The organism is Streptomyces ambofaciens ATCC 23877, from assembly GCF_001267885.1.
Lineage (GTDB): Bacteria > Actinomycetota > Actinomycetes > Streptomycetales > Streptomycetaceae > Streptomyces > Streptomyces ambofaciens.
Genome location: NZ_CP012382.1, coordinates 56,444 through 281,745 on the forward strand (window position 1 = coordinate 56,444; position 225,302 = coordinate 281,745).

Here is a 225,302-nt window from a genome sequence, read left to right on the forward strand (position 1 = left end):
GCGGTGGCGTTCCATGAGGATGCCCATGGCTTCGCCGATGGCGTGGCGGGTTTCCATGGCGTGTTCGAGCTGGTCGATGGTGCGGGCGCTGGCCAGGGCGACGGCGGCGTGGGAGGCGAGCATCCAGCCGGCGGTCTCGATGTCTTGGGTGAAGGTGCCGGGACGGCGGGCGTAGAGGTTGAGGGCGCCGAAGTCTTCCTTGTCGGTGTAGAGGAGGATGCCGGTCATGCTGCCGATGCCGAGCTCGCGGGCCGCGTCCGCGTAGGCGGGGCAGCCAGGCTGGGGCTGGGTCATGTCGGTGATGCGGTAGGTGCGCTCACCGCTTTCGCGGCGGGCGAGGTCGTAGCACGGTCCTTCACCGAGCTCGCCCTGGATACGGTCGGAGGCTTCGACCATCTCTCCGCACGAGGACAGCGTGATCGCCCTGCCCTTGCGCACCGCCAGGATCCCGGCCGCGTCGCAGCCCTCGACCAGATCCACCGCTGCCACCGAGATCGCGTCCAGCGTCTCCTGGACCGACTTCTTCTCCAGCAGATCCCGCGCCAGGACAGCCATCTGCTCAGCGAACCTCTGCCACTGCATTGCGCCACCACCCGCCTCGGCGTGCCCGTTGAGCCCTCCGCTCACCCTAACGTTCCAGGGCACGTCCACCGTCGAATGCGCAGCCTGAGCCGGGGCGATAGGGCGGTGCGCGCCCTCCACACCGTCACTCGCCAGGCAGCGAGACGGAGAGGCAGTAGGACGGGGAGGCAGTGGCACGGGAGGCGGTGGGGCAGCCGGCAGGGCCTCCGCGCGTGAGGCGACCGGCACGTCTCAGCAGCGGGTCACCTCTGGTGGGAGCCGGCTGCGGGGGGCTCGCGCCGCTCTGCGTTCAGGCGGCGAGAGCTTCGTCCTCACGCGAGTCGCCGGTGCGGTGGGTGTACTGCTCCAGCAGGGTGTCCGCCGTGAGCAGGGCCTGTTCGGCGGTGCGGGATCCGGTCATCACGCACAGCGTGTAGGTGGCGTCTTCGAGTGCCCTGCTGGTGAAGCCGGTGGGACACACCTCGTGGTCGATGCGCGTCTGGGCGAACCGGGCCAGAGCGGCCCGCAGCTCCTTCTCCGCTGGAAGGATCATGGTGACATCTCTCCCTCGAGCAAAATGTCGGGTGCTTCGCCTCGGCGAGGGCGCCGGGGGCGGTTCCTTGTCTGTGTGTGAGGGCGTTTTTGTGCCCGGCTGGTGTCAGCCGGGCGAGAGAGCCGCGCTGTGGTGGGTGCGGGGCGTTCTAGCAGGCAGCTGCCTCGTCCACCGTCTCCCTTATCTTCAGGACGGTGTCGGCCGCGGTGAGCTGCAGCAGCCTTTTCAGTTGCTGCGCGGGGGCGGCCACGCGGAAGTCGGCTGCCTGGTGGGTGAGGATCAGCAGGTTCAGCAGCGCGGAGTCCGCGAAGGTGATGCCGGAGGCGTCCAGGACCACCTTCGGGTGTTCCTTGGCCGCGGTGTCCAGCGCGTCCGCCAGCGGCGTGACCGTAGACATGTCATAGGGGCCTCGCGCGCCGACCACCCAGGCGCCGCAGCGTTCGTACTGCACCACCGTGGCCTCGTCCGTCCCCTGCAGCCGGCTCCCGTCGGCGCTCCTCGGCCGCCTTGCTACCGCTTCGTTCACAGGCACCTCGGGCCCCTCCTCTGGCTGTCCCGAACGGATCATGTCGTCTGTTGCGCGAAAAGTATGTCATGTATCGGGTGTCGCGCAAAGACTGTCCTTAGAATGCTGTGCATGGTTGAAGTGCCTGGCTCTCACAGCGGATGGACGTTCGTCACCAATCACGCGCGTGTGCTGGCGGCCATCGCCGACAATCCGAACATCCGGATCCGCGACATCGCCGCCCACTGCCGGCTCACCGAACGCGCCGTCCAGCGGATCATCTCCGACCTCGAGCAGGACGGTTACCTCTCCCACACCCGCGACGGCCGCACCAACACCTACCGCATCCAGCCCGACAAGGTCCTGCGCCACCCCGCGGAAGCGGGCCTGCCGGTGGCCGCACTGCTCTCCCTGCTCGTGCAGGACGAAAGCGACCGCACGCGCGAGCCCGGCCGCCACGCATCCCACCTGACCGGTACCGGCGGCACGCGATAGCGAGAGACTCAAGGCGCCGGCCGCGGCACACGGGCCTCGACTCTCGCGGTCACCCCCAGCCCTTTTGGGCGCCGCCGGGCGGGTGGTGAGCCGTGCGCGGGCTGTTGCCGGGGCGATGGTCGACGGCCACTGCGTGAAGGGCGCGGCCGCGCTCTTCACACGAACAGGGTCTTCGGTCGGCGGCGGGGGCAGGGCCAGGCCGGAGGGAGGCGACAGCAGAGGACGTGTCTCTGTTCTTGTCGATCTTGACGTGGGCTTCTTCGTGATCTCCGCCGCGAACGTCCGTATCGACAAGTCGGCTTCCACGCGGACTTTCCCTGCGGTTCCCCGGTCTACGGCTGTCGCCCGGGGGTGTCCTTGCTCTGCTCGTGCTTCCTGCGCCGGTTCCAGTCCTGCAGGGCCACCTCGGCGACCAGCCGGGTGCGCCACTCCTGCAGACGCTTCATCTCGTAGTCGCCGAGGTTCTCGTCGATGCCGTAGATCGTCCCCCGCTCGGCTTCGAGCTCCTCTTCCAGGAGGTCCAGGGCCTCCTGGAGGTCGCCGTTCAGCTCCAGCGCCGTGACCAGGGCCGTGCGTATGGACCGCGTCTCGTCCTTGCGCTGCCAGCCGAAGGCCTGGGACTCGGCATACAGGACTCGCAGCAGGCGTACCCCCTCGGCCGCTTCGCCGTTCTCGGCAAGGAACCGGGCCAGGTACGCCCGCCGGCGGTGGGTGTCGGCGTGGTCGGGGCCCAGCACCCTGGCGGAGTCGTCCGCTACCGCCCGTGCCTCGGCGACGGCGCCGTCCAGGTCACCGACCCTGCGGCGGCGCCAGGCGAGTGCCGATCGGCACCCCAGAGTGCCGGGGTCGTCGGCCCCGAACTCCGCGGTCCGTTCGGCTGCTTCCGCCTCGGCCAGCCGCAGGATCTCGGGGTGCCGTCCTTCGTGGAGGAGCCAGGAGAAGACCCTCGAGTGGGCGGTGAGGGTGTGGGGGTGCCAGCGGCCCAACTCCCGGGTGAGGTAAGCGATGTCCTCGTGCACGTCCGGCCAGGGACGGGCCTCACGCCGCTCCCTGTGCCGGAAACGGCGTCTGACCCGCCAGGTGCGGACAGTGCGCCGCGGCCTGCGCTGCTCCTCACCAGTGTCCCGGTCGCTTTGGCTCTCGCTCATCTCCGTCATCAGAACCCGCCTCCGTGGTCCACCCACGACTCCTCGTCCTTGGCCCGCTCGTACGCGCTGCGCCAGGTCCAGCTGCGGTCCAGCAGGTCACGCTCCTCCGTGCTGAGGGCCCGCTCGGCCGGGTGCGCCGGAAGACGGCGGCAGTACGCCGCGAACCGGTCACGACGCCTCGGCCAGCAGCGTTCCGCAAGCCAGACCAGTGGCACCGCCATCAAGGCCCACAGCACCAGACAGCACCACGCGCCGACCACGATCGGCCCGACGCCGCTGGTCCAGTACTCCTGCCGCAGGAAGACCACCTGGACGGAGATCCAGAGGGTGAACAGAATCAGCGTGGCGAAGGCAGCGCCTGCGATGGAGTCCCTTGTGCGCAGCGACCAGCGCGGCACCTTGAGATCCTCGGCCCGCAGGAAGGCGTCACGCTGCCGCGTGTAACCGGATTCCCAGTACAGACGGCTCAGCGGAAACGGTTCGCCCTGCCGTCGCAGTGTGGCCAGCAGGGCGGCCGGCATCGGATGCCCGGGTGCCGCGGCAGACTCCTGTGCCCTGTCGGTGACCTCCATCATCCCGTCGTCGCGGATCCTGATCAGGCCGGCGCGTAGCAGTTCGGCGGCTGCGGCCCTGTCCACGCGGGACGGTCTACGGGCCGTGGCCACCGCGTGGTACGGGTCGATGTCCACCGTGCCCAGCCCCGCTGCCGCCGCCCGGTCGGCCCGGTCCCGGATCCACCACAGCACTCCGAGCACGGGAAACGCCGCGCAGGCCGACGCCAGCGCGACCAGGAGCATGTCCATCTGGCTCAAGACCGCACCCTCCCCTTCTCCGAAAGCCCGTCGGTTTCCTTCCCTGCTCCGAAGGCGCACATCCACGGGAACGGTTGCGGACACGAGTGACCTCCGCCCCGGGAAAATCGGGAACCCGCTCGATGACGGCCGCGGTTCAGGAACACGCACAGCGGATCATCGTCTCCGTCCTGAGCCATCTCTGCACGTGGGAGCCGACAGCATTCGTCGCTCAGGGCGGGGCACGCCGGTCTTCGCCGAAGAGCGGCGTCTTTGAGCTCGGCACCGCCCGGGGGTTTGTGGCGAGGGCAGGGCGCAGTCTTCGCGGCCAGGTTCTCGGGCACGCCGTGGTCTTCGCCCGGGCTCGTGGGTCACGGCATAGACCGCAGAGGCGGGTGCTGTGTCGTTATCCCTGTGGGCTGGAGCAGTGGCGGTGGTTCCGGGCCAGGGTCCTCGGTGAGGATGACGCCGGCGGTCGCCTGGTCGAAACCGGCCGGCCAGCGTGTGTTCTCGCTGGCCACCGCGCCGGTCAGACGTGCCTGGAGGAGGTCGGCCGTTTTCAGGTCGGCGCCGCGCAGGTCGGCCAGGCGCAGGTCGGCGCGGCGGAAGACCGCGCCGCCCGCGTCAGCCTTGCGCAGATTCGCCTCGCGCAGGTCTGCCTCGGTGAAGTCCGCTTCGCGCAGGTCGGTTTCGACCAGTCGTGCGCCCCGCAGGTCGGCCAGAACGCAGCGGGCCCGGCGCAGGATCGCGGTCTTGAGGTCGGCGTGCCGCAGGTTGACCGAGACGAGAGAGGCCTGCGTCAGGTTGGCGTGGTACAGGCCCGCCGCCTCCATACAGGACCGGTCGAGGTTGACCTCGTGCAGCCACAGCCCGTCGCAGTCGGCCCTGCGCAGGTCCGTGACGCTGAGGTTGATCCAGGACTGTTCCCGGGGTTGCAGCAACAGCACGCCGAGGCCGGTCAGCGCCACCTGGGCGTCGGCGGCGCGGATCTCCAGCGGCACGACGTCGTTGATGGGTACGTCCGCCGCCGGTGCCTGCGGTCCGGCGGGCGGCCAGGGCAGGTGGGTACGCAGGTACGCGGCCTGGATGGAGATGACGGCCTCGCGGTCGCGGGCGGAATGCTCGGCGATCCGCCACAGCGCGTGGAGCCCGCCGATGCGTGTTTCCAGCTTGTCGCTGCCGAGCTGATCGACGGCCGTGCTGAACCGGTCGGTGACGTAGCCCTCCTGGGTGGCGCGCAGGCCTTCCTGGCTGACGCGCAGTTGCCTCCAGGTGGCGTATGCGCCGAACAGCAGGACCATGCCGCCCACGGCCTGCAGCAGAGTCGTACGGACGTCGTTCACCGCTTTGAGCCGGTCCTGGGCGGCGACGCTCGCCCCGGCGAGATCGTGGTCGACCACGACACCCGGCAGGACGACGAGCACGGCCCCCAGGACGGCCAGCACCGCCGTCCCCGCCATCAGGGCCGCGATGGCACGATGTCCAGCCTGCCGGTCGCGCCACGGTCTGCGACCACGGCCCGGTTCCCCCGTCTCCATGAACACGGAACCCTAGGCGCCACCCCATAGGCGATCAAGATGTACGAGTTGGACTGTGGGTGGCGCGGCTCGTCGAGCGGCGCTGACACCCCGTGACCGCCGCAACCGCCGCTATCCGTGCCGACGCCAGATCAAGCACACCATTCCCGCAACGAGTGCGCCAGCCGCAGACGCCGTGGCAGCAGTGGCGGCCGACCCACCGGGTTCGACAAGCGCGCCTACATCTCCCACGGCACCGTCACCTCAATCTGACTCCGGCTCCGCCGGTGACCCCACCGGATGCGCCCTAGACATCGTCGAGTTGGACGGCCAGGCCGGCCAGATCGCCGGCGTGCAGGTCGAACTCGTCCGAGGAGGTGGGCGGGTCGCCGACGGGGCGGGCGACGTAGGCGGTGCGCAGACCAAGGTTCTGTGCTCCCCGCAGGTCCCAGGCATGGGCGGCGACCATCAAGAGCCGATCCGGCGGGCGTCCGGAAACGGTGACGGCCAGTTGGTAGACCGCTGGGTCCGGCTTGTAGGTCTGGGCCTCTTCGGCGGACAGGGCCTGGTGCCAGCGCAGTCCGGCGTGGGCGTTGAGTCCCAGCAGCGCCGACCGGCTCGCGTTGGAGAGTCCGATGAGCGGGAACCGTTCGGCAAGTCGGGCGAGCCCTGCCACGGTGTCGGGCCACGGCGGGAGCCTGCGACCTGACAGGGCCAGCGCCGATACGGCGGCCGGGTCGTCGACTTCGGCGACATCGGCGACGAGCCGGGCTGCTTCCAGGTCGAGGACGTCGCTGGGCAGGTAGGGCCGGACGCCGTCGAGGACGCAACGTTGCTCGCGGTCGATGTGCTGTTGCCACAGCGACAGAAGCTGTTCGACCCTGGAATCGTTGAGCGATGGGTCGAGTTCACGAATGCCGGCGCGGATACCGGCGGGTTCGTCGACGAGCGTGCCGAGCACGTCGAACACGATCACATCGATCTCTAGCTGTGGCATGCGGGAGGTCTCCTGGATAAAGCAGGGGCGGGAGAGCGGCTGTTGGCCGAACGCAGCGGGAAGCCACCCTGATTCCCGAACCTCACGGGCTGTGCGGCAACCGCATCAACGTCGCCACCGACCGCGCCCGCCAAACAGGAGGCACGGCCGGTGCACTATTTCCGAGTAGCCTCCGTAGCGAGCGCGGTGGCTCAGAGACGGGGTGTGGCTCCTTCCACGATCCGCCGGAACGGACAACCGTCTGCTGCCGGCGCGCGTAGCGCGCTCGCCCGTCGGCGCAGCAGCATGACCGGATGGTCCCGTGGGTGAACCACGGACAGCCGCTCGCATCCGCTGGGTGACCAGTTCGGCTGTTCACTCTTCAGGCAGGTAGCTGGCCAGCTTCCGCAGGCTCGCCAGTACTCCCTCGACGGTGGGCGCGGACTCAGGGTCGGTGAGGTACTGCATGATCAGGTCGCTGACAGGGGCGGGTTGTGCGACGGGGCGGCGTCGCGGCACGTAGCCGGCTGGTGGGCGGCCAGATCAGAGGCCGCGGACTTTGTCGGCCTGGGGGCCTCGCTGTCCCTGGGTGATCTCGAACTCGACCCGCTGGTTCTCCTCCAGGTTCCGGAAACCAGATCCCTGGATCGCGCTGAAGTGCACGAAGACGTCAGGGCCGCCCTCATCTGGGGAGATGAAGCCGAATCCCTTCTCTCCGTTGAACCACTTCACAGTGCCCTGCGCCATGCCTGCCCCTTGTGCCGTAGAGCGGGAACGTGGTCCGTTCCCGGCCGCAGCCACATCCTTTCCATGCGGCATCTGGGTAAAACAGGCGGAAATGCTGACACCGGTACTCCGTTATGCGGGGTGACCCGCCGAATGGGAGTCGACGGCGCCGGCTGTGCCCGGGGGGGGGAGGCCGCCGCCTTGGTGCGGCTCCCCGGCGTGCGCCCGTGCCCCCGGGTCGTCCTGGGGCAGGCCGTCCGTGCGGTGGTGCCTGCCGGCCGAAGGCCGCGAACCCGCCCCGGCCCTCAAAGCCCGGGGCGGGTTCGGCGCGGCTTACGCGCGGTGGAGTTTCCAGTCGCCGACGTTCTGGGCCCGGTTGTAGTAGGCGTTGGTGCACACGTCGTACTTGCCGCCGGCGGGTCCGCCTCCGTTCGTCTCCAGGAAGCCGCCGTTGTCGCCGTAGGTGTTCCACAGGTGGATCACGTCGCCGGAGCGGACATGCTGGTCACCGGGGCTGGACGCCTGGGCGAAAAGGCGCCAGCGGCCGGTACCGGGGGCGCGGTCCTGGTCCTTGGACGTCGAGACGTTGTACTTGCCGCCGCTGTTCTTCTGGTCGGCGGTCGCGTGCCCGTTGGTGTCGAGGTAGCCGCCGTCACCGCCGTAGAGGTTCCGCAGGTAGACCAGGTCCCCGCTGACCACGTTGGCACCAGCGGCCTTGCCCTCGGCGGAGAGGATCTGCCAGGTCCCCGTACCCTCTCCCCGCCTGGGCGAGTCCGCCGTCGACACCGCGTACTTCGCCCCGCTGTCGCTGCTGTGGCCGTTGGTGTCCAGGTATCCGCCCGCCCAGTTGCTGTAGCCGTTCTGCAGGTGGACCTGGTCGCCGTACTTCAGCTCGTTCGCCATTCTTCTCCCTGGTCGACGGAGGGCATGCGGACGGCTCCCGCCCCGGTGGCCGGGTCGTCCCCCCGCAGCCATCCGAGTGTCACAGTCCTGCGGCAGGCCTTGATCTGTCCGGGTGCCAAACCGCCCGTGAGGGGGGCACTGGAGGCGCGAGCGCGGTTCAAGGCCGCCAGGGGGCGCACGGAGCCGCGGCATCGTCCGTCCCGAGGCGGTCTGGGCCGCTCTCGCGGTAGCCGTCTGGAGATGCAGCGCCTGTGGACCTGGGTCCGCCTGCGTATCCGGCGCGTCCGGTGACGGGCCAGGGCCCGTGGAGCGGGGCCCCCGGCACACCGCGTGGCGTCCCTGCGCTGTCACGGGGGTCAGAGGGTGCGGGGGCTGCTCTGGGTCCTGCTCTCGCCCTGTCCGGGCGTTCGCTCTCTAGGCGGGGTCCAGTGGTCCGAGCAGCCACACGCCGGCGGAGGTGGGCTCCTCGTTGAAGTAGAAGTCACGGATGGCCTGGAGCATGTCGTCGCGGCTGATCAGGCCGTCGGTGTCCCGGTCGAGGCGGCCGAAGACCTCGCGGGCGTCCGCTTCAGGCAGCCCCATCAGGGCGCCGGACCAGCGGACCTGCTCGTCCCGGGTCAGGTATCCGTCGCCGTCCTGGTCCGCGATGTCCATCAGCGCGTCGAGGAACGGCATGTAACCGGCGTCGAAGGAGGCGGGAGTGACCAGCAGTCCGGCGGCGAACGCCGCCTGGTACTCGGCGAGGCCGATGCGTCCGTCTGCGTCGGTGTCCGCGGCCTGTGACAAGTGCTGCCACAGGCCGTCGCTCAACTCCCGCATGTGCTTGAGTGCGGGGGCTTCGGGCGCGAGCTGGAAGGCAGCGGCGAGGCGGTCGCAGGCCGACTCGAAGTCGCCGCGGTCGATGTAGCCGTCATGGTTGGTGTCGAAGGTGGCGAAGCGGCGGGCGAGTTTGCGCTGCAGGAACGGCGAGATGTCCATGACTGACACCCTGCCTGCCGCAGCAGCGCCTGAAACGCCGCTGACGAGCGGGGCTACCCGTAGGGGGCGCGCCGGGTCGGACAGCCGGCTGCGGCCGGGCGCTCATCCGTCGGACGAGCGCGGGCGGTCATGGAAGCCGAAGGGAGCCTGCCGGCGGTCCCTGGTCGCGGGCGCGGTGCCGTGGGTTCCCGCAGCCTCCAGGGAAGTGCGGGATCCCGTCTGGTCCGGTGCCCGTCCCCTCGACGGACGAAGGAGTGGTTACTGCGGGACGGGTGTCTCACCGGAGACGGCCACGCCTGCCCGGCGGAAGTCCTCCAGGGTCGACGCGGTGGTGTCCGGGGCGACGCCGACCGAGTAGTCCAGGAGCACGCGGGCGCGGAACCCGTCCTTGACAGCATCCAACGCGGTGGCGCGGACGCAGTGGTCGGTGGCGATGCCCACCACGTCGACGTCTTCGACTCCCCGCGAGCGCAGCCACTCCGCCAGGGGTGTCCCGTGTTCATCGAAGCCTTCGAAACCGCTCTTGGAGGCGCTGTGAGCCCCCTTGAAGAAGACGGCGTCCACCTTGCCGCCGGTGGCAGCGGGAGCGAAGTTCGGGTGGAACTCGCCGCCTTCGCCCCCGACCACGCAGTGGACGGGGAAGCTGTCCTTGAAGTCCGGGTTCTCGGAGAAGTGGCTGCCTGGGTCGATGTGGTGGTCCCGGGTGGCCACGATGTACTGGTAGTCGGTCCCCGCACTGCGCTCGACCAGAGCGGCGACAGCGGTCGCGATCCGCGCCCCGCCCGTGACCGGGACACTGCCTCCCTCACAGAAGTCGTTCTGCACATCCACGACGATCAACCCTCGGCTCATCATGAGCCCCCTTCAACGCGACGGAACAACCCCCCGCGTTCTACCGGCCCCACACGCTCACCGACAGACAAAAGCGGTCGCGCTCACCCGCACGGACCACGATTGTTCACCGCAGAAACGCTTCGTGCCCGACCTCTATGACACGTCATCTCATCTGGCTGAGTGAGCTGTGGCTTGTGCTGGGGGTCGTTGAGCGCCTAGTGACGCACGCGTTGCGGGAACTGTGCCGGCGGCTGGTACCGGAGGCACCGACTCGGCCACAGGGCGGTGGCCGGCGTCGGCACGGTGGCTGTGAGGTGCGGCCCGCGATCGTGGACGTGTCGCCATCGGACTGCAGGTGGCAGCACCTGCCCACCGCTTCGTTCAGACCGCCGCCGGAAGCGACGGCTCACCACCGGTTCACCGAGCGGGCGCAGGCCAGGGGGGTGGGCCACGCTGCACCGCAGGCCGCAGGAGGTGTGCGAGCCGGGCGGCCACGGCGAGCGCACGAAGCCGCGTGGGACAGGACTGTCCGGCACCCACGGTGCGCTGACGTGTTCGTACGAAGGCGCGCGCGGGTCACTTGGTCTCGCGGGAACGCGGGGCCGGCAGGCGGAAGATGCCCGGCAGCCTGCGCAGGGCCTCGTCATCGCCGGCCGCCGTCGCGGCACCGGTCTCGGTCGCGTGGGAGAGGGTCAGCCTGCCGGCCGTCACCTCGGCGAGCACCTCCTTCGTGGTGGTGATCGTCGCGTCCGGGTGCCGGGTGGGCCCGTGGACCGTCTCGACGATGCCGTCGTCGACGCGGGCGTGGAAGATCTCGTCGTCGACGTGGAACTCGTAGACCGCGCGCAGTCCTGCGGCGGCATCGGGGTCGAAGCACGCCCGCAGGCCGAGCACGGCCCAGCTGGCGTGGAAGGTCTCGTCCGTGCGGCGCTCGTCCATGGCCCACTTCAGGCCCCACCGGGCCAGTGCCAGGACGGCGGGCCCGAGTTCCTCGCCCGCTTCGGTGAGCGCGTACGCGGGGGTGCGGGCGGGCGGCGGCAGAAGCACCTTGTGCGCGAGACCCTCGCGTTCCAGGTGTTTGAGCCGGGCCGCGAGCAGTCCGGTGCCCAGTCCGCGCAGGCCGGCTTGGAGGTCGCCGTACCGTTTGGGGCCGGTGAGCAGTTCGCGGATGAGCAGCAGGGTCCAGCGCTCGCCCACGAGGTCGAGGGTGCGCGCGGTCGCGCAGTACTGTCGGTACGTTCGCTGCTCCACTCCCTCACTCTAGACTTCGCTCTTCCTGTTCTTGAAGCGTCACCGGGGGTCCGGGGGTGTCTCCAGGAGCAGCCGGGCGAGTGGTTCCGGGTCGGTCAGCATCACGTCGTGCGGGCCGTCGAGCGCGAGGGTCCGGTAGCCGAGAGCGGCGCCGAAGCGGTCGAACGGGTAGGCCGCGGGCCGGTAGTGGACGGCCGTGCCGGGGATGTGGTCGACGGCGTCGCTCAGCCGTGTGGCCTCGGTGAACGTGCGCAGCGCCTGAGGGACGAGGCGCTCGGCGAGCCAGGCCGTGTCGGCAGCGTCGACGATGCCGAAGGCCGCCGGGGGCGGGGCCGGGATCCACCGCCCGTCCCCGGATGTCCGGGCCGCCTCGCGTACGGCGGTGACGAAGGCGTCGGGGGCCAGTTCGAGCATGCTCGTTCCGTCGTGTCCGGCCCAGCCGTCCACGAGGACGAGGTGGTCGACGGCGTGGGGGCGCAGGTCCGCTGCCTGCCGGACGACGAGACCGGCGTAACTGTGGCCGACGAGGACGAGTTCCTCACCCGCCGGGACGGTGTCGAGGGCGGCGGCGACCGTTGCGGCGTCGTCGTGGAGCCCGTGGTCGCCGGACGTGCCGAGGTCCGGGGTGAGCGTGCGGGCTCCGGCGGCGTGCAGCAGGGGCACGAGCCGGTCCCAGGCCCAGGGTCGGTGCCAGGCGCCGTGGACGAGTACGTACGTGGTCATCGGTGCTCCTCGCGCAGCGGTGGCAGAGCGTGGCCGGCGCGCTTCGGCAGGTGCGCCTCATGAGGGTTGCCCTCGGCCCGGGTCATGTCGGACCCGAGCCGCCCGGCCTGTGGCCGAGCGGTCGGGGCGTGCGTCGGCGGGAAGTTGACGCTCTTCGGCCCTGGCATCGCCCCTCCCCCGGGGTTGTCGGCCTCCCAGGCTCGGGGGGCGCAGTGCGGGCAGCACACCGCCGTTGCCTGCGGCCCCGTTCGGCGGGCTCCGGTCACGGCCGCTGACGGCGGCCGACTCCTCACGCGCCGGCTCGCCACCCTTGCCAGGTCACCCTAGCCCGCGAGTTTCTGATTTTGAAGTGACTACTTCTAAAACAAGAAGCTAGCCTTGCAGGGTTCCGCGCTGCCCGAGATGACCGCCGGGGCGACGGCCAGAGACGCCGTGCCGGGCGCAGGCCCAGGTCACCGGCGGCAGGAGCGTCCTCCTCCACGCGGTACGGCGAGGGTGCGCCGCGTTCCCGCCTACCGCCGCGGCACGCTCTTAGCCTCTGGACCGTTAACCGAATATTGTCGTATATGTGACTCATGGGAATTCCGAGGACGGCGGCGACCTAGCCTCCTTGGACGAGGCGCTCGGCGCCACCGTGCGCCGTACGGGGGCACTGGCGGGTGGCGTGTACCTGCTGGCGGCGCAGGAACCGGTACTGGGGCTGGCCGCGGTCTGTGGCATGCCGATGACCACCGTGGCGCCGTGGCGGCGCGTGGCGGTCTCGGCCGCGGGACCCCTGTCGGAGGCGGTGCGGGAGGACCACCTGGTCTGGGTGGGCCGCCAGGAGGACATGGCCCGCCTGTATCCGAACGCCGCGGCCGGGATGCCCTACCAGTTCGCGGCGGCTTTCGTTCCCCTGCACGGCGTCCGCCGCTACGGCGTGATGGCACTGGTGTGGTCCAAGAGCCACCCGCCGTCCCTGACCCCGCGCGAACGCGGGCACATCCAGTCCAGCGCACGGCGCCTGACCCAGGTGCTGGACCGGGCGCCCGCCTCGTGGGCCCTTCCGGACCAGCCGCGCACCGTACCGCTGCGGCGGCCCGACATCGCTCCGGCGCAGGCCCAGCTCGCCGCCGTCGACCTGGTCCAGCGGCTTCCCGTCGGCGCCCTCAGCCTCGACCTCGAGGGACGCGTCACCTACCTCAACGACGCGGCAGCCCAGCTGCTGGGCCGCCGGCCCGACCGGCTCCTGGGCAACCTGCCCTGGCAGGCCGTGCCCTGGCTCGACGACCCGGTCCACGAAGAGCACTACCGCGCAGCGGTCTTCAGCCGCGAGCCCGTCGCCTTCACCGCACTGCGCCCGCCCGACAGGTGGCTCGACTTCCGGCTGTACCCGGACGAGAGCGGTATCAGCGTCCTGGTCTCCCCCAACCACGACCGGCACCCCGCGGACGCACCGGCACCGCCCCGTATCAGCTCCCCTCTCACCACTCCCAAGAGCGGCACCGGGCGCATTCACCAGCTGATCCACCTGTCGGCCGCGCTGAGCCAGACCGTCACCGTGACCGACGTGATCAACGTCGTGGCCGACCAGATCCTGCCCGCGTTCGGCGCCCAGGGACTGGTCGTCTCCGCCGCCGACGCCGGACGTCTGAAGATCACAGGCCACCGGGGCTACGACCCGCGCACCATCGCCCGCCTCGACGGCCTGCCGCTGGACACCGACATCACTCCCGCCGGCCCCGTTCTCCGCAACGGCGTCCCAGCCTTCTTCGCCGACCCCGAGGAGATGGCCCGCGCCTACCCGAGGGCCTCCACGGTGAGCGACAAGCAGGCCTGGGCCTTCCTCCCGCTCGTGGTCTCCGACCGCCGCGTCGGCTGCTGCATCCTGTCCTACGACCACCCGCACCCTTTCAGTGCCGGCGACCGCGCGGTGCTCGTCTCACTGGGCGGTCTCATCGCCCAGGCCATGGACCGCGCCCTGCTCTACGACGCCAAGCACGACCTGGCCCACGGCCTGCAGCAGGCCCTTCTGCCGACGACCCTGCCGCGCGTCCCCGGTCTCGCCGTCGCCGCCCGGTACCTGCCGTCCGCCCACGGCATGGACATCGGCGGTGACTTCTACGACCTGATCCGTCTCAGTGACACCGCCGCCGCCGCCGTCATCGGCGACGTACAAGGGCACAACATCAACGCCGCCGCCCTCATGGGGCAGGTCCGCACCGCCGTCCACGCCACCGCCGGCGCAGGCCCCGGGGAGGTCCTGGCCCGCACCGACCGGGTCCTGGCGGATCTGGAGACGGATCTGTTCGTGTCCTGCCTCTACGTCCACATCGACCTCGCCGGCCGGCGCCTCCACCTCGCCAGCGCGGGGCACCCTCCCCCGCTGCTGCGCGTACCGGCGCCCGCACCGCAGACCCACGTCCTCGAAGTGGAGCCCGGCCCGCTGCTCGGCATCGACGCGAACCCGGGCACCCACTATCCGGTCACCAGCTCACCCCTGCCGGCCGGATCACTGCTGGCCCTCTACACCGACGGCCTCGTGGAGACGCCCGACACCGACATCACCGATTCCATCACCGCCCTGGCCCGCCATCTCACCAGCGCGGGCGACCAGCCGATCAGCGAGCTCGCCGACAACGTGGTGCACTACGCCGTGCCGCGGCACACGTACACCGATGACATCGCCCTGCTCCTGCTGCGCAGCCTCTGATCGATCGTCCGCTCCGCCGAACCCATCGTGCGGGGATGGCCGACACGGACCGTGCACGTCGAGGGGATCCTTCGTGTGACCCTCTCCCGCTACCGGCTGAGCCGGCAACGGGAGCAGGCCGGCGCCGCAGCACACGTTCCGGACCACGGGCACCTGGCGGACGCCGACCCCCGGGGGACTACCGGCCACCACCTGCCCTCCCCGTGCCCTGCCGACGGCTTCCATAACGCGGTCGGAGCCGGGTACGGGGCACAGGCCACAAGACGGAACCAAACGCACGAACTTCCAGACTGGGAGTGACGTTCTCCATGTCGCCTACGGCCGCCCGAACAACGGTCGGCACGCTGCTCAGCCAGCAGCGCATGCCCCTGGCCGGCGCCGGGCCGTGACGGGCGGTCGAGCGGGTCAGTGAGCGGTCGGCGGCTTGCCGTGCCATTCGCAGAACAAGACAGTGGCGTCGTCCTCCAGGCGACTGTCGTGGTGGTCGAGAACAGCATGGATGAGGCGGCGCAGGGTTTCCGCGACAGGCAGGCCGTCAGCGTGGTGGCGGATGAGGAAGTCGGTGAAGCGCTCCACCCCGAACAGTTCACCGTGCGCGCCGCGGGCTTCGGTGATGCCGTCGGTGAACAGCAGCAGCCGGTCTCCGGGCTCGAGCTGGTCGGTGCACCCGTGGGCCGGCAGGCCGAGTCCGGTGCCCATGGGACCGGCCGGTGAACAGTGCAGGGTGGTCACCCAGCGTCCGCCTCGGATGACCACCGGCAGCAGATGCCCGCGGTTGACCCAGCTCAGCTGTCCGGTAGCCAGGTCGAGGTCGGCGAGGATGCCGGTGACGTAGCGGCTGTGGCCGAACTGTTCCATCAGGGTTTCTTCGATGGCGTGGCTGACGGCGGCCAGAGGACTGCCCGAGCGGCGGTGGCTGCGGCAGGTGGCCATCGCCAGCGAGGCGGTCAGGCCGGCGGCGGTGTCGTGGCCCATGGCGTCGAAGACCGCCAGGTGCGCGTGGTCGTCGGCGATGGCGTAGTCGAAGGCGTCGCCGGCCACCTGGTAGGCGGGCTCCATCACCGCGCTCACCGTGAGTCGGTCGTTGGCGAAGGTGCGCGGCGGCATCAGCGTCCACTGCATCTCCGCCGGCACGCTCATCTCCCGGGTGCGGGTGAGGCGGGCGTGGGCGTCGCTGTTGTTCCGCTTGGAGACCAGCAACAGTCCGGCCATCGAGGCCAGCGCACGCACGACGTCCTGATCGGGAACGGTCGTCGTGCCGGGGGCCGGGTCGACGCGCAGGACACCCAGGCGTTCGGCGCCGTCGAGCACCGGTGACCAGCATGTACTGCCCGTGGGTGTGGTGGTGATCCGGAGCATGCGGTAAGCACGGCCGGGCAGCGTGCCCTCGATGCGCGCCTCCTGCCCGCCGTGGCCGGCGTCCAGCCCGACGCCGGTGACCTCCCGCAGCACGTCCTCCTGCAGGTCCGCCACGAACAGCCGGGCCCCGCCGGCGCCCGCGCGGCGAGCGGCTGCCCCGAGCAGAGCGGGCAGCTGGTCGAACGTCGCTGTGTGGCTGTCCTCCAGCAGTCGGCTCAGCGCCCGCCCCAGCGCCCCGGCACTCACAGCTGCTCCCTCCTGCCACCGCACCGGCCGACTGCGCGTCGGCACGCTGCGGCGGCCCGTTCCATGGCGATCTGCGGCCCCACCAAGGGCCCTGCGGGGTGCGGCGCTCGCAGGCCGGTACGCCGGTCACTGTCCGCTGCAGCAGTGGCCGGCGCCCGGGCGGAGATCCGGCCGGTCGGTCGTGTCATGGGCGGGGGCGCAGATCAGGAGGGTCGGGAGGCCGGCCGGTGACACCGGTGATCAACTCCCTGCACAGGTCGCGGAGTTTGATGTTGCGGTGCTGGGAGGCGGAGCGCAGGATCGTGAAGGCTTCCTGGGCGGTGCACCGGTTCTGGCCCATGACCACACCGAGAGCCTGGTCGATGACGCTGCGGGACTGCATGGCGGTCTGCAGTTGATCGGCGAATTCCTGCGTGTCGGCGATGCGCTGGGCCAGGGCGATGCCACCGGTGGCCTGGGCCGCCAGCGAACGCAGGGCGGTGAGGTCGGCATCCTCGAACGCGGCGGGCGGGCCGGCGTACAGGTTGAGGGCGCCGGCGGTGTGGGTGTGGGCGGCGATCGGCAGCGAAAGGGAGGACCGGATGCCGCAGGAGGCGGCGTAGGCGGGGTAGTCGCCCCACCTGCTCTCGTCGAGCATGTCGCGGACGGTGACCTCCTCGTCCGTGCGCAGCGACTGCAGACAGGGACCGTCGTCCTGACCGTACTGCTTCTCGTCCAGCTTCGGTGCCGGGGGCCCTGCGCTGACCACGGTGACGGGCCGGCCCTCACGCTCCAGGGTGACGCCGACGCCTTCGACGTGCGACAGCTCCAGGGCGGCATCTGCCAGCACCTGGAGGAAGTCCTCCAGCGAATCGGTTTCCAGCAGCCACTGAGTGATGTGGTTGCCGTCGTAGGCGTCCTGGGCACTCATCACGGTTCCTTCATCAGGCGCATGGCCTTCTCGGTCGGCATCGTCCTCGTGCCACCGGGGCAACGGACTCCGCAATCCGAAGGAACACCTCAGTGCGACCGCCGCTTCACTCCGGCACAGCCACCGGAGCAGCACGGTCTTCTCGTCTACAGCCCACCCTAGACGCGCGACAGGAGGGGCCGGTAGGTACCACACGCTCAGCCGCGGCCCGCCATGCGAAGGACAGGCATCGTTTTGCCGCGGCTTTCGGCCCCGCAGCACCGCTTCGCAGGCAGCCGGCCCGGGCCCGCCGAAGCCCCCGGCCGCCGTGCCCAGGTCTTCCCAGGCCGGCCGGGGGCCTCGACATACCCGATGTGCAGCCGGCCCCGGCCTGACGGCTCGTGCGTATCCGCCGGGACCGGCCCGTCTGCCGACGGGTCAGCTCTCCTCGCGTACGTCGTCCGGGCTGAGCCCGGCTTCCTCCATCGCCTCCCGCATGGTGCGCCCGGTGGCGCCGTCCGCCTGCTCGGCGGTCGTCTTCTCCTCGGGCGCCTCGATGACGTCGTCGGTGGACGTCGTCTTCGGGCGGTTCTCCTCGGGAACGGTCACGGTTTCTCCTTGCTCGTTCTTCTGCGAAGCGGCTCAGGCCGGGTGGTCCGGCTGCTGCTCCGGAGGCGTACCGCCGCCTTCTCCTCCGCCCTTGTTTCCGCGGTCCGTGCCATGGGCGCGGCCACCGCCCTCGTGGCCGGGCTGGGCCGCCTTGCGGGACTGGCTGTCCTGCGGTGTGCCTGCTCCCTTGTCACTGCGCCGCAGCTCGGGCTGTTGCGGGTTCGACATCGCTCCTCCTTGCTCCGCCTGTGTTCGTCGAGAGGCTTGTCCGTTACGGGTGGCGCATGGTCCCCGTGTGAAACGTTCAGCCAGGCGTCCGCGGCGAAAACGTCAGCCGCCACGCGACGGGGCGTTTCCAGGCCCGCAAGAACATCTTCAGGAGGCCCTGCTGCGGTCCAGCGGGCCCCACGCCCCCGGCTGCTCGGTGATGATCCGCCTGGCCTTGGTGATGACCTCACCGGCGATCCAGCCGAGGGGTTCGACGTTTGTCACCAGCGGTTCGTTGTCCGGCCCGCGGGCCTGCTCGGCGCCGTGCAGGACCCACGGCCGGGTACCGGGGTCCCTGACGCGAGGCAGGTGGCAGTAGTCGTACAGCCGTCGAGCCACCCAGACGCGCACGGACCGTGTCCCCCACCAGTCCTCGACATCCAGCGGGCTGGCCGAAAGACCCGGCAGCCTGACGCCGGTCAGCTCATCCGAGCTGCAGCCGGTCACCAGGTCATATTCCGGTCCGCGGGACCAGCGGACATACAGGCCCTGGCGGCGACCGAGGAGGCGGACCAGGTCGTCGAGGCTGGTGAGGGTCGGCATAGCGGTGCTCATGAGCTTGATCGCGCGGGGTGGGTCAGGTGGTGAGAAGGGTGCCGTCCTGCGCGGGCACGGCGTTGTCCAGTCGGCGCCGGGCGGCCAGGAAGGCCGAGTCGATGTCGCGGGTGCCGGTCGAGACGCACAGCGTGTAGGCGACGTCCTCCATCCGGCGACGCGTTTCCTCAGTGCCCCTTTCGGCATGCAGGGTCTGCAGCGTCTCGTACTGCTCGATGAGGTCCTTCAGCACCGCCGGGTGTGCCATGAGCATCGCGATTCTCCCTTTTCGCCCCACTCACATGGGTGATACACCGATGCGTGTTCCCCGGGCCCCGGGCGCCATGCCGATGCATTCACAGGCCCGGACCGGGTGCTCGGCGGTGTGCAACTGCTCTGCCGGCGTCGGGAGACCAAGCCGGCGCCCCACGCTGCGCACCAGGCTTTCGTGTGGAGGCGAGCCAACCGGGTATTCCGCCCCGCATGGCACTACGTCAGCCTCCTGCCACCTCCCGCCTCCGGCGCCGTGCGATGCGCGGTGCGTACCGTCACCGTGTTCCTGAGCACGGCCACGCCGCTCCCCCGCCGGTGCGGTGGGCTGCGCGGTGACCGCGGACGACAGCCTCGCAGCGCGGCTCGTCGCGTCCGCCGTGAAAGGCGGTGCCGTCGAAGAGGTCCCGCGCCGGGTGTGTGCGGCCGTCCGCGACGGGCTGGGGGTGGATGGTGCGACGGTGTCGCTGTTGACCGACACGCCTTCCCGCCAGCTGCTCGCCGCGTCGGACGATGCCGCGCTGTGCCTGGAGGAGATCCAGTTCACGGTGCTGGAGGGCCCCTGCATCAGTGCCGCGCACACGGGTGAGCTGGTGGCCGTGGACGACCTTGCAGACGAGCTGACACCGTGGCCGCTGTTCGGGGCGGCCATGCGGGAGCAACTGCCGCACGTGAGATCGGTGTACGCACTCCCCCTCTTCTTCGGCGACTACGTGCTGGGATCGATCGACCTGCTGGGGCTTCGGGCCCGCGCCCTGCACGGTGAGAGCTTGGAGGTGGCCTCCGAGGTGGCCGACGCGGTGGCAGCCGCGCTCCTTCCGGTACGAGAACTGATCATCACCGGTTCTCGGCCGCCTGCCTGGGAACCGGAGCCGGTCGTGCGTGCCCACTGGTTCGACACCGCGCGTGCCGTCGTGGCCCTGGCCGAGCGCCGGCGGCTGAGCCACGAGGACGCGCTGGCCGTCATGCGGGCCGATGCCTTTCGCACCGGGAAGACACTCGCGGACATCACCGCGGACATTCTGCGCGGCCCTCCGAACGCGCCCTGAGCATGCGCTGGGTGTTTGCTCACGCGGTGTGCGAAGCCGCCTGGTGTTCCCTTTCCTGATCCTTATCGGGAGAGTGGCGCGGCGTGCACAGTGGGTGGCGTCTGAACGGCGAGGAGTACGGTCCACGCTTTCGACGGCATTGAGGTGGTCGGATGCCCGCATGCAGGGGACCCGGGCTCCAGACAGTGAGGAGCCGTCATGAGCAGGCAGAACGACGATGAACTGTCCCACCCGCTGGAACACGTCACCGGTGAGAAGGACGTCCACCCCGAAGACGAGCAACGCCGGCGCCGACAGGACCGATCGACGTCGTCCGACGCGGAACGCACGGATGCGACGACGGACCCCGCCGAGGGGCCGGCGGAGGGCTCGTCATGACCGTCTCGATCAGCGAGCAGGACACTGCCCGGCTAGGAGGAGCGGGCAGCATTCTGATGCGGCAGCGGCGAGAGCACGCCAGGCTCGACTCGATGATGCACCGCTACCTCGCCCGCGGTATGGCGCCTGACGGGCAGGACGAGCTGTGGCGGGAGATCGTGCAGCTGGTGTTCAGCCACGCGTTCGCCGAGGAGACCGTGCTGTGGCCCGTCCTGCGGCGTATCAGCGCCGACGGTCAGGACCTCACCGCGCGCGTCGAGCAGGAGCATCAAGAGATCAACGAGCTGATCGCCCGGATCGAGAAGTCCCCCGAGGACCCTCACCGCGGCGCGTGGATCCGGCAAGCGTTCGCCTTGATCGCGCAGGACATCCGTGACGAGGAGGACGAGCTGCTGCCGCGGATGCGTGAAGCTCTGAGCGATCGCCGGCTACGGCAGATCGGTGCTGCCTGGGAGGCGGTGCGCGTGAGCGCGCCCACGCATCCTCACCCCGCGGTGTCTCGGCGTCCGCCCGGCAACGCGCTGAGCGGCCTCCCGCTCAGCGCCTTCGACCGGTTGCGCGACCTTGCCCCTGCCACCGCTCCGGCCGTCCGCCGCGCTGCACTGGTCGCCGCGGGCACCGGCGCAGCGGCGGCCGTCACCCTCCTGGTGCGTCGCGCTGTCCGGCGTACGTGCATCTGACCCGCCGGCCGTTGCCGTACGGGCCGACCAGTTGCGGGGCGAGTACGAAGCCCGGTACGCCGCCTTGCGCCGTATGCTCCTGAAACGGCTCGCCGTTGGTGCGTCGCTCCTGCTGGTCTGCGCCGGCGCCCTGAGCACCGGCTTCCACCTGCTGCCCCACTGACCCGGCCCTCTTGTTCGGCAGCTCTGCCCGTGTCTCACCCCGCGGGAGGGCAAGGCCGGGTCCATCGCCTGCACCGGCGTACACCAGGCCGAGCCGGCCGTCGTCAGGCGGTGGTTCGTCCGTGGCGGGAGCCGGCGTAGGCGGCGTCGCGCAGGCGGCGCAGTCGTCCGGTGGGCCGGAGTCCGGGAAGGCTGTGGGCGTAGGGGTCGTAGGACACGGTGCTGGTGGCCGGGGCGGTGTGCGCGGCTTCCAGGGACAGGGACGCGAAGGTGGTCCACGGCTCGTCGGGGGCGGCCGCGCGCAGGTCGAAGCGGACGGGCCGGCGGGCGAGTTCCTGCCACAGCGTCGGCAGGGTGTCTCCAGAGGTGGCGTCCGCATCCGAGGCGGGGAAGGCCGCCAGTACCCGGTCGCGATCTCCCATCCGGTAGGACAGCAGGGTGGAGTACGGCCCCTTCAGGGCGTCGGGTCGCAGCAGCGGCAGGTGCCGGCCGAGCCGGCCGCTTCGGCTGGAGGTGAACAGCAGGTCGAGTGTGTTGCCGGGGCCGTCGGCGTCCTCGACGCGCACGGCCAGGCCCAGGCCGTCCGGCAGCCTTCGGGGCAGTCCGAGCGCCCGGGACCAGCGCACCGTCGCCGGGTAGGTGCCGGGCCGGTCCAGCCAGGGCACGTCCCAGCGGGCGTCCGTGCGGCCGGCCACGGTCAGCGTTCCCGTGCACAGCACGCCGTGGGGGTGCAGGGCCGGTGCCGAGCGCCACCGGGCCACCCGGCCCGCCAGAGGGCGAGCGAGGCGGCTGACGGTCATGCGGCCCCTCGGGGCTCGGGGCGGATGACGGCGCGGACGCAGCCGTCGGTCTTCTGCTTGAACATGTCGTAGGCCCTGGGCGCCTGGTCGAGGGAGAGGGTGTGGGTCGCCAGGTGGGCCGTCTCGATCTCGCCGGCGGCGAGCCGCTCCAGGAGCATCGGGATGTAGCGCTGGCCGTGCATCTGGGCGCCGCGGACGGTGAGCCCCTTGTTGATCACGGCGCCGAGCGGGAACTTGTCGACGGCTCCGGCGAAGACGCCGAGGATGAAGACGGTGCCGGCCTTACGGCAGGCGTGGATGGCCTGGCGTACGGCGGTGGGCCGGTCGCTCTGGAGGCGGAGCTGCTGTTTGGCCTGGTCGTACAGGTGCGCGGGGCCGTCGCTGTGCGCCTCCATGCCGACGGCCTCGATGCACACGTCCGGGCCGCGTCCGCCGGTGCGTTCGCGCAGTTCCGCGGCGACGTCCGTGCTCGTGTAGTCGAGGGTCTCCGCGCCGACGTACCGCTCGGTCATGGCCAGCCGCTCGGGGATGCGGTCGATGGAGATCACCCGCTCGGCACCCTTGAGGATCGCCGCCCTGGCCGCCATCTGCCCCACCGCGCCGCAGCCCCAGACGGCGACCACGTCACCGGGTTTCACCCCGGCCAGGTCGGCGCCCATCCACCCGGTGGGCACGGAGTCGGAGACGAACAGGGCGCTGGTGTCGTCGATGCCCTCGGGCACCTTGAAGGCGCCGTAGTCGGCGAAGGGCACGCGGACGTACTCGGCATGGCTGCCGCGCAGCCCGCCCATGGCGTGGGAGTAGCCGAAGATGCCGGCGGTCTCGTAGCCGAAGAGGGCCTGTCCGACGCCCGGGTTGGTGTTCGTGTTGTCGCACAGGGACCACAGGTCGTTGGCGCAGTACCAGCAGCGTCCGCAGCCGACGAACGAGCACACGACGACCCGGTCACCGACCTTGTGCTTGCGCACGGCGGAGCCGGTCTCCACGACCTCGCCGACGAACTCGTGGCCGATCACGTCACCGGCGCGCATCGCCGGGATGTAGCCGCCGATGAGGTGCAGGTCGGAGCCGCAGGTGGTGCCCGCGATCAGTCGTACGACGATGTCCTGGTCGTTGCGCAGCTCCGGGTCGGGGACCTGCTCGACGGACAGCTTGTTCACGCCTTCCCAGCACAGCGCCTTCACAGCACTCCCTCCCCGCCGGAGCGACGGGTGAACACCTCGACCAGCTTGCCGCCCGGCGTGGGGCGGGTCGTGGGCGGCGCGTCGGGCCGCAGTACCTCACCCGCCTCCAGCAGGGACTTGGCGTCACGCAGCGCGCGCCGCAGCTCCTGGCGCGGGTCCTGCCCGGCCAGGCGTGCGGGCACGGAGGCGGACGCGGCGGGCACGGGCTCCTTGAAGCGTGCGGCCAGTTCCGTGCCGCGGTCGCCCGGTGCCGGCCGGATCTGCACGTCGATCCGCTCCGCGAGGTCGTCCAGCGGCGGCGGCAGCTTCCCCTCGGAACCCACATCGGCGGGCGTCCGGTTGACCGTCACGGTGAGCCAGCGGTCACCCGCCCACTCCTGCGCCCGGCTGCCGGCCTGCTCCCCGCTCCTGTGCGACGGCCGGGACCGTCGCACGGCCGCCGCCCCGGCGGCCGCGACCGCGGCCGTCCACACCAGCTTCTTCATCAAAAGCCCTCCGCTTCGGTGGCCACCCGGCGGCCCACCGTCCGGCGCCGGGTTTCCGTGACCGCCGGAGTGAAACGGGAACGGTCGGAGGGGGGCGGGAGCCGGGCCAGTGAGCCGGGGAGGCGTGGGTACCCGCGACGGCATGATGAAGCGCGCGCTGTGGCAGGGGCTGGTGGCCGGCACGGCCGGGGTGCTGGCGATGACGCTGGGCGAGAAGGCGGAGCAGCGGCTGACCGGTCGCCGTGACTCCCACGTGCCCGCCCGGACCCTGGAACGCCTGACCGGCATGCGGGAGTATCCCGGCCGTCAGCCTGTGCCGGTGAACCTGGCCATGCACGTGGGGCAGGGCGCCCTTCTCGGCGTGCTGCGGTCGGTGATGGCGCACGCCGGGCTGCGGGGGCCCTGGTCGTCGGCGAAGTTCACCGTCGTCCGCCTCACCACCGACCAGATCCTGGAGAACGCCACCGGCGTCGGCGCCCCGCCCCAGACCTGGCCGCGCCGCGAACTCGTCGTCGACGTGCTCCACAAGAGCGTGTACGCCTTCGCCGCCGGCGTGGTGGCCGACGCCCTGGCCGCCGGCTCGGGCCCCGGGCCGGGGCAACGGCACGCCGCCATGCTCCCCGGCCGCCACGCCGACGTGGGTCCTGTGCCGCGGAGAGGATGACCCGCCGTCCAGCGGCTCCCTCGTGAGGTGCCCGGCGCCTCACGGGACGGGGTCACTCGCCGGTCGTCCTGGCGACCAGCGCGCCGTACGTCAGCTGAAGGGCGTCCGCGCCGGCCAGCGCGGTGGAGATCAGCCTGCGCCGCGGCAGCGCCCCCGGGCGGGATCCTTTCCTGGTCGCAGGCGGGGTGGCCGGTGTGGTCAGCCCTTGCCCATGGCCTTGCGGACGGTGTCCTTGGTGCGGTCCATGAGGGCGGCGACCGGTCCGAGCGCCATGTTCTTCGCCCCGGACTCGACGCCGGGGTGGGGGCGGGTGGGGGCCATGGCTTCGGCGGCCTTGATGGCCTTGGCCATCGCGGCGAGGTTGGTGACGTCGGTGCTGCGGCGGATGTGGGTGAACTCGTAGCGTTCCTCGGCCCGCGCGTGCTCCTGGACGTCCTTGCGCAGCTTGAGCAGCTGGGGCATGAACTTCGGGTCGTCGGTGTCCATCTCGTCGAGTGCGGACAAGGTCTCCTTGGCGGCCTTCTCCTCGGCGAGGCGGTCCTTGACCACCTGCTCGCCGCCGGGGAAGCCCTTGCGGGCGAAGGGGTGCACCACCTCCTCCTCGGCCGTCTCGTGCACGGCCAGCAGGCGCACCAGACGGTGGAAGGCGTCGCGGCGTTCCTCGCCGGTGGCGGCCTCGACCTCGTCGAAGAGGTTGCGGATGTCGCCGTGCTGGCGCATCAGCAGGGAGACGACGTCGTCGTCCTTGGCCATGTCGTCCCCGGCGTGCGGAGTCTTCAGCTCGGACATCGCGGCCTTTCTACTTCTCGCGCTGGGAGGGGTCGGGGTGCTCGCCCTCGGTCTGGACGCGGTACTCGCGGCCGAACATCTCCTGGTGCTCGTGGATCACCCGGTCGCTCGGCGGGGCCTCGCCGCCGTGGATCTGCTCCTGCATCTGCTCGAACCGCTCGTGCGCCTCGCGTACGTAGCCCGCGCCCAGGGTCGTGAGGTCCATCTGGGTGTCGAGCAGCTCGCGCAGGTAGCCCTTGTTCGGCTCGAAGGTGAGCACGTTGGGCAGCTCGGGGGCCAGCACCGAGGCGGGATCGCGGCCGTCGTGCCTGCGCATCAGGTCGCAGGCGGCGTGCAGGTGCTCCAGCTCCATGTTCAGGTGCAGCTCCCAGATCGCCTTGACCTTGGGGTCGCTCTCCTGCTCCATGAAGGAGTAGTACAGGTAGCACTCGTTGTACTCGTGGTTGACCAGCTGCTCCCACCACGTCTCGCCCGGGTCCACCAGGGACTCGTAGTGGGTGACGTGCTCCTCCTCGATCAGCCCGATCTCCTGGTAGAGCTGGCGGGCGATCGGCTCCATGTAGGTGGGGCCGGTGTTCATGTAGAAGTTCATGGTCTGCTGCTCCGCCGACATGATCGTCAGCGCGTGCAGCTTCGACAGCGGGTTCGTCTCGTCCTTGGCGTAGGGGTCGCGGACGTTGTCCACCGGGTTGCGGTGGTGGAACCTGGTGGGACGGCCGGGCATGACCTCGGTGAGGTTGTCGACGATCGACTCGGCCTTGCGGTGCTCGATCATCTCGTACAGGTTGGCGTACCGGTACAGGTGGTCGAAGTCCTCCAGCACCCCGAACTGGTACGCCTGCTTCAGATACGGGTCCGGCTCCATACGGGCCACCCATGCCGTCAGGTCCACGGCCACCTGCTCGTAGGCGATGGTCGTCTCCAGCACCGACGACACCCCTGGAAGCAGCCAGTTCACGACCTTCTGCTGCTGTGCCTCGATGTAGCGCACCCGCGCCAGCTGCCGTTTGACCTCGGGGTCGACGGTGTTGCGGGCGAGCTGGTGGCTGAACAGGATCGCCTCCACCTCGATCCCGTTCATGGTGATGATCCGGCAGCGGGTGTACGGGTCGCAGTGGTCCGGGTCGATTGGGTCCACGTTCAGTTCCCGCCAGCTCCGCAGCTGACGGTCCAGCGGGATACCCCGCTGCTCCAGCGGATTGAACGTCATCAGGCACTCTCCTCGTTGACAGGCCGAGCGGTGGAGTACCCCGGGCTCGCCGTCTTCACATCCGCCAAGTCGGCAGGAGTCCCATGCTTCGCTGGCCGGAGGAAACACGCCACGTCCCACGCCCAGTCAGCCGATCCTGTGCCCCTTCTGACCTAGTCGGGAGGTTCAGCGGCCGCCCGTCGGTGCCTGTCCGACGCCGCAGACGGGGCGCGGGGACGGAGCCGGCACACGATGCCAGGAGCCGGCCGGTCACCGGGTGTCGGTCAGGCCGCCGGTGACGGCGATCACCTCCCCCACGGTGAAGCTGGAATCGGCGTCCGAGGCCAGGTACACGTAGGCGGGGGCCACCTCCTCCGGCTGGGCGACACGGCCCATCGGGGCAGAGCTGCCCAGGTGGGTGAGGTAGTCGTCGGGAAAGCGCTGACCTGCCACGTTCAGGACGGTCCAGGTGGGTCCCGGCGAGACGACGTTGGCGCGGACGCCCCGGGCCGCCAGGTGCGAGGCGATGGACTTGGTGAAGACCACCATGGCGGCCTTGGAGGCCGCGTAGTCCACATCATGTCGCTGCCCTTGAGGGCTTCCTCGGAGGCGGTGGCGATCACCGCGTCTCCGTGCGACAGGTACGGCAGGGCCGCCATGAGCAGGTGGAAGTAGGCGTAGACGTTGGTCTTGAAGACCCGGTCGAAGTCCTCGGCCGTGAGGTCCGTGATGTCGTTCTGGCTGTTGAGGTATGCGGCGTTGCTCACCAGCACGTTGAGGCCGCCCAGTTCGGCGACGGTGCGCTTCACCACGTCGGCGCAGAAGGACGGGTCGCACAGGTCGCCGGGGAGCAGCAGGCAGGTGCGTCCCTCCTTCTCCACGGCCTCGCGTGTCTCGGCGGCGTCCCGCTCCTCCTCGGGGAGGTAGACGATGGCGACGTCGGCGCCCTCGCGGGCGTAGAGCACGGCGACCGAGCGGCCGATGCCGGAGTCGCCGCCCGTGATCAGGGCGACCTTGTTCTGCAGCTTGCCGGAACCGCGGTAGTTGGGGGCGAGGTAGCGCGGCCGCACTTCCATCTCGGCCTCCAGGCCGGGGCGCTGCTGGCGCTGGAAGCGGTACGGCGGGGTGATCTCCGCTTCCTCCTGCGGCATGGCCGGCCGCTCGTCCGGTGCCCTGCCCGTTGCCTTCCTCTGCCCCATGATGCTGGTCCCTTCGCGAGCTGTTGGGCTGTCTGTGGGGCCGCCTACCGGCGGCGCCCCCACACGCGTGTTCATGCCGTGTGAACCCAAACGGCCGGGGCCCGACGGCCGTCCAGCACGCTTCATGCGACTGGGGCGTTGAAGGGGATCAGCCGGGGCGCCCGGTAGTGGGTATGGGTTGCGGCCTGCACGCCAGCGGCGGTAACAGCAGCCAGCACAAGGAGGTGGAGCACCCGCGTTCCAAAATCGGTCGACAGACGCAGCCGTGAACCACTGTGATGGCTGCGACTGCCCGCCGCACGGAGCGGGCCGGCCATGGGAGCTGTTCTTGGTAGCTGCGAGAACTGCGGAAACACGCCCTCAGATCGACGAGGCACTGGTCAGGTGCCTGGTCGACACTCAGTTCCCGCAGTGGGCGGACCTGGCCCTGAAGCTGCTCGACCCCGCCGGCTCCGATCATGTGATCTACCGGTTGGGCGAGGAACTGTCCGTCCGGCTTCCGCGCCATCCCGGAGCCATCGGGCAGGCCAGGAAGGAATCGCAGTGGCTGCCCCAGCTCGCCCCGCACCTCCCCCTGGCCATCCCGGTACCAGTGGCAGTGGGCGGCCCCGGCTTCGGTTACCCGTGGCCGTGGGCGGTGTCCCGCTGGCTGGACGGCGAGGTGGCGACCGTTGACGCGCTGGGCGACTCCCCCGAGGCGGCCATCGAACTGGCTCGGTTCCTGGCCGCCTTGCAGCGGTTCCCCCTCGAGGACATCCCCGCCGGGGACGCCGGGGAAGCCCTCACCGGCCGTCCGTTGTCCGACCGGGACCGCGCGACGCGGGCCGCCATCGCCGAGGTGGACGGCGTGTTCGACACAGCAGCGATGACGCAACTGTGGAACGCGGCACTGAGCGCGCCCGGATGGGACCGCTCTCCGGTGTGGTTCCACGGCGACTTCCACACCGGCAACCTGCTGACCTCCCACGGCTGCCTCAGCGCCGTCATCGACTTCGGCGGGCTCGGCACAGGCGACCCGGCCTGCGACCTGATGATCGCCTTCACCCTGATGTCGGCAGACAGCCGAGCCGCCTTCCGCGATGCGCTCGGCGTGGACGATGCCACCTGGATGCGGGGGCGCGGCTGGGCCCTGGCCACCGGCCTGAACGCCTACACCTCCTACGCCGCCGTCAACCCCCGGGTCGCCGCGCAGACGACCCGGCAGATCACCCACGCCCTCGTCGGCTGACAACGGCAACGGCACGGCACGGCACGGCACGGCACGGCACTCAGCGGCGATCCACCTCATGGTGGCAGCCTCCGCATGAGGCCGGATGCTCGCGAAGGGGTTCTCCGGCCGGTGGGCGACCGGGGCGCGGAAGCGCGGGTGCGCCACATTTGCCGTCGCGCGGGTGCGCCCATATCTGCGTTCGCGAGCCGAGATTTCAGCGGAACTGGCGGACAGGTTCTTTGCCGCAATGAGGGGAGGGGAATTCTTCACCGTACACGGGCCGCTGCGGCGTGCTACTGTCGATCTCAGTTGCAGTTGTGGTTCCCGAATCAAGTGCTCTCCGGCCGGTCCTGTGCCGCTGGAAACGCTTTTGTACTTCCGGTCTTTTTCCGGGCGGGGTGATCATTGCGGCGACACGGTGTCCGCACGGTGCGGACTGCCGGTGCACTGCCCCGAAGGAGAAATGACATGGCTGCTGGTACCGTGAAGTGGTTCAACGCGGAAAAGGGTTTCGGCTTCATCGAGCAGGACGGTGGCGGCGCTGATGTGTTCGCCCACTACTCGAACATCGCCGCCCAGGGCTTCCGCGAGCTGCTGGAGGGCCAGAAGGTGAACTTCGACATCGCACAGGGCCAGAAGGGCCCGACGGCCGAGAACATCGTTCCCGCCTGACGCTGACTGTCGCGTACTTGTAGCTGGGGCCCGCATCCTTCGGGGTGCGGGCCCCAGCTGCATGCGTTTTCCCGTGGTGGTTTCACCTGGGGACGACACCAGGAATCCGTAGGCTCACCGCACACGGACCATCCTTCAAGGGTGCAGACGCATCCCTTCCCAGCTGTCACCGTGGGCGCTTCGAACAGTGATTCCACACCACGCCACCCCTTTCAGCGTCTTCACCCGCATGGATTCTTTTCGCGGGTCGGATTCGCTGCCGCGTTCCACCGGCCTTTCATGCAGTTCTCCGTGCTGCTTTCCGCTGCGGGAATTCCTTGATATGCGCCGCGTCGAGGAAGGTTCCGCATGAACCGCACACGTACGAACGACCGTTTCGCCCGCACCCGTAACAACGGCGGCGACTCCGCCAGGGGCAACAGCCGCTTCGGCTCGCCCGCCCCGCGCCGCTCCGGCGGACCGAGCCGCTCCGCCGGTCACGGCCGCCGGCCCGCCGCGATGCAGGGCGAGTTCGCCCTCCCCGAGACGATCACCCCCGCGCTGCCCTCCGCGGACGCCTTCGCCGATCTCGACATGCCCCGGGAACTGCTGGCCGCACTCGGCTCGCAGGGCGTGACGGTCCCCTTCCCGATCCAGGCCGCCACCCTGCCGAACTCCCTCGCGGGCCGCGACGTCCTCGGCCGCGGGCGCACCGGTTCCGGCAAGACCCTGGCCTTCGGGCTGGCCCTGCTGGCCCGCACGGCCAAACGGCGCGCCGAGGCCCGGCAGCCGCTGGGGCTGGTGCTCGTGCCCACCCGTGAGCTGGCCCAGCAGGTCACCGACGCCCTCACCCCCTACGCCCGCTCGGTGAAGCTGCGTCTGGCCACCGTGGTGGGCGGGATGCCCATCGGCCGGCAGGCGAGCGCGCTGCGCGGCGGGGCCGAGATCGTCGTCGCCACCCCCGGGCGTCTCAAGGACCTCATCACCCGCGGCGACTGCCGCCTGGACCAGGTCGCCGTCACCGTCCTGGACGAGGCCGACCAGATGGCCGACATGGGCTTCATGCCGCAGGTCACCGCCCTGCTCGACCAGGTCCGCCCCGAAGGCCAGCGCATGCTGTTCTCCGCCACCCTGGACCGCAACGTCGACCTGCTCGTGCGCCGCTACCTCAGCGACCCCGTCGTCCACTCCGTCGACCCCTCGGCCGGCGCCGTCACGACCATGGAGCACCACGTGCTCCACGTCCACGGCGCCGACAAGCACGCGGCCACCACCGAGATCGCCGCACGCGACGGCCGGGTGCTGATGTTCCTGGACACCAAGCACGCCGTCGACCGCCTCACCGAGCACCTCCTCAACAGCGGGGTACGGGCCGCCGCCCTGCACGGAGGCAAGTCCCAGCCGCAGCGCACCCGCACCCTCACCCAGTTCAAGGACGGACACGTGAGCGTGCTGGTGGCGACCAACGTCGCGGCCCGCGGCATCCACGTCGACAGCCTCGACCTCGTCGTCAACGTCGACCCGCCCACCGACCACAAGGACTACCTCCACCGCGGCGGCCGCACCGCCCGCGCCGGCGAGTCCGGCAGCGTCGTCACCCTGGTCACCCCCAACCAGCGCCGCGGCATGACCCGCCTCATGGCCACCGCGGGCATCGTCCCGCAGACCACCCAGGTCCGCGCGGGCACCGAGGACCTCCACCGCATCACCGGCGCCCAGGCACCCTCCGGCATCCCCGTCGTCATCACCGCACCCGTGGCCGAGCGCCCCAAGAAGCGCGGCTCCACCTCACGCGGCCGACGCCGCCCCGCCTCGGCCACCCGCCGCGCAGCCGTGCTTCCGCCCGGTGCCGCTGTGGCCGCCGCATAGACCTGTCCTTGATCAAGAGTCCGGCCCATCCGCACAGGAGGCACCCGTTGGCGCTTGGACAGTTACCGGCTCGCTCCGTCGGCGCTCACCCCGTGCACGGCACGGTGGTCGACGCCATGGACGCGGCCGGACCGCAGGTCTGGTACGACATGACCGTCGAGGTGGCGCTGTCCGTCATGGCCGCCGCACGTGCGGAGCATCTGGTGGTCTGCGACGAGGACGCCCGGTGCGTGGGCCTGGTCACCCAGGCCCGGCTCACCGCCGTCCGGGACAGCTCCGGATACACCGACCGGATCCGCCTGGCCGACATCACCGACGGCAGCCAGCCCTTCGTGTCACCGTCGGCCACGAGGGCCGAAGCCGAGGACGCGGTGCCCTGCGGGCGGCTCGGGCCCGTGCCCGTGGTCGACGAACACGGCAGCGTCCTGGGCGTCCTTGCGCTCTTCCGCTGACCGCTGGACGGCGGTCAGGCCCACCCTCCCCTTCTGCCTGTGAGGCATCATGCGCTGTGTCATCGCCCGCTTCCCGTTCGACCTGACCAAGAACGGCGTGCTGGAATCGATGAAGGGCATCAAACCCGAGCCGGTCACCGGCGAGTCCGTGATCATCGGGCGACGCCACTACCCCGTCAAGCAGGTCGGCCAGGTCATCACCCGCCAGGACCGCCGCGACTTCAGCGCCGGAGAGGTGCTGAGAGCCATGGCCCGGCTCGGGTTCACCTGCCGCACCGTCCCCGAGGCCGCACCCGTCCGCGTGCAGAGCGCGTTCCAGCGGGCTTCCGCGATGCTCGGCACTCCCCTGCCCGTCTGACCGACGCACGCTGACCGGAGCAGCAGTCCCCGCCCGGGGCGTGACCGGTACCGGGGCCGTCCTTCCGACCCCCGTGGCGAAAGGACGGCCCTGGCGTCTGCGGTGGCCGCCTGGTCAGTACAGCTTGTTGACGGCCGTGGTCGTGGTCTTCTTGAAGGCGGTCACGGGCGCGTTGTGGAAGTCGCCCATCTGGCCCCACTTCACGACGGTGACGGTCCTGCCGTCCCGTCCGACCGACAGCAGGGCGATGTCGGTGGCGCCCCAGGTCGTCTCGGTGTGCAGGCCGCGGACGCGGGCGCCTTCCTCGACCGGCAGCTTGCCGTAGTCCCGGCTCTCGGCCTCGACGTCGGGCGTGGTCTCCTCGATGCGGTCGGCGCAGGTGCGGACCAGGTCGTCGTAGTGCTTCGCCAACGCCTTGGCCTGGGCGGCCGTGCCCGTGACGACGGTCAACTGCACGGCGGTGGTGTCCAGGTCGGTCCAGAACTCCCGGTGCCGGTAGTCGTAGGAGGGCACGCCCTCCGTGCTCACGCAGAGGCCGAGTCCCTCCGGGAATCCCTCGGTGACCGGGCCGGCGGTCCAGGACGACGTCGGGTGCGGCGGCAGCTGGGAGGCCGACAGGAACGTGGGCGCGGCCGCCTTCGGCGCGGCGCCGGCGGCCGGTGCCGTGAGGACCGTGCCCGCCGCGAGGGCGGCGACGGCCAGTGCGGTGCAAGCGCTCGTTCGGATGCGCAAGGACATGAGAGTTCCCCCGTGGGTGAGTGCGTGGTGGTGGATGCCGCGGCGAGGCCGGCTGGTCGGCCCGGGCCTGGCCGGTGCGGTACCAAGAGCATCAGCGGTCACAGCGGCCGGGCGCAACAGCCGGCGGCCGATCGGGCACGGTGGAACCATCCCAGCCCCTGTGACGTGCAGGTACATGGGGTGCCTGGGATACCGTCCCGGGGCCGGGCGGGGGCGTACGAGGACCAGGGGGGCCTGTGTCGGCACAGGACGACGGCAGCGGCGTCGACGAGGTGGCCACGTTCGCGGCGCTGCTGCGGGCGCTGAAGGAGCGCACGGACCGCAGTTACGGCTCGCTGGCCCGCCGTCTGGGCATGAACACCTCGACACTGCACCGCTACTGCGCGGGTGACGCGGTGCCGCTCGACTTCGCTCCCGTGGAACGCTTCGCGGCCCTGTGCGGGGCGACCGCGGAGCAGCGTCTGGAACTTCACCGCCGTTGGCTGCTGGCCGTGGCGGTCCGCAGCCGGCCTCGTAGAGCGGGGGCGGCGGGGAGTGCGCCCAAGGCCGCGGCGGCGACGGAGACGGAGACGGCCGTGAACGCCGCGGCGGACGGACCGGACACCGCGGTGGAGGGCAGCACCGGGCCGGACACGGCAGGACCGAAGGGCGACGGCGGCCCGTTGGCCGCCCCGGACACCCACGGCGGCCCGGTCGTCGCCCCGGCGACGACGGCGATGACGGCCGGCGGCCATCCGGCCGGCGGCCGTCCGGTCGGCGAGGCGGACCCTGTGCCCGGTGTGCCCGCGCCGCCGCGCCGGGCCTGGTACCGCCGTAGACGTCCGGTGGCCGGGCTGGCCTGCGTCTGTGCCGTGCTCGCGACGCTCGGGGCCCTGTCCGCGCTGCCCGACGGGCGGCGGGCGTCCGCCGACGGTCCGGCCCGGGCCGATGCCGGTCCCAGCACGTCCGGTCCGGCGCCCTCCGGCAGGGCGCAGGCCCGTGTGCCTGAGCGACGGGGCGCCTCGCCCGGCCCGAGCGGCACCCCCGCCTCCGAGCGGCCGTCGGGCTCCGCCACCCCCAAGGAGAAGCCGGGCACCTCTCGGCCGCCCGGTGCGACCTCCGTTGCGCCCCGCGGCGAGGAGTCCGCCGGGCTGCCGCTCGCCTGGTCCGTCGACTCCCAGGCCTGGGAGCTCGGCTGCGGTCACGACTACGTCATCGCCAAGCCGCCGGGCCAGGTCCCCCCGCCCCCCGCCCCGCAGGACGCGGCGCCCTGGGCGGCGACGCAGAGCGCGGTGCACGGCGGCGAGACGCTCGTGCGGCTGTCGGTGCAGGGGCGCAGCGACACGGCCGTCGTGCTGGAGGCGCTGCGCGTGCGCGTGGTCGGCCGTACGGCACCGGCCGAGGGCAACGCCTACGCCATGGACCAGGGTTGTGGCGGCGCGGTCACTCCGCGGTACTTCGACGTGGACCTGGACAAGGACCGACCCATCGCCCGCGCGGTCGCCGGAAACGACACCGGCACGCCGATCCCGGCCGTGCGGATGCCCTACCGCGTCTCGGCCAAGGACCCCGAGGTGCTGCTGGTCACGGCCAAGACCAGCTCGTGCGACTGCCGCTGGTACCTGGAGCTGGACTGGTCCTCCCAGGGCCGCCGGGGCACCGTGCGCATCGACGACGACGGCCGCCCGTTCCGCACCAGCGCCATCGCCGGTCTGCCCCGGTACCTGTACGACACCCTGGAACGCCGGTGGGGGCCCTACAGCTGAGGACGGGCACGTGGGGGGCCACGTGCGCCCGGTCGCCTGCCAGGGACCCGAACGTACGCGTCAAGGGTGACGGCCGCCCCTTTGGCCGGTCAGGGCCCCTTTCACACTGTCAGACTGCCGCAGACAAGGGCTCTGGCGGGGCGTGGATCGGGTAAGACGGGGTGGGCGTGACCAAGCACGGTGCCATCGAGCATGCCGCTTCGAGCGGAACGGGGCCGGGCCTGGAGGACCGCGGTGTTCCGCGTGCACGCGCGGATCCGCAGGAGCGGCCGGGCGCACCGCAGTACGGTGACGGGCTCGGCGGGCAGCGGCAGGACGGTCGACCGGTGCGCGGGGTGCCGCGGCACGTGGCCTGCGTGATGGACGGCAACGGCCGCTGGGCGCAGCGGCGTTCGCTTCCCCGCACCGACGGGCACCGAGCCGCGGAGACCACGGTCATCGACACCATCGAGGCGGCCCGGGCCGCCGGAGTCGAGTGGCTGAGCCTGTATGCCTTCTCCACCGAGAACTGGAACCGTCCCGGCCCTGAGGTCGCGTTCCTGATGCGTCTGGTGCGCCGGGTCGTGCGCAAGCATGCGCCGTTGCTGCTGGCCCGTGGCATCCGCTGCCGTTTCCTGGGGGCCGCCGACCCGCGCATCCCCCGCGAACTGGCCCGGGACTTCGAGGACCTGACGACGCTGACCGCCGGCAATCGGGGGATGACGCTGACCGTCGCCTTCGACCATGGGGGGCGCCGCGACATCGTGGAGGCCGCACGGTCGCTGATCCGCGGCGGGACGGCCGCCGAGGAGGTGACCGAGCAGCTGTTCGCGGACCACCTGCCCTTCCCCGACACCCCCGACGTGGATCTGGTCATCCGCACCTCCGGCGAGCAGCGCATCTCCAACTTCATGCTCTGGCAGGTCGCCTACGCCGAGTGGGTCTTCCCCGAGGTGCTCTGGCCGGACTTCCGGGCCTCGGACTTCCTCGCCTGCCTGCATACCTACCGGTGCCGTGACCGCCGCTTCGGCGGCGTGCCGGCCGCGACGAACGGAGACCGTTCCTGATGAGCGACACCACGACAGCGACCGGCGAGGTACCCCTGTTCGGGCCGGAATCCCAGTTCGGTTCCTTCTTCGACGACCCGCGCTGGGCCCTGGCCATGATCCGCGCCACTGTGCTGGAGGCCGCGCACCCGCAGATCGGCGCCGCCCTCGTCGACAACTCCACCTTCGTCGCCCACCCCTGGCGCCGGCTGCGCAACACCTTCCTGAGCATGCGGCGGATGTTCGGCGCGGACGCGTCGGTCCGTGAACGGGAGGCCGCCCGGCTCAACCGGCTGCACGCCCGGATGAGCGGCTCCGACTCCCGCGGCCGCGCCTACGACGCGATGGACCGGTCCGCCCGGGCCTGGGTGGTCGCCACGCTCTTCGAGAGCGCGGTCACCATGTGCCGGCTAAGCGGCCAGCCGCTCGGCCAGGACACGATGGAGCGGATGTACGCCGAGTACCGCGCCTTCCTCGCCGCGCTCGACGGCGACGCCACCGCGCTTCCTGAGGAACTGGGCGACTTCTGGCGGTACTTCGACGAGGTCGTCGAGAACGAGCTGGAGAACACCGAAGCGGCCCGCGTCATCCTCTACCGGCTCTTCGACCACCTGCCCGCCCCGGCGCTGCTGGACGGTGCACCGGCCCTGTGGGCGGCCGGCCGCACCGTCGCCGGTCCGCTGCTGGGGGCGATCACCGTCGCCTCGCTTCCCGAGCCGTACCGGCGCCGGGCCGGTCTGCCGGAGATGCCCGGCGCCGCGGCCCTCATGCAGGGGGCCTACCTGGCCACCGGGCTCGCCCGCTTCCTGCCACAGGGCTGGATCAACGCCGAGAGCATCATCGAGGTCCTCTCCCTCTCTCCCGACAGCGACGACCCCCGCGCCCGGACCGTGACCGCGCTGCGCTCCCGTATGCGGCGCGCGGCGGCCCTGCTCCGTCTCCTGTCGCCGCTGAGCGACGACCCCGGCCCCGAGCCGGGCCCGGCAGCCTCCGTTCCGGGCTCGGAAGAGGGCCGGCGTTCGGCGGAGGACTTCTTCCGTAAGGTGCTGGACCAGACGGGCGACGGCCACCTCGACTGGCCGGACCTCGCCGCCATGGCCCGCGAACTGGCCACCCGCCTCGACCTGGACGAGCCCGAGGAGACCCGTCTCTACGACGCCTTCGCCGCCTGGTGGCGCGAGCTGCAGGCCGCCCTCGACACGGACGGCGACGGCCGCGTCAGCGCCGGCGAGTACGCCGCCGCCGTCCCCTCACTCGCCGGGCCGGCCCTCATCCGCGCCGCCGAGGTCCTCTTCGACGTCACCGACAAGGACGGCAGCGGAACCATCGACGCCGACGAGTACCGGGCCCTCTTCCGCACCGCCTTCCACCGCGACCTGGCCACCACCGACGGCACCTGCAGCCGCAGCGCCTTCGTGGGCGACTTCCTGTCCTTCATGTCGGGACGCCGCACGAGCACCCCGTACGACCCCCTGCTCGCCGACGCCTGACACGCGTGCCCAAGGGAGACGGGGGGCGGGCGCATGCAGCCGTTGCTCCGCCGGATGGACGTTTCCACTCCGGGGTGCCCACCGGGTACGGTGACCCGCCCCGAGCGGGACTGCTGCGTTCACGGTCGGGTGCCGTCGATGTGCTCGAGCAGGGTCCTGGCTTCGGCGGTGCGGCGGTGGTCGGGGCCGAAGGAGGCCAGGCAGGCATCGTGGGCGGCTGCGGCCCGGCCCCGGGCTTCGGGGGTGCGGTGCAGTCCCAGCAGGGCGGTGGCGAGGGCGACTTCGACGGCGCCCGTATCGGGGTGCCGCTGGTCTGCGGGCAGGGCGCGGTACAGCTCGCCGGCGCCCTGCGCCTCGGTGAGGGCGTCTTCGCAGCGGGCCTGGCCGTTGAGGCTGCGCGCCAGGCCCAGACGCAGGACCAGGGGCAACCGGTCACGTTCGCGATGGGCGGCCAGGGCCTGACGGGCGAGTGTCTCGGCCTCCTGGTGACGTTCCTGCGCGTTGAGGGCGAAGACGAGCCCGTTGCGGGCGGCCCCCGCCAGGCGTGCCATGTCCGGGCCGGTGCCGCGGCCCGCCATCTCGGCGACGGCCGCACACTCCGCTTCGCACTCGGCGTGCCGGCCGAGTGCGGTCATCGCCTGGGCGCGGTCCGAGCGCAGCTTCAGGGTCAGAAAGTGATCGGCTCCGAAGATCCTGCTGGAGACGGGCAGCGCTTCGTCGTAGGTGTCGAGTGCCTCGGCGTGGCGGCCCTGGGCGCCCGTCGCGATCGCGGCGATGTTCAGCGCTGCGGCGGCGTACTCGTCGTCCTGCGGCCGCGACCGGGCCACGGCGCGGGCTTCGGCCTCCGCCTCTGCGTAACGCCCGGCTTCGTAGAGGGCTTTGGCCTCTGCCAAGGGCGTTCCCGTCATACGTCGGGCGGCGCTTCCGCTTCCGCTTCGGCTTCGGCTTCGGCTTCGGCTGCGCGGCCGGAAGAATCTCATGACCGGGAGTTCAGGCATTCGAGGGCCGAGCGGAGGGTTCGGCGGATGCTGTTCGCGCCCTTGTCCGAGGGGAGATCACCTAAGGTACTGCGGCATGACGCTGCAACTGGTTCAGGTGAACTTCAAGGCGGGGGACGACTCGGCGCTCGGCCGTTTCTGGGCGCAGGCGCTCGGCTGGGGGGTGTCCAGCGAAGGACCCGGCGTCACCAACCTGGAACCCGTGGGCTTCGACTGGCCGGACCCCTCCGCCGTCTGTGTCGATCTCGTACGCGTCCCGGATCCGCAGACGGTGAAGTGCCGCGTGCACCTCGAGCTCGCCACCGCCTCCGATGCCCACCGGGCGGACATGGTCGAACGTCTCCAGGAGCTCGGGGCGACGCCCGCCGAGGGGGGCCGGGGTGACGCGCGGGGGACGGTGCTGGCCGATCCGGAAGGCAACGTGTTCACGGTCCTGGAGCCTCGGGACCTCTACCGGGACACCGGGCCGATAGCCGCCGTGGTCGTCGAGTGCGCCGATCCGCGGGCCATGGTCGGGTTCTGGGGCGAGGCGCTCGACTGGACCGTCCACGAGCTGAGCGACGACCGCGCCCTGCTGCGCTCCGTCAAGGGCGTCGGACCGTACCTGGAGTTCCGCCGCGTGCCCGACGGCGAGGCCGTGTGGACCCGCGTCCATCTCGACGTGATGTCCGACCCCGTCGAGGACCAGGCGAGGGAGACCGCCCGGCTCGAAGGGCTCGGCGCGGTACGGGCCGACGTGGGTCAGGGCGACGTGCCCTGGGTCGTCCTGGCCGACCCGGAGGGCAACGAGTTCTGCGTTCTGGGCCGGGGCTGACCGGCGCGGAAGCCCCGTCCGTTCCGCTCCTGCGAAGACGGTGCGGCGCGGCTCTCGCCGGTTCCGGCAGGCGGTGTCATCCGCCGACCCTGCCGGCCGTGATCTGCCGGCCGCGGGTGGCGTCGACCACGATGGGGATGCCGTCGGGGATGTGCCCTTCAAGATTGCTGAGCAGCCCTTCGACCGGGGGCAGGTCGCCGGGGCTGCGTACGTGGATGTACAGGGTCCGGGACTGTGCGTCGACGCTGGTGACCATCGCGCCGGGGGTGTGCGTGAGCCACCGCTCGGCGGCGCTCTTGGCTCTGAGGGTCCAGGTGTTGAGCAGCACGGTGGCGACCGTGTGGGCGCCCAGGGGGAGCATGACGGCCGTGAAGAGCAGCCCGAGCATGACGTGGGCGCGGCGTGGCCGCCGCAGGACGCGCCGTCCGGCGGGGCGGGTGTATCCGAGGGCGGTGAAGACGACCATGCCGGCGAAGACGAGGGCGAAGAGGTTGGACGAGAAGAGGACCAGCGCGCCCAGCGCCGGCCACCACGCCCCCTGGCCGGCGCAGACGCCGGTGACCACGAGGGGCGGTACGAGGGAGATCGCGATGGCCACTCCGGGCAGGACCGCGGCGACATCCTTGCGGGCCAGTGCCACGGCGCCGGCGAAGCCCGTGGCCAGGGCGGAGATCAGGTCCAGTAGGCCCGGGGAGGTCCGGCCGGAGATCTGGCTGTTGGTCAGCAGGTCGTAGGACTGGGGCACGACCAGTGAGGCCACTGCCCCGACCAGGATCACCAGCAGGCATCCGAGGGTCACGAAGGCGGCGGCGGTGGTGCGGCGGCGTTGTACGGCACCGAGGGCGATTCCCATGATGGGGGTGGACAGCGGTGCGATGATCATCGCGCCGATGACGGTGGCGGTGGAGTCCGTCAGGATGCCGCCCGCCGCGATCACGGCGGACAGCGTGAGCATGGTCCAGAAGGCCGACTGCTTCGAGCGGCTGTCCCCCGACGAGAGGTCGAGGTCCTGCTGGAGGTCGTCCAGAGAGCGGCGTTGGCGGTCGGGCAGAACCTTGGCACGGAGTTGGCCGGGCATGTGGGTCAGTATCGTGACCGGGGCCGTCCCCTCCGGGCAGGAACACGACCCGCGTGAACGTCACGTCGGCCATCAGGGCGCGCGGCCGGCCCGGTGGAACTCAGCACTCGGGTACGCCGCCCGCTCCCGTCCCGCGATCGTGCGGCGGGCACCGCCTGCGCCGCACCGCAGGTCTCGCCCGCCCTCGTCGCGGCGATGCTGAAGACCGAGAGCGACTTCGATCCGCACCTGAGCGATCCCGCCGCGGACGAGTACGGCATCGCCCGCTGGACCTCCCGCGTGCTGCGGTACTACCTCCCGCCGGGCCGGCAGGACCGTGGCCCGCGGCCCCCGCTCGACGCCGGGACGTCCCGGCACCGCCCGCGTCCGTGACACCGGCGCGGACGGTGGCCGCCTCCTGCGGGAGGCAGTTCTCAACGTCCCAGGTCAGTCGGTCCGCTGCTCCCGTCTAGGCTTCTGTCCCGGGCCGGCCCGTCGGCCGGCCGGGGAGCAGGGGGATGACGGTTCGATGAGCAGCACCACCGAGGTGTTCCAGCCGCTTCAGGCGGGTGACCCCGCTGTCGTGGCCGACTACCGGCTCGTGGCCCGGCTCGGCGCGGGGGGCATGGGCCGGGTGTACCTGTCGCACACCCAGGGCGGCCGCCCGGTGGCGATCAAGGTGGTGCGGCCGGAGCTCGCCGACGATCCGGGCTTCCGGCGGCGTTTCCGCAGGGAGGTGGAGGCCGCCCGCCGGGTCAGGGGCGCCTACACCGCGGAACTCGTCGACGCCGACACCGACGGCGTACCGCCCTGGCTCGCCACGCTGTACGTGCCCGGGCCGTCCCTGACGGCGGCCGTTGCCCGGCGGGGCCCGCTGCCGGTGTCCGCCGTGCTGTGGTTGATGGCCGGCGTGGCCGAGGCGCTCGAGGCGATCCACGGCGTGGGGGTGGTGCACCGGGACCTCAAGCCATCCAACGTGCTGCTGGCCGCTGACGGGCCGCGGGTGATCGACTTCGGTATCTCGGTCGCCGCCGACCTCTCCTCGCACACCGCTACCGGCGCAACGGTCGGCACGCCGCACTTCATGGCGCCCGAGCAGGCGACCGCCGGTGAGGTGTCCCCGGCGACCGACGTCTTCGCCCTGGCCCAGACGGCGGCCTTCGCGGCGCTGGGCGAACCGTTGTACGGGGAGGGCATAGCGCCGGTCGTGCTGTACCGGATCGTGCACGAGGAACCCGATCTGTCCCGGTTGCCGGAGCCGTTGCGTCCGCTGTTCGCCCGGTGTCTGGCGCCCGATCCGCGGGAGCGGGCCACGCCGGCGGAGGTCGTCGAGTGGTGCCGGGAGCGTCTTGGAGCGGACGCCGACGCGGGCGCCGGGCCGGCCGTGTGGCGCGAGGTCACGGGACCCGAGGCGAGTGTTCCGGACCCGGTGGGCACTCCCGTGGATCCGTCGACGGCGGCCTCGACGCTGTTGCTCGGGCCCGCCCGGCGCCGGGTGCCGCGCGGACGGCGAGCCGCGCTGATCGCGGGTGGGGCCGTGGCGGCGGGCGCTCTGGTGCTGACGGGTTGGACGTGGTTCGCCGGTGACCGGTTCGGCCTCGGCGAGCGGGCCGCGGACAACTCCCCTTCGGCTCCCGCACCGACGCATTCCGCCCGGTCCACGGCGTCACCGTCGAGCACTCCGCAGGCCGTTGGCGCCTCCCCCGGGCCGTCGCGGTCCGCCCCGGACGCCTCCGCGTCCTCGGGAACGGAGGTGCTGTCCCCCGCGTTGCTGTACGAGACGAACTCCCTGAGCCTGGACGAACCGAAGCTCCGCACCGACCGTGCGGGCGACATCCGTCTGAACTGCGAGGACGACGACGCCTGCGCGCTGGAGAGCGACACCAGCCTGTTCGTGCAGCTGTTCAACGGCAAGGCCGCCTCCCTCGACGTCTGCCGCCACCTCCTCAGCGGCGCCACCAGTCCCGAGTACCGCACCTGGTCCCTCGCGGCGGCCGAGGAGGGCACCCAGCTCTGTGTCGGGAACGACTCGGGCGACGTCGGAGCGCTCAGGATCCAGGTCAAGCAGACGGCCCTGCGCGAGGAGGCCTTCCTGCAACTGGGCATGACCGTCTGGGAGAAGAAGGCCTGAGGGGTGGGGCGGCGGGCCCGCGCACGCGGTGACGGGCGCGCAGCCGGCGGACCGCCGAGCAGGTCGCGGCGCCTGCGTGGGGGCGTCCCCGCGGGAGCAGCCGGACTCCGCGCGCATCGTGCTCCCCGGGCCGGGGGCCGGGGGCCGGGGATCACTGCGGGAGGCTTTCCCTCAGAGCGCCGCTTCCGAGTTGCCGCCGGGAGCACGGTGCCGTGTCCGGTCCCGAGGGCGTGGTCAGTTTCGCCCCTGCCGCACAGGGCGGCCCCGGTGTGGCGCGTCGGGGCCGCCCTCCGGCCTGCGGGTCAGCTCTGCTGCCGGCTCTGCTTCATCACTTCGTTCGTCATGTCGGCGACCTGGCCGGCCGGCGGTGCCTGTGCCTCGACCTCGGTGCCGAAGTCGGAGTAGTTCATCACCATGGTCATCTTGATCTGCTGCGGTGCGGCGCTGTTCTCCGCCTTGGCGCCGGCGGAGGGCGCGCCCTTGACGCTCATGTCGAGCTGCTGGCGCCGCAGCCGTCCGTCGCCGTCGAGCCAGACCTGCATCGGCAGCGTCGGGCCGACCTGCCGGCGCAGCTGGTCGCCGCCCGGCAGCTCGGCGACGTCCACCGACACCTTGTAGTGGGTGGTGTCGACGCCGTCGATCTTCTCCTGGCCGACCTTGGTGACGTCCTGGTCGGTGATGGCCTTGGCGTAGGCGGCCGACTGGGCCGGGTCACCGATCTGCCCGGCGTTCACGCCCAGTGCCTGCGCGGCCTTCTTCAGGTCGATCTTCATCCAGGTCTTGCCGCCCGGGGCCTTCTGCCCCGGCACCTTCTGATAGAGGACCTGGTCGACCACGCGCTGCTCGATGCTCTTGCCCTGGGCGGTCACGGTCATGACGCTGTCGCCCTCTTGGAAGTCGAGCGCCCCCTTGCCGTCGGTGGTGATCGACTCCTGCGGCGCGGAGAGCTTCATGTTGATCGTCATTTTGGCCGTCTCCGCCTCGGCCGTCCTGTCGTAGGCGGCCCGCACCTGCGTGGTGCCCTGCTCCTGCGCCCCCGCATCGCCGCTCGCGCTCGCGCTTCCGCTCGATGCCGTACCGGCCTTCTGCGACTTCGGCTCCTCGTCACCGCCGCAGCCCGTCAGTACGGCACTCGCCATGACGGCGGCCACGCCGATCGCGCTCGCCTTCATCCCCCTGCTCGGCATGTGAACTCCCCATCTCCTCAACGGCTTGCGGCCACTGCGGCCCTGCGGCTTTCTGCCGTCCCGAATGCCCCGGGGCAGGCGGAACACACGCTGGCCGGTGCGGAGTTGACGCGGTGCGCCCTCCGCCGCGCGGGTGCGGGCGGGCGGGTTCAGCCGCCGTGCGGGGGCCGGTCGCCGGGCGCGAGCCGGGGGGCGAAGGGCCCGTGCAGGGCTGCCCAGTGCAGGAGCAGGAGGGTTTTTCCGTCGGTGATGCGTCCGTCGGTGGTCATGGCGAGGGCCTCGGTGAAGGGGAGTTCGAGTACCTCGATGTCCTCGCCCTCCTCCTCCACTCCCCCGCCGGCGGCGAGGCGGTCGGCCGGGGTGTAGGGGGCGGCGAAGAAGTGCAGGCGCTCGGTGACCGAGCCCGGGCTCATGTAGGCGTCGAGGACGTGGGTGAGCGGGCCGAGCCTGACGCCGAGTTCCTCGGCGCTCTCGCGGCGGATCGCGGTGGCCGGGTCGTCCGCGTCGAGCAGTCCGGCCGCCGCCTCGACGAGCATGCCGTCGGGGTGGCCGTTGACGTAGGCCGGGTAGCGGAACTGACGGGTGAGCAGGACGCGGCCGCGGTCGGTGTCGTAGGGCAGGACGACGGCGCCGTTGCCGCGGTCGTAGGTCTCGCGCTGCTGGGTCTCCCATCGTCCGTCGCGGCGCCGGTAGTCGAAGGTGGTGCGGCGCAGGACGTGCCAGCCCTGCGAGGTGAGCTCGACGTCGCGTATCCGCACGCGGGGGTTGCGCTCGAGGCCGCGTCCGGCGAGGTGGAGACCGGTGCGCCCGCGGTGGTCGGGGATGTCGACACCCGGGCGGCTTGTCACGCGGCCGCCTGCGGGGTGCGGCGGGGAAGGTCGGCGGCGTCGTGGTAGACGGGCAGGCCGCGCCGGCGGGCGGTGGCGACGTCCTGGTCAGCGCCGGCGGAGTCACCCGGCAGGCGCAGCACGGCGTCGCAGTGGGCGAGCAGCCGGTCGGCTGCCGGGTAGAGGACCTGGTCGGCGAGGGGGTCGGTGGGGCCGGCACCGGCGGAGCGCAGGACGGGCAGGGCGATCCACTCGCCGATCACGGGGAGGTGGCCGGCCGCGAAGACGGGCCAGGCGGCGGCTTCGAGGCGGGCGAGGTTGGCGGCCATGGCCTGCGGGTCGCCGCCGGTGCCGGAGCGGTACGGGCCGGCGATCAGGATGAGCAGGGGCTTGTCGTTCATGACCGCTAAGATACATGCAGGATCGTGCAACAACCGGAAGGAACGTGAATGCTGGCTGCTGAACGACGCGAGCACCTGCTCGCTCTGCTCGCCCGCACGGGAAAGATCGTGGCCAAGGACGTCGCCGCCGACCTGGGCATCTCCGAGGACAGCGTGCGGCGCGACCTGCGCGACCTCGCCGCGGAGGGGCTGTGCCAGAGGGTGTACGGTGGTGCGCTGCCCGCGTCGCCCGCGGTGGTGGACTACGACGCGAGGCGGGTGGTGGCCCCGGAGGGCAAACGCAAGGTCGCCGCGGTGGCCGCCGCACTGGTACGGCCGGGCGGTTCGCTGATCCTCGACGGCGGCACCACCGCCCTCGCGGTGGCGCGGGCGCTGCCGCAGGAGCTCACCTGCACGGTGATCACCCACAGCCCGACGATCGCCACGGCTCTGATCGACCACCCGGGGGCGGAGCTCTTCCTGCTCGGCGGGCGCGTCTTCAAGCACTCGGCGGTCACCTGCGGTGCCGCCGCGGTCGAGGCCGCGCAGAACGTCTCCGCCGAGCTGTGCCTGCTCGGCGTCACCGGTGTGCACCCCGAGGCGGGACTGACCACCGCGGACGCCGACGAGGCGGCGATGAAACGCGCCCTGGCAGCGCGGGCCGCGGACACCTACATCCTCGCCTCCTGCGAGAAGATCGGAACGGCCTCGCCCTACCGCGTCCTGCCGTGGGAGAAGATCACCGGACTGATCACCGACGCCGATCCCCACGACACGGTCGTCGGACGGCTCAGGGCCCTGGGCGTCAAGACCCTCACCGCCGAATGAAGAAGCAGCCCGGCAGCAGCCGGCCGCACCAGGACCAGCCGGCCGCAGCCGCCGCTCGCCCCGCGCCCGGGGAACCGGAGCACCCCCTCCTCCGCGACGTCTTCCCGGACCTCGTCGCCGAACTGACCGCCCTTCTGCAGGACGAGGGGGAGAGCGAACTGGCGGTCTGCGCGCGGGACCTGCGGCTGGTCGAGGAGTGCGGCTGCGGCGACGGCTTCTGCCAGAGCATCCGGACGGCAGATCATCCGCGGGGGCGGCCCTACGGCCCGGGCCACCGGTGCGTACCTCTCTCGCCCTCGACGGGCATGCTGATCCTGGACGTCGTGGACGGCCGGATCGTGTACATCGAGGTACTCGACCGGCCGCCCCTGCTCCGCCTGGAAGAACGGGCTCAGCCGAAGGGGCCGCCGGCGGCGAAGGCGTAGGCGGCGAAGCGCCTGCCCATGCGGCGGTACGCGGCGGCGGTGGGGTGGAGGCCGTCGCCCAGGTCGTCCGCCTCGTGCGGGCCGAGCAGTGTTCGTCCGTCGAGATGGTGGAGGTGGGGATCGGACGCCTGGCGTGCCGCGGCGATCCGGGCCAGCTCGGCACGGACCACCGTCAGCGTCAGTGCGCCGCCGGCCACGTCGGCCGGGTCGCCCAGGGCGGCGATCCTCCCGTCCGGTCCGGTCGCGGCCGGGCCGGGAACCTGCTCAAGGGCGGGACAGCTCACCGGGGAGATCAGCAGCAGCGGGGTGTCGGGGTGGCCGTCGCGGATCGTGTCCAGGAATCCGTGGAGCGCCGGGCCGAACGTCCGCAGCCGGAAGGCGGACAGGGCCACGATGTTGATGCCCACCTTGAGGCTGATCAGGTCGGCGGGCATGTCGCGGATCGTCCGGGCGACGTAGGGGTCCAGCAGGGCGTTGCCCGCCTGGCTGAGGTTGATCACCTCCGTATCTGCGAGCGCGGCCGCCACCACCGGCCAGGTCCCGGTCGGGCCGTCGGCCTCGATGCAGTGGCTGATGGAACTTCCGTGGTGCACCCAGCGGCGCCGCCCGTCCGGCAGCGGTGCCAGCACCTCGCCGTCAGCGCGCAGTGCCACCAGTTCCGTAGGGGTCTGCTGGGGAAGCCACAGCTCGACGTTCTTCATGCCCCTCGGCAGTCCGGCGAACCGCACGGTCCCGGGCTTGCCCGCGACGAGTCGCTGGCGGGCCCCGGGGCCCGCCATCCGCAGCACGTTGCCCACCGGCGCCTGCCGGCGCCCGGCCAGGGCGCCGTCCACCAGCAGCTCGAGCATTCCGGTCGGGCGAGGGCGGGGGTCGCCGTCGAGCCGGGCGGTGGAGGTGAGTACCTCGAACTCCAGGGTGCGCGCGTCGGTGCGGAACACCAGCCGCACCCCCGAAGGCATCACGGTCGGTGCATGGACCGAGGGGTCCTGGTACTGCTCCTTGGTCCACGCGGGCAACCGGCGCGGCATCACCCCCGCCGGTGTGGTCTCCAGGTCCAGCGCACCCCGCCACTCCACCGGCCCGCCGACCAGGGGAACCGCCCGCATCCTCACCGTCATCGCTCCCGTCCTCCCGGGCCGGTGCGCCTGGCAGCGGGCGCCGGGCCGGTGTCCGCGTACTTCACCGGCGCCCGCCGGGCTCCCAGTGGTGGACCTCGATGTCCGCGTACCGGTCCGCGGTCAGGACGGCGCGGGCCGCCTCCGGGCCCGGGGCCCCGAGGAGCACCGCCGTGCCCAGCCATGTGCCGCCGTCATCGGACAGCAGCGGCCCGTAGGCGATCAGCTCGTCCTGGCCGGGCGGCGGGGCGAGGTCGGCGGCCGGGCCCTGGCCGAGGCCCAGCACCAGGTACCGGCTGCCGTCGCCGCGGCCACCGGGCGCATCCCACATGGTGCGCCCCAGCACGTTGCGCCACCGGCGCAGCAGCACGTCCCGGTACGCACCGGCCTGGTAGGCGGGCTCGTCGAAGGCGAACGCGCGGGCGTCGGAGGCGGCGGGCAGGTCGACGATGTGCACGCTTCCCGTGGGCGTTTCCCCGTCGTCGGCGAAGGTCGGGCCGCGGGCGATCAGTTCCTTCGCGTACCGGTCCATGTAGGACCAGTGCTCCTCCTGCAGCTCCTCGCGCAGCGCGAGGGAGCCCATCCGGTCCCGGTGATAGCAGAAGTACTCCATGACCACGGACCCTTCCTCACCGAGGGCGCCGTCTCAACCGGCTTTCGGCGGCGAGCTCCCCGCGTCCCGTTCCGAAAGGCGTGACGAAGCCCCCGCGGCGCCGGCGGCCCCGGTGCGGGACGGCCGGCAGCCACCCGATGGTCCCAGGGCCGGTGCGGGACACGCCGGTGCGGGACACGCCGGTGCGGGCGAGCCGGGTGCGTGTGCCGGAGGGTCGATCGCTCACGGGCGATGACTTTGCTCCGCGGTGAGAGTCTCCTGCACGAGCCTGCCCGCCGGACGCACCCCTGCTTCCGGCCCGGACGCGACGCAGAGCACGACCCGCGACAGGAGACCTTCCCCGTGAACGACCCCGAGCCGACCGTCGACCGCAGCCGCGGAAGAGGCCTCTGGCCCCTGATCCGCACCGAGCGGGCGGCGCTGGCGGCCGACCTCGAAGACCTGACCGACGAGCAGTGGGCCACACCCTCGCTGTGCACCGGCCTGACGGTGCGTGAGGTGCTGGCCCATCTCACCGCGGGTGCGAGCCTCGACACCGTGCGCTGGCTGGCGGGGGTGATCCGCTGCCGGTTCGACTTCGACAAGCAGGTCGCCGTACGGCTGGCCGAGCAGCTGGGCGCGGCTCCGGCCGAGACCCTCGGTCGGTTTCGGCGGATCGTGCCGAGCACCACCAAGCCTCCCCTGCCCGTCATCGCCATGCTGGGCGAGACGCTCGTGCACGGCGAGGACATCCGGCGCCCGCTGGGCATCCGTCACGCGTACCCGGTCGACGTCCTCACGCAGGTGGCCGAGTACTACCGCGGCTCGGACCTCGTCGTCCTCGCCAAGGGACGCATCGGCGGACTGCGACTCTCCGCGAACGACGGCCCCTTCACGACCGGTTCTGGATCTGCGGTGTCCGGCCCCACCCTGGCCCTGGTGATGGCCATGACCGGACGCGCCGCGTACTGCGACGACCTCGAGGGCGAGGGAGTGGACCTTCTCCGCAGCCGCTGCGAGAGGGCGTGAGACGACGCCGGGGCATCCGGGCCGTCTCCGGGCCGGATGCCCCGGCGTGAAGAGTGTCGCGTACACCGCGCGGCCCAGGGCCCTACGCTGGTCCGCATGCCGACCCGTGTGCCGATCAGCGACGAGCTGCGTTCCGTGTTCGGCTCCCCCATGCGGGCCGTCCTCCTGGACAGCAGTCCGCGCTCCCGGGTGTGGCGGGTCGAGCTGAGCGGTGGCAGCCGGGTGATCGTCAAGCAGATCGCCGACGGGGGCGGGACCGGGTCCGACGGGGACGCGCGCTACGCGCGGGAGGTCGCCGCGCTGCGGCTCGCCGCGCGGGCGACCCGGCCGGCCGTGGCGCCCGCGCTCCTGGCAACGGACCCGGCGTCACGCGTGATGGTCCTGGAACACCTGGACGATCTCGGCGCGGCCGACGACTGGATGCCCGGCTACGCCGAGTCCCTGGCCCGGCTGCACGCGCTCACCGGGCCGGCCGACACGGGAACGCTCCCCGCCTGGTTGGGGCCGACCGCCGCCGACGCCGAGTCCTTCCTCGCGCTCGCCACGGCCCTCGACGTCGCCGTCCCGCCCCACGTGCCGGACGAGCTCGCCGGCCTGCTCGACCGGCTCGACCCGGCGTCCCACCATGCGCTGCTGCACGGGGACCCCTGCCCCGGCAACGACCTGCGCACCGCCGCCGGCGTCCGGTTCGTCGACTTCGAGCAGGCGTCGCTGGGCAACGGCCTGGTCGAACTCGCCTACCTGCGCATCGGCTTCCCGACCTGCTGGTGCGCCATGTCGGCCACCGCCGCGCCCCTCGCGGAGGCCGAGGCCGTCTACCGTGCCACCTGGCGCGGCCTCACCGGCAGGGACGTTCCCGGAGACCTCGCCGACGCCTGCGCCGGCTGGCTGATCCGTGGCGACGCACTCGTCGAACGCGCCCACCGCGAGACCGTCGACCACCTCGCGCGGGTGCCCGCGGAAGACTTCACGTGGGGTTACGTCTCCGCCCGCGAACGCCTCGTCCACCGGCTCGGCGTGGCCGCCGGCCTGACCCGCGAACACGACCGCCTGCACGCCCTCGGGCAGCTCAGCGCGGCGTTGGCCGTGCGCCTGCTGGAACGGTGGCCGGCCCTGCGCCCGCTCCCCACCCACCGCACACGGCCCTGGTCCTGACCGCCCGCCGGCTCACCGGGGCAGGGGGTGTGCCTGCGCCCAGCCGGTATCCGCGAGCCCTCCTGCCGCGCAGACGGCGCCCACGGCATGCCGCCGCGGTCCCGGGGCACAGGGGCGCGATCCTGAATCCGCCAAGGCCGGTGAGCGGAGGATGTCGAGAAGGTGCCGCCGGCTCCGTCCCAGGGACGTCAGCGGCCGCCACCGGCCGCACGAGGAAGAAGGAGAGAGCAGCATGGCGATTCAGCGGATGGACAACGTCGGCATCGTCGTCGAGGACCTGGACGCCGCCGTCGCGTTCTTCGTGGAACTCGGCATGGAGCTGGAGGGCCGGACGGAGGTCGAGGGCCTCGTCGCCGACCAGTGCACCGGACTCGACGGCGTCCACTGCGACATCGCGATGCTCCGGACCCCGGACGGCCACAGCCGGCTCGAGCTGGCGAAGTACCGCAGCCCCGCGGCGACCAGCGCCGGCCCACGCAACGCGCCGCACAACATCCTGGGCACGCACCGCGTCATGTTCGCCGTCGACGACCTCGAGGACACCCTCGCCCGCCTGCGCCCGCACGGCGGCGAACTCGTCGGCGAGATCGCCCGGTTCCAGGACAGCTACGCGCTCTGCTACATCCGCGGCCCTGAGGGGATCATCGTCGGACTGGCCGAGCAGCTGCACTGACAGGCGCGCGAGCCGCACCATGCGTCCGAGCAGGTTCCCACCCTCCCGGCATCCCGGCCGGCCTCGGGGAGGGGGCTCCGCCGTGCGTCCGCGGTCCCGGCTCCGCGGGGCGGCCGCCCCCGGTGCACTGGGGAACCACCGGGGGCGGCCCGGAGCCCGAAGGCCCCTAATGGTGGAGCAGCCTTTCGACCAGGGACCACAGCGCGCGCGCTGCGATGGCGATCCCGAGGCGTTCGGCCGCTGTACGTACCCACCCCTTGCGGGGCGCGGCATTCTCCGTTGCCACCATCTGCCCACCTCACCTCATCTTGTTGGGCCAGGGCCGCCGGGAGGTCCCGGCGTCCCCCCAGCGGGAGCCGGGCAACCAAGCGGCCCCGGCCTGCCAACTGATGAGGTGTGGCAGTTCAACGCTACGAGTCGCCCGGGGCGTTGAGAAGGGGCCGGCGGGTGGATTCGGGCCGGCAGGCAGGCACACCGGTCGCAGCCGCCTCACTGGCACCGGGAGGCCCCGCTGCCGCACTCACGGGGGGGGCGGGGGCGAGGCAGCCTGACCGCCCCCCTTATGGGCACGAGTGACCCCGAACAGGGTGGAGCGGCATCAACTGCCCGACATGATGTGATCCGGCCACTTAGGGGCGACGTCGGCAACCCCTCAGAGCGATGTGGAGGCAACGTGTTGACACTGCGGAGGTAGCGTGCCGGAGGGTCGGTTATGGTTCAGCCGTCAACATGTGAACGAGAGGGGGCGTCTGTGAACACGCCTAATCAACCGCCGCAGCAGTACGGGCAGCAGGCGTATGGGCAGCAGGCGTACGGGCAGCCGCCCCAACCGCAGTACGGGCAGCAGGGGTACCCCCAGCCGCCGCAGCCCTACGCGCCGCAGCCGATCATCATCAACAACAACGTGTCGGCGGCCGCTTCGGCGTCGGCCGCGGCGTTCGCCGGCGGGTACGGCCGCAGGAAACGCCAGTCCTTCTGGGCGCACTTCTGGCTGTTCCTGTTCACCGCGGGCCTGGGCAACATCGCCTACGCCTGGTACGTGAGCGACTGGAACAAGAAGCGCGGACTGTAGTAGCCCGGCCGCGGCGCGGAGGGCCGTGCCGCGCGTGGCCGCCGGCCGGCTCAGGTGACGTCTGCCGCGGTGACGGCGTCGGGGTGCCCAAAGGACTCCGCACTCCTTGATTCACGCGGCCCTCTCGGGCCGGCGCACGCGGTAGCGCAGGTGCGTGACGTCGCGGTCCTCGAGGCGTCGTACGAGGTCGAGTTCGATGTGACGAGCGCCCAGGTGGTCGAAGAGCCGTCGGCCGTCGCCGAGGAGGACCGGGACCAGGTGGATCTCCATCTCGTCCAGCTGCCCGGACCGCAGCAGTGCCTGGGCGGCTCCCGCCCCGTGGACCATGACCGGCCGGTCGCCCGCGGCTGCGCGAGCCTGCCGGGCGCAGTCCTCGACGTCGGTGACGAAACGCGCGTGGCCCGGTGGCACGTCCCCGTCCTCCACCCGGTGGGTGAGTACGAAGATCGGCACACCGTCGTGGTGGTCGCCCTGCCAGCGCCCGGCGAGTTCGAAGGTCCGGCGGCCGGAGATCACCGCGCCGCTCGCCCGCGCCTCGCGGTAGACCTGGCCGCTCGGGCCGTCGGACTCCCGGTCGTCGAGCCAGTTGAACAGGCGTCCGCCGTCGCGTCCGAGTTCCTGCCCCGGCCGGTCGTCGGGGCCGGCGATGAAGCCGTCGAGCGACATCGACATGTACAGCCGGATCGGGTTGTTCATCCTGGCCTCCCTCGCTCCTGCAGGACACCGGGTCCGGTGGTGCCTGATCCGCCCGGGCGGGCGTGTCATCAGGTAGACCGCAGGGAGGCGGCGCATTCATCGGTCCGGCGCGCCGCCCCGCGGCCGGGCCCCGGGGGGGCGGGGGCCGCGGCCGGCGCTCCGGTCCGTGCCGGGGCGCCGGCGGCTGTCTCAGCCGGTGTGCACCTCGGTGTTCTGGCCTGCGTGCAGCAGCCACCTGCCGTCGTCCTGCCTGGTCATGACGTACAGCGGAGTGCCTTGCGTGTCGCCCTGTGCCGAGTGGTAGGTCTGGCGGACCTTGACGGCCGCCACGTCGGCGCGCAGGAACTGCGTGTGCACTGCCTCGTAGGTGACCTCGCCGTCCCAGCTCGCGGCGGGCAGCACGGCGCGGGTGAACTCGGCGATCGCGTCGAAGCCGATGAGGACCTTGCCGTGGGCGGTCGTCCACAGGGCGTCGGGGTGGAACAGGGCGAGGAATCCCTCCACGTCCTTGGCGCGCTGGACGCGCTCGACGGTGGCCACGACCTGTTCGATGGCCTTGATGTCCGCGGGGTCGGTGTTCATACGGATCACTCTGCGACCTCAAGTAAACATGAGGTCAAGCCCTGGTTGTCGGTGCCGGGGACCATACTCGTGCCGCGGCGCCGCCCGGGCACCGCAGCGCGAGGGGAGCGACATGGCCGAGGTACTGGTTTTCCACCACGGGCACGGACTGACCGCCGGCGTCCTGGAGTTCGCCGAGCGGCTGAGCGGGGCCGGACACACCGTCCACACCCCGGACCTGTTCGAGGGGCAGGTGTTCGACAGCCTCCAGGAGGGCATCGCCTACGTCGAGAAGATCGGGTTCGGCACGTTCCTCGCGCGGGGATGCGCCGTCGCCGAGGGGCTGCCCGGGGACCTCGTCCTCCTCGGGTTCTCGCTCGGGGTCCTGCCGGCGCAGAAGCTGGCCCAGACCCGCCCGGGCGCGAGGGGTGCGGTGCTGTTCGAGGCGTGTGTGCCCGTCTCGGAGTTCGGCGGCGTCTGGCCCCAGGGCGTTCCCGTGCAGGTCCACGGCATGGACGCGGACCCGTTCTTCTGCGGTGAGGGCGACGTGGACGCGGCCCGTGCGCTCGCCGGGACGGCCGCGGACGCCGAGCTGTTCCTCTACCGCGGCGAGAGGCACCTGTTCACCGACAGCAGCCTGCCCTCGCACGACGAGCACGCTGCAGCGCTGGCCACCCGGCGGGTGCTCGACTTCCTCGAGCGCACCGCATAGCCGGCGTTGACGGCGGCGGAACCACGTCCGGCGGACCACGGCCGGGATCATGGCCCGATCTGCATGCTTGACGCTGCTTATCGGGCGGTTCCACGCTGTACTCGCATTCAACGTATTCAACGCATTCACCCGTGAATGCGTTGACCTCATCTTGAGGGGATCATGGTCAAACGAGTTGTCTCTGTGCTGGTGACCGCGCTCGCGGCAGCCACTCTTTCGGCGCCGGCGGCATCGGCGGGTCAATCCGCCGGCTGCAACTGGTTCGCCAAGGTGCCGACGGTCAGTTCCACCGGCAGGATCGTCGGCGTAGGGGGGCGTACCGGCTGTACGAACAAGATCAACCTGTCGGTCGAAGTACGCAGGGTGATCGACAATTGGCCCGACCAGACCGTCGCCTCCGGAACCTCCTGGTCTTTCGTCACCGGAAGCGTCACCGTCTACGGGGACAGGCAGGCGGGATGCCACGACTACTTCACGGAAACGATCTGGGAAGGGACGTCCACCAAGATTCAGTCCGCGGTCATGCGCTCCTGCAGGTGACGTGTCTCGACCTCGACGTGGGGGGCGAGGGCGCGCAGGAAGTCGGGGGCGTCGAAGAGCTCGCCGGCGGAGGTGACGCCGACGGCCTTGACGCGGTGGGTGAGGACGCGGTCGAGGGCTTCGACGACGAGGGGCGCGGTGACGGCGTAGATGTCCTGGCCGGTGGCCGTGGCCCGGCGTTCGGCGCCGCCTGAGCGGACGACGACGTCGACGAGGAAGGTCTGGGCGGAGCGTCCGCTCTCGTCGGCGGCGGCCGGGGCCGGGGTGTCCGGGGTGGCGACGTCGCGGACCGCCTCGGCGTTCATGTAGGTGGTCACGTCGGGGATGGCCAGGTGCTGGGAGACGGTCACCACGTCCGCCATGGTGAACTCCGCGATCACCGAGCGGCGTCCCACCGGCTCCGGGAAGGTCCACTGCGCGGTGGGCGCGGCGTCGGTGCGGTGTTCCCACTGTCCGCCGCGGTAGCGCAGGCGGGCGTTGCCGCGCCGCTCGCGGGAGACGGCGCCCGACAGGCGGGTGCCGGCGGTGGGGTGCCAGTTGCTGAGCGCGTAGGCGATGTGGGCCTCGTCGGCCGAGGTCCACTCCCCCATCGCCGCGGTGGTCAGCAGGTCGCCGAGGCCGCCGAAGAAGGCCATGGCCGGGACGATCACCGCTCCCGTGTCCCGGGCCCGGTGGCGGAAGTGCGCGTAGGTGTCGAGGTTGGCCTCGAGCTCGGCGGCCACGTCCAGGTACGGGATGCCGGCGCGGAGCGAGGCTTCGATCACCGGGCCGGTGGTCGAGGCGAACGGGCCGGCGCAGTTGATGACCGCCGCCGCACCGGCCAGGGCCCGGTCCAGCGAGGCCGGGTCGTCGACCGACGCCACCCGGGCCTGCAGTCCGTGCAGGTCGGCCACTTCGCCCAGCGCCCGCGCGTCGCGTCCGGACAGGACCGGGACGTAGCCGCGCGCGGTGAGTTCCGCGACCACGAACCGTCCGGTGTGACCGTACGCGCCGAACACCGCCACCAGCGGGCCTGCTTCCATGAGACTGCTCCCGTGTGCTCGATCGTCCGCTGCGGCGGGGATCCGCCGGCGGCCTGTCCCCCACATCCTGTGCTTCCGGCGGGCCTTCGCACGACCGTCGGAAACGACATGCCGCATACACTTTCGGACATGCATCGCGTCGCGCTGGCCGTCACCGACGGCATGCTCCATTACGAACTGTCCGTGGCCCTCGAGGTGTTCGGCAGTGACCTGTCGCATGTCGTGGACCCCTGGTACGACTTCGCCCTCTGCGGGCCCGCTCCGGTGCGCGTCGACCGCTTCCGTCTGGAGCCCGACCACGGGCTCGAGGTCCTTGCGCGGGCCGACACGGTGCTGGTGCCCGGGTGGGCCGACACCGACCGCGAGCCTTCTGCGGACCTGGTCGAGGCGGTGCGCGCGGCCCACGCGGCCGGCGCCCGGGTGGCGTCGCTGTGCACGGGCGCCTTCGTCCTGGGCGCCGCCGGCCTGCTCGACGGCAGACGTGCCACCACGCACTGGGCCCACACCGGGGAGCTGGCCCGGCGGTACCCGGCCGCCACCGTCGATCCGGACGTCCTGTACGTCGACAACGGTGACGTTCTCACCTCGGCGGGCAAGGCCGCCGCCATGGACCTGTGCCTGCACCTGGTCCGCCTCGACCACGGCTCGGCCGACGCCAACAAGATCGCCCGCCGGCTGGTCGTCCCCCCGCACCGTGACGGCGGCCAGGCCCAGTTCATCGCCACCCCCGTCCCGGAGCCGGGCGGCGGCCATCCCCTCGGTGAGCTCTTCCCCTGGGTCCTCCAGCGCCTCGACCAGCCCCTCACCGTCGAGGACCTGGCCCGCCGGGCGGGACTGAGCTCACGTCACCTGGCGCGTCACTTCAAGCACCTCACCGGCACGACGCCCCTGCAGTGGCTCCACACCCAACGCATCCGCCGCGCGCAGGAGTTGCTGGAGACCACCGACGCCACCGTCGACGCCGTCGCCGGGGCCGCCGGCATGGGCACCGCCACCACCCTGCGCCGCCACTTCCAGCGCACCGTCGGCGTCCCGCCCGACACCTACCGGCGCACCTTCCGCCCCTGAGGCGACAGTGGCGGGGAGAGGACCCGGAAGGGGCGGCCGTTTCGGGTGTGATCCGGTCCGTCGGCCGGGGCCGGTGCCCGCCCCCGCGCGCCTGCTACGGCGTGTCGGGGGCCAGGCGGCTGGAGTCCAGGGCGGGGTCCAGGCCGGCGGCGAGGGCCAGCAGCCGCAGCGGCTGCGGGCCCAGGCCCGTCACCTTCGTCGTGCGCGGCGGGCCGCCCGGCGGCGCGGGGTCGAAGAGGAGGTGGAGACCGGCGACGTCCATGAACGTGGCCTCGCCCATGTCCCACAGCAGGTCGGTCACGGCCGCCGGGAGCGCGGCGGTGGCTGCCCGCAGCGGGGGCAGGGTGTCGTAGTCGATCACTCCGCGCGGGCTGATCCGTGCGCGGGTGCCGTCGATCGTGGTGGTGATGTTCATGCGGGGCGCGCCCCCTTCCGGGGGTTGATGAGCCCAAAGGCGGACCGCCCCTCGGTGGCGGGGCGGGCCGGCAATGGCGGGTTCCGGGTGCCCGGAGTGGGGGCGACTCCCGAAAACCAAAGGCCGGCACCTGTGGTGCCGGCCGGTCTCGTGTCACTCCACCGTCGCACACACCGCCGCGGCGGGCCAGGGGGCCCGGCCGGCGCCCTTCGAGGGGTACGTGCGCGCTGCCGGGCCCCCGGTACACGCCCGTCGCATGCCCGGGAGGGGCTGACGGCCGAGGTCGCCGGGGGCGGTGCGGCCGGCTCGTCGACGTGATGTGGAGCAACTGGGTTCAGTGCCCGCAGGAATGGTGAAGAAACCCGGGAATTAGGCCGTGTGTTCCACCGGTCGGCGGGCACGAGGAGCGGCGGAGGTCGATACACATGGTTCCCCTGCTTCTCGTTCTGCTGCTGGCTCTCATCCTCTTCGGCGCGGGCTTCGCGCTGAAGGCGCTGTGGTGGATCGCCGTGATCGTGCTGGTGGTCTGGCTGCTGGGCTTCGTCGTCCGTTCCGTGGACAGTGGCGGCCGCAAGGGCCGCTGGTATCGCTGGTAGACCCGCAGTACGAACCGACGCGAGCATCGGTGGGGCCCCGGACAGAGTCGTCCGGGGCCCCACCGGCGTACTGGGTGCCCGAAGGCCGTCGCGGCACCGGAGCGAGGCTCCGACGGCGGTGGGGCCGGTGCGCGGAGCCTTCTCCCGTGCCGGCCGGTGCTGTTTTGAGCCTGCTCGAATCCTTTGGTTCCGTCGTCCCGCGGCGCCTACGTTTTTTGCACCGGGGACGGTCCCAAGACATCGGGAGGGCGCAATGCGACATCACAGCGGCAAGGGCGGCAGGCGTGCGCGAGTGACCCTGATATCGGCGTTCACGTTGGCCTCGGGGCTGGTGCTCGCCTCGGGCGGGACGGCGGCTGCGGCGGACGGTTACGGCCGCTGCCCCGACGGCCGGGCCTGCTACTTCGTCGACTCGAACGGCGACGGGGACTTCAACTACCCCACGTCCTGTGGGAACTTCCACCTCCGCGCGTACGCCGGGAAGATCTCCTCGGTCCGCACGCACGGGAATCCGGTCCAGCTGCGGGACGTGAACCAGAATCCGATCGGCTACGTGGGCCCCTGGACCGCGACCAACCTCTCGCTGAGCGAGAACGACAAGGCGCACTGGTTCGAGGTCATCTGCTGAGCCGGCGAGCCACGATGCCGGGACGCACGTCCCGGCCGGGATCCCGAGAACGGAGAACACGGTGCACATCGCACGCACAGCACGGAAGGCTGCAACCGCCCTCGCTGCGGCGGGGGTCATCGCCGTCGTGGCGACGAGTCCCGCCGGCGCGGCAGCTGACGGGGCGCAGGACGAGACGCGCTGCGCCACCATCGCCCAGGTGGACCGCAACCTGCGCATCTGCGTCAAGACGGGGCCGGGCATCCCCACCCACGTGTGGGTCGACAACAAGAGCGGCGTCACGTACTTCGGAGTCCAGTTACGGGTCGTCCAGCACAACGGTCCGATCGTGCGGGTCGGCAGCCCCTTCACGCTGCACGCGCACAGCATCGGGGGTATGGAGCAGCTCGGTCTGCCCAACGGCTGCTACTTCGGGCAGGTGACCCTGGGCGGCACACCCTGGTACGGCACTGCGGAACCTGCCTGCGTGTGAGCTGCCGTTGCCCGCTCGGCCGATCCTGGCCATGGCGTCGCGCGGATGCCGGGTGACGGCCCTGTGGGCGAGACCGCTCCAGTAGCCGATGGGCTGAGTGGCCGGCATGTCGTCGGGGGTGGTCGGGTCGGTCGGCGCCTGGTCGGTGGTGGTGTCCGTCGGCGGTCTCCTCATCGCGACGCTATATCCCTCCGCGTCGTCTTCGGCGGGTGGGGCGTGCTGTGCGGTGGGGTTGCCGCCGGTGGCGTAGTCCGGCCGGTTGGGGAGGGGGTGTGGCCTGTTGGCGGTGTTCCGGGTCGAGGGTCGCTGGAGGAACGGTCGGGGGCCGGGGCGGGGGGCCTCGGGGGGCGGGCATGCTGGCGGTGGCCGGTGCGGGCGGAGAAGTTTTCTGCGGGCGCCGGTCACATTTTCTGTTTTCGGGTCGTCAGTGCAGTGAAGGCATCGCGGCCGTTCGCCACCGGCCGCTTATGGATTTGTGGAGGAACCCATGACTGCTCGTATGCCCAACCCCGCGATCGTCGCCGGTCCCGAGGTCATCCCGGCGCTGCTGGGCGTGGCCGGTGCGGTGAAGAACACCGGTGTGCCGGAGGCCACGATCAACCTGATCTACCTGCGTGCCAGCCAGATCAACGGCTCCAGCTGGAACGTGCACAAGCACGCCGCCGACCTGAAGGCGGCCGGTGAGAGCGACGAGCGGATCAGCACCGTCGCGGCCTGGCGTGAGACGCCGTTCTTCACTCCCGAGGAGCGTGCCGCGCTGGCGCTGGCCGAGGCGGCGACGCGGCTGAGCGACCGTCAGGGGGACGCGGTGTCGGACGAGGTGTGGGCCGAGGCCGCCAAGTACTTCAGTGACCAGCAGCTCGCCGGGATCCTGCTGGCCACGGGTCTGAGCAACTTGTGGCACCGGCTGATCCCCACCACCCGCCAGGCCGCGGGGCCGGTCGCCGGCTGACCACCGGCGCGGGTCGGGGCGGGGCGGACCGTGCCCCGCTGCTGTGTGCCCTCGCCCGTCCCTACGGTGCGGCGGGGCGGGCCAGGGAGCGGTCCACGAGGGCTGCGGCCGCTCCGGTGTAGGCGGCCGGGTCCAGCAGGCCGGCCAGTTCCGCGGGGGTGAGGACGCCTTCGAGCGCGGGGTGTCCGGCCAGGACGTCGGCCAGCGGGCGGGAGGTCTCGGCCGCCTGGTGGGAGGCGTGGGTGAGGAGTTGCTTCGCCTCGGCCGTGCCGAGGCGGGGGGCGAGGACGGCGCTGAGGCGTTCGGAGACGATCTGCCCGCCGGTCGCCTCGAGGTTGGCGCGCATCCGGTCGGGGTGGACGGTCAGTCCCCGGGCCAGTTCGGCGGCGGTGGCGGCGGCGCCGCCGGTCAGGCGCAGTGCCTCGCGCAGGGGCTGCCACTCGGCGTGCCACAGGCCGGCGGAGCGTTCGTCCTCGGCGGGCATGCAGTGGGCCAGGACGGAGGCGAGGGCGGGGACCTGGAGGGCGGCCGAGCGGATGAGGGTGGCCAGGACGGGGTTGCGTTTGTGGGGCATCGCCGAGGAGGCGCCGCGGCCGGCCGCGGCGGGCTCGGTGACCTCGCCGATCTCGGTGCGGGTCAGTACCTGCACGTCGGCGGCGATCTTGCCGAGGGCGCCGGCGGTGTGGGCGAGGGCGGCGCCCAGGTCGGTGACGGGGGTGCGCAGCGCGTGCCAGGGCAGGGCGGGTGCGCTCAGGCCGGTCTCCTCGGCGTAGGCGGCGGTCAGGTCCTCGATCAGGGCTCGGGGGGTGGCGGCGGGGCCTGCGTGCTGGAGGTAGCCGGCGAGGGTGCCGGCCGCGCCGCCGAGGGAGACGGGCAGGCCGTGGGCGGTGATGCGGGACAGGCGTTCGGCGGCGTCCAGGACGAGTTCGCGCCAGCCGGCCGCCTTCAGGCCGAAGGTGGTGGGTACGGCGTGCAGGGTCAGGGTGCGGCCCGCCATGACGGTGTCTCGGTGCCGGGCGGCGAGGCCGGCCAGGGCGGCGGCGGTCTCGTGCAGGTCGGCGGTGATCAGGTCCAGGGCGCGGGCCGCGACGAGCATGGCGGCGGTGTCGAAGACGTCCTGGCTCGTGGAGCCGCGGTGGACGTATTCGGCGGCCTCGGGTGAGTGTGCCGCGACCTGCGCGGTGAGGGCTTGGACCAGGGCGACGACGGGGTTGGCGGTCTCGCGGGCGGCGAGGGCCACCTGGCGCACGTCGAGGTGGCCGGCCCGGGCGCAGGCGGTGATGGTGCGGGCCGCCGCAGAGGGGACCGTGCCGCACCGGGCCTGGGCGCGGGCCAGGGCGGCCTCGGCGTCGAGCATCGCCTGCAGCCAGGCGGTGTCGCTGACGGCCGCCTCGACGCGGGTGCCGGCCCGCACCGGGGAGAGCAGGCCGGTGTCCGGTGGGCAGGCGGGGCCGGCGGGGGCGGGCTGGTCGCGGCTCATGAGGCCTTCCTGGCCGGTGCGGGGCCGGTGGCGGTGTCGGGGGCCGCGAGTGTCGTCGTGGCGGGCGGTGCGGCGGCTCGGGCCGGTTCGGGCAGGGCGAGGGCGGCTGCCGCGATGGCGTCGGAGTCCTCCAGGGTCACCGAGCCGACTCCGGGCCGGATGCCGGCCGCGGTCACCCAGTGGACGGACTCGGTGGGCACCCCGTAGGCGAAGCGCCTGGGGTGGGCGGTGCCGGCGGCGTCCACCAGGTGGTAGGGGCGGGCGGAGACGGCGAGGCCGCCGGTCTCGTAGTCCTGGCCGTCCGCGCCGGGGACGCGGTGGGGGCGGCACTGGCCGGTGTGCAGCAGCTGGTTCATCAGCGGGTCGGCGGTGCGGCGCAGGTCGATCTCCGGCAGCCGGGACTCGATGAGCGTGGTGGCGTGGACGTGCACGCCGGGGATGTCGCTGGTGTGCGTGAAGCGGGGGCCGTCCGGGGCGTGGGGGTCGGCCTCGACGCGCATGCCGGGGCCGGTGACCTCCAGGACGCCCGCGTCGATGAGGGCGGCCATCTCCTCGATGCGGGAGGCGGGCGGGCCGATGGACAGGTAGGCGTTGAGCGGGGTGTACCAGCCGTCGAGTTCGTCGCGGTGGGAGGCCGCGTCGAGGCCGGCGTGGTCGACGGCGAGCCGGATCTCGTTGCGCAGGTCGCGCAGGATGTCCAGGGCCGCCTTGCGGGGTCCGCTGACGTTGCCGAGGCGGGCCTGGCGGACGTCGTCGTCGAGGTGGGCGCGCAGCCAGGTGCGGAAGGCGTCCAGGTCGCCGAAGGTGCGCTCGCCGTAGGGGCGGGAGACCAGGGACCAGTCCCAGCGCTCGGCGACGGGGACGGCGAAGACGTCCAGGAGGTGTTCCTGCGGGGGGCCGGGCGGGGTGTGCAGGTACTGTCCGGCGAACTCGGCGACCTGGTCCGGGGTGTGGCCGCGGGCGGTCAGGAGGGTCTCGTAGTAGACGCTCTCGACCTCCCTGGCGATCAGCGGCCACAGGTCGGCGGTGAAGCGGACCGGGCGGGGCCGGCCGCCGGGGGCGCGCAGGGCCTGGGCGTGGCGGGCGGTGAGCAGCCGGGGGAAGTAGCGGCCGTGGGCGCCCTTCTCGTTCTCGCCGCGTGCCTGGTAGGGCACGCCGCGCCGCGAACCGGCGTACAGGCGCGGTTCGCGGCCCGAGGGGTGGTAGACGAGCCGGCCGCCGGTGCGGGTGAAGGTGCCGCCCCGGCCCTGGGTGAACAGGGCCGTGTAGTCGAAGAAGTTCAGGCCCAGTCCGCGCAGCAGGACCTTCTCGCCGGGGGCGACGCAGGTCAGGTCGGTGTCGGCGGGGTTGGCGGGGGCGAGGTAGGTCAGGCCGTGGCGGGCGGCGAAGGCGGCGAGCCGCTGTTCGGTGCCGGTGGGCCTGGCCGGTACGTGGCCCTGGGCCAGGACGACCGCGGACAGGCCGGTCAGGCGGGTGCCGTCCTCCAGGAGCACGCTCTGGGCGGGGTGGGGCCCGGCGGCCGTCTCCTCGCTCAGGGCGACGGCCCGCGCGGGGTGCACGCGGACGGTGACGTGGGCCGGGGCTTCGGCGATGACCTGCCGGAACACCCACATCAGGTAGTGCCCGTACAGGGCGCGGGTGGGATAGGTGTCCGGTCCCAGGGCGCGTGCCTCGGCGAGGGTCTCCTCGTCGTGGGCGAGGTGGGGGCCGGTGTTCAGGGCGCCGGCGCCCAGTGCTCGGGCCCACTGGTGGAGGCTGGGGCCTTCCTCCAGGGGGCCTTCGGTCTGGACGCTGGCGTCGGTGAACACCGTGACCTGGGAGGCGACGGTGTTCATCAGCAGGTGCCGGGACTGGGTGGGCCGCCAGACCCGGCCGGAGCCGGGGGGCGAGGGGTCGGCCACGTGCACGGTGACGCGGTCCCAGCGCGGGTTCTTGCGTTCGTGGGCGCACAGCCGTTCCAGTACGGACAGTCCGCGCGGTCCGGCGCCCACGATGCACAGGTCCATGTGCCCGGTGCCCGCCATGTTCCTGTGCTCGGCGGCCGGTGTCCTCCGGCCGGTGACGTCGGGGTGATGGAGCGGGAATCCGGCGAGCCGGCCCGGGCCATCGTCAGGTGAACGGTCCACAGCGCCTCCTTGTGCGCGCCACCGTCGGCCGCCTCGCTCAATCAGCGCTCGGTCCCCGCTGGAGGACGAGGTCGCCGCGCACGCGCCGAGCGGGTGCGCGGTCACATCGGGGTGCTCTCGTGCGTCAAGGTGGGGAGAACCGATCGGGAGGAGACCTGGCATGGACGAGCAGGAATGGCTGGCCGAGCAGTTCGAGGGCGCCCGTGGGCATCTGCGGGCGGTCGCGTACCGCATGCTGGGCTCCCTCACCGAGGCGGACGACGCGGTGCAGGAGGCGTGGCTGCGGCTGAACCGGGCCTACGACAGTGACATCGAGAACCTGCGCGGGTGGCTGACCACGGTGGTGGGCCGGGTGTGCCTGGACATGCTGAAGTCGCGCCGGATCCGCCGGGAGGACCCGTTCGAGTCGGTGGTCCACGTGCCGGACTACGTCCAGGAGGAGGAGGGGGATCCGGAGCAGCGCGCGCTGCTGGCGGACTCGGTGGGGCTGGCGCTGCTGGTGGTGCTGGAGGCGCTGGACCCGGCGGAGCGGCTGGCGTTCGTGCTGCACGACATGTTCGGTGTGCCGTTCGACGAGATCGCGCCGATCGTCGAGCGGACCCCGGCGGCGGCCCGGCAGCTGGCCAGCCGCGCGCGGCGCCGGGTGCGGGGCGGGTCCGCGGTGCCGGACCCGGACCTGGCCAAGCGGCGTGAGGTGGTCGAGGCGTTCTTGTCCGCTGCGCGCGGCGGGGACTTCGAGGCGCTGCTGAACGTGCTGGATCCCGGTGTGGTGGCCCGCTCGGACGGCCGGCTGGGGGCGCGGGGCGCGCCGGCGGTGGCGTCGACGGCGGCGGCGTTCGCGCGGATCGCGGAGGTGGCGCAGCTGGCGCTGATCAACGGTTCGCCCGGTGTGATCGCCGCGCACGCCGGGGAGGGTTTCCGGGCGATGACGTTCGACGTCGCGGGCGGCTGCATCACCGAGATCGACGTCATCACCGATCCGGAGCGGCTGCTGACCCTGGACCTGGCGCTGCTGGAGGGCTGAGGGTCGCGGGCGCCCCTCGCGCCGCCCCGGGGAGCAGGGCCGGTACCCCTGTCCCCGGGGCGGCGCCCGTTGTGCGGGGGGCGCGGGACGTCGACGTCGTCACCGCGGCCGAGTCCGTCTTGGGGGCGGCGCCCGTGTGCAGGGGGCGGATCGTCCGTCTTCGGGGCGGCGTCCCGATCGCAGGCAGTGCGGTTGGTCTGTCTTCGGGGCGGTGCCTGATTGCAGGGGGTGCGGATCGCCGCCCGAGCGAAGTTCGAGTCGTGTGCCGTCTAATCGCCCGCGCAGCGGTGCTCCGCCCCGTCTGCGGATCACGTACCGATGGGCGAGGAGGCTTTCGCGTGGCACACGACGAGTTGACCGGTGGTGGTTTTCCGCCGACGGCGGTCGGCGAGGGCGGCGCGGCCGGGCCCGGCGCCCCGGCCCAGGGGTCTGCCGAGGGGCCGGACAAGGCGGGGCGGTCCCGTTCGGCGCGGCTGGACTCGCTGACGGGGCTGCGGTTCGGTGCGGCGCTGCTGGTGTTCTTCAACCACGTCGGCCTGCCCTTCCCCCATCTGCGGTTGCTGGAGTCGGACTCGGCGGCGATGAACCTGTTCGACGTGACCGGCAACGCGGGTGCGCTGGGCGTCACGTTCTTCTTCGTGCTGAGCGGTTTCGTCCTGACGTGGTCGGCGCGTGAGCGGGACACCGCCGCGCGGTTCATGCGTCGCCGGCTGGTGAAGATCTACCCGAACTACGTGATCACCTGGGCGCTGGCGCTGGTGCTGTTCGCGTCGGCGTACACCACCACGGGCACGGCGATCGCCAACCTGTTCATGGTGCACGTGTGGGTGCCGGACTTCGACGTGTTCTCCAGCGTGAACCAGCCGAGCTGGTCGCTGGGGTGCGAGGCGTTCTTCTACGCGTGCTTCCCGCTGCTGCACTCCTGGTTCACGCGGATCCGTGCCGAGCACCTGACGTACTGGATCGCGGCGGTGACGGCGGGCATCATCGCCACGCCGTGGGCGGCGTACGTGTTCATCGCGGACAAGCCCTACTTCCCGGGTGCCTCGCTGGGTGCGACGGTCTCCGCCGAGCAGTACTGGTTCGCCTACAACCTGCCGGTGACGCGGGTGCTGGACTTCGCGCTGGGCATGCTGGTCGCGCAGGCGGTGATCCGCGGGCGCTGGTTCAACATCGGCATGGTGTGGTCGGGTGTGCTGCTGGCGGGCAGTTATGTGCTGTGCTCGCACGTGCCGTTCCTGTACTCGCAGCGTTCGGTGACCATCATCCCGATCGTGCTGCTGATCGCGGCCGCCGCGACGGCGGACATCCGGGGCACGACGAGCTGGTTCCGGGGCCGGACGATGCTGTGGCTGGGCGAGATCTCGTTCGCGTTCTACCTGGTCCACTTCATCGTGCTGACCTATATGCGCAAGGAGCTCGAGGGGACCTTCTCGGTCGCCGAGACCACCGGGCTGGTGGCGCTGGGGCTGGTGATCAGCGTGCTGGCGTCGTGGGCGCTGTACGCGCTGGTGGAGCGGCCGATCACCCGGCGGTTCTCCTCCTCGCGGCGTGCCCGGCGTGCGGTGGCGTCCTGAGGGCGTTCGCCGGCGCGGCCCGGCGGCCCGGCATCCGCGAGGGGGTACCGGGCCGCCGTGGCGGCTTTCACCAGGCCTGGCCGGCCACTTGACGGGTGGTGGCGTTGAGGCGGTTGAAGAAGTTGGCCACCGCGCACATCATCACGATCGCGGCCAGGCCCTTCTCGTCGTAGTGGCGGGCGGCCTCCTGCCAGACGGCGTCCGGGACGGCGTCCTCGCGGTCGGCGAGGCGGGTGGAGTGCTCGGCGAGCGCCAGGGCGGCGCGTTCGGCGTCGGTGAAGAAGGGCGCGTCGCGCCAGGCCGCCACGGTGGCCAGGCGTTCGTCGCTCTCGCCGGCCTTGCGGGCGCTGCGGGAGGAGGCGTCGACGCAGGCGCTGCAGCCGTTGATCTGGCTGACGCGCAGGTGGACGAGTTCCAGTGTGGGCTGCGGGACGCCGCCCTGCCGGGTCGCCTTCATCAGGGCGCCGATGGCCTGCGTGGCGCCGGGCAGGACACCGGCCGGGTTGGTCATCCGTGCTTCCATGATCGGGATCTGCTTTCGGTGAGTGCGGACGGGACATGCGCTGGTGCGCGGCGGACGGCCGCGCGGGTGTCAGGGGTGGGTGTCGTCGTGCCGTACGAGGGGCCAGTCGACGCTGACCCGGGCGGTCTTGCCGACGTAGGTGGTCAGGGTGTTGAGGGCGAGGTGGGCGACGATCTCGGTGATCTGCCCGCCGCTGAGGCCGCTGCCGCGGGCGGCGGCCAGTTCGGTGTCGCTCAGCGTGCCCCGGTGGCGTATCAGGGCGCGGGTGAGCAGCAGGGCCGCCCCGGTGAGCGGGTCCTGGGCCTTCGCCCGGCGGGCGCGGTGCGCCTGGTGGTGGCTCAGTCCGGCCACCTTGGTGCCGGTGTAGGTGTGCCAGGACAGGCCGTAGTCGCAGCCGTTCTCCTGCGCGACCAGCAGCGCGATGCTCTCCTGGGCGGCCGCGGGCAGGGTTCCGGTGCCCAGGGCGCGCCGCAGGTCGAGGAAGCCTCTGAGTGCCGCGGGGCTGTGCGCCATCGCCTTGGTGAGGTTGGGCGTCAGGCCCAGCGCGTGCTGGGCCGCCTCCAGCAGGGCCGCCGCCTCGCCGGTGGCGTTCTCCGGCTGGATGAGGGGAAGTCCGCTCACGGTGCGGGTCTCGCTTCCTGGGTGTCGAGGATCGCGTGGTGCGCAGGCCCGCCCGGCTTCGGCGGGCCCGGGGCATCACCAGGGCAGCGGGCCCTCGTTCTTGAAGAACTGGGCGTTGGGGCCGTCGGCGTCCAGCGTCGCCAGGCGTACGGCGATCCGGGCGCCCTCGGCGGCCGTGATGAAGCCCATGCCGTTGTTGATGTCGGTGATGCAGTAGCCGGGGTCGCAGGCGTTGACCTTGATCGGGGTGCCCCACAGTTCCTTGGCGTAGGTCACGGTGATCATGTTGAGTGCGGCCTTGGAGGAGTTGTACGGCATGTTGTTCAGCGGCCACAGCGGGCTGTCCTGGACCATCACCTGGGTCATGGAGGCGAGTTCGCTGGACTGGTTGACGATGCGGGCGGCCGGCGCGCGGCGCAGCAGCGGCAGCATCGAGTTGGTCACCGTGACGACGCCGTAGACGTTGGTCTCGTAGACGCGGCGCAGCGTCTCGGTGGTGGTGGCGCTGGGCAGGCCCAGCGGCGGCGGGACGGTGACGCCGGCGTTGTTCACCAGGATGTCCAGCCGGCCGTACTCCGCCTCGATCCACCGGGCGGCGGCCTCGACGCTGTCCGGGTCGGTCACGTCGAGCTGGACGTGGGGCTGGCCGAGCTGCTCGCCCGCCTCCTTGCCGCGCTGCCCGTCGCGGGCACCGATGACGGCGGTGATGCCCAGTTCGCCGAGCTGGCGCGCAACCTCGAAACCGATTCCCTTGTTTGCTCCCGTGACGAGAGCGATCTTGTCGGTCATCCCTGCCTCTCCACTTCAGCATCCGGAAGGTGGCCTTCGGGCCTGCTACCAGCGTGGACGAGGCCGTTCATAGGTACGCGATGCGTTCGCTATAGGTGCCGGCCGGCCAACCTGGCCGGTTTCGGAAGGGGACTGCGGCAGTCATGACGGTGCGTTTTTCGATCCTGGGTCCGGTGGAGGTGTCGGTGGCGGGGCGGCCCCTGCCCGGGACGGCGCCCCGGCACCGGGGGGTGCTGGCCTATCTGCTGCTGAACGCCCGGACCGTGCTCGGCGCGGAGCAGATCATCGACGCGATGTGGGGGCCGGCGCCGCCGGACACGGCCCGGGCGCAGGTCCACGCGACCATCGCGGCGCTGCGCCGGGTGCTGCGCACCGCGGACGCGGCCCATCTGCTGGAGACCCGGCCGGCCGGATACGTGATCACGCCGCAGGCCGGGCAGCTGGACCTGGAGGACTTCACCGACCAGCTCCGCGAGGTGCGGGAGACCGACGACCCCGCACGGGCCGCGGCCCGGATCAGACGGGCGCTGTCGCTGTGGCGGGGGCGGCCGCTGGCGGACGTGAAGGCCGACTACGCCGACAGTGCCCGGGCCCGGCTGCAGGAGCGGCAGCTGACCGTCTACGAGCAGCTGGCGGAGCTGGAGCTGTCGCTGGGCCGGCACGAGGAGATCGTCGACGAGCTGGCCGCGCTGGTGGCCGCGCATCCGCTGCGGGAGCGGCTGGCGGGCCGGCTGATGCTGGCCCTGCACCGGGCGGACCGGCAGGCCGATGCCCTGGCCGTGGCCCGCGGGCTGCGCCGCACCCTCACCGAGCAGCAGGGCCTGGACCCCGGCCGGGCGTTCGTCGCGCTGGAGGCGGCCATCCTGCACGACGACCCGGCGCTGGCGCTGGCGACGGCGCCGACACTCCCACCGGCACCGGCACCGGCACCGGCGGCGGCAGCGGCGGCGGGGTCGGGGGTGGGGGCGGGGGTGCGGCCGGCGCCGGCCGGGCCCGCGCCGGACCGCGCCGCTCGTGCGCGGCGGGCGAACTTCCTGCCCTACGACGCGCCGGACTTCTCCGGGCGCACCGCCGAGCTGGCGCAGCTGCTGGACGAGCGGCCCGGTGCGGGCGGGCCGGTGACGGTGTCGTTGATCGACGGCATGGCGGGCATCGGCAAGACGGCCCTGGCCGTGCACGCCGGGCACCGGCTCGCCCAGCGGTATCCGGACGGACAGCTCTTCGTCGACCTGCAGGCGCACACGGCGCAGCGGGCGCCCCTGGACGCGGGCAGCGCGCTGGGAGTGCTGCTGCGTCAGCTCGGCGTTGCGCCCGAGCGGATCCCGCCCTCGGCGGCGGAGCGGGCCGGGCTGTGGCGGGCCGAGCTGGCCGACCGGCGGGTGCTGGTGATCCTGGACAACGCGGCCGGCACCGACCAGGTGCGGCCGTTCCTGCCGGGCACGACGCGCAGTCTGCTGCTGGTCACCAGCCGGCGGCGGCTGACGGGCCTGGACGGGGCGGCGTGCCTGTCGCTGGACCCGCTGCCGGCGGCGGACGCGATCGGGCTGTTCACCCGGATCGTGGGCAAGCGGGTGGACGAGGAGCCGCTGGCCGCGCTGGACATCCTGCACCTGTGCGGGTTCCTGCCGCTGGCGGTGCGGATCGCCGCCGCCCGGCTGCGTCACCGGCCCCGGTGGAGCGCGGCCCACCTGGCCGACCGGCTGCGCGACCAGCGCCGCCGCCTGGCCGAACTGTCCACCACCGAGCGGGGGGTGGCCGCCGCGTTCGCCATGTCGTACCAGCAGCTGGACGCCGAGCAGCGGCGGATGTTCAGGCTGCTGGGGCTGCACCCGGGGCCCGACGCCGACGGCCGGGCGGCGGCGGCACTGGCGGGGGTGGCGCCCGAGCGGGCCGAGCGCCTGCTGGAGGAGCTGCTGGACGCGCACATGGTGCGCCAGCACGAGGCCGGCCGCTACACCTTCCACGATTTACTGCGCCGGTACGCGCACACCCTGGCCGAGGACGAGGAGCCCCCCGCCGTGCGGCGGGCCGCGCTGGACCGGCTCTTCGACCACTTCGTCGCGGGCGCCTCGGCGGCCGCCGCGCTGCTGTTCCCCCACAGCCGCGGCGCCCGCCCCGCTCCCCCGGCCGGCGCCGCGCCCGGTACGGCGGTGGCGTGGCTGCGCGACGCGCAGCAGGCGCAGGCGTGGCTGGACGCCGAGCGGGCCGGACTGCTCGCGGCCGGCGCGTACATGGCCGCGCACGGGTGGCTGGCGCACACGGCCCGCCTGGCGTCCGCGCTGCACCGTTACCTGTACGACCGGGCGCTGCACGCCGACGCGCTCGCGCTGGGCGAGCAGGCGCTGCAGGCCAGCGCGCTCAGCGGGGACCGTACCGCCCAGGGCCGGTTCCTGACCGATCTGGCGTGGCTGTACTGGCGGCGGGGCTGTGACGCGCGGGCGGCCCGGCACGCCGCGCGGGCGGCCCGCCTGGCCCGGCAGGCGGGTGACCGCTCGGGTGAGGCGCGGGCGCGGGACTGCCTGGGCCACCTGTTCCTGCGCGGCCATGACCAGGAGCAGGCCCACCACTGCTTCCTGACGGCCCTGCGGCTCTCCCGCGCCGTCCAGGACCGGCACGGCGAGGCCCGCGGCCAGGTGGGCCTGGGGCTGGTGCACGAACGCCTGGGCCGCTACGAGGCCGCCCGGGGCCATCACCACCGGGCGCTCGAGCTGTACCGGGAGCTGGGCGATGCCGGCGGTGAGGCGGTGGCGCTGGTGGGTCTGGGGGCGGTGCACGGGCGGCAGGGGCGCTACGGGCAGGCGCACGGTCTGACGCTGCGTGCCCTGCGGGTGCAGCGTTCGCTGGGCAACCGGGGGCACGAGACGGAGGCGCTGAACGCGCTGGGCGAGGCGGCGCTGGCGCTGGGCGCGCCCCGGCAGGCGGCGGAGCGGCACGAGGCGGCGCTCGCGCTCGCCCGCGAGGTGGGGTTCCGTCCCGAGCAGGCCCGGGCCTTCCAGGGGCTGGCGCGCGCCCATGACGCGCTGGGCCGCCCCGATCTCGCGCGGGGCTACGCCCGCCGCGCGCTGTCGCTGTCGGCGGCGGGCAGGGCGGCGGGGGCCGTGCGGGTGGGGGCGGCGGCGGTCCGCGGAGCGGGGTGAGGCGGCGTGCGCGGTGGCCCCCGCCCGGGCTCGACCCCTGGTCCAGTGCGCTGCGATGCACTGTGTGCCCGGCCTGAACGGGCCGGGCTTTTCGAGGGAGAGGGACGGCGCACGATGACGCGACCCGTGGTGGCGGTGACCGCCGACGCGACGACAGTGAACTGGAACATCTGGGGCGACGTGGCGGTCTCGTTGCTGCCGCAGCCGTATCTGGACAAGGTGGTGCAGGCGGGTGGCGCGCCGGTGCTGCTGCCGCCGCTCGTGGAGGGGGTGGAGGCGGTGATGGAGCGGGCGGACGCCCTGCTGATGAGCGGCGGCGCGGACATCGACCCGGCGCTGTACGGGGCCGAGCGGGGGAAGTTCACCTTCCCGCCGCACCAGGCGCGTGACGCGGCGGAGCTGGCCGCGCTGGCCGTGGCGGAGCGGCGGGGCATTCCCGTCCTGGCGGTGTGCCGGGGGCTGCAGCTGATCTCCGTCTCCCGTGGCGGCACGCTCGACCAGCACCTGCCCGAGCACTCCCCCGCCGTGCCCGGCCGCTACGAGCCGCGCACCATCCGGGTGAAGCCGGACTCCGTGCTGGGCGGTGCGCTGGGGACCTCGCCGACCGTGTACTGCCATCACCACCAGGGCATCGACCGGCTGGGGGCCGGGCTGGTGGCCACCGCCTGGTCGGACGACGGTGTCATCGAGGGGGCGGAGGCCGAGGACCCCTCGGCGCCGTTCCTGGCGGGGCTGCAGGCGCACGGCGAACTGGGCGCGGACACCGTGCCGTTGTTCGAGGCGTTCGTCGAGGCGGCGAAGGCCCCGGCGCGCCGCTGACCGGCCTGCCGCAGGACGCCCGGCCCGGGCGGAACGGGCCGGGACAGGTGACGGCCGCCGCCCGCGGCCCCGCTCGATGGGGGGCCGCGGGCGGCGGCCGTTTGCTGCCTGTCCGTGCCTGTCCGTGGCCGGCCGTGCGGACCGTGCACGGGCCGGCGGTGAAGGCCGGTCCCCAGTGAGCCACCGCACCGCACCGACGATGCGGGGGAATTGACCGTCGGACGGTGCGGTGGCGGCACCGGATGGGACCCGACCCTCATCTGTCTGACGATGCGCGGCCCGCGGGTGTGACAGGGTCGGGGAAGAATTCCGGTGGGAAGGGACCCTCGCGGGTCAGCGGCTCGCCGCGCCCACGGCCTGCGGCCGGCCGGCCGCGCCGGTGCCGGTGCCGAACCAGCGCTCCAGCGCCTGCCGCAGCAGGTCCGCGCCGTCCGGATCGGCCCAGGCGACATGCCCGTCGGGGCGCAGCAGTACCGCGGCCGGACGGTCCTGGGTGACGGGGTCGGCCCACTCCGCCACGACCGTGCGGACCCGCTCCCTCAGGCCGTCGGCGGCCCCGAGCAGCGTCGCGGTGTCCTGCGCCGCGCCGGTGACCAGCAGGACGCCGCGGGCCGGGTGGAGCAGTTCGGCCACCCGGGTGCGGGTGCCGTCCGCGAGCAGCAGCTCGTGGCCGGGGGCCAGGCGCAGGCCCAGCAGCGGGTGGGTGCCGGGGCCCATGTCGTAGCGGATGTCGATGCCGCTGACGATGCCGGCCAGGTGCCGGGCCGCCTCGGGCAGGGCCACCAGTTCGCGCATGACGGCGCGCAGCGGCTCCATCTCGTCGCCGGTGAGGTAGAGGCGGGTCTGGGCGCGGGTGTTGCGCATCAGCTTCTCGCCGACCGGGTGCCGTTCGCTCTCGAAGGTGTCCAGGAGGCCTTCGGGGGCCCAGCCGTTGACGGCCGCGGCCAGTTTCCAGCCGAGGTTGGCGGCGTCCTGGACGCCGACGCTCATGCCCTGCGCGCCGGCCGGCATGTGGATGTGGGTTGCGTCGCCGGCGAGGAAGACGCGGCCGCTGCGGTAGTGCTCGGCCTGGCGGGTGGTGTCGGTGAAGGAGCTGATCCAGCGGACCTCCGCGTGGTGCAGCGACTCGCCGGTCATGCGCTGCCAGGCGTCGGCGATGTCGCCGAACCTCAGGGCGCTCTTGTCCTCCGGCGGGCGCAGGTTCTCGTCGTGGATGACGATCCGGTCCACGCCGTTCTCCAGGTTGAACGCCATCACCATGCCGCCCGGGACCTTCTCGCCGATGGGCCGCTGGCGCACCCCGGCACCGACCAGGTCGGCCATGTACATGCCGCGGGTGGCGCCCCAGCCGGGGAAGTCGATGCCCGCCAGGGTCCGCACGAGGCTGCGTGCCCCGTCGCAGCCCACGAGGTACTGGGCGCTGTCCTCCCCGTGGCCGTCGGGGCCCTCGTACTCGACGACGACGCCGTCGGGTGTCTCGCGGTAGCCGGTCACCTCGTGGCGGCGCCGTACGGGTACGCCCAGTTCCCCCAGCCAGTCCTCGAGGATCTCCTCGGTGCGGAACTGGGGGACGCCGCGGACGCTGAAGTGGTTGTCGTCCAGCTTGCCGAAGTCGATGCGTACGCCGCCGAAGTGGCCCTGGGCCCATTCGACGTCGCCGAAGCGTTCGAGCAGGCCGCGCTGCTCGAACACCTCGGCCGCCCGCCGGGTGAAGCCGACACCGCGCGACTCCCCGCTGGGGCCGGGCAGTTTGTCGTAGACGACGACGTCCACACCGCCGAGCCGCAGTTCACCGGCGAGCATGAGCCCGACCGGGCCGGCGCCGACGACTATCGCGCCCTTTGCCATTTCGTACTCCTCATGCAGATGGATGGCGTGAGCTCCGCACCGGGGTGCGGGCGGGACCGTGCCGCGCGCGGGGGCGGGCCCGTGTCCGTGGAGGTGGCGTCAGCCGAAGAAGTCGAGCAGGGCCCCGGCGACGACGTCGGGTTCCTCCTCGGGCAGGTAGTGCACCGACTTCGACGCCCGCACCATGTGCACGTCGGTGGCCTGCGCGGTCAGCTTGTTCCGCAGGTCCTCGAAGGTGAAGTTGCCGCCGATGCCGAGCACGGGCATGGTCAGCTTGCCGTAGCCGGCCTGGTCGGTGATGTCCTGGTGGCAGGCCTGGTACCAGCGGGTGCCGGCCCGCACGGCCTGCGGGCTGTTGTAGGCGTTGGCGTAGATGTCGCGGTCGAGGTCGCCGACCAGGCTCTGGTCGGCCAGGGAGTTGGCGTACAGCCAGTCGATGACGTGCCGCATGCGGCCGTGCATCAGCTGTTCCGGCAGCGCCTGGAGCTGGTTGAACGCCCACCACCACAGGGTCGTCCCGGTCCCCGGCCGGCACAGGATCCGCATCTCGTACTCGCTCTGGTCGGGGTGCGGGGTGTCCAGCAGCGCGACCTTGCGGGTGGCCTCGGGGTGGTTGGCGGCGAAGGCGAACGCCACCATGGACCCGATGTCGTGTCCGGCGACGTTCACCTGCCGGTGGCCCAGCCCGCGCACCAGGGCGTGCAGGTCGGCCGCCATGGTCTTCTTGTCGTAGCCGCCGGCGGGCTTGTCCGAGCCGCCCATGCCGCGCAGGTCGACGGCGATGACGTGGTAGCGGCGGGCGAGCTGGGGCATGACCTTGCGGTAGGCCCACCAGGTCTGCGGCCAGCCGGGCACGAGCAGCAGGGGCTCGCCGTGGCCGCCGCTGACGTAGTGCAGGCGCACGCCGCCCACCCTCGCGTGGCGGCTGCGGAAGCCGCCGGGCAGCGAGCGGGCCAGTTCCCGGTCCGAGGGCACGGGGCCGGGGTGCGGGCCGGGGTGGGCCGCGGCCGGGGAGCCGGTGACGGCCAGGGCCGTCGCGCCCGTGCCCAGGGCGAGCATCTTTCGTCTGTTCAGCGTCATCTACCCATGTCCTCGTGGCGGTTGGCCGGTGCTGCCCGTTTCAGGAGCGGAAGGCGTGGGCGTGCTGGGCCGCCCACTCGGTGAAGGGGCGGGCCGGGTGGCCGGTGAGCCGCTCGACGTGGTCGGTCAGCGGCACCGGCTCGGTGCTGGCCGCCCACAGCTCCAGCAGGGCGTCGGCGATGTCGTCCGGCATGAAGCCGGGCTTGTTCGCCCGCCACACCTGCGGCGGGATCCGCTCGACGGGGATGTCCCGGCCCGCGGCGGCGGCGATGACGGCGACGTGCTCGGCGAAGGTGAGGGACTGGGGGCCGGTGAGGTGGTAGGAGCGGCCGCGCAGCGCGGGGTCGGTGAGGACCGCGCAGGCCGCCTCCGCGATGTCGCGCTCGTTGACCGGGTCGGCGTGGCTGTCGGGGTAGGGCAGGCCCACCGCGCCGCGCGCCTTGAGCGACCACGCCCACGGCAGCGCGTTGGAGGCCAGTGCGCCGCAGTTCAGGGGGGTGGAGGTGAGGGGGGAGGCGGCCAGGGCCTGTTCGACGGCGAGGTGGGGGGCGGCGATGGGGTCGTCGGCGGCGCCGGGGCGCAGCACCGCGTCCGCGGACATGATCACCACGTGTTCCACGCCGGCCGTGCGGGCCTGCTCGACGAAGGCGTCGACCGCCGCGGGCTCGCAGTACAGGAAGACGGAGTCGACTCCGTCCAGGGCGGGCGCGAAGTCGGCCGGGGTGTCCAGCGCGAGGCGTACGGTCTCGGTGCCCGCGGGCGGCGAGAGCTTCTCGGGGCTGGAGGAGGCGGCGCGGACGGCGACGCCCCGCTCGTGCAGGATCTGCACGAGCAGGGAGCCGACCTTGCCTCGGCTGCCGGTGACGAGGACGGTCATGACAGGGCCTTTCCGGGGTCGGGGGGTGCGGGGCGCGGTCCGGCGGTGCGGCACCCGGCCGCGGCGGCCCCGCGGCGGCCGGCCGGGGGGCCGGCGGGGCCGCCGCGGTGCTGCGGGCGGGGCTGCGGGCGGGGGCCGGCTCAGGTGGTGGCGGTGCCGAACCAGCGGGTGAGGGCGTCGTGCGGTTCGCCGCCGTCGGGGGCGGTCCACACGACGTGGCCGTCGGGGCGCAGCAGCACCGCCTCGGGTCCGCCGTCCTCGCTCCAGGTGCCGGTGACGACGTCGACGCGGTCGGACCAGCCGGCGGCGGTCTTCTCGGCGGTGGCCGGGTCGCCGGTGCTGATGAGCACGCCGCGTGCGCCGTGCAGCAGGTCGGCGACGCGGACGGCGGTGCCGCCGGCGCGGACCAGTTCGCGCTGCGGCGGCAGGCGCAGGCCCAGCAGCGGGTGCTCGCCGGCTCCGACGTCGTAGCGGATGTGCAGGCCGCTGACCTGGCCGGCCAGGTAGCGGGCGGCGTCGGGGATCTGCACGAGTTCGCGCATGACGGCGCGCAGCGGTTCCATCTCCTGGCCGCTGAGGTAGAGCAGCGACTGGGCGTGGACGTTGCGCAGCAACTGCTCGCCCAGCGGGTGCCGTTCGGCGTGGTAGGTGTCCAGGAGGCCTTCGGGGGCCCAGCCGTTGATCGTCGCGGCCAGCTTCCAGCCGAGGTTCACGGCGTCCTGGAGGCCCACGCTCACGCCCTGCGCGCCCAGCGGGGCGTGGTCGTGGGCGGCGTCACCGGCCAGCAGGACGCGGCCGCTGCGGTAGCGCTCGGCGAGTCCGGTGGCGTTGGTGAGGGCGGTCATCCAGCGGGTCTGGCCGTGGTGGATGGACTCGCCGGTCAGGCGCTGCCAGGCGTCGGCGACCTCGGTGAAGGTCAGCGTGCCCTCGCCGTGGTGGGGGCGGATGCCGGGCTCGTGGATGACGATCCGGTCGTAGCCGTCGCCCAGGCCGACCGACAGGACCATGCCGCCGCCCTCGACGCGTTCACCGATGGGCCGCGGGCGGATGCCGGCGCCGGTGACGTCCGCGAGGTACATGCCGCGGGTCGCCGCGTCGCCCGTGAAGGCGATGCCGGCCAGGCGGCGTACGGTGCTGCGGCCGCCGTCGCAGCCGATCAGGTACTGGGCGCTGTCCTCGCCGGGGCCCTCGGGGCCGTCGTAGCGCACGAGGACGCCGTCGTCGGTCTCCTCGAAGCCGGTGACCTCGCAGCCGCGGTGCACGGGCACGCCCAGGCGGGCCACCCAGTCGCCGAGCAGCTGCTCGGTGCGGGACTGGGGCAGGCCCATCACGCCGAAGTGGCTCTCCTCCAGCAGCGTGAAGTCGATGCGTACGCCGCCGAAGTGGCCGTGCTGGCCCCAGCGGAAGTCGCCCAGTTCGGTGAGCAGCCCGCGCTGGTCGAGGACCTCGGCGGTGCGGCTGGTGAAGCCCAGGCCACGCGATTCCCCGCTGGGGGCGGGCAGTTTGTCGTAGACCACCACGTCCACGCCGCCGAGCCGCAGCTCGCCGGCGAGCATCAGTCCGACCGGCCCGGCGCCGACGACTATCGCGCCCTTTGCCATGACGTACTCCTCACGCAGATCGTTTGGGGACCGCTCCCGTGTGCGCGGCGGCAGCCAGGGACCAGGAAAGACCTCGTCGATCGAGCGGCGCTGCAGGCGGAGTGCAGGGCGTCTCAAAGGCGGCCTGCCGCACCGCGGGGCGCGCCGCGGGCGGGGCGGGGGCGGGGCGGGGGCGGAGCCCTGCGGGACGGCTCCGCCGGGGGTGCGGGACGGCTCCGCCGGGGGTGTGACGGGGCTCTGCGCGGGGGCGGGAGGGCTCTGCGCGGGGGCGGGCGCGTGCGGCGGACCTGGGGCGGGAGGGGGCCGCCGTGGGTGTGGGCGTGCGGCGGCCGGGAGGTGCGGGACGGCTCGGCCTGGGTGTGGGCGTGCGGGAGGGCATCGTCCGGGGGCGGGCGTGTGGTGTCTCGCCGGTTCCGGCGGGTGCGGGGCCGCAACGGCAGCAGGCGGACGGAAAGGGGGTCAGGCGTGACGGCTGTGGGCGGGCCGTCTTCGGAGGCCTGTGGGCGGCGAAGGGGCCGGGGGTGACGGCTCCGCCGTGAGCACGGAGGGCACCGCCGGGGTACGGGTCCGCGGTGGTCTCGCCGGTCCGGCAGGGCGGGCCAGAGGCTGCGGGCAGGTGTGCGGCCGGGGCGCTCCGCGAGGCGGGCGGGTCCGCTCCGGGCGCCGGCGGGCTGAGGCCGGGCGGCGGCCGGCGCGGGCTCCGGGAGCGGGGCTGTGCGGGTGGGCGCCGGGGCGGTGCGAGGCGGTGCCGGGGCACCCGAGGTGCGAGGCGGTGCCGAGGCACTCGAGGTGCGAGGCGGTGCCCGGAGCGCGGACCGGTGCCGGTGCGCGGCGGCGCTGAGATGCGGGGCGGCGCTGGGGTGCCCGTGTAGCAGGACGGCGCCGGGACGGCGCTGGGGTGCCCGGGTGCGCGGAACGGCGCCGGGGTGCGCGGCGGCGCTGGATGCGGGGCGGTGCTGGGGTGCGCGGCGGCGCTGGGATGGGGGCGGTGATGAGGTGCCCCGAGCGCGGGACGGTACCCGGATACGGGACGGCGCCGGGGCGCTCGCGGCGCCCGGCTGCGGAACGGTGCCAGAGTGCCCGGCAGCGCCCGGGTGCGGGGCGGCGCTGGGGTGCCCGCGGCGCGGGACGGTGCGGGGCGGTGCCGGGGCGATCGGGCTGCGCGGCGGTGCCCGGGGGTGGGACGGCACCGGGGTGCCCGCGGCGCGCTGCGGTGCCCGGGCGCGGGGCGGTGATGAGGTACCCCAAGCGCGGGACGGAGCGGGGCGGCGCCGGGGCGCGGGGCGGCGCCCGGGGGCGGTGCCGGGGCGCTCGCGGCGCGCTGCGGTGCTCGCGTGCGGGGCGGTGCCGGGGTGCGGGGCGGTGCCCGGGTGTGGGGCGGTACCGGGGCGTGGGACGGCCCCGCCGGTTCGGGGGATGGCCGGCGGGGCCGTGTCTGGGGGCCTTGGTGCGGCCCGGTGGGTGGGGTTACTTCTCCGCGTCGGCCTTCACCAGGGCGGGGCCCTCGCCGGCCTCGGCCGGGCCCGAGCTCATGGACTGCTTGCCGCGGGGCATCATGAAGGTCACCACCAGCAGCGCGACCGTGCCGAGCAGGGCGCCGGAGAGGAACGCGTCGTGGTTGGCGGCCTCGTGGACCTCGGTGATCAGGTCGGGGTTGCCGCCGGTCGCGGCCATCTCGGAGCTCATGCCGCTGTAGGCGATGGTCGCCACGACGGCCAGGCCGAGCGCGCCGCCGGCTTCCTGGCTGGTGTTGATCAGGCCGGCGCCGACGCCCGCGTCCTCGTCGGTGACGCCGACGAACGCGGCGATCTGCAGGGTTACGAAGACCATGCCGCAGCCGAGGCCGAGCAGGATGAAGGGGGCGAGCAGGTCGACGGCGTAGCTGCCGTCGGCGGGGGCCCGCCACATCAGCAGCAGACCGGCGACGGTGAGCGTGAGGCCCATCATCACGACCGGGCGGGCCGCCATCTTGGTGACCATGGCCGAGGCGATGCCCGCGCCGGCCGCGACGGAGAAGGCGAGCGGGACGTAGGCGAAGCCCGCCTTGAGGGGCGAGTAGCCGAACGCCTGCTGCATGAAGAGGCTGGCGAAGAAGAACAGCGAGCCGAAGGTGCCGAAGACCAGCACGGCGGAGATGTTGGCGACCCGCATGGTCTTCAGCCGGAAGATGCGCAGCGGCATCATCGGCGAGGCGACCTTGGCCTCGATGACGACGAAGGCCGTCAGCAGGGCGACGACGCCGACCAGCGAGCCGATGGTGCGGAAGGTGTCCCAGCCGACGGTGGTGGCCTCACCGAGGGTGAAGATCAGCAGCAGCAGGCCGGCGGTGAGGGTGACCGCTCCGACGGTGTCGAACTTGCCGCGGTCCTCGGCCTTGCTCTCGGGCAGGATGCGCGGCGCCAGGACGGCGGCGGTCAGGCCGATCGGCACGTTGATCCAGAAGATCCACTCCCAGCCCCAGGTGTCGGCGAGGACGCCGCCGAGGATCACGCCGACGATGGAGGCGATACCGGACAGCGAGCCCCACACGCCCAGCGCCTTGTTGCGCTCGGGGCCCTCGGCGAAGGTGTTGGTCAGGATCGCCAGGGCGGCGGGGGTGATCAGTGCCGCGCCGAAGCCCTGGACGGCGCGGGAGGCGATGAGCATCGTGCCGCTGTCGGCGAGGCCGGAGGTCAGCGACGCCAGGGCGAAGATGACGAAGCCGACCTGGATGAGCCGGCGGCGGCCGAAGGTGTCCGCCAGGCGCCCGCCCAGCAGCAGGAAGCCGCCCAGGACGGTCGCGTAGGCCGTGACGATGTAGTTCAGGCTGACCTCGGACATGCCGAGGCCCTCCTGGATGGACGGCAGGGCGAGGTTCACGATCGACACATCGGTGAAGACCATGAACTGGCCCATGCAGACGAATGCCAGGATCAGCCCGGGGCTGAGGCCCGCCCCTGGTGCTGACCGGGCCGTGGTGGCGTCGGAGGCAGCCATCGATTACTCCTCAAAAAGGTGCAGGATCGGGTCATCGAACGCGGTTCCACCCGCCAGAGCGGTGCTGGTGGGAGCCGCTGGGACAGCCGCCGGGGATGGTCCCGGCGGCCGGAGTGGGCGTCCGTCGGTGCTTTGACGAACGGGGACCGGTGGATGTGACCGGTCAGCTGGAAATTCCTGCGGGCCCACCCCGCAGTCCCTGCTTGCTGTCCTCGTAGCGGCCGGTCATCTGGGGTGCGGCGGCACGCAGCTGCGGCGGGAAGTTCTCGATCAGCAGGTCCCGGCCGCGGGCCGGTTCGGGGTCGTCGAGCAGCCCGAACAGGAAGTGCACACCGAAGCGGGGGGAGCCCTGGATGAACGCCTCGCGCAGCCGGTCGATGTCGTCGGCGGGAACCTGCGGGAACAGGTCCTCCACCACGGCCTCCTCGGCCCTCAGGTGCGCGTCGAGCACCTGGTGGACCTGCCGGGCGGCCTCGGCGCCCTCGTGGGCGCCGTCCGTCCCGGCGGTGGCCCGCCCTGCCGTCGTGGCCGTCGCGAGGTCCTCGACGGCCCTTTCCAGGGCGTTCAGCCTTCCGTCGAGGACCGCGTGGTCCTCGGACAGCTCCTTGAGCTGTGCGTGCGCGTCGGGATACAGCCCCTGGAGCACGGGCCAGAACAGGTCGTCCTCCGCCTTGTGGTGGGCGTGGGTGAAGGCGAGCAGCCACCTGCCGGCCTCGGCCAGCGTCGCGGTGTCGACGGCGTGGCCGTCGGCGAGGCGTTCGTAGGCGTCCACCACCAGGCGCGTGCCGCGCCGCAGCACCGCGTGGATGGCGACGAACTCCTCGTACATGCGGGCGCCCGGGCTCTGCGCCGGATCGCTCATGGAAACTCCCGTTTCGCAGGGGCAGGCCATGGCCGGACACGGATTCCGGTGGGGGGTCCCGTGGGCCGCGGCCAGTACACAGGAGCGCGGACGAAGGGGCCTTGAGGAATGCTGGAGGCTCTTCCCGCCAGGGCGGTGGGGCTCGAGGACCGCTTGAGGGGCCGGTCCCGCTCAGCGGCTCCCGTCGGGTTGCGGGCGGGCGGGCCGGCCGGTGGGCTGTGCGGTCCTGCGCAGGGCGACCTCCCGTACGAGCAGCGCGGCGGCGCACACGGCCATCCCGGCGAGGGCGCTGAGCACGAACGCGGCGTGGGTGCCGGCGGCGGTCGCGTGGCGGTAGGCCTCGTGGAGGGCGGGTTCCAGGCGGGCCAGGCCGGCCGCGTCCAGCTGGGCGTTGTCCAGGGCGGGGCGGCCGGGGGCGCGTTCGGCCATCACCCGCTGCACCTCGCGGTTGAACAGGGTGCCCATGACCGCGACGCCCAGGCAGCTGCCCAGGGTGCGGAAGAGGGTGATGGCCGCGGACGCGGCGCCCAGGTCGTGTGCCTCGACGCTGTTCTGCGCGACGACGGTGACGATCTGGGTGAGGAAGCCCAGTCCCGCGCCGAGCACCGCCATGTACAGGGCGGCGGTGGGCCGGGAGGTGGTGGTGTCCATCCGTGACAGCAGCCAGGTGCCGGCGGTGAGCAGGGCGCCGCCGGCCACCGGGAACATCTTGTAGCGGCCGCTGACCGTGGCGGTGCGGCCCGCCGCCAGCGAGGTGGCGATCATCGCGGCCAGCATCGGCAGGAGCAGCAGTCCGGAGTTGGTCGCCGAGGCGCCCTGGACGGCCTGCTGGTACAGCGGCAGGAACAGCAGGGCGCCGAAGAGCACGAAGCCGGTCAGGAAGCCGATCACGGACATCAGGGTGAAGTTGCGGACGCGGAACATGTGCGGGGGCATGATCGGGTGGGCGGTGCGGTGCTGGCGGCGGATGAAGGCCCACAGGGCGGCGCCGGCCGTCGCGCCGAGGGCGAGGGTGGGGGCCGAGTCCCAGGCGTAGCGGGTGCCGCCCCAGGTGGTGAGGAGGACGGCCGCGGTGATGCCGGTCATCAGCAGGGCGGCGCCCAGGTGGTCCAGGCGGGCGGTGGAGCGGCGTTCGGGCAGCCGCAGCAGCAGCCAGATCATCGTCAGGGCGAGCAGGCCCAGGGGCAGGTTGAGGTAGAACGCCCAGCGCCAGCCGAGGTGGTCGGTGACCGCGCCGCCGGCCAGTGGGCCGCCGATCATCGCGATCGCCATCGCCGCGGAGATCATGCCCTGGTAGCGGCCGCGTTCGCGGGGCGGGACCAGTTCCGCCACGGTCGCCATGACGCCGGCCATCAGGCCGCCGGCGCCCAGTCCCTGCAGGGCGCGGAAGCCGATCAGCTGGCCCATGCTCTGGGCGGCTCCGCTGAGTGCGGAGCCGATGAGGAAGACGGTGATCGCGGCGAGCAGGACGCCCTTGCGGCCCCGGGTGTCGCCCAGGCGGCCCCACAGGGGGGTGGAGGCGGCGGTGGCCAGGGTGTAGGCGGTGACCACCCAGGAGACGTGTTCCAGGCCGCCGAGTTCGGCGGTGACGGTGGGCAGGGCGGTGGCGACGATCATGTTGTCGAGCTGGGAGAGCATTATCGCGAGGATCAGCGGGACGAGCAGTACGCGTACGGAGGAGCGGCGGGCCGCCGGTCCGTGGGCGGCTACGGCGGAGGTGTCGTCGAAGGTGGTCACCGTGTCCCCCGGCCGGTGGGCCCCAGGGCGGCGGTGGTTATCCGGCGCCCAGTTTGAAGCCGACGCCGCGGACGGTGACGATCCATCCGCTGCCGCCGAGTTTGCCGCGCAGGCTGCTGACGTGGGTGTCGACGGTGCGCTGGGACCAGGAGTCGCCCCAGACCTGCTTGAGGAGCTGTTTGCGCGGGATGACGGTGTCGGGGTGCGAGGCGAGCAGACACAGCAGATCGAACTCCTTGCGGGTCAGCGGTATCCCGCTGCCGTCCACGGTGACCTCGCGGGAGTTGACGTCGATGTGCAGGCGCCCGCGGCGGATGTACCTGCGGGCGGCCGGCTGCCAGTGGGCGCGGCGCATGACGGCTTCGATGCGGGCCATCAGTTCGCGCAGCCCGTAGGGCTTGGTCACGTAGTCGTCGGCGCCGGCCTGCAGACCCAGGACGCAGTCCAGTTCGGACTGGCGGGCGGTGACGATGACGACGGGGACCCGGCTGACGGCGCGGATGGCGCGGCACACCTCCAGCCCGTCCAGGTCGGGCAGCTCCAGGGCGAGCAGCACCAGGTCGGCGTCGGCGTGGGCCTGCAGGGCCTGGCTGCCGCACTGCACGGCGAGGGGCTCGTGGCCGTAGCGGCGCAGCTGGGTCACCAGGGAGTCGGCGGGGTCGACGTCGGCGTCCACGACGAGGATGCGGCGGCCGCCGGGGGCCGGGGCGGCGGGCGCCGCGCCGTCCTGGACCAGCCGGATCAGCTGCGCCGCGGGTGTCCGCAGGTCCGGCAGCGTCGGTAGCGACATCTGGCTCATGCCTCCCCCAAAGGTCATGCACGTCCGTGGGCGGGGCGCGAGGGACCGGACCCGGGGGTCCGGTCCCTGTCGTACACCCCACCTGGACGCTACAAACCGGTGGTCGAGCCCCGGTACAGCCCCGGCCCGGAGCGCGTCGAGGGGCGGCCGGGGTGCCGGGCGGGGGTCACGGGTTGAGGACCCAGGCGGAGTTGTGGCGGGTGAAGCCGATGTGGGGGTAGTAGTCGGTGGCCGCGGGCGCCGACAGCAGCACGATCTTCGCGGTGGGGGCTTCCTTGCGGGTGGCGTCGATCAGGGCGCGGCCGATGCCGGAGCGCTGGAGGCGGCCGGTGACGGCGATGTCGGACAGGTAGGTGACGTAGGAGAAGTCGGAGATGCTGCGGGCGATGCCGAGCAGGGTGCCGTCGGTGTCGCGGGCGACCAGGACGAGGTTGGCGCCGGCGAGCATCGCGGCCATGCGGTCGCGGTCCTCCACGGGCCGCCGCTGGCCCAGTCCGGACGAGCGGTAGACGGCGAGCACCTCGTCCAGGTCCAGGTCCTTGCCTTCGGTCCGCTCAGTCGTCCAGTTCACGGAGGGTCTCCAATCGGGTGCGGATCACGTCGTGTCGGGTGAGGAAGCGTTCGGCCTCGAGGCTTCCGGGGTCGATGCCCTGGCGGGCCAGGCCGGTGGCGAAGTGCTCGCCGGTGGTGAGGGTGTGGGTGGCGGCGGCCTGCACCGAACGGTAGGCGTGCTCGCGTTCCACCCCGCGGGTGAGGAGGTCGGCCAGGACCCGGGAGCTGTGGACGAGGCCGTCGGTGGTGTCGATGTGGGCGCGCATCCGGTCGGGGTGCACGGTGAGGGTGTCGATCAGGTCGGTGGCCGCGACCGTCTGGAAGTGTCCCACGGACAGGCTGTCGGGCAGGATGACGCGTTCCACGGACTGGTGGGCGAGGTCGCGTTCGTGCCACAGGGCGACGTTCTCCAGGGCGGTGTCGGCGTAGCCGCGCAGCAGCCGGGCCAGTCCGCACAGCCGCTCGCTGGTGGTGGGGTTGCGTTTGTGGGGCATGGCGCTGGAGCCCTGGTAGGCGCCGGTGCGGTGTTCTTCGACCTCGCGGACCTCGGTGCGCTGCAGCAGCCGCAGTTCGAGGGCGATCTGTTCGATGCAGGCGCCCAGCGCGGCGACGGCCTGCATCAGCTGGGCGTGCCGGTCGCGGGCGACGACCTGGCTGGGCACCGGTTCGATGCCCAGGCCCAGGGCGTCGCAGACGTGGCGTTCGACGGCGGGGTCGATGAGGGCGTAGGTGCCCACGGAGCCGGAGACGGTGCCCACGGCGACGGCTTCGCGGGCGGCGGTGAGCCGGGCCAGGGAGCGGTGGACGGCGAAGGCGTGGACGCCGAGTTTGTGGCCGAAGGTGGTGGGTTCGGCGTGGACGCCGTGGGTGCGGCCCACCATGGCGGTGTCCCAGTGCTCCAGGGCGCGGGTGACCAGGGTGGTGCGCAGGCGGCGGGCGGCGGCCAGGAGCAGGTCGGTGGCGCGGGCCAGGGTGTGGCCCAGGGCGGTGTCGACGAGGTCGTAGCTGGTCATGCCGTGGTGGACCCAGCGGGCGGAGTCCTCGGGGATGTCCTCGCAGTAGGCGGCGAGGAAGGACAGGACCTCGTGGTCGCGTTCCTTCTCGATCTCGGCGACGCGTGCGGCCAGCGGCACCCGGGCGCGGCGCATGTCCTGCACGGCCCGCTCGGGGACCAGGCCCAGGCGGGCCTGTGCCTCGGAGGCGAGGATCTCGACCTTGACCCAGGTCGCGTAGCGGGACTGGTCCGCGAACAGGTCCGCCATCTCGGGCAGCGTGTAGCGAGGAATCATCGGTGGGCCTTCGTCGAGGGAGGAGGGGTGGACGGGAGCGGGCCGGGCGCCCGGGACACCAGGGGGGTGGTGTCGCGGGCGCCCGGGGGGTCAGTACGCGCCGAAGTACTCACGCTGCTCCCAGTCGGTGACCTGTCCGGGCACGGGCGGGTGTTCGCTGCTCCAGGCGGTGTAGCGCCGCAGTTCGCTCTCCTTGAGCTTGGTCATGCAGGCGGCCAGGGGTGCTCCCAGGAGCCGGGCGGCGCGGCCGGCGCGGAAGGCGTCCAGGGCCTCCTCCAGGGACTGGGGCACGGTCTGCGGCTGGGGCGGGCCGGCGGGAGCGGCGGGGCCGGGGTCGGTGGGCTGTGCCTGCAGGCCCTCGAGTCCGGCGAACAGCTGGGCGGCGATGTTCAGGTAGGGGTTGGCGCAGGGCTCGCCCATCCGGTTCTCGATGTGGGCGCCCGCTCCGTTGCCCACGACCCGCAGCATCGCGGTGCGGTCCTCGAAGCTCCAGCCCAGGCGGGTGGGTGCGAGGGCGTGTTCGGCGGCCAGGCGCCGGTAGCCGTTGACGGTGGGCACGGACAGCAGGAACAGTTCGCGTGCCCAGGTCAGCAGTCCTTCGGCGTAGGACTTTCCGCTGGGTGACAGGCCGCCGGACAGGCCTTCGGCGCTGAAGAGGTTGCGGCCGGTGGCGGTGTCCACGACGGACTGGTTCAGGTGCCAGCCGCTGGGGTCGGCGGCCTCCAGCTGCGGCTGGGACATGAAGGAGGCGTGGTGGCCGCGGCGGGCGCAGTACCGCTTGGTGACGGTGCGGAAGAGGAGCATCGCGTCGGCCGTGTCCAGGGCCGACATCGGGCTGAAGGTGGTCTCGACCTGGCCGGGGCCGGACTCGTGTTCCAGCGAGCGCAGGGGCAGGCCGAGCTTTTGCAGGTACAGGCCGAGCGGGCCGGTGATGGGGGCGACGGTGTCGTAGGCGGCGTCGAGGTTGAACTGGTAGCCGGCGTTGACCGCGGCCACGCGCGGGGCCTGGCCCTGGAGTCCGAAGCCGTTGCCCTGGTTGCCGGGTTCGTCGTCCAGGCGGCGGGTGAGGTACCACTCGACCTCCAGGCCCAGCGCGGGTTCCAGGCCCAGGGCGGTGTACCGCTCCAGGACGCGGCGCAGCACGGCCCGGGAGGACAGCGGGTGGGGGGTGCCGTCGCGCAGGTACTCGTCGCCCAGGACCCAGGCGGTGCGCGGGCCGCGTCCGGGCAGCACCTGGAAGGTGACCGGGTCGGGCACGAGGAGGAAGTTGCCCGCGCCGGAGATCTCGTCGACGCCGATGCCGTGCTCGCCCAGGAAGTCGACGGCGACGGCGTGTCCGGTGTCGAAGAGGAACGGGCCGGGGCTGAAGTTCATGCCGTTGCGCAGCACGGTGCGGAAGGCGTCGGTGGTGAGGGTCTTGGAGCGGGCCAGTCCGTGCGGGTCGCCGAAGACGAGGCGGACGTAGTCGACGTCGTCGAGGGCGGCTTCGACGCGTTCGGCGGCGGCGAGGCGCTCCTCGTCCCACAGTCCGTGGTCGGTGACGAAGGACGGGCGCCCGACGCTGCCTTCGCGGGCGGGCGTGGACCATGACCGGGCATACATGGTTCAGGACGTCCTTTCGCCGGTGGTACCGGTGGAAGCGGGGGTGAGGTGGTCGGTGGGCGGGTGCGGCAGCGGCGCCAGCATCGCCTCCAGGCGGCGGGCCACGGTCAGAACGAGGTCGTCGGCGCCGACCGGGCCGACGAGCTGCACCCCGGCCGGCAGTCCGGCGGAGGTCAGGCCGGCGGGCAGGGACGCGGCGGGCTGGCCGGTCATGTTGTACGGGTAGGAGGCGGGCGCCCAGGCGAGCCACAGCAGGTCGCGGGCGTCGGCGGCCCACTGGGGGCCGATGGCGTCGGCCTCGAACGGCTCGACGGGCACGGTGGCCATGGCGAGCAGGTCGTAGTTGTCCATGACCGAGCGCAGGGTGGCGCGCAGGTTCTGGCGGATCTCCTCGGCCTGGATCACGGCGACGCCGCTGAGGGTGCGGCCGTGGCGTACGACGTGCAGGCGGCCGGGGTCGATGAGGTGCTCGTCCTGGGGGCTGGTGCCGGCCGCCTCGTTGGCGGCGAGGATGTCGACGACGGCCGGGTAGAGGTTGTTGCAGCGCACCTCGACCTCGTCGACGTGGTGGCCTTCGTCCAGGAGGATGTCGCGGGCGGTGTCGGTGACGCGGCGGATCTCCGGGTCGGTGCCCTCGTACTCGATCCAGCCGATGCGCAGGGAGCGCACGTCGCGCGGGGAGTCCAGCGAGCCGAGACCGGAGTCGGGGTCGGTGGGGTGGGGGCCGGCGATGACCTGGCCGAGCAGCGCGGCGTCGGCGACGGAGGCGGCGAGGGGGCCCTGGTGGGCGAGGCGGTCGGCACCGTTGGGGTAGTAGGGCACGCGGCCGTAGGAGGGCTTGTAGCCGACGACGCCGCAGAACGCGGCGGGGATGCGGATCGATCCGGAGCCGTCGGTGCCCAGCGCGCCCTCGCACAGGCCGGCCGCGACGGCGGCGGCGGCTCCGCCGCTGGAGCCGCCGGCGGTCAGGCGCGGGTCGTAGGGGTTGCGGGTGGGCGGGGCGACGCGGCCCACGGTGGAGGCGCTCCAGCCGAACTCGGAGGTGCTGGTCTTGCCGACGACGATCGCGCCGGCCGCGCGCAGCCGGGCCACGGCCGGGGCGTCCTGCGCGGGCCGGGTGTTGGGCAGCAGGGAGCCTCGCGTGGTGGGCAGGTCGCGGGTCTGCAGCAGGTCCTTGACGGAGACCGTCACGCCCAGCAGGGGCAGGTCCCACCAGGCCTCGCGGCCGCGTTCGCGGATCAGGGCGTCCGCGTGTTCGGCCGCCTTCAGCGCCTCGTCGCCCGCGACGGCCACGTACGCGTCCAGGTGGTCCCGCTCGCGGATGGCCGACAGCACCTGGTGGACGTGTTCGACGGCGGTGAGCTCCCGGCGGGACAGCAGCTCCTTGGTCCGGCGGATGCCGCGGGCGGTCATCGCTCACTCCCTTCTGCTCCTGTACTGCCTGGGGGCGTCCAGGGGCGCTGCGGACGGTGCTGGGGTGGCCGTGTGCCCGGCGGGGCGGGGGAAGGACCCGCCGGGCGGCTGGGGGGGTGCGGTCAGGACGCGCGGCTGGCGGGCTTGTCCTGGCCGGTGACGGCCGACCAGTGCCACGGGGAGTCGAAGGCGGTGACCTCCACTTCCTCGCCCGCCGCGGCCAGTTCGGCGGCCAGGCCGGTGGCCTGTGCGGTGAACGCGGACACCCGGTGTGCGGCGAGCAGGTCCTGCTCGTCGAAGGGGGTGCCGTCGCAGCGCAGCAGCCGCAGGTCGACGAAGCCGTTGAAGCGGCGGCCGTCCACCACGACGGACTGCGGCGACCGGATGGAGAACCGCACGTTGTTGTTGACGTGCCCGTGGTGGTGCTGGTCGGAGTAGAAGGCGACGTCGGGGATGGTGGGCGGCACGAAGTGGTCGCGGTCGACGACCTCGGGGCCCTTGGGCAGGTTCCCGGCGATGAAGTGCCAGGAGTTGTACTGCATGCGCGAGGACATCGCCCAGGCGGCGTCGGCGAGGGCGGCGGTGGAGCCGCCGAAGTGCCGGGCGGCGGACGGGTCGGGCACCACGCAGCAGAAGAAGCGGGTGATCTCCCAGTCGCAGATCTCCGCCCACCGCTCCTCGCGCAGCGCGCTGATCAGGTCGGGCAGGGAGCGCATGCCGCGGCTCATCGCGAAGTCGGCGTCGAACGCCTCGGTGGCGGCGCCGGCCGAGGCGTACACCAGCGCTTCCAGTCCGGTCGCGAAGTCGCCGTGCGGGGCGGCGAGCCAGTGCGGGGCGGCGGCCAGTTCCCGGCCCAGTTCCTGAAGGGTGTCACCGGTCAGCGGCAGCCGGTCGGTGAGCCGGGCCACCACCGCATCCTCGCGGGCCCTGGCCGCATCGGCGTAGGGCCGGGCCACCTTCTCGATCTTGTGCATGAGGGCGCCGTGGATCTCGCGGTAGAGCTGGGCGTGGCCGGCGACCTCCGCCCGGTGCGTGCGCAGGGCGACGGCCAGGTCGTTGAGGTCGGCCACCGACGTGGAGGCGGCGGGCGGCACCTGCTCACGGCCCAGGGCGGCGTTGTAGCCGAGCCGGATGCGTTCCAGCATGTGGGCGAGGTGGTCGACGGTGAGCTGGGTGCCGTTGGCCTCCTCGACGCGGCCGGGGCCGGCCGAGCGGACGAGCAGGGTGAGGCAGACCAGCAGCTGCGCGTCGTGGTCGGACCACAGTTCCAGCGGCAGGCCCTGCAGGCTGCTCAGGGCGCAGTCGGGGTGGCCCGGCCACAGCGTCTTGCCGGTGAGGGTGTTGTGGTCGCGGAAGTTCGTGTACTGCCTGCCCTGCTGGTAGAGCACGAACGGCGCGGTGCGCAGCGCCGCCTCCTTGGCCTGCTCCAGCAGCGCGTCACGGCCCTGGGGCCCTTGGGCGTCCAGCCAGCGGCGGCAGTCGGCGACGGTCTCGGCCACCCGCACCTCGGCGCGGCGCAGATACTCCCGGTAGCCGTCGAGGTCGGCCTGGGTCCAGGGCACGCGGCGTACGCCGCCCACCAGCTGGTCGGCCTTGAGCGGCGCCTGGGAGGGGACGCGCAGGACGACACGGCCGCTGGTGGCCAGGGCGATCTCGCCGAGGAAGACGGGCTCCGGGCCGCCGTCGCCGTCCGCGCCCGCATCCGCGGCGGTGGTGGTGGTCTCCTGGGTGCGCCAGGTCAGGCCGCACAGGGTGGCCAGCGCCGCCTCCTCGGGCGCGCTGAGCGCCCGCAGCTGGACGTCGGCCGGTACGTGGCCGTCCAGGGTCAGCAGCACCTCGACGAACGACCGCAGGTCATCGGCCTCTTCGGCACGCTGCCAGGCCCGCTTGAGCAGGCCCGGGAAGCCGGCGTCGGCCTCCCGTACCCGGTCGGGCTTGAGTGTGGCTCCCGCGACCAGGCCGAGACGGCTGGGCCGGCGGCTGACCCGCTTGCGGGCGTTGGCGGCACGGCGGGACTCCCCGCGCTCGGGCAAGGCATTCATCACGCACCCTTTGCGGTGAGCTCGATGTGGTTCCACATGGCGTCGTCGGTCGGCGTCCAGTCCTCGTCGACGTAGATGCAGTCCACGGGGCACTCCAGCACGCAGGCGGGGCAGCCCGAGCACAGCTCGGGGATGATCACTACGTCCAGGCCGCGGTCGAAGATGGCACCGAACTCAGCGGGGCAGCTGCGCAGGCACGTGTCGCACGTGATGCACTCGGACTTCTCGATGCGCCGCGGCGGCTTCTTCCAGGCGTCGGAACGGTCGCGCTGGGCGATCCGCTCGGCGCGCCCGGACAGCGCGGCCGGCGAAGCGATTTTTTTCATGAGCTCGAACCCCTTTGGGTGAGTCTTCTGGCCACAACCGGGATGCCTCAGATGGTCGTTCGGCCTTCTCGACCGGGCCCTGAGCGGTGATGGGAACCGGGTCGAGCCGCTCGGGCCGAAGGTGGTGGTGTGTCAGCCGATTCCGGCGAGCTGGAGGAGGAGTTGTTTCACTTCGGTGGCCGCGACGCGGTCGCCGAGGGCGTGGGGGGTGGAGCACAGCAGGAGTGGTCCGTCGTCGTCGCCGGCGGGGAGGCGGCCGTGGCTGCCGCGGATGGGTGCGGGGTCCAGGGGGACGACGGCCATGCGGTAGCGCATGCCGAGTTTCTTGCGGGCCAGGGCGCCGGCGGCTTTGACCTTGACGTAGGGGTCGTGGGGGTCCATGAACAGCTCGACGGGGTCGTAGCCGGGTTTGCGGTGGATCTCGACGAGCTGCGCGAAGTCGGGCGCACGCCGGTCGTCGAGCCAGTAGTAGTACGTGAACCAGGCGTCGGGCTCGGCGACGGCGACGAGTTCGCCCGCGCGGGGGTGGTCGAGGTGGTGGGCCTTCTTGCCCTCGTCGTCCAGGAGCTGCTCGATGCCGGGCAGGCCGGTCAGGGCGGCGCGGGTGGCGTCGAGGTCTTCGGGGCGGCGGACGTAGACGTGGGCGATCTGGTGGTCGGCGACGGCGAAGGCGCGGGAGGCCATCGGGTCGAGGTATTCCATACCGTCCTGGGTGTGGACCTCCAGCAGCCCCGCCCGGCGCAGGGCGCGGTTGATGTCGACGGGCCGGGTGACGGGGGTGATGCCGTACTCGGACAGCACCACCACGGTGCGTTGCTGGGCGCGGGCGTCGTCCAGCAGCGGGGCGAGGGCGGCGTCGAGGTCGGCGGCGGCTTTCAGGGAGCGGGCGTCGTGGGGGCCGTAGCGCTGGAGGTCGTAGTCGAGGTGGGGCAGGTAGGTGAGGGTGAGGTCGGGGTGGCGGGTGGCCATGATGTGGCGGGTGGCGTCGATGATCCACTGGCTGGAGACGAGGTCGGCGCCCGGTCCCCAGAAGTGGAAGAGGGGGAAGGTGCCGAGTTTGCCGGTGAGTTCGTCGTGCAGGGCGGGGGGCCGGGTGTAGCAGTCGGGTTCCTTGCGGCCGTCGGCGTAGTAGACGGGGCGGGGGGTGACGGTGAAGTCGGTGTCGGCGCCCATCGCGTACCACCAGCAGATGTTGGCGACGGTGTAGCCGGGGTGGGCGCGGCGGGCGGCGTCCCAGAGTTTGTCGCCGGCGACCAGGCCGTTGTGCTGGCGCCACAGCAGGACATCGCCGAGCTCGCGGAAGTACCAGCCGTTGCCGACGATGCCGTGCTCGGCAGGGTGCGTGCCGGTCAAAAACGTCGACTGGGCGGCACACGTCACCGCCGGCAGGACGGTGCCGAGGGGGGCGCGGGAGCCGGCCTGGGCGAGTTGCTTGAGGTGGGGCATGTGGTCCAGCAGGCGGGGGGTGAGGCCCACGACGTCCAGGACGAGGAGCGGGGTCGGGCGACCATCGCGGCCGGCATCGGTCTGGAGAGGATCGGTCATGGCAGTTCCTTCAGGCCGAGGTCGGTCAGCAGGTCGCGGGCCAGGGTCAGCTCGGCGGCGATACCGTCGGTGAGCTGCGCGCGGGCGCGGGGCCGCAGCTCGGGCGGGAGGGCCTGCCAGGTGTAGGTCTCCACCTCGAGATGCCGGGTGAGGGGGTGCGGGCCGCCCACCAGGCGGGCCAGCACGGCTTTGAGGACCTCCGTCGTCGAGGTCAGCGGCGGGGCGGGGGCCGCGTGGAGGGGGACGTGGAAGTGGGCGCGCCAGGGTCCGGCGTTCGGCAGTGCGTCACCCGCGAGGGCCTCGTCGAGGTCGTCGGTGCCGTGCAGGGCGCCGCTGGGGGTGGTGGTGCGGGTCTGGTGCAGGAACCGCGGCTCCGCGAAGGCGGCGAGTGCCCGGCGGACTTCGGGAAGGGCGGGCTGCTCGGCGTGCAGGGCGGCGGACAGCTGGGACTTGACGACCGGGATGCGGGCGGCGGTCAGGGCGTCCAGGGCGGTGTCCGGGTCCTCGAAGGAGGTGGCCAGGTGGCAGGTGTCGACACAGACACCGATGCGGTCGTGGCCGACGGCGGTCAGCGGCGCGATCGCGTCACGGGTGGTCTCCACCACGCAGCCCGGCTCGGGTTCCAGGCCGATGCGCACCGAGCGGCCGGTCAGCTCCTCCAGGGCGTCGAGGCGTTCGGCGAGGGTGAGCAGCGCGGCGCGGGCCTGGTCGGCGCGGGCCTGGCCGTAGGCGGTGCGCCAGGCCAGCGGCAGCGTGGAGATGGTGCCCTCGGTGACGTCGTCGGGCAGCAGCCCCGCCAGGACCCGCGCCAGCGATGTCGTGTGCTCCAGGCGCTCGGGGTCGGCCCAGTCCGGCGTGTAGACACGGTACTTGACCTCCTCCGCGCCGAATCCCTCGTAGGGGAAGCCGTTGAGGGTGACGACCTCCAGTCCCCGCCGCTCCAGCTCGCCGCGCAGGGCGCGCAGGGCCGCGGGGTCGGTGACCAGGGCGTGGGCGGCGTCACGGGCCAGCCACAGACCGATGCCCAGCCGGTCGCGGCCCAGCCTGCGCCGGACCGGCTCGCAGTGCTCCCGCAGCTGGGCCAGCACCCCCTCGAGGGTCTCGGCGGGATGCACGTTGGTGCAGTAGGCGAGATGGACGGTGGACCCGTCGGGGTGCCGGAAGCGCACGGGTCACGCGCCTGCGGGGAGCGGTTCGGTGGCGGGGGCGCCGCGCAGGACGGAGTTGCCCTCGTGGGTGGTGCCGGTGTCCGCGACGCCGAGTTCGAGGCGTCCGCTGAGGCCGTAGAAGGCGACGGGGTTGCGCCACAGCACCCGGTCCACGTCGTCCTCGGTGAAGCCGGCGCGCAGCATGGCGTCGCCGACCCTGCGGGTCTTGAGCGGGTCGCTCCTGCCCCAGTCGGCGGCGGAGTTGACCAGGACCTTGTCGGGTCCGTACTCCCCCAGCACGGCGACCATGCGGTCCTCGTCCATCTTGGTGTCGGGGTAGACGGAGAAGCCGAGCCAGGCCCCGCTGTCCTTGGCGGCCTTGACGGTGGTCTCGTTCAGGTGGTCGACGAGCACCCGGTCGGTGGGCAGCGCGGACCCCCGGACCACGTCGAGGGTGCGGTGGAGGCCGGCGAGCTTGTCGCGGTGGGGGGTGTGCACGAGGGCGGGCAGGCCGTGGTCGGCGGCCAGCTGGAGCTGCTGCTCCAGGGCGGTGTCCTCGGCCGGCGTCATCGAGTCGTAGCCGATCTCACCGACCGCCACCACCCGGTCCTTGACGAGGTAGCGGGGCAGGTCGTCCAGGACCGGCAGGCAGCGCGGGTCGTTGGCCTCCTTGGGATTGAGCGCGATCGTGCAGTGGTGGGCGATGCCGTACTGGGCGGCGCGGAAGGGCTCCCAGCCCAGCAGGGCGTCGAAGTAGTCACGGAAGGAGGCGGGCGAGGTGCGGGGCTGGCCGAGCCAGAAGGACGGCTCGACGACGGCCCGGACACCGGCGGCGTACATGGCCTCGTAGTCGTCGGTGGTGCGGGAGGTCATGTGGATGTGCGGGTCGAAGATGCGCAAGGTCACTGCTCCTGGGTCAGGGCGAGCACGTGCGGGAGGCCGGCGGGGATCTCGCGGTGGGCGGCGGTGCGTTCGGCGGCGTGGGCGCGCAGCATGCGGGCCAGTTCCGCATCCCCGCGGGCGCGGGCGGCGAGGCCGTCGATCCGGGTCACGGGCACGTCGGTGAACAGGCACTTCAGTACGGCGTGCCGCCACTGGTGGGCGTCGAGGTGGCGGGCGGTGTAGGGGCCGAGGGCTGCCGTGAACAGGGTGGTGTCGTTGGTGCGCAGGGCGTCTTCCACCAGGGGCAGGCCGACGGCGGGGTCGCAGTGCAGGGGGTGCAGGGCGAGCAGGACGGCGCGCCGCTCGGGGGCTGTTCCCTGCCGGTAGAGCCGGGTCAGGGTCGCCGGGTGGGGGCGGGCCGCGGTCAGCAGCAGGACGCGGGCGGAGTCGGCGTGGGCGGGGCCGCAGCGGCGGCCGGCTTCGGCGAAGTGCAGTTCCCAGCGGGCATCTTGTGCGGTGGCGGCGGCGTGGGCGGCGCTCAGCCAGTGGTGTGCTTCGGCGCCGAGGCCGGTGAGGTGCGGGGGCGGGCCCGCCTTAGGGGTGGTGGGCTGGAGGGTCATCGTGTTCCTCCGTCGCGCAGGAACCGCAGTGACTGCGCGGCCAGTTCGGGTCCCGCGTGGGAGTGGCGGGGCAGTTCGACGACGGTCAGGCCCTGGTAGCCGGTGTCGGCGAGGGCGTGGAGGACGGGCGGGAAGTCGATCTCGCCGTCGCCGAAGGGCAGGTGTTCGTGGACGCCGCGGCGCATGTCCTCGATCTGCACGTGCCGCAGCCAGGGGGCGGCCTCGCGCACGCAGTCGGCGGGCGAAAGGGGCTCCAGGCACTGGCAGTGCCCGATGTCCAGGGTCAGACCGAGGGGTGCGGGGTCGCCCAGGAGACGGCGCAGGTGGTGGAAGCCGGCGAGGGTGGCCAGCAGGTGGCCGGGTTCGGGCTCCACCGCGAGGGGCACGCCCGTGTCCTCGGCGGCCTCCAGGACCGGGCCGAGGGCATCGGCCAGGCGTTGCCAGGCGGTGTCCTCGTCCGTGCCCGGCGGGGTGATGCCGCTGAAGCAGTGCACGGCGTGGGCGCCCAGGTCGGCGGCGACGCGCACGGCGCGGATCAGCAGGCGGATGCGGGCGAAGCGGTCGTCGGGGTCGGCGTCGAGCAGGGTGGGGCCGTGTTTGCGGCGGGGGTCGAGGACGTAGCGGGCGCCGGTCTCGACGGTGACGGACAGGCCGAGCGTGTCGAGGCGGTGGGCGAGCCGGCGGGTGCGGGCGGCCAGGCCGGGCGCGAGCGGGTCGAGGTGCATGTGGTCGAGGGTCAGGCCGACGCCGTCGTAGCCGAGGTCGGCCAGCAGGGTCAGGGCGTCGTCCAGGCGCAGGTCGGTCAGCCCGTTGGTGCCGTAGCCCAGGCGCGGCCGGCTCATGTGGTGCTCACCTTGCGGGCCAGGCGGGCGGCCAGGGGGGCGAGCGCGGCGGTGAGCACGGCGGTCGCGGGCGCGCCGGCCCGGGCGGCGAGGGCGCCCTGGACGGCGATGGTGGCGCGGATGCCGCCGCCGACGGCCCGCTGGGTGAGCTGGGGGGAGGGGTTGAGGACGGCGTGGGCCAGGGGGCGGGCGTAGGCGGTGGCGTAGGAGGCGGCCAGGGCGGTGCGCAGGGCGTCGGCGGGGGCCGGGGTGGGCCGGTGGCGGCCCAGGAGGGTGCCGGTGGGGCGGCGGCCGGCGAGGACGGCGGTGAGGGCGCCGGCCGCGGCGAGGGCGGCGAGGGGGGCGGCGCTGGAGCCTCCTTCGGCCTCGCGGCGGGAGACGAGGGTGACGGTCAGGGTGTGGGCGGCCAGGACCGTGGCCGGGGCGAGGGCGGGGCGGGGGGTGCCGGTGGTGGCGGCCGCGCCCAGGAGCAGGTCCAGTGCGCGGGCGGTGGCCATCGCCGGCGGGCCTGCGGGGGTGTGTTTGAGGCCCAGGTCGTAGGCCCAGACGGTGGCGGTCAGCGGGACGGCCAGGGCGAGGGTGCGGCGCCCGGCGCAGGCCGCGAGGGCGAGGCCGGCCGCGGACAGGGCGCCCGCGGCGGCGAGGGCGGCGCCGGGGCGGATGCGGCCGGAGGGCAGGGGCCGGTGCGGGCGCACGGCGGCGTCCTCAGTCCGGTCGGCCCAGTCGTTGAGGGCCATGCCCGCCTCGTACAGGCACAGGGAGGCGCCGGCGGCCAGGGCGGTGCGCCGGGTGGGCGGGCGGCCGGTGGCGGCGGCGCCGGCCAGGACGTCGCCGGGCACGGTGAACAGGGCCGGGGCGCGCAGCAGTTCGGCCCAGGCGCGGATCCGGGCGGCGGGGGCGGGGCGGGGGGCGGGGGGTGGCAGGTGGGCCGGCCGGGGGTGGTGGGTCCGGGTGGCGGGGCGGGGTGTGTTCACCGGGAGTGGCCCAGCCGTGCGGCGAAGGCGAGGAGGTGTGCGTACTGTTCCGTCAGGGCGGACTCGTCGCCGTCGGGGTCCTTGAAGTAGAAGCCGAGTTCGGGCCGCGGGCCGGACAGGCCCTTCTCGTGGGCGCGGGCGAGCAGCCGGGCCAGGTCGAGGACGAGGGGCGCGGCGAGCGCGGAGTCGCAGCCCTGCCAGATGGTCTGCAAAACCATGCGGGTGCCGAGGAACCCGTCGAAGGCCACGTGGTCCCAGGCGGTCTTCCACTCCCCCAGGGCGGGCACGTCGTCGATGTGGACCTCGCCCTGGGGCGTGGTGCCGAGGGTGTCGGCCAGGACGCGTTCCTTGCCGGCGTTCTTGGCGCGCGCGGCGGCCGGGTCGGCCAGGGCGGCGCCGTCGCCGCCGCCCAGCAGGTTCGTGCCCGACCAGGCCCGCACCGCCAGCGCCCGCTGGGCGAACATCGGGCCCAGTACGGCCCGTAGCAGGGTCTGCCCGGTCTTGCCGTCGCGGCCCGCGTAGGGCAGGCCCGACACGCGGGCCGCCCCTGCCAGCTGGGGGTGGCGCAGTCCGGTGGAGGGGGTGAAGTCGGCGAAGGCGCAGCCGGCCCGCAGGGCCGCGGCCGCGTACAGGGAGCTGGCCGGCCAGGTGCCGGGGGCCGGTTCGGGCTCGGTGGAGGCGACGTTGACGACGACGGTGCGCGCGACGCCGGTGCGGCGGGCGAAGTCCCTGAGGTCAGTGGCGAAGTCGGCGATGAGTTCCTCGGGGGCGCGGCTGTCGCCGTCCACCGGGCCGCCGGGGCGGATGCGTGCGTCGGCCGCGGCCAGTTCGCTGTGCACGGCGGCGGGCAGCCAGGGCGGCAGGACGCCCTGGGCGGCCAGTTCCTCGGCGCGTTTGGGCAGCGGGGTGCTCGCCGTGTCGTGGCCGCCGAAGACCAGCGAGTCCAGGGCGGGCAGGCCGCTGCCGGTGAAGGCGTCCGTCTCGGTGACCATGCCGGTGGGCGCGAGCAGTTGGGCCGCCAGCGCGGCGCAGCCCGCCACCGCTGTGGTGGCCACCGAGCCGCGGGCTCCGATCAGCCACACGCCGGTGGTGTCACCGGCGGCTGAGGTGGTGGCATGTGGGGTCACGGGCGGCCTCCCTGGGCGTGGGACGTGGTGGTGGCGTGGGGGTGTGGGGCCAGGATGCCGAGCCGGGCGGGGCGGCGGTGCGGTCCTCCGCCGGATGTCGAGCGGCCGCCGAGCCGGATCCCACCGCCCGCCCCGGCAGGGCGGACCGGGCAGGGCGTTGGCGGGGCGGGCATGCGTGGGCCCCGCCGGCCGTGGAGGGGCCGGCGGGGCCTGGAGGGTGGCGTGCGCGGGGCACGCCGGGGTCAGTAGGTCACGCGCAGCAGTTCGCCGTTGGTGCCCACGGTGTTGTTGGTGACGTACACCTTGCCGCAGTGGTCGACGGCGAGGCCGGTGGGCTGGCGCAGCCGGTCGCCGGTGGGGATCACGGAGACGGCGCCGGTGGCGGTGTCGACCTTGGACAGGGTGCCCGGCTGCGGCGGGCCGGCCAGCTGTGCCGAGCTGTAGGACAGGGCGAGCAGGTCGCCGTCGCGGTCCAGCTCGAGGTCGACCAGGTTGGTCAGTCCGGTGGCCAGGACCTGGGGCTGCTGGCCGGGGGCGATCTTCCACACGCGGGAGGCGCCCAGGCGTCCGCCGCTCATGTCGGCGATGTAGACGGTGCCGTCGGCGGCCTTGGTGATGCCGGTGGGCACGGTCTCGGCGGCGCCGGTGGGCAGTTCGTTCTTGGGCAGCAGGTACTGGGTGGTGGTGGTGCCGTCGCTGTTGCCGCGCACGACGGTGTTGGCGCCGGCGTCGGTGACCAGGTAGCCGCTGCCGCTGCGCACCAGGCGCCAGGGGTTGGCGTGGACGTCGCCGCCGTCGGGGTTGAGGCGGGTCTCGTGGTCGGTGAGGTCGGCCAGGACCTTGCCGTCGCGGGTGCGGAAGACGGTGCCCAGGGTCTTGGCGCCCTCGCCGAGGGCCGCGCGGGAGTCGTTGGTGCCGCCCAGGGCGCTGGCGACGACGTAGCCGCCGAAGCGGTCGGGCAGGACGTCGCTGGGGCCGTTGGCGGAGATGGGGGCGCCGGGGGCGACGCCCTTGGCGGTGGAGGCCAGGCCGGTGGCGACGCGGCCCTTGAAGCTGCCCTTGACCTTGTAGACGGAGCCGGTGGCGCCCAGGCACGTCTGGTCGAGCGGGCAGCCGGCCAGTCCGGTGCCGGACTCGGCGACCAGCACCCCGCCGTCGGGCAGCGCGGTGACGCCGCGCGGGTTGTTCAGCTGGGAGGCCACGACGGTCAGGGTCGCCTCGGCGGGCGTGTGGGTGCGGTGGTGACGGTGGGTCTGGGGCTGCGCCTGGACGGGACCGGCGGTCAGCGGGACGGCGACGGCACCGGCCACGCCTGCCGCCAGGATTATCTTCGTCCAGGAACTGCGCGAGTTCGGCATTTCTCTCCTCGGTTCATTGCTCCCCCCAATTGTTCGGAGAGCGGATGCGAAATCAGCGCCACCATAGGGCAGTCACCTTGTTTATCGCGTCAAATGTTCCGCAGGAAAAGAGGGGCGAACCCATAAACCACCGGCGTTCGAGTACCCCTCCAGGCGGCTTCGACCTTTTTACCTATCGTGGTAGTCCGGGTCCCTTCCGGCGGTTCGGTGTGGGACGCGGTTGGGACAGATCATGCACTCCTGCAACGGAGGAAACTCATGCCCGAATTGCCGCCCCCGCACGTCGTCCGGGAAGCGGAGAAAGCGCGAGCGGAGCTGCAGCGGCAGAGCCGGGAACTCGCGCCGCCGCCGTTCGCCCTGCTGGAAATGATCATGGGTGTCATGGTGTCGCGGGCGGTGCACGTCGTCGCCGAGCTGAAGGTGGCCGAGGCACTCGCCGAGGGGCCGCTGTCCGCCGAGGAGCTCGCCGGGCGGGTCGGCGCGGACGCGGACGCGCTCGGGCGGGTGCTGCGCCTGCTGGCGAGCAACGGGGTGTTCGCCACCCGTGCGGACGGCACGTTCGAGCTGACGCCGATGGCGGACGCGCTGCGCGCCGATCACCCGATGTCGATGCGCCCCATCGCGCTGCTGATGGGTCATCCCATCCACTGGGAGGACTGGAGCGGCTTCCCCGAGACCGTGGTCACCGGTGAGCCGGCGCTGCCGAAGCTGCGCGGCATGCACGCCTTCGAGTTCCTGACGAAGAACGCCGAGTACGGGCAGGTGTTCTTCGAGGGCATGGGCAGCATGTCCGCCTCGGAGACCGGGCCGATCGTCGCGGCCTACGACTTCACGCGGTTCGGCACGGTGGTGGACTTCTGCGGCGGCCAGGGCGGTCTGCTCGCGGGCATCCTGGCCTCCTCCCCCGCGACCAGGGGCGTCCTGTACGACCCGCGGGTCGAGGAGAACGGGGCGGCGGAGTTCCTCGCCGCGCAGGGGGTCGCCGACCGGACCGAGCGGGTGGCCGGCGACCTGTTCGAGGTGCCGCCGGGCGGGGCGGACGCCTACGTCCTCAAGCACATCGTGCACGACTGGCCCGAGGAGCAGGCGCTGCAGATCCTGCGCAACGTGCGCGCGGCGATCAAGCCGGGCGGGCGGCTGCTGATCGCGGAGATGGTGATTCCGGAGCAGGGCGACGAGCCGCACTCCGGCAAGCTGGTCGACCTGTGGCTGATGCTGCTGGTCGGCGGCCGTGAGCGCACTCCGGGCCAGTACGCGGACCTCCTGGCCCGTGCCGGGTTCCGTCTGGAGCGCGTCGTGGAGACGGCGGCGGCGATCTCCCTGGTGGAGGCCGTGCCCGTGTGATCCGCCCCCCTTGGACGGAAGGCCCCGCCGCGGGATGAGGGAACGCGGCGGGGCCTTCCCGCGCGCGCCGGGACACGCCGGGGCCGGCCGCGGGGGCGGGGTGCTGTCGGGCGGGGCCCGTCCGGGGGCACGGCGGTCCGGCGGGGGCCTGTGCCGGGGGCGCGGTTGTCCGGCGGAGTCCTGTGCCGGGACGCGGCGGTCCGGCGGAGTCCTCTGCCGGGACACGGCTGTCCGGTGGCTGTCGCGCCGCGGCTGTCCGGCCGGGGCTGTGCGCAGGTGTGGAGCCGTCCCGCGGGGGTGTCGGGGGGGTGCGGTGCCGCCGGGGGGCGTCATGGGCGGGTGGTGCCCGGCGGCGGGTGGTGCTGCCGCTCGGGGAGAAAGAGTGGGGGCCGCGCGGCGGTGTTCGTGGGGCGGGCCCGCCCGGCGGGGCTCCGAAAGGGGCTCCCGGGGCTGCCCGAAGGGCGCGGTGGTGCCCGGGAGTTGCCGGCCGCCCGTCCGGCGGGGCCGGTCAGCAGGGTCTGCTGTCGCCAGGCCGCTGGAGGCACCGTCCCGGGGCACAGGGGCCGGCCGCCCGTGCGCCGCCCCGGGGCGTGGGGTCGGGGCCCGCCGGCCGAGCCCCCCTCCCCCGGGGGTGTGGGTGACTGCCGAGCCCGTCCCCCCGGGGTGTGGGTGACTGCCAGGGGCGCGCCCCCGGGGAGTGGGTGACCGCCGGGGGGTGGGGTGCCGCCCGGCGGGGGCGGGTGCCGTCCCCGGGGTGCGGTGCCGCACGGCGGGGGCGGGTGCCGTCCCCGGGGCGAGGTGCCACCCGGCGGGGGTGGATGCCGTCCCCGGGGTGCGGTGCCGCCCGGCGGGGGTGGATGCCGTCCCCGGGGTGGGGTGCCACCCGGCGGGGGCGGGTGCCGTCCCCGGGGTGCGGTGGCCGGCCGGGGAACGTGCGGTGCCCCCGGCGTGCCGCACACGCGCCGGGGGCATGGGGTGGGGCGGTCAGCGGGCGGGGCCGAACCAGCGCTGGAGGGCTTCTTCCAGGCCCTGGGGTGAGGTGCCGGCCCAGGCGACGTAGCCGTCGGGGCGGACCAGGACGGCGGTGGCGCCGGCGAGGGCGTCGGGGCCGTCGGTGGGCTTGGCGTGGACGGTGGCGACGTCGACCCGGTCGGGGCGGCCGGCCGCGGCGCGGCGTATCCCGGCGTCGTCGGCCAGGTCGAGCAGGACGCCGTGTCCGGTGTGCAGCAGGCGGGCGGTGGTGGTCTCGCCGTGGGCGCCGACCAGGGTCCGCGGCGGCATCCGGCGGCCCACCAGCGGGTGCGCCGTGCCGGTGTCGTCGCCGGTGTCGTCGCCGGTGAGGTCGTAGCGGATGTCGAGGTGGCTGACGATGCCGGCCAGGTGGCGTTTGACGTCGTCGTACTGGACGAGTTCGGCCATCAGTTCGCGCAGCGGGTCGGACTCGGGGCCGCCGAGGAAGACGATGCCCTGGGCGCGGGTGTTCATCAGCAGGCGGGCGCCGACGGGGTGGCGTTCGGCGTGGTAGGTGTCGAGCAGGGTGTCGTCGGCGTCGCCGCGGATGACGGCGGCGAGTTTCCAGCCGAGGTTGGCCGCGTCCTGCACGCCGGTGCTCAGGCCCTGGCCGCCGGCGGGGAGGTGGATGTGGGCGGCGTCGCCGGCCAGGAAGACGCGGCCGCGCCGGTAGTGGGCGGCCTGGCGGGTGGCGTTGGTGAAGGAGCTGACCCAGCTCGCGCCGCCGTGGCTGATGTCCTCGCCGGTGATGTCGTGCCAGGCGCCGGCGACTTCCTGGAAGGTGACGGTGCGTTCGCGGTCGTGGGCGGGGCGGCCGTCGGGGCAGACGATGATGCGCCACACGCCCTCGGACAGCGGGGCGGCCATGACCATGCCGCCGTTGAGGCGTTCGCCCAGGAAGCGGGGGGTGAGCTGGACGCCGGTGATGTCGGCCAGGTACATGCCCTGGGTGGCGTCGGTGCCGGGGAAGTCGATGCCGGCGGCCCGGCGGACGCGGCTGGAGCCGCCGTCGCAGCCCACCAGGTGGGCGGCGCGCAGTGTCCGCTGTTCGCCCTGGGGGGTGCGTACGGTGATCTCGACGCTGTCGCCGTCCTGGAAGCCGTCGGTGAGGGAGACGAATTCCCAGCCGCGCCGGATGTCCGCGCCCAGTTCGCCCGCCCAGTCCTCCAGGACGGCTTCGGTGTCGCCCTGGGGGATGCCGCGGGCGCCGAAGTGGGCGTCCTCCAGGACGGTGAAGTCGAACTGGGCGCCGCCGAAGTGGCCCATGGGGCTGGTGGCGAGGGTGTCGCCCTGGCCGAAGCGCGGCAGCAGTCCGCGCTCGTCGAACGTCTCCATGGCGCGGGCGGTGAAGCCCAGGCCGCGGGACTGGCCGGTGGGCGCGGCCAGTTTCTCGATGACGACGACTCGGGCCCCGCCCAGGCGCAGTTCGCCGGCGAGCATCAGTCCGGTGGGGCCGGCGCCGACGACGATGACATCGGTGTCCGCCGTTGTCCCTTCCATGGTGGTCCTTCCTGAAACGGTGGGGTGGGTCGGGGGCCCGGCGGTGGTGGTGGGGGGCGGCTGGTCGTGGTGGCGCCGGTGCCCCTGCCGGGAGGGGGCTCGGCGGGTCAGCGGGGAGGGCCGAACCAGCGGGTGAGGGCCTCGGTGAGGCCGTCGGTGCCCGAGCCGGCCCAGGCGACGTGGCCGTCGGGGCGTACGAGGACCCTCTCGGTGCCGTACAGGGCGCTGCCGGGGGTGGGCTGTGCGGCCACTTCGGTGACGCGGTCCGCCCAGCCTTCGGCGGGTGCGGGCGGGCCGGATCCTCTGGCGGTGAGGTCCAGCAGGACTCCCCCGCCCGAGCGCACCAGCCGTGCGGTGGTGACGGTGCGCTCGCGCAGCCGCAGTTCGGTGCACGGCAGCCGGGCTCCGAGCAGCGGGTGGGCGGGGCCGCCGACGTCGTAGCGCACGTCCAGGCCGCTGATCATGCCGGCCAGGTGCCGGCGTACGTCGTCCAGGGCGGTCAGTTCGCCCAGCAGGGCGCGCAGCGGGCCGACCTGGGGCGGGCCGAGCAGCATCAGGGCCTGGGCGCGGATGTTGGCCAGGACCCGCCGGCCGGTCTCGTGGCGTTCGCTGTGGTAGGTGTCCAGGAGGGTGTGGGGGGCTTTGCCGCGGACGACCAGGGCGAGTTTCCAGCCGAGGTTGAAGGCGTCCTGGACGCCGAGGTTGAGGGCCTGGCCGCCGATGGGCATCTGCTGGTGGGCGGCGTCGCCGGCGAACAGGATGCGGCCGTGGCGGTAGTGGGTGAGCTGGCGGGAGGCGTCGCCGAAGGCGTTGGCCCACAGGGGGGTGCCGGAGCTGATGTCCTCGCCGGTGACGCGTTTCCACACGGCGGTGATCTCCTCGAAGGAGACGTCGCCGCCGGGGCGGTGCTGGGCGGTGGAGCCGAACTCGTGGACCATCACGCGGGTCACCCCGTCGGGGCGGCGGGCGGCGATGGCCAGGCCGGTCTCCAGGCGCTCGAAGCGGCGGGCGGGGATGTCGATGCCGGCGACGTCGGCGCGCAGCAGTTCGCGTGCGGCGTCCTGTCCGGGGAAGGGGGCGCCGGTGAGGCGGCGGACGGTGCTGTCCTCGCCGTCGCAGGCGATCAGGTAGCGGCAGTGCAGCCGCAGGAGGGTGCCGTCGGGGCCGGTGGCTTCGGCCTCCACGCCGTGGCCGGTGTCCTTGAGGGCGGTCACCTCGTGCTTGCACTTGAGGGTGGCGCCCAGGGACAGCGCCCATTCCTGGAGGATCACCTCGGTGCGGGTCTGGGGCACCTTCCACTGGCCGGGGTGGGAGGTGGGCAGGGTCAGATCCAGCGGCAGGCCCCCGAAGTGGCCGCGGGGCTCGTTGGGCGGGTCGCCGAACTCGGGCAGCAGTGCCCTGCTGTCGAGGATCTCCATGGTGCGGGCGTGCAGGGTGGAGGCCCGGGACTCGGTGTTGGGGGCGTGCCGCTTCTCCACGAGGACGACGTCGACGCCGCCGTGGGCCAGTTCCCCGGCGAGCATCAGCCCGACGGGTCCGGCTCCGACGACGACGACGTCGGTGCTCAGGTGGTCCGCTGTCACGGCTCAGGCCTTTTTCTGCTCGGCGTGGGCCTTGGCGTGGGCGAGGGTGGCGCTGCTGTTGGTGGACAGTGCGCTGTGCACGTAGGCGCGGGCGTCGGCGACGGTGGCGTCCTGGCCGAGGATGCGTGCGATGTTGGCGGTGTTGAGGGTGACGGTGTGCTGGGAGGAGGCGGTGGTGCCCTGCTCGTCCTCGGTGAAGGTCCACTCGCCGGTGTGCAGGGTCATCAGCGCGGGCAGGGTGACCTGCTTGTAGGCGATCTTGTGGTGGGGGAAGACGACCCGGTAGGACTTGGTGGTGTGCACCGAGCCGTCCTTGGCGCGGGTGTCCATCTCCAGTTCCTGCAGGCCCGGGGTGTCCTCGGTGAGGCGGACCACGGCGACGTGCGGGAGCCGCTCGGACCACAGGTGGGCCTCGTTGATGAAGTCGAAGACGTCCTTGGCGGCGCCGGCGATGTGCACGGTGTCGGTGAAGGAGAAGGTGAGTTCCTCGGTGGCGGCGGCGTGCGCGGCCTCGACGTTGACCTTGAGGGCGGCCAGTTCCTGGGTGCTGTTCTTGTCCACGGCCTGTTCGATCCACAGCAGGTCGTGGGGGTCGTCGCCCAGGGCGCTGTAGTCGTGCAGGAGGCGCACGCGGGAGGTGTCCGCGGTGAGTTCCTCGATGATCCAGGTGCCGCCCATGTGCTTGACGGGGGCGGCCGGTATCTCCTGGCGGAAGGTGATGGTCAGGGCGCGGGCGTCCAGGGTGCGGCGGGAGGTCCAGTCCTTGGGCTGTCCGTTGGCGGTGGCCCAGATGCGGATGCGTTCCTCGTCGCCGCTCGTCTCGAGGCGGTCCACGTGGATGGTGGGCGGGAAGATGCGCGGCCAGTGGGTCACGTCTGCGAGCAGTTCGTAGACCGCGGCGGCCGGGGCGCCGATCGTGATCTCGTGCTCGACCTCACGCGTCGTCATGAGACCTCTTCTCCTCGTCGGGGTCGGGTGCCCGGAAAAATCAGGGGCGGGGTCAGAAGTTGCCGAGGCCGCCGCAGACGTTCAGGGCCTGCGAGGTGATGGACGCGGCGGTGTCGGAGGCCAGGTAGCCGATGAGGCCGGCGACCTCCTGGGGGGTGGAGTAGCGGCCGAGGGGGATCTTCGCCTGGAACTTGTCGAGGATGGCCTCCTCGGAGGTGTCGTAGGCGGCGGCGTAGCCCTGGCGCACGCGCTGGGCCATGGGCGTCTCGACGTATCCGGGGCAGACCGCGTTGACGGTGATGCCGGTGGGGGCGAGTTCGTTGCCCAGGGCCTTGGTGAAGCCGACGACGCCGTGCTTGGAGGCGGAGTAGGGGGCGCCCAGGACGACGCCCTGCTTGCCGGCGGTGGAGGCGACGTTGATGATGCGGCCGCGGTCCTTGGCGCGCAGGCCGCCTAGGGTCAGGGCGGCGCGGGTGACGCGGAAGACGCTGTTGAGGTTGGTGTCGATGACGTCGTCCCACAGCTCGTCGGCGATGTCGGCGGTGGGGCCGCCGCCGGAGCGGCCGGCGTTGTTGACGACGACGTCCAGGGTGCCGAAGCGGTCGACGGCGGCCTGGATCCAGGCGTCGACGGAGGCGGTGTCGCGGACGTCGACGACGGCGCCGTCGACGTCCAGGCCCTCGCCCTGGAGTTCCTTGACGGTGGCGGCGACGTTGTCGGCGCTGCGCGCGCCGATGAACACCCGGTGGCCCTGTGCGCCCAGGAGGCGGGCGCTGGCCAGGCCGATGCCGCTGGTGGCGCCGGTGATGACGGCGACGCGCTGGGTGGTGGTGTCGGTCATGGGAGTGCTCCTTCAGGCGGCCTGGGCGGGCGCGAGCTGGGCGTTGACGACCTCGATGAAGGTGCGGGGGGTGTTGGCCTCGCCGACGGCCTCCTCGTCGAGGGAGATGCCGTACTCGCGCTCGATGAGGCTGCCGGCCTCCAGCAGGGCGAGGGACTCGTAGCCGATGACCTCGAACTCGGTGTCGAGGATGTCGCCGTCCAGGTCCACGCCCTCGGCGACGCCCGCGGCGTCGCGCAGGGTGCGCTTGAGGTCGTCGAGGGTGAAGAGCTTGGTGGCCATGGTGGTTCCTTTCGTCGTGCGGCGTGCGGTCGGGGTGCGTGGGTGGTGGTGCGGCGCGGGTGTGCCGCTCATACGGCGCGTACGGCCATGGCGGAGTTGAAGCCTCCGTGGCCGCGGGCCAGGATCAGGGCGGTGCGCAGCGGGGCCGGGCGCGGCTCGCCCAGGACCAGGTCCAGGGGGTAGTCGGCGCACGGGTCGATGTGCACGGTGGGCGGGATGACGCCGTCGCGCAGGGCGAGGAACGCGGCGGCCAGGTCCAGGGGCGCGCCGCCGGAGTACAGGCGTCCGGTCATCGTCTTGGGCACGGTCACCGGCACGCCGCGGTCGCCGAAGACGGTGCTGATGGCGTCGGCTTCGATGCGGTCGCCGGCCGGGTCGCCGGCGCCGTCGGCGAAGACGACGTCGATGTCGGCGGCGCTCAGCCGGGCGTCGGCCAGGGCGGTCTCGATCGCCTTGCGCAGGCCGGGTTCGCGTCCGCTGCCGGGCCGGGGGTCGATGGTGGCGCCGTAGCCGGCGATCTCGCCGTAGGGGCGGGCGCCGCGGGTGCGGGCGGCGGCCGCGTCCTCGGCGATGAGGATCGCGCCGCCCTCGCCGGGGACGAAGCCGCGGGCGTCGCGGTCGAAGGGCAGGTAGGCGTGGTCGGGTTCGTCGCTGGTGGAGAGCCGGCCGCCGGCCAGCTGGGCGACCCAGCCCCACGGGCACAGGGAGGCGTCGACGGCGCCGGTGACGATCAGCGAGGTGCCCTTGCGGATCTGCCGGCGGGCCTGGGCGACGGCGTCGAGTCCTCCGGCGCCTTCGCTGACGACGACGCCGGCGGGGCCCTTCATGCCGTTGCGGATGGAGATCTGGCCGCTGTTGACGGCGTAGAACCAGGCGAAGGACTGGTAGGCGGAGACGTACTGGCTGCCCTGGCTCCACAGGGCCTGCAGTTCGCCCTGGCCGAACTCGAAGCCGCCGGCGGCGGAGGCGGTGATGACGCCCATGTCGAACTCGGGCAGTTGTGCGGGGTCGGCGCCGGCGTCGGCCAGGGCCCAGTCGGCGGCCACCAGCGCCAGGCGGGTGACCCGGTCGGTCTGCGGCAGCAGCCGGCTGGGCAGCAGCCGGTCGGCCTCGAAGCCGTCGATCTGCCCGGCCAGGCGGGCCGGGTAGCCGGTGGGGTCGAAGCGGGTGATGCGGCCGATGCCGTGCTTGCCGCCCAGCGTCGCGGCCCAGTAGTCCTTCAGGCCCAGGCCGTTGGGCGCGGTGACGCCCAGGCCGGTCACCACCACGGAGGCGGTCATACCAGGCTCCTTTCCGGGCTGGCGAGCACCATGGCGCTCTGGAAGCCGCCGAATCCGCTGCCGACGGTCAGGACCGCGTCGATCAGCTGGTCGCGGGCGACCAGGGGCACGTAGTCGAGGTCGCACTCGGGGTCGGCGGTGTGCAGGTTGGCGGTGGGCGGGACGACGTCGTACTCCATGGCCAGGGCCGAGGCGGCGATCTCGATGGAGCCGATCGCGCCCAGCGAGTGCCCGACCATGGACTTGATGGAGCTGACCGGGGTGCGGAAGGCGTGTTCGCCCAGGCTGCGCTTGAACGCGGCCGTCTCGTGCCGGTCGTTCTGCTTGGTGCCCGAGCCGTGGGCGTTGACGTAGTCGATGGCCTGCGGGTTCAGGCGGGCCTCGGCCAGCGCCAGGTCGATCGCCTCGGCCATCTCCGCGCCGTCGGGGCGCAGCCCCGTCATGTGGTAGGCGTTGGAGCGGGTGGAGTACCCGGCGATCTCGGCGTAGATGTGGGCGCCGCGCTTGCGGGCGCTGTCCAGCTCCTCCAGCACGAAGAAGGCGCAGCCCTCGCCCAGGACGAAACCGTTGCGGGTCTTGTCGAAGGGGCGCGAGGCGCACTCGGGTTCGTCGTGGCGGGGGGTGGTCGCCTTGATCGCGTCGAAGCAGGCCATGGTGATCGGGGAGATCGGCGCGTCGGAGGAGCCGGCGATCACGACGTCGGCGGAGCCCTCGCGGACCAGTTCCACGGCGTAGCCCACGGAGTCGATGCCGGAGGTGCAGCCGGTGGAGACCACCGTGCTGGGGCCCTCGGCGCCCACCGCCCAGGCGACTTCGGCCGCGAACGAGCTGGGCACCATGTAGTCGTACAGGTGCGGGACGGCGTAGGTGTGGTCGACCGCCTCCAGGCGGCCGCCGTCGCTGACGACGCGGTACTCCTCGTCCAGGCCCATCGTGGCGCCGACGGCGCTGCCGACGGTGACACCGACGCGGTGCGGGTCCAGGGCGGCGACGTCCAGGCCGCTGTCGGCGACCGCGCCGCGCGAGGCGACGACGGCGAACTGCGCGGCCCGGTCCAGGCGGCGGACCTCCTGGGGGCTCAGACCGTGCGCGAAGGGGTCGAAGTCGGCCTCGGCGGCCACCCGGGAGCGGAAGGGGGCGGGGTCGAAGAAGGTGATGCCGCGGGTCGCGGTGCGCCCCGAGCTGAGCAGGTTCCAGAAGTTCTCCCGGCCCACCCCGCCCGGCGCGATCACCTCGATCCCGGTGATCACGACACGTCGCCTGCTCAACGGGAGGCCTCCCAGTCGTAGAAGCGGGTGGCCATGGCGTCGGCCGGCGAGCGCCAGGTGGCGGGGTCGTAGGCCTCGATGAACGGCTTGAGGTCCTCGCTGATGCCCACGAAACGCGGGTCGGCCTTGGCCGCCTCGATCAGCTCGCCGCCGTTGTCCTCGTCGAAGTCCTGCAGGTGGAAGTACAGGCCCCGGTAGGAGAACAGCTGGCGGCGCCGCGTGCCCATGCGGTGCGGCATCTCGGTGGCGTCGAAGTCGGCGAACAACTTCGCCACGTCGTTGCTGGAGGCGGCCGCCATCCGGGCGACGATCAGCGTGCTGTGCATAGGGTTGGCTCCTCGGCGGTTGCACGGAAGGGTTCTCGCAGCGCGCGGACAGGCCCGGCGCGGTGGCCGGGTGGGACGACGCCGTCGCCTACGACGGTGCGGTGCGGCGGTAGCGCCCCGCACGGGGCCTGCCTGAGCCCCGGCGGAGCCGCACGCCCTTCGGGGGGTCCGGCGCAGCCGCACACCCCTGGGGCGGGCACATGCCTGCGGACGCCCGCCCCGGGTGTGCGGGGCGAACGTCCGCCAGGCATGCGCAGCCCCTCTACGCCGTCCGGCGCGCCGGACTCACTCGCCGGCCGAACGCGTGTGCACGACCTGGTAGGTGTTGCTGTAGGGCTCACCGGCGACGACGGCGCGCACCCGGCCGACGGCCGCCTTGCGGGCCTCGTCCTGGTCCTGGGGGGCCTGGTCGCGGTAGGCCTCCCAGGCCTGCTTGCTGTCCCACTGGGAGTAGGAGATGACGAAGGCGCCCTCCAGGCCGCGGGCGCGCAGCCCCTTGAGGACGACGTGCGCGCGGAAGCCGGGCACCTGGGCGAGGAAGGCCTGGCCGGGGCCGAGGGCGTCCAGGGCCTCGTCCTGGCCCTGGGGGGTGACCGGGAAGACGGTGAAGACGGTGTAGTCGTCGCGGCCGGGGCCGATCTCGATCTTCCCGCCGAGGGCGTCGGAGGTCAGCGTGTGGGCGACCTCGTTCTGCATCAGCCGGATCGAGGTGGTGATCTCACCGAAGACCGGCAGCGTGCGGTGCTTGAACTCCTCGCCCGCGTACCGCTTTTCCAGGTCCTCGCCGCTGCGCCACTGGATGAAGTTGAGGGTGCCGTGGGAGTCGACGCCGGAGTGGACGGTGGAGGACATCCAGCCCTCGTACGTGGCCGCGTCGACGATCTTCGTCATCTCCTCGATCAGCTTGCCCTGCTTCTCGGGAGTGTCCGTGGTGAACAGGTTCAGGACGGTGAGGTGCTTGTCCTCGGCGGAGATGATGGGCATGGGTTTCTTCGCTTCCCTTCAAGGTGCGGACGGGGTGTCGCGGCACGGTCGGCGCGGCGCGGGGCCGCGCCGGGGTGCCGGCCGGGCATCGGACGGGATGCCCGGCCGGATACCGGGCGGATGCCGGACGGGATGCCCGGCGGGATGCCCGGCGGGGTGCCCGGCCGGGTGCCCGGCCCGGCGGAGGGCCGGGCCGGGGGCCGGGCGGGGGGTCAGGCGGTGGGGCCGAACCAGCGGTCCAGGGCGGTGGTGAGGCCGTCGGCGCCGGCCCCCAGGGCGGCGACCCAGGCGACGTAGCCGTCGGGGCGCACGAGGATGCCGTCCACCGGCGCCTCGCAGCCGTCGAACTCGGCGGCGACCAGGTCGACGCGGTCGGCCCAGCCGGCCGCCGCGGTGCGCAGGCCCCGGTCGCCGCCGAGCTCCAGGAGCACGGCCCGCCCCGGGCGCAGCAGCGAGTAGAAGGGGATCTTCTCCCCGTCGACGACCAGTTCCCGGTCCGGCAGGCGCCGGCCCAGCAGCGGGTGGTCGCCCTCGCCGACGTCGTGGCGGATGTCCAGCCCGGTGACCATGCCGGCCAGGTGGCGCTGCACGGAGACGTGGGAGCCCATGAGCTCGGCCAGCACCTCGCGCATCGGGGTGATCTCGTCGCCGCCGAGGTAGAGGATGCGCTGGGCGAGGGTGTTGGTCAGGATCCGCTGCCCCACCGGGTGGCGCTCGCTGTGGTAGGTGTCCAGCAGCCCCTGGGGGGCGCGGCCGCTGATGTCCAGGGCGAGCTTCCAGCCGAGGTTCACGGCGTCCTGCACGCCCGCGCTCATGCCCTGCGCGCCGATCGGCAGGTGGATGTGCGCGGCGTCACCGGCCAGGAAGACGCGGCCCTTGCGGTACTGGGCGGCCTGGCGGCTGACGTCGGTGGCGGAGCTCACCCACAGCGGGGTGGCGCCGCTGATGTCCTCGCCGGTCAGCCGCTGCCAGCTGTCCGCGACCTCCTCGAAGGTGATCGCCTCCGGGGCGGTGCGCAGCGGCTGGGAGCTGTCGAAGTAGATGACGCGGCAGCGGTCGGGGCCCATCGGCAGGACCATGACCATGCCGCCGGGGACCCGCTCGCCGCTGAAACGGGGCCGCAGCTGCACTCCGGCCACGTCCGCGAAACGCAGCTCGATCGCCGGCTCGGTGCCGGGGAAGTCGATGCCGGCGAGCTTGCGCACGCTGCTGCGGGCACCGTCGCAGCCCACGACGTAGCGGGCGCGCAGGGAAAGGGGAGAGCCGTCGGCGCCGGCGGCCTCGACGGTCACCGAAGTGCCGGTGTCCTCGATCGCGGTGACCTCGTACCCGCGGCGGACCTCGGCGCCCAGCTCGCGCGCCCAGCCGCCCAGGATGCCTTCGGTGCGGGCCTGCGGAATGCCGCGCGCCCCGTACGAACCGCCCTCGATCACCTGGTAGTCGAGCGGTACGCCGCCGAAGTGGCCGACCGGGATGACTCCGACCTCACCGAACCGGTCCATGAGGCCGCGCTGCGCGAACTCCTCGATGGTCCGTGCCGAAAATCCCAGCGCCCGGGATTCCTTAATCGGCTCGGCGAGTTTGTCCAGGACCACCACCGAAACTCCAGCAAGCCTCAATTCACCTGCGAGCATAAGACCGGTGGGACCGGCTCCCACGACAACGACGTCCGAATCGTAGAATTCCATCTGCCCTCTTCTCACTGGTGTTCCGCCAGTATGGAGAGAGAAAACGGCGGGCGTAAATAGGCGTTATTACAGGTCTTGTGCAGCGAACGGCAGAAAAACGTCCGGTACGTCAGAGCTTCGACAGACGGTCTTGCCCCGCAGAAGCCGGATGACGGCATTCTCGAACAATGACCTCCACTGTGACGAACGATCAGCCCGCCACCGGAGCCGGCTCCGGCTCCGGCTCCGGTTCCGGTTCCGGCGCGCGCGCCGAGATCGCCGGCCTGCTGCACCGGTACCTGCTCTCGCTGGACGACGAGGAACTCGACGACGCCTGGACCGCGGGCCTGTTCACCGACGACGCGGTCGTGGCGTTCCCGGTCAGCCGGCACCAGGGCGCCGACGGCATGGCCGCCTACCACCGCTCGGCGCTGTCGGCGTTCGCGGCGACCCAGCACCTGGGCTCCCCGGCCGTGGTCGAACTGGACGGGCCACGCGCCACGCTGCGGGCGAACCTGATCTCCACCCACGTGCACCACGCGCACCACGCACTCCCCCAGGGCAGCCTGCCCCCGCTCTTCGCGACGGGCACGTTCGTCAACGGCGAGGCCCGCCGCACCCCCGAGGGCTGGCGGCTGAACCTGCTGGCGTTCCGGCTGCTGTGGGCCGACGGCTCACCGCCGCCGCCCGCACGGTGACCTGACACGTCCGCGCGGCGGTACCGGAAGCGTCCGGTACCGCCGCGCGGACGTGCGGGGCAGGGTGCCCCGCCGCAGGGGCCGGGCCGGGCGCACCGGCCGGGGGCACCGGCCGGGGGCGGGTAGGTGCGGGAACCGCCGGGGGGGACGGGAACCGCCGGGGGCGGGCCTGAGAGTGCGGGGCCCGGGAGTTCAGGGGACCCGGGCGGAGGGCCGGGAGGCCGGGGCCCGAGGCGCCGGGATTCGAGGGCCGGGGAATTCGGGGGCCCGGGAGTTCGGGGCGGCCGGGAGTTCGGGGCGGCCGGGAGTTCGGGGCGGCCGGGAGTTCGGGGCGGCCGGGGGCCGGGAGTTCGGGGGTCAGGCGTTGAGGCTGAGCAGGTGGTCGACCGTGATCTCGATGACCACCCGGCCGGGCGGGGTGGGCGGGGCGGACCAGTACCGGCGGGCGTAGAGCCGGGCGCCGAGTTCCACCCGCGCGGGGTCGGTCACCACCGTGCCGGTGCCCTCCAGCGTCACCCACCGGAAACCGTCCACCTGGCACAGCGCCACCCGGCTGCCGGGCGCCGCGAGCAGGTTACGGGCCTTGCGCGAGGAGGAGACCGTCATCACCCGCGCGAGGCCGGCGGCCGCGTCCCAGGTGAAACGCACGGGGGCCACGTGCGGCGTGCCGTTGGGCCGCGGCGTCGTGAACGCGGCGACGAGCGCCGTACCGGTCAGGAACGCCTCGACCGATTCGGGCACCGTCACGGCGTCCGGGCGCTGTATCGACGGCGACATACGGGTGTCCTCACTTCCAGGGGCACTTGGCGGGGGCGTCGGGCGGGGGCGGCCGCCGTGCCCGGGCCAGCATGACGGCGTCCGCTCGATCCCCGCTGGATTGGCGGACGTGCGCACCGCACGAGCGGCTCCCGCCGGCCGGCGAAAGGGGACGGGCCCCGGAGGGAGCGGAGCGGGGGCCACGCCGGAGGGGGCCGGACGAGGCGGAGGGGGTGGAGCGGTGCCGGGCGGGGCCGGACCGGTGCGGGGCGGGGTCGGAGCCGGGCGGGGTGGGAGCGGGGCCGGGCGGGACTGGGCCGGATGCGGCGGAGCGGCCGGACGGGGCCGGATGCGGCGGAGCGGCCGGACGGGGCCGGGCCGGACGCGGTGGGTGGAGCGGTGCCGGGCGGGGCCGGACGAAGTGGAGCCGGGCGGGGGTCGTCAGGGTGGGGGGCCGGTGGCCGGTCCGCCGGTGACCGGGCCGTCGGCAGGGGGGTCGCCGGCGGGTGGGCCGGCCGGCGTCCGGGCCGGGCGGCGTCTGCGGGGTGCGATGCGCGGGAGTTCCTGCCCGGCGAGTACGTCCAGCACGTCGGCGGTGGTGGCGAGTTCGCCGGTGTGGGGCAGGTGGCGCAGCAGCCGGGCGCAGTGGTCGGCCAGCAGGTGCGCGTCGCCGTCGGAGACCAGGCTGCGGTCGTGGACGACGGTGCAGGTCAGTGAGCCGTCGGCGCCGCGGTGGACGAGCAGGGCGAGGGGCAGGCCGCCGGGTCCGGCGCCGGCGGCCCGTTCCGGTTCCAGACCGACGCCGGCGCCGGCGAGTTCGGTCCGTGTGTCGGTGCGCGGGCGCGGGGTGCTCTCCACCGACACCGCGCTCTGCATCAGTTCCCCGCCGGCCGCGCCGCCGGCCGTCCGGCCGGTCCAGTGGTGGACGAGGGCGGTGGAGACCCATTCGTAGGCGGCCATGTCCAGGGCGCGGTCCCGCAGCGCCTCCAGCAGCAGGCCCAGCGGCTGCCGGGGGTCCAGGCGCACCACCATCGGCAGGCAGTTGCGCATCGGTCCGGGCAGCCGCTCGGCGCAGTCCAGGGCGATGCCGCGTCCGGAGACGGTGACGCCGAAGCCGACGGCCGCGGTCTCCTGGTGTCCGGCCGCGCGGTACAGCAGCAGGGCCCAGGCCGTCTGCAGGGCGCTGGATTCGGGCACGGAGCGCAGCGCGGCCCAGCGGTGGAGCCGTGCGGCCTCGGCGGGGCTGAGCCGGACCTCCACCCGGCCGTGGCCCCGCTGCCGGGTGCGCGGGCCGGGCCGGGCCGGCACTACGGTGACCGGGTCGCCGGGCACGGCCCGTATCCAGAAGTCCCGTGCCGGCGCGAGATCCTGGCGCTGGAGCCAGCCCACCCAGTCGCGCAGGTCGGGCCGGCGCTCCCCGCCGGGCAGTGTGCCGCCGGCGAGGTAGGCGCGGCAGAACTCCTCCAGCAGCAGGTGCACGCTCCACGCGTCCAGCAGGGCGTGGGGGAAGGTGAGCACCACCCGTGTCACGGGTTGCGGGCCGCACCCGGCGCGCTCGCCGGCCAGGTCGACGAGGGTGACGCGCAGCGGGCTGGGGCGGCGCAGGTCGAAGCCGCGCCGGCGGTCGCGTTCGAGCAGCCGCTCGAAGCCGGCGGTGTCCGCACGGTGGTGGGCGACCTCGGCGCGGGCGCGGTCGTGGACGATCAGGCGCGGCTTGGGTCCGAGGACGAGGGCGGCCCGCAGCACGCTCTCGCGGTCGACGACGGACTGCCAGGCGGCGGTGAACCGTTCGGTGTCCAGCGGCCCGCTCCAGCGCCAGGTCAGCTGCTCGACGTGTCCTGCGGCCCGCCGGTGCTCGCCCGGGCCGCGCAGCAGGTCGTGCTGCGGCCAGATGACCGGCAGGGCCGGCCGGCGGGGCGCGGCGGGGCGGCCCCGCAGGGCATGCGGGCGGTGCTGCCTGGCCATGGGTCGCCCTCCTCGGGTCGCTTCCTCCTCCCGCACGGGCTGCGCGTGCGCGCAGGTCACGGGGAGCGTCTTCGGGCGCGGTGCTCCCCGGGCATCGTGGCAGGGGCGGCTGCCGGGGGGCTGACGGGGCGCTGACGCGGCTCGCGGCCTGCCGGAGAAACGCTTCTGCAGTGGTGGGGCGGGGGCCGTCGGAACGGGGCGGGGCGGTGCGGTGCGGTGCGGGGTGGTCCTACCGGGGTGCCGTGTCGGTCATCGCGGCCAGGAAGCCCTGGTCCAGCATGGTTCCCGCGGAGGTGTCCCCGGCGGTGCTCAGCCCGGCGTCGTGGCAGGCGACGCTGAGCAGGTAGCGGTCCATGACCGGGTAGGTGGCGAATCCCCACTCCCCGTCCGCGACGGCGCTGCCGTCGGGGGTGCTGAGCCGGCCGTCGATGAAGCCGAACTCCTTGAAGCCCAGGCGCAGTCCCTGTCCGAGGGCCTTGCTGTAGGCCTCCTTCAGGGTCCACAGGCGCAGGGCGCGGCCCGGGCGTTCGTTCTCGGGCAGGGACGCCAGTTCCCGTGCTTCGGCGGGGGTGAAGACCTGGGTCTGGAGCAGTTCCAGGCGTACGGGCCGCTCGGCGGGTTCCACGTCCACCCCGATGCGGCCGGTGCGGCTGAGGCCGACGGCGATGAGGTCGCCGGTGTGGCTCAGGCTCAGCTCGATCTGGTCGAAGCCGCGCAGGTAGGGGCGTCCGCCCAGCCGGTAGGCGAGGTCGAGGTCCTCGGGCGGGACGGCCAGGGCCGCGGCGGCCGTGTTCTTGATGAGCAGCCGGGACGCGGCGAAGCGGTAGCGCACCGCCGCGTCGGGGGTGCGCCGGTAGCGCGGCCAGTCGGCGCCGAGCAGTTGCGGCAGCCGCCGGGTGGTGAGGACGCTGGGCAGCCATTCGCTCCAGGTCGTGCACACCAGCGCGTTGCCGAGTCTGGAGAGGTTCTCCCGTACCCCGGGCCAGGGCCCGGAGGGCCGTGGCACGTGAAGGGGCACGGCGCACGTGACCCGGTCCATCGTCGTCTCCCTGCGTGTGGTCCGCCCGCCGGTCCCCCCGGCGGGCCGGGGTGGTCTGCGGCCGGGGCCGGCACCCCTACTGATGCCCGGACGTGCCGTGGCGGGCGTTCGGCGGCCCGTGCACGTCCCGGTTCCTGTGCGCTCCCGCGAGGGGCCCCAACGGGGCCCGCACGGGCCGGTACGCACCCCTACGGGCGGTGCGGGCCTGCGCTGTGCGGGGTGGTGCGGGGTGGTGCGGGGGTGCCTCCTTTCCGGTGCGTGTCACGGTGTTTCAGCCGGCCAGGGGGGTGGCGTACAGGTCGAGGCTGCGTGCGTGGCGGCAGCGTTGCAGTACTTCGGCGAGGACCGTCTGCTGTGCTTCGGCGGGCACCTCCCCCACCGGGGCGCCGAGTCTGCGGGCGATGCGGCTGAGGACGAGTACCGCCCAGGCGGGGTCGGCCAGGAAGGTGTCGGCTGACGCCTGGCCCTCCCAGACGCCCAGGCAGGCGGCGGCGGACAGCACCAGGGCGTAGCGGTCGGCGAGGGCGCAGGCCAGCGGGTCGACCGCGGTGCTGGAGGTGGCGGGCAGGGCCGCGCAGCGGGTGCGCAGCTCGCGCAGTTCCCCCACCAGGGTCTGGGCCAGGCGGGCCAGGGCGGCGTGCAGCGGGGTGGCGGCCGGCTGTGCGGTGAGGCGTTCGGCGGCTGCGATCAGGGTCGCGGCGAGCAGGTCGTCGGTCCCGGAGTGGGTGAGGCTTCGGTGTTCCAGCGGCGGCAGCGGGGCGCCCGGGGTGTACAGGTGTGCGGGCGGTTCCTGGGAGCGGAACCAGGCCTGGCGGGCGAGCGCCGGCAGCTGGGGTACCAGCACCGCCTGGCAGACGGCCGTTCCGGAGTGGCCGAGGCCGGCCACGGGCAGGTCCCGGGCCAGTTTCTGGAAGCCTCCGTAGAGCGGGCCGCGGTCGTATCCCCTGGCGCCCAGGACGGCGGCCAGTTCTTCCAGGTCCTCGCGCAGCAGGTCGGGCATGGTGTATTTGACGGCGGCGGCGAGCAGGTAGGCGTCCTGCGGCATGAGGCTGAGGGCGCGCAGTCCGGTGACGGCCATGGCGTCGCAGGCCAGCAGGTCGGCGAAGACGCCGCTGAGTGCTTTGTGCCAGCGCCGGGCGGGCTGCCGGCCGGGCCGGTTCTCGGTGGCGGCGCGCACGGCCAGCCGCAGGACGCCGTCCACGCCCGCCAGGACCGTGCCGGGGATGAGGCAGTGGCTGATCTGGAAGCTGCGCAGGGCCAGGGTCACGCCCTGGCCCGGGGAGCCGACCAGGGCGCTGGGGGGCAGGTGCACGTCGTTCAGGCGCAGGCCGTGGAAGCGTGCGCCGCGCATGCCGGGCATCTCCACCCGTGCCAGGCGGTGGACTTCGCCCCGGTCGGGCGGTCCGGGCAGCAGGAGCACCGAGTGGCTGGCGGAGCCGTCCTGGGGCGAGGTGCGGGCGTAGACGACGAACGTGTCGGTGCGGTCGGCGTTCATGACCGCGTCCTTGCTCCCGTTCAGCACGAACCCGCCGCCCGGGGCGGGCTGGGCGCCGACCTCGCGGCGCAGGATGGCGTTGGCGTGGGCGACCTCGCGGTGCACGATGGCGACCCGGCCGCCGTCGAGCAGGACGCGGGCGAGGGCGGCGCGCTGGGAGGCGTCGCCCGCGGTCCACACCGAGGAGGCGGCGAACAGCGAGGTGACGCCGAAGCCGTAGCCCAGGGCGAGGTCGCGGCGGAAGAGGGGGCGCAGGACGCGGGCGAGCTGTTCGAGGTCCGTCAGGCGTCCGCCGAGGTCGTGGGGGACGAATTCGGCGCTCAGGGCGTGGTCGGCGAGCAGTGCCTCGGTGGCCGCGGGTGCCTCGCGGCTGTCGTCGGCCCGTACCAGTGCCAGGTGCCCGTGCGGGTTGCCGGGGTCGAAGGGGTCACCGAGCGCGGCCTCCAGCCGGGCGGCGCGGGCGGGTTCGCCGCCGTCGTGCGCCGGGGCGAAACCGTGCGCCCGGGCGGGGGCGGTGCCGTCCGCCGGGGCGGGGGCGGTGCTGTTCGCGGGGGTGGTGGGGTGGGCGGGGGTAGGGGCCGTGCCGGCCGTGGCGGTCACAGGACCCGCACCGCGCCGCAGGCGTGGCGCGTGGCGTGTTCCAGCACGTGCCGTCCGGTGCGGGCGAGTTCGTCGCGCAGACGCCGGGCGGCGTCCTGGCCGCCGGCGGCGGCGTCGTCGCTGAGCAGGATGTGGTGACGGACGCTCACGTCGACTCCCGCGGGGTGGGATTCGATGGACCACTCCCCGGTGTAGGCGGCCAGCGGTCCGCTGGTGTGCAGATGCTTGTGCACGAGGCGGCCCGCGCTCGGGAAGGCGATGCGCACGGCCCGGGTGCCGGTGGCCGAGCGGCCGTCCAGGGTGAGGGTCTGGATGCCCGGGGTGTCCTCCCGTACGGCGAGCGGACGCGTGTAGGCCAGGTCCTCGGGCCAGTCCGCGGCCCGGTAGAGGAAGTCGAAGACGAGTTCGGCGGGTGCCTTGACCCGTACGGTGTCCTCGAAGGTGACCGCGAGGTCGTCCAGGCGGGTCCAGCGCTGGGCGAGGCGGGCCAGGCTGTCGAGCTGGGCGCGGCTGTTGTCGCGGGTGACGCGGGCGGCCCAGGCGACGTCGGCGGGGGCGTCGCCGGTGACGGTGAAGGCGTGTTCCAGTCTCACCCGGCACACGTCGCCGGCGGGGTGCACGCTCCACACGCCGGTCATCGACTCGAGGGGGCGGGCGGGCAGTTCCTGGCGGAACCGGACGCGCCGCTGGCCGATGTCCAGGTGCCGGCGCGAGACCCACGAGCTGATCCGGTCTCCGGCCAGCGCCCACATGCGCAGCCTCTCGCGGGTGCCGTCGAAGTCCAGTTGCTCGACGTGCAGGCACGGGGGGAAGAACAGCGGCCACACGGTGGCGTCCGCTATCAGGCCGTACAGCACTCCGGCCGGGGCGGGAACGCTCACTTCACAGGCCGTGCGGTGCACTCGCGTATCCGGCATCGTCCACACCCTCCGTCGTCCAAGGCGTCGCCGCCGTGCCGGGTCCCTGGCCGACCGCACAGGGGCCGCGGTCCACCGAGGGGGCGGGCGCGGCGGCCCGTTGTGCTGCGGCTGTCCTCGACCCTGTCCGGAACCGCTCGGGATCGGCCTGGGCCGTGCTCGGGTGTGCCTGGAGGGTGCCGGCCCGGGGGTGCTCGACCGCGGCCCGGTGCGTTCTCGAGGGCGGCGGCGGAGCGTGGCCTGCCGTGCGCCGCCGGTTGTGCCGGTGGGGGCGCAGTGGTCCCAGAAGCGATCCGGGGAGGTGGCAGGGATGGGGTTCTCGCGTCCGCGCCGGTTCATCCGCGGCCTGTGGGAGGGCCTGGTCACCTACGGAAGGCTGTGTATCGGGGGTGAGACGGCGCCGTACGAGGAGGTACGGCCGCAAGAGCTGTGGCGTGAGCCGCCCCCGGGGCATCCGGAGCGGGTGCGCAAGGACGTGCCCCTGACCGAGCTGGAGCGCCGCCTCGCCCGTGAACTGGACGGCGGCGCCCACGACGACCGCGACGCCGCGTAGTCCGCGCCCCGCCCCCTCACCTCTCCCCCGCCCCCCTCGGCGACGGGCCCCGCGCGTCGGCGGCCGAGGGGCCACCGCGCCTTGGGCTTTCCGTATCCCGGGGCTCCCCGCGTCCTTGGGGCTCCCCGCACCGGGGGCCGTTCCGGCGCGGGGCATGCGCCTTGCGGCTGCCGGCGTGCTGTCCCGGCGCGTTGTCCCGGCGTGCTGTGTACCTGCCGGCCGGGGAGTGTCGCCGCCCGTGGCCGGGAGCCCGCCGCACACCGGTCTCCCGGTGTGCTGTCCGGCGTGCTGGGTGCCCGCTCCCCCGGGCTTCGCCGCCCCCGTGGCCGGGGGGGCCGCGCGGTGGTCGCGGTCGTGGGTCTGTGCCGGGCCGTTCAGGTCCGCCCGTGCGCCCGTCCTGTGGTTTCTGGCGGGCTGTCCGGGCCGTCCTGCGTCCGTTTGTGCCGGGCTGGTCGCGGCCGGTGCGGGGCCGGCCGGGACGGTGCCCGGGGGCGGGGGGTTGGGGTGGGTGGTTATCCGGGGTGGGGTGCGCGCAGGACCGTGGCGGCGTTGAAGCCGCCTCGTCCGCGGGCGAGGACCAGGGCCACTTGGAGGTGGGGCAGCCGGCGTGGGGCGGTGACCAGGTCCAGGGGGCAGTCGCCGGCGACGCGTGTGGTGCCGGTGGTCGGCGGCACGGTTTTCGCGTTCAGGGCCAGCAGGGCGGTGGCCACGTCCAGGGCCGCCCCGCCGGCGCCGAGCCGTCCGGTCATCGTCTTGGGGACGGTGACCGGCACCCCGTAGGGGCCGAACAGGGCGCACAGTGCGGTGCTCTCGGTGCGGTCGGCGCTGCGCCGGCCGGCGCCGTCCGCGAAGACGACGTCGACGTGGGCGGGGGTCAGGCCGGCCTGGGCCAGGGCCAGTTCGGCGGCTTCGCGCAGCCGGGGCCGGCGGGGGCCGTCGAAGGTGGAGGCGCAGCCGGCGACGGTGCCGTAGCCGGTGGCGCCGCGGCGTGCGGCCGAGCGGGCGTCCTCCAGTACCAGCAGGGCGCCGCCCTCGCCGACGGTGTGGCCGTCGGCCGTGGCGGCGAAGGGCCGGTAGGCGTGGTGGGGTTCGCCGCTGGGGCTGAGCCGGCCGTCCGCCAGGTGGGCGGCCCAGCCCCAGGGGCACAGGGTGGAGTCGACGCCGCCGGTGACCATGAGGGGTGCGCCGTCGCGGATGCGGCGCCGGGCGCGTGCGAGGGCGTCGATGCCGCCGGCCTGTTCGGTGATGATGGCGGAGCCGTGGCCGCGCAGCCGGTGGCGGATGGAGATCTGGGCGGGGGCGGCGGCGTGGAAGGAGGCGAAGGACTGGTAGGCGCTGACGTGGGTGGCGCCCTTGCTCCACAGGGCGGCCAGGCCGCGTTGTCCGAACTCGGCGCCGCCGGCGAGGCTGGCGGTCATCACGCCGGCCTGGTTGCCGGCCGTCTCCTGGGGGCCGGCGCCCGCGTCGTCGAGGGCTTCCTGGGCCGCGGCCAGGGCGAGGCGGGTGCTGCGGTCGGTGGAGGGCAGGAGTCTGCTGGGGATGTGTTCCTCGTCGGCGAAGTCGGTGATCTCGCCGGCGATGCGCACGGGGTAGCCGGAGGCGTCGAAGCGGGTGATGGGGCCCAGTCCGCTGCGGCCGCTGAGCAGTGCGTCCCAGTAGGCCGGTGCGCCCAGGCCGTTGGGGGCGGTGATGCCGATGCCGGTGACCAGGGCCTGGTGTGTGTGCGGGGGGCCGTCCGGTGCCGGGTGGGGGCTGCGGGCGGGCGGGGCGGGGTGGCTCATGCCGCCTCCTGCAGGCGGGGCCGGGTGAGGACGGCCGCGGTGTGGAAGCCGCCGAATCCGCTGGCGACGCTCAGGACGGTGCTGGTGCGCTGTTCCCGTGCGAACAGCGGCGTGTAGTCCAGGTCGCAGGTGGGGTCGGGTTGATGGAGGTTGGCGGTGGGGGGCACGATGCCGTGCCGGATGGCCAGGGCGCCGGCCGTCAGGTCCAGGGCGCCGGCGGCGCCGAGTGCGTGTCCGATCATCGATTTGATGGAGCTGACGGGCACCTGGTGGGCGTGGTGGCCCAGGCCGGCTTTGAAGGCGTGGGTCTCGTGGCGGTCGTTGTGGCGGGTGCCGGCGCCGTGGGCGCTGATGTAGTCGATGTCCGCCGGGTTGAGCCGGGCCTGGTCGAGTGCGGCGCGGATGGCGGCGGCCATTTCCTGGGCTCCGGGGCGCAGGCCGGTCATGTGGTGGGCGCTGCTGTGGGCGGCGAGGCCGGACAGTTCGGCGTAGGGCTGGGCGCCGCGGCGGCGGGCGTGTTCCTGTTCTTCCAGGACCAGGACGGCCGCGCCTTCGCCGAGGACGAATCCGTCGCGGGTGCGGTCGAAGGGGCGGCTGGCGGTGGCGGGGTCGTCGTTGCGTGAGCTGGTGAGGCGCAGGCGGTCGAAGCTGGCCATGGTGATGGGGGCGATGGGTGCTTCGGCGCCGCCGACGACGGCCATGTCGGCGCTGCCCTCGCGGATCAGGTCGGCGCCGTGTCCGATGGCGTCCAGGCCGGAGGTGCAGCCGCTGGAGACGAGGGCGACCGGTCCCTGTGCGCCGCAGTCGCGGGCCAGGGCGGCCGCCAGTGAGCTGGGGACGAAGTAGTCGTAGAGGAAGTCGGCGGCCTCGGTGTGGTCGAGGTCCCAGGTGTTTCCGCAGTCGCTGAGGATGGCGTACTGGGTGGCCAGGGCGGTGGTGCAGCCGATCGCGCTGCCCAGGCTCACGGCGCAGCGCAGCGGGGCGCGTTCCACGCTTTCGCCGATGCCGCTGTCGGCGATGGCCTCGCGGGCGGCGACCAGGGCGAACTGGGTGATGCGGTCCAGGCGTTCGGTGTCGGCGGAGGCGAAGCCGTGGGCGGCGGGGTCGAAGTCGACCTCGGCGGCGATGCGTGAGCGGTAGGCGGAGGCGTCGAAGAGGGTGATGGGGCGGGTGGCGGTGCGGCCGATCGTCAGCAGGTCCCAGAAGCTTTTGGTGCCCACTCCGCCGGGGGCCACGACGCCGATGCCGGTGATCACGACGCGTTTCACCGTCGGCCTCCCGCGGGCTGGGCGTTCACGTGGTCGCGGCAGGCGCGGCCGACGTGTTGGGCCAGGCCGGCGGAGCTGGCGAAGAAGTGGCCGCCGGACACGGTGTGCAGTTCGATCAGGTCGGTGGTCCACTGCTGCCAGTGCCGCAGCGCGGCGGGGGCGGCGAGCGGGTCGTCGCTGCCGGCGAAGACCAGGACGGGGACGTCGACGGGGCCGCCGGTGACCGGGTCCAGGGCGGCGTTGCGCAGGGACTTGGCCAGGCGCAGGTCGTCGCGCAGTACGGGCAGGAAGGTGCGCCGCCACAGTCCGCCGGGGGACGCGGAGGCGCCCGGCGGCAGTGAGCCGATGGTGTCGAGCAGGGGCAGCAGGTCCTCGTCGGGCAGGTCCGCGCCGTCCACCAGGGCGGTGGTGGTGTGCGGGGGCGGGCAGGCGCCCACCGCCAGGAACAGCGGCGGTGCGCCGGCGTCGGCCAGGGCCCGGGTGAGGGTGTAGCCGACGAGGGCGCCCATGCTGTGGCCGTACAGGGCGTAGGGGCCGCGGCGGGCGGTGGTGAGCAGGCCCGGCAGCAGGTCGGCGAGGAGGTCGGCCCGGGTGGTCAGGCGTGGTTCGCGGCGGCGTGCTTCGCGGCCGGGCAGGGGCAGGGCGTGCACGTCGACGCCGTCACCGACCGCGCTGGCCCAGTCGCGGTAGCTGGCCACGCCCGCGCCGGCGTGGGCCAGGCAGTTGAGTGTGACCCGGGCGGGTCGCGCCGCGCGGGCCTTGGTACGGGAAGCCATCCGTCGCCTTCCTCGTGAGGGGCTGTGTCCGGCGTGCCGCGGGCGCGGCCCCGGCACGGCGGGGTGGGGCGCGGTGCCCGGCGCCGGGGGGCGGGGCGGGGACAGGTGCGCTGCGAGCCTCGCCCCGGCGGCTCGTGCGGCGCTCGACCGGCCCCCGGCCGCGGCCCTCCCGGCAGCCCCGGCCGCCCCGGCAGCCGGCAACCCCGGGACCGCACACCCCCGTCCGGCGGCCGGACGCGGCGGCCGGTACGCCGCAAGCAGCCGTCCGGGGGCCGGGCACGGCGGACGGTGCGCCGCACGGGGCCGTCCGGCGGCCGGGCGGGGAGCGGGGCGGGGCGGGCGGGGGGCGGGGCGGGGGGTCATGCCGCGTACAGGTCGAACGTCGAGGAGCGCCGGGCTCCGGCGACGACGTCCAGCTGCGGGTCGACGGCGAGCATCGCCTGGTGCAGCCGCTGCAGCTGCGGGGAGGGTTCGACGCCCAGTTCCTCGATGAGGCGCTGGCGCAGTCTGCGGTAGACGTCGAGCGCGGCGGCCTGCCGTCCGGAGCGGTACAGGGCCACCATCGCCTGGGAGTGCAGCCCTTCGTGCTGCGGGTGGCGGGCGACCAGGTCGGTGAGTTCGGCGATGAGTTCCACGTGCCGGCCCAGGCGCAGCTCGGCGTCGATCCGGCGTTCGCGGGTGACCAGGCGGCTCTGCTCCATGCGCATCACCTCGATCTCCAGGATCGGTCCGACCCGTACGTCGACCAGGGCGGGCCCGTCCCACAGGTCGAGCGCCGCGCGCAGCACCGCGGCCGCACGCTCGTCCTCGCCGTCCTCGAACGCCTGCCGGCCCTCCACGACGAGCCGTTCGTACTGGAAGGCGTCGACCGCCTCGGCGGGTATCTGCAGCAGGTAGCCGCCGTAGCGGGTGGCGAGCACGTCCTTGGCCGAGCCCGGCACGTCGGGGCCCATGGCCGTGCCCAGCAGGCGGCGCAGCTGGAGGATGTAGGTCTGCAGGGTGGTCATCGAGCTCTGCGGCAGTTCGGTGCCCCAGATCTCCTCCATGAGGGTGGGGACCGGCACGACCCGGCCGGGGCACAGGGCGAGCAGCGCCAGGATCTGCCGGGGCTTGCCGGCGGTGGGCACGACCGAGATTCCGTTGAATTCAGCGTTCAACGCACCCAGGACTTGTATTTTCACGATTCCCTCCGCAAGTTGTCAGGGCGGTTGGTTCTGAGCCGTTGATAGAGCGGTTGGTTCTGAGCCGTTGATAGAGCGGTTCGATACTGTCGCGTCACGCCATCCCGTGTCATTCCCGCCACTCTGCGGCAAGAGGAACCGGACGTTTCTGAGACCGGCGCGCGAGAGGGGCTCGAGCACGTCTCGTTCGTTTCCTGGAGGACCGGGCACGACAGCGTTCGGGCGGGGCGCCGGTGTACCGGCCGCGGGGCGGTCCTTTTTCCGCGCCACAGCACGGCTCCGGCCACGGGCCGCGGATCTTTTTTGGCCTTCGGCGGCGCCGGCGGCGAAGGCCGGAGCGCGGAGGGGACCGGAGCCGGAGCGCGCACCGGACCGGAACACGGGCGGGCTGGAGCGCGGGGCGGGGCTGGAGCGCGGCGGACCCGGTTCGCCGCGGTTCCTGCGGCTGCGGCGGCCGGGCGTCCGGCCGTCCGGCCGGCTGCACTGTCCCGGCCCGGGGCTGCCCGCACCGGCCGGGCGGGGCCTGCCCGGGGCAGGCCGGGGGGTGGCCGGGGGTGTGGCCGGGGGGTGTGGCCGGGGGGTGTGGCCGGGGGGTGTGAGAACGGGGTGTTCTGGTGTTTGCGCCGGACCGGGGCTGCGAAGGGCTGAAGGGTCCTCGAGGATTTTTCCACAGCGGTTTGCGGGTGGCTGGGGAATCCTGCGCCTGAAACGGGGGTCGGCTAGTGTCCGGGCGGAAGGAAGTGCATCTGCTATTCGTGAGGGAATACCGGGGCCGTGATGCGGGTCGGCGGGGTGCGGCCCCGGGTGTTTCCCGGGCAAGGGCGAGATGGAGTTTCGGATTCTTGGGGCCGTTCAGATTCACGACGAGCGGGCCGGTGTGCGGATCGTTCCCAGGGGTGCCAAGCAGCGTGCGCTGCTCGGTGCTCTGATCGTGCGGGCCGGCCAGGTGGTGCCCAGCGAGCGCCTGGTGGACGAGTTGTGGGGTGCCCATCCCCCGGCGAACGCCGCCAACGCCCTGCAGGCCCATGTGGCGCGGCTGCGCCGCCTGCTGCCCCCGCCGCCCGCACCCGCGCCCGCACCGGGTCCTTTGGCCGGTCCCGCGTCCGTTCCCCTGCCCGGACGCGGGTCTGGGTCGGGGTGCGGGTGTGCGCCCGGGTCCGGGTGCGGGTGCGGGCCGTCGTCGCGTCCGTGGCTGGAGTCCTGCCCGCCGGGTTATGTGCTGCGGCTGGGGCCCGCGACCACGGACGCGCAGCGTTTCGACCGTCTGGCCGCGCGGGCGGGGGTGCTGGCCGCCTCCGCGCCGGGGTGTGCGGCGGATGTGCTGCGGCAGGCTCTGGCGCTGTGGCGCGGGCCGGCCCTGCACGGCAGCGGTCAGGGGCCGTTGTGTTCGGGCGGGGCGGCGCTGCTGGAGGAGCGGCGGCTGCTCGCCCTGGAGTCGCTGTTCGATGCGAGCCTGCGGGCGGACCGCGGTGCGGAGATCACCGGTGAGCTGCAGGAGCTGGTGGCCGTCCATCCGCTGCGTGAGCGTTTCCAGGAGCAGCTGATGGCGGCGCTGGAGCTCTGCGGGCGCCGCGCGGAGGCGCTGGGCGCCTATGAGCGGGCGCGCCGGCGGCTGGCCCGGGAGCTGGGGGTGGGGCCGGGTGCGGTGCTGCGCGGGCGCAGGGAGGCGATCCTGCACGGCACCGCACCCGGCCCCGGCACCGGCACCGGGCCGGGTTCCGGCAGCGGGCCGGGCACCGGGCCGGGGATGGAGGAGGGGGGTGCGGGGGCCGTGGGCGCGGAGCTGGAGTGTCTGCGCGCTCATGTGGAGCTGCTGCGCCGGGAGCAGCGGGAGCTGTCGGGGCGCATCGCCCGGCTGACGGCACGTCATGGGTGGGGCCCGTGACGGAGGGTGCGGGGTGTCAGCGGGTGACGAGGCGGGTGCCGGCGCCGCCGGTGGCGCCGGGGGCGGCGCCGGCGGGTGCTTCGGGGCGGGCGACGAGGATGGAGCGCTGGAGGCGGCTGAGCGCGGCGGAGGGTTCCAGGCCCAGTTCGCTGACGAGGGTGCTGCGCAGCCGCTGGTAGACGTTGAGGGCTTCACCGCGGCGGCCGGAGCGGTGCAGGGCGAGCATGAACTGTCCGTGCAGGCTCTCGTGCATCCGGTACTGGCTGACCAGCACCGTCAGTTCGGACAGCAGCTCGCGGTGGCGTCCCAGGCGCAGGTCCGCCTCGATGCGCTGGTCCAGGGCGCACAGCCGGGCTTCCTCCAGCCGTTTGATCTCGGTGTCGATGAGCAGGCCGGCCTGGATGTCGGTCAGGGCGTGCCCGTTCCACAGGCCCAGTGCGTCGGCCAGCCGGCGGGCGGCGCCGGTGTAGTCCTCGGCGTCCATGGCGCGGTAGCCGGCGCCCGCGCGCTGGTCGAACTCCCGGTAGTCGACGTGTCCGCCGCGGGTGTGCAGGCGGTAGCCGCCCGGGACGGTGGCCAGGACGTCCTTGGCGGTGCAGCGCTCGCCCGCGCCGGCGCCGTGGGCGAGGGCCTGGGCGATCAGTTCGCGCAGCTGCAGGACGTAGGTCTGCAGCGTGGTGCGCGCGCTGCGCGGGGGCCGCTCGCCCCACAGCTCGTCGATGAGCGCGCTCACCGGGACCACCTGGTCGGCGTTGAGGGCGAGCAGGGCCAAGACCTGACGCGGTTTGGGAGCGGTCGGCACGACCGGTACCCCGTGCTCGCGCACCGACAGCGTCCCCAGCACTTCGACGTCCACGTTTCCCCCATGAGTCAGGCCGCAGGCCGGGTGATCCGCCTGGTGCGTCCCCCCGGTGACCGGGGACCGGTGCGCGGCTCCAGCCCTGATAAAAAAACAGCACAGTCGGTTTGTCAATGTGAGTCCGCCGTGCTGCCCCGCGACCGCCCCGATCCGGTCAGAACGTGATCGAACACCTGCCCACCTCCCGCCCGTGAGCAGGCAGTCTCGCTGCGTGAACCGACGGTGATGCGCCACCGGGAGGCGAAAGCACGTCCTGTCCAGCGGAAGGAGACGTTGGCCGAAAAGATGCGGCGGATACGGCGGGCGGGCCCGGGGGTCTGCGGGCAGGGGGAAGCGCCCCTTCCTGCGGATATGACCGGATCGCACAGGATCAGGGGGCACGGGGAACAGACCTTGCGGTCTTATTTCAGCGGGGAAAGGAGCCGTGGGCCTCCAGCGCCCCGAGGGCGGGGCCGGGGGCGAGGGCGGGCAGGAGCAGTCTCCAGAACTGGGCGACCGTCCGCCTGGACAGCCACGCCTCGTCCCGCGTGCCGAGCACCTCCAGGCCCACGGTGACGGCCACCACGGCGGCCACCACACCCTCGCGGGCCACGCTCTCGCGCAGCTCCCCCCGGCGCTCCGCGGCGTCGACCATGGCCGTCACCCACGTGTGCCAGCGCAGCCGCAGGTCGGTGCGCGCCGGGCGGCCCGCCTCCCCGCTCAGCTCGAAACCCGCCCGCAGGACGACGTCCTGCTGCAGCCGGCGGGCGAGTTCATGGGTGGCGTCGACCAGGCGCTGCAGGGTGCTGGTGTCCCGGCGCCCGCCGGCACCGGCACCGGAGCCGGGACCACGGCCGGAGCCGGAGCCGTGACCAGAGCCGGGGCCGGGGCCGGGACCGGGGCCGGTGATGGTCTGCAGGACGCCGGCGGCCGCGTGCTCCACCGCGTCGGCCAGCACCGCCTTGCTGGCGAAGTGGAAGTGCAGTGCGCCGTTGCTCACGCCCGCCCTGGAACTGATCAGGGTGAGCGAGGCGGCGGTGAAGCCCTCGTGGTGGAAGACCTCGGCCGCGGACCTGATGAGCGCCTCGCGCGTACGCACTGCACGTTCCTGTCTGACCATCGCTCGCTTCCGTCACTGCGGTGGGTTGCCGTGCTTCCGGGACGGCACGTCGGCGTGCTTGGTGCGCAGCATCGCCAGGGACCGGATGAGCACCTCACGGGTCTCGGCGGGATCGATGACGTCGTCCACCAGACCGCGCTCGGCCGCGTAGTAGGGGTGCATCAGCTCGGCCCTGTACTCCTTGACCATCTTCTGGCGCATCGCCTCGGGGTCCGGTGCGGCGGCGATCTGGCGGCGGAAGATGACGCCCGCGGCGCCCTCTGCGCCCATCACGGCGATCTCGTTGGCCGGCCAGGCGAAGGTCAGGTCCGCGCCGGTGGACTGGGAGTCCATGACGATGTAGGCACCCCCGTAGGCCTTGCGCAGGATCAGGGAGATGCGGGGCACGGTCGCGTTGCAGTACGCGTACAGCAGCTTGGCGCCGTGGCGGATGATGCCGCCGTGCTCCTGGTCCACGCCCGGCAGGAAGCCGGGCACGTCCACCAGCGTGATGACCGGGATGTTGAAGGCGTCGCACATCTGCACGAACCGGGCGGCCTTCTCCGAGGCCTCGATGTCCAGCACGCCGGCCAGGGCGCTGGGCTGGTTGGCGACGATGCCCACCACCTGGCCGCCCAGACGGGACAGGGCGCAGATGATGTTGCGGGCCCAGCCCTCGTGGACCTCCAGGTACTCGCCGTCGTCGACGATCTCCCCGATGACCTCGGTCATGTCGTAGGGGCGGCTGCCGTCGGCGGGCACCAGGTCCACCAGCGCCTCGCCGCGCCGGCCGGCCGGGTCCGAGCAGGGCACGCAGGGCGGGTACTCCCGGTTGTTCTGCGGCAGCAGGGAGAGGAGGTAGCGGACCTCGGCCAGGCAGGTCTCCTCGTCGTCGTAGGCGAAGTGCGCCACGCCGGAGGTGCCGGCGTGCACGTCGGCGCCGCCCAGGCCGTTCTGGGTGATCTCCTCGCCGGTGACGGCCTTGACCACGTCCGGGCCGGTGATGAACATCTGCGAGGTGTCGCGGACCATGAACACGAAGTCCGTCAGCGCCGGGCTGTAGGCCGCGCCGCCCGCGCACGGGCCCAGCATCACGCTGATCTGCGGGATGACACCCGAGGCACGGGTGTTGCGCTGGAAGATGCCGCCGTAGCCGGCCAGGGCGGACACACCCTCCTGGATACGCGCGCCCGCGCCGTCGTTGAGGGAGACCAGCGGCGCACCGGCCGCGATGGCCATGTCCATGATCTTGTGGATCTTCGTGGCGTGGGCCTCGCCCAGCGCACCGCCGAAGATCCGGAAGTCGTGCGCGTAGACGAAGACGGTACGGCCCTCCACCGTGCCCCAGCCGGTGACCACCCCGTCGGTGTAGGGCTTCTTCGCCTCCAGGCCGAACCCGCTCGCCCGGTGCCGGCGCAGCTGCTCGACCTCCTGGAACGAACCCGCGTCCAGCAGCAGAGCGATCCGCTCCCGCGCGGTCAGCTTGCCCTTGGCGTGCTGCGCCGCCGTCGCCTTCTCACTCGGCCCGGCCACCGCCTGCGCACGGATCCCGTGCAGCTCCGCCACACGGCCGCGCGCGCCGACGAGCGCCGCGGACACCTGGGGAACGTCATTGAGGACTGTCACGATGCCTCCCTCCTCACGGCGCGGCCAGCCACCCCCAGCATAACGAACCGTCCGTGCGGTTTTTAGTGGGGGTGGGTGGTACGCGCATGAATCAGCCATGAAAGTGCCGGCCGGCGGCCGGCGCCGGCCGGCCTACCGCCAGCTGTACGGGGAGCGGTAGGCCGCGGCAGAACGCTCCGGACGCCACGGCGGGACATCCGCCGCCGTCCCCTGCGCCCCGCCCGGCGGGACCTCGGGCGCATCGCCCGCCGCGTCCTCGCACCGGGCGGCCAGCACCGCGCACAAAACGACGGTGACCGCGGCCAGTTCCTCCTCGCCGGCCGCACCCCGCACGATCCGCAGTGCACTGTCCGCATGCCCCATGTCCGCTCCTTCCGACCCCGGCCACCGTCCGGCAGCCCGCTACAGGAGCACTCACGTACCGGTCGAGAGCCACCACACGACACACCCCCACCCGCACACCGCCACGCCCGGCCGCACACCCGCACGCCCGCACGCCCGCCCGCCTGCACACCGGCCCATCCGCACACCCGCGCGCCCGCACACCGGCCCATCCGCACGCCGGCACACCGGCACACCGGCACACCGGACGCGTACGGCAGCCTGACGCACCCGAACGACGAGGCCCGCCCCCGGGCAGACGCGGCGGCGCCCGCGGCAGCCGGGGCACCGTGCGCGTACACCCGCCGGCGCCGGTCGCCCTGCCCGCGCCGTACCGGCCCCCGGACACGGGACAGCCGCAAGGCCGGCACGCGGACGCGGCACGGGCACGCGGCACGGGCACGGGGGCGGGGGCTGGCACGGGGGCTGGAACTGCGGCGCGGGCAAGGCGGCCGGCGCGAGCACGCACGGCAGGCACGAGGGCGGGCGGCGTGAGGGCGAGTGGGCGCCCGGGGCGCGGGGACGGACGGCAGGCACGAGGTGACCGGCGCGAGCACGGACGGGCGGTCGCATGCGGGTGACGGCCGCGGAGGCGGCCGGCACGGGCGCGAGGGGCGGGCGGCGCGGGCAAGGTGACCGGCGCGAGCACGGACGGGCGGTCGCATGCGGGTGACGGCTGCGGGGGCGGGCGGCAGGCGCGAGGGCGGGCGGCCGGCACGGGCGCGAGGGGCGGACAGCGCGGGCAAGGTGACTGGCGCGGGGGTGGGGACGGCTGGGCGGGCCATCCAGGTGACGGTCGCGGAGGCGGACGCCCAGGCGCGAGGGCGGGCGGCCGGCACGGGCGCGAGGGGCGGGCGGCGCGGGCAAGGTGACCGGCGCGAGCACGCCCGGCAGGCACGGGTACGGCCGGGCGGGCGCACGCGGGGACGGCCCGCCAGGGCAGACGGCAGGCGGGCGGCGCGCACCCAGGTGGCCGGCGCTAGGGCGGGCGGCGGGGGCGGGCGGCAGGCGCACGCACGTGTGCCAGGCGCACACCGGCGACGGCCGCACGCACGGGCGGCAGACGCACACCGGCGAGGGCCGCGGGGCCGGACGCCAGACGCACCCACAGGGGGGCGGGCAGGCCCCTGCGCGGGCGGCAGACGCGAGGACAGGGGGCGGCAGGCACGCACAGGCGGCAGCCACACCCCCGTGGGGCAGACGCGCGACAGGAAGCGGGCAGACGCACGCGCGGGCGGGTGGCGGGTGTGCGGGCGAGGAGCCCGGTGACCGCGGCCGCGGCCGTAGCCGGCCGGGTGCGGCTGCAGCCGGGCCGGGCCTGGCACCGGCCGGGCGTGCACCGCGGGGTGTTGTTCCTCAGGCGGTGGCCGCGGCCGCCGCCTGCTGCGTGCGTTCCTCCTGCGGGGAGTCCGCCTGCTCGCCCGGCCCCTCGAGCAACGCGTCGCTCGCCGAACCGAGCCGGGCCGCCCGCTCGGTGGTGATCTCCAGACTGCTGAGCACGGCCGGCACGGCGATGCTGGGCAGCAGGTGCCGGAAGAGAGCCACCACCCGCTCCTCCAGGTCCTCGCGCCCCAGCAGGATCTGCGAGTAGAGCTGCGTACCGGTCCACGCCGCGGAGAACAGCCACGCACTCTCGGCCGGCACCACATGCGGAAGAAGCTCACCCTGCTCCTTCGCGGCACCCAGCAGCACCTCGGACGCCCCGATCCACTGCCGGATCGCCGACGAGCCGTACTCCGCACGCAGTTCCTGCTCCAGACTCAGCCTGGCGACCGCGCTCACCAGCGGATCACGCCGCATGCGGTAGGCCACGATCAGACCCGTGTCCACGAACTCCTGGAGCCTGCACGGACCGGGCGGCACCCGGATCACGGAGAACTGCTGCTCCAGCACCCCCTCCGCCAGAGCCTGCTTGGAAGGGAAGTGGAAATACAGCGCCCCCTTGGTGACACCCGCCCGTCTGAGGATCTCCCCGATGGTCGCGGCCTCGTAGCCATGGGAGTCGAACACCTCGGCCGCAGCCTTCAGGATCGACAACTGGGTACGGATCGCTCGTTCCTGCCGAGCCACGGGACCTCCCGACGGTCTTTGCCTCAGGAACGGGCAAGACACCACCGCTCCCCACCCCAAAACAAAACCAGGGAGTCCGTATTTTCGCAAGCCAACACGTGTCAGCATGCACGTACTTCTCACACCGGCCGACCCCCACCGGGACCGGCCAGAACCCCTCACGACGCACCCGCCGCTGGTCACAGCAGCAACCGGCCCCCGACCACGCCACGGGGCACACACCCCGCTTTCACAACCGGGCGTGCGGATTCAACCGTCCCGCACCAGCCGGCCCCCACCACCCACGCCAGGCACACCGGCAACAACGCACACCGCCGCAACAGCGCACACCCGCCCCCGCCCGCCGGCCCGCACCAGACACGACGACGCGGTACTGCACTCCACCTCCCGCCCCACGGGAGAACCCGGGCACCTGCACCCCGTCAACGACACGGCACTCCCCGGCCCTTCCCGCAACGCCCCGCCCCGCCCCGCGCCCCGCCTGCGGCACCGGCCGCCCCCGCACCACCGCCAAGCAGCACACCCCGGGCCGCCGACGGCACCGCCCCACTCCCCGTCCCGTCCCGGCAATCACCGAGTGACACCCGCCCCGGCCCGCCCGCTGTGCCTGCCGCAAACCGGCAACGACAACCCCCGCCCCCCTTCCGGTCCACGCGGCCCAGCCACCGCTGCCCGCCCACACACCGACCGCCACCACACCCCCACGCCCCGGCCCACACCCACACTCAGTGCCTGTTCCATATCTCCGGTTCTGGGTGACGTTGGTGCCTAGAGGCTGGGTCAGCGTCCGACGGTGCCGGGCGGCCCGGAGGGCGGGTGTGTGGGGGCTGTACTGAACGACTGAGGCCGGGAGCGAGTCCGCCACTGTCTACCTCGCCGGACTCCACATCGCCGTCATCTTCATGACTCTACGATCTTCGTATGAGCGAATGGGACCTGGCGGGGGAAGAGTTGTCGACCGCCCGACTATCACTGCGGCGTCCGACCGAAGCCGACATCGAGGCAATCTTCGCGATCCACAGTGACCCCGCAACCTGCCTGCACAATCCCTCCGACGCCCTCGCCCGGCCTGAAGAGGCCAAGGAGCTCTATCAGCGCTGGAACAACCAATGGCAGAGCTGCGGATACGGGTACTGGGTTGTCCGACGCCACAACTCTGCCCGGCAATTGGGGTTCTGCGGGGTCAAGCCCATGGACCTGAATGGCATGAACGTTCTCAACCTCTTCTACCGTTTCGCCGCCTCGGCATGGGGTCAGGGCTTCGCCGGCGAGGCGGCGACTGCAGTGACCGACTGGGTATCGCGCCACGTTCCCGACCTCCCGCTGATCGCCCGAGTCAGACCGGCTAACGCTGCCTCGCAGCGCGTGGCGGCACGTGCCGGCCTGATGCGGGCAGAACATCTCGACGGCCCCGGATACGACGGCTTCGACTGGATCTACGCAGCGAAACTGCCTGGCTGAGTACACTCCGCGTGTGTGGTCCCTCGCCCGAAGACTGTTCAGTGTTCCGAGCTGAGACACGAGGCGGGCCGTCATCCGTTCTGCCGCGAGCGGTATCCGGCCAGGCGGGGAAGCGTTAGCTGGCCGCTGCCTGCCGACCCGCTCGCGAAGGCATGCTCTGGACGATTCAGTCCGCGGACGCCGCCGCGTCCTGGCCGCCTTCGACGACTGACCTGCGGCAGGCTGAAGATCGCTTTGTCTGTCGTTGCGCGCCTGGCGCACGTGCACCGCAACTGATCTACCGGCACGGCGATCTCCACGCCGCCGTACTGGCCTGTGCTGTGCAACCGTCGGCAGGGTCCTCTGGGTCCGAGGTCAGTCGCCGCTTCCTCCAGGCCGTACCTCGCTAACTTGCCGACGACCCGCCAGGTCCAGCAGTTCATGAGCTTGAACAACGGCTGTCCCATGTCCTCGGTCAGGAGGCCTGGCAGGCTGCTGGGCTCGGAGTTTTCACGATGCCGACGCCCTCGAGGAGAAGCTGACCCACCTCGAGCCGCAAGTTGCGGAGGTCAACTCGCAGCTTGGTGAACGCGACGAGGATCCGGCAGCCACTTGGGCCACCAACCGCGAGCTGATGTCCCAGCTCAACAGCACCTCAGGCCGATGCCAATGAAGACAAGAGCGGAAGTCACCGGGTCGTAGGCAAGGCCTGGCTGCGATTGAAGATCCTGTCGAGGTGGTACTGGAGTGCCGCGGTGGCGGACTCCGGTGTGCGCTGTCCGACGAGGATGCTGGTGCCCATGGTTGCCGTCATGGCGAGCAGGCTGATCGCCTCCGTGCGGGCGTCGGCTCGAGAGTCGGCTTGGCCCGTCTTCTGTGCCCGTTGGATCAATTGGGCAATGGCGTTCTCGGCGTCGTCGGGCTTGTCGATGAACGGCTGGGTGGCGAGGGCCTCGTCGGTCACGGACAGGATCGAGTAGGAGCTGTAGAGAAGGTGGAAGATTCGGCTCTCCTCGTCGGTCGGCAGCGAGGCCAGCAGCAGAGCCTCGATGGTCGCGCGGGGGCCCGGGTCTTGGCCGGCAGCGGCGAGGCGGGCGCCGACGCGTTCGGTGAAGCGGTCGGTCAGGTGTTGAAGGCCGTGGAAGAGCAGCTTTTCCTTGGTCTGGAAGTAGTACTGCACCAGGCGTAGTGAGACGCCCGCCTCGGCGGCGACGTCACGCATGCCGACTGCGTGCAGGCCCTGCCGGCCTGCGACCTGGATGAGTGCTTCAGCGATCTGGGTGCGGCGTTCATCGTGGTCCACGCGCTTGGGCATCCGTGGTGTCTCCGGCCGTGGTGGGTTGGTGGGATCCCTGTTCGCCGTCTGGTCCGGCTCAAGGGCTCCTTTTCATGGTACCGCCGTATCACCAATATGGTACGGTCGTATCATAAAGAGTGGATCTCACGGAGGTAGCCCATGTCCGAGAACCCGCCCGGAACGCGCCGCGACATAGGGCGCTACGTCAACGACCAGTTGCGCGACCGCTACTTCGCCGCCTGCGACGTGCTGTACGCGAAGGGTGCACCGATCCGCTCCGAGACCGACGTGAAGACGAGCTTCGGGACGACTCACGTCTACCGGTACGGCCCCGCGGACCCGGCGGCCGAGGCCCGTACGCCGGTCGTCCTGATCCACGGCTCGGGCGGCTGCTCCGCGATGTGGTACCCCAACACGGCCGCGCTCAGCGCCGAGCGCCCGGTCTACGCCCTTGACACCCCCGGCGACCCGGGCCGCAGCATCCACCGCGAGCCGATGTGGCAACCCGAGCGGGCCGCCCAGTGGATGGACGAGGCCCTCGACGTCCTCGGCCTCGACAAGGTCCACCTCGTCGGCTCCTCCTACGGCGGCTGGCTCGTCATCAATCAAGTCCACCGCCGGCCCGAACGGATCGTCTCCGTCACCGCCCTCGACCCGGGCGGGCTGGAGAAGGTGGGGCTCCGCTTCTTCGTCTGGATCTTCGCCAGCCTCTTCGCCACCTTCGCTCCCAAGCGGCTGCGCCCGGCTCTCGCCAAGTGGCTGGAACAGCCGGTCATATCCGATCCGGATCTGCGCGCCTGGATCCAGGCCGGCGTGAAGGCCTTCCGGATACGCCGTCCCGCTCCACTGCCGCTGTCCGACGCCGAGCTGGGCTCCATCCGCACGCCGTTCTACCTGATCATGGGTAAGCGCAGCCTGCTGGTGCACCCCAAGCGTCAGCTCGAACGCGTTCCCCGGGTGATTCCCGGCGCCCGCGCCGAGATCGTCGCAGCGACCGGCCACGGGCCGCAGATCGACCACCCCGACCTCGTCAACGCCCGGATGTTGAGTTTCATGGAGGACATCGATTCCTTCCACCCGGTGACGCCCCGGGACGTCACCGATGCCTAGCCGGTGAGACATCCGGAACCACTCGCGGGGCGGCCTGACCCGGCACACGGACCACCACCCCGCCCCACCGGGGCCGGCCGCTCACCGGGGCGGCCCGGTCCGGGAGAGCCCCCTTCGCGAGAGCAGCCGATGCCGACCACGCCGGCCGAAGCGGCGGGAGTCCGCCGCGGACATGGCAGACCCGCATCCCCGCCCGGGGCCGTGCCGATGAAACACCACCCCTCCCCCACCCGCACCCGCACCCGCACCCGCAGGAGCGGCAGGTGCAGACCCGGCCGCGGCAGGCACACCCACCCCACGCCGCAGGCGTATCCAGCAAGCACGGCAGAAAGACACTTCACCGAACCCGAACCCGGCCGAGGCGCACGCCTCTTCGCCACTCCCCCGGCCCTGACGGCCGGCAGGCCGGGAACGTCAGGTCACTGTGCGCAGCCGGTCCAGTTCGCCGCCGAGCGCTTCCCGCAGCGCGTCATGCTGCCCACCGAGCCTGGAGTGCTCCTCACTCCACCGCTCACGCGGATAGAGCCACACCGGCGCACCCACCACATGGGCCGGCTCCCACGCGAACCGCGGCCAGACATGCGCGTGCAAGAACGGGTCCCTGTTCCCCAGGATCTCCAGGTTGACCCGCCGGAACGCCGGATCCAGCCGCCGGCACACCCGCTCGACCGCTTCACCGAGCAGGTCGAGGTCGGACAGGAACGCCAGCCGCTTCGCCCTCGGCAGGTCCGACAACCGCTCCACACCCGGCTCGTCCACGAGCAGAACCGAGTAACCCGGCAGGAACTGCACATCCCCGATCACCGCGAACCCTGCTGTCAGCCGCCGCAGCACCGTCGGGTTCTCCCCTCTCAGCGCAGCCCCGACCCGGTCCGCCCGCCAGTCACCAGCCACAACCCGAACCCGCCCTCCATGACCGAAACCCGCCCCTCGCCCCGCTCCCCCGCCCACAGTTCACAGTTCACAGACAAGCAGGGCCAGGGGCAGCCCCGGGCCGGCTTCCAGAGATTCCGCCGGCAAGGGACCGGCGGCCAAAAGACCCGCGGACCATAATCTGCAGGACCTTGAGGGAGGCGGAGAAGGCGGGCGGACCCGAAGGCCGGCAGGGCCCGAGACACCAGGGGCGGGGGACCGGGCCGGGTGCGGATGACGGGGGACCTGGAAAGCCGAAGGCCGCAGGCCCCTGGACCGCTGTGCGTGTCCTTGTTCACGTCGCCGGCGCAGAAGCCTCAGATCGCGGTGGAGGCGGGCACGGCGCCCATCGGGGTTCATCCCGCATGCTCATCCGCCCGGCATTGAGGCGGAGGCCGGCTTCGGCGACGTGGCCGTGCAGCTGGCGGGAGAGCGTGCGGGGAGGAGACCTCAAGCGGGCAGTTTCGTGTCGATGACGAAGCTGATTTCGATGACCTGGCCGGGCAAGGTCAGTTCAGGGACGCCCAGGACCGTGCTGGCCGGGCGGTGGCCGCCGAAGTACCCCAGGTTGCCCTCCGCCGTCGCTGCGGCGTTCTGCCGCAGGTTCACCACGTACAGGGTCTGCGAGACGACCTGGTTCCGGGTGCAGCCGTAGTGGTCCAGGACCCTGTCCATGTTGGCGTAGGTCTGCTCGAGCTGGGCGGCGAAGTCGCCCGCGTGGAGGAACTCGCCTGCCTCACCGAACGAGAGCTGTCCAGAGACATGGATCAGCTCGCCGGACTTGATCGCCTGTGAGTAGCCGAAGTCGCTCTCGGCCGGCACGTTGTAGTTGAAGACGTCCATGGTGGTCACGGTGCGCGCGCCCCTTCCGGTGTGCTCTCTTGTAGTTACTCAGGGACTGTAGGAGAGTGATGGCTGATCTGGAAGAACGCACTTTTTCGTGACTGAGGAACCCCATGGTGACCAAGCAACTGCTCAAGGGCCTGCCCGAGGACGCTGACCTGCGGCGCGCCGACTCCCTCGCGCGGGAGATCTTCTCGGACGTCGCCAACAAGTGGGCGCTCCTGATCATCGAGGCGCTCGGCGAGCACACCCTGCGCTTCAGCGAGCTGCGCAACGAGGTCGAGGGCGTCAGCCACAAGATGCTCACCCAGAACCTGCGCATGCTGGAGCGCAATGGCCTGGTCGACCGGAAGGTGCACCCCACCGTGCCACCGCGAGTCGAGTACACCCTCACCGAGCCGGGCCGGGCCCTGCGCACCGCGGTCGACGCCATCTGCGGCTGGACCCACCAGCACCTCGGGCACATCGAGAGTGCACGCGGCCGTTTCGACGCCTGACGGGCCGGCAGCGACACCCTCGCGCGTTGCGCGATTCCTTGATCGAACACACTGTCACAGGCGGCTGACTGTCCCACGGACTTGCTGCTGTCTCTCGTGACCATCCATGAACTTCAAGATCACCAACTGCTGCCCGAACCAGCAGACAAACGCTGCTGTCCGAAGTGAACGAAGCCAATTGCGCATGCAAGAACGGGTCCCTGTTCCCCAGGATCTCCGGGTTGACCCGCCGGAACGCCGGATCCAGCCGCCGGCACACCCGCTCGACCGCCCACAGTTCTCAGTTCACGGAGCGGACAAGCAGGGCCAGGAGCAGCCCCGGGCCGGCTTCCAGAGATTCCCCCGGCAAGGGACCGGCGGCCGGAAGACCCGCGAACCACCATCCGCAGGACCTTGAGGGAGGCGGAGAAGGCGGGCGGGCCCGAAGGCCGGCAGGGCCCGAGAGCCCGGCAGGGGCGGGGAACCGGGCCGGGTGCGGATGACGGGGGACCTGAAAACCCGAAGGCCGCAGGCCCCTGGACCGCTGTGCGCGTCTTTTCATCACGTCCCCGGTCCCGGCGGTGCTCCAGCAGTTCCCGCGCGGCAGGCCCGACGGCAGCCCTGTACCAAGTCCCTTACCCGACGCCGGGGTTCAAGCGGCCGCTGTCCGGCCCGCTGCCGGGGCCCATCAGGACCTCGAACGCCTCCTGCCGGCGGACAGGGTCTACGCTGTGACTCGCGTCCACATCGCACGGTCTTCCGTCTTCCCACGCCGGGGATCACCGATGATCCGCACCCGTCTTCACCGGCCCCCCCGCGGTCACGACGTGCGAAGACGGGCCGTATTCCGTCTCCCGCTCGGGCACGCAGCGTCCGCCCGCCGACTCGTGCCAGGAGGACACATGCAACGCGGCGAAGTCTGGTGGGCCGACTTCGACGAGCGACGTCCCATCGTGCTGCTGTCGGGCGACGAGCCCTCCGGGCTCCAGGCCATCCAGGTCGTTGCACCAGCGGGCGTCGACATCAGCGGCCTGGGCGTCGAAGTGGCGATAGGCGCCCAGGAAGGACTCCCCTTCGAAGGCGTGCTGCGGTTCGCCCTCCCGCGTCCAGGCCTCACTCCCTGCACCTGGCTGACCACCGTGGCCCAAGACGACCTGATCGAGCGGGCGGGCGTGCTGTCCTGCGCGAAGCTCAGCGAGGTCGAAGAAGCCCTCCACGCCGCCGGACAGAGAAGAAAGTGGACCCCGACAACGCTGGCCAGGCTCCACCAGATCAAAGACGCCCACCGCGCCGCAGGACTCGAGTAGCGGACGCCTCCACCGCCCAGCCCGATCCCGCCGACGACCGACGGCCGCCTCACTCCACCGCACTCCAGCAACAAGACCACGGCCTGCGGCCGGAGTGCCAGGTCCGGTCCGGCGGGTCATTGCCTGCGGCAGCGAGCCTGGGGCAATGATCCGCAGCACGCGACTGGGAACAGCGCGTCAGGCCGGGGAGAACTTGGCAACGTACTCGTCGAAGGGCTCGATCCCGACTTCTGCTCGGAGTTCGTTCATGCGCTCGGGCTCTTCACAAGGCCACGGAATCGGTGCCCCGTCCTTCAGGCCGGCGATTTGAGTGCCGTAGACCTGCTTGCGTCCCTCGTTGACCAGCGTGCGGTCGCACAGGAAGGCCAGCTCGCGCGGGCTTGCCGCGCCCGCCGACACCGCCTGCTGCATCAGGTGGAGGGCGCGCCGCTGCACATCGAGTTGCCGGTCGGCGTGCTGGGCGATCAGCCAGGCTGCGCGTGCGGCCTCCTCACCGACCAGTTCTGCCGTGGGCCAGCCGTATTCGTCCATGATCTCGCCCAGCCGGTCACCGTGCCGGGCGGTCAGCCGCCGCCAGGCCAGCTGGTCGGCAGGGTCATCGCTGTTCGCGCGGACTGCGCACTGGTGATCGGCTGCAGCCATGTCCGCGAGCTCCACGGCCAGCGCGGCAACGTCGTGCGCCACTCTCAACTCCCAGTTTGGCTCGCTACGTTGTGCCTGTTGCCCGCAAGCCTAAAGGGGCAGATCAGACGTAAAGATCATTCTTGAGAACGGTGACAGGCACCTCCCCGCATGGGGATAATGGATCTACGCCCGAAGCCAGAGCCGGATCGCTACGACAGTCACGGTGCCCTGGAAGACGTAGGCGCGCTTGCCGAACCTTGTGGCCACGTCCCGGAAGCGCTTGAGGGCGTTGATCGTCCGCTCAACTTCATTCCTTGGCTTGCAGATCGTCTTGCCGAAAGCCGGTGGGCCGGCCGCCACGATGCTTTCGGTTGGCCCGCCGGCTGCCCGGTTCGGGGACGGTGTGCTTGATCTGCCGTCGGCGCAGGCAGATCCCGCCACGGCACCCCGGTGCGCTGCCGGAAGAGGATTTTGTTGATCACCCTGCGACGGCTTACCCCACGCCCGTCCCTCTGGCCGGACTTCGGCAGGCGCGGACGCAAGCGTGCCCATTCGCCGTCTGTCGGATCTCCCCGCCCCATGAACATTGCCAACGACTCGAATCCGAGGCAGTCACATGATCCGTCGGACAGGGCCTGAACGTCCGAAGGACCGGGGCCGGAAGGCCGAAGGCCCAGCGGGGCGGAAGGCCGGCGGAACAGAAAAGCCGCAAGGCCAGGGTGGAAAGGCCGGAGGCCCGCAACCCGCAGAGCACAAAACCCGGAAAAGGCAGAAGCCCCTGAGGGCCGGAAGCACCAGGAAGAAGACGGAGCCGAAGGACCGGGCGCCCAAGGCCAAGAACCAGGGGACAAAAGGCCGGCAGGAGGGAAGGCCGGCAGGACGGCGGGGGCCGGACGGCCGGCAGGACGGCGGGGGCCGGACGGCCGGCAGGACGGCGGGGGCCGGACGGCCGGCAGGACGGCGGGGGCCGGACGGCCGGCAGGACGGCGGGGGCCGGACGGCTGGACGGGGGCCGGACGGCTGGACGGACGGAAGGCCGGCGGGGGCTGGAGGGTCTTCGAGGGCGGCGGCGGGTCACGTCGCCGGCCCTGCCCCCTCTCTCTTTGCTTCCGCTCAGGCGGTCGCTGCCGGGACGGGCCGCGCCGCGGGCCGCGCCGCGGGCTGCTCCCCGGCCCGCCCCTCACCCGCACCCGCACCGGCGGCCGCCGCGGGACCCAGCAGCACAGGCAGCTCACGATGACCGTTGGAGATGAACGACTGCAGCGGACGCAGCTCTTCGTAGGCCACCGCGAGCTGCAGGCCGGGGAAGCGGGTGAACAGGCCGCTCAGCGCGATCTGCGCCTCCATCCGGGCCAGCGGAGCACCGATGCAGTAATGCGTGCCGTGCCCGAAGGACAGGTGACTGCGGCGCGTGGCGCGGGTGACGTCGTAGCGGCCGGCGTCCTCGCCGTGCACCACCGGATCACGCCCCGCCCCCGCATACGAGATCACCACCGGGTCACCCGCGGGGATGACCACCCCGCCCACCTCCACGTCCTCGACCGCGAAACGCAGGATGCCGTTCGCACCCGGCGCCTCCAGCCGCAGCGCCTCCTCCACCGCGTCGTCCCAGCCCGCCACGCCCGAACGCACCAGCTCGAGCTGGCCGGGATGGGCCAGCAGCAACGCGATCGTGTTGTCCAGGAGATTGACCGTCGTCTCGTACCCGGCCGTGTACAGCAGGATCAGATTGTCCACCAGCTCCCGCTCACTGAGCCGCGAACCGTCCTCGTCACGCACCGCGATCAGCGCACTGGTCAGATCGTCCCCCGGCACCCTGCGCTTGCACGCCACCAGATCATCCATCATCTGATACAGGTCCGCGGCATTGCGCTGCGCGTCCGCCAGCGACACCGCCGTATCGAAGAACCCCAGAATGATCCGCCGCAGCCGCTCCCGGTAGGCCACCGGAATACCGAACAGCTCGGTGAGCACCTGCATCGGCAGCAGACAGGCGAACTCCCGCCGCACATCCACCGGCCCGCCCCCCGGCCGCTCCTGCAGAGCATCCAGCAAAGAAGCCGTGATCTCCTCGACCCGCCCCCGCAGCACCTCCACCCGCCGCACCGTGAACGCCGACGCCACCAGCCGCCGCAACCGCGTGTGATCCGCCCCGTACGCCGTCACCATGTTCCGCACCGACACCCAGATCGCCAGCGGCCACGCCTGCTCCACCCGCCCCTCACGCCACGCAGGCCAGTGCCGGTAGGCATCCTTCGACACCCGCCCGTCCGTCAGCAGAGCCCTGATCTCCTCCGCACCCGTCACCGCCCACGCCCCCACCCCGCCCGGCAACACCGCAGCCGCCACCACCCCCCGCTCACGCAACCGCGCCGCTTCCCCCTGCACATCCCCACCCGACGCATCAAACGCATACGGGCACCCCTGCACAGACACCATCACAACTCCCCCCAGCACGACCCCGACAAGGGTCACCTGACAAAACCGGCCAACCCCCCAACGGGAGGCACCCACCAGACCCCCGGCACCAGGCCCCGCACCAGACCCCCCACCACAGAACCCCGCCAAGACCCCCGTCAAGAGGAGACCCCGGACAAGCCCCGCAAAGGAAGACCCCCGCAAGACCCCCACCAGGAAGCCCACCCAACACCCCCGACAAGAAACCCCAACAGGGCCCCCCGACAGGAGACTGCCGAACAAACCCCCAACAGGAGGCTTCCTAACAAACCCCCCGACGGGAGACACCCAGCAAGCCCCTCAACGGGACGCACCGAGTAAGCCCACAACGGGAGACACCGGACAAGCCCCCGGCGGGAGGCACAGAACAGACCTCCCGAGGAGGTTCCTCACAGGCCAGACCCACGAACAGCAGGCCCCCGGGGCGAACCCTCCAAGGAGGAGACCCGGCAGCCGGAACCCCCAAGAAGACCCGGCCCAGACCCCCGAAAAGGAGACCCGCCCGAACCCTCGCGAGGAGACCCCGCCAGACCCCCGAGAAAGAAACCCGGCCCGAACCCCGGAGAAGGAGTACCGCCAGGCCCCCGAGACAGACCCAGCAGGACGCCCGACAAGGAGACCCGCCCGGACCCACGCGAGGAGACCCGGCAGAACTGCCGACGAAGGAGACCCGGCCCGGACCTCCCGACAAGGAGCCGGCCCGGCCCACCAGGAAGCAGACCCGCCCAGACCCTCGCGAAGAAGCCCCGACAGGACTCCCACGCAAGAGGGCCCGACACAGCCCCCGAAGAAGAGGACCCGGCCGAACTCCCCAGGAGGACCAACAGAGTCCTCCCAAGGGAAAACCTGCAGGGCCCTGCGAAAAGGGCCCCAGCAGGGCCCTCCGCAGGAGAGTCCGAACGGCCTTCGAGGAAGAGACCCCAACCGGGCTCCCCCAGGGCGACCGGCCCGAACTCCCCCCAAGGGAAGACCGACAGAGCCCTCCGCAAAGAGGCCCCAGCAGGGCCCTCCAGAGGAGGGTCCGAACGGCCTTCGAGGAAGAGTCCCCAACCGGGCTCCCCGAGGAAGACCCGGCCCGAACTCCCCAAAGGGATCCGGCAGACCTCCCCGAAAAGGGGATCCGGCAGAACTCTCCCAGGGGAAGACCGACCGAGCCCTCCGAGAGGGCGTCCGGGCAGGGCCCCATGAGGGGGGGCGGGCCGGACTCCACGAAGGGGATCCGGCAGAGCTCCCGAGAGGAGACCCGGCAGGCCCCCGGCGAGGAGACCCGGCGGGACTCCCCAAAGGAGTCCGGCATGCCTCCCCGAAAAGGGTCCGGCAAGACCCCCGAAGAAGAGACCCCCACCGGGCTCCCCGTGGGAGACCGGCCCGAACTCCCCCCAAGGGAAGACCGACAGAGCCCTCCGCAAAAGGGGCCCCAGCAGGGCCCTCCGCAAGAGAGTCCGACACGGCCCCCGAGGAAGAGACCCCGAGCGGCCTCCCCGAGGAAGACCCGGCCCGAACTCCCCAAAGGGGTCCGGCAGAACTCCCCGAATGGGGATCCGGCAGAGCTCTCCCACGGGAACATCCGGCAGAGCCCTCCGGGAGGGGGTCCGGGCAGGCCCCCCATGAAGGGGGGGGCGGGCCGGACTCCGCCAAGGGGATCCGGCAGAGCTCCCGAGGGCAGACCCGCCCGGGCCCCCGGCGAGGAGACCCGCCAGGACTTCCCCGCAGGGATCCGGCAGGGCTCCGGGCAGGGAGCCGGCAGAGGGGCCCTCCGAAGAGGGCCGGACATCAGCACCCCCACAAAATAAAACCGCTCCCCCGGTTTTATCAACGGGGCAGCGGGGGCCAGAACCAGACACACCCCACGACAGGCCGAAACCCCGCCGGCCTCGGCACACCCCCGCCCGCCCCGCCCCGGCACCCCGCCCCGCACCCGCCGCGCAAGCGGAGGGAGCCCACCCGCAAAACAACCGGAATCCCCACCCCCGGAAGGGCCCCTACCGCTTCATACCGGACGGACCACCCACCCTCCGTCCCGCCCTCACACCCCGGGACGCGAGGGCGGAGGCGGAAGCAAAACCCCCGCTTGACCCCCGGCTGCGGGCCGGCGGAACACGCCCCACGAAAGAGACCGGACCGCCTTGAAAAGAAAACCGGTGAGTCTGTATCTTATGGCCTCCGAACTCTTGAGCCCATCACCCACCGCACACCACGTGGAGAGGCAAGAGCGTGACATCCCTGACGATCCAGACGGCCGACCCTGTCCTGCCCCGCCAAAGACGCGGACCCGCACCCGGCGAGAACACCCCGCCCAGGCTCACCACCACCGTCCCCCGCCAGTACGTCCACCGCGCCAGCCACGCCGAAGTCTTCCTCACCTCAGGCGAACGCCTCGACGACACCCACTTCCACCTCACCGCCCAATGGCCCCGCACCCACACCTTCTTCACCACCAACAACACCCACCACGACCCCCTCCAAGCCGCAGAAACCATCCGCCAGACCGGCCTCTACCTCGCCCACACCCAATTCAACGTCCCCCTCGACCACCACTTCCTCCTGTGGGAACTCAACATCACCACCCACCCCCACCCCACCCCCACCCACACCACCACCCACCCCACCGAACTCACCCTCCACGCCACCACCCCCCACACCACCCGCAAAGGCAACCGCCTCACCCAATTCACCATGACCGTCGACATCCACCACAACCACCACCTCACCGCCACCGGCAGCGGCCGCTTCACCTGCATCTCCCCCAACACCTACAAACGCCTCCGCCCCCACACCACCCCACCCCCCACCACCCGCCCCACCCACCACCTCATCCCCCCCACCCACACCGGCCGCACCCACCCCACCGACACCGTCCTCACCACCACCCCCCACCCCCACACCTACCTCCTCACCCCCGACCCCCACCACCCCATCCTCTTCGAACACACCACCGACCACTACCCCGGCATGGTCCTCCTCGAAGCCGCCCAACAAGCCACCACCCACCACACCACCACCAACACCACCAACACCACCAACACCACCAACACCACCAACGGCAACAGCAACAGCAACAGCAACAGCAACAGCTCAAACAGCAGCAACACCAACAGCGGCAACGACAACAGCGGCAACAGCAACGCCAACGGCGGCAACGGCAGTAGCGGCCCCCACACCACCACCCTCAACACCACCTTCCACCACTACGCCGAATACCACACACCCCTCCACATCCACATCACCCCCCACCCCACCACCCCCAACCACACCACCACCCACACCATCACCGGCACCCAAAACAACACCACCATCTTCACCACCACCCACACCACCACACCCACCCAACCCACCACCTAAACCCCACACCCCCAACCCACAACCCACCCCCACAGCCCGGCCCCGCCGCCCCCAACCCCCAAACACCCACCCCCGGACACCCGCCCCCAGATCCCAGGACGACTGCACACCACAAACCACCCGCCACGAACCCAGCCCACTTGCAGGGGCCGCCCCCACAGGACAGTGCACCGGGTGTCCGCCTCCTGCGACGAAGACGCTTCCAGCTTTCTCCGCGCTTCACCCCTTTCGTGGCTCACCCACGCCTGCTCTTGATTCACCGGTACAGGACTCCACCGCGTCCACCGCCGTCAATCCTCCTCAGAGCAGAACACGGGCCGCGACCTCGCCCACGCCGGCTAGGGCCTGTCTGACAAATGATTACCCCGTGGACTCGCGGAGCCAGAGGATCAAGGAAGCCAGGACAACTCCGGCACGGTAGCGGTCGCCGAGCTTGTCGAACCGGGTCACGATCGCGCGGAACTGCTTGAGGCGGGCGAAGCATCGTTCGACGACGTTGCGGTCGCGGTAGGTGACCTTGTCGAAGGCCGGCGGCCGGCCGCCGAGGGCTCCGCGTCGGTGGCGGTTCGCCGCCTGGTCGCGGCGCTCGGGGATCGTGGCAGCGATGCCCCGGCGCCTCAGCAGATGGCGGATGGCCCTGCTGGAATACGCCTTGTCACCCAGCACACGGTCCGGTGTCGTGCGCGGGCGGACCGTGCCGAGGCGCGGGGTGCGGATGCCGTCGAGGACCTGGCCGAACGCCGTCGCGTCGTTGACGTTGCCGGGCGTGAGCACAATCGACAGGGGCAGGCCCCGGCCATCGACGGCGAGATGGACTTTGGTGGTCAGTCCGCCTCGGGAGCGGCCGAGGGCCTGGCGCGCCTGCGAGCGGCCCGGATCTTCCAGTTCGTCCCCGTTCACATCCCCTTTTTGCGGGCGCCGACTGCGTAATGGTGGGCTCGGTTGATGGTGGAGTCGACGGAGACGGTCCATTCCACCCGGCCCACCGCGTCATCGCGGACCTGAACGTGCTCCAGCAACCGTGCCCAGGTGCCGTCCGCCTCCCAGCGGGCGAACCGCTCGTAGACGGTCTGCCACGGCCCGAACCGGTCGGGAAGATCCCGCCACGGAGCCCCGGTCCGCAGCCGCCACAGCACCCCGTTGACCACCTGCCGGTGATCACGCCACGGACGGCCCCGTCCGTCCACCTGAGGCAAAAGGGGCTCTATCCGCCTCCATGCCGCATCCGTCAACTCACCTCGACCTGCCACAAGATCAATTATCAGACCGGCTATAGAGTCCTGCCCGTGGCGAATCATCAGGACGAGACCAGGACGGCCTACGACGGTGTCGTCGAGCTGTACGCATCGCTGTTCGCAAACCGGCTGGAAACACAGCCTTTCTCCCGGGCCATGATCGGCACCTTCGCCGAACTGGTGCGCGCGACGGGCAACCTGCGGACAGCGGACGTCGGGTGCGGGCCCGGACATCTGACAGCCATGCTGCACGAACTCGGCCTGGACGCCTTCGGACTAGACCTTGCCCCCGGCATGGTCGACCACGCCCGGCAGGCCCATCCGGCGCTGCGCTTCCAAGAGGCGCGGATGGAATCCCTGCCGATCGAGGACGCCGCGCTCGGCGGCGTACTGGCCCACTACTCAATGATTCACACCCCTCCGGGGGAACTACCGGAGCTGCTCGCCGAACAGGTACGCGTCCTGGCACCGGACGGTCTGCTCCTGGTCTCCTTCTTCGGGACCGACGGACAAGAACCGGTCCGGTTCGACCACAAGGTGGCGCCCGCCTATAGCTGGCCGGTGGATCGCCTCGCCGAACTGCTGGGCGATGCTGGGCTCGATCCCTTCGCCCGGCTGCTCCACGATCCATCCTCTGATCGGGGCTTCCTCGACGCCCATCTACTGGCCCGCCGTTCGTAGCCACTGCCCAGTCCCCCCAGCCGATCGGCGCACCTCCGGATTGCCAGCTCAGCCGAATCTCGCTGATCAGACCGGAATTGTCAGACACCCCCTAGTACTCCAGTGCGGTTTTGTGATCTACCTGCTGGCTGCGCGGGCGAGCAGTCGTCGGTAGTTGTTCTGTGCCACTGATCCTCTCAGTGGGCGTCTCTTCTTGGGCAGCGGTGAAGTCGAGCCGGCGCTTCGCCGAATCGCCCCACGCAGGGCGGGAACCCCTATGACCTGCCCCGACCGCGCGCCCGGTAGCGCATGGTATCCATTGTGAATACAGTGAGTGATCAATTCGGTTCATGGAAGTTCGGAGTAACCCCGTGACGTACGTAGTGGCTGAGCCTTGCATCAGGTGCCGGACCACCGACTGTGTGGACGTATGCCCCGTCGACTGCTTCCACGCCGGCGAGAACATGCTCGTCATCCACCCGTACGAGTGCATCGACTGCGGCGCCTGCGTACCCGAGTGCCCGGTTTCCGCCATCTTCGAAGAGTCCGAGCTTCCCGCGAAGTGGGGGGAGTACACCGAGCTCAACCTCGAGTACGCCGACAAGTGGCCGGTGATCACCTCCAAGGCCGATGCACCCTCGGACTGGGAAAACTGGAGGGACGTCGAGCCCAAGAAGCAACACTTCAACCCGGCACCCGGGCACTGAGCCACTCGTCGCTGGCCACCGGGCTTCGGCCGCCTCGACCAGGTGCCGGGCGCCGACGGTTGACGTGCCCGCCAAGGGCGGGCAAGCGGCATCCCCGAAGAGGTGGTAAGCCGCGCTGACCCGCCGGTCACTCTTCCTTGGGGTCATGGCCCGGATTGCCGGCCGGTTCGGGCGAGTTGAACCCCGGGACACGCCCCGCGCCTACCTACCGGACTACTGTCGAGCGTTGAGCGGAAGAACTGCTGGCAACTGGCCGAACAGGCCGGCCATGCCAGGCCCGGGCCGATGCAGCGCCTATCCTCACGGAGGTCGCCTCCACTGGACGTCGACCGACCCGGGACGAGCTCGACTCCAGGCGGGCACTGAGCGAGCGAGCAGCGGAGGCCGGCCACGGGCTGCGCACCCTGGTCAGTGGGCATCTGTCGGCTGCGCTTGCCGTCTGGCCCCGGTTCTCCGCCCCTACGGACCGGGCTCTGGCAGCCGTCCACCAAGTGATCGACGCCTTTACCGAAGGCTACGAACGCGCTCAGCGGCTCGCAGTAAGGCAAGAAGAAGCGACACGACGCGAGTTCATCGACGACTTGCTCCACGGACGAAGCGACCTTGGCCGACTCGCCGAACGGGCCGAGCGCTCGGGCTGCGCCTGTCCCACACCCACGCGGTCGCCGTCGCTCAGGGCGCCGCCTCCCACGAAGAGGGTTCCGGCGTCCCGCGCCAGGTGGAGCGGCTCTCTTGGCGCGGTTCGGGAACCGCAACGTCCTGCTCACGACCACGGACGGCCGACTCCTGTGCATTGCTCCTGGCACTGAGGAGGAAGTGCTGCCCTACTTCGCCAAGCAGGCGCACGCCGCCACCGACGGCGGCCGGCCGTTCGCATTCCGGCCCCGGTGGAGTCGTCCAGTCCTATGAGGAAGCACTCAACGCGCTGGAGTTGGCCGGGCGACTCGGCCTCGATGATCCGGTGTTGCGCGTCGCCGACCTCCTTGTCTATCCCGTTCTGACCCATGACCGCCAGGCCATGACCGACCTGGTCCATGACACGCTCGGGCCGCTTACCACCGCCCGTGGTGGTGCCGGGCCCTTGCTGGAGACCCTGACCGCGTACTTCGACTCGGGTTGTGTGGCCGCGCCGGCAGCGCGTCGTCTTTCGCTGAGCGTGTGGGCCTTCACTTACCGGCTGGAGCGCATTCACCAGCTCACCGGCGCCGACCCACGGACCCTTCTCACCGTTACACGTTGCAGACGGCCACCATCGGGGCCCGGCTCCTGGACTGGCCCACAGAAGAGGGCTGAGCCCCCGAGGAGCGCTCTTGCCGACCTGGCCCACGCGCCGCCCCCCGCCATCCGTCGGCCCGTGTATGGGTGCACACGGCATGCTTTAGCTCGCCGGGTAACGGTCCGGTCTCACGTGCTGGGATTTTCATCCGTCACGAACCGTGACGTGAGATGCGTCACTAAAGATTCAGCAAAGACGTGGTAGAACAACGCAACTCCGCAGGTGAATCGGTCGGCCGTCCACCTGCGGAGGAATGGCTCCGCACCCCGCTCCAGCCCGGTCTGGTCACGGTCCGAAACCGCACCGTGCACCCCGGGTCCGCTCATCGGACAACGACGTTCGCCCACAGACCGCTCCCCCAGGCGGATTCCCCGCCCGCCACACCAGCGTCACCGAGGTAGCCACCGTGTCACTCGACTCCGTCACCCAGTCCGTCGACGAGGCAGTCAGCGGATTCTTCGAGCCCATAGCCAAGTGGCTGGGAGAGGTCGTCTTCTACGCCGTGCCCGTCGGCGGCACCGACCTGCCCCTCATCGTCGCCTGGCTCGTCGTCGCCGGCCTCGTCTTCACCGGCTGGTTCGGACTCGTCCAGATCCGCAAATTCAGACTCGCCGTCGACGTCGTGCGAGGGAAGTACGACGAAGAGGGGTCGGCCGGCGAGGTCAACCACTTCCAGGCACTGACCGCCGCTGTCTCCGGCACAGTCGGCCTCGGCAACATCGCCGGTGTGGCCGTCGCCGTCTCCATCGGCGGCCCCGGCGCCACCTTCTGGATGATCCTGTGCGGCCTGCTCGGCATGGCCACCAAGTTCGTCGAGGTCACCCTCGGCGTGAAGTACCGCGAGGTGCACCCGGACGGCACCGTCTCCGGTGGCCCGATGCACTACCTGCCCAAGGGACTCGCCGAGCGCTTCGGCAAGAACGGCAAGACGCTCGGCAAGGTCCTCGCGGTCCTCGCCTCCTTCATGATCCTGTTCTTCGGCCTGTTCGGCGGCAACCTCTTCCAGGTCAACCAGTCCTACGCGCAGCTGGTCTCGGTCGCCGGTGGCGAGGACGGCGCGCTCGGCTCCTCCGCCGGTGCCCTGTTCTTCGGCATCCTGGTCGCCGCGATCGTCGGCATCGTGCTCCTCGGCGGCATCCGCTCCATCGCCAACGTCACCAGCAGGCTCGTCCCGGCCATGGCCGGCATCTACATCGTTGCCTGCCTTGTCGTGATCCTGGTCAACGTGAGCGCCGTACCGGACGCCGTGGTGTCGATCGTCGAGGGCGCCTTCAACCCCGAAGGCGTCGCGGGCGGTGTCCTCGGTGCGCTGATCATCGGTTTCAAGCGGGCCGCGTTCTCCAACGAGGCCGGCCTCGGCTCCGCCCCCATCGCCCACTCCGCGGTCAAGACCAAGCACCCCGCAAGTGAGGGCCTGGTCGCGCTGCTGGAGCCCTTCATCGACACCGTCGTCATCTGCACCATGACCGCGCTGACCATCGTCATCGCCAACCCGGCCAGCCTGGGCGGCGACATCGGCGGCGTCACCATCACCTCGGACGCCTTCGAGACCGTCCTGCCCTGGTTCCCCTACATCCTCACCGTCGCGGTGCTGCTGTTCGCCATCTCCACAGTGCTGACCTGGGGCTACTACGGCCTCAAGGCGTGGACGTACCTCTTCGGCCGCAGCCGGACCAGCGAGATCACCTACAAGGTCATCTACACCGTCTTCGCCATCGCCGGATCACTGCTGACCTTGCAGACCCTCATCGACCTGGCCGACGCCGTCCTCTTCTCCCTCGCTGTCATCAACATCATCGGCCTCTACCTCCTCGCCCCCGTCGTCAAGCGCGAACTCAACACCTTCCTGGAGTACGTCCGCGCCCGCAACGCCGGTGAGGACACCGGCGGCGACGAAGACCAGGAGCCGGTCAAGACCACCGTCTGACCCGCCTCGCGCGGACCGGCTCCTGAACGGGCCCGTACTCACCTCGCGCCTTGGTGAGCACGGGCCCGTTCGCCGTATCCCCTGGTGGGGGTCCAGCCCACATCCGTGGGATCGTGGCCGCGGATGCCTTGACCGCGTGAAATGACGAGTGAACGCCGTAGAGCCCGGTCACCGCCACCGCCGCGTAGGAGACATATGCCAGGGTGCCTGGCGCCGCGCCGGACAGCCGGGGAACGGTATTGACGACAACCACCCCGTACAGCGCGAGACACGCTGCACCAAGCATCCGCACAGGCCCGCGGTGACGTAGTCACGGAGGCGTCCGGCCACGGCACTGGGCTACCGCAAAGGGGGCAACCACAGCGTGGTGAAGGCGGTCAGGAATCCCCAGTTCACGTACAAGCCCACAACTCAGGAGCAGACGGGTCAGCGGTGGATACACCCCGCTGCGACGAGCAAGAAGACCGCCAGGGGCAGCGCCCGAGAAGCGAACGCCGCGCTGGCAGTGGTCCGCCCCGCCCGGCCCCGCGGACGGAGATCGGCGTTTCGGGCCATCTCCGTCTGCTCCTGTGCGGCTCGGCCTCCGGCTCCTCGACCATCCCATCAGTCTGTCGGCCCACGCAGGCGGGAACAGAGCCGCCAGCGGGGTCTGTGTCGCTCCCAAGAACTCGAGCAGCCCGTCGCGCCGCAGCTCCACTCGTCCGATCTTCGACAACGGCAGGAACGTCACGGTCCACATCCTGCGCAGGTGAACCCCGTCCCGGTCAGCGATGAGGCGCCAAAGTCCCACTCGGCAGCACAGCCAACCGGCCACCAGTGACGGCCACGCCGCGAAGAGCACTGCGCCAGGCCGCGGGGCGGCCATCATCCCCCTGGCAGGACGCTCGACGAACGCCGGGAACCACAGGCATGATTTCGCGGCGGCCACGCGGGCCAGCCATCCCGCCCGCCACACGTGCGGCTATGCGCGCCCCGCGGTCATCTCCGTCTCCGTCCAAGGAGCCACACGGCCGCCCCGCCGAGGAAAAGCGACACCCCCGTCGCCAACAAGGGCAGGCCGGGGCCAGGCAGCACGTACATCGCGCTCCCGGCCACGGCAGCCAGTGCGCCCACGCCGGCCAGCCATCCCGCAGTCCCTCGACCCGGTCGGCGCACGCCGTGCTCACGGCCGGCTGACATGTCCGTCCTCCTCGCGCGCGACCGGCGTCTGCGCACTGCTCGCCGGCTCTGGTATGCCGGTCAGGTCCTCGACATCGAAGATCCTCGCGATGGGCACGTCGGTGCTGCTGTGAGCGACGATCGAGAAGGCGATGCAGACAGCGATGAGCGTGTACGCCTGCTCCCCCTGCGGAATGCCGGCCTGCAGCACGAGGAGCCCGTAGACCACCGACGCGAAACCCTTGGGGCCGAACCACGCGGCCACCAACTTCTCCCGTCGGTCGAACTGCGTGCCGACGAGAGAGATCATCATCGATGCGGGGCGCACCAGGATGATCGCGAGGAGTACCGCCACGTAGCCGGTCCAGGACAGGTCGGCGAAGAGCTGGGGCGTCAGCAGGGCACCGAAGACCAACAGTGCGGCGAACTTCGCCAGTTCCGCGAGCGCCTCCCCGAGTGGTTCGAAGGCCGTCTTCGCCTCAGGCGACACGGAGGTGAGAACGGCGCCCGCGGAGAAAGCGGCCAGGTACGGATTCGCATGAGTCAGGTGACACGCGGCGTACAGGATGATTCCGGTGGCCAGCGGCAGCAGCGGCTGCAGCTTGGGCTCCGCTCCCAACAGCCGGAACCGAACGAGACCGTTGACCAGGAGCGGCAGCACCACGCCGAAGGCAAGTCCCAGCCCGAGCTCCAGGGCGATCATCCCCAAGGATGACTCCGCGTGGCCACTGGTCGGCCCGGCAGCGGCGATAAGAACAAGCACCACCGGCAGGGCGAGCCCGTCGTTGATGCCACTCTCCACGTTCAGCAACTGCCTCAGTTTGGGCGGTACTTCCTTGCGCCCCACGATCGCCGAGGCGAAAACCGGGTCGGTGGGGGCCAAGACGGCGCCCACGAGGAAGGAGGTCGTCCAGTCCAGCCCGACCAGGTAGTGGGTGACCAGCGCCATGCCGACGAAGGCCAGGGGCATGCCGAGACCGAGGGCACGGGCCGGGTTCTTCCAGTTCTCTCTGAGCTTCGGGAAAGAGACGTGCATGCCGTCGGTGAACAGCACAGCGAACAGCGCCAAGTCGGCAGTGACGGCCACGATGTCGCTGTCCGGAGTAATGTGAATCAACCCGAGGAAGCCGTCGCTGACGAGCGCGCCGCCGACCAGGAAGAGGAAGGATGTGGACAGCACGGTCCGGGCCGCGAGTCCGGAAAGAAGAGCCGCAATGAGCAGAGCGGCGCCGAAGACGGCGACGAGTACCACGAGAACCAACTCCGATCGACGAAGACAGCTGTTCCCTGCCGCCGACCAGACTTCCCGGCACTCCGCAACAGACTTTACACGCCCCTTACGCCTCCCTGACAGGTGCCTGCCGGGCAGCACCGCCCGCCGGACGCTGCCGCCTTCCGGCAAAAGGCCATGCACTGTTTGGGCCTCCTCATTCCTCGTCAGGCCCTTGCGCCGGGCGTGCGCGGGGCCGGGTTTGCGATGAGATGGCGCGGGTCGACGGCGCGGTTGATGGCCGACTCGACGGCCGCGACCCGGTCGGCCAGCAGGCCGAGGGCGGCGACGGCTCGGGTGAGGGGGTCGCTCTCAGGCCCGCCGAGGGTCTGGGTACGGACGTACGCGGCCTTCAGCTCCACCCATCGACCGGCCTGAGCGGCGGAAAGCATGCCCCGTAGCTCGGCCAGCTTCAGCAGGTTGGCCTCGGTGCCGGTGAGGGTCTGGGCTTCGGCCAAGTAGTGGTCGTCGACCAGGGCGGACAGCTCGGCGTCGTTCATGACCGGCTGGATACGCTGGTCGATCTTGCTCGCGTTGCGGTAGGAGCCCTGGAGCCGGAAGGACGGTCGTGATCGTGGACCCCCCGCTCGTAGCCCTCGTCGTAGGCCTCATGGGCCGCCTGATGGACCAGGGCGGGCAGGTCGTCGGTCGCCGCGAGGGCGGCCGGGCCGTGCTCGTCGAGCAGACGGGCGGCGAGGTGTTCGGCGCGGTAGGTCACGGGCGATTCCGACGGCAGCGGGCGGTCCCAGTACGGGCGGGTCGCGGCGAAGCCGGGGTCGGTGACCGGGGCGCGGTAGTTCGTGCCCGCAACGTGAAGGCCAGGTTCTCTCCCTGCGGGACGAGGGTGAGGTCCAGCGGCTGGGTGTTGACCGCGAAGCGGTGGCCGCCCAGGCGGACGGTGCGGCCGTCGTCGGCGTACAGGTCGGTGCGGTCGCGCAGCGCGCGCAGGGCGTGCTGCCGGGCGGACATCAGCCGGCCGTCCAGCTCCTCCGCCCGGCCCTGGTCATCGAGTGAGCGCAACTCGTCGGCTGTGCGCCGGACCTTGGCGGGCATCGGGTCGGAGGCGAAGTATGTGCTAACGGCGTCCGCGTCGGCGAGCGAGGACGCCCGGCGGACGATCGTGGTCAGGACCCGGTCGGTCGACTCGGCCAGGCGCTCGGCCCTGCGAGCACGGGCGTCGGCGAGAGTCTGCTTGCGGGCGGAAAGCGCCTCGTGGATCTCGTCACGCTTGTCCGCCAACTCGGCGAGGAAGTCGTCGGACTCGGCGAACCGGGACGCCAGGTCCTCCACCCGCACCAGCAGGCGGGCGAGCTGTTCGTCGCAGTCCTGGGGGTGCCGGCCGCCGCGAGGGCACTGGTGACCGCCTGGCCGAGCAGCGCGAACTCCGCGGGAACTCGGCCCGGCCCTCGCGGTCCCGGAGCCGGCGCCGGCGGCCGTCCAGGGTGGCACGAGCGCGGTTGACGCCCCCGAGGACCTCGGCGATGCGCTCCAGGGCGGACGTGCGGACGGTGGTGTCACCGATGTCCAGGCCGGAGACGACGTCGGTCACCGTGCGCAGGATGTCGGCGTGCTCGTCGAGACGGGCCGCGATGGGCTCTGCCTCGGCGTCGGCGACGAGCTGCTCGATGTCGGCCCGGTGGTCGGCGAAGGCGTCCTCGTGCGCGAGGTGGGTCACGGCCCGCTGCCCGAACGAGGCGAGGTCTCGCTCGACGTCCGCGACGAGTTCGTCGATGCGGTCGGTGTCCGCGTACCGCATGTCCTTGGGGGTGATCAAGTGCCCTTGCACCTGCCGGAGTTCGGTGAGCCCCGCGACCCACGCCTCTGCGCCGCCCGGGGCCTCGCCGCGCAGGCGCCGTACGACGGTGGCGACGTGTGTTGTCGCCCCAGCGAGCGCGTCGGCCGCCTGCCGGGTGAGCGTCTGCGCCGTCTCGAACTCGGCCAGCACCTGCTCGGCGGTGGCCCGCACCTGTGCGAGCGGCTCGTGCAGGGCACCGAGGTCCGCCTCGGCCAGCCAGTGGTGGGAGTCCGCGACCCGTGCACAGGCCGCCACGAGCGCCTCGTACACCACCGGTCGGGGCGGTCTCGGTGACCGCGCGCGTGATGGACAGGCAGTCGGAGATACCGCGCACGAGGTCGGCGTTGCCGACCCGGGCGAGCGGACCGGTGCCGGCCAGCTGAGCGTCGGCGTGGGTGTCGGAGACGTACAGAGAGGTCCACCGCTGCTACCCCCTGCAGAAGATTACGTCGAGGCCGGAGGCGACTTCGTTCCCTGCTCGAGGCAGGTCCCACGTCCGCGCCGACAACCCCTCGGGCCCGGCTGTCGGAAGGCTGCCACTGTTCAGGGTGGCACTCTCACCTTCAGGCGCGGGCGAGTTCAGCGGCGCCGAAGGAGACGTCGAAGCGGTCGCACCAGATGCTCACACTGGTGTAGCGGGTCGGGTCGACGTCGCCCGGAACCCTGTAGTTCTGACTGCCCTTGTTCCCCTTCAGTTTGCCGAGACTGACGTACTTCCCGTCGTCGAACACATGCCAGCCGGCCGTTCCTTCCTTCACCGGCGCATCGGTCAACCACACATGCAGGTCAGGACCGTTGCTCGTGTCGAGGTTCTCGAGCCGCACGACGTGGGAGCCGTCGGTGAGCCGTACAAGTTTCACTGTTCCCGAGGTCGCGTGCTCGTGGCTGATCAGCCCGCCGCCAGCCAGGGTCGCCGGTCCGGACGGGGCCGAGATGGAAGGGGCACCGCCAGTCGGCCCCCCAGCCGACGGCCGCGGTGGGGCAACGACCTCGGGCAGCGCCTCGTTGACGGTCTCCTCCTGCCACAGCTTCCACGGTTGAAACCAGTAGGATCCGAAACCGCCCACCGCGGCGACCACGGCCAGCCCACCGATCACCCATGGTCTGACCCACACGCTCCGAAACCTTCCCATCGCGTCCCTCCAGACAGTCGTCGACCTCCACCCATTCAATGCGGCAACCGGCCGACGTAGGTCATTCGACAGATGACGAAACCCTTACGTTCCGGAAGGACAGATCGGGCCGAACCCCTGCTCGGACCTCGGCGAGGCGCTCTCCAGGCGGTGACCAGCAGGTGGTCGAGGAGGAGGGCCAAGGCCGCCTGTGCAGCCGTCCAGGCACGTGGGCGGGTGAGGAAGGCACAGGTTGGCAGGGCCACGGCTTGGGGGCGGCGATGGGCGGTGATGACTGCTCTGGAGGCCTCTCTACCTGAACTGATCGCCTGGATCTCGCACGACCTGCGGCCGCTCTGACCTCGGGCGGAGCTAGGCTGTCCCGTAAATGATGTCTGACGGGCGGGAACGTCGGCGGTGATCGATCCGGCCGCTCGTCTACCCGGCGATGCCGAGCATGGCGTGGTGGACGCCATCGCCCTTTAGGCGGCAGTCGCGGAGGATCTTCCAGTTCTTCAAGCGAGCGAAGAGGTGCTCGACGCGGGCGCGGACCTGCTTGTGGGATTTGTTGTAGGCCTGCTTCCAGTCGGACAACTCCTCGGCTTTGCGGCGCCGGTAAGGCATCACGAGTCCGGTGCCTTGATAGCCGCCGTCGGCGATGGTGATGGTCGTGCCGACGGCAGCTTTGGCCCCTGACTCCTCCCATGCCTTGCAGTCATTACGGTTGCCGGGTACTGAGCGGCCCACCAAGACGACGTGGCGAGTGTCAGCATCGGTGACGATCTGGTAGTTGGTGGAGTACCGATATTTCTTGGAGCGCTCGGCGATGGTGTGGCATCGGGTAGGCACGAGCGTCCCGTCCACGATCAGTACGGTGCCGTTGGCGAAAGACCTGCGGGGGCCGGAGCGCGATGATTGGCCCGAGATGGTCGATGATCCCGTATGCGGCTGACTTCGACACACCCAAGAGCAAGGCGAGCTGCCGCATCGTCAAGCTCGTTCGCCAGCAAGCCGCGACCAGCAGCGTTCAGTCCTCCAGAGACAGGCTCCAGGGCCGCCCCCTACCCACAGAGTCCGCCCCCTCGCGCCGCAGAGCCGTCACCAGATTCCCGAAGGAACGCCAGGCTCAGCCCGGTGAACGGGGCCATACAGGACGGCTAGGACGCCAAAATCACACCAGTCACAACTGAATCATCCCAGTTGCCGCTGCCACCCCGTGCCCTCGATTCTGCGGTCCCCTCCGAGATGTGAGGGCTTCAGCGTCCAGCCCCTGGCGCACCGATGAGTTTTCTGCGCTGCGCAGGTCCCATTGGTCGTAACGCACACCACAGCAGTACGGCCCCTACGTGAACCGGAGAGACAAACATGGCAACAGCACGAGAGCAGTCGGCCGGAACCGAGGCCCGTGTCGCCTCCGCCGACGGCACCGAGATCGCATTCGAGCAGTCGGGCCGCGGGCCGGCCATCATCCTGGTTGCCTCGGCACTGGCAGACCGCTCGGACACGACCAAACTCGCGGCTCTCCTCGCCCACCACTTCACTGTGATCAACTACGACCGGCGCGGGCGGGGTGCCAGCGGTGACGCCAATGCTTACGCCCCCGACCGTGAGATCGAAGACATCGCCGCATTGGTCGAACACGTCGGCGGTTCGGCGTCGCTGTTCGGCTCGTCCTCCGGAGCGGTCCTCGCCCTGCGCGCGGCCGCGGCCGGAGTCAACGTCGACTGCCTGGCTCTGTACGAGCCGCCGTTCGTGGTCGCCGAAGGCGACGACGGGCCCCCCAAGGACCTCGCGCAGCAGATCACCGCGCTGCTTGCGGAAGGCCGGCACAGTGACGCGGTCAAGTACTTCATGACCAGGGTGCAGGGCATGCCCGGCATCGCTGTGTTCTTCATGAAGCTCATGCCGAAGATCTGGGCAAACCTCACCAAGCTGGCCAACACTCTGCCCTATGACATCGCGGTCATGGGCGATACCCAGCAAGGCAAGCCGCTCGATGCCGAGGAGTGGGAAAGAGTGGCCGTACGCACCCGCGTGTTGACCGGCGGCAAGAGCCCGGCCGCGTTCCAACGCGCCGCCCTCGCCGTCACCGAGATCCTGCCTCAGGCCGACCACCGCACTCTGCCCGGACTCAACCATGGCGCCATCGTCATGGCCCCGAGGAAAATCGCCCCGCAGATCATCGAGTTCATCAAGGGATGAGCTTGTCGTTCGAGCGGTTCGGCGGCGCTTGGTACTCGGAGCGGAGCGCGACCCATCGGATCTCCGGGAACGCGGCGGTCATGTCGGTGCCCTGCCGCGAGCACAGCAGCACCCGTCCGTCGGCGTAGCGGGCGAGCTGGGCGCGGTAGCCGTCCCGCTTCGGCTCTGCCGCTGATCCGGGCGGCAGGTCGGGTCCGGGCACGGGGGCGGTGAGTATCGGCTCGGGCAGCGTCCACGTCATGGCGGATGCCTTCCACACCCCGCTCACTTGCTGCGCGTCTGCCTCCACTGTCGCGGTGCCCGGCGGGCGCCGGGATGGGTCAGCGTGGCTAGTTCTCGCTGTACTGGGCCCCGGGGCGGGGAGCGACGGCACCATGCAGGCTCGGGCGGCCGGCGGTGGCGAGGTAGCGGGTGCACAGGTCTGCGCCCACCGTGCAGCGTGTGGGGCCGCACTCGGTGCAGCGCAGAAGGTGATCGAGGTAGGCGACGTAGCGTGCACCGTAGGGGTAGGCGCCGAAGTCGATATTCATGCCTACGCTCCCCGTGCCTGCCTGTCGTTCTTCACGGACAACGCTACTCCCGTGCGCACGACTCGGTGTGCAATTGCACACCCCGTGGCTCGAAAGAGGCGGCTGATCCAGGCGGCACTGAAGTCGTGCGCCGGGCCGTCGTTTCCGGAGGTCGTGGCCGGCACCGTGCAGCTGCCGGACGCGACCGCGCTGGACGGCGAGTAGCCGACAGTGCTGGATTTAGTACATGCCACATGCCACATGCCACATGCCGAGGCGATCGAGGTCCGTGACATCGGGTGGGTGGGCTGACGTCTGGCCCCCTGCTGACGCGACGTGCCCACGCCACTGACACGGTGCGGGTCAGCCGCTGACACGAGAGCGAGAGAGCTGCGGTTTCAGCGCAAGCGGTAGCCGAGGAGCGCGATCTGCTTGTCGTTGTCAGCAGCTGTTCAAGCGCCTGCCCTTCTCCGGGGCGCCGGATCACCTGATGGCCCTGGGGAACTCGGTCAGCGGTGGCGGAGTTCCTCGGACCAGGTCCGGAGCTGGTCTTCGAGGGTGAGGTTGTCGCCGCGAGCCACGGTCTGGAGCAGCTGGGCGCACACGGTCGCCTCGGCGGCGAGGCCGGCTGGACTGCCCAGCACGGGGAAGGCAGCACGGACGCGGGCGGCAGTGTCCGGCTGGAGCAGCGAGTAGGCGTAGAGCGTGGCGGCGTCGAACCCCTCCGGGGCCATGCCCCATCCTTCCCAGTCCAGCAGGCGCAGCGGTTCGGTGAGGTTCGCCCAGTGCACATCCGCGTGGGCTGTGGTCCAGCAGGAGGCGGCCGGGGCCGGGATGCCCACGAACTCGGGGATGCCCCGGTCCATGTACTGCTGCCGTACGGCGACGCGGTCGGTGTCGACGGCCGCCACATTCTCCAGCGTCCCGGCGAGGTCGTTCCACCAGGAGTCCGGTAGCTGGGCCTCGTGCTGGAGGATCGGGGCGTCGGACAGGACCGGGTCATCGACGCGGACCGACAGCTCCGCCCGGTAGGCGATGCCGTCGTCGACGGCGTCGTGGACGGCCAGGAGTGCGGGCCGGTGGCCGTCGAGGTCGCCGAAGGCGTGCTGGGCATCGAGGGCGCCGTCCCACAACTTCCCCGACGCCTTGTCCTCCGGGCCCGACACCAGGCGCAGCCAGGCGGGCACGCCCGTAGCGGTGCGGGCCGGGGCACCCAGGGTTCGCCCGGCCCAACCCCAGAACTCCCCGCCCGGCTCGACTCGTACGGCCAGCGCCTCGGCGGCGCGGGAGTGCTGGGCGCGCATGCGCTGTTCGGTGTCCGGGTCAGGCGGAGGCGAGTACACCGATGATCTCCCGGAACTTGGCGGCGGTCAGAGAGGGTTGGGCGACGGCGTCAGCCGCCTCCTTCCAGTGTGGTGCACCGGAGGCGGCGAGAAGGACGTTCGTCACTCCTGGGCATGACGCGACGGCGAGGATGCACGCCTGTGCGGGGGTGAGGCCCGGCCGGATGAGGTCGGCGAACTCCTGGTCGACCATGCCGGGGAGCTCCCCGCCGTGCAGCGGTGCGGAGGCCATCACCCGCAGGCCCGCGCCGACGGCGGCCGGGATCGGGCCCCGGCCGTGCAGGGCCTGCGCGATCGGCGTCATCATAACCAGGCTGACCGGCAGCTGGACGGCGGCCAGGTGGTGTCGGCCGCCGGCGGCTTCGGCGGCCAGAGCGAGCAGGTCCCCCACCGTGAACGCCTCCTCCTCCAGGCCCGCCCACGTGGCGACGCCGTACCCCGCCACGTGCCCGAACGCCACGGCCTCCTCCAGGACGGCGAAGGCGTCCCGGATCGCGCGGTGGAGGGCGGGGCGGTCGCCGGGGTGGGCGCGCTCAGGGTTGTGCAGCAAGACCAGGTCCAAACGGTCGCGCCTGAGCTGCTCGCGGTTGCGGCCGGTCTGCCAGCGCACGTAGTCGGGGGCGAGGCTGTGCCCGGCGGCGGCCTGGTCTTGGTCGAGGACACCGTCGTTCACGGCGTCGGTGCCGGTGGCCGCGGTGAAGTACCCCGTCTTGGTGGAGACGTTCAGCAACGGGTGGACGGATAGGGCCGGGGCCAGCAGGATCTGTGCGCGGCCGGTGGCGTAGTTGGGGGCGGTGTCGACCCACTGCGCGCCGGAGGCGGCCGCACGGACGACCGCCTCCGGGATCGCCCGGCACCGGTAGGTACCAAGGGCGAGTTGTGCGGTCACAGCAGGCTCCCCACCGTCGCGGCCTGCCCGGCAACGAGCTCCTGGAGCAGGGCGGCGACGTCCTCCAGGGCGAGGCCAGCCGTGTCGGCGAGCGTGGCCAGGTCCACGGTCCGGCCGTCGACCAGCGGGCGCAGCACCGCTTCCGCCTCGGGCGCGAACTCGTACACGGTGCCGGCGGCGCACAGCGTCACCGTGTCCTCGCCGACCTCCAGCACCGCGCGGGCGGTCGTCAGCCTCACCCGCAGACCGCCGTCGACGGGGACGGTGTCGATGTACGGCAGGCTCGGCACCATCCGGCCCACGGCCTGCCCGTCCGTCGCCGCCCGGTAGCGGGCGAGCAGGCCGGGATGGTCCAGCAGTTCAGCGAGCCGCTTGCGCATCCCGTCCACGGCGTCGGCCTGGACGTCCGACGCGGCGAGCAGCGGCAGGTCACGCCTCCAGTCCTCGTGCGTGAGCAGCTGCTCGGACACCCACGCCATCAGGTCGGTCGCCGTGTGGGTCTGCAGGCCGCAGGTGACGTGCAGGGAGCGGGTGCCCTGGTCGGCGGAGACCGCGTGCCACACGCCGCGCGGCACGTACAGGACGTCGCCCGGCCACAGGACCAGGTCGGCGACCGGCTCGGTGGGCGCCTCGCCCGGGTCCTCGATGTCGCGGTACAGCGGGTAAGGGCGGGTGGTGCCGTAGATCCTCCAGCGCTTCGCGCCGTCCAGCTGGACGATGACCGTGTCGTGGTCGTCCCAGTGGATGCCGAACCCCTCGGTGGCGCTCCATGAGGCGTAGAGGTTCGCCTGGACGCGCGTGTGCAGCTCACGCTCGATCGCTTCGCAGAGGCGGGCGATCGGCGGGTGGAGTTCGTCGACGCTGTCCAGGGCGAGGGAGGCGCCCTCCTTCAGACGGGCGTGCAGTTCGGCCGGGTGGAGGCGGTGCCACACGGTGTGGCGGCGAGGCTGCTACCGCAGCGGTGGCCAACTGGGCGGAGGAGTCCAACGGCCGCAGCGAGGCAAGAGCATACGAACTGGCGGGGCCAGACGGGGCGGAGCTCCTTCCCAGCCTGTTGGTGACACTGGGGCTGGATTGCCTGAGCGGCATCGGTCCGCTAAACGCTTCGCTCTCTCCGCCTGTCGGCCGGAACACGCCTGGCGCATGCTTTTCGCGGCAGCATCGACCGGTGGCGCCTACAACAACGGTTTCCACGGCGCCTACAGGCGACTGGCCGCCTGGCGTTCCCTCACCGCCTTGTCCGGTGCCTCCTCGGCAGCACCGGTCGGTGAAGTGGAGGCTCATGTCCAGGAATGCGACTGGTACAGCTTCGGGGCCGCCACGGCGTGGTTCGAGCGCGTGACGTGGGACATAGGACTGGTTTCCGTCACCCCTGGGGCTCGGCGCCTCGCTGTGCTGGCAGCCACGGACACGGACTGAGCGGGAAGATATTGTCTCAGGAATAGTGAAACGTACACGCATGGGCTCTGCCCGACACCTACCCGGTCCGGGTCTTCTGCGGTCGTGGGACATAGGGTCGATGGCCAGGTGGTGCGGCGCGTTGTCCGGTGCCAAGAACCGGACCTGCCCGGGCAGGTGATGGCCCTCGTGGAGGCGAGCAGTCGTGGCGAACGCTATCGACTGCATTGGTGAGGGTCGGGCATCAGCCTCCGGCGATCTCCTGTACAGCGTCGAGGAGCAGGTGCCAGGGATACTCCTTGGGGCGGCCTTGGCCAGGCTGGTTCGGCTGGAAGCCACCCTCGCCGTACAGGACGCGTACGCCCATCTTTCGTAGCTCGCTGACGCTCCTTTCGAACTGGCGATGCTGGACGTAGGCGGCATTGACGCACGGCATGGTCACCGTGGGGATCTGTTTGCCAATGCCCTCAGCAACGACGCCCACCGCGAAGTCGTGGGTCAAGCCGAGGGACCACGCGTTTATCGTGTTGAAGGTGGCCGGGGCGAAGGCGATGACGTTGGCTTTCGGCCACACGTCCGGCTCGCCGGGCATCTTGTACTCGCTGCGGACCGGGTGGCCTGTCAGGCGCTCCAGTTCCGAGAGTTGCGGTTGGAGCCAGCGTGCGGCGGTTGGGGTGAGGCCGAGGCAGACGTCGAAGCCGCGGGCCTGCGCCTCTTGGATGACGGCGGCGACATCGAACACTGGCGGAGCTGCGGAACCGAACAGGTATAGCACGGGGGCTTCTGTCATCATGCGATCTATCTGAACACACGCAACCGCCCCCTCATGCTTACGAGTCGAAAGCGGGCGGAGGCGCCGGCACCTTTGAGCGCGGGTACTGTTCCAAGTGGCTGCTTAGAACGGAGACCAGTATGCCCACACTGGACGAAAACCACACGGGCGCCCGCATCAAGGAGCAACGCAGGCTAGCCAGGCTGACGCAGCGCCAGCTCGCTCAGCTGCTGCCATACTCCTACAGTCTGCTCAACCAGGTGGAATGCGGCGCTCGCCCGGCGACGGCCGACTTTGTGGCTGCCGTCGCCCATTCTCTCAAAATCGACGTGACGGTGCTGACGGGCCAGCCGTACGTGACCGAGTTGCAGCGTGATCGGCTCGCCGAACTCGTACGCCCGATCCGTGAGGCGCTGGACCTGTACGACCTGGGTCCAAATCCGGCCCTGATCAGTGTTCGGACGGACGACTGCCTCATCGCCAGCGCAGACCAGATATGTCAAGAGGTACGAGCGACGCGCCTCCGCAACGCCGCACAGAAGCTGCCGGACTTGATCGCGGAACTCACCCACGCCGCCTGGTCGTCCCCGTCCACCCAACTGTGGCAGGCGCTGGCTTCCACCTACCGCACGGCGCACGACATCAGCGTCAAGCTCGGGTATTACGACCTGTCCGCAGTGGCGTTGGGGCGCATGGACTGGGCTGCGCAACGCGCCTCCGATCCCTGCCTGGCCGCCGTCCGCCAGTACATGCGGGCCCTGGTCTACTTCCGGGAGGGCGAGTACCGCATTGGCCAGCGCCTCGTCGCGGCCGGTCAGAAAATCGTCGGGCAGGCCGGTGAGACTCGGGAGGCCTTGGCGGTCGCCGGCCAGCTGCACCTGGGTGCGGCGGTGCTTTCCGCGCGGGCGGCGGATGAGACGTCAGTGAGCCTGCACATCTCAGAGGCTCGCCGGATCGCGAAGCAGATCGGTGACGCATCGGACGTGCATTGGCTCAGTTTCGGGCCGGCCAACGTAGCCCTGCACAAGATGTCCGCCGCTGTCGAGATGAGGCAGTACGACAACGCGCTTAAGCAGGCCCGGAAGATCAAGTTGCCGACGCAGCTCGCCACGTCCCGTCGAGCGCACTTCCTGATCGATAAGGCTCGGACTGAGATGGAGACGGGGCACAGCGAAGGAGCGTTGAAGTCGCTGGTGGAAGCCCGGAGGCTGGCGCCGGAGCAGACCCGATACCATCCGGCGGCTCGTGAGACGATCACGGGCCTTGTGCATTTGTCCCGCCGTACGCCGGACTCGCTCAACCATTTGGCCGCTTGGGTCGGTCTGTAGGGGCGCTTACAACGCTCACAGAAGTGTGAGCGTTCTGTCCTTCTCAGAGAGTCAGGCTGAACTCACACCAAGTGAACGACGGTGCGAGGGCGGTGCAATGACTCCGGCTGAACCTTCCGAAAAACAGGTCTTCGCAGACCGCGCCCGCGCAGTCACACACTGGGCGCCCCGGCAGCCGCTCGAACGGCTCCGGGGCCGGCCAACGCTGCGAAGGAGCGTCGACGTGAGGAACGGTACAGCTCGCAGAAAGCCCGGCGCCAGGACGGCCCTGCACTATTGCCGGGCCAATCGAGGCGGCACAATCGCCAACAGTCAGGCCACTGGGTCCAGGGCAGTGACGAGGTGAACACCACCCAGCGTGAGACGTCACAGCCGACGCTCGCGCCTTGCCGACCGCCTGACCTCCGGAAGGCTGCCGCACAGATGTGGCCGGCGGTCCCCGACTGCGGGCGGGATGTGATGCATGCGCGCTTCAAGGTCGCCACTCTGAGCAGCAGGTTATCTCCGCGCGGTGAGGACGCCTGTCAGGTGGGGACTATGCGTCGGATCGCGGCGGCAAGGCTGCGCTACTGCGGGCTTGAGGCGATGACGGATGACGTGATGCTGATCGTCACGGAGTTGCTGACCAACGCCCTGCAGCACAGCGGCACCACAGAGATCAACCTGATCATCACCGTGGCCGACGGGGCTTTGCGGGTGCGGGTCCAAGACGGCATGCCGACTCCCGCCGCACCCCGACGCCCCGGTCCCACCGCAGAGTCTGGTCGGGGCCTGCTGCTCATCGACGCCGTGGCCAGGGAGAACGGCGGCACCTGGGGAACCAGCGAGGCCGGCGCGGAGACGTGGTGCTGTCTTCCCCTTCCCGCGCAGGGGCAGCCGTGACCGTCTTAACCGCCCCCTCGTGGTCTGCGCCGCTGGGCCCGTCAGAGCTGGCCGGCGTCCTGACGAAGCTGCGGCAGTGGACCCCCTACGACGGCGAGACAGTCCTCGACGACGTCGGCGCAGCACTGGACGACGTCCTCCCACCCCAGGACCTGCTCGCTGACCTTGCGGTGCGCCTGCGTGGGCACCTGGCCCAGCTCGCGGACATCGCCGTCGCCACCGAAGCCGGCCAAGAGGATCTCGAGGCGGACCGACTGATCCAGCAGGCCCGAGCAGTGTGCGCTCAGCAGGCGCCAGTCGCGCACGTGCCGACCGTGGGCCAACTGCGCCGGCTGGCCTGGGCCGTCAACGAACTCCTGGAGCGCCTGACGGACCTCGGATGTCTCAGGGAGGCGGCATGAGGACTTCCCCGCTCCCATCCGGCACAACGAGAGAGAAGAACCGCACCGTGCATGCCGTGTCCGATCAGGGCCTGGTCCCCTTCATCACCCAGCGCGAGGGCGAGGAAGCGGCGCCGGACAACCTCCTCATCCACCGGCATGCGGCCGGGCCCCGGCTGTACTACGGCGACGAGGACCCCAGAGACCGGCCTCTGCGCGGCATCCTGTGGGCGCGGTGCGGCTTCAACCCCATCGACGAGCGGCAGATGCCCACCGGTACCCCGCAGTGGAAGCTGATGCACCCCTACCGGCAGATGCTCACCATGCAGGCACTGCACTGCCAGGTCTGCGCGCGGCCCGCCCGTACTCCGCTCGGCTTCATCTTCCTCACCGGACCACGGGACGAAGACCCCACCAGGGCTGAGATTCTCACCAACCAACCGCCGGTGTGCGCCAGGCACGCCCGCACCGCGGCCGCGCTCTGCCCCCACCTGGAGAGGAACCCCATGGTGTTCCTGGCCCGGAGCGCGCCCTTGTACGGCGTGCACGGCACCCTCTACGGCCTCAACGCACGAGGACAGGTCCAAGTCGTCGCCCAGCCCGACCACGCCCTGCCCTTCGCCCACCCCAACCTCCCCACCCTGCTCGCCTCCCAGCTCATCCGACGCCTCAGCTCCTTCCGCATCCTCGACATGAACGAACTCCTGCAGGAACTCGCCACCCACGCCGCACCAGGCTCGGCCCGGAGCCCGTCGACTCACCGCTGAAGCCCTGCCGACCAGGCCGGCACCGCCGCCGTCTCGACCCGGGACCCAGGCGGTACTGCTCCCCAGCGCCCAGGAGCGTCGCGGCGCAGGGCCTCAAAGACTCACCGGCCGGCCACGCGAAGGACAGGCGGCCGGTGAACAGGGGCGGGTCCGCGGAGTTCCCCCGACTCCACCTCTGCACGGACCCGCCCCACCCCAGCTACCGCCGCAAGAAGGCGTTTTCCCAGCGCGACCCCCAGACCCCCTCCCCTCGTTTTGGTGTAGAGGAGTTCCACGCGTGAAGGCCTCAGAGGTGACCGCACCGGTCGTACGCACAGTCACCCTGAAGCTGCCCGCAGACACCGGCGCGATGCCCATGGCCCGCATCAGGGGCCGCACTCTGCTCACCGTGCTGGACTGGCCCGGCAACGTCCACGCTGCGACCGACGTCCTGGGCCACCTCGTCGACAACGCCGTCCAGCACGGCCACACCCCCGAAACGACAGGCCGCCTCCGCGAGATCCGCGTCTGGCTCCGTGTCACCGAAGCCCACGAACTCATCATCGACGTCGCCGACCCGCACCCCGGCTTCGAACACTTCACCGACGCCGTCAACGGCTGTACGGGACGCAGCCTGTGGAACGTCAGGCAACAGGGCGCCCACCTGAGCTGGTTCCTGACTCCCCAGTGCGGCGGGAAAACCGTACGCGCCACCATGACCGCCGCATCCTCGCCCCCGTGACCACCGCCGCTCCCGCCTTCGCGCCGGTGCCGGCACCGGCGCGAGGCAAACCCCGGCTCGTGCTCCCCGGCGGCCACGTCCCACCCGCGCCGGCACTCAGCAGCACCCGACCAAGGTGAGGCACCATGACGATCACTCCCGACTCCCCGACCCGTGCGGCAGTACCGGAGTTCCTCGAGCTGGAGATCACCGGTAAGTGCCAGCTCACCTGTCCGTCCCTGTGCTACGCCAAGGCCGGCCCCGCCGCGGGACACGGCAGCATGACCACCGACGACTGGAAGCTCCTTATCAGCGAAGCCGCCGGCATCGGCGTGGAGAAGGTGCAGTTCATCGACGGTGAGCCGACCATGCACCCCGGCTTCGAGGCCTTGGTGCACCGGGCCCTTGCTCTCGGGCTGAACGTGCAGGTCTAGAGCAACCTGTACCGCGTGAAGCTGGAGCACTGGGCGCTGTTCGCGCATCCGAAGGTGTCCCTGGCGACGTCCTACTACAGCGACCTCGCCGACGAACACGAGCGGGTGACCGGCCGCAAGGGCTCCCACGCAGCGACCCGTGCGAACATCGTCCAGGCCATGCACCGGCACATCCCGCTGCAGGTGGGCATCGTCGAAGTGTTCGACGGGCAGCGCACCGCGCAGGCCCGCGAGGAGCTGCTCGCGCTCGGTGTGCGCAGCGTGAACGTCGACCGTGGCAGCGTCGGCCGGGGCGAGGTCCGCGTCCCCAGCACCGCGGACCTGTGCGGCCGGTGCGCCAAGGGCCGGGCCCCGGTCATGTCGGACGGCACGGTCACCCCGTGCGTCCTGGGCCGCTTCCTCAGGACAGGGAACGCGAAGACGGACGGGCTGGCCAACGTCTTCAGCGGGCAGCCCTGGGCGGACACCGCGGCGAGGATCCCCCGGCGGCCCGTGCCGACGGCCGGCTGCACCCCGGCCGACTCCAACGACTGCGACCCGGCGAACACGCCGGCCTGTGATCCTGCCTACTAGGACGAGAGGGGCGAAGACCCGATGACCGTGAAGTGGCTGCCGCACGCCCGGCGCCTGGCCCACCAGGTCGCCCGGCCGGAATCACGCTGGCATACGGCCGTGGCCAGTGTGCCCCGGCACCAGTTCGTGCCCCGGTGGTGGGAGCCGGACGGCGGCGTGTGGCGCCTGCGCACCGGCCTCGAAGACGCCGGCATCTGGCTACAGGAGGCGTATCAGGACAAGACCCTCGTGACACGGGTCGGCGCCAACCATGCCGACACGGTCGGAATCGACGAGATCCTCGACAGCGGTACGCCGACCTCGTCGTCGACGCTGCCCAGCCTCGTCATCCAGATGTACCGGCACGCCATGATCGCCGACGGCAACCAGGTCCTCGTCACGACCGGATCAGGCTACGGCACAGCCCTGGCCTGCATGCGACTGGGCAGCGACCACGTCACGAGCATCGACATCGACGAGCACCTCGTCAGAAGCGCCGAAAACCGTCTCCTGCTCATCGGAGAAACCCCCCGGCTGGAGGCCTGTGACATCACGGGCCGCCTCCTGCCCGGGAAGTTCGACCGCATCGTCTCCACCGTGTCGGTGCGCCCCATACCTGCCTCCTGGCTCAAAGCGCTGCGCACCGGCGGCCGGCTCGTCACCACGATCGCCGGCACCGGTCTGATCCTCACCGCCGACAAGACCGCCGACGGCGGGGCCGTGGGCCGCATCGAATGGGACCATGCCGGATTCATGCGCATCCGGCACAGCGACGACTACCCAAAGCCGGCCGACGACCTGTGGAAAGGCGCCGCGGAAGGCGACGGACAGGACATCGGCACCAGCCGCTACCCGTTGCTCTACCCGCCCGACGCCTGGGACGTCATGTCGATGCTCGAGCTGCAGCTCCCCGGTATCGAGTACCGCAAGCAGGAAGACGGCGACACCCGTACGGTGTGGCTGCTGCACCCCGACGGCTCATGGGCCCGCGCCACGGCAGCCGGGCACCTCGCGGCGCCAACCGTGCACCAGAGCGGCCCACGACGGCTGTGGGAGAACCTGGAACGGATCCGCCACCGCCTCAACCGGGAAGGCACCCTGCCCCTTTACGGCGCCAGCGTCACCATCGACCCCGACGGGACCACCACCCTGGCCCGGGGATCGTGGACGGCCACACTGTAGGCCCTCCCCCGCACGACGCCGACGCGACGGCCAGCCCCTGCCAAGAAGCAACCGCCGCGCCCGTCCACCAACGTCTTAGAGGCCGTTCTCTTTCCGAATGCCGTGTGCGGATTCCGCTGGTCAGGCATGAGATTGCGGCTGTGGCGGGAGTTTCGACTCGTTGCTGATCGAGTCGGTGGGGGTGGCGGATGCCGTCGATGCGGGCGGTCCTGGAAACGCGGCGGAAGGCCGCTGCCGTGCGGGTGGATGAGCTCGAAGCCGAACTGAAGCGGGTGCGGGCAGACTTGGCGGATGCCGAGGAGGTTCTCAAGCTTCGGACGATCGGCCTCGAGCAGTATCTGGAAGCGCTCGCCGAGGAGGAACAGCCGGCCGAGACAGTCGTTGGCCCGTCGCCGAGGACGCCGGTGGGCCCGCGCCGTGCGGTGCCACATCGACAGAACGCGGCCGGGGTCGAAGACCTGTCGGTGGACTACCAGGCGGTGATGGCAGCCGCGGCCGAGGCCGGGAACGACGGGCTGGGTGCCCGGCGGGCGGCCGTGGTGCTTGGCTGGGACAGTGCCTCGGCCTCACGTGTCGAGGGTGCGAGAGCACGGCTGAAGAGGCTGGTGGAACGGGGCTGGCTGGTGGAGACGAAGCCCGGGAGGTTCACCCTGCCGTCAGCACTGCAGGCCGACGAGATCGTGCGGCCAGGCGGCGGCTCATCAGGGCGATCATCGACCAGCGGATGACGGCTTCGCTCGTGTCGGGGCGGCGTTCGTAGTCCCTGACCAGGCGGCGGCTGCGCAGAAACCACGCAAAGGACCGTTCGACGACCCAGCGGCGGGGAAGGGCCTGGAAGCCTCGAACATCTTCACTGCGGCGGACGATGTCGAGGACGAGGCCGAGGTGCTGGCTGGTCCAGTCGGTGAGGTGGCCGGTGTAGCCGCCATCGGCCCAGACCCGGGCCAGCCGCCGGAAGCGGCCGGCCGCCGCTGGCAGAAGGGACCGGGCGCCGTCCCGATCGGTCACGGACGCCGGTGTGACCAGCACAGTCAGGAGGAGTCCGAGCGTGTCGGTGAGCAGGTGCCGCTTGCGACCGTTGATTTTCTTGCCCGCGTCGAAGCCCCGTGAGCCGAAGGTGACGGTGGCGTCCGCTTTCACCGACTGCGAGTCCACGATCCCCGCGCTCGGCTCGGCGCTGCGGCCTTCGCCGGCGCGGACGGCTTCCCGCAACCGGTCGTGCAGCTCGGTGACCAGTCCCGTGTCCCGCCAGCGGGCAAAGAAGGCGTAGACGCGCGGCCAGGGCGGGAAGTCCGCGGGCATTGCCCGCCACTTGATGCCGTTGTCGACGAGGTAGCGCACTGCGTCGATCATCTGCCGGTGGCAGTAGCCCTCCGGACGCCCGCCGCGGCCCGAAAGCCAGCCCGGCACCGGAAGAAGGTCCCTCACCACGGCCCACTCGGCATCGCTCATGTCCGAGCCGTATCGGGGCCGGCGCTGCGGCCGGTCGACTGCGTTCCCGAACCTGTGGGCGAGGCAGTCACACCCACGAGTGGACGAACTGGACTCGGCGACCACGACCACGCGACACTTCGACAACAGGGCCTCTTGCTTCTCGCTGGACTCGACATCCGCGAGCTACCAAGAGGCCCTTCCTTCATGCACCCGCCCCGGACAACTCACCCGAACCAGGACCCCGTTCGAACCTGCCCGACCGCACGAGCGGATAGAGAACAGGCAGTTATTCTCGCGTTCAAAGGAGAACGACGTGACAGCATCAACAGCGCCGGACATCACCACCATACGGATCGGTGTCCTGCGCGCAGGCAACTCCCCCGAACGGCCCGGTTCCCTCGCCTCCGGCGAGCAAGCAGCCAAGGCTCTCACTCACGTAGGCCTCACCACCGACCTCATCAACCTCGCGGACACCCCTCTGTCCAGCCTCCGCGACCGGTTCGACGTCGCCCGCCACGGCCTGGGCGGAGAAGACGGCAAGATCCAGGGTGCCCTGGAAACGCGGTCGTAGCCCTCTGGCGCCCCCGCCCCGCGTTGCCGCTTACCTCCACGTCTGATGGCAGAGGCTCACCACGTCCGAGGGCGCGACTCCATCCGCCGGGCGCACAGATTCCGCACCTGTTCACGCGGCTGGGGACGGGCTGGCGGCATCTACGGGACACGAGGCTGCGCCTGTGAGCGAGGGCGCTCGCGCGGCTGTGCAGGGTGCTGGGGAGCAGCCGGACGGACAGGGGGGCCGCTTCGGTGGGGATGCGGGGCGCGGCGATCCACGATGCCGAGGCGTCGCAGGTGCGCGTACTCGTCTTGTTGACGGGCCAGAGCAGGTGCAGGATGTCGCCTTCGATGCCGTCGGGGGCGTAGGTGTCGGCGGAGGTTCCGGTGGTGCAGCAGACCATGGCCTTGCGGCCGAGGAAGACGCCTTCGGCGTGTTTGCGTCCGCCGCCGTAGGCGAAGCCGCGGGCATGACGCGCTCGACCCAGCCCTTGAGGATGGCGGGCATGGAGAACCACCAGATCGGGAACTGGAAGATCATCAGGTCGCACCACTCCACCTTGGCCTGCTCAGCGCTTCAGGGCGGCGTTGAAGGAAGCGGGCTCGGGGTGTGCGTGGACGATGAGGACCTTCACGTCGTACTCCGGTGAGTGGTGGGACGGTGTGCAGTGGAAACGGCGACGGTGTTCGCGCCGACGATCACGGCGATGGCGAGCCAGGCGAGGACGTCGAGATGCTGTCCGAGGAGAGTGAGGCCGGCCAGGGCCGCGAAGACCGGGTTCACGCTCATGAACACGCCGAAGAAGTGTGCCGGGATGCGGCGCAGCGCCAGCAGATCGGCCAAGAACGGCACCGCGGAGGAGAGCACCCCGGCGGCCAGCGCACAACCCAGCGCCATGGCTGTGGGCGGGTGGTGCCAGAGCACCCACACGCCGACGGGCAGGTAGAGGGCGCCGGAGACGGCCGCCGCGGCGGCCGAGCCTTCCAGGCCGGGCAGGCGGGCCCCGACGGTTCGGTTGAGCAGGATATAGCAGGCCCAGCATGCCGCGGCCAGCAGAGCCAGGCCGATGCCCAGATAGTCGGTGGAGGGTGTGGGGCGCGTGAGGACCACGACCGCTGCGGCAGCCGCCACCGCGGCGACCAGGTCGACACGGCGCCGAGAGCTGGCCAGGGCTACGGCCAGCGGGCCGAGGAACTCCAGCGTGACGGCCAGCCCGAGCCCGATCCTCTCGATCGCCGCGTACAGGGACAGGTTCATCACCGCGAACACCAGGGCCAGGCCCAGCACGGGACGCCACTGCGCCGCGGTGAAGTGCCGCAGCCGCGGTCGGCCGACCGCCACGAGCACCACGGCCGCCACCCACTGGCGCACCGCCACCACCCCGACCGGCCCGAGCACCGGGAACGCCAGCGCCGCGATCGAGGCCCCCGTCTGGTTGGACAGGCCGCTGCCCAGCTTCAGCGCCACCCCGGCCCCGCGCCCCGTCCCCCGGGAAGAGGCGGTCCCGTCGACTGTGGTGCCCCGGGGCGATGCGACGGGGGAGGAATCGAGCTTCATGGCCTCCACGATGAGCGCACCATCGGTATACGCAAAATGCATCCACACGCTGAGCTATACGCTAGATGCATGGATGAGACGCGGAACAGGGCGGCTGCGCTGGAGCTGAAGCACCTGCGGTGCCTGGTAGCCATCGTCGACACCGGCAGCTTCACGGACGCCGGCATCGAGCTGGGCATCTCCCAGGCCGCCGTCTCCCGGAATCTGCTCTCCCTCGAAAAGATCCTCGGGGTGCGGCTGCTGCACCGCACCAACCGCACGATCACTCCCACCACCGCGGGTGTACAGGCTCTTGTCCGCGCCCGCTCGCTGCTGTCCGGCGCCGAGGAACTCGTCACCGAAGCCTCCACGGGCCACAGCCGCCTGCACATCGGCCACGCCTGGTCCGCGTTCGGCCGCCACACCACCGAATTCCAGCGCCGCTGGCACCAAAGCCACCCCGAGACCGAACTCCGGCTCATCCGCCACAACTCCTCTACCGGCGGGCTCGCCGAGGGCCTCTGCGACCTCGCGGTCATCCGCGCCCCTCTCGACCTCAAGCCCTGGTCACACGCCCTCGTCGGCCACGAACACCGCTACGTGGCTCTCGCCTCCGACGACCCCTGGGCTCGCCGCCGCAGTATCCGCATGAGCGAGATCCCCGGCCGCACCCTCGCCATCGACCGCCGAACCGGGACCACCACCCTGGACCTGTGGCCTGAGGACGAACGGCCCGCCGTCGAGTACACCCACGACATCGACGATTGGCTCGCCGCCATCGCCACCGGCCGCTGCGTCGGCATCACCCCCCAAGCCACCGCAGCCCAATACCGGCGCGACGGCATCACTTACCGTCCATTGCGCGACACCGATCCCGTTCCCGTCCACTTCATCTGGCGCAGGCAGGACCCTCACCCCGCCACTCACGCCGCCGTCGCTCTCGCCATTGACCTCTACGGCTACCGCAAGAACCGCCACATCCCGGCCAACTCGGATAAATGACCGTTTCTGGGAATCGCATGGCGGTCGTACGCGAGGCCTCCAGCGTGTTCTCCCGGCGGCGAGACCACCTTCCAATGAGAACCGTTCAGTCCGGCCGCGTCAGGGCTTCAAGATCAACTAAGCGCTCCTTTGGCCCGCATCTTGGCCAGACTCCTTGCCGGCAGAGATACGGCGGACCGCGAGCGGGCTCACTGCTGATACCTGCGCATCAGCTTCTCCAAGTCCTCGGCGAAGAAAGGGCCGTCGCGGTCGGCGGACATCTCGTGGATCCGCTTGAACCGTTCGGCGCGGCCAGGTCAGCACTCAGCCACCCAGCCCATCCGCCTCGAGTGAAGGGCGAGCTCCTTCAACACGCTGAACTTGACAGAGAAGTGTTCGACCACGTAGTCGCGTACCTCGTCGAGAGCCTGGGCCTTGACCCCTCACCTTTGGCTGGGGAGCTGGTCTCTTCCATAAAGTTCAAGTGCGGAATCAAGCCTTTTTGAGGTCCATCTGGCAGTTCGTGCCCAGGAGCACGGCAGTTGCGATGTGCCCTGCACGGACTGATGCACGCGGCCGTTCTGCACGACGCCAAGCACCACGCGGTGCGGTCGTTGCCACCTCTACCGCCACCCTTGCGCCCGCCTCCGCCCCTCGCAGCGCAGCGGAGGCCGAACACGATGCCTTCATGGCGCACGTCAGCGCGGCGGAAAGCACATCGACCCCGTGCCGCAAGGTCAGCGCCAGGCCTGTCGTTCCTGGCCGCGGGGGTCGTCGACCTGGGCCCACTCGGTGTCGATGCGCATCGTGGCCCGGCGCTCGTCGTCGTACGGATCCCAGCCTGGTTCACCGGTCCTGGCGAACCGGACCCACGTGGCATGCATACGGGCGGCGAGATCCGCGGAGGGCTTGTCAGGGCCGAGCAGGGCGGATGGGCCTTGCAGCTGGGACAGGTGCGCGAGATCGAAGACGAAGGGCAGCTCCACCGCGTGGGTGGCGCCGAGCTCTTCGTCCAGCGCGTGGGAGCGCCAGGCGAACGCGTAGGCGTAGGTGGCGGACTCGGGGTGGGCGGCATGCGCGTCGGCAAGGGCCCAGCTGCCCGCGCCGAACAGTGCGTCGCCCATGATGGCCGAGCGCAGCTCACCGAAGGACGCATCGGGGCGTGCCTTCCGGTACGTCTCGACCAGTCGCGCCGGTCTACGGTGCGAGCGCGCCGCCACGTCATCGACGTCCCCGGCCGTCGAGGTGGCGTACTTGTCCACGGGGACCAGGTAGAGGTTTCCTTCCTCGGCGTTGGTCCCGATGAGCAGGTCGACGTCGTCACCGAGGCCGGCGGCGACGGATTCGGCGGGCTGCGTGTCGAGGACCAGGCTGAAGGGACTGAGCCCGATCAGCGGATCGTGGTGCGTCTCGGTCTGCAGGTCGATGCCCGCGAGCCGGGAGGCGGCCTCGACCAGGCAGTCGTCGGAGATGTCCGCGAAGGCGTCGGCGCGGGGCTCGATGCCCAGGGCCTCGGCCGCTGCCCGGGTGACGCGGGCGGCCTGCTCAGTGGTGAACGCCCCCAGGCCGCTCCCACTTTGGACGATCGCCCGGCGCAAGAGGCCTGCGGCACTGGGGGTGGCGAGGACGCCACCGACGAGGGTCGCCCCGGCCGACTGACCGAAGAGGGTGACGTTGTGCGGGTCACCGCCGAAGGCGGCGATGTTCTCCCGCACCCAGCCCAGTGCGGCGACGACGTCGAGCAGACCGCGGTTGGCGGGCGCGCCGGGGAGGTCGAGGAACCCGGCGATGCCGAGCCGGTAGTTGAGGGTGACGAGGACGACGCCGTCACGGGCGAAGGCGGAGCCGTCGTACAGCGCGGACCGCGTCGATCCGGCGACGAAACCGCCACCGTGGACGAACACCATGACGGGCAGGTCGCCGCCAGAGGCGGCGGGCATCCAGACGTTGAGGGTGAGATAGTCCTCGCCGCGACTCCAACCGGTGCCGAAGTAGGGAGACATGTCCACGCTGCCGAGCTTGCGCTGGGACTGCGGCGCGTTGGGCCCCGGCACGGTGGCGTCCCGTACGCCGTCCCACGGCTCGTGCGGCTTCGGCGGCTCGAACCGGCCGGCGCCGCGGGGCGGGGCGGCGTAGGGGATGTTCAGGAAGGCGGTGGTGTCACCCTGGCGCAGGCCGCGGACGGCTCCCTGCGCCGTGGTCACGATGGGATCGGTGTGGTGGCTCATGTCTCGTGTCTTTCCGCAGGACTCAGGCCTGCTCGGTGTACGGGGCAAAAGGGGCCCAGCCCTTGATGGCGAACTTGTCTCCCTCGCGTGCCACTTCGGCGGCACCGTGGCCGCCCAGATGTGCGGGGATCACGAGTGCGTTGTTGTCGGCCGCCCAGCCCAGCACCTTGCGGCGGGTGGCGCGGGCGCCCGCGGGGTCCTGGCAGAAGCAGCTGTTGGAGTCGGGCTCGAGGATCTGCACGGGGCTGTGCAGCATGTCGCCGACGAACACCGCGCGGTCCGTCCCGGAGGTGAGGGTCAGTACGGAGGAGCCGGGGGTGTGTCCGGGAGCCGCGTCGAGGCGCAGATCGGCGTCGATCTGGTGGCTGTTCTCCCACAGCAGTGTCTGGCCGGCCTGGTGCACCGGGGCCACGCTGTCCTCGAAGACGTTCTGGTTGCCGCGGCCGAGCAGCTTGTGGTCGTTCTCGGGATTCCAGAAGTCGAAGTCGTCCTTCGGCATCAGATAGGTGGCGTTGGGAAAAGTGGGTATCCACTGCCGGCCGTTCAGATACGTGTTCCAGCCGACGTGATCGACGTGGAGATGTGTGTTGATCACGATGTCCACGTCCTCGGGCGCGACGCCGGCACGCGCGAGATTGGCCAGGAAGCCGGTTTCGAGGCGGTTCCAGACCGGCGCGTACGGGCGGTCCTTGTGGTTGCCGACGCCGGTGTCGACGAGGATGGTCTTGCCTGCGCTGCGCAGCAGCCAGGTCTGGATCGCGGAATTGACGATATTGGTCCCGGAATCGAGGAAATGCGGGGTCAGCCAGGATGCCCCGTCGTTCCACACTTCCTTCGGGCTGTCGGGGAAGAAGGTGTCGGGCGTCATTTCGACGGGACCGAAGTACTCCCATACCCGTGTGATGGTGACGTCGCCGAGCGTGATCTGTTCCATGGGGTGTCCTTGAGAATGTGGAGGCTTTCCTGGAACCGTACGAGTGGCCTCGGCGCGCGCGGTATCCGTCACATGACTGCACCTGCGTGCATGGCCCGGGCACTGGGTCCGGCCGCTTTTGTAGCCTGGACGGGCCAGAGCAAGGCGACTTTGGTCGAACGCGGCTATTCCGGGAGACTCCGTGGACGAGCACACAGGCGGCCGCGGTGCGGTCATGGGACCGCAGCCGGATCCAGGGGAGCTGATCGTCGGCCGGGGCGCGGAACTGGCACGCCTCTCTCGTGCGGTGGACTCGGTGTCGGCCGACCCGGTGCTGATGCTGGTCGGTGACATGGGCACGGGCAAGAGCGCGCTGCTGGAGCACGCGGTGCACCGGGCTGAAGCCGGCGGCGCTCGCGTACTGCGGGCCCAGGGGAGCGAGTCGGAGTCGAGCCTGGCGTTCTCCGCACTCCATCAGTTGCTGCGGCCGGTGGCGGCCGAGGTGGACGCACTGCCAGACAGGCAGCGCGCGGCGCTGCAGGACGCCTTCGGCGAGGGGCCGGCCACGCCGGGACCCGATCTCATGCTGGTCGGGGTCGCTGTCCTGAGCCTGTTGTCAGGTCTGGGCGACCACCGTCCCGTGCTCGTGGTGCTGGACGATACGCAGTGGTTCGATCGTGCTTCCCTGGATGCGCTGTCCTTCGCTGCCAGACGGCTGGAAGGTGAACCGGTCACCCTGCTGATCGGTGCCCGCGACGGCGATCGCCTTCCGCCGGGATTCGACCGTCATGTGCCGGTGCTCACCCTGGGTCCGCTCGACCGAGCTGCGGCCCATCAGCTGCTGGACCTGCAGCCGAAGAGCCCTACCGGGCACACCAGGTCGCGGATCCTCGACCAGGCAGGCGGCAACCCGCTGGCGCTGCTGGAACTGACGCGGGCAGTCTCAGCACAGGACACGGCTGCGGGGTTGCCGTCTGCGGGTCCGCTTCCGCTCACCGATCACCTGGAGCGGATCTTCGCCGCTCGCCTGAAGACTCTCCCCGCCTCCACCATGCGGGCTCTGCTGCTCCTGGCCGCCATGGACAGCGCCGACCCCGCGATCGCCGTCTCGGCGGGGCTGCCGCGCGCCGAGGACGCGGCCTGGCTGCCGGCCGGGCAGGCCGGGCTGGTCCGGCAAACCGGCCGGGACATCCGCTTCCGCCACCCCCTGGTGCGGTCCGCCGTGTATCACGCCGCGTCCTTGAGCGCCCAGCGCGAGGCTCACCTCGCGCTCGCCGAGACGCTGCGGGCCGAACCGGACCGGCGTGCCTGGCACCTTGCCGCCGCCTGCCCGCACCCGGACACGGCCGTGTCGGCGGAGCTGGAACGGTCCGCCGACCGGGCCCGCCGCCGCGGCGGCCACGCAGCGGCGGCCCAGGCCCTGCAGCGCGCCGCGGAACTCGCACCGCAGCGCGAGGACAGTGCCCGGCTGCTGGTCGAAGCCGCCGCGGCGGCCGTGTTCACGGGAGACATCGCCTGGGTCGAGGAGCTGGTCGCCGCGGCACGCACGCGCACGGACGACGCAACCCTGCTGGCCTCCGCCGCCGTGCAGGCCGGGCGGCTGGCGGTCCTGACCGTGCGCCACACCCGGGTCTTCTCCCGACTGGCCGATGCGGCCGAGACGTTGACGGCCTCCCAGCCCGCCGCCGGGCTGGACCTCCTGGCCGGCGCCGCCGTGGTCCGCTTCTACTCCGGAGACGACACCCAGCGCCACCGCATCCAGGACATCCTGCGGCGCCTACCCGAGCACCCCTCACACGCAAGCATGCGCACCTGGGTGACAGCGGTGTCGGATCCCTTCGACAACCGGCCCCACCTCGTCTCCCTGCTACCGCGGTTGGCTGCCGAGGCGCAAGACCGGCCGGAGCGGCTCACCACTCTCGGGATCATGGCGTGGCTCCTGGACGAGACCCCACAGGCCGTCCGTGCCTTCGACGAGGCCTTCGACCGTTGGGAAGTGCAGGGAGCGCTGCCCGAGGGGCTGGGCGGCGCAGTCGCCTGGGCCTACCTGGAGCGAGGACGGTGGGAACAGGCCCGTGAGGCCTGCGCCCGCACCACCGCGGTCGGCCGGGCAGCCGGCCTCGACCACGCCGTGGCCTGTGCGGCCACCGTGGACGCCACCCTGCTGGCGTTCCAGGGCGATGCGTCCTCGGCCCGAACCCGGGCCGAGGACGCACTCACCCTCATCGATCCGCTGGAAAGCCGCTCGGTCGCCGTCTACGCCCATCGTGCCCACGGTGCCGCAGCAGCCGCGGAGGGCGCCTACGAGACCGCCTACGGGCAACTCCGCCTGGTCTTCACGGCAGACGGCGCACCCGTGCACTACCACGCCTCCTACCCGGCCCTCGCGGATCTGACGGCCGCCGCGGTGCGCTGCGGCCGCCACGAGGAAGCCGCCCTGATCGTCGAGCGCTCGGCATCCGCGCTGGCGGACAACGCCTCACCTCGTCTGCGTGCGCTGATCAGCCGAGCCCGTGGCCTTCTGGCGGACCCCCAGGAAGCGGAAGCGCACTTTCGGGCGGCTCTGGCGGATCCGGTACTGGAACACTGGCCCCTCGAACGCGCACAGACCCTCCTCGACCTCGCCGAGTGGCTGCGGCGCCGGAGGCGCATCACAGAAGCGCGTGGGCCGCTCACCGAAGCCCTGGCAACCTTCCGGCGCCTGGGCGCACGCCCCTGGATCGAACGCGCCCGGACCGAAGCACGCGCCGCCGGCCTCGACGCCACCGACACGCCCCCCGACGCACTCGCCGGACTCTCCCCCCAACAGCAGCAGATCATCCGGCTCGCCGCCCGCGGCCTCACCAACCGAGAGATCGGCGAAACACTCTTCCTCTCCCCACGCACGATCAGCTCACACCTCTACCGCAGCTTCCCCAAACTCGGCATCACCACCCGATCCCAGCTACGCGACCTCATCGAAAACACCCACACGACGACCGGCTGCAGGAGCAAAAGCGTGTTCTGTCCTGGCGGTGATGATTGGTAAGGGTGCTGCCTGACCTGTGGGAGCTTGGGAAGCCGGCGATGCCGGAGCGGTTCAATGTGAAGGTGAACGATGCACTGTGGGAACGCCTTCCGGTCGAGGACCGGCAGCAAGTCGACGAACTGGTTGACGCTGGACGCCATATCCAGGCCATCGCGCTGATGCGTGAGTGCACTGGCCTGCCGCGGCCGGATCTTCGTGATTGCGTTGATCTGCTGGAACTGCGCGCCCAGGCCTTGCGGGATAGATAGAAGCCAGACAGGCCGATCAGGTGTCCCGCCAGATCAAGCTGTTCTCACGGTGAGGCGACGGCTCATGGGTCGATCATGGCGACGTGGACTATGGCTTCGGACCGGGTGGGGGCGGATCACGTCGTCCCGGGCCAGCCGGCGGTGGTGCATGAGCCAGCCCAAGCTCCGCTCGACCGCCCACCGCCCTCCCGCCTCAACAGACCTATGGCGAGCCGCCCTCTGAGCGCCATTGAACAACCTTTCCGCGACAAAACGCTCTTTGAAGCCGATGGCAGGCGGCTCTATACGGGGCACACGCACAGGTCGGTCACGGTGTGCCGGGTACCAGTCCGACCCGGTACGCGAGGACGACGGCCTGGACGCGGTCACGCAGGCCGAGTTTCGCCAGGATGCGCGACACGTAGGTCTTGACGGTCTCGGGCGGGATCCCTTGGTCAAGAGCCGGGCCTCCGGAACCGTCCGGCACCACGAGGTCATAGGTCGACCGCATCCAATCCGATGATCGGATCGTTGAGGTCTGTGGTCCGAGCCGCCCGCACGGGTCTCCTCTCACCACGCCTGGAGCCGCCGAGCTCTGGAGCAGACCGAGGACTTTGCGGACCGCTGAGGTCACAAGCGGCTGATCGGGTGCAGGGCCATCCAGCCCTTCCATCAGGGAGAAGCGTGCCCCGCACAGCTGCGACCAGCAGCCCGCCCCCGACCGAGAGGACGAACACAAAACAATGACCGTCACCTGCGGAATCGACTGGGCTGGTGACCACCACGATGTCGCCCTGGTTGACCACGAGGGCACCCTGTCAGCCCGGACCCGGATCACCGACGATCTCAACGGGTTGCACCAGCTCCGCGATCTCCTCAGCGCACACAGCAACACTGCCAACACCCCGATCCCCCTCGCGATCGAGACTTCCCGCGGTCTGCCCGTCGCCTGCCTCCGTGCCACCGGTCGGCTTGTCTACGCCATCAACCCGATGGCTGCCGCCCGTTACCGCGACCGCCACGCCGTCACCCGCAGAAAGCCCGATCACCTCGACGCGATCGTGCTCGCGAACATCCTGCGCACGCACCAGGCCCCTCACCGCCATCTGCCCGAAGACAGCGAACTCGCCCGCGCCATCGCCATCATGGCCCGCGCCCAACAGGACGCCGTCCGGGACCGCACCCAAGCAGGCAACAAGCTCCGCTCCCACCTGCGCGAATACTTCCCCGGCTTCCTCGCCGCCTTCCAGCACAACCACGAGGGGATCAGCAGCAGCGCCGCCCACACCGTACTGGCCGTGGCCCCCACCCCCGAACAGGCGACCAAGCTCACCCGCACCCAGCTGCGCTCACTGCTGAAAAGGGCGAGCAGGCCATGGGCCGTCAGGCCATCGCCGTTCTCAGGCAACTCGATGCCGCCTGCACCAGCGTCGATGACGTCACCCAAGCGACGGAGGAGTCTGCCGACGCAAAAGGCCTCAAGGCATTCGCCGGGGCCGCACCGGTCACCCGGGCGTCCGGCAAACACCTCGCGGTCATGGCCCGCAGGGTCAAGAACCAGCGTCTGGCCTCGGTCGGCTACGCCAGGGCCTTCGCCAGCCTGACCGCCTCACCGGGAGCCCGGGACCACTACGACAGGCGACGAGCCCACGGAGACCGCCATACCGCCGCCCAGCGCAACCTCTTCAACCGCATACTCGGATGTCTCCACCACCGCCTCACCAAGCGCACTGTCTATGACGAGAACAAGGCCATCCCGCCCTCTGGAACCCTTGCGCTGAGGACCGCCGCTTGAGGCTTTCAGTCCGGCAGCGGAAGCAGCCTGCCGCTCCAACACTCGTCGTCTACGTCGTCTGGCTGCCTCAGGCGGATGTCAAAAGCGTTCTCTACCAGTGCCAGGACGCTGTGCAGGGGCGCGACCTGGCCAGGGATGAGTCCGAGGGGCCTCATGACGTCATCAAGTCTTGCCGGGTCCCGCCCCTCCGGTTCGATCGCCTGGAGGGTGTGGAAGTCGACGATGATCTCGCCGCCTACCGCGTACTTGAACCAGTGCATCGGCTTCTCGTTGTAGTGGAGCACGACGGCCTCAGTCCCCACGGAGACGTGACTCAGGATCCTCTCATCGAGTCCGTGCACGCCGCCCTGTTCCCAGGCCCACGTCCACGAGCCATCGATGCCGCTGGTGACGACGGGTTCCTCATCGTCGAAAAGGTCGTCGCCCAAGTCATCCGACAGATGCATGGCATCGCGAAGCGCCAGAGTCTCCGGATCTACCCCCATGCGGGTAAGCAGCTCCGCAGGGGGCAGATCCCGCACGAAGGTCAGCGTAGAGAGGGGGAAATCGCCCTCTCGGAACAAGTCCAGTCCGCGGCCTGTCTCTGTACTCGTCATGCTGCGGATGCTGCCACACACCACCGACAGACTTCCCAGTCTGCCAGCCTTGACAGATCAACCGCATCGGATGTCTGTTTACCCGGTCCTGGCCTCGATGCCCGGCAACGGCGTCAGGACCGCCGCAGTCCTCCTGGCCACCGTCGGCGACGGCAGCAGCTTTCCCACCGCCGCCCACCTGGCCTCCTACGCCGGCCTCGCCCCGGCAACCCGGCAGTCCGGCACGTCGATCCACGGCGAGCACGCCCCCAGAGGCGGCAACCGGCAGCTGAAACGAGCGATGTTCCTCTCCGCGTTCGCAGCCCTCCACGACCCCGCCTCCCGCACCTACTACGACCGCTGCCGAGCCCGCGGCAAAACCCACACCCAGGCCCTCCTCCGCCCCGCCCGCCATCGCATCAGCGTCCTGTTCGCCCTGCTCCGCGACGGAACCTTCTACGAGCCGAGGAGCCCTCGACTCGCTTGACGAAGGACATAAAGGCACCCCCCGGACTGGGCGCCAGTCCTGGGCTTCGGCGCTCTGGCCGTGGCGGTCGGCGTAACGGCCCTCGTGGTGCTGCGGATCGGGCACCGAGTTGTCGGGGCGGTACAGCTGACGCTCTGCGTCTTCCTGGCACTTCACACGCTGGGGTCATGGTTCTGACCCAGATGTATTCACAGCCATCGGCGGAGCTCTGGGGCAGGGGCACAGGCGCGGAGGTTGGAGAACGCTGGCGACTCGACGACTTCATCTACAGCAGCATCGCTGCAAACGGCTCACCACAGCGCCGGCGACAAGCGGACCCGCTCAGCGAGGCAGCGGACGCGGTGCGCGCTGGTCACAGCGTCGAAGCCGGCAGCGTCACGGGGCTGCTCCTGGCGGCCGCGTGATGCTGCCCTGATCTCCGCTCAGCCTCCCCTGGTCCTGTTCACCTCTGGTGATCCGGTGCTGGTCGGTCTCTCGTTCTCATCGTGGGTTGTGGGAAGCCCTCGCGGTCGGTGCGCGGAACGGCGATAGTGGACACATGGGGGTTGGGGGACGCGGTCATCGGCGGGGCTGGCAGGTGGTGTTCGCTGTCAGCGGCGTCGCCGTGACGGGGTGCGGGGTATGGACCCTGCAGGCTCTGGTCCGTGGTGGCTTGGAGCCACAGGACACGGCGAGTGTGGTGGCTCTCACGGTCGCGGTTGTGGCTCTGGTCGTTTCGGTGGTGGGGCTGCGGCGCAGTCCGTGGGAGCCGGTGGACTCGCCGGTGCTGGCCGAGGATCTCGCAGCGTGCGTCATGGAGTTGGAGACGTTTCAGCGCAGGCAGTTGCTGGGCTCCGACCACGTGGCGATCGATGTGGAGTTCCGGATGCGCGAGCAGGCGCGGTCAGTGGTCGTGCACGGCCCTTCGGGGCCTGTGTCCGGCGGGCAGCTGGGAGAGGTTGGCTCGTTCTACCGGTTCACCCGCTACGGGCGCGCAGTGATCACGGGACCGGCCGGGGCAGGCAAGACCGTGCTGGCAGTGGAGTTGGTCCTGGCCCTGCTGGAGGACCGCAGGCCCGAAGACCCCGTGCCGGTGCGGCTAGCCCTGGCGGGCTGGGACACACACCGTGCGTTCGAGAACTGGTTGGTTGACCGGCTGGTGGAGGAGTACGACCGGCATCCAGCCGTCGCTCGGCACCTGGTGCGGCAGGGGCGCGTGCTCCCCGTCCTCGACGGGCTGGACGAGATGGACCCGACTGCCGCGTCCCTCGCCGCAGCGCCGCGCGCCCGTAGCGCACTGGAGAAACTCAACGCCCGATTCCAGGGACGCGCTCCGGCACCTGTGGTCCTCACCTGCCGCACGGATCAGTACGAGGTGCTCAGCGGCGCGGGCAAGGGTCTGCGGGACTCGGCGTGGATCGACTTGGCGCCTGTCACTGCCGATCAGGCCCGCCGTTACCTGGCCGGTCGCGCCGTGCACAGTGGTTGGCAGCCCGTGCTCGAGGAACTGGAGCAACATCCCCAAGGTCGCCTGGCCGCGGCGCTGTCGACGCCGTGGCAACTGGCGCTGGCCGCCACTGTGTACGCCGTCGGGAGGGATCCGGCACGTCTGTGCGTGCGGGCCGCCGCCGGAAGCGTACAGACTCATCTGCTGGAGGAGTTCGTGCCAGCCTCGGTGCAGCTGCACCCGAAGCGTCCCGGCCGCTATGACGCACAGGCGGTTCAGGAGTGGCTGGGGCTACTGGCACGGCACCTGCGAGCCGTGCCTCCGGCGGGCGGTCTGGGGCTGTGGCGCGGCCGACCGGCGGGCGCGGGTCTCGCCGATCCACACCCGCCGGCGGCACCGGAGCTGGACATCGTGCCGCACAGGCTGTGGCTGCTGGCCGGTCCCCGCCGGGCGCGTCTTGCACACCTGGCGCTGTGCACCGTACTCATCGCTGTGGCCGCGGTCGCGTTCGGTCTGTTGGCCTCGCTGACTCGCCCCGCACCGCCGCTCCTGTTCGTCGTCACCACGGCCGTCGTGGTGTGCCTCTGGGGACTGCCGCGGTGGAGCCAACCGTGGCCCCGGCCAAGACGGCTCAGGCCCTACCGGCGTATGCCTGCCGCGGCGTCGTGTCTGCAGGGTGCTCTGGCGACGCTGGGCACCATCGGTGCGGCCCTAGTGGCGATCATGGTCGACATGCGCCCGAATAGCTTCGCCACTGGCGCTCTGGCCGCTCTCGGTACCGGGGCGGGACTCGTCATGGTGATGAGCACGGCCTTCCTCGGCAGGGCCACCTCCCGCCCCGTTGAAGATGCGGACCGCCCGGCGAGCGATCCGTTGAGGCTGCTGCGTGGCGATCTTGCCTCGGGGCTCCTGGCTGCGGTGGTCTTCGGCCTGGTCGTAGGCACAGGAGCAGGGGTCACCATGGGGACCGCGATTGGTGTTTCGCTGGGGGCCGTGTCACTGCTCGCGGTGATCCTTGTGGCAAACGCCTGGACCCGCTACGCCGTGCTGCTGCTGTGCGCCCGGCGGGTCCTGCCCTTGAGGCTCGGAACGTTCCTGAACTGGGCCTACCAGGGCGGGCTGCTACGCATCTCGGGCAACGCCTACCAGTTCCGCCACCGCGAGCTGCAGGAGTGGCTCGCCGACCAACCCGGAGCGATCCCACACACCTCCGGGCAGGTATCGGCATCCCGGCGCTGACCGTGGTGCCGTGCGGGCGGCTGTCGGGCCGAACGGGTGTGGGTGGAGCGGTACGGACCCTAGGCGAAGGTGACGGCCGGGTCGGTCACCCGGCCGTCGGTGATGATCACAGCGACGTCGGCGCCGCGTACCTGGCGGGCCGTTCTGTTAAGAACCCGGAGGTCCGGCGTTGGCATGCGCATCAGGCCGTCATGGAGACACGGGTGCGGGACCGGGAGGTCCATACGACCCCGGCCAACGCGGCAGCACCGGCTACCGATACCGCTGCCGTCATCCGAACCCCCTGCGGCACATCCTCCACGGTTCTGCGCTCTCCAGTCTCCATGACGCATACGGTGCGCAGGCTGAGGAAATGGACGTCGTACCCCACCGCTCCCCGCAGCTTGGACCGGCACGGGTGATCGTAGGGGAACGGCGCCGAGTCCGCCCCGCCGTCCTGCGCCACGGCCACCGTCGAGATCAACCCGATAGCCCCCAAGGAGTAGGAGGCAGTGGCCACGGCTGCGCACGCAAGAGCGGCGGCAACGAGGATGCCGACTTGCCTCCGTCGTGTGCCGGGTTGGACAAGGCGACGAAGGAGAAGATCGCGGAGAGGGCGGCGGCGGCTGCTGTCGGGGATGCGCTGGGCGGCGGGGAGAAGGAATCGTCGGAGGAGCCGGACGCGAAAGCCGATGTGAAGGTCACCGGCTGTTCGAAGGACGAGTTCGGCTATCCGGTGGCGAAGCTCGAGGTCGTCAACACAACGAAGTCGAAGCAGGACATGAACGTGCAGGTGTCCTTCAATGGCTCGGACGGTACGCGTCTGGCGGAGGGTGGGACGATCGTGGCCGCGCTGGAGCCGGGGCAGAAGGCGAAGGAGGACGCGATGGGGCTGAAGGAGGTTTCGGGCAAGTTCACGTGCAAGATCAGCAACGTGGACCGCTGGGAATCCCAGTAACCGGACCGCAGTCCGCATACAGCTGCGCCCTCGCCAAACGGCGGGGGCGCTGTAGCGCGCACCGTAGCCGCACAGCTACCTCAGAAGACTCACCGCGCGCGGCGGCGACTGACCAGCCCGGTGACGGCGTCGCAGTACCGGTTGAAGGCGATGGCCAGCCACGGCATGGCGAGGAACAAGGCGGCAAGGAATCCGAGTGTGGGATGCCCAGTCGGCAGAGGTCGCGGCAGGTCCACCGTGGTGGCGTCGTCGCCATACTGGATCCAGTCATCAACGATCGCCCAGCTGGGATTGTCGAAGTCAGACTCCCCCATGCTCTCGACGTACCCCCGGCCGCTAGAGGCCAACCGACGAGATGCGGCGGACGAGATGCGGCGGACGAGGTGACGGAATGCGTGGAGTGGCGTCAGCGGGCCGTGGGGCCGCTGCGTGTCCGTCGGCGCTCGCGCCGCGCTGAGTTCCCAGTCCGGGACGCGGGACCTACTCGGGGATCTTGGGGCGTTCCTGGAAGGTGAACTCGGTGGCGAGTGCCAGAGCCCGGAGGGCTTCCTCGGTGGTGGAGGGCCCGGTGCGCTTCGGCGGTCTTGTCGTGGCCGGCGGCGAAGAACCGGCCATAGCCGACTTCCTCGTACGCGTGCCAGGTGCGGTTCTCGAAGAGCACGGCGCCGCCGTCCTCGAGGTCGGGCGTGAGCGCCCCGGGGCGTCCGCGACGCTGTCGACAGCCCGGTCCCCACGCGTGCGCCACCGTCACCATGCGAGTCGGAGCAGCAAGGACTCGCCACGGCCCCGGCGGCGGCGGACATGGCCGCGCCAGCCTGCCATTACCGCGATCAGCGTCCAGCCCACCGTGCCGGCGATCAGGCCCTCCAGCCGACCCGCGGCGTCCACATCATCTGCCTGCTCCATGGGCACAGCTCCCTCTGGATCACGCATGACGTCGAGCTGGTCACCCACCTTCGGAGCCCACACTGCGCCGTCGAAGACCAGTTTCTCCTCCATCTCATCTCCGTCTGCGGCCCGGAGGGTGAAGCGGTGGCTGTCACTGGACGTTCCGGCCGCACTGTCGGCCACGATTACGACACGTTCTCGTACACCGCGCAGTTCCAGTGCCGCCTCAGGCGCGTACTGCACGGCCCCGACGAGGACGAAGAGCGCCGGCACCGACGACAGGACCGTCAGCCACAGGGCCTGGTGGAGCAGAATCAGTGTCACGGCGAAGGCGAGACACAGCACCACCCCGACGGTGATGGGTATCCATTCCGCCCCCAACATCAGGTAGGCGAGGACGGCAGTGCAAGCGGCTGTCGCCCAGCCGAAGAAGACCACCGCGACAGTGCGCCGCACCGACTTCCACGGTGGCACCGCGTCGACACGCGGCTCCTCCGCCCCGCCCGCCAGTGCGGTCATGCTGCCGTGTATGCCACCTGGCATTTGCGCTCCTGTGCTGCTGGTTCGGCTGCCTGCTTCCTTCGGCAGGAACGCTACAGGCAGTCAGTGATCATCACGGGGCCTCACGCCTAGAGTGTGTCTCTCTGATCGTTACTGACCTTCTCGGCGTGATGTCGTTGGGGGCCATCCGCCTGCTGGTGCGTGAAGTTCGGGCAGTGGTACGCTGATTCGCTGCGCCGCCGGCCCCGGCCAGGTGACAAGTGGCACCTGGACGAGGTCTTCATCAAGATCAGCGGGGAGCAGAAGTACCTCTGGCGGGCTGTCGACCAGGACGGCATGGTGCTGGACATCCTGGTGCAGAACCAGCGGGACAAGACCGCGGCCAGACACTTCTTCCGCAGGCTCCTGAAGAAGACGTGCACGGTGCTCAGGTGATCATCACCGACAGACTCCGCTCCTACGGCGCGGCCCACCGCGAAGTCATGCCCGTCCTCGAGCACCGCTCCCACAAGGAGCTGAACAACCGGGCGGAGAACAGCCACCAGCCCACAAGGCAGCGTGGACGGGCGATGAAGGGCTTCCGCTCCGCTGGAGGGGCACAGCGGATACTGTCCGCGTTCAGCGGCATCTCACCCCACTTCCGGCTCCGCCGCCATCTGATGCCCGCACACGACTACCGAGCCGAAATGACCATCCGTTTCGCCATCTGGGAGCAGGTCCCAGGCACCGCCGGTCTGTCCACCACGGACTGAGCACAGGCCCCACCACGCCCCGAGAGACCGTCAGACACCCACACACCCAACAATGACAGCGCCCAGAAGACAGATCGCGAAAGCGAAGGAGCTACACGCCTCGGACGCCGCGGAAATCCGGCAGCTGAAAGCGGATGTCGAAGCACTCGTCGGAGCCTCCCGCCGCTCTCGCTGGCCAACCGCCACCTCCGCAGACTCAGCCAACCAGACGCGCAGGTACGTACCCTGCCGACGCAGCCGAGGCCAATGCCTCTGCACGAGTAGCAGACCCGACCACCCCCTCCGCCGCCCGCGAACCTCATCCGAGATGATGAGTCAGTTGGCGTCGTGGCGGGGGACATCGACACCGACGGCTGTGAACGGGGCGGTGAGCAGGGCGTATTGCTCGGCTGAGAGCGTGCCGGGTTTCCATACAGCCCTGGCGGCGACCACGCAGACGGACTTGGCGTCCGAGTGGAGCCCCGCGCGGTACAAGTTGAGTTCCTCACTACGCGGAAGCAGTGCCGACCTTACTGTGTGGTCGAGTTCGGAGTTCTCCGAGGCGGAGAGCCTGAGGGCACGGCTTGCCTCGCGGCCCCCCTGCCGACGCAGACCGACGGCGTGGTCGAACGCGGCGGCTAGCGTCTCGGGCGGCAGCACCGCGATGGTTGCTATGAGCCGAGCCGTGGTGGCATCCAAGTCAAGCTCCTTCTTCAGTATGCGGAAGGTTGAGGGCGGGGCCGAGCAGGTGGCATCGCCAGGCAGTCTGCCTTGCCCGCGTGAGAAGGTACGTTTCGGGTTGAACAAATGGGAGTGCGACATGGATGTCCATCGCCTGACACGCATAGCCGCCGCGCTCTTCGAGAACCTCGGCACTACTGGCGCGTTCACGGTACGGGAGCTGCCCGACGGATTCGGGATCTGTGTCTGGCCGACCGGCGTTCGGGGTGGAGGAAGCATCTTCGTGGGATGCGACGAGTCGGTTCTGTTCGTGGGGTCTGCGATGGGTTTCGATGCCGGTCTTGCGGCTTTCCGCCAGGGCAGGCGCACTCCTGTCGAACGTTTCGGAGGTGAGCCTGACGAGGCCACTGCACAGAGGCCAGGTGCGTAGCGGGCATGCGGTCCCGTGCGCGACCTCCACGAGCGGACGAAAGACGTGCCCTCGTGCCGGCGGCGATGACCGTGGCATCATAGAATCCGTGGGCGGCGCGATCACCGGCTCTCGAGTCGCACCCGGCCCGCTGTTGTCGGATCGCTTCCACATCCCGGACCCGGACGGACGTAACGCAGCGGCGCGAGATCAGATCGCCCGAGGCGGGCGGTGCGGCGGTCGCCAGGAGGTACGAACGTGGGGTGCCCCCGGAGCCGAACCTGCGTGGAGCCCTCCAGCCCGGCCCGCGCTATCAGCCGATGTGCAGGGCATTCGCCCAGGCACCGGCACAGGCACGGAAGGTGTGAGGAAGCAGGTCAAGAGTGGGTTCCCGATCTCCGTCACCACTCTGCTTGAACGGCGCCACCCCTTTCGGAATCAGGACCACCTGGTAAGGACCAGCCGAACTCCACGCTGATGACGGACTCGAGTCCGACCTGCCGTGCACCTCTCAGGCGCGGCCGATGCAACGCGTCGAGGCCCGCTACTCGTACTCGGCCTCGACGATCCGGACGTCCTCGGCGATCGGGTCCTCCATGATCCTGGCCCGGTAGCGTTCGGCGCCGACGAGATCGTAGGTGCCGTACGACGCCATCGAGCTGCCCTCATAGGTCCACTCCACGCGGTACCGCTCCGCCACCCGGCTTCCCTCCCACTCGCTCCAGTTGCCTGAGCGCTCTTACTGAGGTTGAACTCGTGGTGTCGTAGGTGCTGACGGCTCGTGGTCGGCTGCGGTATCACCGGGGCATGCGGTATCCACAAGGGGGCGGGCTGACCCCCGAACGACAGCATTCTCGCGAGGAGTTACGGCTCCAGGCGGCCGAGGGGTTCGCCCGGGGTAAGGCGAGTTCGGTGATCGCCAAGGACCTGCGGGTCAGTGTCCGGTCGGTGCAGCGATGGCGGCGGACGTGGGACGAGGGCGGTCCGCGGGCTCTGAGGTCGCAGGGACCCGCGTCGTTGCCGAGGCTGAGTGAGAAGCAGTTCGCGCAGTTGGAAGCGGAGCTGGCCAGGGGGCCGGCCGCGCACGGCTGGGAGGACCAGCGCTGGACCCTGAGCCGTGTGAAGACCGTGATCGGCCGGCGCTTCCACCTGACCTACACGATCCAGGGCGTGCGCAAGCTCCTGATCCGCAACGGCTGGTCCTGCCAGGTCCCGGCCCGACGCGCCATGGAGCGCAACGACGACGCGGTTGCCGGGTGGGTCAAGGAGGTGTGGCCCTGCGCGGAAGACTCGCGGCGGCCCGTGGAGCCTGGCTCGTGTTCGAGGACGAAGCCGGATTCTCCATGACGCCGCCGCAGGCGAAGACCTGGTCACAGCGCGGACGGACCCCTGTGGTGCGGGTCCGCGGCCGCTCCCGCAGGCGGATATCCATCGCCGCGCTGACCTGCTACAAACCCGGCCACCGCTCGAGGCTGATCTACCGGCCGCGCCGGGACGAGGGGCAGCGCGACGGACGCAAGAGCTTCTCCTGGCGCGACTACCGGGACCTGCTGACCGCCGCCCACCAGCAACTCGGCGGCCCGATCGTCCTCGTCTGGGACAACCTCAACGTCCACAAAGCCGCCGACCTGCGGGAATGGGCGGAAGCCCGGGACTGGTTGACCATCTACTACCTGCCGCCCTACGCACCCGACCTCAACCCCGTTGAAGGGATCTGGTCCCTCCTGCGACGCGGCTGGCTCTCCAACGTCGCCTTCTCCACTCCCGAACACCTTGTCCAGCGCATCCGACACGGACTGCGGCACATCCAGTACCGCAGCCACCTCATAGACGGCTGCCTCGCCGAGACCGGCCTGACCATCAGACCCGCCTGACCCGGCGCGACATCACGAGTTCAACCTCAGTAGACCCGACCGTACCCGCCCGCCCGCCCGCCGTTTGCACCACACAACACGACGTACGTTCCGCAGCAGGTGCCACAGCCGCCCACTTGCTTGCTACTGACGTTGTCGGCGTGGTGTCGTCAAGGTGAGTCCGGTTTCGGCGAGGCATCCGATGATGAGGTTGCTGCGGTACTGGATCTGGCGGAGACCGTGTCGAAGCGCGCTCATGAGGTGATCGGGATCGGTGAAGGCGGTGTTGGCCTGGCTGCTGCGTCACAGCAGGGACCAGATGCCCTCGACGGGGTTGAGGTCTGGTGCGTAGACCGGCAGGAAGTAGCAGGTGATCCAGTCGTGGGTGTCAACGAACTCCCCTAGCCGGCGGTCCTTGTGAAAGTTGAGGTTGTCCCACACGAGCACAATGGGTGCGCCGAGCTGCTGGTGCGCGGCGATGAGCAGGTCGCGGTAGTCGGCCCAGGTGAAACTGCGTCTGCCGCCCCGCTTGTGATCGACGTGCCGCTTGGGCCGGTAGATCAGCCGTGAGCGTTCGCCTTGCTTGTAGCAGGCCAGAGCTGCGATGGAGAAGCGGCGCTGAGAGCGTCCCCGGACCCGGATGAGGGGTGTGTGTCCGCGCCTGGCCCAGGTGCGGCTGGTGGGCGGCGTCATCGAGAAGCCGGCTTCATCTTCGAAGCACAGCCAGGCGTCGAGCGCCGCCACGGACCTTCCACCTGCGACCAGGTCTCCTTCACCCAGCCCGCCACGGCCTCCTCGTCGCGCTCGACCGCTCGGCGGGCCGGGACCTGGTGGCTGAAACCATGCCGGTGCAGCATCTGCGCGATCGCCGACAGCGTCATGCTCTTGTGGAACCTGCGCCCGATCAACGTCTTGATGCGCGCCAGCGTCCACGTCTGGTCCGGCCATCCGTGCGCGACGGGACCCTTGGCGAGCTCCTGCTCGAGCACGGTGAACAGGGCCTCACTCAGCTTGGGCCGTGACACCGGCCCGGCAGACCGCAGCCCCTCGGTGCCGGCGTCGTGCCAGCCCCGGCGCCAGCGCCGCACCGAGCGCACACTCACCCGTAAGTCCTTGGCGACCTCGGCGTTGGAGGCACCGGCAGCGAATCGCTCCGCGGCCTCCAGCCGGATCCGCTCGCGAAATGCCTGCCGTTCAGGCGTCAACCCACCACCTTGCGGATATCTCACACAACCGGCATACCGCGACAATCACGCATCGTCAGCCCCCAACGACATCACGCCGAAAAGAGCAGGAGCCTCGGGTCTGGCTCCCGGTCTCGCCCCCCCAGGGACACCTGCTCAGGGGGTCGTGCATGACCGGCCCCCGGTCTATGCCAGCGCCTGTCCTTCATCACTGAATGGCCCCTCTGCCGAGGTCAATTGAGGCCTCAGCAGCAATGTGCAGTGGTCAAAAGGCTGCCGCCGAGAAGACTTTGGATCGGTGTGTGGGGCTACATGTCGAGGTAGGCCCAGTGGATCCAGACGTTCGACGGACCGCCCCACAAGGTGCCCTTGAACCAGTCGCCGCTCAGCTCCGCCACGTCGAAGCCCTGGCCCCGATGGACCTGGCCGAGCGACGGGTAGTTGGTACCGGGCCCGCTGCGGAAGTTGACGTTGTTCTCCGTCACGAAGCAGGTGTGCCGCTCGAAGCAGATGTTCTGGACCCGAGCCGGGCCCTCAACCGTGCCTGGGATGGAGGCCGAGGCAGTGGAGGACATCCCCGCGAGAGGGACAAGAATCCCCAGGGTGATTCCCACCGCGCTGGTCCGGCGTGACACGTGGCGCATCTCAGTACCCCGTTCCTGTGACGATGACGGCTCCGCAACGGACCGCGGAGACCGCTGACCACCTCACGGTAGGCAGCACCACCCCACGTCAGGCTCGGTATTCGACCAGAATCGAATCCGCGGCTCGACTGGTCCCGGGCCCGACCCGTCCGGACCGGCCCGGGCCCGGGCCGGTACCGGAGCTTCGCCCCTCGGTGGCTACGACCCGCACGGATCAGTCGAGCAGCGCCGTTGCCTCGACCTCGACAAGGACGTCCGGCTCCAAGAGGTACTCGACACCGATGAGGGAGGACGGCGGCATGGGGAAGCGGAGACCGATGTCGTCGGCGACCGCCGCCACCAGAACGCTCGGCGGCTCCGGGGCGCAGGTCCCTGCCCGCCGTCGAACGCCCCCGGCGTGCACCGGAGCGCCCCCGCGTGAGGAGATGACCGCCGGCGCTCCTGCGCCGACCATGGGAGTGGGCCGGGCCGGGACCGGCGCCACGGAGGCGAGGGCCGTCGAGAGCGTGCGGGAGGCAGCGATGGGGCGACGTTGGCTGGTGACGGGGTGCTCCTCGGGACTGGGCCGGGCGCTGGCCGAGGCGGCGGCGCGGGAGGGGCACGAAGTGGCGGTCACCGCGCGCGACACCGCCGCCCTGGACGACCTGGCCGCTGCCTGGCCCGGACGGATCGTCCCCCTCCCGCTGGAACTGCGCGACGCCGCCCAGTGCGAGGAGGCCGTCCGCACCGCCGCCGACCGTCTGGGCCGGGTCGACGTCCTCGTGAACAACGCGGGCGCCGGCCTGTTCGGCGCAGTCGAGGAAGTCTCCGACGCCGAGCTGCGCGACCAGCTGGAGACCCTGGTCGTGGGCCCCTGGCGACTGGTCCGCCTGGTCCTGCCGCTGATGCGCGCCCAGGGATTCGGGCACATCGTCAACGTCTCCTCCCTGGCGGGCCGGATGGCGTTCCCCGGGCTGGGCGCGTACGTCGCCGGGAAGTACGCCCTGGAGGGTATGAGCCAGGCGCTGGCCGCGGAGGTAGGCGGCCAGGGCGTGCGAGTCACCGTGGTGGAGCCCGGCGGTTTCGCCACCCGTTACGGGACGTCCCTCGCCGAGTCGGGCCGCCGGCTGCCTGAGTACGCCGCGGTCACCGCCGAAACCCTGGACGCGGTGCGCGGCATGGCGGGCGACCCCGCCACCGGACGGCCCCAGGACTTCGCCGCCCGGATCCTCGCCCTCGTCGCCGCCGACGTGCCCACCCCGTTGCGCGTCCCGGTGGGCGATGACGCCTACACCTGCCTGGAGATTGCCGAGCAGGCCGCCCGCGAGGAACTCGCCGCCGCCCGCGCCCTGGTCGGGGGACTGTCTCCACTGCCGTCCGCCACGCCGTAGGAGCCGCGCCGCGCACCGCCGACCACGTGACAGGGGGGTGTGACGGGAGCCGTCGCCCGCCCGGTCGCGGTCGGGGTTGCACAGCACGGTGAACGCGTCGTGGTGGCAGGTCAGAAATCACGCGGGGTCCTCGTAGACCTGGAGGCAGGGGTTGCGACCAGCGCGCGCAGTTCGCGTTCGCCTAAGGCTTGTCCCGTAACTGATCTTGGACCTGGCGAGGGCAAGGTCGGCTGCGGTGCCGCCCGTTGGCCTATCCGGTGAGGGCGAGGTTGTGCAGCCGGGCGATGCCGAGGATGGCGTGGTGGACGCCGTCGCCTTTGAGTCGGCAGTCGCGCAGGATCTTCCAGTCCTTCATGCGGGCGAAGGTGTGCTCGACGCGGGCCCTGACCTGCTTGTGCGAGCGGTTGTGCTCCTCCTTCCAATCCGGGAGTTCTTGGTCCTTGCGACGGCGGTGCGGGACGACCAGCCCGGTGCCCTGGTAGCCGCCGTCGGCGATGGTCATCGTCTTGCCGACGGCGGCTTTGGCCCCGGATTCTCCCCAGCCCCGGGAGTCGTGCCGGTTCCCCGGCAGGGGCCGGCCGACTACGACGACCAGACGGGTGTCGGCATCGATAACCACCTGATGGGCCGTTGAGTAGCGGTAGTTTTTCGATTGCTCGGCGATCGTGTGGTCGCGGGTGGGCATCAGGGTGCCGTCGACGATGAGCACGGTGTCCTTGCGGAACCGCTTCCGTGGCTGAAGTGCGAGCAGCGGTCCGAGGTGGTCGATGATCCGGTCTGCAGCCGACTTGGAGACACCGAACAGCGGGGCAATCTGGCGCATCGTCAAGTTCGTGCGCCAGTACACAACGACCAGCAGGATCCGGTCCTCCAGAGACAGGCCCCACGGTCGGCCGCGATGTCCGTCGGCCCCGACCTTGCGGCGCACGGTAGTCACCAACTTGCCGAAACAGCGGGGGCTCAGCCCGGCAAACGGGGCTATCCAGGACGGTTCCGATGCCGTGATCACGCCAGCCATCGCAAGATCATCCCACCCGCGACCAGGCGCTACAGGAAGCAAGCCTCGGGCGGCCCCTGATCGGTCCGTGACGGGGGACGATGCCTCAAGTACCCCGTAGTTGCCGACCAGAGGCAGGGTTCCTCCCTCCCGCGACCACAGTCGCCCGGAAGATCACCTGCTTGCCCTCAACCGAACTTGAGGTCATACGGTCTCCCCATGACCTGCACGGTGTGCGGGCTCCACACTGAAGTACATGGAGGGGATATCCCATGACGACACAGCAGGTCTCCGACGCCGAACTCGCCGGACAGCCCGCCGCGTACTGGACCGGCGTCGCCTACGAGGCGCTCATCGCGTACACCCGCGCCCGGCAGGCCGAAAAGGGGTACACCCAGCCCCAGTTCTGGCTGCTGCGCAACCTGTCGGTGAACGACATCTCGCCCGACGGTGAGGGGATGACCCTGCCCGAGCTGCGGAAGGCAATGACCTCCTACATCCGTCCCGAGGACGACCTGACGGCGGAAGCAGAGGGGCTCCTTGAACGCGGCTGGCTGACCCAGGACGCCGAGGGCCGGCTGTGGCTCACCCCGGAAGGGGAACAGGCCCGCGTCGATCTGGCCCGCAACGCCCCCGCGATCCGCGCCGCCCTCCATGAGGGCATCGACGACGCCGACTACGTCACCACGGTGAAGGTGCTCCAGCAGCTGATCCGGAACGCGGGTGGGGCGGTCGCCTGATGGACCGCAAGCCCGGGGCAAGGCGCCCCGGGCCGGTACTCAAACCGATCTTTGCGGGACAGCCCTTAGTGGTCGGTCGTCACCGTCTCCGGAGTGAAGAACGGCAGGCCGGCCAACGGGTGCCCGGCGAATTCGGCAACCATTGCGGCGGGGATGCCGGCGCAGGGCCACTCCAACTTCTCGCCCCATTCCGTCCCAGCGGGCGCTGCCGAGCGTCACAGCGCCGGATACGCCCTAGCCGGACACGGGTGTCAGCTGCTCTTCCGCCCACTCGGCGAAGGTGGTGACCGGGATGCCCAACTCCCGGGCAAACTCGGGCCGGGCAGGCTGGAGGACCGCGTTGTTCCACTCGTGTCCGGCTCCCCACGTCGGCATACCCGCGTCGAGGGCCTCTTCCAGACTCATGGAGGGCGCGGTCACGCGCACGCCCCAGGCGGCGGACAAAGTCTGCGCGATCTGCTCCATCGTGCGCAGGTCACCGGCCAGTTCCAGTTCCATTTGGTGGAACCGGTCAGGGTCCTGAAGAGCGTGCGCCGCAGCCGTGCCGATGTCCCGCACGGCCACCAGGGCCAGTTCGGTCTCCGGCTTCAGTACCGTCAGCAGTCCGCCACGCGGCCCCTTGGGTGCCGGCAGGGGCAGGTTCTCCATAAAGAAGGCGGGTTTGATCACCGTCCAGCGGGCAAAGCCCGCACCCCGCACCTTCTCCATGATCGCCTGCTTGGTGTGGAAGTAGTCCGCCATCGCCGCCCAGCGGCCCTCGGCCCAGCCGGCGACCCGGGTGTGCTCACCGACTCCACTGGTCGAGGACTGCACGAACTGCCGTACTCCCTCAGCCTTCGCCGCGTCCACCAGGTTGGCGGCCTGGGCGAGCTCGCCCGCGAAGTCCACACTGGTCTCGGTCATGGGCGGCGTCTGCACCGAGAACACCGCGCGGACTCCCTCGACCGCTGGGCCGAGGGAGGCCCGGTCGGAGAGATCCGCCCTCACCAGTTCGGCGCCCAGCGCCTCGATCGCTTGGGCGGACTTCGACCGCGGATCGCGTACGAGTGCACGTACGGGCACCTCGGCGGCCAGGAGTGCGCGGGCCGTGGCCCCGCCTTGCTGGCCGGTGGCTCCGGTGACCAGGACGGTATCGCTGTTGATGGGCATGGTTACTGCTCCTCACGGACCGGAGAAGAAAACGGCGGGGCCCGCCGTTTACCTGCCGCTAAGATATGGCGGGGCCCGCCGTTTAGCAATGAGGAGATCATGACCGGTCAGCGCTCGGACGCCCGACGCAACTACCAGCGCATCCTCGCCGTCGCCGAAGCCGAGGTCGCCGCGCACGGCGCCGAGGCATCCCAGGAGCAGATCGCCCGCACCGCAGGCGTCGGTTCGGCGACCGTGCGCCGTCACTTCCCCACCCGCCGTGCCCTGCTCGAAGCCGTCTTCCAGGAGCGCATCGAGGACCTGTGCGAGCGCGCCCATCGGCTGAGTGCGACCGAGGACGGCCGCACCGCCCTCCTGGAGTGGCTCCACGCCCTCGTCCACTACGCCGTTTCAGCCCGCGGATTCGCCAACACCCTCAGCTACGAGCCTCTCACCGAGGAATCTTCCCCGCACTCCTGTGGCAACAGAATCGCAGCGGCCGGAACTCCCCTGCTCCAGCGGGCCATTCGCGACAAGGCGGTTGCACCGCACGTCACCTTTCACGACCTGCTGACCCTCGCCGTCGGCATCGCCCTGGCCACCGAGCACCACAAGGACCCCGAGGTCCAGGCCGACCGCCTCTTCCGCCTCACCGTGGAAGGGCTCAGCCCTGAGCACGGCACCGCTGAGGTATCCGAGAACTCAGGGTCTTCGGTACTGGGAGGCGGTTAAGGATGTCCCTGCTGAAGGGGGCCTCTCCGTTGGCGATCCGGCGTACGGCGTCCAGGAGCTCGCCTGGTGGGGTGTCCTTGACGAGGAAACCGCAGGCTCCGGCCGCGAGCACCGGATACGTGCGACACCAACGCGCAGCACCATGGAGGTGACGTGGTGGGCCACGCGGTCGTGCAACTCGCGTGCGATGGTGGTGCGCTCCGCTGCCCGGGCGGCCAGCAGCTGGCGTTCGGCACGAAGTTCCTGCTGCTCCGTCCGCTGACGGGCGTGCACCGCGGCTCGCGGGTCACGCGCACGTACGCGCCCAGGAGCAGTGGCAAGCCTGCGACGATGCCCATCTTCACCGTCTCCCAGGGCCCGAGACGTTCCGGCAGATCCCGCCACGGCACCCCGTCCGCACCCGGTAGAGCACTCCGCTGATCACCCGACGGTGATCGCTCCACCGACCTCCCCGCGCACCACCAGGAGGTAAGAACGACTCCAGCCGAGCCCATGTCGCGGAGGACGTGTCCGCGGCCTCCCGGACGACGCGGGGGCCCGTCCCACGTCACGCTGGAGGGACTGGACGGCTGAGCGCGCGTGCGGGTGCGACGGTCCGCCACACCCGCACGCGCGCCGGTTCAGCTCCTGACCCGGTAGGCCGTCACCGCGTTGTCCTCCTCCGCGGGGGCGATGCCGACGTATCCGTCGCTGACGTACGGCGCGATCCCCGGCTGCGTCTCCGCGTCCTCACCGGTGGTGGCGTCCACGACCACCGGGCCGTTCTCGGCGGTGGTGCCGTAGACGAGGCCCTCACGCACCAGGGTCACCTCGGGGGCGGCGCGGGTCCCGGCTTCGTCGGGCAGTGCCCACCGCTGCTCACCGGTCGCCGCGTCGTAGGCGGCGACCCGGTCGGCGTCCGTGCAGACGGTGGTCGAAAGGCCGTCGTAGGCACACGTGCCGTCCGCCGCCGTGTCCTCGGGGAACTGTCGTAGCTGGTCGCCGGAGACAGCGTCGACCAGGACGGCACCGTCGTCCGGGGTGTCGGCCACGTAACCCTTCACCAGGACGGTCCTGGGACCCGCCGCGGAGAGCCTCTCGGCGGCCACGCCGGGCAGGAGCCACCTCTGCTCGCCGGTGGCCGGGTCGATGCCCACCACCTCCCGGTCCGAGCCGCCCTTCTCCGTGCGCAGCCCCACGACGGTGCCGCCCACCAGGACGGCACCCTCCTGGAAGTCGCCCGGTGCCGCCCACACCTTGCGGCGGCTGTCGAGATCGACGCCGAAGAGCTGCCCATGGCCCATGACCACGACGACGCGGCCGCTGTGCCCGACGACCTCGCTCTGCCCCTCCTCCACGGAGTAGTGGCCTTCGGCCAGCGGAATCTCCACCGACCACGCCTTGGTGCCCTGCGAGGTGTCCGCGGCCATCAGTTCCAGGGCGTCGTGCCCCTTCGTCGTGCCCGATCCCGGCACCCGCCCGACGAGCGCGGCCAGCGCCAGCGTCTTGCCGCCGTACTCCGTGACGACCGGCCTGCGGGCGGTGTTGCCGCCCACGACCGGCCCGAGGTCGTCGAGCCTGGAGAGCGGTTCACGCTCGGGTGTGATCAGTACCGGGTCGCTGCGGAAGTACCCGCCCGCGATCTCCAGCCCGTCCGGTCTCGCTATGTACGCGACGCCCTTGTGCAGGGCGATGGGCAACGGGTGCTGCACGCCGGCGATCGCGACGTTGCCCGCCCCCGCCGACTCGGGAAGGACGATGGCCTCGCCCGTCGAGAAGCGCTTCGGCGCCTTGACGGCGCGCATCTCCTCGGAGGGGGTGGCGGAAGGCCCGGCCCCGGTCTCACCCTCCGCCCCCGCATCCTTCGAGCCCGCACCACCGGACGCTCCGCACCCGGCCAGCGCGAGCACCGCCATCATCGCGGCGGCACTCCTTATGGCCACTGCGCGCTTCATCAAGTTCCCCCTTCGCCGATCATGACGGTGGTGAGGATAGCCAACGGGCGGGCACCGCACCGAGCCTCGCCGGAAACGGCCGGCCCGGCCAGGGCCTGGCGGTCGACGTCGTGCAGCCGCTGCTGCCTGGCGACGGTGACGGCGGGGTCGTTCACCCGACCGTTGGTGGTGATCACTGCGACGTCGGCGCCGTGTACCTGGCGGGCGGTTGCCGTTGAGGACCTGGAGGTCCGGCGTGCCCACCGGTGAGCCCTGGGCGCCGTTGCGGCGGTACTTGTGCTGGATGACCCAGCGCCGCCCGTGGGGGTCGATGGCTTTCACGTCGGCGCCCAGCCCAGGTCGCCACGGCTGCCGACCCGCTGGGCGTCTCGGCAGCCGTCGCGCTGCATGAGTTCTCGTACGGCGTCCTCGAATCGGGTGTGGTGCAGGGTCCAGCGCCGGCAGGCCGCACCCGCACCCGCACCCGCACCCGCACCGATGAACCTCTCGGGCACGAACGCCGAAGACCTCGCGCTGTACCGGTAGGAGTTCTGTGGCCGTCTGCCGGAGGCGAGTACGTTCAGGCCGGCACGCCCTTGCTGCCCGTCTGGGCGCGTGCTGAGGGGTCCGTGGCGGTGGCGGTGGCGTCTGTCATCGCTGGCTCGGAAGCTCCGAGGGGCGGACGGTTTGCGCGCTGGCTTCACCCGCCGTGTGTACGGCGCGTAGGGGGTACGCGGACACGCACTATGGTTCACATCCCCTCGATCGGGCTATGGCCCTGTGTCATGCCGGCGCGGAATGCTCACTTCTCGGACACGGGCTGTTGGCGCCAAGCGGAGCCGCTTGCAGGCTGCAGCCAGTGCCCTTCCCTCTTCGCCCATGCAGGGGCGGCACCCTTCTCGGCTCAGGAGTGAACATGAGAATCGACCGCCTCGTGATAGCAGTTTTCACCGCCGTGGCGACATCCATCGCCGTGGCCCCAGCGCAGGGGGCCGAAGCTACGCAGGCTGCCCTCGCCGCGGTCAACTGCACCGGCACGTCCTCGGTCACCTACTCACCGGCGATCACCCCACAGCCGACAACGGTCACCGCCACCTCGAGCCAGGACTACCTGGCATGCGTCGTCCTGGATGGAGGAAGCATCACCTTCGCCGAGGATTCCACGACCGTTACCTCCCTCACCCGTTCCTGTGCCACCCTGCTGGGAACCACGCCGAACCGGCAGCAGTCCGTCGAGTGGAACACCGGCCAGATCTCACAGGCCCAGGTCGACGTCACCACCACCCAGGTCCAGTCAGCGCTCGTCGTGACCAGCATCGGAACCGTGATCTCCGGTCCCTTCACCGGACTGAACTACAAGCGTGTGTCCACCTACGCCAATGTCGACGCCCTCCTCTCGTGCCAGAGCCCTCAAGGGTTGTCCCAACTCGGCCCCGAGGTCTCGAACCTGACCATCACGCCTCTCATCTAGGCGGCGCGGCGGGAGCGGCGCCTGACGCTGCTACGGGCTGGAGGCCGGCCGCCGCCGTGTCGGCGAACTTCAACACCAACGTGGTGGGCCTGGTGGGCGTGGTGCTGGAGGTAATCATCATCGGTACCGTCCCGTCCGGGCTGTTCCAGGGCGATGCCGTGGTACTGAAACAGACCGGTCCCGCGGCCCAGGTTCTGCAATGCACCTTGGGCCTGGACACGGTCTCCAGCGTCTACAGCACAGTGACCCTGGAGATCACTTCGCTCTGACGGCTCTGTCGCCGTGCACCACCGGATCGGACCCGCCGGAGGCGCTGGCTCGGGTCACGTTCGAACGGGAGCCCGGTACCCCCGGAAGCCGGGATCCCGCCCGACGTACACCCCAGGGCCGGTCGGGGAGTGCCAGCACGCCTCAGCGGCGTGGACCGCTTCTCACTCGGTGGCGACTAGGAGAACGGTCGCCAGCGAACAGAGACGCTACGCCCAGGGGCCCGTTCTCGCCGGAGTTCCCCCGCGCGCGGGCACCACGGGCAGCAGCAGGCGCATGTCTTGTGGGATACGGGGCCCGGCGGGTGCGCCGAACAGGCGATTGGGGACGAGCCTGGGGCATGGCTGGTTCGTCCCCCTGGTGCTTGATCCGAACACCCACCGGGTGGATTCTCAGTAAGTGTTCAACTACGTCGGGCAGTCAGCCGCTCCGTAGAGGCGATCCGCGCGGTCCGCGCCCCACTACGGCGCCCAGCCATGCGACCTGCCGCGCAAGGCCGCCCGAGCCCGCCGGGCACTCGGGGCCGCCGGGAACGAGGATCGGCGGACGCCGGGGGCCGACGAACGACCAGCCGCCTCGGCCAGACGCGTGAGGAACCCCGCATGACCGACTTCACCGCACCCACCGATGTGCCGTCCGCCGACCGGGACGCCGTCCTGCGGATCCTGCAGACCACCCGCTCCGTGCGCCGCCGCCTCGACACCGACCGTCCCGTAGACCTCCGGCTCGTGCACGCGGCACTCGAAGCGGCCCTGCAAGCCTCCAACGGGTCGAACGAGCAGCCATGGCACTGGATCGTCGTGACCGACCCCGCCCGCCGTACCGGCGCTGGCCCGCTGCTACCGCGATGCCGCCCGGCCCTATCTCGCGGCGATGACACAGCGGGTGGAGGACGGCGTCGTCGGCCGTGGCGTGCTGAACGCGTCCCTGCGGCTGACCGAGGTACTCGACCGGGTGCCGGTGATGATCGTTCCCTGCCTCGCGTCCACACCCGCCGACCACGTCGACCTCTTCCGCCGGCTCGGTTACGCGCCGTCCGCGGAGCACGCCGCCCTCTCCGTCTACTACGGGTCCGTCTGGCCTGCCGTCTGGAGCCTCATGCTCGCCCTGCGCGCCCATTCGCTGGCAAGCGCGGTCACCGCCCTGCATCTGACCCGACCAAGACGACGCAAACGCGATCCTCAACCTGCCGGAAGGCGTCACCCAGGCCGCGCTGCTCGCAGTCGCACACCCCACCGGGGAATCGTTCCGCCCGGCTCCTCGCCGCTCCCTCGACACCGTCCTCCACCACGACATCTGGTAGCCCGGTACATGAAAGGACCACGGGATGGTCGACCAGCAGAACCAGCCCGCGCCTCCCGCTCCGCTGACAGTCGGAGTGGACGGACCACTCGCCGCAGCCCGCCGCACGATCCTGCGGGAGATCGAAGCCCTGCTCACACGCGCGCGCGAGGACCAGGCCCAAGAGCTCATGCAGGCGGTGTACGGCGCTCAGAGGATCATGGTGCTGGGGGCGGGCCGCTCCAAACTCGCCGTCGACGCCTTCGCCATGCGCCTGATGCACCTCGGGCTGACCGCCCACGTGTCCACCGATGTCACCTGCCCGGCCATCGCCGAGGGCGACCTCTTGGTGGCGTGCAGCGGATCGGGTCACACCCCCACCGTGGTGCAACGGACCGAGGCGGCCAAGCAGGCCGGCGCCCGGATAGCCGTCGTGACCGCGAACCAGGAGTCCCCGCTCGCCGCACTGGCCGACATCCGTGTCCATCTCGCCGAGTACAGTCAGGACTTCGAGCCCGACGCGTCGACCCAGTTCGTCGGCACCCTGTTCGAGCAGGGCGCTCTGGTCTTCTTCGACTGTCTGATCCTCGCACTCCAGCGCACTCAGCATGTCGACCCCTCCGAGATGTACGCCCGGCACACCAACCTTGAGTGACGACCGTGCCGCAGCCGATTCAGCACCGGACATCCGCCCCCACGGGAAAGCAGCCCGCGATGTCGATCCCTTCCGCGCCCATCAGCTTCACCAGTACCAAGACCCAGCTCGGCCTGACCCGTTCGCAGGACTGGATCGAGAACCTGCTCCTGCCGAACGCCGAGCGCCTGGCCGCTGTCTCCTTCTTCGCCTGCCTGCCCCACCCCCTGCTGCTCCCGGCCCGGCAGTGGCTGCGCGGCAGCGGCATCGGCGTCGCCGCCCAGGACGTGGCGGCGGCCACCGACGAGGTGACGGGCGCGGTCAGCGCCTCGCTGCTCGCCGAGGCCGACTGTTCCCACGTCATGGTCGGGCACGCCGAACGTCGTGGCACCTTCGGTGAGACCGACCAACTCGTCGCCCGCAAGGCCGCCGCCGCGAGCGCGGCCGGTCTCACCCCGGTGGTGTGCGTCGGTGAGACCGACATGCTCAACGCGTCCGAAGCGGCGACACTGACCTCCGCCCAGGCACGGACGGTCGTGGCCGCCGTCCCACCGGAGCGACCCCTGCTCTTCCTGTACGAGCCGGGTTGGGCCATCGGCGGCACCGAGGCCGCCGACCCGGTCCACGCCGGCCACGTACTGCGCGCGCTACAGGACGTCGCCGCCGGCCACCACGCCCGCTTCGTCTATGGAGGGGCGGTCGTGCCCGGCGTCTACACCCGGCTGCGCAATGAAGCGGACTGGGACGGCGTGGCCCTGGGCCGCGCTGCCCAGGACCCGCTGCTGCTGACCGAGGCCCTGGACGAACTCACCACTCCCAAGTGAGTTCGTCCAGCGGCAACTCCAGCCGGCGCGCTCGCTTTCGCTCGGGAGCGAGGACCTACTTCGACGGAACCGGCGCCATGGCCCCGCCCTCGTACTCACCGCGCACGTCGCCCTCGGGCTCGTCCTCAACTTCTCAGGTCTTGAGTCGATGCCGGGGCCGCAGCCCTGAGGACCAGCATCGGCGACTGCACCAGCTTCTCCACCGCCACCCACCTCGCCTCATACGCCGGCCTGGCCTCGACGACGGAGCCGTCGGGAACCCAGGTCGACGGCGAACACGTCGCCCGAGCCCCGGTCCCCCGCCGTCACTCTCACCGCATGACCAACACCGACAGCGCGACATTGAAGAACGGTACAGAGGCCTTCGATCGAGTGATGACAGAAATGTGCGAATGCCCTTAAATCCCCCCATAAGGCGCGAGGGCAGCGGAGCGAGTGGGGAGAATTGACCTTCCGAAATGCCTGACAAGCCTGGCTTGCATCTCACAGGCATGCCCTTCTGCTCTTCGCTTCGCAGTCGCCGAATTTTGGCCTGCACAGGACGGATGCACTCATGTCGCTTCTTCCCCGCGGCAGCACGCCGCTGGACGGGCCGGCCAGCCCACGGCCCTCCGCGCTGACGCTACTGGCATGGACCAATGTTCTGATGGGGCTGTCCGCCGCCTCAGCGACGTTCGCGACCTGTCAGGTCCTAGGAGAGGAAGCGGACTTCATCGCAGCCGCCTTCGCCTTCGCCATCATCACCGCTACCTACACGCGCGACCGGCTGACCGGACCCGACAGCGAGGGCGCCCCGGGAAGCCGCGAAGCATGGATGGCCCGCCATCACCAGGCCATGCGGACATGGATGGGCCTGTGTGTACTGCTTGCCCTCGTCACAGCCTTGCTGCGGCCATGGTGTGCGCTCGCACTGGCCCTGGCCTGGATCTCCGCACGGCTGTACGCCAAGCCATGGATCTCCGCCCGCGGCCGACGGGTGGCCCTGCGGAAGCTTCCCGGGATGAAGGTCCCTTACGTCGTCGCCGTGTGGGTGACGGTGGCGGTCCTGCCGGTCGCGGCCGGCAACGACCTGCTGACGCTGGCGTCGACCTGGTGGTGGGCCCTGAGTGTGCTGCTGATCGGGTCCGTTGAGGTCATCAACAACGACCTGCGCGACGTCGGCGCGGACCGCCTGGACGGCACCCGGAGCCTGCCCGTACTCCTGGGGGTGGCCGGAGCCAAACGGCTCGGCTACGCACTCGCAGTACTGGGCCTGTTGGTCTCCACAGCCGTGGCACCGCTGGTGGGACTGGTGTGGGGCGGGTACGCCGCGGCCCTGCTCGCCTGCCACAGCCCGGCGCGAGACACCCGACTGCGCCCCTGGATCGAGTCCCAGGTCGCTGTTGCCGCACTGGCCGCGTCCGTCCCTGCCGACGCTTTCGGCTTCTGACGGCAAGAGACCATCACTCAACCGCCCTCCAGGTCAGGGCGGGTGCCCTGGAGCGGCTCGGCAGTTCTGGTTCTGCGCACCGCGGCGGATGATTCGGAGCGCCGGCCGATCCCCGTGCCGCCCTCGCCGGTCCTGCCTGCGCGGAGTGGGCCTGAACCGCCCGCGTGTTGGGTGCGGCGCGGTAGGGCGGTTCCAGCGTGTGGTGGTGGGTGCGCATTCACCTCGGGCGGTGTGCGCCGCGCGCGCTCGCTCGATCTGAGTATGGGAGCGGTCCGGGAGAAATCGAGAGCAAATATCTGCATTGCCCGTGGTACACCTTTCCTGTTGATTAAGCATGGCGCTGCCGCGCGGGTCGGGGGCTGATCTGCGGCCGATCCCGACTCGGGCGCCGCTTCCCGTTTCCGCGAGGTGCCCAGGGCTCGCCTGCCCGAGACCTCTGCGTCATCGGCAGACCGGTAGCGCCTCCCGGAACAAGGACATTGATGCTCACCTTCACCACGCGGCGGCTCATCAGGCTGAGCGATGCCGACATCCGCGGCAACGTGCACAACCTGTCGATCATCCGCTACGCCGAGGACACCGCGGTCGAATGGGTGTGCGCGCTGCGCGACGAACTGGGTCTGCAGACCTACTGGTGTGCCGTGGGAGTCCAGGCGGAATTCACCCGGCCGCTGCCCTGGACCATCCCGGAGATCCAGCTGGCACTACGGGCGGAGAAGGTCGGACGGGCCAGCCTGCACCTGGTCACGTCGATCTCGTCGCCTCTGGGTGACCATGCCCAGGTCCGCACCCGTGTCATGCGCCTCGACGCCTCCGGCACCAGGACCACCATGACCCCGGATGAACGGGCCTGGTACCAGCGGTATCTGGCGCAGGACACCTCACACCCGGACGCTGCGCGAGTACTGCAACCCAGCTGAGGAACACCGAAGGGCCTTCCGCCGGCTGCTCTGCCCGTGCCGGAACGCCGCCGGAGGGCCCGATATGCCGCAGGACCCGCCGCTCGCCCCGCTTTCCGCCCCAGACTTCGGGAGAGACCTTGCACGGACACGCCACAGCGGACGGTGGGCTGCGGCCCGCTGTGAGCGCCCAACACGAAGTCGCCGGGCAGCTCCTGCACATCCGCCTCGCCACCGCCGGCGACACCACCCCCGTCGAGGAGTTACACACCCGCTGTGCGCCCCGTTCGCTCCACCAGCGTCTTCTGGCGCCGGTGCCCCGCGTCTCGGCCCGCGCCCTGGAACAGCTCCTCGACCCCCACAGCACCAGCCCGCCCCGGGCCGCTGCTCGACGACACCACCTCTCCCCCGCGTCCGGCGGGAGACGGCGTCGACGTGTGGGGCCAGCCGCGGCGGCGGAACAGCCCGCGGACCTTTCCCGGATCCTCGTGGTCGTGGTCGCGCTCCGGCCCCGGTGGCGCGGCGGCCTGGAGCCGGGCGGCTCCGGCAGCCGCTTCCTCACGGGCGACGACGTCGGCGTGGCAACTGCCGCACACCGACAGGCCCCCGGCGCTCCAAGCCGTCCGGTGCGCGGTTGTCTCCTCCCAGCGCTGCTCGGTGAACCTCTGCCCGCACCGCGCGCACACGGGCTCTGCGCCTCCCGCTCAGCTACACGGCGCCGTACGTCTTCCGCCTCGGCGCGGGCGTACGGGCGGCGGCAGAGAGCGTCGCCGTCGGAGTTGTCGAGCGCGTCGGTCAGTGGCTGTCCGTCCGCGCGGCCCAGGCGCCGCCACGCCGCCGCGTCCGCGCCGTGCTCCCGGAGCTGTCCCAGGGTTGTCAGGAGGATCGAGGCACGGTGACGGTTTCGGCTTCTGCGGAGACGCCGCCGGCTGCGGCGCGGCATGTGCGGTGCGCCGTCGAGCGCGCCTGGTGCTACTTGAACCGGGCCATGGACGATGGGGCCCCGTCGGCACAGCTGTCCCTTGACGTCTCCTTCAGCCGCAGCTTCTCCGGCGCTCGGGCACGTGCGGTACTTCGCGAGCATCTGGGTGCGGATCCTGGATTCGATCTGGCCGACGAGGCATTCACGGCCATGGTCGCCTTGATGCTCCTGCCTCCCGCCGCCACCGCGGAGGAGAAGAGTCTGGCCCTGCGACTGGGCCGGCAGATCGAGGCGGCCCGCTGGCAGCGCCGGTATCGCTTCTTCCTCGGAGCCAACGGCTTTCCCGCCGACACCGACTGCACAGGCCTGGCCGTAGGTGCTCTGTACGAGCACGGCTTGCTCACTCCTGCGGACCTCACAGCGCACGTGGCCGACCTCCTACACGCCGCAGCACCCGCTGACAGCGTTCCCCGCCCATACGGCGACGATGACGCACTCCGTGCGCGAGTCTTCATGGTCTATTGGGAAGACGGCCTGGAACCCCATGCCCTGCGCCGCGGACGCAAGCACGACCCGGTGGCCTGTGCCAACGCTCTCTACACTGCTCAGCTCAGCGACCTCCACGCCGCTAGCGAGAGCGCGGCGGCGGTTGTCAGCACCTCGACGCGATACCTGGCCGAGCACCTTGAGTCCGGGCGATACCTGGACGGCACCCGCTACTACCCGTCTCCCGACGCGTTCCTCTACGCGCTCTCCCGCCTGTGCGCCAGATTCCCCTCCAGCGCCCAGGTCTACTCCGCCCCCTTGCGCCGCGCCCTCCAAGAACACGAGGAGGCGAACTCCTCACCGCGCAATGGCGGCGAGCCCGGCCCCCTGGCCCTCGCCTTCCGGACACTGGCAGCCGACAATCTCGGACTCACCGCTGGCCAGGACCAGCGGCACGCCCTGCTTGCCCAGACCCAGCAGTCCGACGGTTCTTGGCCGGCCAGCCCGTACTACCGGATGGGGCGGTTCCCCGTGTACTTCGGCTCGCCCTACCTCACCACTGCCTTCGCCCTCGCGGCACTGCGAACCCGCCAGACACTCGAGGCCGCCGCACCGCACAGCTTCTCCGGTCGGACCGCTGCCCCGACCGGCTAGCACTTGTCCGCCCGATCATATGGCTCAAGGTTCGGTGCTGCTCTATCGGCGTTCCGAGGAAGGTGTGCGAGGCGAGCCTTTCTGGGCGGTGACGACAACTGCGGGGAGGAGAGCGAGGGCGAAGGCGGCTCCGGCGAGGGCGAGGAGAGGGTAGCTGGCTGCTGCGACGACGATCCCTGAGGTCATGCCGCCGGTGGCTCCGGCGATGGCGATGGCGACGTCGACCATGCCTTGGGTCTTGGCTCGCGTGGCCAGGGGGACGGCGTTGGTGATGATGGTGGTGCCGCTGACGAGGCCGAAGTTCCAGCCGATGCCGAGCAGGACGAGAGCGAGGGTGAGCAGAAGGACGGAGTCGGCGGGCGCGGCGGCGGCGAGGACGCCGGCGGCCAGCAGGGTCAGGCCGGAAGCCGCGGCCGTCGCGGTGGGGCCGTAGCGGTCGGTGAGTGCTCCGGTCAGGGGTGAGGGAAGGTACATGGCGCCGACGTGCAGGGCTATGACGAGGCCGGAGGCGGCGGTGCTGTGGCCGTGGTCGTGCATGTGCACGGGGGTCATCGTCATGATCGCGACCATGACGAGCTGGCTGAGGACCATCACCAGGACCCCCAGCGGCAGGCCCGGGCGGCGGTGTGCGGCGGGCTGCGGGATGTCGGTCGCCGGTCCTGTGCCGGTGTGCTCTGGTGCCTCCGGCACGGCGGGGAGGGAGCGGGCGAGCAGGAGGGGGTCGGGACGCAGCCAGACCAGCAGAGTCAGGGCGGCCAGGGCGAACGCGGCGCTGGAGATGAGGAACAGACCGCTCAGCGGGGGCAATGCGAGGGCGGCGGCGAGGTGTCCGGCGGGAGCGGTGAGGTTGGGGCCGACGACACCGCCCAGGGTGGTGGCGACCAGGACGGTGGACAGCGCTCGGGCGCGATGACGCGGCGCAGCGAGGTCGGCTCCCGCGTAGCGGGCCTGAAGATTGGCAGCGGTGCCGGCGCCGTAGAGGAAGAGGGAGATGAACAGCAGGCCGGGGTTGTCGAGGGCGGCAGCGACGACGACTCCGGCACCGCCGACGGCGCCTGCGAGGTAGCCGGCTGCCAGGCCGGGGCGGCGCCCGCGGGTCTGCGATATGCGGCCGATGGTGACGGCGGCGAGGGCGGAGCCCGCGGTGAGCAGGGCGCTGGGCAGCCCGGCCAGGGTGGTGGAGTGGAGCATGTCCTGAGCCAGCAGGGCGGCAACGGTGACACCGGCCGCGAGCCCCACGCCGCTGAGGACCTGGGACGCCAGCAGGACGACCAGGATGCGCTTTTGCGTCTCAGGCAGAGAAGTGCCAGGAGTGGCCGATGGGGTGTCTGTCGGCCCGTTGGCTGACGTGGTCGCGGTGTGGTGCATGGTGTCTCCGTTACGAGCCCAGGGGTGGTGGGCGAGGTCTGCTGCGTGTGACGTGCTACCTGGCCGACGCTGCACGGCGGGCGGTCCGCGCGAACTGTCCCGGGGGCGCGGCGGGGCCGTGTCAGGGAGCGGACGCGGGGACCGGTGAGGTCGGCAGGGTGTAGGCGTCGGCGATGAGTTCGGTCGAGTGCAGGAGCGCCTGGGGGGCGTGGCCCACGCTGGCGATCATGATCTCGTCAGGGCGGGCTGCCTCGTGCAGGCGGTTGAGGTGAGCGGTGACCTGGTCGGGTGTGCCGTGCAGGACGCTGTTGGTCCAGTGGTCGAGGACCTGCTGCTCGGAGGCGGTGTAGGGGTGGGAGGCGGCCTCGTCGGGGGTGGGTACGAGGTAGGACTTGCCGTGGAGCATGCGCATCATGCTGTGGGCGTAGCTGTGTGTCTGGCGCAGGGCCTCGTGCTCGTCGTCGGCCGCCATGACGGCGAAGCTGGCCAGTGCGTACGGCTCGGTGAGTACGGCCGAGGGGGTGAACCGGTCGCGGTAGAGCTGGAGGGCGGCGGCGACGTGATCGGGAGAGAAGTGCGCGGCGAAGGCGAAGGGCAGGCCCAGGCCGGCGGCGAGGTGGGCGGAGTATCCGGAGGATCCCAGGAGCCAGACCGAGGGTCGGCCGGCCGTCTGCGAAAGACCGTTCTCCTTGTCCTGTCCGGGGCCGGGCACGGCGTAGACGCGCTCGCGGTAGGGGTGTTCTTCGGGGAAGTCGTCGTCGAGGAAGTGCAGCAGTTCGACGACCTGCCGAGGGAAGTCGTCGTTGTCCGAGCGGCCTCGGCGCAGGGCGGCGGCGGTGGCCTGGTTGGTACCCGGGGCGCGGCCCAGACCGACGTCGATCCGGTCCGGGGCGAGGGCTTGGAGCAGTCCGTACTGTTCGGCGACGATCAGCGGGGGGTGGTTGGGCAGCATCACTCCGCCCGCCCCGAGCCGCAGCCGTGTGGTGTGGGCGGTCAGCCGGGCCAGCAGGACGGCGGGGCTGGAGGAGGAGACGCCGGGCATGGAGTGGTGTTCGGTCACCCAGTAGCGGGTGAAGCCGCGCCTCTCGGCGAGTTCGGCCAGGGCGATGCTGCCGGACAGGGCGTCGGCGGCGCTGATGCCGCGGCCGGCCAGGGCGGTGTCGAGGACGGACAGCGGCGCGGGAGCGGATCCGCGGGCTGTGCCCTTGATCGGGTTGTTCACGGGGATTCCTTCTGGGGTGCGCCGGCCCGGCGCGAGTGGCTGAGCCGGGAAGGGCCGCTGCGGTGAGCTCGTGATGTACCGCAGCGGCCGGGCGTTGGAGGTCAGGCCAGTTCCACGCGGTCAATCAGTCCGGCGGTGGTGAAGGCGTCCACGAGCTGCTCGCGGCCCTCGGTGAAGTGGGCCCAGCTGTCGAAGTGGACCGGCACGATCCGGCGGGCGCCCAGGATGCGGGCGGCCTCGGCGGCCTGAGCGCTGTCGAGGGTGAGCAGCGCACGGTCCAGGACGGGGGTGCGGACCGCGCCGGCGAACAGCACAGCGGTGTCCACCGGGCCGAAACGATCGGCGATCTCCTGGACCAGGGAGAGCTGGGCGTTGTCGCCGCTGACGTAGACGGTGGGCAGGCCGTCCCCGCTCAGGACGAATCCGACGACCTCGCCGACGACGGGTTCGAGGTCCTCGCGTGCCCCGGGCCCGTGCAGGGCCGGGACGCCGGTGACAGTGATCGTGCCGCCACCGGGACGGTCGAGCTCGATGGACTCCCAGTCCTTCAGGGGGCGTGCGGTGCCGCCCAACCTGCCCGCGCCACTGGGCGTGGTCAGGGTCAGGGGGACGTCGGCGAGCAGGGCCCGGCCCGAGGCGTCGAGGTTGTCGTCGTGCTCGTCGTGCGACAGCAGCACCGCATCGATACGGCCCAGATCAGCGGGCGCGGCGGAGGCGGGCGCGGTCTTGGCGAGCCCCGACGGGTAGGTGCCGGGGGCATCGAACGTCGGGTCGGTCAGGAATCGCAACCCGCCGTACTCGATGAGCGCGGTCGGACCGCCGAAGACACGGATGGGGACCTGCTCGTTGGACATGCCGGGTGCTGCCACGACTGAACCACCTCACGGATAGATGGGCTTACATCCGTGACCATAGATGTTTGTCACGGATGAAGGCAAGCTGTACCGTGAGATACGTGAGTGAGATCGACACCGCCGCCCCTGCCGAAACCGCTGCCCCCGGGCTGCCGCAGGCACCGGGCGCTGGGCAATACCCCGCGCTCGACCTCGCCAACAGCGCTATCGCCCTGCCGGGTGGCCAGTTCCTCGATGCGTTGGGCACGCCCGCCGGCGCCAACCAGTGGCTGGCCGACCACAACCTGGCCCCCGCGGACGCCGGCCTGCAGGAGATCTGTGCGGCACGCGTGCGTTCCCTGCGCGAACAGGTACGAGCCTTGCTCGCCGCCCAAGTAGGCGGGCATCCGGCTCCGGCAACCGCGCTGGCTGCCGTCAACGACGCCCTCACACGGGTCCCCACCGCCTCCCCGCTCGGCTGGGATGCGGTCCGCGGCATGCACCGCACCGCCCCGCACCCCATCGACCAGATCGTCGACCAGGCCCTCGGCATCCTCGCCGCCGACGCCGCCGACCTGCTCACCGGGCCCGACGCCGAACGGCTGACGGCCTGCCCCTCCCACCCCTGCAACCGCTACCTGCTCCGTGCCGGACGCCGTCACTGGTGCTCGGTCCGCTGCGGCGACCGGGCCCGCGCCGCCCGCGCCTACGCCCGCCGCACGCAGACCACCGCCGACTGAGTTCGGCCACCCCCACCCCGCCGCCGGTTCACCGGACCCGCGCCGGGGCGCGGCTTCGCACATCCTCAAGCCCCCGGCACGGACGGCACACCTCGCCCTCCCTGCCGGCCATTCCCACGAGCAACAAAGGACCATCACCTCTCATGACCGCCACATTCACCCTGCTGACCACCGGCTACGGCAGGCTCGACGCACCCAATGACGGCCGCGACGGCCGCGAGAAGCCGTGGTACGTCGCCTCGACCGTCGGCCTCCTGTGCGACGGCGACACGATCGTCGTCGTCGACCCCGGCATGGTCGAGGACCGCAAACTCATCCTCGATCCGCTCGCCGCCGCCGGAATCACCCCCGAGCAGGTGACCGACGTGGTCTTCAGCCACCACCACCCCGACCACACCCTCAACGCAGCCCTCTTCCCCAACGCGCGCGCCCACGACGTCTGGGCCGCCTACCACAACCACCTCTGGTACGACCGGCCCGCCGACGGATGCCAGCTCTCCCCCTCGATCCGCCTGATCGAAACGCCCGGCCACACCCCCCAGGACATCTCCACCGTCGCGGAAACCGCCGAAGGCACCGTCGTCCTCACCCACGCCTGGTGGAGCGTCCACGGCCCCGCCGAAGACCCCACCTCCGACGACCCCGCCGGCCTGAGCGCCTCCCGCCGCAAGATCCTCGCCCTCAAGCCCGCTCTGATCGTCCCCGGCCACGGAGACCCCTTCGTCCCCGACGAGAACACCCCCATCTGACCTACAGATATCAACCCGAAGACCGGCTTCGCCGTCGTCATCCGGTGCTCGATCGCGGTACGCCTGCTGGATCTGGCCCCGGCATCGGACGATCACCCCAGGCCAGGCGGCCCCGGATGTGCGCTGTCGTGGGGTCCTCGTCGGCAGTACCCGGACGACACCGGCACGGTCGGCCAGCGGCGTGCGCGGGCTGAGCATCGGTGAGGCGGTCAGCGCGGTGCCGTCCTTCACCATGACCGACTATTCCGTGCACGGGGAGGCGGTTCTCGCCCCCGCCCACGCGGTCGTCGCCCACCCGAGCGGCTCTCCTTCGCCGGGCGAGGGCGACAGCGGTGTTTGCCGGGCCGCCACCGGCAAGCGCACGCAGGCCAGACCGCCGGCATCGGGCCGGTCGCGGTCCTCGAAGATGTCAGCGGCGCACTCGCCGAGGACGTCGACGCGGCCGGGGGTCCCCCCGTCGGGCCAAGGTGACTGTCTGCCTCTCAGGTAGGGCGCGGGGCCGTAGCCCCGCGCCACGGAACGCAGCCCGCAGGCCCGTAGGGGCATGGGGTGCTGCAATGGCCACGTCTGCCGCACACGGTGCGAGATCACGGGGCCTGTAGGTGTGCGGGTGGGTCAGCCTTCGGGCCGCGTGCGGCCCAGGGCATCAGGCACGCTGTGCTGTCCGGGGCGCCGGCTCGGCTTCCTGCCGGATGTCCTGCGGGGTCAGGTTCCAGGCCGCGACGGCGAACTCGCTGCGCCCTGTCCCTGTCGTACGGGCCTGCAGCCGCCACGGTCCGTCGGTGGACGGGTAGAACCTCAGGGTGAGGACCTGCTCGTCGGCCAGGTAGACCTCGGCTATGGAACGGTCCACGATCACGCGAAGTTCGACGGGGGTGTGGAGACGCGCCGCTGCCGGGCACGGTGCGGTGTAGGCCCCTCCCCGTGCCCGCGTGTCCGGTGAGGCGTGGGTGCGGTCGACGGCGAGGCGGCCTGCCGTGGGGTCGAGACTGATGTCGAGGTACTCGGAGCCGTCGGTCGACGTGATCAGGCGCAGCCCGCTGGTACCGGTGGTGTCCGGGACGAGGGTGGCGGTGAGGTCGAAGGTGTGGCTGACCTGGCCGAGTTCGACGGGTTCGGTCCGGCTGACGTGTCCGGTTCCGTACAGGACGCGCGGGCCGCGCAGGGCCAGCAGTTCGCGGGCGGGGCGCTGGGCGACCGTGCCGTCGGCGGTGAGGCTGACCTCACGGGGGAGGGTGAGGACGCCTGCCCAGCCCGCTTCGTGCGCCCAGGCGTCGTCCCGGGCTTCCCATGCCCAGCCCCACATCAGCCAGCGGTCTTCTCCTGGGGCCTTCAGCAGGGCGGGGGCGTAGAAGTCGGGGCCGTGGTCCAGCGGCACGAGGGCCGTGGCCGCGGTGAAGCGTCCGTCCTTCTCCTGGCCGATGATGACGCTGGTGTGGCTGGGTCCGCCCTGAGGAGTCCAGTCGCTGAGGATCAGAACACCTTGGCCGCCGAAGGTGGCGTACTGGGGGCACTCCCAGCCGATGGGGCCCGTGCCGGTCGCGGCGTCGCTGGTGTGGAAGGGGCCTCGGTAGGTCCAGTGCTCCAGGTCGTCGGACTCGTACAGTTGCGCCGCGGCGCGGCCGTCGTCGAGGGCGGATCCGACGAGCATCCGCCAGCGTTCGTCCTGCCGCCAGACGTAGGGGTCCCGGTACATGGTGGTGCCGGCGGGCGGTTCGGGGATGAGCAGGTGGGGGCGTTTGGCCCAGGTGCGGCCGTTGTCCGACGACTCCGCGGTCGTGATCGGCTGCCACCAGCGGTCATTGCGGTGGGCGGAGTAGAAGGCCACCATGCGGTTGCCTTCGGAGACGGCGTTGCCCGAGTAACAGCCGTCGGCGTCGTGGCCGCCGGGGGTGGGGGTGAGGGCGACGGGGAGGGGTTCCCAGGTGATCAGGTCGGGGCTGCGGTAGTGGCCCCAGTGCATGTTCGCGTGCTGGGGGCCGTGCGGGTTGTACTGGAAGAAGACGTGGTAGTGGCCGTCGTGGAAGACCAGACCGTTGGGGTCGTTGATCCAGTTGCGGGGCGGTCGCAGATGGACGGTGGGCAGGTGGGGGTCGGCGGGCGACGTGGACACACGGGGCCTTTCTCAGGGCGTGCGAAGCGCACGGAAGTCGTGAGGACGAGGCGGGGTCGCCAGTGCGGTGCAGGGGTCAGCCCTTGACGCCGGTGGAGGCGATGCTGTTGACGAACGACCGCTGGAACGCCACGAACAGGGCGAGGATCGGCACGGTGATCATGGAGGAGTAGGCCATGATCTGGCCCCAGCCCACGTTCAGCTGGAAGAAGTAGGAGATGCCGACCATCACCGGCCGCAGCTCTTCGCTCTGTACGACCATCAGCGGCCACAGGTAGGAGTTCCAGGCGGGCAGGAAGGTGAGGATGGCGACGGTGGCGACGGCCGGGCCGGACAGGGGCATCACGATGCGGCGGTAGATGGTGAACCAGCCGGCGCCGTCCATGATCGCCGCTTCGTCGAGTTCCTTGGGGATGCTCTGGAAGAACTGGTGGAAGAAGAAGATCGAGAAGGCGTTGGCGACGAACGGGAGGACCTGCACCTGGTAGGTGTCCATCCAGCCGGTGGTCCACGCCAGGTGGAAGCCGTTCACGCGGAGCAGCGGCAGTTGGTTGACCCACCACACCAGCGGCAGCGCGAAGGTCTCGAACGGCACGATGAGGGTGGCGATGATCACGGTCAGCACGAGCTTGCGGCCGGGCCACCGCATCCGTGAGAGCGCGAAGGCGGCCAGGCTGTTGACGATGATGCCGAGCACCACGGTGACCGACGAGATCAGCACGGAGTTCAGCAGGAAACGTGCCGCCGGGACACGCTCGAACATGTCGGTGTAGTTGTCCAGCGACAGGGTTCCGACCGGCAGGAAGGCGCGCAGTGAGCCGAGGTCGCCGAAGATCTGGTCGTCCGGTTTGAACGACGAGACGAGCATGAAGAGGAGCGGCAGCGCGAAGACCAGGGCCAGGACGACGCGGCCGGCGTGACCGCTGAGCCGCTTGAGGAGGGAGGTCATGTCAGTCCTTCTCCCGGGTCAGGAAGCGCTGGACGAGCGACACGGTCAGGACGAGTACGAAGAAGATCAGCGAGATGGCCGCCGCGTAGGCGGTCTGCTGCTGGTCGTAGCCGGTGCGTACGGCCTGGTAGACGACGGTGGTGGTGGAGTCGAGCGGACCGCCCTGCGTCATGACCCTGATCTGGGTGAAGAGGCTGAAGGCGGCGATCGTGATGGTGACGAGCACGAAGGTGCGGGTGGCGCGCAGTCCCGGCCAGGTGACGTGGCAGAAGCGGTGCCAGGGTGTGGCGCCGTCGATCTCGGCGGCTTCGTACAGCTCGGCGGGGATGGTCTGCAGGCCGGCCAGCCAGATGATCATGTGGAAGCCGACGCCCTGCCACACCGACATCAGGATGATGGCCGGCATCGCCGTGGCCGGGTCGCCCAGCCAGTCCGGGCCCTGGAAGTGGCCGAGGGTGAGTGTCGAGATGACGTGGTTGACCAGGCCGTCCTTCCGGTAGAGGAAGGTCCACAGGAGGGACACCACGACCATCGAGGTGACGACGGGCAGGAAGTAGACGGTGCGGAAGAAGTTGACGCCCCGTACTTTCGCGTTGACCAGCAGCGCCAGGACCAGGGCGAGGCCGGCCTGGAGCGGAACGACGACGGCGGCGAAGTACGCGGTGTTGCGCAGGGACTTGTAGAAGACCGGGTCTTCGAAGAGCCGGGTGAAGTTGCGCAGGCCCACGAAACGGGCCGGGGTGGGCGAGATGAGCCTCGCGTCGGTGAAGGCCAGGGCGAAGGCGAGGGCGACCGGTACGACGAGGAAGACGATCAGCAGCACGACGGCCGGGGTGGCCATGCCGAGGGCGGTGAGGCTCTCACGGCGACGGGTGTTGGTCGTTCGGGTTCGCCGGACCGGGCGCAGTCGCTCGGGAGCTGCGGTTCTGGTGGTCACGGTATCTCCAGGGAGCCGGTCCGGTTCGGACGGCGTGGTCGGGGACCGAACCGGACCGGGGCGGGTCAGCCTGCGTAGTTGTTGTTCGTCTTCAGGTTGTTGTCGATGTTCTTCGCGGCCTGGCCGAGAGCGTCCTCGGGGTCGGCGCCGGCCAGGATGTCCTGGGCGGCCTTCTGGAACTCGGTGGAGATGTACGGGTAGGCCGGGGTGACCGGACGCACCGTGGCGTACTCGCGTGCGAACTGGACGAGTTCCTCGAACATGCCGCCCGGCTGGTAGTCCGCGATCTGCTGAGCGGCGGCGTCCGTGGCGGGGATGGTGCTGGTGGCCTGGGCGTAGTCGACGAAGTACTTGGTCTGGCGGGAGAACTTCAGCCACTCCTGGGCGCCGTCCTTGTTGGAGCAGGTGGAGCTCATGGCCCACTGCCAGGAGGAGCCGCCGATCTTGGGTCCGTTGCCGAAGTCGACCGGCGGGATGATCGCCAGGTCGTCGCCGAGCTTGCCGGCGTTCTTGGCCGCGTTCCAGCTGCCGTCCCACTGGATGGCGCTCTTGCCGGCCAGGAAGTCCTTGTTGGGGTCGGCTCCGGACTTCTTCGCCATGTAGCCCTTGGTCACCAGCGAGCGGAACCAGTTGCCCCACTCGACGGACTCCTTGCCGTCGAGGATGCCGGAGGCGGCCTTGTAGCCGTTGCGGTCGATGAGGTCGCCGCCGAAGCTCTGCAGCTGCGGGGAGTAGGCGTACGGCCACCACTCGCCGCTGCCGCCGGTGCCCATCTCCAGCGGGTAGTCGAACTCGCCGCTCTTCTTCAGCTCGGCCAGCGCGGTGTCGAACTCACTCCTGGTCCAGGGCTTGTCCATGGTGGGGATGCGGATGCCGTGCTCGTCCAGGACGGACTTGCGGGCGAAGAAGGCCAGGGAGACGTCGTAGAAGCCGAAGGAGTAGAGCTGGTCCTTGTACGTGCCGACGGTGCTGGCGAGCTGGTCCTCCACCGGCACCTCGCTGCCGGTGACGTCGATGGGGGCGAGGTAGCCGCCCCAGGCCCAGTTCGCCACGTTGGGGCCGTCCACGTCGAGCAGGCAGGGCAGCTTGCGGGCCGAGGCGGCGGCCACGACGGAGTTGTTGTAGTCGGCCTGCGGGAACGACTGGAGCTCGACCGTGTACGTGTCCTGGGATTCGTTGAAGTCCTTGATGATCTTCTTCACGACGTCGAGTTCGGCCGAGTTGCCGGCGTTGTGCGTCCACAGGGTCAGCGTGTCGCCGCTGGCCCCGGACGAGCTCCCGCCGGTGCCGGACGCGCACCCGGCGACGAGCGCGGTCGCCGCCGCGGCAGCTACACTCGCCAGCGCGAGGCGCCTTTTTCTGAACACCACGAGGTTCCTCCATCTCACGGAGGCGGATCTTGCAGGACCCGCCCTAGGCGACCGGTTGCGACGGTCGCTGTTCTTGGTGGCCGTCCCGCCGCCCGCTCCTGGAGTGGGCGGCGGGACGGCGGTCTTTTCGGGTGCCGGTGTCACTCCCCGCCGGGAACACCCAGGGAGGCCCGCTCCCTCAGCGGCATGGGCACACGGTGGACGACCGATTCGAGCGGTCCGCCGCGGAGGATCAGCTCCACGGCGAGGCGGCCGAGCTGGTGGTGCGGCAGCTTCAGCGTGGTGAGGGCCGGGCGCAGCACGGACGCGATGTCCTGGTCGTCGAAGGAGATCACCGACACGTCGCCGGGCACCGAGAGCCCCGCCTCACCGAGCGCCTGGTAGGCGCCGAAGGACACCCGGTCGGCCAGGCACACCAGTGCCCGGGGGCGGGTCCCGGCCGTCAGCAGGGCGGACACCTCCCGGTAGCCGTCCAGCGTGTCCCAGTCGCACTCGATGACGCCGTCCAGATGCGCGCCGCCCTCGCGCAGCACTTCCTCCAGGCCGCGCATGCGCTCGTTGCCGGCGATGATCCCCTCGGGCGTGGCCGGGACCGCCTGGTGGCCGCCGATCGCCCAGATGCCCTGGGTGTGACCGGCCGCGAGCAGGGCGCGGGCCGCGTCCCGGCCGGCCTCCAGCTCGTCCGGGACGACCGAGGGGGCGTCGAAACCCGGGGCCAGACAGTTCAGCAGCACCACACGGCGTCCGAACAGCTCCTTGGGGGGCGTGACGTACCGGGTGAACATGGTCGCGTAGATCACCGCGTCGACCTGGCGGTCCAACAGCGCGTGGACCAGGGACGATTCGGCGGCACGGTCGCCGTCGGCCTCCGTGATGAACAGCAGGTGGTCCTGCTCGCGGGCGGCCTCCATGGCACCGCGGATCACGTCGCCGGCGAACGGCGTGGTGGTGATCCGGTCCGACACGAGCCCGATGGTCTGCGTGGACTTCGTCCGGAGGCTGCGCGCGGTGACGTTGGGGCGGTAGCCCAGTTGTCTGGCCGCTTCCAGGACCCGTTGCCGGGAGGCGTCGGAGATGCGCATGTCGGTGCGGCCGGACAGGGCGAACGACGCGGTCGTCGGCGACACGCCCGCCTCGCGGGCGACGTCGGCCATGGTCACGCGGCGTTCGGACATCAGTAGATCAGCTCCGCTCGGCTAAATCGGATTAGCAGGACGCGATGAGAGTGCTCCACCTGTCATGCGCTGTCAACACCTCGGACATCTCGCCTACGTAACAGTGGCCTTCTGTGGTGATTCACCCGCTGTTGGGCAACGCGAAGTTGAGATCCGTGTGCGTTAGCTCTTGCTTTAGCGGAGACGGCACGCGAACCATGCCGACCCATCACCTAAATCGAATTGGCAGTCCGTCAGGTCGCTGTCCGTCACCCAGCCCAGGAGGCAGCATGAGGAGAAGAACCGCGCTCGCCGTCGTGTCCGCCGCCGTCGGCGGCGCCGTCGTACCGCTCTCGTTCGCACCCGTTTCCGCCGCCGCCGGCGGTCGGTCCGGCCCGCAGGAGCCCACCGCCCGCTGGGACTTCGACGAACGGTCCGGCGCGGTCGCCCGCGAGGCGGTCTCCGGATCGGCCACCCCGGTGGAGCACGTCTTCGACGACGCCCGGTACAAGCCCGACAGCGACCCCGTACGCCGCCGTGGCGTGCGCGGCCGGGCCCTGTACTTCGACGGCTACTCCACCTGCGTCACCGCCGAAGGGCCGGGCAGGCTCGACCTCGCCGGCGGCGTGACCGTCGACGTGTGGATCGCCCCCTACGCCTACGAGCACGGCATCGACGGCAAGCCCCAGGCCCTGGTCAACCAGCACGACCCGGGCACCAGGACCGGCTTCCTGCTCGGCCTGCGCCGCTTCGGACAGGTCGTCTTCCAGCTGGGCTTCGGAACCGAGCTGATCGAGGTCAAGGGCGCCCCGGACCGACCGGCCGCCAAAGGCCGGTGGAGCCATGTCGCGGCCACCTACGACCCGGCCGGCCGCCGGCTGCGCCTCTACCTCGACGGCCGCCTGATCGGCACCGCCACCACACCCGACAAGGACCCCGAAGCGGCGCCCGGTGAACCGCTCCTCATCGGGAAGCACAATCGTCCGACCCTGCTCAACGGCGAGTTCCACGCCAACATGTACATGGGCCTCATGGACAGCCTGGCGATCCGCCCGGGCACCCTGGACGACGCGACGGCGCGGCGCGAGCACGCCGAGAGGCTCGCCGCGCTGCCCGGTCACCGCGTGCCCCGCCCGGACCTGGCCCCCCACCGGACGCGTTTCGACGGCGACCGGCACCGCCCCCAGTTCCACATGCTGCCGCCCTGGCACTGGATGAACGAGCCGCACGCGCCCGTGTACTTCAAGGGCAAGTACCACATCTTCTACCAGCACGACCCGCTCGGACCCTTCTGGGGCCAGATCCACTGGGGGCACGCCGTCAGCACCGACATGGTGCACTGGCGCGACCTCCCCCTCGCCCTCGCCCCCACCGCGGACTCGGCCGGCCCGGACGGCATCTGGTCGGGGTCCGCCTGCGTCGACGGCGACCGCGGACCGGTTCTCTTCTTCACAGGCGGCGACGACCGCCTCCCCCACCGCCAGCGCACCGGCCTCGCCGTGTCCACCTACCAGGCCGACGGCGACACCGACCTGCCCACCTGGACGATGCGCTCCCAGCCGGTCACCGAAGCCCCGGCCGGTCTCCCGGCCGGCCCGGGAACCGCATGGGCGGAGAACTTCCGCGACCCGTTCGTCTGGGAGGAGGACGGCGTCTGGTACCAGCTCGTCGGCAGCGGCATCGTCGACTACGACGGCGCGCAGGTCACCCGCAAGCACGGCGGAACCGCGCTCCTCTACACCGCCCGCCGCCCCGAGGGGCCCTGGACGTACCGGGGGCCGCTGCACCGGAACGACCTCGGCACGCTACCCGAGCCCGGTGAGGTGTGGGAGCTGCCGGTACTCCTCCCGCTCCCCGGCCCCCGCGGTCGCCGCACCGGCAAGCACATCCTGCTGATCTGTCCGTGGTGGGAGGCGTTCAACCCGAACGCCGTCAAGCACACGTACTACTGGATCGGCACCTTCGACAAGCGCGAGCACCGCTTCGTGCCGGACCACGACGAGCCCCGCGAGTTCGACTTCGGCGAGCACTTCACCGGCCCGTCCGGCTTCGTCACTCCCGACGGCCGCTCCGTGGTCTTCAGCATCACCCAGGACCGCCGCACCGAGCAGCAGCACGCCCAGTCCGGCTGGGCGCACAACGCCGGCATGCCCGTCTCCCTCTCCCTGCGCCAGGACGGCACCCTCGGGGTCGAGCCGATCGCGGAGGCCGCCGGTCTGCGGGGCCGGCGACTCGCCCGCATCCGGCAGTCCTCGGTGGCGGAAGCGAACCGGCGGCTCGCCGGAGTCTCCGGCGACCTGCTCGACATCAGCGCCGTCATCGAACCGCGCGGCGCGCGCACGATCACCCTGGCAGTACGGGCCTGCGCCGACGGCACCGAACAGACCCTCCTGACGTACGACATGGCCGAGCACCGCTTCCTGATCGACCGAAGCCGCTCCAGCCTCGACCCGGACGTCCGCAAGGGCGTCCACGGAGGCAACGTCGCACTCGACGGCGGACGCCTCACGCTCAGGGTCCTGCTCGACCGCTCGATGCTGGAGGCGTACGTCAACGGCACCAACAGCATCACCAGCCGCGTCTATCCCACCCGTGAGGACGCCACCGGTCTGCGCCTGACCAGCGAGGGCGGATCGGCCCGCGTCGTCTCCCTGGACGTCTGGCGCATGAACGGCGCCTACGGCACGCCGGTCGTGCCCGCCGCGTACGACCCGCCGCGCCCGGCGGACGTCGACGCACTGCCCAACCACGACTTCGCCACCGGCGACCTCACCGGATGGACCGTCGTCGCCGGCACGACCTTCAGCGACGCCAACGTCACCACCCGCACCGACTGGGGCTGGGGAGGCCCCTTCCACCAGGCCGAGACCGAAGACGACCCGACCGGTCACCACCTGTGGGGCTTCAACCCCTCCGCAGGCGGCGACGGCGCCACCGGAGTCCTGCGCTCCACCCCCGTGGTCCTCGGCGGAGACGGTGTGATCGATCTGCTCGTGTCCGGCGGCAATGACCCCGACCGGCTCTACGCGGCCGCCGTCCGCGCCGACGACGGCAAGGTACTGGCCAGGGCCACCGGCCGCGGCACCGAGCAGTACCGCCGCGTCGCCTTCGACCTCTCCGCCCACATCGGCGACCGG

Annotated in this window: 204 protein-coding genes and 21 pseudogenes (2 of these 225 running past the window's edge); 86 read left to right on the plus strand and 139 right to left on the minus strand. The window is 71.5% G+C overall.

Annotated elements, in window-relative coordinates; translation table 11 throughout:
- From SAM23877_RS00270 to SAM23877_RS00280, 3 genes are all read right to left on the minus strand, one after another.
- Positions 1-582, minus strand: the 5' portion of a protein-coding gene (locus tag SAM23877_RS00270; RefSeq protein ID WP_053125682.1) for a GAF and ANTAR domain-containing protein. It extends 108 nt beyond the left edge of the window; only the first 582 of its 690 coding nucleotides appear in the window; its start codon is at positions 580-582; the stop codon falls past the left edge of the window.
- 289 nt (positions 583-871) lie between these two features.
- Positions 872-1,114, minus strand: a complete 243-nt coding sequence (locus SAM23877_RS00275; RefSeq protein WP_053125685.1) for a DUF5133 domain-containing protein — start codon at positions 1,112-1,114, stop codon at positions 872-874.
- Positions 1,115-1,262: 148 nt separating this feature from the next.
- Positions 1,263-1,646, minus strand: a complete 384-nt coding sequence (locus tag SAM23877_RS00280; protein ID WP_053125687.1) for an STAS domain-containing protein — start codon at positions 1,644-1,646, stop codon at positions 1,263-1,265.
- Between the two features lie 105 nt (positions 1,647-1,751).
- On the opposite strand from SAM23877_RS00280, the gene SAM23877_RS00285 reads away from it, so the two are divergent.
- Positions 1,752-2,114: a helix-turn-helix transcriptional regulator gene (locus SAM23877_RS00285; RefSeq protein WP_053141976.1), complete on the plus strand. Its 363-nt coding sequence runs from the start codon at positions 1,752-1,754 to the stop codon at positions 2,112-2,114.
- A 332-nt stretch (positions 2,115-2,446) separates the two neighbouring features.
- Here the strand turns inward: SAM23877_RS00285 and SAM23877_RS00290 are convergent, their stop codons facing one another.
- The 3 genes from SAM23877_RS00290 to SAM23877_RS00300 form a co-directional block, all read right to left on the minus strand.
- A complete protein-coding gene (locus SAM23877_RS00290) occupies positions 2,447-3,262 on the minus strand; it encodes a tetratricopeptide repeat protein (RefSeq protein ID WP_159041951.1) in 816 nt (271 codons plus the stop codon).
- A gap of 8 nt (positions 3,263-3,270) precedes the next feature.
- Positions 3,271-4,074, minus strand: coding sequence for a hypothetical protein (locus tag SAM23877_RS00295; protein ID WP_159041952.1), 804 nt, complete (start codon positions 4,072-4,074; stop codon positions 3,271-3,273).
- Between the two features lie 350 nt (positions 4,075-4,424).
- Positions 4,425-5,513 (minus strand): pentapeptide repeat-containing protein, encoded by a 1,089-nt coding sequence (locus SAM23877_RS00300; RefSeq protein WP_053125693.1) that lies wholly within the window; start codon positions 5,511-5,513, stop codon positions 4,425-4,427.
- Positions 5,514-5,688: 175 nt separating this feature from the next.
- On the opposite strand from SAM23877_RS00300, the pseudogene SAM23877_RS40500 reads away from it, so the two are divergent.
- Positions 5,689-5,843, plus strand: a pseudogene (locus SAM23877_RS40500) (IS5/IS1182 family transposase); the annotation flags it as partial.
- Between the two features lie 34 nt (positions 5,844-5,877).
- Here the strand turns inward: SAM23877_RS40500 and SAM23877_RS00305 are convergent.
- The 7 genes from SAM23877_RS00305 to SAM23877_RS00335 all read right to left on the minus strand — a co-directional run bounded on the left by SAM23877_RS00305 (position 5,878) and on the right by SAM23877_RS00335 (position 11,961).
- Positions 5,878-6,567: a haloacid dehalogenase type II gene (locus SAM23877_RS00305; RefSeq protein WP_053125695.1), complete on the minus strand. Its 690-nt coding sequence runs from the start codon at positions 6,565-6,567 to the stop codon at positions 5,878-5,880.
- Between the two features lie 522 nt (positions 6,568-7,089).
- Positions 7,090-7,293, minus strand: a complete 204-nt coding sequence (locus SAM23877_RS00310) for a cold-shock protein (protein WP_053125699.1) — start codon at positions 7,291-7,293, stop codon at positions 7,090-7,092.
- A 312-nt stretch (positions 7,294-7,605) separates the two neighbouring features.
- A complete protein-coding gene (locus SAM23877_RS00315) occupies positions 7,606-8,175 on the minus strand; it encodes a hypothetical protein (protein ID WP_053125703.1) in 570 nt (189 codons plus the stop codon).
- A 414-nt stretch (positions 8,176-8,589) separates the two neighbouring features.
- A complete protein-coding gene (locus SAM23877_RS00320; protein ID WP_053125705.1) occupies positions 8,590-9,153 on the minus strand; it encodes an EF-hand domain-containing protein in 564 nt (187 codons plus the stop codon).
- 258 nt (positions 9,154-9,411) lie between these two features.
- Complete coding sequence (locus SAM23877_RS00325; RefSeq protein WP_053141979.1) at positions 9,412-10,005, minus strand: isochorismatase family protein; 594 nt, start codon at positions 10,003-10,005, stop codon at positions 9,412-9,414.
- 558 nt (positions 10,006-10,563) lie between these two features.
- Complete coding sequence (locus tag SAM23877_RS00330) at positions 10,564-11,238, minus strand: winged helix-turn-helix transcriptional regulator (RefSeq protein WP_053125707.1); 675 nt, start codon at positions 11,236-11,238, stop codon at positions 10,564-10,566.
- 39 nt (positions 11,239-11,277) lie between these two features.
- A complete protein-coding gene (locus SAM23877_RS00335) occupies positions 11,278-11,961 on the minus strand; it encodes an alpha/beta hydrolase (protein ID WP_053125709.1) in 684 nt (227 codons plus the stop codon).
- Between the two features lie 568 nt (positions 11,962-12,529).
- On the opposite strand from SAM23877_RS00335, the gene SAM23877_RS00340 reads away from it, so the two are divergent.
- The gene (locus tag SAM23877_RS00340) at positions 12,530-14,653 is read left to right on the plus strand and encodes a GAF domain-containing SpoIIE family protein phosphatase (RefSeq protein WP_244902874.1); all 2,124 of its coding nucleotides are present in this window, start codon (positions 12,530-12,532) and stop codon (positions 14,651-14,653) included.
- 405 nt (positions 14,654-15,058) lie between these two features.
- Here the strand turns inward: SAM23877_RS00340 and SAM23877_RS00345 are convergent, their stop codons facing one another.
- From SAM23877_RS00345 to SAM23877_RS00365, 6 genes are all read right to left on the minus strand, one after another.
- Positions 15,059-16,258: a PP2C family protein-serine/threonine phosphatase gene (locus tag SAM23877_RS00345; RefSeq protein ID WP_244902875.1), complete on the minus strand. Its 1,200-nt coding sequence runs from the start codon at positions 16,256-16,258 to the stop codon at positions 15,059-15,061.
- A 184-nt stretch (positions 16,259-16,442) separates the two neighbouring features.
- Positions 16,443-17,168 carry a GAF and ANTAR domain-containing protein gene (locus tag SAM23877_RS00350; protein WP_053125712.1) on the minus strand — a complete coding sequence of 242 codons (726 nt, stop codon included), beginning with the start codon at positions 17,166-17,168 and terminating at the stop codon, positions 16,443-16,445.
- Positions 17,169-17,585: 417 nt separating this feature from the next.
- Positions 17,586-17,756 carry a hypothetical protein gene (locus tag SAM23877_RS40145; protein ID WP_167355219.1) on the minus strand — a complete coding sequence of 57 codons (171 nt, stop codon included), beginning with the start codon at positions 17,754-17,756 and terminating at the stop codon, positions 17,586-17,588.
- 33 nt (positions 17,757-17,789) lie between these two features.
- Positions 17,790-17,984, minus strand: coding sequence for a hypothetical protein (locus SAM23877_RS00355; protein ID WP_053125713.1), 195 nt, complete (start codon positions 17,982-17,984; stop codon positions 17,790-17,792).
- Between the two features lie 147 nt (positions 17,985-18,131).
- Positions 18,132-18,578 carry a DUF6098 family protein gene (locus tag SAM23877_RS00360; RefSeq protein ID WP_053125715.1) on the minus strand — a complete coding sequence of 149 codons (447 nt, stop codon included), beginning with the start codon at positions 18,576-18,578 and terminating at the stop codon, positions 18,132-18,134.
- Positions 18,579-18,600: 22 nt separating this feature from the next.
- Positions 18,601-18,831, minus strand: coding sequence for a DUF5133 domain-containing protein (locus tag SAM23877_RS00365; protein WP_053125717.1), 231 nt, complete (start codon positions 18,829-18,831; stop codon positions 18,601-18,603).
- A gap of 376 nt (positions 18,832-19,207) precedes the next feature.
- Here SAM23877_RS00365 and SAM23877_RS00370 point away from each other — a divergent pair, with 376 nt between their 5' ends.
- From SAM23877_RS00370 to SAM23877_RS00380, 3 genes are all read left to right on the plus strand, one after another.
- Positions 19,208-19,876 carry a GAF and ANTAR domain-containing protein gene (locus SAM23877_RS00370; protein ID WP_280518086.1) on the plus strand — a complete coding sequence of 223 codons (669 nt, stop codon included), beginning with the start codon at positions 19,208-19,210 and terminating at the stop codon, positions 19,874-19,876.
- Positions 19,877-20,074: 198 nt separating this feature from the next.
- Positions 20,075-20,254: a hypothetical protein gene (locus SAM23877_RS00375; RefSeq protein ID WP_053125721.1), complete on the plus strand. Its 180-nt coding sequence runs from the start codon at positions 20,075-20,077 to the stop codon at positions 20,252-20,254.
- Positions 20,251-20,934: a hemerythrin domain-containing protein gene (locus SAM23877_RS00380; protein WP_053125725.1), complete on the plus strand. Its 684-nt coding sequence runs from the start codon at positions 20,251-20,253 to the stop codon at positions 20,932-20,934. The genes SAM23877_RS00375 and SAM23877_RS00380 overlap by 4 nt, the downstream gene beginning before the upstream one ends.
- A 266-nt stretch (positions 20,935-21,200) precedes the next feature.
- On the opposite strand, the gene SAM23877_RS00385 is transcribed toward SAM23877_RS00380, so the two are convergent.
- Genes SAM23877_RS00385 through SAM23877_RS00395 form a run of 3 tightly spaced genes read right to left on the minus strand, consistent with a single transcriptional unit; the run spans position 21,201 to position 23,565 of the window.
- Positions 21,201-21,896 (minus strand): catalase family protein, encoded by a 696-nt coding sequence (locus SAM23877_RS00385; RefSeq protein ID WP_053125727.1) that lies wholly within the window; start codon positions 21,894-21,896, stop codon positions 21,201-21,203.
- Positions 21,893-23,056, minus strand: coding sequence for a zinc-dependent alcohol dehydrogenase (locus tag SAM23877_RS00390; protein ID WP_235614667.1), 1,164 nt, complete (start codon positions 23,054-23,056; stop codon positions 21,893-21,895). The genes SAM23877_RS00385 and SAM23877_RS00390 overlap by 4 nt, the downstream gene beginning before the upstream one ends.
- Before the next feature lie 20 nt (positions 23,057-23,076).
- Positions 23,077-23,565: a hypothetical protein gene (locus SAM23877_RS00395; protein WP_053125731.1), complete on the minus strand. Its 489-nt coding sequence runs from the start codon at positions 23,563-23,565 to the stop codon at positions 23,077-23,079.
- Positions 23,566-23,707: 142 nt separating this feature from the next.
- Between SAM23877_RS00395 and SAM23877_RS00400 the strand changes: the two genes are divergently transcribed.
- Positions 23,708-24,229 (plus strand): hypothetical protein, encoded by a 522-nt coding sequence (locus tag SAM23877_RS00400; protein WP_053141982.1) that lies wholly within the window; start codon positions 23,708-23,710, stop codon positions 24,227-24,229.
- Positions 24,230-24,427: 198 nt separating this feature from the next.
- On the opposite strand, the gene SAM23877_RS00405 is transcribed toward SAM23877_RS00400, so the two are convergent.
- The 3 genes and pseudogenes from SAM23877_RS00405 to SAM23877_RS00415 form a co-directional block, all read right to left on the minus strand.
- A complete protein-coding gene (locus SAM23877_RS00405) occupies positions 24,428-25,018 on the minus strand; it encodes a hemerythrin domain-containing protein (RefSeq protein ID WP_053125733.1) in 591 nt (196 codons plus the stop codon).
- Positions 25,019-25,028: 10 nt separating this feature from the next.
- Positions 25,029-26,228, minus strand: a complete 1,200-nt coding sequence (locus tag SAM23877_RS00410) for a hypothetical protein (RefSeq protein WP_053125735.1) — start codon at positions 26,226-26,228, stop codon at positions 25,029-25,031.
- Between the two features lie 249 nt (positions 26,229-26,477).
- A pseudogene (locus SAM23877_RS00415) lies at positions 26,478-27,532 on the minus strand (SDR family oxidoreductase).
- A 202-nt stretch (positions 27,533-27,734) separates the two neighbouring features.
- On the opposite strand from SAM23877_RS00415, the gene SAM23877_RS00420 reads away from it, so the two are divergent.
- The 5 genes from SAM23877_RS00420 to SAM23877_RS00440 all read left to right on the plus strand — a co-directional run bounded on the left by SAM23877_RS00420 (position 27,735) and on the right by SAM23877_RS00440 (position 31,946).
- Complete coding sequence (locus SAM23877_RS00420) at positions 27,735-28,634, plus strand: aminoglycoside phosphotransferase family protein (RefSeq protein WP_053125737.1); 900 nt, start codon at positions 27,735-27,737, stop codon at positions 28,632-28,634.
- A gap of 450 nt (positions 28,635-29,084) precedes the next feature.
- Positions 29,085-29,288 (plus strand): cold-shock protein, encoded by a 204-nt coding sequence (locus tag SAM23877_RS00425; protein WP_003973099.1) that lies wholly within the window; start codon positions 29,085-29,087, stop codon positions 29,286-29,288.
- 348 nt (positions 29,289-29,636) lie between these two features.
- Positions 29,637-31,136 carry a DEAD/DEAH box helicase gene (locus SAM23877_RS00430; RefSeq protein ID WP_053125739.1) on the plus strand — a complete coding sequence of 500 codons (1,500 nt, stop codon included), beginning with the start codon at positions 29,637-29,639 and terminating at the stop codon, positions 31,134-31,136.
- Between the two features lie 47 nt (positions 31,137-31,183).
- On the plus strand, positions 31,184-31,588 hold the full coding sequence (locus tag SAM23877_RS00435; protein WP_053125741.1) for a CBS domain-containing protein: 405 nt from the start codon (positions 31,184-31,186) through the stop codon (positions 31,586-31,588).
- Positions 31,589-31,637: 49 nt separating this feature from the next.
- On the plus strand, positions 31,638-31,946 hold the full coding sequence (locus SAM23877_RS00440) for an SCO5918 family protein (RefSeq protein WP_053125743.1): 309 nt from the start codon (positions 31,638-31,640) through the stop codon (positions 31,944-31,946).
- 114 nt (positions 31,947-32,060) lie between these two features.
- Here SAM23877_RS00440 and SAM23877_RS00445 read toward each other — a convergent pair whose 3' ends face one another.
- Positions 32,061-32,684, minus strand: coding sequence for a hypothetical protein (locus tag SAM23877_RS00445; RefSeq protein WP_053125745.1), 624 nt, complete (start codon positions 32,682-32,684; stop codon positions 32,061-32,063).
- A gap of 236 nt (positions 32,685-32,920) precedes the next feature.
- Here SAM23877_RS00445 and SAM23877_RS00450 point away from each other — a divergent pair, with 236 nt between their 5' ends.
- The 3 genes from SAM23877_RS00450 to SAM23877_RS00460 all read left to right on the plus strand — a co-directional run bounded on the left by SAM23877_RS00450 (position 32,921) and on the right by SAM23877_RS00460 (position 36,944).
- Positions 32,921-34,429: a helix-turn-helix domain-containing protein gene (locus tag SAM23877_RS00450; protein WP_053125747.1), complete on the plus strand. Its 1,509-nt coding sequence runs from the start codon at positions 32,921-32,923 to the stop codon at positions 34,427-34,429.
- Between the two features lie 326 nt (positions 34,430-34,755).
- The gene (uppS, locus tag SAM23877_RS00455; protein ID WP_053141984.1) at positions 34,756-35,475 is read left to right on the plus strand and encodes a polyprenyl diphosphate synthase; all 720 of its coding nucleotides are present in this window, start codon (positions 34,756-34,758) and stop codon (positions 35,473-35,475) included.
- Positions 35,475-36,944, plus strand: a complete 1,470-nt coding sequence (locus SAM23877_RS00460) for an oxygenase MpaB family protein (protein ID WP_053125749.1) — start codon at positions 35,475-35,477, stop codon at positions 36,942-36,944. Before uppS ends, SAM23877_RS00460 begins: the two co-directional genes overlap by 1 nt.
- A gap of 119 nt (positions 36,945-37,063) precedes the next feature.
- Here the strand turns inward: SAM23877_RS00460 and SAM23877_RS00465 are convergent, their stop codons facing one another.
- Entirely contained in the window at positions 37,064-37,837 is a 774-nt protein-coding gene (locus SAM23877_RS00465; protein WP_244902877.1) for a tetratricopeptide repeat protein, read from the minus strand.
- A gap of 181 nt (positions 37,838-38,018) precedes the next feature.
- Here SAM23877_RS00465 and SAM23877_RS00470 point away from each other — a divergent pair, with 181 nt between their 5' ends.
- Positions 38,019-38,756: a VOC family protein gene (locus tag SAM23877_RS00470; RefSeq protein WP_053125752.1), complete on the plus strand. Its 738-nt coding sequence runs from the start codon at positions 38,019-38,021 to the stop codon at positions 38,754-38,756.
- A gap of 76 nt (positions 38,757-38,832) precedes the next feature.
- Here SAM23877_RS00470 and SAM23877_RS00475 read toward each other — a convergent pair whose 3' ends face one another.
- Complete coding sequence (locus SAM23877_RS00475) at positions 38,833-39,834, minus strand: DUF389 domain-containing protein (protein WP_053125753.1); 1,002 nt, start codon at positions 39,832-39,834, stop codon at positions 38,833-38,835.
- 93 nt (positions 39,835-39,927) lie between these two features.
- Here SAM23877_RS00475 and SAM23877_RS00480 point away from each other — a divergent pair, with 93 nt between their 5' ends.
- Together SAM23877_RS00480 and SAM23877_RS00485 are read left to right on the plus strand one after the other, a co-directional pair.
- Positions 39,928-40,206 (plus strand): hypothetical protein, encoded by a 279-nt coding sequence (locus SAM23877_RS00480; protein ID WP_053125755.1) that lies wholly within the window; start codon positions 39,928-39,930, stop codon positions 40,204-40,206.
- A 136-nt stretch (positions 40,207-40,342) separates the two neighbouring features.
- On the plus strand, positions 40,343-41,944 hold the full coding sequence (locus tag SAM23877_RS00485; RefSeq protein ID WP_053125757.1) for a serine/threonine-protein kinase: 1,602 nt from the start codon (positions 40,343-40,345) through the stop codon (positions 41,942-41,944).
- 302 nt (positions 41,945-42,246) lie between these two features.
- Here SAM23877_RS00485 and SAM23877_RS00490 read toward each other — a convergent pair whose 3' ends face one another.
- The 3 genes from SAM23877_RS00490 to SAM23877_RS00500 all read right to left on the minus strand — a co-directional run bounded on the left by SAM23877_RS00490 (position 42,247) and on the right by SAM23877_RS00500 (position 44,359).
- Entirely contained in the window at positions 42,247-43,131 is an 885-nt protein-coding gene (locus tag SAM23877_RS00490; RefSeq protein WP_053125759.1) for an SCO4651 family lipoprotein, read from the minus strand.
- Positions 43,132-43,280: 149 nt separating this feature from the next.
- Positions 43,281-43,979: an NUDIX domain-containing protein gene (locus tag SAM23877_RS00495; RefSeq protein WP_053125761.1), complete on the minus strand. Its 699-nt coding sequence runs from the start codon at positions 43,977-43,979 to the stop codon at positions 43,281-43,283.
- Positions 43,976-44,359, minus strand: coding sequence for an NUDIX hydrolase (locus SAM23877_RS00500; protein WP_053125764.1), 384 nt, complete (start codon positions 44,357-44,359; stop codon positions 43,976-43,978). The genes SAM23877_RS00495 and SAM23877_RS00500 overlap by 4 nt, the downstream gene beginning before the upstream one ends.
- A gap of 48 nt (positions 44,360-44,407) precedes the next feature.
- Here SAM23877_RS00500 and SAM23877_RS00505 point away from each other — a divergent pair, with 48 nt between their 5' ends.
- Positions 44,408-45,166: a DeoR/GlpR family DNA-binding transcription regulator gene (locus SAM23877_RS00505; protein ID WP_053125767.1), complete on the plus strand. Its 759-nt coding sequence runs from the start codon at positions 44,408-44,410 to the stop codon at positions 45,164-45,166.
- Positions 45,163-45,591: a hypothetical protein gene (locus SAM23877_RS00510; RefSeq protein WP_244902878.1), complete on the plus strand. Its 429-nt coding sequence runs from the start codon at positions 45,163-45,165 to the stop codon at positions 45,589-45,591. The genes SAM23877_RS00505 and SAM23877_RS00510 overlap by 4 nt, the downstream gene beginning before the upstream one ends.
- On the opposite strand, the gene SAM23877_RS00515 is transcribed toward SAM23877_RS00510, so the two are convergent.
- Positions 45,558-46,709: an SGNH/GDSL hydrolase family protein gene (locus SAM23877_RS00515; RefSeq protein WP_053125769.1), complete on the minus strand. Its 1,152-nt coding sequence runs from the start codon at positions 46,707-46,709 to the stop codon at positions 45,558-45,560. The two genes, SAM23877_RS00510 and SAM23877_RS00515, sit on opposite strands and share 34 nt — an antisense overlap.
- 61 nt (positions 46,710-46,770) lie before the next feature.
- Positions 46,771-47,319 (minus strand): YciI family protein, encoded by a 549-nt coding sequence (locus SAM23877_RS00520; RefSeq protein WP_053141957.1) that lies wholly within the window; start codon positions 47,317-47,319, stop codon positions 46,771-46,773.
- A 342-nt stretch (positions 47,320-47,661) separates the two neighbouring features.
- On the opposite strand from SAM23877_RS00520, the gene SAM23877_RS00525 reads away from it, so the two are divergent.
- The 4 genes from SAM23877_RS00525 to SAM23877_RS40980 all read left to right on the plus strand — a co-directional run bounded on the left by SAM23877_RS00525 (position 47,662) and on the right by SAM23877_RS40980 (position 51,227).
- On the plus strand, positions 47,662-48,327 hold the full coding sequence (locus SAM23877_RS00525; RefSeq protein ID WP_053125771.1) for a maleylpyruvate isomerase family mycothiol-dependent enzyme: 666 nt from the start codon (positions 47,662-47,664) through the stop codon (positions 48,325-48,327).
- A 96-nt stretch (positions 48,328-48,423) separates the two neighbouring features.
- Positions 48,424-49,482, plus strand: a complete 1,059-nt coding sequence (locus SAM23877_RS00530; protein ID WP_053125772.1) for a phosphotransferase family protein — start codon at positions 48,424-48,426, stop codon at positions 49,480-49,482.
- A 232-nt stretch (positions 49,483-49,714) separates the two neighbouring features.
- Positions 49,715-50,155, plus strand: coding sequence for a VOC family protein (locus tag SAM23877_RS00535; RefSeq protein ID WP_053125774.1), 441 nt, complete (start codon positions 49,715-49,717; stop codon positions 50,153-50,155).
- 751 nt (positions 50,156-50,906) lie between these two features.
- Positions 50,907-51,227, plus strand: coding sequence for a DUF8108 domain-containing protein (locus SAM23877_RS40980; RefSeq protein WP_053125776.1), 321 nt, complete (start codon positions 50,907-50,909; stop codon positions 51,225-51,227).
- 111 nt (positions 51,228-51,338) lie between these two features.
- On the opposite strand, the gene SAM23877_RS00545 is transcribed toward SAM23877_RS40980, so the two are convergent.
- A complete protein-coding gene (locus tag SAM23877_RS00545) occupies positions 51,339-51,923 on the minus strand; it encodes a dihydrofolate reductase family protein (protein ID WP_053125778.1) in 585 nt (194 codons plus the stop codon).
- Between the two features lie 189 nt (positions 51,924-52,112).
- Positions 52,113-52,505, minus strand: coding sequence for an SgcJ/EcaC family oxidoreductase (locus SAM23877_RS00550; RefSeq protein WP_053125779.1), 393 nt, complete (start codon positions 52,503-52,505; stop codon positions 52,113-52,115).
- 112 nt (positions 52,506-52,617) lie between these two features.
- Between SAM23877_RS00550 and SAM23877_RS00555 the strand changes: the two genes are divergently transcribed.
- Both SAM23877_RS00555 and SAM23877_RS39555 read left to right on the plus strand, forming a co-directional pair.
- A complete protein-coding gene (locus SAM23877_RS00555) occupies positions 52,618-53,196 on the plus strand; it encodes a dienelactone hydrolase family protein (RefSeq protein WP_053125781.1) in 579 nt (192 codons plus the stop codon).
- Positions 53,197-53,358: 162 nt separating this feature from the next.
- Positions 53,359-53,736, plus strand: a complete 378-nt coding sequence (locus tag SAM23877_RS39555; protein WP_159041955.1) for a hypothetical protein — start codon at positions 53,359-53,361, stop codon at positions 53,734-53,736.
- Here the strand turns inward: SAM23877_RS39555 and SAM23877_RS00565 are convergent.
- Positions 53,706-54,758, minus strand: coding sequence for a saccharopine dehydrogenase family protein (locus SAM23877_RS00565; protein WP_174532179.1), 1,053 nt, complete (start codon positions 54,756-54,758; stop codon positions 53,706-53,708). The two genes, SAM23877_RS39555 and SAM23877_RS00565, sit on opposite strands and share 31 nt — an antisense overlap.
- 129 nt (positions 54,759-54,887) lie before the next feature.
- Here SAM23877_RS00565 and SAM23877_RS00570 point away from each other — a divergent pair, with 129 nt between their 5' ends.
- Positions 54,888-55,826: a helix-turn-helix domain-containing protein gene (locus SAM23877_RS00570; RefSeq protein WP_053125785.1), complete on the plus strand. Its 939-nt coding sequence runs from the start codon at positions 54,888-54,890 to the stop codon at positions 55,824-55,826.
- 94 nt (positions 55,827-55,920) lie between these two features.
- On the opposite strand, the gene SAM23877_RS00575 is transcribed toward SAM23877_RS00570, so the two are convergent.
- Positions 55,921-56,241, minus strand: a complete 321-nt coding sequence (locus tag SAM23877_RS00575; RefSeq protein ID WP_053125787.1) for an STAS domain-containing protein — start codon at positions 56,239-56,241, stop codon at positions 55,921-55,923.
- A 425-nt stretch (positions 56,242-56,666) separates the two neighbouring features.
- On the opposite strand from SAM23877_RS00575, the gene SAM23877_RS00580 reads away from it, so the two are divergent.
- From SAM23877_RS00580 to SAM23877_RS39560, 3 genes are all read left to right on the plus strand, one after another.
- On the plus strand, positions 56,667-56,837 hold the full coding sequence (locus tag SAM23877_RS00580) for a hypothetical protein (RefSeq protein ID WP_053125789.1): 171 nt from the start codon (positions 56,667-56,669) through the stop codon (positions 56,835-56,837).
- Positions 56,838-57,090: 253 nt separating this feature from the next.
- Positions 57,091-57,465: a peptidase inhibitor family I36 protein gene (locus SAM23877_RS00585; protein WP_159041956.1), complete on the plus strand. Its 375-nt coding sequence runs from the start codon at positions 57,091-57,093 to the stop codon at positions 57,463-57,465.
- Between the two features lie 127 nt (positions 57,466-57,592).
- The gene (locus tag SAM23877_RS39560) at positions 57,593-57,937 is read left to right on the plus strand and encodes a hypothetical protein (protein WP_158520018.1); all 345 of its coding nucleotides are present in this window, start codon (positions 57,593-57,595) and stop codon (positions 57,935-57,937) included.
- Positions 57,938-57,958: 21 nt separating this feature from the next.
- Here SAM23877_RS39560 and SAM23877_RS40985 read toward each other — a convergent pair.
- Positions 57,959-58,111: pseudogene (locus tag SAM23877_RS40985) on the minus strand (MarR family transcriptional regulator); the annotation flags it as partial.
- 313 nt (positions 58,112-58,424) lie between these two features.
- Between SAM23877_RS40985 and SAM23877_RS00595 the strand changes: the two are divergent.
- Positions 58,425-58,889: a carboxymuconolactone decarboxylase family protein gene (locus SAM23877_RS00595; RefSeq protein ID WP_053125795.1), complete on the plus strand. Its 465-nt coding sequence runs from the start codon at positions 58,425-58,427 to the stop codon at positions 58,887-58,889.
- Between the two features lie 61 nt (positions 58,890-58,950).
- On the opposite strand, the gene SAM23877_RS00600 is transcribed toward SAM23877_RS00595, so the two are convergent.
- Complete coding sequence (locus SAM23877_RS00600; RefSeq protein WP_053125797.1) at positions 58,951-60,369, minus strand: nitrosuccinate lyase; 1,419 nt, start codon at positions 60,367-60,369, stop codon at positions 58,951-58,953.
- On the minus strand, positions 60,366-62,393 hold the full coding sequence (locus SAM23877_RS00605; RefSeq protein WP_053125799.1) for an FAD/NAD(P)-binding protein: 2,028 nt from the start codon (positions 62,391-62,393) through the stop codon (positions 60,366-60,368). Before SAM23877_RS00605 ends, SAM23877_RS00600 begins: the two co-directional genes overlap by 4 nt.
- Positions 62,394-62,655: 262 nt before the next feature.
- On the opposite strand from SAM23877_RS00605, the gene SAM23877_RS00610 reads away from it, so the two are divergent.
- Together SAM23877_RS00610 and SAM23877_RS00615 are read left to right on the plus strand one after the other, a co-directional pair.
- Positions 62,656-63,519, plus strand: coding sequence for a sigma-70 family RNA polymerase sigma factor (locus tag SAM23877_RS00610; protein ID WP_053125800.1), 864 nt, complete (start codon positions 62,656-62,658; stop codon positions 63,517-63,519).
- A 338-nt stretch (positions 63,520-63,857) separates the two neighbouring features.
- On the plus strand, positions 63,858-65,096 hold the full coding sequence (locus tag SAM23877_RS00615; RefSeq protein WP_235614475.1) for an acyltransferase family protein: 1,239 nt from the start codon (positions 63,858-63,860) through the stop codon (positions 65,094-65,096).
- Positions 65,097-65,163: 67 nt separating this feature from the next.
- On the opposite strand, the gene SAM23877_RS00620 is transcribed toward SAM23877_RS00615, so the two are convergent.
- From SAM23877_RS00620 to SAM23877_RS00630, 3 genes are all read right to left on the minus strand, one after another.
- On the minus strand, positions 65,164-65,619 hold the full coding sequence (locus SAM23877_RS00620; RefSeq protein ID WP_053125802.1) for a carboxymuconolactone decarboxylase family protein: 456 nt from the start codon (positions 65,617-65,619) through the stop codon (positions 65,164-65,166).
- A gap of 69 nt (positions 65,620-65,688) precedes the next feature.
- Positions 65,689-66,240: a carboxymuconolactone decarboxylase family protein gene (locus SAM23877_RS00625; protein WP_053125804.1), complete on the minus strand. Its 552-nt coding sequence runs from the start codon at positions 66,238-66,240 to the stop codon at positions 65,689-65,691.
- Between the two features lie 75 nt (positions 66,241-66,315).
- A complete protein-coding gene (locus SAM23877_RS00630; protein WP_053125806.1) occupies positions 66,316-67,029 on the minus strand; it encodes an SDR family oxidoreductase in 714 nt (237 codons plus the stop codon).
- A gap of 143 nt (positions 67,030-67,172) precedes the next feature.
- On the opposite strand from SAM23877_RS00630, the gene SAM23877_RS00635 reads away from it, so the two are divergent.
- Together SAM23877_RS00635 and SAM23877_RS00640 are read left to right on the plus strand one after the other, a co-directional pair.
- Positions 67,173-70,166, plus strand: coding sequence for an AfsR/SARP family transcriptional regulator (locus tag SAM23877_RS00635; protein WP_053125808.1), 2,994 nt, complete (start codon positions 67,173-67,175; stop codon positions 70,164-70,166).
- A 114-nt stretch (positions 70,167-70,280) separates the two neighbouring features.
- On the plus strand, positions 70,281-70,985 hold the full coding sequence (locus SAM23877_RS00640) for a gamma-glutamyl-gamma-aminobutyrate hydrolase family protein (RefSeq protein ID WP_063480875.1): 705 nt from the start codon (positions 70,281-70,283) through the stop codon (positions 70,983-70,985).
- Between the two features lie 333 nt (positions 70,986-71,318).
- Here the strand turns inward: SAM23877_RS00640 and SAM23877_RS00645 are convergent, their stop codons facing one another.
- From SAM23877_RS00645 to SAM23877_RS00750, 22 genes are all read right to left on the minus strand, one after another.
- Positions 71,319-72,833 carry an FAD-dependent monooxygenase gene (locus SAM23877_RS00645; RefSeq protein ID WP_053125810.1) on the minus strand — a complete coding sequence of 505 codons (1,515 nt, stop codon included), beginning with the start codon at positions 72,831-72,833 and terminating at the stop codon, positions 71,319-71,321.
- Positions 72,834-72,932: 99 nt separating this feature from the next.
- Entirely contained in the window at positions 72,933-73,913 is a 981-nt protein-coding gene (locus SAM23877_RS00650) for an alpha/beta fold hydrolase (RefSeq protein ID WP_053125812.1), read from the minus strand.
- Between the two features lie 40 nt (positions 73,914-73,953).
- On the minus strand, positions 73,954-74,790 hold the full coding sequence (locus tag SAM23877_RS00655; protein WP_053125814.1) for an NAD(P)H-binding protein: 837 nt from the start codon (positions 74,788-74,790) through the stop codon (positions 73,954-73,956).
- A 140-nt stretch (positions 74,791-74,930) separates the two neighbouring features.
- Positions 74,931-76,391, minus strand: a complete 1,461-nt coding sequence (locus SAM23877_RS00660) for an FAD-dependent monooxygenase (protein WP_053125816.1) — start codon at positions 76,389-76,391, stop codon at positions 74,931-74,933.
- A 1,467-nt stretch (positions 76,392-77,858) separates the two neighbouring features.
- Complete coding sequence (locus SAM23877_RS00665; protein ID WP_053125818.1) at positions 77,859-79,367, minus strand: MFS transporter; 1,509 nt, start codon at positions 79,365-79,367, stop codon at positions 77,859-77,861.
- A 163-nt stretch (positions 79,368-79,530) separates the two neighbouring features.
- Positions 79,531-80,229: a hemerythrin domain-containing protein gene (locus tag SAM23877_RS00670; protein ID WP_053125820.1), complete on the minus strand. Its 699-nt coding sequence runs from the start codon at positions 80,227-80,229 to the stop codon at positions 79,531-79,533.
- 171 nt (positions 80,230-80,400) lie between these two features.
- Positions 80,401-81,966, minus strand: a complete 1,566-nt coding sequence (locus SAM23877_RS00675; protein WP_053125822.1) for an MDR family MFS transporter — start codon at positions 81,964-81,966, stop codon at positions 80,401-80,403.
- Between the two features lie 37 nt (positions 81,967-82,003).
- The gene (locus tag SAM23877_RS00680; RefSeq protein ID WP_107291830.1) at positions 82,004-82,765 is read right to left on the minus strand and encodes a response regulator transcription factor; all 762 of its coding nucleotides are present in this window, start codon (positions 82,763-82,765) and stop codon (positions 82,004-82,006) included.
- Positions 82,766-82,931: 166 nt separating this feature from the next.
- Positions 82,932-83,336 carry a GNAT family N-acetyltransferase gene (locus SAM23877_RS00685; protein ID WP_053125827.1) on the minus strand — a complete coding sequence of 135 codons (405 nt, stop codon included), beginning with the start codon at positions 83,334-83,336 and terminating at the stop codon, positions 82,932-82,934.
- Positions 83,320-84,606: an adenylosuccinate lyase gene (gene purB / locus SAM23877_RS00690; RefSeq protein ID WP_079029944.1), complete on the minus strand. Its 1,287-nt coding sequence runs from the start codon at positions 84,604-84,606 to the stop codon at positions 83,320-83,322. Before purB ends, SAM23877_RS00685 begins: the two co-directional genes overlap by 17 nt.
- A 90-nt stretch (positions 84,607-84,696) precedes the next feature.
- Entirely contained in the window at positions 84,697-86,208 is a 1,512-nt protein-coding gene (locus SAM23877_RS00695) for a glutamine synthetase family protein (RefSeq protein WP_053125829.1), read from the minus strand.
- Positions 86,209-86,211: 3 nt separating this feature from the next.
- The gene (locus SAM23877_RS00700; RefSeq protein ID WP_063796765.1) at positions 86,212-87,621 is read right to left on the minus strand and encodes an amidase; all 1,410 of its coding nucleotides are present in this window, start codon (positions 87,619-87,621) and stop codon (positions 86,212-86,214) included.
- Between the two features lie 122 nt (positions 87,622-87,743).
- A complete protein-coding gene (locus SAM23877_RS00705) occupies positions 87,744-89,663 on the minus strand; it encodes a hypothetical protein (RefSeq protein WP_053125831.1) in 1,920 nt (639 codons plus the stop codon).
- Positions 89,663-89,989 carry a 4Fe-4S dicluster-binding protein gene (locus SAM23877_RS00710; protein ID WP_053125832.1) on the minus strand — a complete coding sequence of 109 codons (327 nt, stop codon included), beginning with the start codon at positions 89,987-89,989 and terminating at the stop codon, positions 89,663-89,665. Before SAM23877_RS00710 ends, SAM23877_RS00705 begins: the two co-directional genes overlap by 1 nt.
- 132 nt (positions 89,990-90,121) lie before the next feature.
- Positions 90,122-91,534 (minus strand): alkaline phosphatase family protein, encoded by a 1,413-nt coding sequence (locus SAM23877_RS00715; protein ID WP_053125834.1) that lies wholly within the window; start codon positions 91,532-91,534, stop codon positions 90,122-90,124.
- Positions 91,531-92,703 (minus strand): metabolite traffic protein EboE, encoded by a 1,173-nt coding sequence (eboE, locus tag SAM23877_RS00720; protein ID WP_053125836.1) that lies wholly within the window; start codon positions 92,701-92,703, stop codon positions 91,531-91,533. The genes SAM23877_RS00715 and eboE overlap by 4 nt, the downstream gene beginning before the upstream one ends.
- A gap of 3 nt (positions 92,704-92,706) precedes the next feature.
- Entirely contained in the window at positions 92,707-93,582 is an 876-nt protein-coding gene (locus SAM23877_RS00725) for a TatD family hydrolase (RefSeq protein ID WP_053125838.1), read from the minus strand.
- 2 nt (positions 93,583-93,584) lie between these two features.
- Positions 93,585-94,184, minus strand: a complete 600-nt coding sequence (locus SAM23877_RS00730; protein WP_053125840.1) for an EboA domain-containing protein — start codon at positions 94,182-94,184, stop codon at positions 93,585-93,587.
- A complete protein-coding gene (locus tag SAM23877_RS00735; RefSeq protein ID WP_053125842.1) occupies positions 94,181-95,026 on the minus strand; it encodes a sugar phosphate isomerase/epimerase family protein in 846 nt (281 codons plus the stop codon). The genes SAM23877_RS00730 and SAM23877_RS00735 overlap by 4 nt, the downstream gene beginning before the upstream one ends.
- On the minus strand, positions 95,023-96,000 hold the full coding sequence (locus tag SAM23877_RS00740) for an SCO3242 family prenyltransferase (protein WP_053125844.1): 978 nt from the start codon (positions 95,998-96,000) through the stop codon (positions 95,023-95,025). The genes SAM23877_RS00735 and SAM23877_RS00740 overlap by 4 nt, the downstream gene beginning before the upstream one ends.
- The gene (locus SAM23877_RS00745; RefSeq protein ID WP_053125846.1) at positions 95,997-97,127 is read right to left on the minus strand and encodes an inositol-3-phosphate synthase; all 1,131 of its coding nucleotides are present in this window, start codon (positions 97,125-97,127) and stop codon (positions 95,997-95,999) included. Before SAM23877_RS00745 ends, SAM23877_RS00740 begins: the two co-directional genes overlap by 4 nt.
- Positions 97,128-97,369: 242 nt before the next feature.
- Entirely contained in the window at positions 97,370-98,485 is a 1,116-nt protein-coding gene (locus SAM23877_RS00750) for a ScyD/ScyE family protein (RefSeq protein WP_053125848.1), read from the minus strand.
- 258 nt (positions 98,486-98,743) lie between these two features.
- Between SAM23877_RS00750 and SAM23877_RS00755 the strand changes: the two genes are divergently transcribed.
- Complete coding sequence (locus SAM23877_RS00755; protein ID WP_235614476.1) at positions 98,744-99,829, plus strand: methyltransferase; 1,086 nt, start codon at positions 98,744-98,746, stop codon at positions 99,827-99,829.
- A 984-nt stretch (positions 99,830-100,813) separates the two neighbouring features.
- Here the strand turns inward: SAM23877_RS00755 and SAM23877_RS00760 are convergent.
- The 10 genes from SAM23877_RS00760 to SAM23877_RS00805 form a co-directional block, all read right to left on the minus strand.
- Positions 100,814-102,340, minus strand: coding sequence for an FAD-dependent monooxygenase (locus SAM23877_RS00760; protein ID WP_053125853.1), 1,527 nt, complete (start codon positions 102,338-102,340; stop codon positions 100,814-100,816).
- Positions 102,341-102,447: 107 nt separating this feature from the next.
- Positions 102,448-103,923, minus strand: coding sequence for an FAD-dependent oxidoreductase (locus tag SAM23877_RS00765; protein ID WP_053125856.1), 1,476 nt, complete (start codon positions 103,921-103,923; stop codon positions 102,448-102,450).
- 3 nt (positions 103,924-103,926) lie between these two features.
- A complete protein-coding gene (locus SAM23877_RS00770; RefSeq protein ID WP_053125858.1) occupies positions 103,927-104,871 on the minus strand; it encodes an aromatase/cyclase in 945 nt (314 codons plus the stop codon).
- 52 nt (positions 104,872-104,923) lie between these two features.
- Complete coding sequence (gene fabG / locus SAM23877_RS00775) at positions 104,924-105,712, minus strand: 3-oxoacyl-ACP reductase FabG (protein ID WP_053125862.1); 789 nt, start codon at positions 105,710-105,712, stop codon at positions 104,924-104,926.
- 12 nt (positions 105,713-105,724) lie between these two features.
- Complete coding sequence (locus SAM23877_RS00780; protein ID WP_053125866.1) at positions 105,725-105,994, minus strand: acyl carrier protein; 270 nt, start codon at positions 105,992-105,994, stop codon at positions 105,725-105,727.
- 68 nt (positions 105,995-106,062) lie between these two features.
- Complete coding sequence (locus SAM23877_RS00785; protein WP_053125868.1) at positions 106,063-107,274, minus strand: ketosynthase chain-length factor; 1,212 nt, start codon at positions 107,272-107,274, stop codon at positions 106,063-106,065.
- Positions 107,271-108,542, minus strand: a complete 1,272-nt coding sequence (locus tag SAM23877_RS00790) for a beta-ketoacyl-[acyl-carrier-protein] synthase family protein (RefSeq protein ID WP_053125871.1) — start codon at positions 108,540-108,542, stop codon at positions 107,271-107,273. The genes SAM23877_RS00785 and SAM23877_RS00790 overlap by 4 nt, the downstream gene beginning before the upstream one ends.
- Complete coding sequence (locus SAM23877_RS00795) at positions 108,539-108,868, minus strand: TcmI family type II polyketide cyclase (protein ID WP_053125873.1); 330 nt, start codon at positions 108,866-108,868, stop codon at positions 108,539-108,541. The genes SAM23877_RS00790 and SAM23877_RS00795 overlap by 4 nt, the downstream gene beginning before the upstream one ends.
- 285 nt (positions 108,869-109,153) lie before the next feature.
- Positions 109,154-109,852 (minus strand): antibiotic biosynthesis monooxygenase family protein, encoded by a 699-nt coding sequence (locus tag SAM23877_RS00800; RefSeq protein WP_053125875.1) that lies wholly within the window; start codon positions 109,850-109,852, stop codon positions 109,154-109,156.
- Positions 109,853-110,064: 212 nt separating this feature from the next.
- Complete coding sequence (locus tag SAM23877_RS00805; RefSeq protein ID WP_053125877.1) at positions 110,065-111,540, minus strand: FAD-dependent monooxygenase; 1,476 nt, start codon at positions 111,538-111,540, stop codon at positions 110,065-110,067.
- A gap of 167 nt (positions 111,541-111,707) precedes the next feature.
- Between SAM23877_RS00805 and SAM23877_RS00810 the strand changes: the two genes are divergently transcribed.
- Complete coding sequence (locus tag SAM23877_RS00810) at positions 111,708-112,217, plus strand: nuclear transport factor 2 family protein (RefSeq protein ID WP_079029945.1); 510 nt, start codon at positions 111,708-111,710, stop codon at positions 112,215-112,217.
- A 357-nt stretch (positions 112,218-112,574) separates the two neighbouring features.
- Here SAM23877_RS00810 and SAM23877_RS00815 read toward each other — a convergent pair whose 3' ends face one another.
- From SAM23877_RS00815 to SAM23877_RS00835, 5 genes are all read right to left on the minus strand, one after another.
- The gene (locus tag SAM23877_RS00815; protein WP_053125879.1) at positions 112,575-112,994 is read right to left on the minus strand and encodes a pyridoxamine 5'-phosphate oxidase family protein; all 420 of its coding nucleotides are present in this window, start codon (positions 112,992-112,994) and stop codon (positions 112,575-112,577) included.
- 420 nt (positions 112,995-113,414) lie between these two features.
- On the minus strand, positions 113,415-114,938 hold the full coding sequence (locus SAM23877_RS00820; protein WP_053125881.1) for a condensation domain-containing protein: 1,524 nt from the start codon (positions 114,936-114,938) through the stop codon (positions 113,415-113,417).
- 229 nt (positions 114,939-115,167) lie between these two features.
- A complete protein-coding gene (locus SAM23877_RS00825; protein ID WP_053125884.1) occupies positions 115,168-115,977 on the minus strand; it encodes a 4'-phosphopantetheinyl transferase family protein in 810 nt (269 codons plus the stop codon).
- 271 nt (positions 115,978-116,248) lie between these two features.
- The gene (locus tag SAM23877_RS00830; protein ID WP_053125886.1) at positions 116,249-118,072 is read right to left on the minus strand and encodes an acyl-CoA dehydrogenase family protein; all 1,824 of its coding nucleotides are present in this window, start codon (positions 118,070-118,072) and stop codon (positions 116,249-116,251) included.
- Complete coding sequence (locus SAM23877_RS00835; RefSeq protein ID WP_079030615.1) at positions 118,069-118,953, minus strand: aromatase/cyclase; 885 nt, start codon at positions 118,951-118,953, stop codon at positions 118,069-118,071. Before SAM23877_RS00835 ends, SAM23877_RS00830 begins: the two co-directional genes overlap by 4 nt.
- Before the next feature lie 346 nt (positions 118,954-119,299).
- On the opposite strand from SAM23877_RS00835, the gene SAM23877_RS00840 reads away from it, so the two are divergent.
- Positions 119,300-119,542, plus strand: coding sequence for a DUF6059 family protein (locus tag SAM23877_RS00840; RefSeq protein ID WP_053125890.1), 243 nt, complete (start codon positions 119,300-119,302; stop codon positions 119,540-119,542).
- 512 nt (positions 119,543-120,054) lie between these two features.
- Here SAM23877_RS00840 and SAM23877_RS00845 read toward each other — a convergent pair.
- From SAM23877_RS00845 to SAM23877_RS00860, 4 genes are all read right to left on the minus strand, one after another.
- Positions 120,055-121,323 carry a ketosynthase chain-length factor gene (locus SAM23877_RS00845; RefSeq protein ID WP_079029946.1) on the minus strand — a complete coding sequence of 423 codons (1,269 nt, stop codon included), beginning with the start codon at positions 121,321-121,323 and terminating at the stop codon, positions 120,055-120,057.
- Positions 121,320-122,591: a beta-ketoacyl-[acyl-carrier-protein] synthase family protein gene (locus SAM23877_RS00850; protein ID WP_053125893.1), complete on the minus strand. Its 1,272-nt coding sequence runs from the start codon at positions 122,589-122,591 to the stop codon at positions 121,320-121,322. Before SAM23877_RS00850 ends, SAM23877_RS00845 begins: the two co-directional genes overlap by 4 nt.
- A complete protein-coding gene (locus SAM23877_RS00855; RefSeq protein ID WP_053125898.1) occupies positions 122,588-123,367 on the minus strand; it encodes a thioesterase II family protein in 780 nt (259 codons plus the stop codon). Before SAM23877_RS00855 ends, SAM23877_RS00850 begins: the two co-directional genes overlap by 4 nt.
- 359 nt (positions 123,368-123,726) lie before the next feature.
- Positions 123,727-124,548, minus strand: a complete 822-nt coding sequence (locus SAM23877_RS00860) for an AfsR/SARP family transcriptional regulator (protein WP_053125900.1) — start codon at positions 124,546-124,548, stop codon at positions 123,727-123,729.
- Between the two features lie 877 nt (positions 124,549-125,425).
- Here SAM23877_RS00860 and SAM23877_RS00865 point away from each other — a divergent pair.
- Positions 125,426-126,433, plus strand: coding sequence for an AfsR/SARP family transcriptional regulator (locus SAM23877_RS00865; protein ID WP_244902880.1), 1,008 nt, complete (start codon positions 125,426-125,428; stop codon positions 126,431-126,433).
- A 16-nt stretch (positions 126,434-126,449) separates the two neighbouring features.
- Here SAM23877_RS00865 and SAM23877_RS00870 read toward each other — a convergent pair whose 3' ends face one another.
- The 5 genes from SAM23877_RS00870 to SAM23877_RS00890 form a co-directional block, all read right to left on the minus strand.
- Positions 126,450-127,289: an AfsR/SARP family transcriptional regulator gene (locus SAM23877_RS00870; RefSeq protein ID WP_053125904.1), complete on the minus strand. Its 840-nt coding sequence runs from the start codon at positions 127,287-127,289 to the stop codon at positions 126,450-126,452.
- Positions 127,290-127,698: 409 nt separating this feature from the next.
- Positions 127,699-128,370, minus strand: coding sequence for a helix-turn-helix domain-containing protein (locus tag SAM23877_RS00875; RefSeq protein WP_244902881.1), 672 nt, complete (start codon positions 128,368-128,370; stop codon positions 127,699-127,701).
- Between the two features lie 33 nt (positions 128,371-128,403).
- Positions 128,404-129,996, minus strand: a complete 1,593-nt coding sequence (locus SAM23877_RS00880) for an acyl-CoA carboxylase subunit beta (protein WP_053125907.1) — start codon at positions 129,994-129,996, stop codon at positions 128,404-128,406.
- Positions 129,997-130,128: 132 nt separating this feature from the next.
- Positions 130,129-130,359 carry an acyl-CoA carboxylase epsilon subunit gene (locus SAM23877_RS00885; protein WP_053125910.1) on the minus strand — a complete coding sequence of 77 codons (231 nt, stop codon included), beginning with the start codon at positions 130,357-130,359 and terminating at the stop codon, positions 130,129-130,131.
- A gap of 1,374 nt (positions 130,360-131,733) precedes the next feature.
- Positions 131,734-132,447: a ScbR family autoregulator-binding transcription factor gene (locus SAM23877_RS00890; protein ID WP_053125912.1), complete on the minus strand. Its 714-nt coding sequence runs from the start codon at positions 132,445-132,447 to the stop codon at positions 131,734-131,736.
- Positions 132,448-133,368: 921 nt separating this feature from the next.
- Between SAM23877_RS00890 and SAM23877_RS00895 the strand changes: the two genes are divergently transcribed.
- The gene (locus SAM23877_RS00895; RefSeq protein WP_053125913.1) at positions 133,369-133,908 is read left to right on the plus strand and encodes a GNAT family N-acetyltransferase; all 540 of its coding nucleotides are present in this window, start codon (positions 133,369-133,371) and stop codon (positions 133,906-133,908) included.
- Positions 133,909-134,575: 667 nt separating this feature from the next.
- Here the strand turns inward: SAM23877_RS00895 and SAM23877_RS00900 are convergent.
- Complete coding sequence (locus SAM23877_RS00900; RefSeq protein ID WP_053125915.1) at positions 134,576-135,202, minus strand: TetR/AcrR family transcriptional regulator; 627 nt, start codon at positions 135,200-135,202, stop codon at positions 134,576-134,578.
- 141 nt (positions 135,203-135,343) lie between these two features.
- Between SAM23877_RS00900 and SAM23877_RS00905 the strand changes: the two genes are divergently transcribed.
- Positions 135,344-136,294: an alpha/beta fold hydrolase gene (locus SAM23877_RS00905; RefSeq protein ID WP_053125918.1), complete on the plus strand. Its 951-nt coding sequence runs from the start codon at positions 135,344-135,346 to the stop codon at positions 136,292-136,294.
- A gap of 414 nt (positions 136,295-136,708) precedes the next feature.
- On the opposite strand, the gene SAM23877_RS00910 is transcribed toward SAM23877_RS00905, so the two are convergent.
- Positions 136,709-137,188, minus strand: a complete 480-nt coding sequence (locus SAM23877_RS00910; protein ID WP_053125920.1) for an HIT family protein — start codon at positions 137,186-137,188, stop codon at positions 136,709-136,711.
- 468 nt (positions 137,189-137,656) lie between these two features.
- Complete coding sequence (locus SAM23877_RS00915) at positions 137,657-138,058, minus strand: RidA family protein (protein ID WP_053125922.1); 402 nt, start codon at positions 138,056-138,058, stop codon at positions 137,657-137,659.
- A gap of 104 nt (positions 138,059-138,162) precedes the next feature.
- On the opposite strand from SAM23877_RS00915, the gene SAM23877_RS00920 reads away from it, so the two are divergent.
- Positions 138,163-138,546 (plus strand): winged helix-turn-helix transcriptional regulator, encoded by a 384-nt coding sequence (locus SAM23877_RS00920; RefSeq protein ID WP_053125924.1) that lies wholly within the window; start codon positions 138,163-138,165, stop codon positions 138,544-138,546.
- 175 nt (positions 138,547-138,721) lie between these two features.
- On the opposite strand, the pseudogene SAM23877_RS40995 reads toward SAM23877_RS00920, so the two are convergent.
- Positions 138,722-138,817: pseudogene (locus tag SAM23877_RS40995) on the minus strand (diadenosine tetraphosphate hydrolase); the annotation flags it as partial.
- 610 nt (positions 138,818-139,427) lie between these two features.
- Here SAM23877_RS40995 and SAM23877_RS00925 point away from each other — a divergent pair.
- Positions 139,428-139,832 carry a type II toxin-antitoxin system PemK/MazF family toxin gene (locus SAM23877_RS00925; RefSeq protein ID WP_053125927.1) on the plus strand — a complete coding sequence of 135 codons (405 nt, stop codon included), beginning with the start codon at positions 139,428-139,430 and terminating at the stop codon, positions 139,830-139,832.
- A gap of 177 nt (positions 139,833-140,009) precedes the next feature.
- Here SAM23877_RS00925 and SAM23877_RS00930 read toward each other — a convergent pair whose 3' ends face one another.
- The 4 genes and pseudogenes from SAM23877_RS00930 to SAM23877_RS00940 form a co-directional block, all read right to left on the minus strand.
- Positions 140,010-140,516, minus strand: coding sequence for a DUF6624 domain-containing protein (locus tag SAM23877_RS00930; protein ID WP_053125929.1), 507 nt, complete (start codon positions 140,514-140,516; stop codon positions 140,010-140,012).
- Positions 140,517-140,639: 123 nt separating this feature from the next.
- Positions 140,640-140,883, minus strand: a pseudogene (locus SAM23877_RS42000) (IS5/IS1182 family transposase); the annotation flags it as partial.
- Between the two features lie 55 nt (positions 140,884-140,938).
- Positions 140,939-141,043, minus strand: a pseudogene (locus SAM23877_RS42005) (IS5/IS1182 family transposase); the annotation flags it as partial.
- Positions 141,044-141,569: 526 nt separating this feature from the next.
- On the minus strand, positions 141,570-142,895 hold the full coding sequence (locus SAM23877_RS00940; protein ID WP_079029950.1) for a cytochrome P450 family protein: 1,326 nt from the start codon (positions 142,893-142,895) through the stop codon (positions 141,570-141,572).
- Between the two features lie 2,232 nt (positions 142,896-145,127).
- Here SAM23877_RS00940 and SAM23877_RS41710 point away from each other — a divergent pair.
- Entirely contained in the window at positions 145,128-146,255 is a 1,128-nt protein-coding gene (locus SAM23877_RS41710; protein WP_053125931.1) for a ScbA/BarX family gamma-butyrolactone biosynthesis protein, read from the plus strand.
- A 338-nt stretch (positions 146,256-146,593) separates the two neighbouring features.
- Here SAM23877_RS41710 and SAM23877_RS00950 read toward each other — a convergent pair.
- Positions 146,594-147,505 (minus strand): annotated as a pseudogene (locus tag SAM23877_RS00950) (IS5 family transposase).
- Positions 147,506-147,541: 36 nt separating this feature from the next.
- Here SAM23877_RS00950 and SAM23877_RS00960 point away from each other — a divergent pair.
- The 5 genes and pseudogenes from SAM23877_RS00960 to SAM23877_RS00970 all read left to right on the plus strand — a co-directional run bounded on the left by SAM23877_RS00960 (position 147,542) and on the right by SAM23877_RS00970 (position 152,060).
- A complete protein-coding gene (locus SAM23877_RS00960) occupies positions 147,542-148,171 on the plus strand; it encodes a class I SAM-dependent methyltransferase (RefSeq protein WP_053125938.1) in 630 nt (209 codons plus the stop codon).
- 329 nt (positions 148,172-148,500) lie between these two features.
- Positions 148,501-148,857, plus strand: coding sequence for a ferredoxin FdxA (gene fdxA, locus SAM23877_RS00965; RefSeq protein WP_244902882.1), 357 nt, complete (start codon positions 148,501-148,503; stop codon positions 148,855-148,857).
- A gap of 145 nt (positions 148,858-149,002) precedes the next feature.
- A pseudogene (locus SAM23877_RS41005) lies at positions 149,003-149,163 on the plus strand (IS701 family transposase); the annotation flags it as partial.
- The gene (locus SAM23877_RS36945; RefSeq protein WP_425314743.1) at positions 149,126-150,337 is read left to right on the plus strand and encodes a PucR family transcriptional regulator; all 1,212 of its coding nucleotides are present in this window, start codon (positions 149,126-149,128) and stop codon (positions 150,335-150,337) included. The pseudogene SAM23877_RS41005 and the gene SAM23877_RS36945, both read left to right, overlap by 38 nt.
- Before the next feature lie 202 nt (positions 150,338-150,539).
- Positions 150,540-152,060 (plus strand): alanine/glycine:cation symporter family protein, encoded by a 1,521-nt coding sequence (locus tag SAM23877_RS00970; RefSeq protein ID WP_053125942.1) that lies wholly within the window; start codon positions 150,540-150,542, stop codon positions 152,058-152,060.
- Positions 152,061-153,222: 1,162 nt separating this feature from the next.
- Here SAM23877_RS00970 and SAM23877_RS00975 read toward each other — a convergent pair.
- The 5 genes and pseudogenes from SAM23877_RS00975 to SAM23877_RS00995 form a co-directional block, all read right to left on the minus strand.
- A complete protein-coding gene (locus SAM23877_RS00975; RefSeq protein WP_053125944.1) occupies positions 153,223-154,470 on the minus strand; it encodes a cation:proton antiporter in 1,248 nt (415 codons plus the stop codon).
- 185 nt (positions 154,471-154,655) lie between these two features.
- A complete protein-coding gene (locus SAM23877_RS40505; RefSeq protein WP_053125947.1) occupies positions 154,656-154,988 on the minus strand; it encodes a hypothetical protein in 333 nt (110 codons plus the stop codon).
- 65 nt (positions 154,989-155,053) lie between these two features.
- Positions 155,054-156,710 (minus strand): annotated as a pseudogene (locus SAM23877_RS38795) (DNA repair ATPase); the annotation flags it as partial.
- Positions 156,711-156,846: 136 nt separating this feature from the next.
- Positions 156,847-157,416 carry a DM13 domain-containing protein gene (locus SAM23877_RS00990; RefSeq protein ID WP_053125948.1) on the minus strand — a complete coding sequence of 190 codons (570 nt, stop codon included), beginning with the start codon at positions 157,414-157,416 and terminating at the stop codon, positions 156,847-156,849.
- Positions 157,417-157,833: 417 nt separating this feature from the next.
- Positions 157,834-158,543: pseudogene (locus SAM23877_RS00995) on the minus strand (transposase).
- 217 nt (positions 158,544-158,760) lie between these two features.
- Between SAM23877_RS00995 and SAM23877_RS01000 the strand changes: the two are divergent.
- Entirely contained in the window at positions 158,761-159,597 is an 837-nt protein-coding gene (locus tag SAM23877_RS01000; RefSeq protein ID WP_053125950.1) for an alpha/beta fold hydrolase, read from the plus strand.
- Here SAM23877_RS01000 and SAM23877_RS01005 read toward each other — a convergent pair.
- The 5 genes from SAM23877_RS01005 to SAM23877_RS01025 all read right to left on the minus strand — a co-directional run bounded on the left by SAM23877_RS01005 (position 159,587) and on the right by SAM23877_RS01025 (position 163,270).
- A complete protein-coding gene (locus SAM23877_RS01005; protein WP_053125952.1) occupies positions 159,587-159,838 on the minus strand; it encodes an ATP-dependent DNA ligase in 252 nt (83 codons plus the stop codon). The genes SAM23877_RS01000 and SAM23877_RS01005 overlap by 11 nt on opposite strands.
- Positions 159,839-159,926: 88 nt before the next feature.
- Entirely contained in the window at positions 159,927-160,127 is a 201-nt protein-coding gene (locus tag SAM23877_RS01010; protein WP_053125955.1) for a hypothetical protein, read from the minus strand.
- 488 nt (positions 160,128-160,615) lie between these two features.
- Positions 160,616-161,410 carry a hypothetical protein gene (locus tag SAM23877_RS01015; protein WP_244902883.1) on the minus strand — a complete coding sequence of 265 codons (795 nt, stop codon included), beginning with the start codon at positions 161,408-161,410 and terminating at the stop codon, positions 160,616-160,618.
- A gap of 19 nt (positions 161,411-161,429) precedes the next feature.
- A complete protein-coding gene (locus SAM23877_RS01020; protein ID WP_053125959.1) occupies positions 161,430-162,338 on the minus strand; it encodes an aldo/keto reductase in 909 nt (302 codons plus the stop codon).
- Entirely contained in the window at positions 162,335-163,270 is a 936-nt protein-coding gene (locus SAM23877_RS01025; protein WP_244902884.1) for a cupin domain-containing protein, read from the minus strand. Before SAM23877_RS01025 ends, SAM23877_RS01020 begins: the two co-directional genes overlap by 4 nt.
- A 29-nt stretch (positions 163,271-163,299) precedes the next feature.
- Between SAM23877_RS01025 and SAM23877_RS41010 the strand changes: the two are divergent.
- Positions 163,300-163,757 (plus strand): annotated as a pseudogene (locus SAM23877_RS41010) (DUF6183 family protein).
- 223 nt (positions 163,758-163,980) lie between these two features.
- Here SAM23877_RS41010 and SAM23877_RS01035 read toward each other — a convergent pair.
- Positions 163,981-164,526, minus strand: coding sequence for a flavoprotein (locus tag SAM23877_RS01035; RefSeq protein WP_053142004.1), 546 nt, complete (start codon positions 164,524-164,526; stop codon positions 163,981-163,983).
- 122 nt (positions 164,527-164,648) lie between these two features.
- On the opposite strand from SAM23877_RS01035, the gene SAM23877_RS01040 reads away from it, so the two are divergent.
- The 9 genes from SAM23877_RS01040 to SAM23877_RS01075 all read left to right on the plus strand — a co-directional run bounded on the left by SAM23877_RS01040 (position 164,649) and on the right by SAM23877_RS01075 (position 171,461).
- Positions 164,649-165,836 carry a helix-turn-helix domain-containing protein gene (locus tag SAM23877_RS01040; protein WP_053125963.1) on the plus strand — a complete coding sequence of 396 codons (1,188 nt, stop codon included), beginning with the start codon at positions 164,649-164,651 and terminating at the stop codon, positions 165,834-165,836.
- Between the two features lie 537 nt (positions 165,837-166,373).
- Positions 166,374-166,718, plus strand: a complete 345-nt coding sequence (locus SAM23877_RS01045; protein ID WP_053142006.1) for an ATP-binding protein — start codon at positions 166,374-166,376, stop codon at positions 166,716-166,718.
- A complete protein-coding gene (locus SAM23877_RS36965) occupies positions 166,715-167,119 on the plus strand; it encodes a DUF6415 family natural product biosynthesis protein (RefSeq protein ID WP_079029953.1) in 405 nt (134 codons plus the stop codon). The genes SAM23877_RS01045 and SAM23877_RS36965 overlap by 4 nt, the downstream gene beginning before the upstream one ends.
- Positions 167,120-167,175: 56 nt before the next feature.
- Positions 167,176-167,865 carry a hypothetical protein gene (locus tag SAM23877_RS01055; protein ID WP_244902885.1) on the plus strand — a complete coding sequence of 230 codons (690 nt, stop codon included), beginning with the start codon at positions 167,176-167,178 and terminating at the stop codon, positions 167,863-167,865.
- 277 nt (positions 167,866-168,142) lie between these two features.
- Positions 168,143-168,586, plus strand: coding sequence for an ATP-binding protein (locus SAM23877_RS01060; protein ID WP_053125967.1), 444 nt, complete (start codon positions 168,143-168,145; stop codon positions 168,584-168,586).
- A 125-nt stretch (positions 168,587-168,711) separates the two neighbouring features.
- Complete coding sequence (locus tag SAM23877_RS41920) at positions 168,712-168,999, plus strand: radical SAM protein (protein WP_342342853.1); 288 nt, start codon at positions 168,712-168,714, stop codon at positions 168,997-168,999.
- A 15-nt stretch (positions 169,000-169,014) separates the two neighbouring features.
- A complete protein-coding gene (locus SAM23877_RS41925) occupies positions 169,015-169,572 on the plus strand; it encodes an SPASM domain-containing protein (RefSeq protein ID WP_342342854.1) in 558 nt (185 codons plus the stop codon).
- Positions 169,573-169,593: 21 nt separating this feature from the next.
- Entirely contained in the window at positions 169,594-170,733 is a 1,140-nt protein-coding gene (locus tag SAM23877_RS01070; RefSeq protein WP_053125969.1) for a protein-L-isoaspartate O-methyltransferase family protein, read from the plus strand.
- 188 nt (positions 170,734-170,921) lie between these two features.
- Positions 170,922-171,461 (plus strand): hypothetical protein, encoded by a 540-nt coding sequence (locus SAM23877_RS01075; protein ID WP_053125971.1) that lies wholly within the window; start codon positions 170,922-170,924, stop codon positions 171,459-171,461.
- On the opposite strand, the gene SAM23877_RS01080 is transcribed toward SAM23877_RS01075, so the two are convergent.
- Entirely contained in the window at positions 171,379-172,185 is an 807-nt protein-coding gene (locus SAM23877_RS01080; RefSeq protein ID WP_107408632.1) for an IS5 family transposase, read from the minus strand. The genes SAM23877_RS01075 and SAM23877_RS01080 overlap by 83 nt on opposite strands.
- A 295-nt stretch (positions 172,186-172,480) precedes the next feature.
- Between SAM23877_RS01080 and SAM23877_RS39990 the strand changes: the two genes are divergently transcribed.
- Positions 172,481-172,738: a D-alanine--D-alanine ligase gene (locus tag SAM23877_RS39990; protein WP_053125976.1), complete on the plus strand. Its 258-nt coding sequence runs from the start codon at positions 172,481-172,483 to the stop codon at positions 172,736-172,738.
- A gap of 111 nt (positions 172,739-172,849) precedes the next feature.
- Here the strand turns inward: SAM23877_RS39990 and SAM23877_RS42010 are convergent.
- Positions 172,850-173,281 (minus strand): annotated as a pseudogene (locus tag SAM23877_RS42010) (NAD(P)H-dependent oxidoreductase); the annotation flags it as partial.
- A gap of 69 nt (positions 173,282-173,350) precedes the next feature.
- Complete coding sequence (locus tag SAM23877_RS01095; protein ID WP_053125980.1) at positions 173,351-174,187, minus strand: EamA family transporter; 837 nt, start codon at positions 174,185-174,187, stop codon at positions 173,351-173,353.
- 159 nt (positions 174,188-174,346) lie between these two features.
- Between SAM23877_RS01095 and SAM23877_RS01100 the strand changes: the two genes are divergently transcribed.
- Complete coding sequence (locus SAM23877_RS01100; protein ID WP_053125982.1) at positions 174,347-175,258, plus strand: LysR family transcriptional regulator; 912 nt, start codon at positions 174,347-174,349, stop codon at positions 175,256-175,258.
- A 716-nt stretch (positions 175,259-175,974) separates the two neighbouring features.
- Here the strand turns inward: SAM23877_RS01100 and SAM23877_RS01105 are convergent.
- Positions 175,975-177,465: a carboxylesterase/lipase family protein gene (locus tag SAM23877_RS01105; protein WP_053125984.1), complete on the minus strand. Its 1,491-nt coding sequence runs from the start codon at positions 177,463-177,465 to the stop codon at positions 175,975-175,977.
- 22 nt (positions 177,466-177,487) lie between these two features.
- Complete coding sequence (locus tag SAM23877_RS01110; RefSeq protein ID WP_053125987.1) at positions 177,488-178,399, minus strand: MBL fold metallo-hydrolase; 912 nt, start codon at positions 178,397-178,399, stop codon at positions 177,488-177,490.
- Between the two features lie 181 nt (positions 178,400-178,580).
- Between SAM23877_RS01110 and SAM23877_RS01115 the strand changes: the two genes are divergently transcribed.
- Together SAM23877_RS01115 and SAM23877_RS01120 are read left to right on the plus strand one after the other, a co-directional pair.
- A complete protein-coding gene (locus tag SAM23877_RS01115; protein ID WP_053125989.1) occupies positions 178,581-181,406 on the plus strand; it encodes a helix-turn-helix transcriptional regulator in 2,826 nt (941 codons plus the stop codon).
- Positions 181,407-181,408: 2 nt separating this feature from the next.
- Positions 181,409-181,654, plus strand: coding sequence for a hypothetical protein (locus SAM23877_RS01120; protein WP_053125992.1), 246 nt, complete (start codon positions 181,409-181,411; stop codon positions 181,652-181,654).
- Positions 181,655-181,670: 16 nt separating this feature from the next.
- Here the strand turns inward: SAM23877_RS01120 and SAM23877_RS41930 are convergent.
- Both SAM23877_RS41930 and SAM23877_RS01125 read right to left on the minus strand, forming a co-directional pair.
- Positions 181,671-181,837: pseudogene (locus SAM23877_RS41930) on the minus strand (IS5 family transposase); the annotation flags it as partial.
- A 124-nt stretch (positions 181,838-181,961) separates the two neighbouring features.
- Positions 181,962-182,081, minus strand: a pseudogene (locus tag SAM23877_RS01125) (response regulator transcription factor); the annotation flags it as partial.
- Positions 182,082-182,376: 295 nt separating this feature from the next.
- Here SAM23877_RS01125 and SAM23877_RS01130 point away from each other — a divergent pair.
- A pseudogene (locus tag SAM23877_RS01130) lies at positions 182,377-183,428 on the plus strand (IS110 family transposase).
- Positions 183,429-183,433: 5 nt separating this feature from the next.
- Here the strand turns inward: SAM23877_RS01130 and SAM23877_RS01135 are convergent.
- A complete protein-coding gene (locus SAM23877_RS01135) occupies positions 183,434-184,024 on the minus strand; it encodes a DUF6461 domain-containing protein (protein ID WP_244902886.1) in 591 nt (196 codons plus the stop codon).
- An 82-nt stretch (positions 184,025-184,106) separates the two neighbouring features.
- Between SAM23877_RS01135 and SAM23877_RS01140 the strand changes: the two are divergent.
- From SAM23877_RS01140 to SAM23877_RS01155, 4 genes and pseudogenes are all read left to right on the plus strand, one after another.
- A pseudogene (locus tag SAM23877_RS01140) lies at positions 184,107-184,490 on the plus strand (transposase); the annotation flags it as partial.
- A 167-nt stretch (positions 184,491-184,657) separates the two neighbouring features.
- Positions 184,658-184,894, plus strand: coding sequence for a hypothetical protein (locus tag SAM23877_RS39565; RefSeq protein WP_159041957.1), 237 nt, complete (start codon positions 184,658-184,660; stop codon positions 184,892-184,894).
- Positions 184,895-185,190: 296 nt separating this feature from the next.
- On the plus strand, positions 185,191-187,155 hold the full coding sequence (locus SAM23877_RS01145; protein WP_159041958.1) for an NACHT domain-containing protein: 1,965 nt from the start codon (positions 185,191-185,193) through the stop codon (positions 187,153-187,155).
- A 559-nt stretch (positions 187,156-187,714) separates the two neighbouring features.
- Positions 187,715-188,092, plus strand: coding sequence for a hypothetical protein (locus SAM23877_RS01155; protein WP_053126002.1), 378 nt, complete (start codon positions 187,715-187,717; stop codon positions 188,090-188,092).
- An 89-nt stretch (positions 188,093-188,181) separates the two neighbouring features.
- Here the strand turns inward: SAM23877_RS01155 and SAM23877_RS01160 are convergent, their stop codons facing one another.
- From SAM23877_RS01160 to SAM23877_RS01165, 3 genes are all read right to left on the minus strand, one after another.
- Positions 188,182-188,406: a hypothetical protein gene (locus SAM23877_RS01160; RefSeq protein WP_053126004.1), complete on the minus strand. Its 225-nt coding sequence runs from the start codon at positions 188,404-188,406 to the stop codon at positions 188,182-188,184.
- A 166-nt stretch (positions 188,407-188,572) separates the two neighbouring features.
- Positions 188,573-188,707 (minus strand): hypothetical protein, encoded by a 135-nt coding sequence (locus SAM23877_RS41715; RefSeq protein ID WP_280518058.1) that lies wholly within the window; start codon positions 188,705-188,707, stop codon positions 188,573-188,575.
- 132 nt (positions 188,708-188,839) lie between these two features.
- A complete protein-coding gene (locus SAM23877_RS01165; protein WP_174532180.1) occupies positions 188,840-189,499 on the minus strand; it encodes a hypothetical protein in 660 nt (219 codons plus the stop codon).
- A 177-nt stretch (positions 189,500-189,676) separates the two neighbouring features.
- On the opposite strand from SAM23877_RS01165, the pseudogene SAM23877_RS01170 reads away from it, so the two are divergent.
- Positions 189,677-190,233: pseudogene (locus SAM23877_RS01170) on the plus strand (IS6 family transposase); the annotation flags it as partial.
- A gap of 315 nt (positions 190,234-190,548) precedes the next feature.
- Here SAM23877_RS01170 and SAM23877_RS01175 read toward each other — a convergent pair.
- Together SAM23877_RS01175 and SAM23877_RS39570 are read right to left on the minus strand one after the other, a co-directional pair.
- Positions 190,549-190,911 carry a hypothetical protein gene (locus tag SAM23877_RS01175; RefSeq protein ID WP_053126007.1) on the minus strand — a complete coding sequence of 121 codons (363 nt, stop codon included), beginning with the start codon at positions 190,909-190,911 and terminating at the stop codon, positions 190,549-190,551.
- Positions 190,912-191,846: 935 nt separating this feature from the next.
- Positions 191,847-192,002 carry a hypothetical protein gene (locus SAM23877_RS39570; RefSeq protein WP_159041959.1) on the minus strand — a complete coding sequence of 52 codons (156 nt, stop codon included), beginning with the start codon at positions 192,000-192,002 and terminating at the stop codon, positions 191,847-191,849.
- Positions 192,003-192,109: 107 nt separating this feature from the next.
- Between SAM23877_RS39570 and SAM23877_RS42015 the strand changes: the two genes are divergently transcribed.
- A protein-coding gene (locus tag SAM23877_RS42015) for an IS630 family transposase (RefSeq protein WP_425314744.1) occupies positions 192,110-193,176 on the plus strand; the annotation gives its coding sequence in 2 pieces (ribosomal slippage) (positions 192,110-192,553 and positions 192,556-193,176; 1,065 coding nt in all).
- 123 nt (positions 193,177-193,299) lie between these two features.
- On the opposite strand, the pseudogene SAM23877_RS42020 reads toward SAM23877_RS42015, so the two are convergent.
- From SAM23877_RS42020 to SAM23877_RS39575, 3 genes and pseudogenes are all read right to left on the minus strand, one after another.
- A pseudogene (locus SAM23877_RS42020) lies at positions 193,300-194,384 on the minus strand (IS630 family transposase).
- A gap of 263 nt (positions 194,385-194,647) precedes the next feature.
- Entirely contained in the window at positions 194,648-194,914 is a 267-nt protein-coding gene (locus tag SAM23877_RS01200; protein WP_159041961.1) for an SH3 domain-containing protein, read from the minus strand.
- Between the two features lie 283 nt (positions 194,915-195,197).
- Positions 195,198-195,323, minus strand: a pseudogene (locus SAM23877_RS39575) (RidA family protein); the annotation flags it as partial.
- 181 nt (positions 195,324-195,504) lie between these two features.
- Between SAM23877_RS39575 and SAM23877_RS01205 the strand changes: the two are divergent.
- Positions 195,505-196,353, plus strand: a complete 849-nt coding sequence (locus tag SAM23877_RS01205) for an SDR family oxidoreductase (protein ID WP_053142015.1) — start codon at positions 195,505-195,507, stop codon at positions 196,351-196,353.
- Positions 196,354-196,603: 250 nt separating this feature from the next.
- Here the strand turns inward: SAM23877_RS01205 and SAM23877_RS01210 are convergent, their stop codons facing one another.
- Positions 196,604-197,371 (minus strand): IS5/IS1182 family transposase, encoded by a 768-nt coding sequence (locus SAM23877_RS01210; protein WP_053126018.1) that lies wholly within the window; start codon positions 197,369-197,371, stop codon positions 196,604-196,606.
- A gap of 251 nt (positions 197,372-197,622) precedes the next feature.
- Here SAM23877_RS01210 and SAM23877_RS01215 point away from each other — a divergent pair, with 251 nt between their 5' ends.
- Positions 197,623-198,090 carry a MarR family winged helix-turn-helix transcriptional regulator gene (locus SAM23877_RS01215; protein ID WP_053126020.1) on the plus strand — a complete coding sequence of 156 codons (468 nt, stop codon included), beginning with the start codon at positions 197,623-197,625 and terminating at the stop codon, positions 198,088-198,090.
- Between the two features lie 234 nt (positions 198,091-198,324).
- Here SAM23877_RS01215 and SAM23877_RS01220 read toward each other — a convergent pair whose 3' ends face one another.
- Positions 198,325-199,239 (minus strand): NmrA/HSCARG family protein, encoded by a 915-nt coding sequence (locus SAM23877_RS01220; RefSeq protein ID WP_053126021.1) that lies wholly within the window; start codon positions 199,237-199,239, stop codon positions 198,325-198,327.
- 99 nt (positions 199,240-199,338) lie between these two features.
- On the opposite strand from SAM23877_RS01220, the gene SAM23877_RS01225 reads away from it, so the two are divergent.
- On the plus strand, positions 199,339-199,950 hold the full coding sequence (locus SAM23877_RS01225) for a TetR/AcrR family transcriptional regulator (RefSeq protein WP_053126023.1): 612 nt from the start codon (positions 199,339-199,341) through the stop codon (positions 199,948-199,950).
- Here SAM23877_RS01225 and SAM23877_RS42025 read toward each other — a convergent pair.
- From SAM23877_RS42025 to SAM23877_RS01235, 4 genes and pseudogenes are all read right to left on the minus strand, one after another.
- A complete protein-coding gene (locus SAM23877_RS42025) occupies positions 199,921-200,334 on the minus strand; it encodes a histidine kinase (protein ID WP_425314745.1) in 414 nt (137 codons plus the stop codon). The genes SAM23877_RS01225 and SAM23877_RS42025 overlap by 30 nt on opposite strands.
- A pseudogene (locus SAM23877_RS36995) lies at positions 200,292-200,434 on the minus strand (transposase); the annotation flags it as partial. The gene SAM23877_RS42025 and the pseudogene SAM23877_RS36995, both read right to left, overlap by 43 nt.
- Positions 200,435-200,570: 136 nt before the next feature.
- Positions 200,571-201,884, minus strand: coding sequence for an outer membrane protein assembly factor BamB family protein (locus SAM23877_RS01230; RefSeq protein WP_079029958.1), 1,314 nt, complete (start codon positions 201,882-201,884; stop codon positions 200,571-200,573).
- A pseudogene (locus tag SAM23877_RS01235) lies at positions 201,884-202,312 on the minus strand (restriction endonuclease); the annotation flags it as partial. The pseudogene SAM23877_RS01235 and the gene SAM23877_RS01230, both read right to left, overlap by 1 nt.
- Before the next feature lie 467 nt (positions 202,313-202,779).
- Here SAM23877_RS01235 and SAM23877_RS01240 point away from each other — a divergent pair.
- From SAM23877_RS01240 to SAM23877_RS39995, 9 genes are all read left to right on the plus strand, one after another.
- Positions 202,780-203,334 (plus strand): hypothetical protein, encoded by a 555-nt coding sequence (locus SAM23877_RS01240; RefSeq protein WP_053126028.1) that lies wholly within the window; start codon positions 202,780-202,782, stop codon positions 203,332-203,334.
- Between the two features lie 56 nt (positions 203,335-203,390).
- Positions 203,391-203,603, plus strand: a complete 213-nt coding sequence (locus tag SAM23877_RS01245; protein ID WP_053126029.1) for a hypothetical protein — start codon at positions 203,391-203,393, stop codon at positions 203,601-203,603.
- 600 nt (positions 203,604-204,203) lie between these two features.
- Complete coding sequence (locus SAM23877_RS42030) at positions 204,204-204,971, plus strand: nitroreductase family protein (protein WP_107408633.1); 768 nt, start codon at positions 204,204-204,206, stop codon at positions 204,969-204,971.
- Complete coding sequence (gene hxlB / locus SAM23877_RS01250) at positions 204,929-205,537, plus strand: 6-phospho-3-hexuloisomerase (RefSeq protein WP_053126031.1); 609 nt, start codon at positions 204,929-204,931, stop codon at positions 205,535-205,537. The genes SAM23877_RS42030 and hxlB overlap by 43 nt, the downstream gene beginning before the upstream one ends.
- A 59-nt stretch (positions 205,538-205,596) precedes the next feature.
- Positions 205,597-206,340 (plus strand): triose-phosphate isomerase, encoded by a 744-nt coding sequence (locus SAM23877_RS01255; protein WP_053126033.1) that lies wholly within the window; start codon positions 205,597-205,599, stop codon positions 206,338-206,340.
- 165 nt (positions 206,341-206,505) lie between these two features.
- Entirely contained in the window at positions 206,506-206,742 is a 237-nt protein-coding gene (locus SAM23877_RS42035; protein ID WP_079030620.1) for a transposase, read from the plus strand.
- Positions 206,743-206,893: 151 nt separating this feature from the next.
- On the plus strand, positions 206,894-207,769 hold the full coding sequence (locus tag SAM23877_RS01260; RefSeq protein WP_107408634.1) for a UbiA family prenyltransferase: 876 nt from the start codon (positions 206,894-206,896) through the stop codon (positions 207,767-207,769).
- A gap of 482 nt (positions 207,770-208,251) precedes the next feature.
- Positions 208,252-208,689, plus strand: coding sequence for a thioesterase family protein (locus tag SAM23877_RS01265; RefSeq protein ID WP_053126037.1), 438 nt, complete (start codon positions 208,252-208,254; stop codon positions 208,687-208,689).
- Positions 208,690-209,563: 874 nt separating this feature from the next.
- Positions 209,564-210,730, plus strand: coding sequence for a hypothetical protein (locus SAM23877_RS39995; RefSeq protein WP_162492080.1), 1,167 nt, complete (start codon positions 209,564-209,566; stop codon positions 210,728-210,730).
- A 42-nt stretch (positions 210,731-210,772) separates the two neighbouring features.
- On the opposite strand, the gene SAM23877_RS01280 is transcribed toward SAM23877_RS39995, so the two are convergent.
- From SAM23877_RS01280 to SAM23877_RS01290, 3 genes are all read right to left on the minus strand, one after another.
- On the minus strand, positions 210,773-212,098 hold the full coding sequence (locus tag SAM23877_RS01280; protein ID WP_079029959.1) for an MFS transporter: 1,326 nt from the start codon (positions 212,096-212,098) through the stop codon (positions 210,773-210,775).
- Between the two features lie 121 nt (positions 212,099-212,219).
- Complete coding sequence (locus tag SAM23877_RS01285; RefSeq protein WP_053126041.1) at positions 212,220-213,320, minus strand: LLM class flavin-dependent oxidoreductase; 1,101 nt, start codon at positions 213,318-213,320, stop codon at positions 212,220-212,222.
- Between the two features lie 101 nt (positions 213,321-213,421).
- Positions 213,422-214,174, minus strand: coding sequence for an MBL fold metallo-hydrolase (locus SAM23877_RS01290; RefSeq protein ID WP_053126043.1), 753 nt, complete (start codon positions 214,172-214,174; stop codon positions 213,422-213,424).
- Positions 214,175-214,275: 101 nt separating this feature from the next.
- Here SAM23877_RS01290 and SAM23877_RS01295 point away from each other — a divergent pair, with 101 nt between their 5' ends.
- Both SAM23877_RS01295 and SAM23877_RS01300 read left to right on the plus strand, forming a co-directional pair.
- The gene (locus tag SAM23877_RS01295) at positions 214,276-214,893 is read left to right on the plus strand and encodes a CGNR zinc finger domain-containing protein (protein ID WP_244902887.1); all 618 of its coding nucleotides are present in this window, start codon (positions 214,276-214,278) and stop codon (positions 214,891-214,893) included.
- Between the two features lie 143 nt (positions 214,894-215,036).
- Complete coding sequence (locus SAM23877_RS01300) at positions 215,037-215,642, plus strand: MBL fold metallo-hydrolase (RefSeq protein WP_053126047.1); 606 nt, start codon at positions 215,037-215,039, stop codon at positions 215,640-215,642.
- A gap of 646 nt (positions 215,643-216,288) precedes the next feature.
- On the opposite strand, the gene SAM23877_RS01305 is transcribed toward SAM23877_RS01300, so the two are convergent.
- The 5 genes from SAM23877_RS01305 to SAM23877_RS01325 form a co-directional block, all read right to left on the minus strand.
- The gene (locus SAM23877_RS01305; protein WP_053126049.1) at positions 216,289-217,755 is read right to left on the minus strand and encodes a glycoside hydrolase family 32 protein; all 1,467 of its coding nucleotides are present in this window, start codon (positions 217,753-217,755) and stop codon (positions 216,289-216,291) included.
- A gap of 76 nt (positions 217,756-217,831) precedes the next feature.
- Positions 217,832-218,704, minus strand: a complete 873-nt coding sequence (locus SAM23877_RS01310; protein ID WP_053126051.1) for a carbohydrate ABC transporter permease — start codon at positions 218,702-218,704, stop codon at positions 217,832-217,834.
- 1 nt (position 218,705) lies between these two features.
- Positions 218,706-219,641: a carbohydrate ABC transporter permease gene (locus SAM23877_RS01315; protein WP_053126053.1), complete on the minus strand. Its 936-nt coding sequence runs from the start codon at positions 219,639-219,641 to the stop codon at positions 218,706-218,708.
- A 65-nt stretch (positions 219,642-219,706) separates the two neighbouring features.
- Positions 219,707-221,011: an ABC transporter substrate-binding protein gene (locus SAM23877_RS01320; protein WP_053126055.1), complete on the minus strand. Its 1,305-nt coding sequence runs from the start codon at positions 221,009-221,011 to the stop codon at positions 219,707-219,709.
- Between the two features lie 140 nt (positions 221,012-221,151).
- Complete coding sequence (locus tag SAM23877_RS01325; protein ID WP_053126057.1) at positions 221,152-222,186, minus strand: LacI family DNA-binding transcriptional regulator; 1,035 nt, start codon at positions 222,184-222,186, stop codon at positions 221,152-221,154.
- 269 nt (positions 222,187-222,455) lie between these two features.
- Here SAM23877_RS01325 and SAM23877_RS01330 point away from each other — a divergent pair, with 269 nt between their 5' ends.
- Positions 222,456-225,302, plus strand: partial view of a glycoside hydrolase family 32 protein gene (locus SAM23877_RS01330; RefSeq protein ID WP_159041963.1) — the 5' portion only. The gene runs 87 nt beyond the window's last position; the window shows 2,847 of its 2,934 coding nt (coding positions 1-2,847); its start codon is at positions 222,456-222,458; the stop codon falls past the right edge of the window.

What these genes read in the sequence shown, in the direction of transcription:
- SAM23877_RS00315 (WP_053125703.1), bottom strand. Translation starts at nt 8,175, where the DNA reads ATGGCGAACGAGCTGAAGTACGGCGACCAGGTCCACCTGCAGAACGGC.
- SAM23877_RS41715 (WP_280518058.1), bottom strand. Translation starts at nt 188,707, where the DNA reads ATGGCCGGTTCTTCGCCGCCGGCCACGACAAGACCGCCGAAGCGCACC.
- SAM23877_RS01265 (WP_053126037.1), top strand. Translation starts at nt 208,252, where the DNA reads ATGCTCACCTTCACCACGCGGCGGCTCATCAGGCTGAGCGATGCCGAC.
- SAM23877_RS00485 (WP_053125757.1), top strand. Translation starts at nt 40,343, where the DNA reads ATGAGCAGCACCACCGAGGTGTTCCAGCCGCTTCAGGCGGGTGACCCC.
- SAM23877_RS00430 (WP_053125739.1), top strand. Translation starts at nt 29,637, where the DNA reads ATGAACCGCACACGTACGAACGACCGTTTCGCCCGCACCCGTAACAAC.
- SAM23877_RS00320 (WP_053125705.1), bottom strand. Translation starts at nt 9,153, where the DNA reads ATGGACATCTCGCCGTTCCTGCAGCGCAAACTCGCCCGCCGCTTCGCC.
- SAM23877_RS00820 (WP_053125881.1), bottom strand. Translation starts at nt 114,938, where the DNA reads ATGGCCAGGCAGCACCGCCCGCATGCCCTGCGGGGCCGCCCCGCCGCG.
- SAM23877_RS00445 (WP_053125745.1), bottom strand. Translation starts at nt 32,684, where the DNA reads ATGTCCTTGCGCATCCGAACGAGCGCTTGCACCGCACTGGCCGTCGCC.
- SAM23877_RS00750 (WP_053125848.1), bottom strand. Translation starts at nt 98,485, where the DNA reads ATGCCGAACTCGCGCAGTTCCTGGACGAAGATAATCCTGGCGGCAGGC.
- SAM23877_RS00760 (WP_053125853.1), bottom strand. Translation starts at nt 102,340, where the DNA reads ATGGAAGGGACAACGGCGGACACCGATGTCATCGTCGTCGGCGCCGGC.
- SAM23877_RS00515 (WP_053125769.1), bottom strand. Translation starts at nt 46,709, where the DNA reads ATGACGGTGAGGATGCGGGCGGTTCCCCTGGTCGGCGGGCCGGTGGAG.
- SAM23877_RS00375 (WP_053125721.1), top strand. Translation starts at nt 20,075, where the DNA reads ATGAGCAGGCAGAACGACGATGAACTGTCCCACCCGCTGGAACACGTC.
- SAM23877_RS00705 (WP_053125831.1), bottom strand. Translation starts at nt 89,663, where the DNA reads ATGAATGCCTTGCCCGAGCGCGGGGAGTCCCGCCGTGCCGCCAACGCC.
- SAM23877_RS00655 (WP_053125814.1), bottom strand. Translation starts at nt 74,790, where the DNA reads ATGACCGTCCTCGTCACCGGCAGCCGAGGCAAGGTCGGCTCCCTGCTC.
- SAM23877_RS00620 (WP_053125802.1), bottom strand. Translation starts at nt 65,619, where the DNA reads ATGGAAGCACGGATGACCAACCCGGCCGGTGTCCTGCCCGGCGCCACG.
- SAM23877_RS00700 (WP_063796765.1), bottom strand. Translation starts at nt 87,621, where the DNA reads ATGACCGCCCGCGGCATCCGCCGGACCAAGGAGCTGCTGTCCCGCCGG.
- SAM23877_RS00595 (WP_053125795.1), top strand. Translation starts at nt 58,425, where the DNA reads ATGACTGCTCGTATGCCCAACCCCGCGATCGTCGCCGGTCCCGAGGTC.
- SAM23877_RS01290 (WP_053126043.1), bottom strand. Translation starts at nt 214,174, where the DNA reads ATGTCCAACGAGCAGGTCCCCATCCGTGTCTTCGGCGGTCCGACCGCG.
- SAM23877_RS01255 (WP_053126033.1), top strand. Translation starts at nt 205,597, where the DNA reads ATGTCGATCCCTTCCGCGCCCATCAGCTTCACCAGTACCAAGACCCAG.
- SAM23877_RS00885 (WP_053125910.1), bottom strand. Translation starts at nt 130,359, where the DNA reads ATGGGGCATGCGGACAGTGCACTGCGGATCGTGCGGGGTGCGGCCGGC.
- SAM23877_RS01110 (WP_053125987.1), bottom strand. Translation starts at nt 178,399, where the DNA reads ATGGAACAGATCACGCTCGGCGACGTCACCATCACACGGGTATGGGAG.
- SAM23877_RS00920 (WP_053125924.1), top strand. Translation starts at nt 138,163, where the DNA reads ATGGTGACCAAGCAACTGCTCAAGGGCCTGCCCGAGGACGCTGACCTG.
- SAM23877_RS00310 (WP_053125699.1), bottom strand. Translation starts at nt 7,293, where the DNA reads ATGGCGCAGGGCACTGTGAAGTGGTTCAACGGAGAGAAGGGATTCGGC.
- SAM23877_RS00535 (WP_053125774.1), top strand. Translation starts at nt 49,715, where the DNA reads ATGGCGATTCAGCGGATGGACAACGTCGGCATCGTCGTCGAGGACCTG.
- SAM23877_RS00925 (WP_053125927.1), top strand. Translation starts at nt 139,428, where the DNA reads ATGCAACGCGGCGAAGTCTGGTGGGCCGACTTCGACGAGCGACGTCCC.
- SAM23877_RS00500 (WP_053125764.1), bottom strand. Translation starts at nt 44,359, where the DNA reads ATGAACGACAAGCCCCTGCTCATCCTGATCGCCGGCCCGTACCGCTCC.
- SAM23877_RS00385 (WP_053125727.1), bottom strand. Translation starts at nt 21,896, where the DNA reads ATGACCGTCAGCCGCCTCGCTCGCCCTCTGGCGGGCCGGGTGGCCCGG.
- fabG (WP_053125862.1), bottom strand. Translation starts at nt 105,712, where the DNA reads ATGACCGACACCACCACCCAGCGCGTCGCCGTCATCACCGGCGCCACC.
- SAM23877_RS01300 (WP_053126047.1), top strand. Translation starts at nt 215,037, where the DNA reads ATGACCGCCACATTCACCCTGCTGACCACCGGCTACGGCAGGCTCGAC.
- SAM23877_RS00785 (WP_053125868.1), bottom strand. Translation starts at nt 107,274, where the DNA reads ATGACCGCCTCCGTGGTGGTGACCGGCCTGGGCGTCACCGCGCCCAAC.
- SAM23877_RS01045 (WP_053142006.1), top strand. Translation starts at nt 166,374, where the DNA reads ATGCGTCGGATCGCGGCGGCAAGGCTGCGCTACTGCGGGCTTGAGGCG.
- SAM23877_RS00650 (WP_053125812.1), bottom strand. Translation starts at nt 73,913, where the DNA reads ATGACGCTGAACAGACGAAAGATGCTCGCCCTGGGCACGGGCGCGACG.
- SAM23877_RS00845 (WP_079029946.1), bottom strand. Translation starts at nt 121,323, where the DNA reads ATGAGCCACCCCGCCCCGCCCGCCCGCAGCCCCCACCCGGCACCGGAC.
- SAM23877_RS01200 (WP_159041961.1), bottom strand. Translation starts at nt 194,914, where the DNA reads ATGTCCTCCACTGCCTCGGCCTCCATCCCAGGCACGGTTGAGGGCCCG.
- SAM23877_RS00825 (WP_053125884.1), bottom strand. Translation starts at nt 115,977, where the DNA reads ATGGACCGGGTCACGTGCGCCGTGCCCCTTCACGTGCCACGGCCCTCC.
- fdxA (WP_244902882.1), top strand. Translation starts at nt 148,501, where the DNA reads ATGGAAGTTCGGAGTAACCCCGTGACGTACGTAGTGGCTGAGCCTTGC.
- SAM23877_RS00815 (WP_053125879.1), bottom strand. Translation starts at nt 112,994, where the DNA reads ATGTCGCCGTCGATACAGCGCCCGGACGCCGTGACGGTGCCCGAATCG.
- SAM23877_RS00635 (WP_053125808.1), top strand. Translation starts at nt 67,173, where the DNA reads ATGACGGTGCGTTTTTCGATCCTGGGTCCGGTGGAGGTGTCGGTGGCG.
- SAM23877_RS00555 (WP_053125781.1), top strand. Translation starts at nt 52,618, where the DNA reads ATGGCCGAGGTACTGGTTTTCCACCACGGGCACGGACTGACCGCCGGC.
- SAM23877_RS00395 (WP_053125731.1), bottom strand. Translation starts at nt 23,565, where the DNA reads ATGAAGAAGCTGGTGTGGACGGCCGCGGTCGCGGCCGCCGGGGCGGCG.
- SAM23877_RS00325 (WP_053141979.1), bottom strand. Translation starts at nt 10,005, where the DNA reads ATGAGCCGAGGGTTGATCGTCGTGGATGTGCAGAACGACTTCTGTGAG.
- SAM23877_RS00855 (WP_053125898.1), bottom strand. Translation starts at nt 123,367, where the DNA reads ATGGCTTCCCGTACCAAGGCCCGCGCGGCGCGACCCGCCCGGGTCACA.
- SAM23877_RS00900 (WP_053125915.1), bottom strand. Translation starts at nt 135,202, where the DNA reads ATGCCCAAGCGCGTGGACCACGATGAACGCCGCACCCAGATCGCTGAA.
- SAM23877_RS40505 (WP_053125947.1), bottom strand. Translation starts at nt 154,988, where the DNA reads ATGAACGACGCCGAGCTGTCCGCCCTGGTCGACGACCACTACTTGGCC.
- SAM23877_RS00940 (WP_079029950.1), bottom strand. Translation starts at nt 142,895, where the DNA reads ATGGTGTCTGTGCAGGGGTGCCCGTATGCGTTTGATGCGTCGGGTGGG.
- SAM23877_RS01075 (WP_053125971.1), top strand. Translation starts at nt 170,922, where the DNA reads ATGCCGTCGATGCGGGCGGTCCTGGAAACGCGGCGGAAGGCCGCTGCC.
- SAM23877_RS01035 (WP_053142004.1), bottom strand. Translation starts at nt 164,526, where the DNA reads ATGACAGAAGCCCCCGTGCTATACCTGTTCGGTTCCGCAGCTCCGCCA.
- SAM23877_RS00440 (WP_053125743.1), top strand. Translation starts at nt 31,638, where the DNA reads ATGCGCTGTGTCATCGCCCGCTTCCCGTTCGACCTGACCAAGAACGGC.
- SAM23877_RS01010 (WP_053125955.1), bottom strand. Translation starts at nt 160,127, where the DNA reads ATGAATATCGACTTCGGCGCCTACCCCTACGGTGCACGCTACGTCGCC.
- SAM23877_RS00470 (WP_053125752.1), top strand. Translation starts at nt 38,019, where the DNA reads ATGACGCTGCAACTGGTTCAGGTGAACTTCAAGGCGGGGGACGACTCG.
- SAM23877_RS00405 (WP_053125733.1), bottom strand. Translation starts at nt 25,018, where the DNA reads ATGTCCGAGCTGAAGACTCCGCACGCCGGGGACGACATGGCCAAGGAC.
- SAM23877_RS00460 (WP_053125749.1), top strand. Translation starts at nt 35,475, where the DNA reads ATGAGCGACACCACGACAGCGACCGGCGAGGTACCCCTGTTCGGGCCG.
- SAM23877_RS01005 (WP_053125952.1), bottom strand. Translation starts at nt 159,838, where the DNA reads ATGACGTGGACGCTGCCCGAGCCGATACTCACCGCCCCCGTGCCCGGA.
- SAM23877_RS00335 (WP_053125709.1), bottom strand. Translation starts at nt 11,961, where the DNA reads ATGACCACGTACGTACTCGTCCACGGCGCCTGGCACCGACCCTGGGCC.
- SAM23877_RS01230 (WP_079029958.1), bottom strand. Translation starts at nt 201,884, where the DNA reads ATGAAGCGCGCAGTGGCCATAAGGAGTGCCGCCGCGATGATGGCGGTG.
- SAM23877_RS00735 (WP_053125842.1), bottom strand. Translation starts at nt 95,026, where the DNA reads ATGAGCCGGCCGCGCCTGGGCTACGGCACCAACGGGCTGACCGACCTG.
- SAM23877_RS01160 (WP_053126004.1), bottom strand. Translation starts at nt 188,406, where the DNA reads ATGGGGGAGTCTGACTTCGACAATCCCAGCTGGGCGATCGTTGATGAC.
- SAM23877_RS00770 (WP_053125858.1), bottom strand. Translation starts at nt 104,871, where the DNA reads ATGACGACGCGTGAGGTCGAGCACGAGATCACGATCGGCGCCCCGGCC.
- SAM23877_RS00665 (WP_053125818.1), bottom strand. Translation starts at nt 79,367, where the DNA reads ATGGCTGCCTCCGACGCCACCACGGCCCGGTCAGCACCAGGGGCGGGC.
- SAM23877_RS01040 (WP_053125963.1), top strand. Translation starts at nt 164,649, where the DNA reads ATGCCCACACTGGACGAAAACCACACGGGCGCCCGCATCAAGGAGCAA.
- SAM23877_RS01325 (WP_053126057.1), bottom strand. Translation starts at nt 222,186, where the DNA reads ATGTCCGAACGCCGCGTGACCATGGCCGACGTCGCCCGCGAGGCGGGC.
- purB (WP_079029944.1), bottom strand. Translation starts at nt 84,606, where the DNA reads ATGATTCCTCGCTACACGCTGCCCGAGATGGCGGACCTGTTCGCGGAC.
- SAM23877_RS01070 (WP_053125969.1), top strand. Translation starts at nt 169,594, where the DNA reads ATGACCGTGAAGTGGCTGCCGCACGCCCGGCGCCTGGCCCACCAGGTC.
- SAM23877_RS00755 (WP_235614476.1), top strand. Translation starts at nt 98,744, where the DNA reads ATGCCCGAATTGCCGCCCCCGCACGTCGTCCGGGAAGCGGAGAAAGCG.
- SAM23877_RS00475 (WP_053125753.1), bottom strand. Translation starts at nt 39,834, where the DNA reads ATGCCCGGCCAACTCCGTGCCAAGGTTCTGCCCGACCGCCAACGCCGC.
- SAM23877_RS41920 (WP_342342853.1), top strand. Translation starts at nt 168,712, where the DNA reads ATGACGATCACTCCCGACTCCCCGACCCGTGCGGCAGTACCGGAGTTC.
- SAM23877_RS00410 (WP_053125735.1), bottom strand. Translation starts at nt 26,228, where the DNA reads ATGACGTTCAATCCGCTGGAGCAGCGGGGTATCCCGCTGGACCGTCAG.
- SAM23877_RS00730 (WP_053125840.1), bottom strand. Translation starts at nt 94,184, where the DNA reads ATGACCCTCCAGCCCACCACCCCTAAGGCGGGCCCGCCCCCGCACCTC.
- SAM23877_RS01100 (WP_053125982.1), top strand. Translation starts at nt 174,347, where the DNA reads ATGGATGAGACGCGGAACAGGGCGGCTGCGCTGGAGCTGAAGCACCTG.
- SAM23877_RS01280 (WP_079029959.1), bottom strand. Translation starts at nt 212,098, where the DNA reads ATGCACCACACCGCGACCACGTCAGCCAACGGGCCGACAGACACCCCA.
- SAM23877_RS00680 (WP_107291830.1), bottom strand. Translation starts at nt 82,765, where the DNA reads ATGAGCCAGATGTCGCTACCGACGCTGCCGGACCTGCGGACACCCGCG.
- SAM23877_RS00605 (WP_053125799.1), bottom strand. Translation starts at nt 62,393, where the DNA reads ATGGCGGGCACCGGGCACATGGACCTGTGCATCGTGGGCGCCGGACCG.
- SAM23877_RS00300 (WP_053125693.1), bottom strand. Translation starts at nt 5,513, where the DNA reads ATGGCGGGGACGGCGGTGCTGGCCGTCCTGGGGGCCGTGCTCGTCGTC.
- SAM23877_RS00990 (WP_053125948.1), bottom strand. Translation starts at nt 157,416, where the DNA reads ATGGGAAGGTTTCGGAGCGTGTGGGTCAGACCATGGGTGATCGGTGGG.
- SAM23877_RS39555 (WP_159041955.1), top strand. Translation starts at nt 53,359, where the DNA reads ATGGTCAAACGAGTTGTCTCTGTGCTGGTGACCGCGCTCGCGGCAGCC.
- SAM23877_RS01310 (WP_053126051.1), bottom strand. Translation starts at nt 218,704, where the DNA reads ATGACCTCCCTCCTCAAGCGGCTCAGCGGTCACGCCGGCCGCGTCGTC.
- SAM23877_RS39565 (WP_159041957.1), top strand. Translation starts at nt 184,658, where the DNA reads ATGGTTCTGACCCAGATGTATTCACAGCCATCGGCGGAGCTCTGGGGC.
- SAM23877_RS00795 (WP_053125873.1), bottom strand. Translation starts at nt 108,868, where the DNA reads ATGCACAGCACGCTGATCGTCGCCCGGATGGCGGCCGCCTCCAGCAAC.
- SAM23877_RS00360 (WP_053125715.1), bottom strand. Translation starts at nt 18,578, where the DNA reads ATGAGCACCGCTATGCCGACCCTCACCAGCCTCGACGACCTGGTCCGC.
- SAM23877_RS00550 (WP_053125779.1), bottom strand. Translation starts at nt 52,505, where the DNA reads ATGAACACCGACCCCGCGGACATCAAGGCCATCGAACAGGTCGTGGCC.
- hxlB (WP_053126031.1), top strand. Translation starts at nt 204,929, where the DNA reads ATGGTCGACCAGCAGAACCAGCCCGCGCCTCCCGCTCCGCTGACAGTC.
- SAM23877_RS00505 (WP_053125767.1), top strand. Translation starts at nt 44,408, where the DNA reads ATGCTGGCTGCTGAACGACGCGAGCACCTGCTCGCTCTGCTCGCCCGC.
- SAM23877_RS00840 (WP_053125890.1), top strand. Translation starts at nt 119,300, where the DNA reads ATGGGGTTCTCGCGTCCGCGCCGGTTCATCCGCGGCCTGTGGGAGGGC.
- SAM23877_RS00585 (WP_159041956.1), top strand. Translation starts at nt 57,091, where the DNA reads ATGCGACATCACAGCGGCAAGGGCGGCAGGCGTGCGCGAGTGACCCTG.
- SAM23877_RS01000 (WP_053125950.1), top strand. Translation starts at nt 158,761, where the DNA reads ATGGCAACAGCACGAGAGCAGTCGGCCGGAACCGAGGCCCGTGTCGCC.
- SAM23877_RS00670 (WP_053125820.1), bottom strand. Translation starts at nt 80,229, where the DNA reads ATGAGCGATCCGGCGCAGAGCCCGGGCGCCCGCATGTACGAGGAGTTC.
- SAM23877_RS42030 (WP_107408633.1), top strand. Translation starts at nt 204,204, where the DNA reads ATGACCGACTTCACCGCACCCACCGATGTGCCGTCCGCCGACCGGGAC.
- SAM23877_RS00660 (WP_053125816.1), bottom strand. Translation starts at nt 76,391, where the DNA reads ATGGCAAAGGGCGCGATAGTCGTCGGCGCCGGGCCGGTCGGACTGATG.
- SAM23877_RS00570 (WP_053125785.1), top strand. Translation starts at nt 54,888, where the DNA reads ATGCATCGCGTCGCGCTGGCCGTCACCGACGGCATGCTCCATTACGAA.
- SAM23877_RS00610 (WP_053125800.1), top strand. Translation starts at nt 62,656, where the DNA reads ATGGACGAGCAGGAATGGCTGGCCGAGCAGTTCGAGGGCGCCCGTGGG.
- SAM23877_RS01105 (WP_053125984.1), bottom strand. Translation starts at nt 177,465, where the DNA reads ATGAGCCACCACACCGATCCCATCGTGACCACGGCGCAGGGAGCCGTC.
- SAM23877_RS36945 (WP_425314743.1), top strand. Translation starts at nt 149,126, where the DNA reads ATGCCAGGCCCGGGCCGATGCAGCGCCTATCCTCACGGAGGTCGCCTC.
- SAM23877_RS00630 (WP_053125806.1), bottom strand. Translation starts at nt 67,029, where the DNA reads ATGACCGACAAGATCGCTCTCGTCACGGGAGCAAACAAGGGAATCGGT.
- SAM23877_RS00290 (WP_159041951.1), bottom strand. Translation starts at nt 3,262, where the DNA reads ATGAGCGAGAGCCAAAGCGACCGGGACACTGGTGAGGAGCAGCGCAGG.
- SAM23877_RS00355 (WP_053125713.1), bottom strand. Translation starts at nt 17,984, where the DNA reads ATGTCGAACCCGCAACAGCCCGAGCTGCGGCGCAGTGACAAGGGAGCA.
- SAM23877_RS00425 (WP_003973099.1), top strand. Translation starts at nt 29,085, where the DNA reads ATGGCTGCTGGTACCGTGAAGTGGTTCAACGCGGAAAAGGGTTTCGGC.
- SAM23877_RS00275 (WP_053125685.1), bottom strand. Translation starts at nt 1,114, where the DNA reads ATGATCCTTCCAGCGGAGAAGGAGCTGCGGGCCGCTCTGGCCCGGTTC.
- SAM23877_RS00780 (WP_053125866.1), bottom strand. Translation starts at nt 105,994, where the DNA reads ATGGCCACCAAGCTCTTCACCCTCGACGACCTCAAGCGCACCCTGCGC.
- SAM23877_RS00800 (WP_053125875.1), bottom strand. Translation starts at nt 109,852, where the DNA reads ATGCCCATCATCTCCGCCGAGGACAAGCACCTCACCGTCCTGAACCTG.
- SAM23877_RS00350 (WP_053125712.1), bottom strand. Translation starts at nt 17,168, where the DNA reads ATGAGTGCCCAGGACGCCTACGACGGCAACCACATCACTCAGTGGCTG.
- SAM23877_RS00695 (WP_053125829.1), bottom strand. Translation starts at nt 86,208, where the DNA reads ATGTATGCCCGGTCATGGTCCACGCCCGCCCGCGAAGGCAGCGTCGGG.
- SAM23877_RS01220 (WP_053126021.1), bottom strand. Translation starts at nt 199,239, where the DNA reads ATGCCCATCAACAGCGATACCGTCCTGGTCACCGGAGCCACCGGCCAG.
- SAM23877_RS00580 (WP_053125789.1), top strand. Translation starts at nt 56,667, where the DNA reads ATGGTTCCCCTGCTTCTCGTTCTGCTGCTGGCTCTCATCCTCTTCGGC.
- SAM23877_RS01205 (WP_053142015.1), top strand. Translation starts at nt 195,505, where the DNA reads ATGGGGCGACGTTGGCTGGTGACGGGGTGCTCCTCGGGACTGGGCCGG.
- SAM23877_RS01260 (WP_107408634.1), top strand. Translation starts at nt 206,894, where the DNA reads ATGTCGCTTCTTCCCCGCGGCAGCACGCCGCTGGACGGGCCGGCCAGC.
- SAM23877_RS00305 (WP_053125695.1), bottom strand. Translation starts at nt 6,567, where the DNA reads ATGCCACAGCTAGAGATCGATGTGATCGTGTTCGACGTGCTCGGCACG.
- SAM23877_RS01210 (WP_053126018.1), bottom strand. Translation starts at nt 197,371, where the DNA reads ATGGCTGGCGTGATCACGGCATCGGAACCGTCCTGGATAGCCCCGTTT.
- SAM23877_RS00400 (WP_053141982.1), top strand. Translation starts at nt 23,708, where the DNA reads ATGATGAAGCGCGCGCTGTGGCAGGGGCTGGTGGCCGGCACGGCCGGG.
- SAM23877_RS00905 (WP_053125918.1), top strand. Translation starts at nt 135,344, where the DNA reads ATGTCCGAGAACCCGCCCGGAACGCGCCGCGACATAGGGCGCTACGTC.
- SAM23877_RS00640 (WP_063480875.1), top strand. Translation starts at nt 70,281, where the DNA reads ATGACGCGACCCGTGGTGGCGGTGACCGCCGACGCGACGACAGTGAAC.
- SAM23877_RS00285 (WP_053141976.1), top strand. Translation starts at nt 1,752, where the DNA reads ATGGTTGAAGTGCCTGGCTCTCACAGCGGATGGACGTTCGTCACCAAT.
- SAM23877_RS01080 (WP_107408632.1), bottom strand. Translation starts at nt 172,185, where the DNA reads ATGAGCGATGCCGAGTGGGCCGTGGTGAGGGACCTTCTTCCGGTGCCG.
- SAM23877_RS00645 (WP_053125810.1), bottom strand. Translation starts at nt 72,833, where the DNA reads ATGGCAAAGGGCGCGATAGTCGTCGGCGCCGGCCCGGTCGGGCTCATG.
- SAM23877_RS00545 (WP_053125778.1), bottom strand. Translation starts at nt 51,923, where the DNA reads ATGAACAACCCGATCCGGCTGTACATGTCGATGTCGCTCGACGGCTTC.
- SAM23877_RS01015 (WP_244902883.1), bottom strand. Translation starts at nt 161,410, where the DNA reads ATGCGCGCCCAGCACTCCCGCGCCGCCGAGGCGCTGGCCGTACGAGTC.
- SAM23877_RS00715 (WP_053125834.1), bottom strand. Translation starts at nt 91,534, where the DNA reads ATGACCGATCCTCTCCAGACCGATGCCGGCCGCGATGGTCGCCCGACC.
- SAM23877_RS01215 (WP_053126020.1), top strand. Translation starts at nt 197,623, where the DNA reads ATGACGACACAGCAGGTCTCCGACGCCGAACTCGCCGGACAGCCCGCC.
- SAM23877_RS00490 (WP_053125759.1), bottom strand. Translation starts at nt 43,131, where the DNA reads ATGCCGAGCAGGGGGATGAAGGCGAGCGCGATCGGCGTGGCCGCCGTC.
- SAM23877_RS00810 (WP_079029945.1), top strand. Translation starts at nt 111,708, where the DNA reads ATGACCTCCACTGTGACGAACGATCAGCCCGCCACCGGAGCCGGCTCC.
- SAM23877_RS01225 (WP_053126023.1), top strand. Translation starts at nt 199,339, where the DNA reads ATGACCGGTCAGCGCTCGGACGCCCGACGCAACTACCAGCGCATCCTC.
- SAM23877_RS00530 (WP_053125772.1), top strand. Translation starts at nt 48,424, where the DNA reads ATGCCGACCCGTGTGCCGATCAGCGACGAGCTGCGTTCCGTGTTCGGC.
- SAM23877_RS00380 (WP_053125725.1), top strand. Translation starts at nt 20,251, where the DNA reads ATGACCGTCTCGATCAGCGAGCAGGACACTGCCCGGCTAGGAGGAGCG.
- SAM23877_RS00600 (WP_053125797.1), bottom strand. Translation starts at nt 60,369, where the DNA reads ATGAGCCGCGACCAGCCCGCCCCCGCCGGCCCCGCCTGCCCACCGGAC.
- SAM23877_RS00805 (WP_053125877.1), bottom strand. Translation starts at nt 111,540, where the DNA reads ATGGAATTCTACGATTCGGACGTCGTTGTCGTGGGAGCCGGTCCCACC.
- SAM23877_RS00710 (WP_053125832.1), bottom strand. Translation starts at nt 89,989, where the DNA reads ATGAAAAAAATCGCTTCGCCGGCCGCGCTGTCCGGGCGCGCCGAGCGG.
- SAM23877_RS01135 (WP_244902886.1), bottom strand. Translation starts at nt 184,024, where the DNA reads ATGACGAGTACAGAGACAGGCCGCGGACTGGACTTGTTCCGAGAGGGC.
- SAM23877_RS01240 (WP_053126028.1), top strand. Translation starts at nt 202,780, where the DNA reads ATGAGAATCGACCGCCTCGTGATAGCAGTTTTCACCGCCGTGGCGACA.
- SAM23877_RS01165 (WP_174532180.1), bottom strand. Translation starts at nt 189,499, where the DNA reads ATGACCGCACTGGCGGGCGGGGCGGAGGAGCCGCGTGTCGACGCGGTG.
- SAM23877_RS00565 (WP_174532179.1), bottom strand. Translation starts at nt 54,758, where the DNA reads ATGGAAGCAGGCCCGCTGGTGGCGGTGTTCGGCGCGTACGGTCACACC.
- SAM23877_RS00895 (WP_053125913.1), top strand. Translation starts at nt 133,369, where the DNA reads ATGAGCGAATGGGACCTGGCGGGGGAAGAGTTGTCGACCGCCCGACTA.
- SAM23877_RS00575 (WP_053125787.1), bottom strand. Translation starts at nt 56,241, where the DNA reads ATGAACATCACCACCACGATCGACGGCACCCGCGCACGGATCAGCCCG.
- SAM23877_RS00365 (WP_053125717.1), bottom strand. Translation starts at nt 18,831, where the DNA reads ATGCTCATGGCACACCCGGCGGTGCTGAAGGACCTCATCGAGCAGTAC.
- SAM23877_RS00510 (WP_244902878.1), top strand. Translation starts at nt 45,163, where the DNA reads ATGAAGAAGCAGCCCGGCAGCAGCCGGCCGCACCAGGACCAGCCGGCC.
- SAM23877_RS00520 (WP_053141957.1), bottom strand. Translation starts at nt 47,319, where the DNA reads ATGGAGTACTTCTGCTATCACCGGGACCGGATGGGCTCCCTCGCGCTG.